Source organism: Kitasatospora sp. NPDC086791, assembly GCF_040685975.1.
Taxonomy (GTDB): Bacteria; Actinomycetota; Actinomycetes; order Streptomycetales; family Streptomycetaceae; genus Kitasatospora.
Genome location: NZ_JBFBOC010000005.1, coordinates 57,012 through 262,895, shown reverse-complemented (window position 1 = coordinate 262,895; position 205,884 = coordinate 57,012). Strand labels below are relative to the sequence as shown.

Annotated in this window: 192 protein-coding genes and 5 pseudogenes (1 of these 197 cut by a window edge); 65 read left to right on the top strand and 132 right to left on the bottom strand. The window is 72.7% G+C overall.

Annotation, left to right across the window (positions count from 1 at the left end):
* Positions 1 to 386: 386 nt before the first annotated feature.
* Both AB0Q99_RS11510 and AB0Q99_RS11505 read left to right on the top strand, forming a co-directional pair.
* On the top strand, positions 387 to 1,724 hold the full coding sequence (locus AB0Q99_RS11510; RefSeq protein ID WP_363570441.1) for a UDP-glucose/GDP-mannose dehydrogenase family protein: 1,338 nt from the start codon (positions 387 to 389) through the stop codon (positions 1,722 to 1,724).
* A gap of 113 nt (positions 1,725 to 1,837) precedes the next feature.
* Positions 1,838 to 2,068 (top strand): annotated as a pseudogene (locus tag AB0Q99_RS11505) (CoA-binding protein); the annotation flags it as partial.
* Here the strand turns inward: AB0Q99_RS11505 and AB0Q99_RS11500 are convergent.
* The 3 genes from AB0Q99_RS11500 to AB0Q99_RS11490 form a co-directional block, all read right to left on the bottom strand.
* Complete coding sequence (locus AB0Q99_RS11500) at positions 2,026 to 4,083, bottom strand: recombinase family protein (protein ID WP_363570440.1); 2,058 nt, start codon at positions 4,081 to 4,083, stop codon at positions 2,026 to 2,028. The pseudogene AB0Q99_RS11505 and the gene AB0Q99_RS11500 sit on opposite strands and share 43 nt — an antisense overlap.
* Positions 4,084 to 4,295: 212 nt before the next feature.
* Positions 4,296 to 4,868, bottom strand: coding sequence for a replication initiator (locus AB0Q99_RS11495; protein ID WP_363570438.1), 573 nt, complete (start codon positions 4,866 to 4,868; stop codon positions 4,296 to 4,298).
* Between the two features lie 553 nt (positions 4,869 to 5,421).
* Entirely contained in the window at positions 5,422 to 5,724 is a 303-nt protein-coding gene (locus AB0Q99_RS11490) for a hypothetical protein (protein WP_363570436.1), read from the bottom strand.
* A 48-nt stretch (positions 5,725 to 5,772) separates the two neighbouring features.
* Here AB0Q99_RS11490 and AB0Q99_RS11485 point away from each other — a divergent pair.
* Positions 5,773 to 6,123 (top strand): annotated as a pseudogene (locus AB0Q99_RS11485) (transcriptional regulator); the annotation flags it as partial.
* A gap of 60 nt (positions 6,124 to 6,183) precedes the next feature.
* Here the strand turns inward: AB0Q99_RS11485 and AB0Q99_RS11480 are convergent.
* On the bottom strand, positions 6,184 to 6,609 hold the full coding sequence (locus tag AB0Q99_RS11480; protein ID WP_363570434.1) for a CoA-binding protein: 426 nt from the start codon (positions 6,607 to 6,609) through the stop codon (positions 6,184 to 6,186).
* Positions 6,610 to 6,747: 138 nt separating this feature from the next.
* On the opposite strand from AB0Q99_RS11480, the pseudogene AB0Q99_RS11475 reads away from it, so the two are divergent.
* Positions 6,748 to 6,945: pseudogene (locus tag AB0Q99_RS11475) on the top strand (CoA-binding protein); the annotation flags it as partial.
* 26 nt (positions 6,946 to 6,971) lie between these two features.
* Here the strand turns inward: AB0Q99_RS11475 and AB0Q99_RS11470 are convergent.
* From AB0Q99_RS11470 to AB0Q99_RS11460, 3 genes are read right to left on the bottom strand one after another with little or no spacing between them, the layout of a single operon-like run.
* Entirely contained in the window at positions 6,972 to 8,198 is a 1,227-nt protein-coding gene (locus AB0Q99_RS11470) for a dipeptidase (protein WP_363570432.1), read from the bottom strand.
* Between the two features lie 33 nt (positions 8,199 to 8,231).
* Positions 8,232 to 8,768 carry a 5-(carboxyamino)imidazole ribonucleotide mutase gene (purE, locus tag AB0Q99_RS11465; RefSeq protein ID WP_363570431.1) on the bottom strand — a complete coding sequence of 179 codons (537 nt, stop codon included), beginning with the start codon at positions 8,766 to 8,768 and terminating at the stop codon, positions 8,232 to 8,234.
* Positions 8,765 to 9,904: a 5-(carboxyamino)imidazole ribonucleotide synthase gene (locus tag AB0Q99_RS11460; RefSeq protein ID WP_363570429.1), complete on the bottom strand. Its 1,140-nt coding sequence runs from the start codon at positions 9,902 to 9,904 to the stop codon at positions 8,765 to 8,767. The genes purE and AB0Q99_RS11460 overlap by 4 nt, the downstream gene beginning before the upstream one ends.
* Positions 9,905 to 10,215: 311 nt before the next feature.
* Here AB0Q99_RS11460 and AB0Q99_RS11455 point away from each other — a divergent pair, with 311 nt between their 5' ends.
* Positions 10,216 to 10,746 (top strand): GtrA family protein, encoded by a 531-nt coding sequence (locus tag AB0Q99_RS11455; RefSeq protein WP_363570427.1) that lies wholly within the window; start codon positions 10,216 to 10,218, stop codon positions 10,744 to 10,746.
* A gap of 75 nt (positions 10,747 to 10,821) precedes the next feature.
* Here AB0Q99_RS11455 and AB0Q99_RS11450 read toward each other — a convergent pair whose 3' ends face one another.
* Entirely contained in the window at positions 10,822 to 12,078 is a 1,257-nt protein-coding gene (locus AB0Q99_RS11450) for an ATP-binding protein (protein WP_363570425.1), read from the bottom strand.
* A gap of 63 nt (positions 12,079 to 12,141) precedes the next feature.
* Positions 12,142 to 12,816 (bottom strand): response regulator transcription factor, encoded by a 675-nt coding sequence (locus AB0Q99_RS11445; RefSeq protein ID WP_030058577.1) that lies wholly within the window; start codon positions 12,814 to 12,816, stop codon positions 12,142 to 12,144.
* 330 nt (positions 12,817 to 13,146) lie between these two features.
* Between AB0Q99_RS11445 and AB0Q99_RS11440 the strand changes: the two genes are divergently transcribed.
* Positions 13,147 to 14,655: an oligopeptide:H+ symporter gene (locus AB0Q99_RS11440; RefSeq protein ID WP_363570424.1), complete on the top strand. Its 1,509-nt coding sequence runs from the start codon at positions 13,147 to 13,149 to the stop codon at positions 14,653 to 14,655.
* A 98-nt stretch (positions 14,656 to 14,753) separates the two neighbouring features.
* Positions 14,754 to 16,778: a prolyl oligopeptidase family serine peptidase gene (locus tag AB0Q99_RS11435; RefSeq protein ID WP_363570422.1), complete on the top strand. Its 2,025-nt coding sequence runs from the start codon at positions 14,754 to 14,756 to the stop codon at positions 16,776 to 16,778.
* A 197-nt stretch (positions 16,779 to 16,975) separates the two neighbouring features.
* Here the strand turns inward: AB0Q99_RS11435 and AB0Q99_RS11430 are convergent, their stop codons facing one another.
* Together AB0Q99_RS11430 and AB0Q99_RS11425 are read right to left on the bottom strand one after the other, a co-directional pair.
* On the bottom strand, positions 16,976 to 17,323 hold the full coding sequence (locus tag AB0Q99_RS11430; protein ID WP_363570420.1) for an HEXXH motif-containing putative peptide modification protein: 348 nt from the start codon (positions 17,321 to 17,323) through the stop codon (positions 16,976 to 16,978).
* Positions 17,298 to 18,575: a helix-turn-helix transcriptional regulator gene (locus AB0Q99_RS11425; RefSeq protein WP_363570418.1), complete on the bottom strand. Its 1,278-nt coding sequence runs from the start codon at positions 18,573 to 18,575 to the stop codon at positions 17,298 to 17,300. The genes AB0Q99_RS11430 and AB0Q99_RS11425 overlap by 26 nt, the downstream gene beginning before the upstream one ends.
* Before the next feature lie 197 nt (positions 18,576 to 18,772).
* On the opposite strand from AB0Q99_RS11425, the gene AB0Q99_RS11420 reads away from it, so the two are divergent.
* A complete protein-coding gene (locus tag AB0Q99_RS11420; protein ID WP_363570416.1) occupies positions 18,773 to 18,961 on the top strand; it encodes a hypothetical protein in 189 nt (62 codons plus the stop codon).
* A 16-nt stretch (positions 18,962 to 18,977) separates the two neighbouring features.
* On the top strand, positions 18,978 to 19,178 hold the full coding sequence (locus AB0Q99_RS11415; RefSeq protein ID WP_363570414.1) for a hypothetical protein: 201 nt from the start codon (positions 18,978 to 18,980) through the stop codon (positions 19,176 to 19,178).
* Between the two features lie 268 nt (positions 19,179 to 19,446).
* Here AB0Q99_RS11415 and AB0Q99_RS11410 read toward each other — a convergent pair whose 3' ends face one another.
* The 4 genes from AB0Q99_RS11410 to AB0Q99_RS11395 all read right to left on the bottom strand — a co-directional run bounded on the left by AB0Q99_RS11410 (position 19,447) and on the right by AB0Q99_RS11395 (position 20,615).
* A complete protein-coding gene (locus tag AB0Q99_RS11410; RefSeq protein ID WP_363570459.1) occupies positions 19,447 to 19,719 on the bottom strand; it encodes a PKD domain-containing protein in 273 nt (90 codons plus the stop codon).
* 163 nt (positions 19,720 to 19,882) lie between these two features.
* The gene (locus AB0Q99_RS11405) at positions 19,883 to 20,005 is read right to left on the bottom strand and encodes a hypothetical protein (RefSeq protein ID WP_363570412.1); all 123 of its coding nucleotides are present in this window, start codon (positions 20,003 to 20,005) and stop codon (positions 19,883 to 19,885) included.
* Entirely contained in the window at positions 20,002 to 20,253 is a 252-nt protein-coding gene (locus AB0Q99_RS11400) for a hypothetical protein (RefSeq protein WP_363570410.1), read from the bottom strand. The genes AB0Q99_RS11405 and AB0Q99_RS11400 overlap by 4 nt, the downstream gene beginning before the upstream one ends.
* A complete protein-coding gene (locus AB0Q99_RS11395; protein ID WP_363570408.1) occupies positions 20,250 to 20,615 on the bottom strand; it encodes an ATP-binding protein in 366 nt (121 codons plus the stop codon). The genes AB0Q99_RS11400 and AB0Q99_RS11395 overlap by 4 nt, the downstream gene beginning before the upstream one ends.
* A 284-nt stretch (positions 20,616 to 20,899) precedes the next feature.
* Between AB0Q99_RS11395 and AB0Q99_RS11390 the strand changes: the two genes are divergently transcribed.
* The 3 genes from AB0Q99_RS11390 (at position 20,900) to AB0Q99_RS11380 (ending at position 22,216) form a co-directional block, all read left to right on the top strand.
* A complete protein-coding gene (locus AB0Q99_RS11390; RefSeq protein WP_363570406.1) occupies positions 20,900 to 21,760 on the top strand; it encodes a helix-turn-helix transcriptional regulator in 861 nt (286 codons plus the stop codon).
* A complete protein-coding gene (locus tag AB0Q99_RS11385; protein WP_363570404.1) occupies positions 21,753 to 21,953 on the top strand; it encodes a DUF397 domain-containing protein in 201 nt (66 codons plus the stop codon). Before AB0Q99_RS11390 ends, AB0Q99_RS11385 begins: the two co-directional genes overlap by 8 nt.
* Before the next feature lie 62 nt (positions 21,954 to 22,015).
* Positions 22,016 to 22,216: a DUF397 domain-containing protein gene (locus AB0Q99_RS11380; protein ID WP_363570402.1), complete on the top strand. Its 201-nt coding sequence runs from the start codon at positions 22,016 to 22,018 to the stop codon at positions 22,214 to 22,216.
* 68 nt (positions 22,217 to 22,284) lie between these two features.
* Here AB0Q99_RS11380 and hutI read toward each other — a convergent pair whose 3' ends face one another.
* From hutI to hutU, 4 genes are read right to left on the bottom strand one after another with little or no spacing between them, the layout of a single operon-like run.
* Positions 22,285 to 23,460, bottom strand: coding sequence for an imidazolonepropionase (hutI, locus tag AB0Q99_RS11375; RefSeq protein WP_363570400.1), 1,176 nt, complete (start codon positions 23,458 to 23,460; stop codon positions 22,285 to 22,287).
* A gap of 34 nt (positions 23,461 to 23,494) precedes the next feature.
* Positions 23,495 to 24,853, bottom strand: coding sequence for a formimidoylglutamate deiminase (locus tag AB0Q99_RS11370; RefSeq protein ID WP_363570398.1), 1,359 nt, complete (start codon positions 24,851 to 24,853; stop codon positions 23,495 to 23,497).
* Positions 24,844 to 26,025, bottom strand: coding sequence for an allantoate amidohydrolase (locus AB0Q99_RS11365; protein WP_363570458.1), 1,182 nt, complete (start codon positions 26,023 to 26,025; stop codon positions 24,844 to 24,846). The genes AB0Q99_RS11370 and AB0Q99_RS11365 overlap by 10 nt, the downstream gene beginning before the upstream one ends.
* 17 nt (positions 26,026 to 26,042) lie before the next feature.
* Positions 26,043 to 27,713 (bottom strand): urocanate hydratase, encoded by a 1,671-nt coding sequence (gene hutU, locus AB0Q99_RS11360; RefSeq protein WP_363570396.1) that lies wholly within the window; start codon positions 27,711 to 27,713, stop codon positions 26,043 to 26,045.
* A gap of 465 nt (positions 27,714 to 28,178) precedes the next feature.
* On the opposite strand from hutU, the gene AB0Q99_RS11355 reads away from it, so the two are divergent.
* From AB0Q99_RS11355 to AB0Q99_RS11345, 3 genes are read left to right on the top strand one after another with little or no spacing between them, the layout of a single operon-like run.
* Positions 28,179 to 28,844 carry a hypothetical protein gene (locus tag AB0Q99_RS11355; RefSeq protein ID WP_363570395.1) on the top strand — a complete coding sequence of 222 codons (666 nt, stop codon included), beginning with the start codon at positions 28,179 to 28,181 and terminating at the stop codon, positions 28,842 to 28,844.
* An 18-nt stretch (positions 28,845 to 28,862) separates the two neighbouring features.
* Positions 28,863 to 30,521: an N-6 DNA methylase gene (locus tag AB0Q99_RS11350; protein WP_363570456.1), complete on the top strand. Its 1,659-nt coding sequence runs from the start codon at positions 28,863 to 28,865 to the stop codon at positions 30,519 to 30,521.
* Positions 30,518 to 31,156 carry a restriction endonuclease subunit S gene (locus AB0Q99_RS11345; RefSeq protein WP_363570393.1) on the top strand — a complete coding sequence of 213 codons (639 nt, stop codon included), beginning with the start codon at positions 30,518 to 30,520 and terminating at the stop codon, positions 31,154 to 31,156. The genes AB0Q99_RS11350 and AB0Q99_RS11345 overlap by 4 nt, the downstream gene beginning before the upstream one ends.
* Before the next feature lie 17 nt (positions 31,157 to 31,173).
* On the opposite strand, the gene AB0Q99_RS11340 is transcribed toward AB0Q99_RS11345, so the two are convergent.
* Together AB0Q99_RS11340 and AB0Q99_RS11335 are read right to left on the bottom strand one after the other, a co-directional pair.
* Positions 31,174 to 31,488: a hypothetical protein gene (locus tag AB0Q99_RS11340; RefSeq protein WP_363570391.1), complete on the bottom strand. Its 315-nt coding sequence runs from the start codon at positions 31,486 to 31,488 to the stop codon at positions 31,174 to 31,176.
* Between the two features lie 90 nt (positions 31,489 to 31,578).
* Positions 31,579 to 32,448 (bottom strand): MurR/RpiR family transcriptional regulator, encoded by an 870-nt coding sequence (locus tag AB0Q99_RS11335; RefSeq protein ID WP_363570389.1) that lies wholly within the window; start codon positions 32,446 to 32,448, stop codon positions 31,579 to 31,581.
* Between the two features lie 365 nt (positions 32,449 to 32,813).
* Between AB0Q99_RS11335 and AB0Q99_RS11330 the strand changes: the two genes are divergently transcribed.
* A complete protein-coding gene (locus tag AB0Q99_RS11330) occupies positions 32,814 to 33,233 on the top strand; it encodes a hypothetical protein (RefSeq protein ID WP_363570387.1) in 420 nt (139 codons plus the stop codon).
* A gap of 46 nt (positions 33,234 to 33,279) precedes the next feature.
* On the opposite strand, the gene hutH is transcribed toward AB0Q99_RS11330, so the two are convergent.
* The 4 genes and pseudogenes from hutH to AB0Q99_RS11310 form a co-directional block, all read right to left on the bottom strand.
* A complete protein-coding gene (hutH, locus tag AB0Q99_RS11325) occupies positions 33,280 to 34,857 on the bottom strand; it encodes a histidine ammonia-lyase (RefSeq protein WP_363570385.1) in 1,578 nt (525 codons plus the stop codon).
* Positions 34,858 to 35,710: 853 nt separating this feature from the next.
* Positions 35,711 to 36,736 (bottom strand): annotated as a pseudogene (locus AB0Q99_RS11320) (sensor domain-containing diguanylate cyclase); the annotation flags it as partial.
* Between the two features lie 328 nt (positions 36,737 to 37,064).
* On the bottom strand, positions 37,065 to 38,189 hold the full coding sequence (locus AB0Q99_RS11315; protein ID WP_363570383.1) for an adenylate/guanylate cyclase domain-containing protein: 1,125 nt from the start codon (positions 38,187 to 38,189) through the stop codon (positions 37,065 to 37,067).
* Between the two features lie 173 nt (positions 38,190 to 38,362).
* Positions 38,363 to 39,256, bottom strand: a complete 894-nt coding sequence (locus AB0Q99_RS11310) for a biotin--[acetyl-CoA-carboxylase] ligase (protein ID WP_363570381.1) — start codon at positions 39,254 to 39,256, stop codon at positions 38,363 to 38,365.
* A 279-nt stretch (positions 39,257 to 39,535) separates the two neighbouring features.
* Between AB0Q99_RS11310 and AB0Q99_RS11305 the strand changes: the two genes are divergently transcribed.
* From AB0Q99_RS11305 to AB0Q99_RS11280, 6 genes are all read left to right on the top strand, one after another.
* Positions 39,536 to 41,125 (top strand): acyl-CoA carboxylase subunit beta, encoded by a 1,590-nt coding sequence (locus AB0Q99_RS11305; RefSeq protein WP_363570379.1) that lies wholly within the window; start codon positions 39,536 to 39,538, stop codon positions 41,123 to 41,125.
* Positions 41,126 to 41,154: 29 nt separating this feature from the next.
* Positions 41,155 to 41,376, top strand: coding sequence for an acyl-CoA carboxylase epsilon subunit (locus tag AB0Q99_RS11300; RefSeq protein WP_030241637.1), 222 nt, complete (start codon positions 41,155 to 41,157; stop codon positions 41,374 to 41,376).
* Between the two features lie 160 nt (positions 41,377 to 41,536).
* Positions 41,537 to 41,677, top strand: a complete 141-nt coding sequence (locus AB0Q99_RS11295; protein ID WP_363570377.1) for a hypothetical protein — start codon at positions 41,537 to 41,539, stop codon at positions 41,675 to 41,677.
* 34 nt (positions 41,678 to 41,711) lie between these two features.
* Positions 41,712 to 42,311 carry a nucleoside triphosphate pyrophosphatase gene (locus AB0Q99_RS11290; RefSeq protein ID WP_363570375.1) on the top strand — a complete coding sequence of 200 codons (600 nt, stop codon included), beginning with the start codon at positions 41,712 to 41,714 and terminating at the stop codon, positions 42,309 to 42,311.
* 93 nt (positions 42,312 to 42,404) lie between these two features.
* Positions 42,405 to 43,139 (top strand): hypothetical protein, encoded by a 735-nt coding sequence (locus AB0Q99_RS11285; RefSeq protein WP_363570373.1) that lies wholly within the window; start codon positions 42,405 to 42,407, stop codon positions 43,137 to 43,139.
* A gap of 236 nt (positions 43,140 to 43,375) precedes the next feature.
* Entirely contained in the window at positions 43,376 to 45,151 is a 1,776-nt protein-coding gene (locus AB0Q99_RS11280) for a biotin carboxylase N-terminal domain-containing protein (protein ID WP_363570371.1), read from the top strand.
* Between the two features lie 87 nt (positions 45,152 to 45,238).
* Here the strand turns inward: AB0Q99_RS11280 and AB0Q99_RS11275 are convergent, their stop codons facing one another.
* Complete coding sequence (locus AB0Q99_RS11275; RefSeq protein ID WP_363570369.1) at positions 45,239 to 46,240, bottom strand: DeoR/GlpR family DNA-binding transcription regulator; 1,002 nt, start codon at positions 46,238 to 46,240, stop codon at positions 45,239 to 45,241.
* A 200-nt stretch (positions 46,241 to 46,440) separates the two neighbouring features.
* Positions 46,441 to 47,895 carry an NAD(P)H-quinone dehydrogenase gene (locus tag AB0Q99_RS11270; protein ID WP_363570368.1) on the bottom strand — a complete coding sequence of 485 codons (1,455 nt, stop codon included), beginning with the start codon at positions 47,893 to 47,895 and terminating at the stop codon, positions 46,441 to 46,443.
* Between the two features lie 98 nt (positions 47,896 to 47,993).
* On the opposite strand from AB0Q99_RS11270, the gene AB0Q99_RS11265 reads away from it, so the two are divergent.
* Positions 47,994 to 48,431 (top strand): gamma-glutamylcyclotransferase, encoded by a 438-nt coding sequence (locus tag AB0Q99_RS11265; protein ID WP_363570366.1) that lies wholly within the window; start codon positions 47,994 to 47,996, stop codon positions 48,429 to 48,431.
* Positions 48,432 to 48,471: 40 nt separating this feature from the next.
* Here AB0Q99_RS11265 and AB0Q99_RS11260 read toward each other — a convergent pair whose 3' ends face one another.
* Positions 48,472 to 49,434: a hypothetical protein gene (locus AB0Q99_RS11260; protein WP_363570364.1), complete on the bottom strand. Its 963-nt coding sequence runs from the start codon at positions 49,432 to 49,434 to the stop codon at positions 48,472 to 48,474.
* A gap of 225 nt (positions 49,435 to 49,659) precedes the next feature.
* On the opposite strand from AB0Q99_RS11260, the gene AB0Q99_RS11255 reads away from it, so the two are divergent.
* The 6 genes from AB0Q99_RS11255 (at position 49,660) to AB0Q99_RS11230 (ending at position 58,070) form a co-directional block, all read left to right on the top strand.
* On the top strand, positions 49,660 to 51,885 hold the full coding sequence (locus tag AB0Q99_RS11255) for a HAMP domain-containing protein (RefSeq protein ID WP_363570362.1): 2,226 nt from the start codon (positions 49,660 to 49,662) through the stop codon (positions 51,883 to 51,885).
* A gap of 21 nt (positions 51,886 to 51,906) precedes the next feature.
* Positions 51,907 to 53,418 carry a poly-gamma-glutamate synthase PgsB gene (gene pgsB / locus AB0Q99_RS11250; protein ID WP_363570360.1) on the top strand — a complete coding sequence of 504 codons (1,512 nt, stop codon included), beginning with the start codon at positions 51,907 to 51,909 and terminating at the stop codon, positions 53,416 to 53,418.
* Entirely contained in the window at positions 53,415 to 53,897 is a 483-nt protein-coding gene (locus AB0Q99_RS11245) for a poly-gamma-glutamate biosynthesis protein PgsC/CapC (RefSeq protein ID WP_363570358.1), read from the top strand. Before pgsB ends, AB0Q99_RS11245 begins: the two co-directional genes overlap by 4 nt.
* A gap of 16 nt (positions 53,898 to 53,913) precedes the next feature.
* Positions 53,914 to 55,008: an NlpC/P60 family protein gene (locus tag AB0Q99_RS11240; RefSeq protein WP_363570356.1), complete on the top strand. Its 1,095-nt coding sequence runs from the start codon at positions 53,914 to 53,916 to the stop codon at positions 55,006 to 55,008.
* 226 nt (positions 55,009 to 55,234) lie between these two features.
* Positions 55,235 to 56,056, top strand: a complete 822-nt coding sequence (locus AB0Q99_RS11235; RefSeq protein WP_363570354.1) for a purine-nucleoside phosphorylase — start codon at positions 55,235 to 55,237, stop codon at positions 56,054 to 56,056.
* A 295-nt stretch (positions 56,057 to 56,351) separates the two neighbouring features.
* The gene (locus AB0Q99_RS11230) at positions 56,352 to 58,070 is read left to right on the top strand and encodes a phospho-sugar mutase (protein WP_363570352.1); all 1,719 of its coding nucleotides are present in this window, start codon (positions 56,352 to 56,354) and stop codon (positions 58,068 to 58,070) included.
* Between the two features lie 82 nt (positions 58,071 to 58,152).
* On the opposite strand, the gene AB0Q99_RS11225 is transcribed toward AB0Q99_RS11230, so the two are convergent.
* Positions 58,153 to 58,833, bottom strand: coding sequence for a PH domain-containing protein (locus AB0Q99_RS11225; RefSeq protein ID WP_363570350.1), 681 nt, complete (start codon positions 58,831 to 58,833; stop codon positions 58,153 to 58,155).
* A gap of 106 nt (positions 58,834 to 58,939) precedes the next feature.
* On the opposite strand from AB0Q99_RS11225, the gene deoC reads away from it, so the two are divergent.
* From deoC to AB0Q99_RS11205, 4 genes are all read left to right on the top strand, one after another.
* Positions 58,940 to 59,956, top strand: a complete 1,017-nt coding sequence (gene deoC, locus AB0Q99_RS11220) for a deoxyribose-phosphate aldolase (RefSeq protein ID WP_363570348.1) — start codon at positions 58,940 to 58,942, stop codon at positions 59,954 to 59,956.
* Between the two features lie 5 nt (positions 59,957 to 59,961).
* Positions 59,962 to 61,443, top strand: coding sequence for an aldehyde dehydrogenase family protein (locus tag AB0Q99_RS11215; RefSeq protein WP_363570346.1), 1,482 nt, complete (start codon positions 59,962 to 59,964; stop codon positions 61,441 to 61,443).
* Complete coding sequence (locus AB0Q99_RS11210) at positions 61,436 to 62,359, top strand: aldehyde dehydrogenase family protein (protein WP_363570344.1); 924 nt, start codon at positions 61,436 to 61,438, stop codon at positions 62,357 to 62,359. The genes AB0Q99_RS11215 and AB0Q99_RS11210 overlap by 8 nt, the downstream gene beginning before the upstream one ends.
* Before the next feature lie 244 nt (positions 62,360 to 62,603).
* The gene (locus AB0Q99_RS11205; protein ID WP_363570342.1) at positions 62,604 to 63,242 is read left to right on the top strand and encodes an ATP-binding protein; all 639 of its coding nucleotides are present in this window, start codon (positions 62,604 to 62,606) and stop codon (positions 63,240 to 63,242) included.
* A 207-nt stretch (positions 63,243 to 63,449) separates the two neighbouring features.
* Here the strand turns inward: AB0Q99_RS11205 and AB0Q99_RS11200 are convergent, their stop codons facing one another.
* Positions 63,450 to 64,112: a SigE family RNA polymerase sigma factor gene (locus AB0Q99_RS11200; protein WP_363570455.1), complete on the bottom strand. Its 663-nt coding sequence runs from the start codon at positions 64,110 to 64,112 to the stop codon at positions 63,450 to 63,452.
* Between the two features lie 591 nt (positions 64,113 to 64,703).
* Here AB0Q99_RS11200 and AB0Q99_RS11195 point away from each other — a divergent pair.
* The 4 genes from AB0Q99_RS11195 to AB0Q99_RS11180 all read left to right on the top strand — a co-directional run bounded on the left by AB0Q99_RS11195 (position 64,704) and on the right by AB0Q99_RS11180 (position 68,006).
* Positions 64,704 to 65,381 (top strand): response regulator transcription factor, encoded by a 678-nt coding sequence (locus AB0Q99_RS11195; RefSeq protein WP_063349065.1) that lies wholly within the window; start codon positions 64,704 to 64,706, stop codon positions 65,379 to 65,381.
* A 50-nt stretch (positions 65,382 to 65,431) separates the two neighbouring features.
* Positions 65,432 to 66,979, top strand: coding sequence for a HAMP domain-containing sensor histidine kinase (locus AB0Q99_RS11190; RefSeq protein ID WP_363570340.1), 1,548 nt, complete (start codon positions 65,432 to 65,434; stop codon positions 66,977 to 66,979).
* A complete protein-coding gene (locus AB0Q99_RS11185; RefSeq protein WP_363570338.1) occupies positions 66,976 to 67,296 on the top strand; it encodes a hypothetical protein in 321 nt (106 codons plus the stop codon). Before AB0Q99_RS11190 ends, AB0Q99_RS11185 begins: the two co-directional genes overlap by 4 nt.
* Before the next feature lie 101 nt (positions 67,297 to 67,397).
* The gene (locus AB0Q99_RS11180; RefSeq protein WP_363570336.1) at positions 67,398 to 68,006 is read left to right on the top strand and encodes a VanZ family protein; all 609 of its coding nucleotides are present in this window, start codon (positions 67,398 to 67,400) and stop codon (positions 68,004 to 68,006) included.
* On the opposite strand, the gene AB0Q99_RS11175 is transcribed toward AB0Q99_RS11180, so the two are convergent.
* Together AB0Q99_RS11175 and AB0Q99_RS11170 are read right to left on the bottom strand one after the other, a co-directional pair.
* Positions 67,976 to 68,650, bottom strand: a complete 675-nt coding sequence (locus AB0Q99_RS11175; RefSeq protein ID WP_363570334.1) for a PhzF family phenazine biosynthesis protein — start codon at positions 68,648 to 68,650, stop codon at positions 67,976 to 67,978. The genes AB0Q99_RS11180 and AB0Q99_RS11175 overlap by 31 nt on opposite strands.
* Before the next feature lie 101 nt (positions 68,651 to 68,751).
* Entirely contained in the window at positions 68,752 to 70,098 is a 1,347-nt protein-coding gene (locus AB0Q99_RS11170) for an LPXTG cell wall anchor domain-containing protein (protein ID WP_363570332.1), read from the bottom strand.
* Positions 70,099 to 70,509: 411 nt separating this feature from the next.
* Here AB0Q99_RS11170 and AB0Q99_RS11165 point away from each other — a divergent pair, with 411 nt between their 5' ends.
* On the top strand, positions 70,510 to 70,695 hold the full coding sequence (locus AB0Q99_RS11165) for a PspC domain-containing protein (RefSeq protein WP_363570330.1): 186 nt from the start codon (positions 70,510 to 70,512) through the stop codon (positions 70,693 to 70,695).
* 85 nt (positions 70,696 to 70,780) lie between these two features.
* On the opposite strand, the gene AB0Q99_RS11160 is transcribed toward AB0Q99_RS11165, so the two are convergent.
* The 3 genes from AB0Q99_RS11160 to AB0Q99_RS11150 form a co-directional block, all read right to left on the bottom strand.
* On the bottom strand, positions 70,781 to 71,146 hold the full coding sequence (locus AB0Q99_RS11160) for an ATP-binding protein (protein WP_363570328.1): 366 nt from the start codon (positions 71,144 to 71,146) through the stop codon (positions 70,781 to 70,783).
* A gap of 225 nt (positions 71,147 to 71,371) precedes the next feature.
* Positions 71,372 to 72,529: an adenosine deaminase gene (locus AB0Q99_RS11155; RefSeq protein WP_363570326.1), complete on the bottom strand. Its 1,158-nt coding sequence runs from the start codon at positions 72,527 to 72,529 to the stop codon at positions 71,372 to 71,374.
* A gap of 130 nt (positions 72,530 to 72,659) precedes the next feature.
* Positions 72,660 to 73,628, bottom strand: coding sequence for a LysR family transcriptional regulator (locus AB0Q99_RS11150; protein ID WP_363570324.1), 969 nt, complete (start codon positions 73,626 to 73,628; stop codon positions 72,660 to 72,662).
* Positions 73,629 to 73,720: 92 nt separating this feature from the next.
* Here AB0Q99_RS11150 and AB0Q99_RS11145 point away from each other — a divergent pair, with 92 nt between their 5' ends.
* Positions 73,721 to 75,013, top strand: a complete 1,293-nt coding sequence (locus tag AB0Q99_RS11145; RefSeq protein WP_363570322.1) for an MFS transporter — start codon at positions 73,721 to 73,723, stop codon at positions 75,011 to 75,013.
* Positions 75,014 to 75,065: 52 nt separating this feature from the next.
* Here the strand turns inward: AB0Q99_RS11145 and AB0Q99_RS11140 are convergent, their stop codons facing one another.
* The 9 genes from AB0Q99_RS11140 to AB0Q99_RS11100 all read right to left on the bottom strand — a co-directional run bounded on the left by AB0Q99_RS11140 (position 75,066) and on the right by AB0Q99_RS11100 (position 86,056).
* A complete protein-coding gene (locus AB0Q99_RS11140) occupies positions 75,066 to 75,362 on the bottom strand; it encodes a helix-turn-helix domain-containing protein (protein ID WP_363570320.1) in 297 nt (98 codons plus the stop codon).
* A 208-nt stretch (positions 75,363 to 75,570) separates the two neighbouring features.
* Positions 75,571 to 76,848, bottom strand: coding sequence for a thymidine phosphorylase (locus AB0Q99_RS11135; RefSeq protein ID WP_363570318.1), 1,278 nt, complete (start codon positions 76,846 to 76,848; stop codon positions 75,571 to 75,573).
* 106 nt (positions 76,849 to 76,954) lie between these two features.
* Positions 76,955 to 77,347 (bottom strand): cytidine deaminase, encoded by a 393-nt coding sequence (locus AB0Q99_RS11130; protein ID WP_363570316.1) that lies wholly within the window; start codon positions 77,345 to 77,347, stop codon positions 76,955 to 76,957.
* Positions 77,344 to 78,609, bottom strand: a complete 1,266-nt coding sequence (locus AB0Q99_RS11125) for an ABC transporter permease (protein ID WP_363570314.1) — start codon at positions 78,607 to 78,609, stop codon at positions 77,344 to 77,346. Before AB0Q99_RS11125 ends, AB0Q99_RS11130 begins: the two co-directional genes overlap by 4 nt.
* On the bottom strand, positions 78,606 to 79,760 hold the full coding sequence (locus tag AB0Q99_RS11120; RefSeq protein WP_363570312.1) for an ABC transporter permease: 1,155 nt from the start codon (positions 79,758 to 79,760) through the stop codon (positions 78,606 to 78,608). Before AB0Q99_RS11120 ends, AB0Q99_RS11125 begins: the two co-directional genes overlap by 4 nt.
* A gap of 4 nt (positions 79,761 to 79,764) precedes the next feature.
* Positions 79,765 to 81,579: an ABC transporter ATP-binding protein gene (locus AB0Q99_RS11115; RefSeq protein ID WP_363570310.1), complete on the bottom strand. Its 1,815-nt coding sequence runs from the start codon at positions 81,577 to 81,579 to the stop codon at positions 79,765 to 79,767.
* Between the two features lie 50 nt (positions 81,580 to 81,629).
* On the bottom strand, positions 81,630 to 82,691 hold the full coding sequence (locus tag AB0Q99_RS11110) for a BMP family ABC transporter substrate-binding protein (RefSeq protein WP_363570308.1): 1,062 nt from the start codon (positions 82,689 to 82,691) through the stop codon (positions 81,630 to 81,632).
* Between the two features lie 255 nt (positions 82,692 to 82,946).
* Positions 82,947 to 84,200 carry an amidohydrolase gene (locus AB0Q99_RS11105; RefSeq protein WP_363570306.1) on the bottom strand — a complete coding sequence of 418 codons (1,254 nt, stop codon included), beginning with the start codon at positions 84,198 to 84,200 and terminating at the stop codon, positions 82,947 to 82,949.
* A 212-nt stretch (positions 84,201 to 84,412) separates the two neighbouring features.
* Positions 84,413 to 86,056: a methylmalonyl-CoA mutase family protein gene (locus tag AB0Q99_RS11100; RefSeq protein ID WP_363570304.1), complete on the bottom strand. Its 1,644-nt coding sequence runs from the start codon at positions 86,054 to 86,056 to the stop codon at positions 84,413 to 84,415.
* Positions 86,057 to 86,177: 121 nt separating this feature from the next.
* Here AB0Q99_RS11100 and AB0Q99_RS11095 point away from each other — a divergent pair, with 121 nt between their 5' ends.
* The 7 genes from AB0Q99_RS11095 to AB0Q99_RS11065 all read left to right on the top strand — a co-directional run bounded on the left by AB0Q99_RS11095 (position 86,178) and on the right by AB0Q99_RS11065 (position 93,170).
* Positions 86,178 to 86,918 (top strand): SDR family oxidoreductase, encoded by a 741-nt coding sequence (locus AB0Q99_RS11095; RefSeq protein WP_363570302.1) that lies wholly within the window; start codon positions 86,178 to 86,180, stop codon positions 86,916 to 86,918.
* 66 nt (positions 86,919 to 86,984) lie between these two features.
* Positions 86,985 to 88,634, top strand: coding sequence for an alpha/beta hydrolase (locus AB0Q99_RS11090; protein WP_363570300.1), 1,650 nt, complete (start codon positions 86,985 to 86,987; stop codon positions 88,632 to 88,634).
* A gap of 298 nt (positions 88,635 to 88,932) precedes the next feature.
* Positions 88,933 to 89,418 carry a 2-oxo-4-hydroxy-4-carboxy-5-ureidoimidazoline decarboxylase gene (locus AB0Q99_RS11085; protein ID WP_363570298.1) on the top strand — a complete coding sequence of 162 codons (486 nt, stop codon included), beginning with the start codon at positions 88,933 to 88,935 and terminating at the stop codon, positions 89,416 to 89,418.
* A gap of 304 nt (positions 89,419 to 89,722) precedes the next feature.
* Positions 89,723 to 90,103: a succinate dehydrogenase, cytochrome b556 subunit gene (gene sdhC / locus AB0Q99_RS11080; protein WP_033332398.1), complete on the top strand. Its 381-nt coding sequence runs from the start codon at positions 89,723 to 89,725 to the stop codon at positions 90,101 to 90,103.
* Positions 90,104 to 90,111: 8 nt separating this feature from the next.
* On the top strand, positions 90,112 to 90,603 hold the full coding sequence (sdhD, locus tag AB0Q99_RS11075; RefSeq protein ID WP_363570296.1) for a succinate dehydrogenase, hydrophobic membrane anchor protein: 492 nt from the start codon (positions 90,112 to 90,114) through the stop codon (positions 90,601 to 90,603).
* A 51-nt stretch (positions 90,604 to 90,654) separates the two neighbouring features.
* A complete protein-coding gene (gene sdhA, locus AB0Q99_RS11070) occupies positions 90,655 to 92,397 on the top strand; it encodes a succinate dehydrogenase flavoprotein subunit (protein ID WP_363570294.1) in 1,743 nt (580 codons plus the stop codon).
* Positions 92,397 to 93,170, top strand: a complete 774-nt coding sequence (locus tag AB0Q99_RS11065) for a succinate dehydrogenase iron-sulfur subunit (protein ID WP_363570292.1) — start codon at positions 92,397 to 92,399, stop codon at positions 93,168 to 93,170. Before sdhA ends, AB0Q99_RS11065 begins: the two co-directional genes overlap by 1 nt.
* A gap of 63 nt (positions 93,171 to 93,233) precedes the next feature.
* On the opposite strand, the gene AB0Q99_RS11060 is transcribed toward AB0Q99_RS11065, so the two are convergent.
* Positions 93,234 to 94,853, bottom strand: coding sequence for a hypothetical protein (locus AB0Q99_RS11060; protein ID WP_363570290.1), 1,620 nt, complete (start codon positions 94,851 to 94,853; stop codon positions 93,234 to 93,236).
* Between the two features lie 98 nt (positions 94,854 to 94,951).
* The gene (locus tag AB0Q99_RS11055) at positions 94,952 to 95,209 is read right to left on the bottom strand and encodes a hypothetical protein (RefSeq protein WP_363570288.1); all 258 of its coding nucleotides are present in this window, start codon (positions 95,207 to 95,209) and stop codon (positions 94,952 to 94,954) included.
* 204 nt (positions 95,210 to 95,413) lie between these two features.
* Here AB0Q99_RS11055 and AB0Q99_RS11050 point away from each other — a divergent pair, with 204 nt between their 5' ends.
* A complete protein-coding gene (locus tag AB0Q99_RS11050) occupies positions 95,414 to 96,547 on the top strand; it encodes a serine hydrolase (RefSeq protein WP_363570453.1) in 1,134 nt (377 codons plus the stop codon).
* 27 nt (positions 96,548 to 96,574) lie between these two features.
* On the opposite strand, the gene AB0Q99_RS11045 is transcribed toward AB0Q99_RS11050, so the two are convergent.
* Both AB0Q99_RS11045 and AB0Q99_RS11040 read right to left on the bottom strand, forming a co-directional pair.
* Positions 96,575 to 97,624 (bottom strand): YhjD/YihY/BrkB family envelope integrity protein, encoded by a 1,050-nt coding sequence (locus tag AB0Q99_RS11045; protein ID WP_363570286.1) that lies wholly within the window; start codon positions 97,622 to 97,624, stop codon positions 96,575 to 96,577.
* Positions 97,625 to 97,705: 81 nt separating this feature from the next.
* A complete protein-coding gene (locus AB0Q99_RS11040; protein WP_363570284.1) occupies positions 97,706 to 98,704 on the bottom strand; it encodes a glycosyltransferase in 999 nt (332 codons plus the stop codon).
* A 133-nt stretch (positions 98,705 to 98,837) separates the two neighbouring features.
* Between AB0Q99_RS11040 and AB0Q99_RS11035 the strand changes: the two genes are divergently transcribed.
* The gene (locus AB0Q99_RS11035) at positions 98,838 to 102,410 is read left to right on the top strand and encodes a CDP-glycerol glycerophosphotransferase family protein (RefSeq protein ID WP_363570282.1); all 3,573 of its coding nucleotides are present in this window, start codon (positions 98,838 to 98,840) and stop codon (positions 102,408 to 102,410) included.
* Between the two features lie 296 nt (positions 102,411 to 102,706).
* Positions 102,707 to 105,220, top strand: a complete 2,514-nt coding sequence (locus AB0Q99_RS11030; RefSeq protein ID WP_363570280.1) for a CDP-glycerol glycerophosphotransferase family protein — start codon at positions 102,707 to 102,709, stop codon at positions 105,218 to 105,220.
* Between the two features lie 46 nt (positions 105,221 to 105,266).
* Here the strand turns inward: AB0Q99_RS11030 and AB0Q99_RS11025 are convergent, their stop codons facing one another.
* The 6 genes from AB0Q99_RS11025 to AB0Q99_RS11000 form a co-directional block, all read right to left on the bottom strand.
* On the bottom strand, positions 105,267 to 105,755 hold the full coding sequence (locus AB0Q99_RS11025; RefSeq protein ID WP_363570278.1) for a 2'-5' RNA ligase family protein: 489 nt from the start codon (positions 105,753 to 105,755) through the stop codon (positions 105,267 to 105,269).
* Positions 105,756 to 105,817: 62 nt separating this feature from the next.
* Positions 105,818 to 106,858, bottom strand: a complete 1,041-nt coding sequence (gene trpS, locus AB0Q99_RS11020; protein WP_363570276.1) for a tryptophan--tRNA ligase — start codon at positions 106,856 to 106,858, stop codon at positions 105,818 to 105,820.
* A gap of 30 nt (positions 106,859 to 106,888) precedes the next feature.
* Positions 106,889 to 108,214 (bottom strand): hemolysin family protein, encoded by a 1,326-nt coding sequence (locus tag AB0Q99_RS11015; RefSeq protein WP_363570275.1) that lies wholly within the window; start codon positions 108,212 to 108,214, stop codon positions 106,889 to 106,891.
* Between the two features lie 108 nt (positions 108,215 to 108,322).
* Entirely contained in the window at positions 108,323 to 109,315 is a 993-nt protein-coding gene (locus AB0Q99_RS11010) for a malate dehydrogenase (protein ID WP_363570273.1), read from the bottom strand.
* Positions 109,316 to 109,536: 221 nt separating this feature from the next.
* Positions 109,537 to 109,962: a DUF3017 domain-containing protein gene (locus AB0Q99_RS11005; RefSeq protein ID WP_363570271.1), complete on the bottom strand. Its 426-nt coding sequence runs from the start codon at positions 109,960 to 109,962 to the stop codon at positions 109,537 to 109,539.
* Positions 109,963 to 109,980: 18 nt separating this feature from the next.
* Positions 109,981 to 110,835: a bifunctional methylenetetrahydrofolate dehydrogenase/methenyltetrahydrofolate cyclohydrolase gene (locus AB0Q99_RS11000; RefSeq protein ID WP_363570270.1), complete on the bottom strand. Its 855-nt coding sequence runs from the start codon at positions 110,833 to 110,835 to the stop codon at positions 109,981 to 109,983.
* 627 nt (positions 110,836 to 111,462) lie between these two features.
* Here AB0Q99_RS11000 and AB0Q99_RS10995 point away from each other — a divergent pair.
* The gene (locus tag AB0Q99_RS10995) at positions 111,463 to 112,119 is read left to right on the top strand and encodes a hypothetical protein (RefSeq protein WP_363570268.1); all 657 of its coding nucleotides are present in this window, start codon (positions 111,463 to 111,465) and stop codon (positions 112,117 to 112,119) included.
* 126 nt (positions 112,120 to 112,245) lie between these two features.
* Here the strand turns inward: AB0Q99_RS10995 and purH are convergent, their stop codons facing one another.
* Positions 112,246 to 113,823: a bifunctional phosphoribosylaminoimidazolecarboxamide formyltransferase/IMP cyclohydrolase gene (purH, locus tag AB0Q99_RS10990; RefSeq protein WP_363570266.1), complete on the bottom strand. Its 1,578-nt coding sequence runs from the start codon at positions 113,821 to 113,823 to the stop codon at positions 112,246 to 112,248.
* Positions 113,824 to 113,892: 69 nt separating this feature from the next.
* A complete protein-coding gene (gene purN / locus AB0Q99_RS10985; RefSeq protein WP_363570264.1) occupies positions 113,893 to 114,558 on the bottom strand; it encodes a phosphoribosylglycinamide formyltransferase in 666 nt (221 codons plus the stop codon).
* 443 nt (positions 114,559 to 115,001) lie between these two features.
* Between purN and AB0Q99_RS10980 the strand changes: the two genes are divergently transcribed.
* Complete coding sequence (locus AB0Q99_RS10980; RefSeq protein WP_363570262.1) at positions 115,002 to 115,730, top strand: hypothetical protein; 729 nt, start codon at positions 115,002 to 115,004, stop codon at positions 115,728 to 115,730.
* 23 nt (positions 115,731 to 115,753) lie between these two features.
* Here the strand turns inward: AB0Q99_RS10980 and AB0Q99_RS10975 are convergent, their stop codons facing one another.
* Positions 115,754 to 117,220 carry a DUF6350 family protein gene (locus AB0Q99_RS10975; RefSeq protein WP_363570260.1) on the bottom strand — a complete coding sequence of 489 codons (1,467 nt, stop codon included), beginning with the start codon at positions 117,218 to 117,220 and terminating at the stop codon, positions 115,754 to 115,756.
* A gap of 132 nt (positions 117,221 to 117,352) precedes the next feature.
* Between AB0Q99_RS10975 and AB0Q99_RS10970 the strand changes: the two genes are divergently transcribed.
* A complete protein-coding gene (locus AB0Q99_RS10970; RefSeq protein WP_363570258.1) occupies positions 117,353 to 119,782 on the top strand; it encodes a LuxR C-terminal-related transcriptional regulator in 2,430 nt (809 codons plus the stop codon).
* A gap of 58 nt (positions 119,783 to 119,840) precedes the next feature.
* Here AB0Q99_RS10970 and sucD read toward each other — a convergent pair whose 3' ends face one another.
* The 5 genes from sucD to AB0Q99_RS10945 form a co-directional block, all read right to left on the bottom strand.
* Complete coding sequence (gene sucD / locus AB0Q99_RS10965; RefSeq protein WP_363570256.1) at positions 119,841 to 120,731, bottom strand: succinate--CoA ligase subunit alpha; 891 nt, start codon at positions 120,729 to 120,731, stop codon at positions 119,841 to 119,843.
* Between the two features lie 19 nt (positions 120,732 to 120,750).
* Positions 120,751 to 121,923 carry an ADP-forming succinate--CoA ligase subunit beta gene (gene sucC / locus AB0Q99_RS10960; RefSeq protein ID WP_363570254.1) on the bottom strand — a complete coding sequence of 391 codons (1,173 nt, stop codon included), beginning with the start codon at positions 121,921 to 121,923 and terminating at the stop codon, positions 120,751 to 120,753.
* Between the two features lie 304 nt (positions 121,924 to 122,227).
* Positions 122,228 to 123,394 (bottom strand): VWA domain-containing protein, encoded by a 1,167-nt coding sequence (locus AB0Q99_RS10955; RefSeq protein ID WP_363570252.1) that lies wholly within the window; start codon positions 123,392 to 123,394, stop codon positions 122,228 to 122,230.
* 72 nt (positions 123,395 to 123,466) lie between these two features.
* Positions 123,467 to 125,818: a DUF5682 family protein gene (locus AB0Q99_RS10950; RefSeq protein ID WP_363570250.1), complete on the bottom strand. Its 2,352-nt coding sequence runs from the start codon at positions 125,816 to 125,818 to the stop codon at positions 123,467 to 123,469.
* Between the two features lie 40 nt (positions 125,819 to 125,858).
* Entirely contained in the window at positions 125,859 to 126,941 is a 1,083-nt protein-coding gene (locus AB0Q99_RS10945) for an AAA family ATPase (RefSeq protein ID WP_363570248.1), read from the bottom strand.
* A 257-nt stretch (positions 126,942 to 127,198) separates the two neighbouring features.
* Here AB0Q99_RS10945 and AB0Q99_RS10940 point away from each other — a divergent pair, with 257 nt between their 5' ends.
* Together AB0Q99_RS10940 and AB0Q99_RS10935 are read left to right on the top strand one after the other, a co-directional pair.
* Positions 127,199 to 128,512 (top strand): SWIM zinc finger family protein, encoded by a 1,314-nt coding sequence (locus tag AB0Q99_RS10940; RefSeq protein WP_363570246.1) that lies wholly within the window; start codon positions 127,199 to 127,201, stop codon positions 128,510 to 128,512.
* 11 nt (positions 128,513 to 128,523) lie between these two features.
* The gene (locus tag AB0Q99_RS10935; RefSeq protein WP_363570244.1) at positions 128,524 to 130,134 is read left to right on the top strand and encodes a DUF5691 domain-containing protein; all 1,611 of its coding nucleotides are present in this window, start codon (positions 128,524 to 128,526) and stop codon (positions 130,132 to 130,134) included.
* Between the two features lie 173 nt (positions 130,135 to 130,307).
* Here AB0Q99_RS10935 and AB0Q99_RS10930 read toward each other — a convergent pair whose 3' ends face one another.
* A complete protein-coding gene (locus AB0Q99_RS10930) occupies positions 130,308 to 130,712 on the bottom strand; it encodes a cobalamin B12-binding domain-containing protein (protein WP_363570242.1) in 405 nt (134 codons plus the stop codon).
* 325 nt (positions 130,713 to 131,037) lie between these two features.
* On the opposite strand from AB0Q99_RS10930, the gene AB0Q99_RS10925 reads away from it, so the two are divergent.
* Positions 131,038 to 131,844 carry a peptidoglycan DD-metalloendopeptidase family protein gene (locus AB0Q99_RS10925; protein ID WP_363570240.1) on the top strand — a complete coding sequence of 269 codons (807 nt, stop codon included), beginning with the start codon at positions 131,038 to 131,040 and terminating at the stop codon, positions 131,842 to 131,844.
* 81 nt (positions 131,845 to 131,925) lie between these two features.
* Here AB0Q99_RS10925 and pcrA read toward each other — a convergent pair whose 3' ends face one another.
* The 3 genes from pcrA to AB0Q99_RS10910 form a co-directional block, all read right to left on the bottom strand.
* Positions 131,926 to 134,607 carry a DNA helicase PcrA gene (gene pcrA, locus AB0Q99_RS10920; protein WP_363570238.1) on the bottom strand — a complete coding sequence of 894 codons (2,682 nt, stop codon included), beginning with the start codon at positions 134,605 to 134,607 and terminating at the stop codon, positions 131,926 to 131,928.
* A gap of 143 nt (positions 134,608 to 134,750) precedes the next feature.
* Positions 134,751 to 135,455 carry a response regulator transcription factor gene (locus AB0Q99_RS10915; RefSeq protein WP_363570236.1) on the bottom strand — a complete coding sequence of 235 codons (705 nt, stop codon included), beginning with the start codon at positions 135,453 to 135,455 and terminating at the stop codon, positions 134,751 to 134,753.
* Positions 135,448 to 136,878, bottom strand: a complete 1,431-nt coding sequence (locus tag AB0Q99_RS10910) for a PspC domain-containing protein (RefSeq protein WP_363570451.1) — start codon at positions 136,876 to 136,878, stop codon at positions 135,448 to 135,450. Before AB0Q99_RS10910 ends, AB0Q99_RS10915 begins: the two co-directional genes overlap by 8 nt.
* A gap of 164 nt (positions 136,879 to 137,042) precedes the next feature.
* On the opposite strand from AB0Q99_RS10910, the gene AB0Q99_RS10905 reads away from it, so the two are divergent.
* Positions 137,043 to 138,473 (top strand): PspC domain-containing protein, encoded by a 1,431-nt coding sequence (locus AB0Q99_RS10905; RefSeq protein WP_363570234.1) that lies wholly within the window; start codon positions 137,043 to 137,045, stop codon positions 138,471 to 138,473.
* Positions 138,470 to 138,679, top strand: coding sequence for a hypothetical protein (locus AB0Q99_RS10900; RefSeq protein ID WP_363570232.1), 210 nt, complete (start codon positions 138,470 to 138,472; stop codon positions 138,677 to 138,679). Before AB0Q99_RS10905 ends, AB0Q99_RS10900 begins: the two co-directional genes overlap by 4 nt.
* 64 nt (positions 138,680 to 138,743) lie before the next feature.
* On the opposite strand, the gene AB0Q99_RS10895 is transcribed toward AB0Q99_RS10900, so the two are convergent.
* The 8 genes and pseudogenes from AB0Q99_RS10895 to AB0Q99_RS10860 form a co-directional block, all read right to left on the bottom strand.
* Entirely contained in the window at positions 138,744 to 139,028 is a 285-nt protein-coding gene (locus AB0Q99_RS10895; protein WP_363570450.1) for a Rieske (2Fe-2S) protein, read from the bottom strand.
* Positions 139,029 to 139,256: 228 nt separating this feature from the next.
* Positions 139,257 to 139,772 (bottom strand): annotated as a pseudogene (locus tag AB0Q99_RS10890) (DoxX family membrane protein); the annotation flags it as partial.
* A gap of 259 nt (positions 139,773 to 140,031) precedes the next feature.
* Complete coding sequence (guaA, locus tag AB0Q99_RS10885) at positions 140,032 to 141,627, bottom strand: glutamine-hydrolyzing GMP synthase (RefSeq protein WP_363570230.1); 1,596 nt, start codon at positions 141,625 to 141,627, stop codon at positions 140,032 to 140,034.
* A gap of 975 nt (positions 141,628 to 142,602) precedes the next feature.
* On the bottom strand, positions 142,603 to 144,516 hold the full coding sequence (locus AB0Q99_RS10880) for a proline-rich domain-containing protein (RefSeq protein WP_363570228.1): 1,914 nt from the start codon (positions 144,514 to 144,516) through the stop codon (positions 142,603 to 142,605).
* Positions 144,517 to 144,663: 147 nt separating this feature from the next.
* On the bottom strand, positions 144,664 to 146,499 hold the full coding sequence (locus AB0Q99_RS10875) for a GMC family oxidoreductase (RefSeq protein WP_363570226.1): 1,836 nt from the start codon (positions 146,497 to 146,499) through the stop codon (positions 144,664 to 144,666).
* A gap of 124 nt (positions 146,500 to 146,623) precedes the next feature.
* Positions 146,624 to 148,255 carry a succinic semialdehyde dehydrogenase gene (locus AB0Q99_RS10870; protein ID WP_363570224.1) on the bottom strand — a complete coding sequence of 544 codons (1,632 nt, stop codon included), beginning with the start codon at positions 148,253 to 148,255 and terminating at the stop codon, positions 146,624 to 146,626.
* Positions 148,256 to 148,399: 144 nt separating this feature from the next.
* Positions 148,400 to 150,139, bottom strand: coding sequence for a protein kinase (locus AB0Q99_RS10865; protein WP_363570222.1), 1,740 nt, complete (start codon positions 150,137 to 150,139; stop codon positions 148,400 to 148,402).
* A gap of 161 nt (positions 150,140 to 150,300) precedes the next feature.
* A complete protein-coding gene (locus tag AB0Q99_RS10860; RefSeq protein WP_363570221.1) occupies positions 150,301 to 151,437 on the bottom strand; it encodes a hypothetical protein in 1,137 nt (378 codons plus the stop codon).
* Positions 151,438 to 151,494: 57 nt separating this feature from the next.
* On the opposite strand from AB0Q99_RS10860, the gene AB0Q99_RS10855 reads away from it, so the two are divergent.
* A complete protein-coding gene (locus tag AB0Q99_RS10855) occupies positions 151,495 to 152,043 on the top strand; it encodes an SHOCT domain-containing protein (RefSeq protein ID WP_363570219.1) in 549 nt (182 codons plus the stop codon).
* A 41-nt stretch (positions 152,044 to 152,084) separates the two neighbouring features.
* Here the strand turns inward: AB0Q99_RS10855 and AB0Q99_RS10850 are convergent, their stop codons facing one another.
* Positions 152,085 to 154,136, bottom strand: a complete 2,052-nt coding sequence (locus AB0Q99_RS10850; RefSeq protein ID WP_363570217.1) for a protein kinase — start codon at positions 154,134 to 154,136, stop codon at positions 152,085 to 152,087.
* A gap of 252 nt (positions 154,137 to 154,388) precedes the next feature.
* On the opposite strand from AB0Q99_RS10850, the gene AB0Q99_RS10845 reads away from it, so the two are divergent.
* Positions 154,389 to 154,997: a hypothetical protein gene (locus AB0Q99_RS10845; RefSeq protein WP_363570215.1), complete on the top strand. Its 609-nt coding sequence runs from the start codon at positions 154,389 to 154,391 to the stop codon at positions 154,995 to 154,997.
* Positions 154,998 to 155,079: 82 nt separating this feature from the next.
* Here AB0Q99_RS10845 and AB0Q99_RS10840 read toward each other — a convergent pair whose 3' ends face one another.
* From AB0Q99_RS10840 to AB0Q99_RS10825, 4 genes are all read right to left on the bottom strand, one after another.
* Positions 155,080 to 156,207 (bottom strand): GuaB3 family IMP dehydrogenase-related protein, encoded by a 1,128-nt coding sequence (locus AB0Q99_RS10840; protein WP_363570213.1) that lies wholly within the window; start codon positions 156,205 to 156,207, stop codon positions 155,080 to 155,082.
* Positions 156,208 to 156,380: 173 nt separating this feature from the next.
* The gene (guaB, locus tag AB0Q99_RS10835) at positions 156,381 to 157,883 is read right to left on the bottom strand and encodes an IMP dehydrogenase (RefSeq protein WP_363570211.1); all 1,503 of its coding nucleotides are present in this window, start codon (positions 157,881 to 157,883) and stop codon (positions 156,381 to 156,383) included.
* A 297-nt stretch (positions 157,884 to 158,180) separates the two neighbouring features.
* Positions 158,181 to 158,741: an RNA polymerase sigma factor ShbA gene (shbA, locus tag AB0Q99_RS10830; RefSeq protein ID WP_350511509.1), complete on the bottom strand. Its 561-nt coding sequence runs from the start codon at positions 158,739 to 158,741 to the stop codon at positions 158,181 to 158,183.
* A gap of 527 nt (positions 158,742 to 159,268) precedes the next feature.
* On the bottom strand, positions 159,269 to 159,880 hold the full coding sequence (locus AB0Q99_RS10825) for a response regulator transcription factor (RefSeq protein ID WP_014136228.1): 612 nt from the start codon (positions 159,878 to 159,880) through the stop codon (positions 159,269 to 159,271).
* A 561-nt stretch (positions 159,881 to 160,441) separates the two neighbouring features.
* On the opposite strand from AB0Q99_RS10825, the gene AB0Q99_RS10820 reads away from it, so the two are divergent.
* On the top strand, positions 160,442 to 160,768 hold the full coding sequence (locus AB0Q99_RS10820) for a WhiB family transcriptional regulator (RefSeq protein ID WP_030055868.1): 327 nt from the start codon (positions 160,442 to 160,444) through the stop codon (positions 160,766 to 160,768).
* Between the two features lie 131 nt (positions 160,769 to 160,899).
* On the opposite strand, the gene AB0Q99_RS10815 is transcribed toward AB0Q99_RS10820, so the two are convergent.
* The 3 genes from AB0Q99_RS10815 to groES all read right to left on the bottom strand — a co-directional run bounded on the left by AB0Q99_RS10815 (position 160,900) and on the right by groES (position 164,109).
* Positions 160,900 to 161,910, bottom strand: a complete 1,011-nt coding sequence (locus tag AB0Q99_RS10815) for a LysR substrate-binding domain-containing protein (protein WP_363570209.1) — start codon at positions 161,908 to 161,910, stop codon at positions 160,900 to 160,902.
* A 151-nt stretch (positions 161,911 to 162,061) separates the two neighbouring features.
* On the bottom strand, positions 162,062 to 163,687 hold the full coding sequence (gene groL, locus AB0Q99_RS10810; protein ID WP_363570207.1) for a chaperonin GroEL: 1,626 nt from the start codon (positions 163,685 to 163,687) through the stop codon (positions 162,062 to 162,064).
* Positions 163,688 to 163,803: 116 nt separating this feature from the next.
* The gene (gene groES, locus AB0Q99_RS10805) at positions 163,804 to 164,109 is read right to left on the bottom strand and encodes a co-chaperone GroES (protein ID WP_014136232.1); all 306 of its coding nucleotides are present in this window, start codon (positions 164,107 to 164,109) and stop codon (positions 163,804 to 163,806) included.
* Positions 164,110 to 164,414: 305 nt separating this feature from the next.
* Between groES and AB0Q99_RS10800 the strand changes: the two genes are divergently transcribed.
* Complete coding sequence (locus AB0Q99_RS10800) at positions 164,415 to 165,590, top strand: class I SAM-dependent methyltransferase (RefSeq protein WP_363570205.1); 1,176 nt, start codon at positions 164,415 to 164,417, stop codon at positions 165,588 to 165,590.
* A gap of 96 nt (positions 165,591 to 165,686) precedes the next feature.
* Here AB0Q99_RS10800 and AB0Q99_RS10795 read toward each other — a convergent pair whose 3' ends face one another.
* From AB0Q99_RS10795 to tsaB, 5 genes are read right to left on the bottom strand one after another with little or no spacing between them, the layout of a single operon-like run.
* A complete protein-coding gene (locus tag AB0Q99_RS10795; RefSeq protein WP_363570203.1) occupies positions 165,687 to 166,628 on the bottom strand; it encodes a polysaccharide deacetylase family protein in 942 nt (313 codons plus the stop codon).
* Between the two features lie 44 nt (positions 166,629 to 166,672).
* Positions 166,673 to 166,960 carry a hypothetical protein gene (locus tag AB0Q99_RS10790; protein WP_363570201.1) on the bottom strand — a complete coding sequence of 96 codons (288 nt, stop codon included), beginning with the start codon at positions 166,958 to 166,960 and terminating at the stop codon, positions 166,673 to 166,675.
* Entirely contained in the window at positions 166,957 to 168,063 is a 1,107-nt protein-coding gene (gene tsaD, locus AB0Q99_RS10785; RefSeq protein ID WP_363570199.1) for a tRNA (adenosine(37)-N6)-threonylcarbamoyltransferase complex transferase subunit TsaD, read from the bottom strand. The genes AB0Q99_RS10790 and tsaD overlap by 4 nt, the downstream gene beginning before the upstream one ends.
* Positions 168,056 to 168,544 (bottom strand): ribosomal protein S18-alanine N-acetyltransferase, encoded by a 489-nt coding sequence (rimI, locus tag AB0Q99_RS10780; protein ID WP_363570448.1) that lies wholly within the window; start codon positions 168,542 to 168,544, stop codon positions 168,056 to 168,058. Before rimI ends, tsaD begins: the two co-directional genes overlap by 8 nt.
* Positions 168,545 to 168,567: 23 nt before the next feature.
* On the bottom strand, positions 168,568 to 169,242 hold the full coding sequence (tsaB, locus tag AB0Q99_RS10775) for a tRNA (adenosine(37)-N6)-threonylcarbamoyltransferase complex dimerization subunit type 1 TsaB (RefSeq protein ID WP_363570197.1): 675 nt from the start codon (positions 169,240 to 169,242) through the stop codon (positions 168,568 to 168,570).
* Between the two features lie 160 nt (positions 169,243 to 169,402).
* Between tsaB and AB0Q99_RS10770 the strand changes: the two genes are divergently transcribed.
* A complete protein-coding gene (locus AB0Q99_RS10770; RefSeq protein WP_363570446.1) occupies positions 169,403 to 169,981 on the top strand; it encodes a hypothetical protein in 579 nt (192 codons plus the stop codon).
* Positions 169,982 to 169,988: 7 nt separating this feature from the next.
* Here the strand turns inward: AB0Q99_RS10770 and AB0Q99_RS10765 are convergent, their stop codons facing one another.
* The 5 genes from AB0Q99_RS10765 to AB0Q99_RS10745 all read right to left on the bottom strand — a co-directional run bounded on the left by AB0Q99_RS10765 (position 169,989) and on the right by AB0Q99_RS10745 (position 175,082).
* Positions 169,989 to 170,183, bottom strand: coding sequence for a hypothetical protein (locus AB0Q99_RS10765; protein WP_360254696.1), 195 nt, complete (start codon positions 170,181 to 170,183; stop codon positions 169,989 to 169,991).
* Between the two features lie 110 nt (positions 170,184 to 170,293).
* Positions 170,294 to 170,800 carry a tRNA (adenosine(37)-N6)-threonylcarbamoyltransferase complex ATPase subunit type 1 TsaE gene (gene tsaE, locus AB0Q99_RS10760; RefSeq protein WP_363570195.1) on the bottom strand — a complete coding sequence of 169 codons (507 nt, stop codon included), beginning with the start codon at positions 170,798 to 170,800 and terminating at the stop codon, positions 170,294 to 170,296.
* Between the two features lie 121 nt (positions 170,801 to 170,921).
* Positions 170,922 to 172,214: an alpha/beta hydrolase gene (locus AB0Q99_RS10755; RefSeq protein ID WP_363570193.1), complete on the bottom strand. Its 1,293-nt coding sequence runs from the start codon at positions 172,212 to 172,214 to the stop codon at positions 170,922 to 170,924.
* Complete coding sequence (alr, locus tag AB0Q99_RS10750) at positions 172,211 to 173,410, bottom strand: alanine racemase (RefSeq protein WP_363570191.1); 1,200 nt, start codon at positions 173,408 to 173,410, stop codon at positions 172,211 to 172,213. Before alr ends, AB0Q99_RS10755 begins: the two co-directional genes overlap by 4 nt.
* A 196-nt stretch (positions 173,411 to 173,606) precedes the next feature.
* Positions 173,607 to 175,082 carry an NAD(P)H-hydrate dehydratase gene (locus tag AB0Q99_RS10745; RefSeq protein WP_363570189.1) on the bottom strand — a complete coding sequence of 492 codons (1,476 nt, stop codon included), beginning with the start codon at positions 175,080 to 175,082 and terminating at the stop codon, positions 173,607 to 173,609.
* 170 nt (positions 175,083 to 175,252) lie between these two features.
* Between AB0Q99_RS10745 and AB0Q99_RS10740 the strand changes: the two genes are divergently transcribed.
* On the top strand, positions 175,253 to 175,810 hold the full coding sequence (locus AB0Q99_RS10740) for a Uma2 family endonuclease (protein WP_363570187.1): 558 nt from the start codon (positions 175,253 to 175,255) through the stop codon (positions 175,808 to 175,810).
* A gap of 42 nt (positions 175,811 to 175,852) precedes the next feature.
* On the opposite strand, the gene glmS is transcribed toward AB0Q99_RS10740, so the two are convergent.
* Positions 175,853 to 177,709, bottom strand: coding sequence for a glutamine--fructose-6-phosphate transaminase (isomerizing) (gene glmS, locus AB0Q99_RS10735; RefSeq protein ID WP_363570185.1), 1,857 nt, complete (start codon positions 177,707 to 177,709; stop codon positions 175,853 to 175,855).
* Between the two features lie 99 nt (positions 177,710 to 177,808).
* On the opposite strand from glmS, the gene coaA reads away from it, so the two are divergent.
* Positions 177,809 to 178,804: a type I pantothenate kinase gene (gene coaA, locus AB0Q99_RS10730; RefSeq protein WP_363570183.1), complete on the top strand. Its 996-nt coding sequence runs from the start codon at positions 177,809 to 177,811 to the stop codon at positions 178,802 to 178,804.
* A 90-nt stretch (positions 178,805 to 178,894) separates the two neighbouring features.
* Here the strand turns inward: coaA and glmM are convergent, their stop codons facing one another.
* The 37 genes from glmM to AB0Q99_RS10545 all read right to left on the bottom strand — a co-directional run bounded on the left by glmM (position 178,895) and on the right by AB0Q99_RS10545 (position 203,655).
* Entirely contained in the window at positions 178,895 to 180,259 is a 1,365-nt protein-coding gene (gene glmM / locus AB0Q99_RS10725) for a phosphoglucosamine mutase (RefSeq protein WP_363570181.1), read from the bottom strand.
* Between the two features lie 167 nt (positions 180,260 to 180,426).
* Positions 180,427 to 180,930 (bottom strand): 30S ribosomal protein S9, encoded by a 504-nt coding sequence (gene rpsI, locus AB0Q99_RS10720; protein ID WP_350519922.1) that lies wholly within the window; start codon positions 180,928 to 180,930, stop codon positions 180,427 to 180,429.
* Between the two features lie 45 nt (positions 180,931 to 180,975).
* Positions 180,976 to 181,419, bottom strand: coding sequence for a 50S ribosomal protein L13 (gene rplM, locus AB0Q99_RS10715; RefSeq protein ID WP_030055846.1), 444 nt, complete (start codon positions 181,417 to 181,419; stop codon positions 180,976 to 180,978).
* 243 nt (positions 181,420 to 181,662) lie between these two features.
* Positions 181,663 to 183,321, bottom strand: a complete 1,659-nt coding sequence (locus AB0Q99_RS10710) for an ATP-binding cassette domain-containing protein (protein ID WP_363570179.1) — start codon at positions 183,319 to 183,321, stop codon at positions 181,663 to 181,665.
* A gap of 42 nt (positions 183,322 to 183,363) precedes the next feature.
* Positions 183,364 to 184,299 (bottom strand): tRNA pseudouridine(38-40) synthase TruA, encoded by a 936-nt coding sequence (gene truA, locus AB0Q99_RS10705; RefSeq protein ID WP_363570177.1) that lies wholly within the window; start codon positions 184,297 to 184,299, stop codon positions 183,364 to 183,366.
* A gap of 91 nt (positions 184,300 to 184,390) precedes the next feature.
* Complete coding sequence (gene rplQ, locus AB0Q99_RS10700; RefSeq protein WP_363570175.1) at positions 184,391 to 184,885, bottom strand: 50S ribosomal protein L17; 495 nt, start codon at positions 184,883 to 184,885, stop codon at positions 184,391 to 184,393.
* Positions 184,886 to 185,012: 127 nt separating this feature from the next.
* Entirely contained in the window at positions 185,013 to 186,035 is a 1,023-nt protein-coding gene (locus tag AB0Q99_RS10695) for a DNA-directed RNA polymerase subunit alpha (RefSeq protein WP_030055844.1), read from the bottom strand.
* A gap of 147 nt (positions 186,036 to 186,182) precedes the next feature.
* Positions 186,183 to 186,590: a 30S ribosomal protein S11 gene (rpsK, locus tag AB0Q99_RS10690; protein WP_030232513.1), complete on the bottom strand. Its 408-nt coding sequence runs from the start codon at positions 186,588 to 186,590 to the stop codon at positions 186,183 to 186,185.
* A 72-nt stretch (positions 186,591 to 186,662) separates the two neighbouring features.
* Positions 186,663 to 187,043: a 30S ribosomal protein S13 gene (gene rpsM / locus AB0Q99_RS10685; protein WP_188306769.1), complete on the bottom strand. Its 381-nt coding sequence runs from the start codon at positions 187,041 to 187,043 to the stop codon at positions 186,663 to 186,665.
* Positions 187,044 to 187,221: 178 nt separating this feature from the next.
* A complete protein-coding gene (rpmJ, locus tag AB0Q99_RS10680; protein WP_003956441.1) occupies positions 187,222 to 187,335 on the bottom strand; it encodes a 50S ribosomal protein L36 in 114 nt (37 codons plus the stop codon).
* A gap of 33 nt (positions 187,336 to 187,368) precedes the next feature.
* Positions 187,369 to 187,590 (bottom strand): translation initiation factor IF-1, encoded by a 222-nt coding sequence (gene infA, locus AB0Q99_RS10675; protein ID WP_003956442.1) that lies wholly within the window; start codon positions 187,588 to 187,590, stop codon positions 187,369 to 187,371.
* A gap of 194 nt (positions 187,591 to 187,784) precedes the next feature.
* A complete protein-coding gene (gene mscL / locus AB0Q99_RS10670; RefSeq protein WP_363570444.1) occupies positions 187,785 to 188,210 on the bottom strand; it encodes a large conductance mechanosensitive channel protein MscL in 426 nt (141 codons plus the stop codon).
* 133 nt (positions 188,211 to 188,343) lie between these two features.
* Positions 188,344 to 189,183 carry a type I methionyl aminopeptidase gene (map, locus tag AB0Q99_RS10665; RefSeq protein WP_363570172.1) on the bottom strand — a complete coding sequence of 280 codons (840 nt, stop codon included), beginning with the start codon at positions 189,181 to 189,183 and terminating at the stop codon, positions 188,344 to 188,346.
* 116 nt (positions 189,184 to 189,299) lie between these two features.
* Positions 189,300 to 189,953: an adenylate kinase gene (locus AB0Q99_RS10660; protein WP_363570170.1), complete on the bottom strand. Its 654-nt coding sequence runs from the start codon at positions 189,951 to 189,953 to the stop codon at positions 189,300 to 189,302.
* Positions 189,953 to 191,263: a preprotein translocase subunit SecY gene (gene secY / locus AB0Q99_RS10655; RefSeq protein WP_363570168.1), complete on the bottom strand. Its 1,311-nt coding sequence runs from the start codon at positions 191,261 to 191,263 to the stop codon at positions 189,953 to 189,955. Before secY ends, AB0Q99_RS10660 begins: the two co-directional genes overlap by 1 nt.
* Before the next feature lie 377 nt (positions 191,264 to 191,640).
* The gene (gene rplO / locus AB0Q99_RS10650) at positions 191,641 to 192,096 is read right to left on the bottom strand and encodes a 50S ribosomal protein L15 (protein WP_094742972.1); all 456 of its coding nucleotides are present in this window, start codon (positions 192,094 to 192,096) and stop codon (positions 191,641 to 191,643) included.
* A complete protein-coding gene (gene rpmD / locus AB0Q99_RS10645; RefSeq protein ID WP_030055835.1) occupies positions 192,096 to 192,278 on the bottom strand; it encodes a 50S ribosomal protein L30 in 183 nt (60 codons plus the stop codon). Before rpmD ends, rplO begins: the two co-directional genes overlap by 1 nt.
* A complete protein-coding gene (gene rpsE / locus AB0Q99_RS10640; RefSeq protein WP_030393306.1) occupies positions 192,278 to 192,898 on the bottom strand; it encodes a 30S ribosomal protein S5 in 621 nt (206 codons plus the stop codon). The genes rpmD and rpsE overlap by 1 nt, the downstream gene beginning before the upstream one ends.
* A 48-nt stretch (positions 192,899 to 192,946) precedes the next feature.
* A complete protein-coding gene (rplR, locus tag AB0Q99_RS10635; RefSeq protein WP_030280785.1) occupies positions 192,947 to 193,330 on the bottom strand; it encodes a 50S ribosomal protein L18 in 384 nt (127 codons plus the stop codon).
* 3 nt (positions 193,331 to 193,333) lie between these two features.
* Entirely contained in the window at positions 193,334 to 193,873 is a 540-nt protein-coding gene (gene rplF / locus AB0Q99_RS10630; RefSeq protein WP_363570166.1) for a 50S ribosomal protein L6, read from the bottom strand.
* 22 nt (positions 193,874 to 193,895) lie between these two features.
* On the bottom strand, positions 193,896 to 194,303 hold the full coding sequence (rpsH, locus tag AB0Q99_RS10625) for a 30S ribosomal protein S8 (RefSeq protein WP_033213994.1): 408 nt from the start codon (positions 194,301 to 194,303) through the stop codon (positions 193,896 to 193,898).
* Positions 194,304 to 194,591: 288 nt separating this feature from the next.
* On the bottom strand, positions 194,592 to 194,777 hold the full coding sequence (locus AB0Q99_RS10620) for a type Z 30S ribosomal protein S14 (RefSeq protein ID WP_030055830.1): 186 nt from the start codon (positions 194,775 to 194,777) through the stop codon (positions 194,592 to 194,594).
* A gap of 4 nt (positions 194,778 to 194,781) precedes the next feature.
* Complete coding sequence (gene rplE, locus AB0Q99_RS10615; RefSeq protein WP_363570164.1) at positions 194,782 to 195,351, bottom strand: 50S ribosomal protein L5; 570 nt, start codon at positions 195,349 to 195,351, stop codon at positions 194,782 to 194,784.
* Complete coding sequence (gene rplX / locus AB0Q99_RS10610) at positions 195,351 to 195,662, bottom strand: 50S ribosomal protein L24 (protein WP_100892787.1); 312 nt, start codon at positions 195,660 to 195,662, stop codon at positions 195,351 to 195,353. Before rplX ends, rplE begins: the two co-directional genes overlap by 1 nt.
* A 15-nt stretch (positions 195,663 to 195,677) precedes the next feature.
* Complete coding sequence (gene rplN / locus AB0Q99_RS10605; RefSeq protein WP_030232481.1) at positions 195,678 to 196,049, bottom strand: 50S ribosomal protein L14; 372 nt, start codon at positions 196,047 to 196,049, stop codon at positions 195,678 to 195,680.
* A 102-nt stretch (positions 196,050 to 196,151) separates the two neighbouring features.
* Positions 196,152 to 196,424, bottom strand: a complete 273-nt coding sequence (gene rpsQ / locus AB0Q99_RS10600; protein WP_030280777.1) for a 30S ribosomal protein S17 — start codon at positions 196,422 to 196,424, stop codon at positions 196,152 to 196,154.
* A complete protein-coding gene (gene rpmC, locus AB0Q99_RS10595) occupies positions 196,424 to 196,648 on the bottom strand; it encodes a 50S ribosomal protein L29 (protein ID WP_030232478.1) in 225 nt (74 codons plus the stop codon). Before rpmC ends, rpsQ begins: the two co-directional genes overlap by 1 nt.
* The gene (rplP, locus tag AB0Q99_RS10590) at positions 196,648 to 197,067 is read right to left on the bottom strand and encodes a 50S ribosomal protein L16 (RefSeq protein WP_030232476.1); all 420 of its coding nucleotides are present in this window, start codon (positions 197,065 to 197,067) and stop codon (positions 196,648 to 196,650) included. The genes rpmC and rplP overlap by 1 nt, the downstream gene beginning before the upstream one ends.
* Positions 197,068 to 197,072: 5 nt before the next feature.
* On the bottom strand, positions 197,073 to 197,897 hold the full coding sequence (gene rpsC, locus AB0Q99_RS10585) for a 30S ribosomal protein S3 (RefSeq protein WP_316523504.1): 825 nt from the start codon (positions 197,895 to 197,897) through the stop codon (positions 197,073 to 197,075).
* Positions 197,897 to 198,244 carry a 50S ribosomal protein L22 gene (gene rplV / locus AB0Q99_RS10580; protein WP_030280773.1) on the bottom strand — a complete coding sequence of 116 codons (348 nt, stop codon included), beginning with the start codon at positions 198,242 to 198,244 and terminating at the stop codon, positions 197,897 to 197,899. Before rplV ends, rpsC begins: the two co-directional genes overlap by 1 nt.
* A 58-nt stretch (positions 198,245 to 198,302) precedes the next feature.
* Positions 198,303 to 198,584, bottom strand: a complete 282-nt coding sequence (gene rpsS, locus AB0Q99_RS10575) for a 30S ribosomal protein S19 (RefSeq protein ID WP_030280772.1) — start codon at positions 198,582 to 198,584, stop codon at positions 198,303 to 198,305.
* 11 nt (positions 198,585 to 198,595) lie between these two features.
* Positions 198,596 to 199,432 (bottom strand): 50S ribosomal protein L2, encoded by an 837-nt coding sequence (rplB, locus tag AB0Q99_RS10570; RefSeq protein ID WP_207810337.1) that lies wholly within the window; start codon positions 199,430 to 199,432, stop codon positions 198,596 to 198,598.
* Between the two features lie 46 nt (positions 199,433 to 199,478).
* A complete protein-coding gene (gene rplW / locus AB0Q99_RS10565) occupies positions 199,479 to 199,796 on the bottom strand; it encodes a 50S ribosomal protein L23 (protein ID WP_030280768.1) in 318 nt (105 codons plus the stop codon).
* Positions 199,796 to 200,473, bottom strand: a complete 678-nt coding sequence (gene rplD, locus AB0Q99_RS10560; RefSeq protein ID WP_363570161.1) for a 50S ribosomal protein L4 — start codon at positions 200,471 to 200,473, stop codon at positions 199,796 to 199,798. The genes rplW and rplD overlap by 1 nt, the downstream gene beginning before the upstream one ends.
* Before the next feature lie 4 nt (positions 200,474 to 200,477).
* Complete coding sequence (gene rplC, locus AB0Q99_RS10555) at positions 200,478 to 201,125, bottom strand: 50S ribosomal protein L3 (RefSeq protein ID WP_207810335.1); 648 nt, start codon at positions 201,123 to 201,125, stop codon at positions 200,478 to 200,480.
* Positions 201,126 to 201,139: 14 nt separating this feature from the next.
* Positions 201,140 to 201,448, bottom strand: coding sequence for a 30S ribosomal protein S10 (gene rpsJ, locus AB0Q99_RS10550; RefSeq protein ID WP_012785157.1), 309 nt, complete (start codon positions 201,446 to 201,448; stop codon positions 201,140 to 201,142).
* A gap of 392 nt (positions 201,449 to 201,840) precedes the next feature.
* On the bottom strand, positions 201,841 to 203,655 hold the full coding sequence (locus AB0Q99_RS10545) for a hypothetical protein (protein ID WP_363570159.1): 1,815 nt from the start codon (positions 203,653 to 203,655) through the stop codon (positions 201,841 to 201,843).
* Between the two features lie 354 nt (positions 203,656 to 204,009).
* Between AB0Q99_RS10545 and AB0Q99_RS10540 the strand changes: the two genes are divergently transcribed.
* On the top strand, positions 204,010 to 205,218 hold the full coding sequence (locus tag AB0Q99_RS10540) for an acyltransferase (RefSeq protein ID WP_363570157.1): 1,209 nt from the start codon (positions 204,010 to 204,012) through the stop codon (positions 205,216 to 205,218).
* 84 nt (positions 205,219 to 205,302) lie between these two features.
* Here AB0Q99_RS10540 and AB0Q99_RS10535 read toward each other — a convergent pair whose 3' ends face one another.
* Both AB0Q99_RS10535 and AB0Q99_RS10530 read right to left on the bottom strand, forming a co-directional pair.
* Entirely contained in the window at positions 205,303 to 205,674 is a 372-nt protein-coding gene (locus AB0Q99_RS10535) for a DUF2304 domain-containing protein (protein WP_363570155.1), read from the bottom strand.
* Positions 205,671 to 205,884, bottom strand: the 3' portion of a protein-coding gene (locus AB0Q99_RS10530; protein ID WP_363570153.1) for a glycosyltransferase family 2 protein. Its footprint extends 476 nt past the window's final position; 214 of the gene's 690 nt are visible here — the last part of the coding sequence; its start codon lies off the right edge, out of view; its stop codon occupies positions 205,671 to 205,673. The genes AB0Q99_RS10535 and AB0Q99_RS10530 overlap by 4 nt, the downstream gene beginning before the upstream one ends.

The window sequence follows — 205,884 nt, the reverse complement described above, 5'->3', positions numbered from 1 at the left end:
CCGCCGCGAACGGGGCGATCTTCGCCTCGGCCAGCGAACGCACCGCCTCACGAAGCATCTCGTGCTCCTCGGAGATGCGGAAGAGATCGAAGTCCGCCGCCGCGCTGCCCGCCATGATGCCTGCCTCGTCGTCCAGTGACCGGAGTCCAGTGCCCGCGGTCCAGCGACCGCAGTCGGATCCGGTCCGATCGATCCGGTCCGATCGACGTCGAATCCGGGGTTAACTACCGTTCAGTAGAGATCCTAGGGCTCCCACCTGCGGCTGCCTAGCGTCCTGGGCGTGCGGGCGATCCCTGCACGCCCGGGCAGGGCGGATAGCATCGGGGACGTCCGCACCGGTTCGCGTCCGCGTCCAGACCGGTCGAGTCCGCATCCAGGGAGAACCCGTGACCCTCCGCATCTCCGTGATCGGCACCGGCTACCTCGGCGCCACACATGCCGCCGCGATGGCCGAGTTCGGCTTCGAGGTGCTGGGCCTGGACATCGACCCGGACAAGATCGCCATGCTCACCGCCGGCCGCGTCCCGATGTACGAGCCGGGCCTGTCCGAGCTGCTGCTCAAGCACGTGGCCGGACACCAGAACTCGACCGGGCGCCTGCGCTTCACCACCTCCGTCCAGGAGGCCGCCGAGTTCGGCGACGTGCACTTCGTGTGCGTCAACACCCCGCAGCGCAAGGGCGAGTTCGCCGCCGACATGTCGTACGTCGACACCGTGATCGACGAGCTCGCGCCGCACCTGGCCCGCCCGACCCTGGTGGTCGGCAAGTCCACCGTCCCGGTCGGCTCGGCGGCCCGGCTGGCCGAGCGGCTGGCCGCGCTGGCGCCGGTCGGCGAGGGCGCCGAACTCGCCTGGAACCCGGAGTTCCTGCGCGAGGGCTTCGCCGTCCAGGACACCCTGCGACCGGACCGGATCGTGGTCGGCGCCCAGAGCGAGCGGGCCGAGCGGCTGCTGCGCCAGGTGTACGCCGAGCCGATCGCGGCCGGGGTGCCGTTCCTGGTCACCGACTACGCGACCGCCGAGTTGGTGAAGGCCGCCGCCAACTCCTTCCTGGCCACCAAGATCTCCTTCATCAACGCGATGGCCGAGGTCTGCGAGGCGGCCGGCGCGGACGTCACCCTGCTCTCCACCGCGCTCGGCCACGACGAGCGGATCGGCCGCAAGTTCCTCAACTCCGGCCTCGGCTTCGGCGGCGGCTGCCTGCCCAAGGACATCCGCGCGTTCATGGCCCGGGCCGGCGAGCTCGGCGCCGACCAGGCGCTGACCTTCCTGCGCGAGGTCGACTCGATCAACATGCGGCGCCGCTCCCGGATGGTCGAGCTGGCCCGCGAGCAGTGCGGCGGCGGCTTCCTGGGCCGCCGGATCGCCGTCCTCGGCGCCGCCTTCAAGCCCAACTCGGACGACATCCGGGACTCCCCCGCCCTCAACGTGGCCGCCCAGATCCAGCTCCAGGGCGCCCAGGTCACCGTCTACGACCCCAAGGCCGTGGACAACGCCCGGAAGATGTTCCCCTCCCTGGCCTACGCCGACTCCGCCCTGGAGGCCGCCGAGGGCGCCCACGTCGTCCTCCACCTCACCGAGTGGGCCGAGTTCCGCGAGCTGGACCCGGCCGAACTGGGCGCCGTGGTCGCCGAGCGCCGCCTCCTCGACGGCCGCAACGTCCTCGACGCCGAGGCCTGGCGCGCCGCCGGCTGGACCTACCGCGCCCTGGGCCGCCCCAGCTGACCCCGCCCTCCCCGCGAGCGCCCGCCCCCGACCCGGGGAGCGGGCGCTTCCGTTTCCCCCGGCCGACCGGGCCCGGGCGGAATCCCACGGCCTCCGGTGTCGTTGGACCCGGCATGACGAGCTACGGCGACGACGCGACGGTCCGCGAGATCCTCACTGGTACCGGGGACGTCTGGGCCGTGGTCGGCCTCTCCAACAACACCGCCCGGGCCGCCTACGGCGTGGCCCGGGTGCTGCGGCGCCACGGCAAGCGCGTCGTGCCGGTGCACCCGAAGGCCGAGACGGTCCTCGGCGAGCAGGGCTACCCGTCGCTCGCCGACATCCCGTTCCCGGTCGGGATGATGTCGTGAGGTGCCGAGCCAACTCCTACGAACAGCCGGGGGTCGACCGCACCGGTGACCTCCATCGGCGGCAGCGGGTACAGCTCCATTGGCTGCGGCTCGCTTTCACAGTCGGCGAGTAGATCCATCACCTGCTGCCATACGCCGAGCGTGTACCAGCGGTGGTAGCGAGTCTGCAGGCTGGTCGGAGCCCCGAACTTCGGCGGCAACTTGCTCCAAGGGACGCCAGTCCGGGCTTTGTACAGGAATGCTTCGACCGCCTGTCGGATCGGGATCTCGTTGGCCCGCTTGCGCCTTCCCACGGCGGCAAGAACCGGTTCGATCACTTGCCACGCCTCGTCCGTGAGCACCGGGACGCCTCGTCCCCGATCTGCGAAGCCCTTGGCAAGGGTGCAGTCGTCTCGCCGCCCACGAGGCGGCTTACCAGTGATCGTCACCCGGACGTTCAGCAGGTCAAGCACCTCTTCCTGCTCGACGGACGTCATCTTCCGAAGACGCGATCGAGCCACCTTCGCCAGCTCGCGAAGATCGGCCGCACGCTGGCCGGCGGCCTCGTTCTCGGCCTTCCAGGCAAGAACTTCGTCTCGCAGCGCGATCGACTCGGCCAACTCGTCAGCAGTCGGCTTCACCGTCCTCTGAACGGCTTCCTCGGCCGCTTCACCGGACAAGCCACGCCGGGCAGCCTGCTTGGCTGCTACCACCATCGTGACCGACAGCACGGAGTCCTGCTCGTCGATCTGCCGGTCGAGATCCGCGGCCCGCTCGTCGTAGTTGACCTGGTTACCCATCGCAGTACTGAGCCAGTCCTCAGACATTGCTTGAAGACGCTCAGGCTCCCCGAGGAGCTTGCTGGTCTCGGCCCATACAATCTTCTCCAGAACGTCCGCGTTGATGGTCGGGCAATCGCATACCGAGGCGCCCGCGTACTTCTCCCTCTTGCCGGAGCAGTGATACGCCCGACCACCCCGTTCCTTGCGGTTGAGGCCGCCGTAGTGGCGACCGCACAGGCCGAAGATCCGAGTCGACAGCGGGTAGTGCGCTGCAGCCGACTTCGTGCCGTCGCCCCTTCGGTTCCGCACCATGGCCCGGCGGAGCTGTTCCCGCTCGTCCGGCGTGAAGATCGGTTCGAGCGGAATGATCACGGTGTTCCCGAAGATCGGGTTTCCGTCTGGACCCGGCTTGGCCCGACCATGGTGACGGAACGCCATCTCGGGCTCACCTGTAGCGTCCATCAGCCGTGACCACAAGTTCCGGTTGGACCAGAGCAAGCCCCGTCGGGTCAGCAGCCCTTCTGCGTTGAGACGGAGCGCTGCCTGACGAGCATTGCAGCGATCCAGAACCACCAGCTCCCAGGCCCTTCGCAGGACCACGAACTCGTGAACCTTCGCACACCCCTCGCCGTCGTCGCATTTGTCGATGACAATACGGGACAGGCCTTTCTGACCTTTGTCCGCAATGCGGTACCCATAGCGCGGACGCCCGCCGGTCAGCCCGCCGTCTTCGGCCTTTTCCTGAATTCCGCCCTGAGTACGGGAGCGAATGCGCTCGTACTCCGTCTCCGCATAGTCCGCCTGACGGCGCATCTCCCCACGCCCGGCGTCCGTGGTGTTGTCGATGTCGCCGTCCACGATGGCCACGAAGATCCCGATGTCCTCCAGGGCCCAGACCCAGCGCCAGAACGCACGGCCGGTTCGCCCGATGGCTCGCCCTTCGGGTACGACCACAACGTCGAAGGGGCGAGGCATCGAAGCTGCATCCGCCATGAGCCGATTGAGGTCCGGCCGCTCGGCCGCCTCCAGACTGCCGCTGATGCACTCGTCCTCGTAGGTTCCCACGTGGGCCCAGTTCTTGCGGGCCATCAGGGCAACGGTCTTCCTGCCTTGGCTTGCGATCCCGTAGCCCTTGCGCTGCTGATCCGTGCTCACACGCAGGTAGTCCACCGCCCGGAGCACTCGGACCGAGGTCACGTGCGCGACTACGGCAGTCGCGCTCTGTGCGAGTGTGCTTTTATTGGCCATGTCGACTCCAACCGGTCGGCCGGCCCCGGGACGGTTGCAGCCGTCGCCGGGGCACTTTGTTGACGGCAGCCTATCGGCAGATCTGTCAAGCCGTCAGGGCTTTCGGGAATTCTCTGGACGGATGACCCGAGAACCGAATAGGAGTTTGAGCAGCCGAGCCATCTCCTCCTGCGGCAGCTCAGCACCCGACTTCCAAGTCACCTTGATCTGATTCACGCCGCACCCCCGTTCTCGGGCTGAAGACAGCGCAAACGTCTATCCCACCGTCCTATCTCCCGGTTGGTGGCGAGGTCTTCGGCGATTCCGGCGGCGATGAGGGCTTCGGCGGGGGTGTGGCCGGTCCCGGAGAAGCGCCAGGCGGATTCTGTGGTGGCTTCGGTATCCCAGTCAGCGAACTGGACCGGGGCGCCAGCGAGAGTGCGGGCGTGTTCGGCGCGGTCGGTTCGGAGTCGGGTGTAGGTGGTGGAGTAGGCGTGGGTCTTGGTGAGGCAGTGGCCCCGGTAGCCGAGCATGTGAGCCCACGTGCGCGGGCGCAGGTGTTGCAGCTCGGGGAGTTCGCCGAGGTGCCAGGCGGTGGTGATGAGGGACCGGATGTGGGGTGTGACGTGTAGTGCGCGGATCTCGGCGAGGGTCGTGATGCGGCGGTCGACGGCGCCGGCGGTTTCGGCGCTCTTGCTGGTGTACTTGGCGACGTAGGCGGCTACGGCGTCGTCGGTGAGGCGTGCGCCGTCCCCGCCTGTGAGGGGGTGGGCAGCTCGTCCGCCGCTCCGCGCGCGACCCGCCACCCGGCGGCGTAGTCCACGCCCGGCAGCCACACCCACGAGTCCGGATCGAGGCCTGCCGCCAACTCCGCGCCGAAGTCGTCGTCCCCGTACAACAGTCCCTCAACTCCCCTGATCAACAACCGAACCGGCCATCCGTGCGCACACATGCCGAGGAGCCCGATACCATCGGCATCGGGTTGCGACCCACCGGACTACCCCACTTTCCCGCCAAGGTCGGGGGGTGGTCCGGTACGTCTTCAGTTGTCCCTGATCACCCCAGGGTCCTACCGCGCCGGCTCACTCCCCTCGGAGTCGTGGCCGAATATCCGCCGGAACAGCTCCGCCTCATCCAGTCCGACCAGCGGATCATCAACTCCCGTGCGTTCCCGCCAGATCCGCCGCATCAGTTGCGCCCGAGAGCGGTCGAGGTACCCGGGTTCGGCGAGCCACGCCGGCACCGCACGGTGAGCGGAACGCCGCCGGGGGGAGACGACCCGCACCGGCCAGGAGAACTGACCGCGCAGCGACCACCACAACACGATCTTGCCCCGCCAGGTCCGAGGGTCCCACCGCATCACGGGCACACCTCGGGATCGGCCGGATAGAGCTTGATCACGTACGGCGTGATCCCGACGAACGCGAGCGCCTGCACATGCCCGTACGTCGCGAGCCTGTGCTCAATCGACGGCACCGCCGACTGCCCGAACAGATCGTCGAAGTACTTCCACTGGTCCGCGTCCAACGGCAGCGCCCGCAGCGAGCCGAGGAGTGCGGTCAGTGCGTCCGACAACTTGGAGAACCGCGCGGGCTCCGTGATCCCACGGACCTCCACCGTCACCGGGAACCGGTGCGGGGCTGTGCTCTCGGCGCCGGTCATGACCTCCCCTTCCTGCGCGCACGGCGCTTGAACGCCAGCCCGTTCAACTTCATCGATCCGGCCTACCTGAACGGCGAGCACGCCCAGACTTTCCAGGACATCGGCGACGCCGACGAATCCGAACGGTACGCACGCCTGTCGATCGATCACGCCAGGGCCCAGAAGCGGGCCCGTCGCGGCACGATGTCGCAAGCAGCCCTCGCCGTGTCCCACCTCCAGCGCCGCAACCTCGAAGCCGCTCACGCGGCCGGTCTGCGGACCCTCGTCTTGACCGGCCAGGTCAAGTCGTCCCGCGCCGTCGAGGCCGTACAGAACCTCAAGCAGCAGATGGTCCCGTTCGGTCGCCATGCCCTTGTGGCCGACTTCAACGATCGAGCCCGCGAATTGCTCGCAGCCTGATCAACGCGCGGAACGCATCGGGCCCTCTCCCAGGTATGGGAGAGGGCCCGATCTCGTGAGCTAGCTGAACCGGTCGGCCAAGCCGAGGCGCGGGATCTCGATGGCGGGGCACTTGTCCATCACCATGGCGAGCCCGACAGCCCGCGTCCGGTCGTACGCGGCCTCATCGATCACGCCGAGCTGGAACCAGACGGCCTTGGCGCCGATGGCGGCCGCCTGGTCCGCGACCTCGCCGGCAAGGTCGGAGCGAACGAAGACGTCCACCACATCGACCTCGAAGGGGATGTCCGCGAGGGACGCATACCCCTTCTCACCATGCACCGTCTCCGCCTTCGGGTGCACAGGCACTACCCGCTTCCCGAAGCGCTGGAGCACCTCGGCGACGCCGTAAGCCGCTCGTCGCCGGTTGGACGAGAGGCCCACGACAGCCCAGGTGTCCCCAGACTCGGTAAGGATCTTCCGGACCGTCTCCGGGTCGCCGTGCATGCCCTGCCTCCTCGTAACCGGGTGCCGAGAACTCACCTCACCCCAGCGCCGCCGCTCCCCCGGCCATTCCCGGCCGGGATCCACGCTGGTCAGCGCGCCAGGTCGATGTGAAATCGGATGACACCTGGCGTAACCGTCCCGGTCGACGTGGTGGACGTGTTCGTGAACAGCGCGCTGGCCGGGGAGGTGGCCGACCAGGCGGCGGCGATCGGGGCGAAGGCGGTCTGGTTCCAGCTCGGCGTGGTGGACGAGGCCGCGTACGAGCGGACCCGGGCGGCGGGGCTCTCGATGGTGATGGACCGGTGCCCGGCCATCGAGATCCCGCTGCTCGCCTAGGAGTTCACGCCGGTCGGCGGCTCGGCTCAGGAGCCGGTGCCGGAGCCGGTGCCGTCCAGCCGGTCGATGGTGGCGATGGACGGGCGGCGGGTGGTGCGCAGCGCGGCGGACGCCGACTCGGCGTCGCGCAGGACGCGGACGGCGTTGTGCCAGGTGAGCTTGGCCAGGTCGGCCTCCGACCAGTGCCGGCGCAGGAGTTCGGCGACCAGGTTGGGGTAGCCGGCCACCGAGTCCAGGCCGTCCGGGAGGAAGGCGGTGCCGTCGAAGTCGCCGCCGATGCCGATGTGGTCGATCCCGGCGACCTCGCGCATGTGGTCGAGGTGGTCGGCGACGGTGGCGGGGGTGGCGATCGGGCGCGGGTGCGCGGCCTCGAAGGCGCGCTGGCGCTCCATGGCCGGCGGGGTGGTGTCCAGCGGGTGGAAGCCGTGGGCGCGCATGTTCTCGTCGGCGGCCAGCGTCCACTCGATGGCGGCGGGCAGGATGAACTTGGGCACGAAGGTGGCCATCGCCACGCCGCCGTTGGCGGGCAGCTGGGCGAGCACGTCGTCCGGGATGTTGCGCGGGTGGTCGCAGACCGCGCGGGCGGAGGAGTGCGAGAAGACCACCGGCGCCTCGGTGACCCGCAGGGCGTCCCGCATGGTGTCGGCGGAGACGTGCGAGAGGTCGACCAGCATGCCGAGCCGGTTCATCTCCCGGACGACCTCCTCGCCGAAGCGGGTCAGCCCGCCGGCCACCGGCTTGTCGGTCGCGGAGTCGGCCCACGGCACGTTGTCGTTGTGGGTGAGCGTCAGGTAGCGCACGCCCAGCTCGTACAGGGCGCGCAGGGTGGCGAGCGAGCAGTCGATGGAGTGGCCGCCCTCGGCGCCCATCAAGGAGGCGATCCGGCCCTCGGCGCGGGCGGCCTCCATGTCGGCGGCGGTGCGGGCGAGGCGGAGCCGGTCGGGGTAGCGCTCGACCAGGGCGTGGACGAAGTCGACCTGCTCCAGGGTGGCGCTCACCGCGTGGTCGCCGGCCAGCGAGGCGGGGACGTAGACGGACCAGAACTGCGCGCCGACCCCGCCCTCCGCGAGGCGGGCGAGGTCGGTGTGCAGGCGGTCGCTCTGGTCGGCGGCGAGGTCGAGCGCGCCGAGGTCGTACCCGGCCTGCTCGCGCATCGCCCAGGGGAGGTCGTTGTGGCCGTCCACCACGGGGGCGGTGCGCAGCAGGGCGCGGGCGCGGTCCAGCGGGGTGGGGGTGTCCAGCTCAGGGGTCATGCGAGCTGTTCTACCCCACGCCGGGACCGGTGATCACTTGCCGAAGCCGAAGGAGGAGGAACCGGCCACCTTGGCCCGGAGCTTCTTGCCCTTCTCGGTGGCCTGGTTGTTCAGCTCGGCCTGGAATTCGGTCATCCGCTCGGTGAGCTCGGGGTCGAAGGCGGCGAGCATCCGCACCGCGAGCAGGCCCGCGTTGCGCGCGCCGGCCACCGAGACGGTCGCCACCGGGACGCCGGCCGGCATCTGGACGATCGACAGCAGGCTGTCCATGCCGTCCAGGTAGCGCAGCGGCACCGGCACGCCGATGACCGGCAGCGGGGTGACCGAGGCCAGCATGCCCGGCAGGTGGGCCGCGCCGCCGGCGCCCGCGATGATCGCCTTCAGGCCGCGCCGGTGGGCGTTCTCGCCGTAGGCGACCATCTCGCGCGGCATCCGGTGGGCGGAGACGACGTCCACCTCGTACGGGATCTCGAACTCGTCGAGGGCCTGGGCGGCGGCCTCCATGACGGGCCAGTCGGAGTCCGAGCCCATGACGATGCCCACGACGGGCTGGGAGGCGGAGGCGCTCATTCGGTGATCGTTCCTCGCAGGTAGGCGGCCGCGTGGCGGGCGCGCTCGCGGACGTCTTCGAGGTCGTCCCCGAAGACGTTGACGTGGCCGACCTTGCGGCCGGGCTTCACGTCCTTCCCGTACATGTGGATCCGCAGCCCGGGGTCGCGGGCCATGCAGTGCAGGAAGGCGTGGTACATGTCCGGGTAGTCGCCGCCGAGGACGTTGACCATGACGGTCCACGTGGCGCGCGGCCGGGGGTCGCCCAGCGGGAGGTCGAGGACGGCCCGCAGGTGGTTCTCGAACTGGGAGGTGACGGCGCCGTCCTGGGTCCAGTGCCCGGAGTTGTGCGGGCGCATGGCGAGTTCGTTGACCAGGATCCGGCCGTCGCGGGTCTGGAACAGTTCGACGGCGAGGTGGCCGGTGATGCCGAGCTCGCCGGCGATCCGCAGGGCGAGCTGCTGGGCCTCGTCGGACAGGGCCGGGTCGAGGTCCGGCGCGGGGGCGGTGACCTCGGCGCAGACGCCGTTCTCCTGGACGCTCTCCACGACCGGGTAGGCGACGGCCTGGCCGCTGGGCGAGCGGACCACACTGGCCGCCAGCTCGCGGACGAAGTCGACCTTCTCCTCGGCCAGCACGGGGACGCCGGCCAGGAACGGGGCCTGGGCCTCCTGCTCGTCGTCGACGACCCAGACGCCCTTGCCGTCGTAGCCGCCGCGGACGGTCTTCAGGACGACGGGGTAGCCCTCGCCCTCGTTCGCGAAGGCGGTGACGTCGGCCGGGTCGGCGACGATCCGGTGCCGGGGGCAGGGCACGCCGATGGAGTCCAGCTTGGCCCGCATCACGCCCTTGTCCTGGGCGTTGACGAGCGCCTCCGGGCCGGGGCGGACGGCGATGCCGTCGGCCTCCAGGGCCCGCAGGTGCTCGGTGGGGACGTGCTCGTGGTCGAAGGTGATCACGTCGCAGCCGGCGGCGAAGCGGCGCAGGGTGTCGAGGTCGCGGTAGTCACCGAGGACGACCTCGGAGATCACCTGTGCGGCGGAGTCCTGGGGCGTGTCGGCGAGGAGTTTGAACCTGACCCCGAGCGGGATGCCCGCCTGGTGTGCCATGCGGGCCAGCTGCCCGCCACCGATCATGCCCACCACTGGAAAATTCACATTGCCCGGGGAAGTCACCCCGCCAGGATATCCGGGCCGGTGGGGGGTGGTGGAGCCGCTGGTGGGCCGGTGGAAGCGGACGCGCGTAGATGCCGACCGGACCCCCTCGGGGCTGAGCCGTTCAGCGGAAGCGGGTAGCCTGGACGGCCAGGTCCTGGTCTACGCGGTCCGATCATGTGCGTGCACGCAGGGCTCAAGGGGCGACCGCGCCGCCGCGATCAGCCCTTTCGACCCGCAGGCACATGCAGGCACACGCAGGCACATGGAGGCAGCCCGGTATGGCGACGACCGCAGCTTCGGAACCCTCACTCATGCAGAAACTGCGCGGGCTCAAGGGTGAAGTCGTGAAGTTCGGCATCGTCGGCCTGAGCGGCGTGGTGGTCAACTTCGCCGTCTTCTGGGTCTGCATCAACGGCCTGGGCCTCGCCTCGGTGCGCTCGAACATCGCGGCGACGGTGATCGCGATCGCCACCAACTACCTCGGCTACCGCTACTGGCTGTACCGGGACCGCGACGCCGCCTCCCGCAAGCGGGAGATCACGCTCTTCCTGGTCTACAGCGGCATCGGCATGCTGATCGAGACCGGCGTGCTCGGCTTCTCGGTGTACGTGCTGAAGCTGGACTCGCACTACGAGCAGCTGGGCGCCAAGGTGATCGGCCTCGCGGTGGCCACCGTGTTCCGCTTCGTCTCGTACCGCACCTGGGTGTTCAAGGCCGAGCCGGAGCAGCCGGTCAGGCTGCCGGCCCAGCCCTCGGCGGACACCGCCGACGGCCGTCGGCTGGCCGCCCAGGCCGAACTGATGCTGGCCGCCGAGCAGATCCGCTACGCCCAGGCCGAGTAGGCCCCGCGGGCCCCGCGAACTCCGCCGACCCCGCAGCCCCGGCAGGCCCAACCGGCCGCCGGGGCTCGCCGCGTCTCAGTCCTCGTGGTCCTCGTGGCTGCGCCCGAGGAAGAGCGCGAACACCGGGGGCTTCAGCGAGAGCAGTTCGAGCCGCCCGCCGTCCGCCTCCGCGAGGTCGCGGGCGACGGCGAGGCCGATGCCGGTGGAGTTGCGGCCGCTGACCGCGCGCTCGAACACCCGGTTGCCGAGGTCCGGCGGCACCCCGGCGCCCTGGTCCTGCACCTCGACCACCACCGAGGTGCCGGACGGCCGGACCCGCAGGGTGATCGTCCCGGCGCCGTGCATCAGCGAGTTCTCGATCAGGGTGGCCAGCACCTGGGCGACCGTCCCCGGGGTGCCGACCGCGGTGATCCCGTGCAGGCCCTCCAGGGACAGCACCCGGCCCCGCTCGCGCAGCGTCGGGCCCCACTCCTCCACCTGCTGCTTGATGACCTCGTCCAGGTCGAAGGCGACGGCGGTGGGGCTGCGCGGGTCGCGCTGGGTGGTGAGCAGCCGCTGGACGACGTCGGTGAGCCGCTCGACCTGCTGGAGGGCGATGGTCGCCTCCTCCTTGACCGTCTCCGGGTCCTCGGCGAGGGCGGTGATCTCCTCCAGCCGCATGGAGAGCGCGGTGAGCGGGGTGCGCAGCTGGTGCGAGGCGTCGGCGGCGAGCCGGCGTTCGGCGGTGAGCATCCGGGCGATCCGCTCGGCGCTGGTGTCCAGCACCTCGGCGACCCGGTCGAGCTCGGGCACCCCGTAGCGGCGGTCGCGCGGGCGCGGGTCGCCGGAGCCGAGCCGTTCGGCGGTCTCGGCGAGGTCGGTGAGCGGGCGGGCGAGCCGCTTGGCCTGCCAGACCGCGAGCGCCACGGCGGCCTGGACGGCGAGCAGCGCGACGACGCCGAGCAGCAGCAGGTTGTTGGCGATCTCGTGGTCGACGTCCTCGCGGGACTGTTCGACGGTGACGGTCTCGCCGCTGTTGCCGCGCTCGACGGCCTTCAGCAGGTGGTCGCCGGCCGGGCGGGCGCCGGCCGAGACCACCTGCTGGCCGGGGACCTGTACCTCGACGTAGCTGCCCTCGGTGACCTGGCTCTCGAAGGCCCGCGCCTCGGTGACCGACTCGCCCGCCGCGATCCGGCTCTCGACCAGGGCGAGCACCCGGACGGCGGCCGCGTCCACCCGGTCCTGGGCCGAGTTGACGATGGTGCGCTTCTCGACCAGGGCGAGCGGCACGCAGAACACCACGACCACCACCAGGACGACGCCCAGCAGCGAGTTGATCATCCGGCGTTTCACGCTGCCGCTCCCCGAGGTGTTCCGCTTCACCGGCCGTGACCCGGTCCCGATCTCCGTACGGGGTTAATTCTTCTCGAACCGGAACCCGACCCCGCGCACGGTGGCGATGTAGCGCGGGTTGGCCGCGTCGTCGCCGAGCTTCTTGCGGAGCCAGGAGATGTGCATGTCCAGGGTCTTGGTGGAGGTCCACCAGGTGGTGTCCCAGACCTGGCGCATGATCTCCTCGCGGGTGACCACCCGGCCGGCGTCCCGGACCAGCACCCGCAGCAGTTCGAACTCCTTGGCGGAGAGGGTGAGCTCCTCGTCGCCGAGCCAGGCGCGGTGGGACTCGATGTCGATCTTCACCCCGTGCGCGCCGGTGGTGAGCTGGTCGACGTTGCCGCGCCGGAGCAGGGCCCGGACGCGGGCGAGCAGTTCGGCCAGGCGGAAGGGCTTGGTGACGTAGTCGTCGGCGCCGGCGTCCAGGCCGACCACGGTGTCCACCTCGTCGGCGCGGGCGGTGAGCACCAGGACGGGGCAGCTCTTGCCGTCGGCGCGCAGCCGGCGGCAGACCTCCAGGCCGTCCATCTCGGGCAGGCCGAGGTCCAGGACGACGAGGTCGACCTCCTCGGTGAGGCCGGCGGCGAGTGCGGTCGGACCGTCCTCGCGGACGAGCACCTCGTAGCCCTCGCGTCGCAGGGCCCGGGCGAGCGGTTCGGAGATCGCCGGATCGTCCTCGGCGAGCAGCACACAGGTCATGTGGTGATGGTAGTCCGCCGGGGTATGGCCGGACGCCCTGTGAGGTAGTTCACAGAGCGTGATCGTTATACAGGCATCCGGCTGAACTCAACAGAGCGTTGCAGGCTGCCGGTTCGGCGAAGAATCCCCCTCTGGATCTTGAATCCGAAGGAAGAACGCCCTGTCGGCCATGGAACAATCGGGAAGATCGGCCGACCTCTTTACCATTCCCATACCCGATCTGTGGCTTTTGTCATCTGATAACGCCAAATATCGCCACGTAGAGTGGTTCAGGTCCACGTCCGCCGCCACCCCCCTAGGCGGACGCTGTCAGGCAAGGAACCACTACTCATGGCGTCTACGACCCTGGACCCCGACGTTTCGTCGGCCTCCCCCAGCGGCAAGACCTTCCTCGGTCACCCCCGAGGCCTCGCCACTCTCTTCATGAGCGAGATGTGGGAGCGCTTCAGCTACTACGGCATGCGCGCCCTGCTCGTGCTCTACATGACCGCCTCCCTCACGGACGGCGGCCTGGGCATGAAGACGGCCGTCGCCGCCGCCGTGTACAGCGTGTACACGGCCATGGTCTACCTGCTGGCCCTCCCGGGCGGTTGGATCGCGGACCGCTTCCTCGGCGCCCGCAAGACCGTCGCGGTCGGCGGCTCGATCATCATGATCGGCCACTTCCTGCTGGCGGTCCCGTTCAGCGCGTCGTTCTTCGTCGGCCTCGCGTTCATCGCGGTCGGCTCCGGCCTGCTCAAGGCCAACATCTCGACGATGGTCGGCCACCTGTACGACGGCCCGAACGACCCGCGGCGTGACGGTGGCTTCACCGTCTTCTACATGGGCATCAACCTCGGCGCCTTCGCGGCCCCGCTGGTCATCGGCACCGTCGGCCAGAGCGTCAACTGGCACCTCGGCTTCGCCCTGGCCGGTGTCGGCATGGCCCTGGGCCTCGCCCAGTTCCTGCTGGGCACCCGCCACCTGAGCCCGAAGAGCGACGTCGTCACGTCGCCGATCACCCCGGACGAGAAGCGGAAGATCTTCACCAAGGCCGGCATCTGGCTGGCCGTCGCGGCCGTCTTCTACGGGGTCGTCGCCGGGACCGGCCACTTCACCATCAACTGGGCGATCTGGCCGCTGTCCATCGCGGGCATCGCCATCCCGGTGCTCGTCTTCGCCAAGGTGAAGCGCGACAAGGACCTCGACGCCGCCGAGCAGTCCAAGATGAGCGGCTACATCTGGTTCTTCGTCGCCGCCGCCGTGTTCTGGATGATCTACGACCAGTCCGGCTCGACGCTGAACATCTTCGCCGACGAGCACACCGCGTCCACGCTGTTCGGGTTCGACTTCCCGTCCAGCTGGTTCCAGTCGCTCAACCCGCTGTACATCATGGCGCTGGCCCCGGTCTTCGCCTGGATCTGGGTCGCCCTGGCCCGCCGGTCGAAGAACCCCAGCACCACCATGAAGTTCGCCTTCGGCCTGCTGATGATCGGCGCCTCCTTCATCGTCATGATGCTGGCGATGGCCTCGGCCTCCGGCGACACCAAGGTCACCCCGCTGTGGCTGGCCATGGTCTACCTGGTCCAGACCGTCGGTGAGCTCACCCTCTCCCCGGTCGGCCTGTCCGTCACCACCAAGCTGGCGCCCACCAAGTACGCCAGCCAGATGATGGGCGTCTGGTTCCTCGCGGTCACCGCGGGCGACTGCGTCGCCGCGATCTTCCAGCTGGTGCTGGGCGACAAGGTGGTCGGCGGCACCGCGTACTTCGCGGTCCAGGGCGTCCTGGCGATCCTCGCCGGTGTCGCGCTGGCGATGTACCGCAAGAAGGTCGTCAAGCTCATGGGCGACGTGCACTGACGCCGTCCGCCCGGTAAGACGTCCGGCAAGGCTCCGAGGCCGCCGTGGATTCCTGAGATCCACGGCGGCCTCGGCCGTTCTCCGCCTACCGTGCCCGCATGACCACCGACTCGCTGCCCCGCCAGTTAGCCCGCACCCGACGGTTCACCCTGGGCGTCCCCGTCCAGCCGGAGCCCACAGCCGACGGCGCCACCGTCCTGTTCCTGCGCAACCGGGGCGGCACCGACCCGCTCACCTGCCTCTGGGCCCTGGACGCCGACAGCGGCGCGGAGCGGCTGATCGCCGACCCGGCCGCCCTCGGCGCCGCCACCGGGATCGTCTCGTACAGCACCGACGCCACCGGCCGGTACGTGGCCTTCGCACTGGACGGCGCACTGTGGCTGGCCGACACCCGCACGGCCACGGTCCGCCCGGTCACCTCCGGCGGCGAGGCCGAGGAGGTGCGGCTGGACCCGACCGGCCGCCGGATCGCCTACGTCGGCGGCGGCGCCCTGCGGGTGGTCGGCGTCGACGGTGCGGATGACCGCGCGCTCGCCGAGCCCGAGGCCGAGGACGTGACGTACGGCCTCGCCGAGTACGTCGCCGCCTGCGAGATGTACCGCGACCGCGGCCACTGGTGGGCCCCCGACGGCCGCGCCCTGCTCGTCGCCCGGGTCGACGACCGCCCGGTCACCCGCTGGTTCCTCGCCGACCCGACCGATCCGCAGCAGCCGCCGCGCGCCCTCCGCTACCCGCTGGCCGGCACCGCCAACGCCGACGTCTCGCTCTGGCTGCTCGGCCTCGACGGCAGCCGTACCGAGGTCCGCTGGGACCGCGCCGCCTTCGAGTACCTCACCGCCGCCGACTGGGACGGACACGGCCCGTACGCCGCCGTGCAGAGCCGCGACCAGCGCACCGTCCGCACCCTGGCGATCGAACCGGACGGCGCCACCCGGGTCCTCGCCGAACGCGACGATCCGTACTGGATCGAACTCCTCCCCGGCCTGCCGGTCCGCACCGGGGGCGGCGTGCTGGTCGACACAGCCGACCACGGCGACACCCGGCACCTGACCGTCGACGGCAAGCACGTCACCCCCGCCGGGCTGCAACTGCGGTCCGTCCTCGGGACGGAGGACGAGCAGGTACTGTTCACCGCCTCCGAGGAGCCCACCGAAACGCACCTCTGGTCATACGAACCGGATTCCGGCTTAAGGAAGTTGAGCAGCGGCCCGGGCCTCCACACCGGTGTGCGGCGCGGTGGCACGCTGGTGCTCACCACCCACTCCCCCGGCCACCCCGGCGGCCGCTCCACCGTCCTGCGCGAGGGCCGCCCGATGCTCCCGCTCACCTCGTACGCTCAGCCGCCGGTCCTCGTGGCGTGCCCCGAACTGCTCCGGCTCGGCCCGCGCGAACTGCGCGCCGCGCTCTACCTGCCCACCGGCCACCGGGTAGAGGACGGCCCGCTGCCCGTCCTGCTCGACCCCTACGGCGGCCCGGCCGTGCAGAAGGTCACCACCGGCGGCCTGTGGTGGGACCTGGTCTCGCAGTGGTTCGCCGAGCAGGGCTTCGCGGTGCTGGTGGTGGACGGCCGCGGCACGCCCGGGCGCGGGCCGCACTGGGACAAGACGGTGTACGGCGACAAGGCCGGGCCCGCGCTGGAGGACCAGATCGAGGGCCTGCGGGAGACCGCCCGGCTGCGGCCCGGACTGCTCGACCTCGACCGGGTCGCCATCCGGGGCTGGTCCTACGGCGGCTTCCTCGCCGCCCTGGCCGTGCTGCGCCGGCCGGACGTCTTCCACGCCGCCTCGGCCGGGGCCGCACCCACCGACCACCGGCTCTACGACACTCACTGGCAGGAACGCTTCCTCGGCCACCCCGACGAGCACCCGGAGCACTACGACTCCTGCGACCTGATCACCGAGGCACCGAAGCTGAGCCGCCCGCTGCTGCTGATCCAGGGCCTCGTCGACGACAACGTCTTCCCCGCCCACACCCTGCGGCTCTCTCACGCTCTGCTCGCCGCCGGACGTCCGCACGAGGTCCTGCCCCTGCGCGGCGCCGGCCACCGGCCGAGCGACGAGGCGGTGGTGGAGAACCTGCTGTGGCACGAACTGGCCTTCCTGCGAAGGTCATTGGCCATCTAGAAAGCATCTGGACGCGCAGGAAGTCGGCCGGGCCGACTTCCTGCGCAGATGGTGCTCGTGATCACGGAGGCGTGCGATGTCATCGAGCCTGCCCAATTTCGCTGAACCGCTTGAACAGAGATAAGGCGGCCCGCTCCTCGATGGCTTCGAGGAGCGGGCCGTTCAGTAGATCCTGGAGGCTCTGATTCAGGAGGTGATCAGCTTCCGGACCACGTCGCCGACTTCGGGCAGGTTGTCAGGGGGCGCTGCATCAGCATGAGGGGCGGGGCCACCACCGCGAAGTGGAAGGCCTCGTCCAACGGCCGCATCTGCCCGAACTTCACCGCAGAGACGACCTGGTGTTCGTCGGCCTCCAGTTCCTTGGCCGGCCTCGTGTGGAGGCGGTACACCATGTCCGCCAGGAAGACGTTCAGGTGCACGGTCTCGTGCACCAGGGACTCGGCGTAGTCGCGGGGCCGCCACCCGCCGCCGGGGCTCATGCCGACCAGGCCCGGAAGCGTCGAACCGGTGCCACCGCCCCTATGAGACGCCTGTGCGTGCGGCAAGCTCCCGCACGCCGGCCACGGTGACCGGCGCGTACAGCAGGTCCGCTGTGAGCGCCCGCAGAGCCGGCCGGCGCACCTCCTCCGGGGCGACCTGCTCGGTGAACCGCAGCGACGCGAACGTCTTGCGGTGGTCGCCGAGGTGGTGCCACATGCGCGCGCAGTCCGTTCCGTACCGGGCCCGGCGCTCGGCGGTCGGCAGCTGTCCCGGTGCGATCCGCGCCGCGTACGGCACCCCCTCGTCGGGGGTGCCCAGCGCCGTGTGTACGCCAACCCAGTAGAGGTCCACCTGCGCGCTGGTGGCATCGACGGTAAACAGCGGGGTGCTCGGCCGGAACCTGGCGCTGGTCGCCCGGCCGACCGCGTCCGCCGCGCCCGACATGAGGTCGAGGGCGTCGCCTCGGCGCTGCCCGCACGCAGCCGTGTAGGCGGCCGTCATCAGAAGGGTCGCCGCCACGGCCCAGGACACGTCATTGCGGTCCTGCGAGAGCGAGTCGGCGGTGCGACGCAGGAGATCGACGGCGGCGGCCGGGCGGCCGGAACGCCGCATCGTGATCGCCAGAACCCGAGCCGCTTCCCCGTGGACCACCGGGTCGCCGCTGGCCTGGGCCGCAGCCAAAGCCCGGTCCGCGGCCGGCCATGCGACATCGGAGTGGGCCTTCAAGGCGAGTTCCGTCGCCAGCACCCAGGCACGGGCCACACACGCATGGGCCTCCTCGCGGGACCGGCCGGAAAGAGCCTCGCGGGTCGCTTGCGCCGAGCCCAACAGGCCAGGCAGGAAGTCACCGAGCTGCTGGTAGCTGGCCGCCGTGAACTGGGTGCGCGCCGAGGTCAGCGAGGCCTTGAGCTGCCGCAACGGCATGGGTCCGGACAGGTCGGGCTCATACAGGGCCCCGACGATCCGAGCCGACGCATCCGGGCGCGCGGCAGCCGCCGAGGCAGACGGAAGCGCTGACACCCCGGCCGCCGCCATGCCGACCAAGAGCAGCTGCCTGCGGAGCATGGCGTCCTCCTGACCCTGGGTCACATTCACTGCCAGCGTATCCGGTCGGCCCACCCCGAGGGCGTCAAGCGGAAGGCCCAACGCATGGGCGATCAACCGCAGCGCCCGCTCGGTCGGCCGGAGCGCGCCTGTCTCCACCCGGCTGATTGCGGACGCGGAGTAGCCACACGCCCGGCCCAGCTGGGCTTGAGTCATCCGCCGTACACACCGAGCGGCCCTGATGACCGCCCCCAGCTGATGTTGATGTGACACGGTGTCGCCCTTCGACTGCGTGGAGTGTCAACCGTATCGACGGGACGACATCCCCAGGCAGGGCGTGCACGGGACGTGCGGGGCACGCACACGGCGTGCGGGAGCCCCCGACGGCATCCACATCTGGACCGCGGCCGAGTTCCCTGGGTGATGCCCGGCCGGCGCACCTCTGCCACTCCATCCCGAGGGGAGACGCCATGAGCACCATCCTGCTCGACAGGCCCGTCACCGAGATCGAGCCCACCACCACCCCGACGCCCAGTACCCTGCTGAAGCGGGTCGACGAGCCGAGCGCCCGCACCTGCCCGATCTGCGGATCGGGCGCCACCTACCAGACCATGGACGGCCGATGGGGCTGCACCGCGTGCGGCTCCACCTGGGCCTGACCCCGGGGAGGTCACGATGGCGGACTGCGCGCAGTGCTCCGCTCCTGCGGTGATCGAGGATCTCGACGTGCGGCCGCCACAGCCCTGGTGCCTCGGATGTGCGACCGCCCTGGTACGAGCCGGCGATCCGGTGATCAACTACCGCTCACTCGACGGCGGGAGCCAGTACCAGCACATCCTGGCCGGTGGCAGCACCCAGGTCCTGCCCTTCGGCTGACCGGCACACCGAAGCGGCCCGCTCCCTGCGCGCAAGGAGCGGGCCGCTCTCGAAGCCCATGACCAGCACCGGTGTACACGGTGGCGCCCTCGCAGCGGGGTGCTGTGAGGACGCCAGCGCTCGCCGAGGTGGGCGTGTGATGCCATCGAGCGTGCCCAACTGCGCTGAGCTGCTTGAACAGTGCCAGCAGTCCGCCGTCCACCTGGAACTGCGGGCCGGAGCCCGAGAAGCTGCACCCGAGCGGAAGCCCGTTCGGCAAGGACGTCAGCTAGGGGACGAGCAGGGCGGGCGGCCCGACATCCACCGTGCCGCTATCGGTGGTGATATCGCCGTTCTGCTCGGTGGCGACGACTGTGACCCGGTAGGAACCCGCGGTCTGGTAGGTGTGCTCGACCGTGAGCTGCATGGTCGTCACGGTCGGAGTTCCGTCGCCGAAGTCAAGGTTGTAGGAGACGACCGGCGACCAGGTTTCCTGGTCGCGGATCGAGACGGTGGTCGGCGTCCCGGCTGGACTCATCTGCGGCTGACCGTAGACGGTGATCGCGCGGGACGAGGTCGTGAACTCGAATGCGCCCCGGTTGTAAATCCCCGAACCCGTACCGGTGTTGGGGCGGTAGGGATCGTCAATCCGCTGGTAGCCGTAGAGGTCGGTGCCGAGTTCGCCGAGGCCCTCGCCCTGGGTGGGCGAGGGCCTTCGCGTGTTGTCAGTGCTGCTCGTCGCGCTCGTCGGGGCGGGGCATCCGGAGGGTCGCGAGGGCGCCGAGGGCCACGGTGGCGATCGCGAGGGCGAGGAGGGCGACGAGGACGGCGCCCACGAAGAACTTCACCGGTGCCACGCCTCGTCCCGCTCCAGGTCGCGGAGCAGGTGGAGGAGGTTGAGCAGAGTGCTGACCGGCGCGTTGCCGAAGTCGATCAGGATGCGGCCGTCGAGGGTCTTCTCGCCGGGCGAGGCGGAGCCCCAGAGGAGCCCGTGCGGCAGGCCGCGCCGGTGCAACTCGCCGAGGAGCGCCGTGATCTGGGGCTCGGTGTAGTCGCGCGTCCGGGGGTCGTCCGGCGCGACGGGGTCGCGGGTCACGCGCGGGAGTCCAGCTCGTACCAGGTGGTCTTGCCGCGCTTCTGCGGGTCGACGCCCCACCGGTGGGTGAGGCCCTCCACGAGCTGGAGGCCCCGGCCGGTCTCGGCGAGGCCGGAGGACGTTCGCGGCTGGGGAAGGGCGTCGCTCTCGTCGGAGACGGTGACCCGGAGGGTGCGGTCGAGGATGGAGAACCAGACGACGGGCGCGGGGGTGCCGCCGTGCCGCCAGGCGTTGACGATGAGCTCCATCAGGGCGAGTTCGGCATGGAAGACGATCTCGGGGTCCCAGCCGCCGTTGCGGGTCATGGCGTCCCGCAGGGCCTGCCGGGAGAGGGTGAGCGAGGGGGTGTTACGGATGCACACGGGAACCTCCGTGAGGCTGTGGTGTGGGGAGAGGTGACGACGGTCGTCGCCGTGAGCCAGGCCGGAGTACGGCTGCTCTGCGGCGCGCGGGCAGCAGGCGCCTACTGCCCTGTTTGCAGGCATTACTGACGATCCGTCGGATCGAGCTGAGAACGACGATAGCCCACTCGCTCTTTAATTAAAGCCAAACGGCAGAAGGTTCCTCCTCGCGGGGGAAGAAGCCCGGATGGATCCGGGGGCGACCGGCGCGGCACACTGGCCTCTGCACCAGCAGAGAGGACGCCATGGCCCTTCGAATCCCCACCCTCCGTCAGCGACGCCTCGGTGCCGAACTGCGAAGGATGAGAGAGCAAGCCGGCTTCGGCGGCAGCCACCTCGCCCGCCTGCTCGGCGTGACTCCCGCCCTGGTGAGTCAGATGGAGATCGGGAAGTCGGCCGTCAGCGTGGAGCGCCTGCACGAGATCGCGACGGCCTGCGCGTGCGGCAACGAACCGCTGATCGATGCACTTGCTGACATGGCCCGAGAGCGAGAGACCGGCTGGTGGGAGGAGTACAGCCCGAACCTGAACACCGATCTACTCGATGTGGCGGCGATCGAAGCCCATGCCCGACGGATCTCCACCTACTCGATCACCTTCCTGCCGGGACTGCTTCAGACCCCGACCTATGCCGCTTCGGTGTTCGCACGTGCTATCCCGCCACTGCCGCAGTCAGACGTCGATCTCCGCCTGGCGTTCCGCCTGCAGAGGCAGCAGGTCGTCCGGAACGGCGCCACGCCCTACACGGCGTTCATCCACGAAGCTGCACTCCGAATGCAGTTCAGCGGACCGGCGGCGCTCGCCGAGCAACTCGGTGCCCTCATCGACCATTCCGAGAGCCCTGGCATCTCGGTCCGAGTCGTGCCGTTTAAGATCGAATCGCTGCCTGGCCCCAGCGAGAACTTCGTCTATATCGCGGGCCCGGTGCCCGAGCTGGACACCGTGCAGATCGACATCAGCTTCGGATGCCCACTCTTCGATGCGCCACCCGACCTGGCAAGTTACCGCGAGATCCTCGATCGGATGGCTTCTGTAGCCCTCTCCGAAGATGACTCGCGAGACTTCATCCGATCGATCAAGAAGGAGATAGAGGACAGTCATGAGTAGCCCCGAGTGGCAGAAGTCCAGTTACTCCGGCTCCAGCAACGCATGTGTTGAGGTTCGGGATGCCGACGGGGCTATCGACCTCCGGGAGTCCGACGAGGGTGAGGTCATCGTCCGCACCACCCGCCTTGAGTTCGCTGCGTTCCTACGAGGCGCCAAGGCCGGCGAGTTCGATCACCTGACCGCCACCACCTGAGCGAATCGTTCCGGCGGCCTCTTGCTCCCCGCACGAGGCCGCCGGTGGCTACCCTGACTCTCATGACCAGTTCTGCGCGGCAGAAATCCAGCTTCAGCGAAGCAGCCAGCAACTGCGTTGAGGTGCGCGCCTTTGAAGGGGCGGTCGAGCTCCGGGAGTCCGACGAGGGCGAGGTCATCGTCCGCACCACCCGCCCCGGCCTCGCCGACTTCCTCCAGGGTGCCAAGGCCGAGGAGTTCGACCACCTGATCACCACCCCCTGAGCGGGAGGCCCCCGCGCCCGCCACCCCGGGGGCGCGGGGGCCTCCCGCCGTCCGAAAGCTCCGGGAGGTCAGACCTCCCGGACGCCCGCGCGCCAGACCGCCGCCGTCAGCGGCACGCCCGGGCGGTAGGCCAGGTGGACGTGGGAGGGGGCATCCAGGAGGAGCAGGTCGGCGCGGGCGCCGACCGTGATGGTGCCCACGTCGCTGCGCCGCAGCGCGTGGGCGCCGCCCGCCGTCGCCGCCCAGACGGCCTCGTCCGGCGTCATGCCCATCTCCCGCACCGCGACCGCGATGCAGAACGCCATCGAACTCGTGAAGCTGGAGCCCGGGTTGCAGTCGGTGGACAGCGCCACCACCGCCCCCGCGTCCAGCAGCCGGCGCCCGCTCGGGTACTCGGCCCGGGTGGAGAACTCCGCGCCCGGCAGCAGGGTCGCGACCGTCCCCGACCCGGCCAGCGCCGCCACGTCCTCGTCCGTCAGATGGGTGCAGTGGTCCGCCGAGGCGGCCCCCAGCTCGACGGCGAGCTGCACGCCCGGCCCGTAGGTGAGCTGGTTGGCGTGCACCCGGGGGGTGAGGCCGCGCTCGATTCCGGCGGTCAGGATCGCCCGCGCCTGGTCGCCGTCGAAGGCGCCCTTCTCGCAGAACACGTCCACCCAACGGGCGTGCGGCGCACAGGCGTCGAGCATCTCGCCGGTGACCAGGTCGACGTACCCGGCCGGGTCCTCGGCGTACTCGGGGGCGACCACGTGCGCGCCCAGGTAGGTGGTCTCCGGGGTGTGCCGCGAGGCGATCCGCAGCGCCCGGGCCTCGTCCGCCACCGTCAGCCCGTAGCCGGACTTGCACTCGATGGTGGTGGTGCCCTGCCGCAGCGCCTCCCGGACGAACCCCGCCAGGTTCGCCTCCAGCTCGGCATCGCTCGCCGCCCGGGTGGCCGCCACCGTGGTGCGGATCCCGCCCGCCGTGTACGCCTGCCCGGACATCCGGGCGTTGAACTCGGCGGTGCGGTCGCCCGCGAACACCAGGTGGGCGTGCGAGTCGACGAAGCCGGGCAGCAGCGCCCGGCCCTCGGCGTCGAAGCGCTCGTCCGCCGCCGGGGCCTGCGCGGCCGGGCCGACCCAGGCGACGGTGTCGCCGTCGACGACCACGGCCGCGTCGGTCAGCAGGCCGAGCGGCCCGGTGCCGTGCCCGGGGTCGTTGGTGACCAGGCTGCCGATGCCCGTGATCAAGGTGGTCCTGGTGCTCAAGACAACGCCTTCCGAAGGGAGTCGAACAGAGGAATCAGAAGTCCAGCGCGCCGATCGCGGAGCGCAGCGCGCCGGGCACGTCGGCCACCAGCTGGTGCGCGCCGTCCCGGACGACGTGCCGGCCGCCGACCACCACGTGCCGCACGTCCGCCGCCGAGGCCGCGAAGACCGCGATCTCGGCGCCGAGCCGGGGCGGCGGGCCCGCGGTGCGGACGGTGTCCAGCGCGATCACCGTGAAGTCGGCGAGCGCCCCGGCCTCGATCCGCCCGGCCTCCGGCCAGCCGAGCGAGGCGTGCCCGTCCTCGCCGCCGGCCCGCAGCAGCGCGTTCGCCGTCCAGTGGCCGCGGGTCCGGGTGCGCAGCCGCTCGTCCAGCTCCAGCGCGCGGGCCTCCTCCCACGGGTCGATGACCGCGTGGCTGTCGCTGCCCAGGGTGATCGGGCTGCCCGCCGAGGCGAGCCGACGGGCCGGGCCGATGCCGTCCGCGAGGTCCCGCTCGGTGGTGGGGCACATGCAGACGGTCGTGGAGGAGTCGGTGAGGAGCTTGACGTCCTCCTCGGTGAGGTGGGTGGCGTGCACGGCCGAGGTGCGCGGGCCGAGCACCCCGTGGTCGGCGAGCAGCCGGGTCGGGGTGACGCCGTGCGCGGCGAGGCAGGCGTCGTTCTCGGCGGTCTGCTCGGACAGGTGGACGTGCAGCGGCGCCTCGCGGGTCGCCGCCCACTGCGCGACGGTGCCCAGCTGCTCGGCCGGGACGGCCCGGACGGAGTGGATGGCGGCGCCGATCCGGGCGTGCTCGCGCGGCTTGAGCGCGTCCGCCCGCTCGGCCCAGGCCTCGGCGTCGCCGTCGCTGAACCGCTGCTGCGGCTTGGTCGGCTCGGCGCCGAAGCCGGCGGACAGGTAGCAGGTGTCCAGCAGGGTGATCCGGATGCCGGCCCGGGCGGCTGCCTCGATCAGCGCCTCGCCCATCGCGTTCGGGTCGCTGTAGCGGGCGCCGCCGGGCGCGTGGTGCAGGTAGTGGAACTCGCCGACGGCGGTGATCCCGGCCAGCGCCATCTCGGCGTAGACGGCGGTGGCCAGCTCCAGGTAGCTGTCCGGGTCGAGCGCGCCGGCGAACCGGTACATGGTGTCGCGCCAGGTCCAGAAGGTGCCGGAGCCGACCTGCACGTACCCGCGCAGCGCCCGGTGGAAGGCGTGCGAGTGCGCGTTCGCCTGGCCGGGCAGCAGCAGCCCGTCGAGGCGGACGGCGCCGGGCGGGCAGGGCCCGCTGTCCGGCGTCACCGAGGTGATCAGGCCGCCCGGGCCGGTGGCGATCCGCACGTCCCGCTCGACCACCGGCCCGTTGGGGTGCGGCAGCCAGGCGTACTGCGCCCAGTAGCTCACTGCGGTCAATGACACGCCAGGTCCTCCAGTACGTCGGCGAGGGCGGTGACCCCGGCCAGGCAGTCGGCCACCTCGGCGTGTTCGGCCGGGGAGTGCGAGACGCCGCTGGGGTTGCGCACGAACAGCATGGCGGTCGGGATCGCGGACGCCAGGATCCCGGCGTCGTGTCCCGCGCCGGTGGGGAGCACCGGGGCGTCCAGCAGCTTGGCGAGCCGGTCGCGCAGCGGGCCGTCGAAGTCCACCACCGGGGTGTAGGACTCGCGGGTCAGCTCGACCCGGACGCCGTCGCGCTCGCCGCGCTCGGCGGCGGCCCGCTCGATCTCGGCGACCAGCCCGGTGAGCGTGCGCTCGTCGGCCGCCCGGGAGTCCAGCCAGCCGCGCACCAGCGAGGCGATCGCGTTGGTGCCGTTGGGCTCGACCGCGACCTTGCCGAAGGTGGCCAGCGCGCCCGCGTGCTGCGCCTTCTTGCGGGCGGCGAGCACGGTGTTGGCGTAGGTCAGCATCGGGTCGCGGCGGTCCTCGATCCGGGTGGTGCCGGCGTGGTTGGCCTCCCCGTGGAAGTCGAACCGCCAGCGGCCGTGCGGCCAGATCGCGCCGGCCACGCCGACCGGCTGCCCCTCGGTGAGGTAGCGGCCCTGCTCGACGTGGAGTTCGACGAAGGCGCCGACCCGGGCCAGCCGGTCGTCGTCCGCGCCGATCCCGGTCGGGTCGTAGCCGGCCTTCTCCATCGCGTCGGGCAGCCGGACGCCGCCGGCGTCGCGCAGGTCGTACGCGGCCTCGCGGGAGAGCACCCCGGCGGTCAGCCGGGAGCCGATGCAGGCCACGCCGAACCGGGCGCCCTCCTCGTCACCGAAGTTGACGATCGCCAGCGGCCGGGTGAACTCGGTTCCCCGGGAGCGGAGTTCGTCCAGTGCGGCGAAGGAGGAGACCACCCCGAGCGGGCCGTCGAAGGCGCCGCCGTCCGGGACGGAGTCCAGGTGCGAGCCGGTGACGACGGCCCCGCCGGCCTGCGGGTCGCCCAGCCAGGCCCACTGGTTGCCGTTGCGGTCCAGCTCGTACGTCAGGCCGCGGTCGCGGGCCTGCTGCTCGAACCAGGCGCGGCACTCGGCGTCGGCGGAGTTCCAGGCGAAGCGGCGGTAGCCGCCGGAGGCGGCGGAGCGGCCCACGGGGAGCAGCTCCGCCCACATCTCCTCGAACGAAGGGCTCACAGCTCGCCCATCGGGACGCGGACCCCACGCTCGGCGGCGACCTCGTCGGCCCGGTCGTAGCCGGCGTCCACGTGGCGGATGACGCCCATGCCCGGGTCGTTGGTGAGCACCCGGCGGATCTTCTCGCCGGCCAGCGCGGTGCCGTCGGCGACGGTGACCTGACCGGCGTGGATGGAGCGGCCGATGCCGACGCCGCCGCCGTGGTGGATGGAGACCCAGGAGGCGCCGGAGGCGACGTTGACCATGGCGTTGAGCAGCGGCCAGTCGGCGATCGCGTCGGAGCCGTCCAGCATCGCCTCGGTCTCCCGGTACGGGGAGGCGACCGAGCCGCAGTCCAGGTGGTCGCGGCCGATGACGATCGGCGCGGACAGCTCGCCGGAGGCGACCATGTCGTTGAAGCGCTCGCCGGCCTTGTCGCGCTCGCCGTAGCCGAGCCAGCAGATCCGCGCGGGCAGGCCCTGGAAGTGGACCTTCTCCTGGGCCATCTTGATCCAGCGGTGCAGCGACTCGTTCTCCGGGAAGAGGTCGAGCACGGCCTTGTCGGTCTTGTGGATGTCCTGCGGGTCGCCGGACAGGGCCGCCCAGCGGAACGGGCCCTTGCCCTCGCAGAACAGCGGGCGGATGTACGCGGGGACGAAGCCGGGGAAGGCGAAGGCGCGGTCGTAACCGGCCAGCTGGGCCTCGCCGCGGATCGAGTTGCCGTAGTCGAAGACCTCGGCGCCGCGGTCCAGGAAACCGACCATGGCCTCGACGTGCTTGGCCATCGACTCGCGCGAGCGGGTGGTGAACTCGGCGGGCTTCTCGGCCGCGTAGGTCGCCATGTCGTCGAAGTCGACGCCGATCGGCAGGTAGCTCAGCGGGTCGTGGGCGCTGGTCTGGTCGGTGACGATGTCGATCGGCGCGTCCATCGCGAGCAGCTGCGGGAAGAGCTCGGCGGCGTTGCCCAGCAGGCCGATGGAGAGCGGCTGCCTCTTGTCGCGGGCGGTGGTGGCCAGCTCCAGCGCGTGGCTGAGGTCCTTGGCCTCGACGTCCAGGTAGCGGTGCTCGATCCGGCGGGAGATCCGGGACGGGTCACAGTCGATACAGATCGCCACGCCGCCGTTCATGGTGACGGCGAGCGGCTGGGCGCCGCCCATTCCGCCGAGGCCGGCGGTGAGGGTGATGGTGCCCTCCAGCGTGCCGTTGAAGCGCTTGTTGGCGACGGCGGCGAAGGTCTCGTAGGTGCCCTGGAGGATGCCCTGGGTGCCGATGTAGATCCAGGACCCGGCGGTCATCTGGCCGTACATGGTGAGCCCGAGGCTCTCCAGGCGGCGGAACTCCTCCCAGTTGGCCCAGTCGCCGACCAGGTTGGAGTTGGCGATCAGCACGCGCGGCGCCCACTCGTGGGTCTGCATCACGCCGACCGGGCGGCCGGACTGGACCAGCATGGTCTCGTCCTGCTTCAGGCCCTGCAGCGTCTTCACCATGGCGTCGAAGGAGCGCCAGTCCCGCGCGGCCTTGCCGGTGCCGCCGTAGACGACCAGCTTCGACGGGTGCTCGGCCACCTCGGGGTCGAGGTTGTTCATCAGCATCCGCAGGGCGGCCTCCTGCTGCCAGCCCTGCGTCGTGAGCCCCGTGCCACGCGCCGCGCGCACCTCGCGCGGACCGCTCGCCTGCTGCTGCACCATAGTCCCGGCCTCCTTGCGGATGGATCCATTCAAGCTCTGTATCACTGAATATAACTAAACAAACGGGTTTCGACCAGACCCCGGAACAATCCGATCAGCCTGGACCTCCGTCGGCGCCCATCTCGCCTCGAACCCCCCGAACACCACTCGTTCGGCCCGGCGACCAAGGAGCGGCGAGCGCCGCGAACAGCCCTGGGGCGCCATGCCGCGACAGGGTTAACAGATTCCACCTCACAACAGTGCGCTTGCATCGCTGATCGACACGCCGGTAAGGTCCGGAGGGACGGGAACGGCACGCACAGGCCGGTGATCCGCCACGGCCGCGCAGTGCCTCGGAGGCGATGCGCCCCGGAAACAGCAGTGCCCCGGGCGGCATGCAGGCAGAGGCGACCCGGGGCTTACCCGACCGAGATTACCAGTCGCTTCCAGGGCCGCAAGGCCCCACCGTCCACGCGGGGGGATTCCGTGAACACCGGCGAATGGCCCGTCTGGGCACAGCGCAGCCTCTCAGGACCACGCTTGCAGACCTACGCCACGGCGGCCGGTGGCCAGTCGGCGGCCATCCGGTTGTACTGGTGGAACATCGAGGTGTCGGCTGCCTTCTACGGCCCGCTCCATTGCCTTGAGGTGGCCCTGCGCAATGCCCTGCACGACGCCCTGAAGCGAAAGTTCGGACGCCCCGACTGGTGGTCGATCGCACCGCTGGACGCCGATGGCGCCCGGCTCGTCACGGACGCCCAGGCCAAGTGCGGGCGGCGGATCAGCCACCGGCCGACGACCGCCGACGACGTGGTCGCCGAGCTCTCCTTCGGATTCTGGGTGAAGCTCCTGTCCAAGCGGTATGACCGGACCTTCTGGGTCCCCGCCCTCCACCGGGCCTTCCCGCACGGATCCGGACGCCGGGACGCCCTGCACCGGCAGTTCACCACCATGATGCTATTGCGGAACCGCATCAGCCACCACGAACCCATCCACCACCGGCGTCTGGAAGCCGACCATGCGACTCTCTTCCGCCTCCTGGGCCTCCTGGACGCCGACCTGTCGGCCGAGGCGATGCGGCTGGACAGGGTTCCGACCGTACTGAAGCGACGCCAGGACACCTGTACCGGCCTGCGTCCCCCGCAGTTCTGACCGAAGGCGGTGAGCATCATGACGGAGGGTTCCGCACGGTTCGCCTCCCGTTCGGAGATCGCCAAGCACGCCGGGGTGCGCCGCCCCGCCGTCACCAACTGGGAGAGGCGTCACCCCGACTACCCCGAACCGGTGCTGGTGGAGGGGGCCGAGTTGTTCGCGGTCGATGCGGTGGCTGCCTGGCTGTCGCAGCGTACGATTCCGGCCAATGCGCTCAATCCGGACGAGCGACCCGGAACCACTTACGGTGACCGGTTCCGTCGATCCGCAGGCATCCACGAGAAGACGGAGGCGCCCGACCGCGCGCTGTCACGTCGCCTCGCGACAACACTGCTGGGCCCGCTCGGCGAGCCGTGGCGTCATTCGGGCCGGGAATCCTTCTATCTGGAACTCCTCCTGTCGCTCGTCCTCGTTCGTGGGTGCGCCCCGGCCGCGTGGTCGGCGGCGGTGTACGACCTTCCCGACGGACGGAGCCCGATCCGGAGCCTGTCCCGGATCCGAGCCGATGTGCTCGGCCCCGAGGACGACGGATGGACCGGCGAGGGCGAGGGACCGGTCACCCGTCCCGAACAATGGTCTCTGGGGCGAGCCTGCCGTCTCATCGATGAGGTCACCGGCACGTCCCAGGCCGCCGACCTCTTCGGCCAGTTGCTCCAGTCGGCGACGGAGAGACCCGGAAAGCGCGGGGAACAGCTCGTGACCCCGCCGTCCCTGCGTCAGCTCATGGTCGGGTTGGCCGGCGAACACCCGCGGCCTTCCGTCATCCACGATCCGTTCTGCCGCTCGGGTGAACTGCTCGTGGAGTTCGGCGGCAGCCGGTACGAACGTGGATCAGCCGTGGATCTGGCCGTCGCGGAAACCCCGAAAGAGAGGCACCGCCGGATCGCCGCGATGAACCTGATGCTTCACGGTGTTCCGTTTCGAACCGAGATCGCGCCTTATCTGCCCAGCGATCACGGGCGGACCGGGCGGGCCACGTACGACCTCGTCCTGACCAATCCGCCGTTCAGCATGAAGGCACCCTTCGACGCCCCCTTCGTCCGGGAAGAGTGGCCCTTCGGCACGCCACCGGAGCGCAATGCGGACCTCGGCTGGATCCAGCACGCAGTCCGATCGCTGAACCCCGCCGGCCGGGCGATCGTCGTGATGGCCAACGGTGCGGCCTTCCGTGGGGGCCGAGAGCGCGAGATCCGCACCCGGCTCCTGTCGGCAGGCGCCGTCGAGGGAGTGATCGCCCTCCCTCCCGGCCTCTTCAGCTCGACGAGCATCGGGGTCTGCTTGTGGCTCCTGCGTCACCCGGTCGAGGGTCCCCCGCCGGACGTGCTGTTCGTCGACGCCCGGGAAGCAGGAGAGATGAACACCCGGACGCTGCGTGCGCTGACCCGGACAGACGTGTCAGAGCTGGTCGCCGAGTACCGGGCGTGGCGGCGGAATCCCCAGGACTTCACCGGGACTCACTCCTCCCGCTGGTCGAGCAGCCGGGCCACGTTCGCGGAGATCACCGAGGCGGAGTTCTCGCTCGACCCGGCGAGATACGCACGCCGGTCCGGAACCGCGATCGACGCAGCCGCCGTCACCGACCGGCTGCAGGGGATCCGCGGGGAACTGGCCCACTTGCACGCGCGGGCCTCGGACGTGGACCAACACGTCGCCCGACTACTGGACGGAATGCCATGACGCACCGAACCGAACAGCCGATCCCGGCTGATTGGACGACCGTGGAACTCGGAGAGCTGTGCGAGATCCAGTCCGGACCGGGGCATCTCACGAGCCCCGCAAGGCGCGCGGAGGCCGGCATCCCGTTGCTGCGCCCGATGAACATCGGGTATCGGGGGCAGGTCGTCCACGCCGATCTCGCGTTCCTTCCCCGGGAAGCTGAGTCGACGGTCCGGCAGTACCACTTGCGACCGGGTGACATCGTGTGTGCACGCACGGGGGATCCCGGGCGGGCAGCCCGGATCACCCGTGCAGAGGAAGGCTGGCTGTTCAGCGGCAATCTGCTGCGGCTGCGGCTCCGCGCCCCGGACTGGCAGGGGTACCTGCTGCACTACCTGGGCAGCCCGGCGGCCAGGAACTGGTTCGAACAGGTGAGTACACGCGGCGTGGGGATCCCGAGCGTCACCGTCGCGGCTCTCTCCAAGCTTCCGGTCAACCTGCCCCCGCACGCGGAGGCTGCCGCCATCACGGAGATCCTGGACGGCCTGGCGGAGAAGATTGCGGTGCATGAGGAGATCGCCCGGACCACGGCAGAGCTGCGCGACCTCATCTCCCCGGCACTGTTCACCGGGGCGATACCGCCGCACCGGACCTGAGCGTGACATTGACCGGGTCAGGCCGCCGCGTCGCCGTCCCAGTCGATGCCGATCTCGGCGAGCCAGCGGCGGTCGTCGGCGTCGGGGGTGGGCGGGGACGGCGGGCGGGGGACGTCCTGGACGGGGCCGAGGCCGTACTTCTCGGCGGCGGCGCGGGCGTCGGGCTCGATGACGCCGACGTGGACGGCGGACTCGTCGCCCGGGTCGAGGACGGTCAGTTCGGGATCGGGCAGGCGCCGCAGGGTGACGCGGCGTCCGCAGGCGGGGCAGGACCATTCGTCGGCGCCGGAGGACAGTCGGGCGACGAACTTCATCTCGTGGATCACGCGCATGGGCGGCACCCCCTGTAGGAGGGGATGCCCCGGTTCGTGACGACTATTCCCGGCCACGCCCACTCCGGGCTGCGCGAATGCGCTCCGCCCTCACTCCAGGAAGAGCCCGCGCGCCGTCGCCGACTGCTCGATCGACTCCAACCGGGCCTCGGCGCCCGGGAGTTCATCACACATGGCCTGCAGCAGCACCCGGCCGAGCATCATCGGCGCGCACGCGGTGTCGAAGACCAGCCCGGTGCCGACGGCGGCCGGCAGCATCAGGTCGGACAGCTTGGCAACCGGCGCGAAGGCGCTGTCGGCGACGGTCAGCACCGTCAGCCCGCAGTCCCGGGCCACCGCCAGAGCGTCCATCAGCTCCCGCGGGTAGCGCGGCAGCGCGAAGCAGAGCAGCGCGGTGGCCCCGGCCGCGGTGGCCTGTTCCAGCCGGTCGGCGAGCATGCTGCCGCCCTCGTCCAGCAGCCGGATGTCCGGGTGCACCTTGGCGGCGAAGTACGCGAAGCCGCGCGCCTGCGCCGAGGCGGCCCGCAGGCCGAGCACCGGCAGCGGGCGGGAGGCGGCGAGCAGCCGGGCGGCCCGGATGATCGGCTCCGGGTCGGCGAGGAGTTCGGCGAGGTGGCGCAGGTGGGCGATCTCGGCGAGCACGGCCTGCTGGTGCTCGTTGCGCACCGCGTCGTCCGGGGTCTCCGGCGCGGCCGGCTCTCCCCCGCCGAGCTCGCGCAGCTGCTTGCGCAGCGCCGGGTAACCGTCGTACCCGAGCGCGACCGCGAACCGGGTGACGGACGGCTGGCTGACGCCCGCGAGTTCGGCGACCTCCACGCTGGACAGGAACGGCGCCTCGGTGGCGTGCCGCACCAGCGAGTGCGCGATCCGGCGCTGGGTCGGCGTGAGCCGGTGCCCCTCGAACAGCTGGAGCAGCCGGGCGGAGGGGCCGACGCTGCCGGTCTCGTCGAGGGCGGTCATCAGCGGTACCTCCGGGTACGAGGGGGTCGGACGACGACTGTGCAGCAGCGGGCCCCGCCTGGCAAAGACGTCTCGCACGGCGGAACGCCTGATGAGACGTCCCGAGGATCGGACGGGAATGATCGGCATACGGACGGTCGGCGGGGTGCGGCAGCCCGGCCGGGGGCCGACCCGAGCACGTCCGGTGTCCGGCCGGGCACTTGTGGTGTCCGGCCGAAGCGGGCGCGAGCGCGGGGCGGCCGCCGGGTGACGGCCCGGCGACCGCCCCGCACGGCTCGGGGTAACCCTGATTTCTCCCTGAGCCCGCCCGGATTCCCCCCGCGAACGGATGGACCGGGCACCCCGGCGACGCCACGCTGTACCCCATGGACACTCGCCAGGACGACCTGCGGCGCGACCTCGACGCCACCCTGCAGGCCCGCAAGGAGCTCGGCAAGGAGTACGAGGACGAGCTCGTCGACTCCTTCATGAAGCGTCTCGACTCCCGCCTGGACGCGCGGGTCGAGCACTCCGTGGCCCAGCGGCTGGACGACTACGCCCCGCACCCCCACGACCGCCACCAGCGGCCCCGCCGCCAGGGCTGGGGCAAGCGCTCCGGCAACGGGCTCGCGGTGGTGTCGCTGGCCTTCGGCATCCCGCTGACCGCGATCGCCAGCAACCCCACCAACGGCGGCTTCTTCGGCCTGCTGACCTGCTGGGCGGGCATCGTCGGGGTCAACTTCGCCGCCGCGCTGGGTGAGCGCCGCAACCGCGAGGACCGCCGGCCGCGGAGCGACTGGGACTGAGACCCCGCCAGGGGCCCGGTCCCGGTCACCCCGGGCCGGCGACGGGTCAGGCCAGCGGGCCGGTGACCCGCTCGACCGCGCGCACCAGCTCGCCGGTGGCGACCAGCGCCGCGGCCGCCTCCAGGTCCGGCGAGAGGAAGCGGTCGCGGCCGGCGCCGCCGACCCCCGCCTCCCGGGCGACGGCCAGCGCGGCCGCGGTGGCCGGGGCGATCCGGCCGGCCGAGTCGGCCTGCTGACGGATCTCCAGCGCGCGCGCGGCGGCGGTGAGTTCGACGGCGAGGATCCGGCCGAGGTTCTCGACGGCCTGGCGCAGCTTGCGCGCGGCCGACCAGCCCATCGACACGTGGTCCTCCTGCATCGCGGAGGACGGGATCGAGTCGACCGAGGCCGGGACGGCGAGCCGCTTGTTCTCGCTGACCAGCGCCGCCTGGGTGTACTGGGCGATCATCAGGCCGGAGTCCACGCCCGGGTCGTCGGCCAGGAAGGCCGGCAGGCCGTGCGAGCGGGCCTTGTCGAGCAGCCGGTCGGTGCGGCGCTCGGAGATCGAGCCGAGGTCGGCGGCGGCGATGGCGAGGAAGTCCAGCACGTACGCGACCGGGGCGCCGTGGAAGTTGCCGTTGGACTCGACCCGGCCGTCCGGCAGCACCACCGGGTTGTCCACCGAGGCGGCCAGCTCGCGGGAGGCGACCAGCTGGGCGTGCGCCAGGGTGTCCCGGCCGGCGCCGGCCACCTGCGGGGCGCAGCGGATCGAGTACGCGTCCTGGACCCGCGGCGCGTCGTCCTGGTGGTGGCCGGTGAGGCCTGAGTCCTTGAGGACGGCCAGCATGTTGGCGGCGCTCAGCGCCTGGCCCGGGTGCGGGCGGATCGGGGCGTGCAGCTCGGGGGCGAGCACCTTGTCGGTGCCGAGCAGTGCCTCCAGGGTCATCGCGGCGGTGATGTCGGCGGTGGTGAACAGCCGCTGCAGGTCGGCGATGGCCATCACCAGCATGCCGAGCATGCCGTCGGTGCCGTTGATGAGGGCCAGGCCCTCCTTCTCCAGCAGTTCGACCGGCTCGATCCCGGCGGCGGCGAGCAGCTCGGCGGCGGGCTTCTCCACGCCGTCCGGGCCGGTGGCGGTGCCCTCGCCCATCAGGACCAGCGCGCAGTGCGACAGCGGCGCGAGGTCGCCGGAACAGCCGAGCGAGCCGAACTCGCGGACCACCGGGGTGATGCCCGCGTTGAGCAGGGCGGCCATGGTCTGCGCGACCAGCGGGCGCACGCCGGTGCGGCCGGAGGCCAGCGTCTTCATCCGCAGGAAGACCAGCGCGCGGACCACCTCGCGCTCGACCACCGGGCCCATGCCGGCGGCGTGCGAGCGCACCAGCGACCGCTGCAGCTGGGCACGCAGCTCGGGGCTGATGTGCCGGACGGCGAGCGCGCCGAAGCCGGTCGACACGCCGTAGACGGGACGCGGCTCGGCCGCGAGGGCGTCGATCCGCGCACGGGCGGCCGCCATCTCGGCCTGCGCGTCGGGACCGATCTCGACCCGGGCGTTGCCCCGGGCGACGGCCAGAACGTCCTCGGCGCTGACGTCGGCCTTGCCGACCAGGACCAGCGGAGCGTCGGGGGCCACAGCACTGTGCATATCCATATACACCATCACACCAGGTGAATGAAGATATGACAACAGCTGTTCGCCATCCGGATTCCCCACCGTCCGGATTCCCCACCGTCCGGATTCTCCGTCGTCCGGGTCGGGTCCGCACCCCGCGGCACCCTCCCGCACGCCCCAGCCCCGCTCACACCACCGGCGGGGAGGCCGCGCCCGCGAGGGCGACGGCGACCAGGGCGCGCATGGCGGAGGCGGCCTGGCCGAGCGGGAGGGTGGCGTCGTCGGCGAAGAGCTCGACGAGCCAGCCGCCGGCCGGGTTCTGGCCGCCGGCCGCGACCATGCCGCGGTAGCCGGAGACGACCAGCATGGCCTCCTCCGCCGGGTCGTTGCCGGCGGCGCCGGACCGGAGGGCGAAGGCGCCGCCGCGCACGGCGCGGCGGGTCATCGGGTAGTGGCGCAGGTCGAAGACGGCGTCGGGGGCCTCGATCTGGGCCCGCTGGGTCTCGGCGCGGGTGCTGCTGGGGCCGCTGGTCATCCGGTAGACGGCGTGCTGGGCGGTGCGCATCAGGTGCGAGCCGGGCGGGACGTAGGAGACCCACCAGCCGACGGCGTCGAGCAGCCGGGCGGAGGTCTCGGCGACCACGACCAGCTTGCCCAGGGTGTCGGCGGGGTGAACGGTCCGGGCGGCGGCGGCCTGGTCGAGGGCGGCGAGGACGGCGGTGAGCAGCTGGCCCGGGTCGGCGCTGTGGGCGGCGCCCCGGAACCGCCGCCGGTCGCCCGCGCCGGCCCGTCCGTTCGGCCCGCGCCGCCCGTCGGCCCGGTGGTGCGGATCGGCGGCGTCGGCGAGCAGCACGGTGGGGTCGGGCGAGAAGCCGGGGCCGTGGCTGCGCCCGGCGACCACCGGGTGGGCGGCGCGGGCGGCCTTGGCCCGGTACTGGGCGGCGTCGGCGAGCCGGAAGAGCCGGTCGGGGGTGGTGACGGGCCCGATCGAGTCCCCGGTGGAGGCGACGCCGCAGGCCACGCCCTCGCCCTCGGACAGCGCGAGCGCCCGGGCGCACAGCTCCTCGGCGACGGCGACCACCTCGTCGGCCTTCTGGCCCTCCACGAGCAGGCAGAACTCGTCGCCGCCGAGCCGGGCGGCGAGGCTGCCGGGGAGCTTGGCGGCGGCCAGCGAGAGCTGGTGGGCGAACCGTTCCAGCAGCCGGTCGCCCATCTCGTGGCCGAGCTGGTCGTTGACCCGCTTCAGCCCGTTGACGTCGCAGACGACCAGCGAGACGACGGTGTTGTCCCGGTTGTGGGCTTCGAGCGCGCTCTCCAGCCGGGCGTCGACGGCGCGCCGGTTGGCGAGGCCGGTGAGCGGGTCGGAGAAGGCGAGCTTGCGCAGGTCGGCGAGGCGCTCGGTCTGGGCCAGCCCGGCCGAGACCTGGGCGGCGAGCAGGGTCGCGTAGTCGGCGTCGGCCTCGGTGAACTCGGGCATCCCGACCGACCGGGCGAGGTACAGCTCGCCCCAGGCCTGGCCGTGCAGCACGATCGGCGCGACCACGCAGCAGGCCCGCCCGCGCCGGCGCAGCGCCGCGGCGCGCTCCTGGCAGTACGCGCCGGCGGTCGGGTGCACGTGACCGGTGTGCGGTTCGCTGTTCTCCGCGCTCTGCAGCCAGGCGCGCGGCAGCCGCCCGGTGGTCCAGCGCTCCTCCAGGTACGTGACGATCTCGGGGAAGTCGGCGACGGGGTAGGACTCGTCCTCGGGCAGTTCCTCCTCACCGGGGGCGAGGTCGCCGTGGTTGACCAGGACCCGCAGCCGGCCGGATTCGCGGTCCCAGACCGAGACGGCGGTCATGGTGGCACCGAGGGCCTCGGTGGCCCGGGCGGCGGCGGCCCGGACGGCCTCCAGCGGAGTCTGCGCGCCGGCCATGTCCTGGGCGAGCTCGACCACGGACTGCAGTCTCAGGTCGGGCAGCGGGTCGCGGTGCGGCGAGCCACCGCCGTCGCAGCCGCGGTCCGTCATGATCGCCTCACTGCTCACCGGCTCGCCTCGCTCCCTGTGCTCGGTCCTGCCAGACCCCCTTCGCCCGGTCGCACCCGACCGGCCGCCTGCACCAAGACTATGGCGATTTCATTCGGTTATGCCCCGTTTGCCCGGATGGACCCCCGCCAGGCCGTACGGGTTTCAACCGTTCGGCACCCGGCGTCCGCCGACGGAGCCGCCGACCGCTCCCGGCCCGGCCGCGCCCGCGGCCGCGCTACTCGGCCGTCAGCCGCCGGGTGAGCAGCCACGGCTCGACCAGCCCGAGCCCCCGCACCGGCCGGCGCCACATCGGCTGCAGGTGGAACCGGGCACCGGCGTCCGGCCCCGGCATCGGCAGCCCGGAGGCGGGCATCCCGGCGGCGGCCGACAGGGCCTCGGCCAGCCCCGGCCCCTCCGAGTCGGCCGGGGCCACGCTGCCGTTCTGCTCCAGCGCGGCGGCGAACTCGCCGTCGATCAGCACCGCGTCCTTGGGCGCGATCGAGGTGAGCCGGCTGGCCAGGTTCACGGTGGTGCCGAAGACGTCGCCCATCCGCGAGGTGACCGTGCCGAAGGCCATGCCGACCCGCAGCGGCGGGATGGCGTCGTCCCCGGTGAGCGCGTCGATCAGGCTGAGCGCGATCTCGGCGGCCGTCGCCGGGTCCTCGGAGACGTAGAGGATCTCGTCGCCGAGGGTCTTGATCACCCGGCCGCCCTGCCCGGCGATCAGGTCGGAGCAGGTGTTCTCGAAGGTCTCGACGAGTTCGCCGAGCTCCTCCTCCTCCAGCCGCCGGGACAGCCGGGTGAAGCCGACCAGGTCGGCGAAGCCGACGGCGAGCCGACCGCTGGTGATCTCGTGGTCCTCGGCGGCCTGCACCACCCGGCCGGTGACGGCGGCCAGCTGGCGGCGCCAGACGTACACCAGGAACTGCTCCAGCTCCGGCAGCAGCAGCTCGACCAGCGGGTAGGCGACATCGGCCCGGGTCAGCCCGGGCTCGACGGACTGGGTGAGGTTCTCCAGGAAGGTGTCCATCTGCCAGCCGGCCAGCCGGGCCGTGGTCTGGCCGGTGGAGCGGGCGACCTGGATCGCCATCGACTCGCTCAGCAGCCCGGACTCGACCAGGCCGGCCAGCCGCCGCAGCGCGATCACGTCCCCGTCGGTGAGCGCCCGGGACTGGCCGATGTCGGGGAAGCCCATGGCCCGCCAGAACCGGGTGGCCAGCTCCATCGGCACGTCGGCGGCGCGCGCGGCCTGGTACGGCGTGTAACGGCGCGGCGCGTCCAGGATCAGGCGTTCCAGTTCGAGCGCGACCGTGGGGTCGGTGCTGCCCGCCGTCGTGCCGCTGCTGCCGTCCTCTGCCACCGGTCCGTCCCCGTGCGGTCGCCGCACTCGCCTCGTGTCCTACCTGTCCGGGCCCGCCGTCCGCCACCCGGGCGGACAGTGGCGCGCCTCACACCGCTGCCAGGTGGAATGTTCGCACGGAATCGCCGGATCCGGGGCATCCGCCCGGGTCAAGGAGAGGTGAAGACCGCCGTTCAGCGGGGTCCGGGGCGCACGTGGACGACGTCGCCCGCGCCGACCGCCCGGCGTGCGCCGTCGGGCGTACGGACCACCAGCCGTCCGTCGCCGTCCACCGCCACCGCCTCGCCGACCAGCTCGGCGTCGCCGGGCAGGTGGACCTTCACCTGGCGGCCCAGCGTGCTGCAGCGGTCCACGTAGGCGCGCAGCAGGTCGCTGGCGTGCGGGTCGCCGGCGGCGGCCGTCCACTCGCGGTACAGCCCGGCGAGTTCGCGCAGCAGGGCCCGCAGCAGGGTGCCCCGGTCGGTGGTGGCGGCGCCGGCCAGCGCGAGCGAGGCGGCGGTGGGGACGGGCAGCTCCTCGGCGCGCAGCGAGACGTTGAGGCCGAGGCCGACGACCACCGCGCCGCCGGACAGCTCGGTGAGGATGCCGCCGATCTTTCGCTCCGCGCCGTCGATCTCCACCTGCAGGTCGTTGGGCCACTTCAGCCCGACCTCGACCTCGGCGACCCGGTCGAGCGTGCTCGCCGCGGCCACCCCGACCAGGATCGGCAGCCAGCCGTAGCGCTCGACCGGCACCTCCTCGGGGCGCAGCAGGAGGGACAGGAACAGCCCGGAGCGGGCCGGGGCGGTCCAGCGGCGGTCCAGCCGCCCGCGCGCGGCGCTCTGCGCCTCGGCCACCAGCACCGCGCCCTGGGCGGCGCCGGCCCTGGCCCGGGCGGCGAGGTCGCTGTTGGTGGAGCCGGTCTCGGTGACGACGTCCAGGGAGGTCCAGAGCCCGCCCGGGACGAGCAGGTCGTGGCGCAGCGCCTCCTGGTCCAGCGGCGGACGGTCCAGGTCCGTCCAGGGCGACGGTCCGGTGCGGCCGAAACCGCGCAGTCCGCTGCGGCGGGGGGTGTCGGACGCGCTCATGCGACCCTCTCGGTGACTCGCTCGCTCATGGGGGAACCCTAGAGCGCGGGCGCGGCCGAGGGGCGTAGGCCGCCCCATCGTCCCGCAGAACCCGCCGAACCCGCACCGATAAAACTGTGTCGATGGCCATAACGCCAGGACGTGCCGGATCGCCCTCCGCGCTGGCTACGCTACCCAGCGGTAGTTCGTAGCGCCGCCCTGCCCTCTTGTGCGGGCCCCCACCACCCGGCCCGCGCGCACTCGAACAGGTCGCGGCCATGGATCAGGGAGAGCCACCGGATGACCGAGGCGCCGTACGACCCCCACACGACCGCGGGCAAGCTCGCCGACCTGCGACGCAGGCTGGACGAGGCCGTGCACTCCGGTTCGTCCAAGGCTGTGGAGAAGCAGCACGCCAAGGGCAAGCTGACCGCCCGCGAACGGGTCGTCGAACTGCTGGACGAGGATTCCTTCGTGGAGTTCGACGAGTTCGCCCGGCACCGCTCGACCAACTTCGGCCAGGAGAAGAACCGCCCGTACGGCGACGGCGTGGTGACCGGCTACGGCACCGTCGACGGCCGTCAGGTCGCGGTCTTCGCCCAGGACTTCACCGTCTTCGGCGGCTCCCTCGGCGAGGTCTTCGGCGAGAAGATCGTCAAGGTGATGGACTTCGCGCTGAAGACCGGCTGCCCGGTCATCGGCATCAACGACTCCGGCGGCGCCCGGATCCAGGAGGGCGTGGTCTCGCTCGGCCTGTACGGCGAGATCTTCCGCCGCAACGTGCACGCCTCGGGCGTCATCCCGCAGATCTCGCTGATCATGGGCCCCTGCGCGGGCGGCGCGGTGTACTCGCCGGCGATCACCGACTTCGTGGTGATGGCCGACCGGACCTCGCACATGTTCATCACCGGCCCGGACGTGATCAAGACCGTCACCGGCGAGGACGTCGGCATGGAGGAGCTGGGCGGCGCGCGCACCCACAACACCAAGTCCGGCAACGCGCACTACCTGGCCTCGGACGAGAAGGAGGCGGTCGAGTACGTCAAGAGCCTGCTCTCGTACCTGCCCTCCAACAACCTGAGCGACCCGCCGTCCTACCCGGAGCAGGCCGACCTCTCGGTCACCGACGAGGACCTCGAACTCGACACGATCGTGCCGGACTCGGCGAACCAGCCGTACGACATGCGCAAGGTGATCGAGCACGTCGTCGACGACGGCGAGTTCCTGGAGACCCAGCCGCTCTACGCCGGCAACATCATCACCGGCTTCGGCCGGGTCGAGGGCCAGTCGGTCGGCATCGTCGGCAACCAGCCGATGGACCTGGCCGGCTGCCTGGACATCAACGCCAGCGAGAAGGCCGCCCGCTTCATCCGCACCTGCGACTCGTTCAACATCCCGGTGCTGACCTTCGTGGACGTGCCCGGCTTCCTGCCCGGTACCGAGCAGGAGTGGGACGGCATCATCCGCCGCGGCGCCAAGCTGATCTACGCCTACGCCGAGGCCACCGTCCCGCTGATCACCGTGATCACCCGCAAGGCCTTCGGCGGCGCGTACGACGTCATGGGCTCCAAGCACCTGGGCGCCGACCTCAACCTGGCCTGGCCGACCGCCCAGATCGCCGTGATGGGCGCGCAGGGCGCGGTCAACATCCTGCACCGCCGGGAGATCGCCGAGGCCGAGGCGGCCGGCACCGCCGAGGAGAAGCGGGCCGAGCTGATCGCCTCGTACGAGGACACCCTGCTGAACCCGTACCTGGCGGCCGAGCGCGGCTACGTCGACGCGGTCATCGCGCCGAGCGAGACCCGCCGGCACATCGTCCGGGGCCTGCGGGCGCTGCGCGGCAAGCGCGAGGTGCTGCCGCCGAAGAAGCACGGCAACATCCCCCTGTAGGCCCCATCCCTGTCGGGAGAGAACCAGCCATGTCCCCGATCCACGTGCTGCACGGGCAGCCGACCCCCGAGGAGCTGGCCACCGTTCTGGCGGTGGTCCAGGCCCGGGCCGCCGCCGCGCAGGCCGCCGCCGAGGCGGCGCGCCGGGCCGGCGCCGGCCCGGCCTCCCCCTGGAACGACCGCTCCCGCCTGCTCCGCCCCGCCGTCCACCCGGGCGTCAACGCCTGGCGGACCTCGGGCTGGGCACGCTGAAGCACCCCCCTGCGGCGCAGGACGTCGGACGGACCGACGTCCTGCGCCGCGCCGTCGTCGGCGCTCGTCCGCGCCGTCGTCCACGCCGACGCCCGGGTCCGCCCGAAACCTGAGTACGGATACTCAGGCGCCCGGGCCCGGGCCCGGCCACTCTGGACGGGTGCTCTGGTCAGACCCCCGCGACGAGCCCTCGCCCGAGGCCCGTCGGATGCAGGAGCGGATGCAGCGGGCCGGCCGGGTCCTCGCCGCCCTGGTGCTGGTGGGCGCCGTCCTCATGATGATCGCCCGGTCGTTCACCTGAACGGCGGATACCGGCACCCCCTACGCTGGTGGCCATGACCGACCAGCGCACCCTCGTCCTCGCCTCCGCCTCCCCCGCCCGCCTCGGGCTGCTGCGCCAGGCGGGTCTCGACCCGCGCGTGGTGGTCAGCGGCGTCGACGAGGACGCGATCAGCGCCGCCACCCCCGCCGAGCTCGCGCTCGTGCTGGCCGAGGCCAAGGCGAAGGCCGTCGCCGTCGAGCTCACCGGGGGCGAGCTGGTGATCGGCTGCGACTCCGTCCTGGAGCTGGACGGGCAGGCGCTCGGCAAGCCCGCCGACGCCGCCGAGGCGCTGGCCCGCTGGCGGTCGATGCGCGGGCGCGCCGGGGTGCTGCGCACCGGCCACTGCGTGATCGACACGGTGACCGGCCGGCAGTCCTCGGCCACCGCCTCCACCACCGTCCGCTTCGGCACGCCGGACGACGAGGAGATCGCCGCGTACATCGCCTCCGGTGAACCGCTGCACGTGGCCGGGGCGTTCACCCTGGACGGCCGCTCGGCGCCGTTCGTCGACGGCATCGACGGCGACCCGGGCAACGTCATCGGCCTCTCACTGCCGCTGCTGCGCCGGCTGCTCGCCGACCTCGACGTCCGGCTGGTCGACCTCTGGGCCTGACGGCCCGCCCGATCCGTGGCCGAAGTGACCTCCCGCTCGCGGCAGTCGTGCCCCTAAGCTGACCGCCGTCCACACGGGGGAGGGAACACGGCGATGACCGACAGCGTGCTCAACGTGGTGCTGGGCCTGGTGGCCAGCGCCATCAGCGCCGGCCTCGGCTGGCTCGCCCAGGCCCTGCGGCGACGCCGCCGGGTCGAGCGGGTGCGGGAGTTCCTCGGGCTGCCCGCCGACAGCGAGTGCCTGATCGTGGTGCCGCGCAGCGTCGGCACGGGCTCGCACGCGAACACCGTGACCCGCCGGGACGCCTACGCCCTGATGTGGCTGGCCGGGCTGGTCGAGGAGTGCGGGGCGCGGCCCGAACTGGTCGCGCACGACGCCGCGCAGCGGGGCCTGGGCGTCAAGACCGAGCTCTGCCTCGGCGGCCCGGTCAGCAACGAGCGGATGGCCGCCCACCTGGCCTGGGGCCTGCCGGGCGTGCTGGTCACCTCCGGCCCCGGCCCGGGCAGCAACGTGCTCGTCGTGGGCGAGCGCGACTACACCGCCGACCACGAGCAGACGCACACCCTGCTGGCCCGGATCGCCACCCCGGAGGGCGGCCGGCCGGTGTTCCTGATCTGCGGCCAGACCGGCATCGCCAACCAGGCCGGCGTGCGCTACCTGGTGTCGCACCACCGCGAACTCGCCCGGGCGCACGGCCGCAACGGGACCTTCGCGCTGGTCCTGCGGGTGGTCAAACCGGAGGCGTACGGGCCGGACATGGTGGAGCTGGTGGCCGACGTCACCGCCGAGGCGCTGCGGCGGCCACCCGAGCGCTCCAGCGTCGCGTGAGCCGTCCGCGCGAGAGTGTGGCCCATGCCACCGTCCCGCCGCACCGCCGCACCGTCACCCGCCGTGGCTCCCGGCGCCCCGGCCCCACCCGGCGCCACCTGCGGAGTCCGTGTACCGGCCGGTACACGGGCCGGGAATGCCATCACCGAGCGTGTGGGATAGTTCACAACCCGGGGCTACTCGCCGGTACTGCCCAGGAATCCATAAACTCAACGAGGTTCAAGAAGGGAGCCACAGTGCGCAAGGTGCTCATCGCCAACCGCGGGGAAATCGCCGTCCGCGTCGCCAGGGCCTGCTCGGACGCCGGTATCGCCAGCGTCGCCGTCTACGCCGAGCCGGACCGGGATGCGCTGCACGTCCGCGCGGCCGACGAGGCTTACGCGCTGGGCGGTGACACCCCCGCTACCAGCTACCTGGACATCGCCAAGGTCCTCAAGGCGGCCGCCGACTCGGGCGCGGACGCCGTCCACCCCGGCTACGGGTTCCTGTCGGAGAACGCCGACTTCGCCCAGGCCGTCCTCGACGCGGGTCTGATCTGGATCGGCCCGCCGCCGCAGGCCATCCGCGACCTCGGCGACAAGGTGACCGCCCGGCACGTGGCGCAGCGCGCCGGTGCCCCGCTGGTCGCCGGCACGCCGGACCCGGTCTCGGGTGCCGACGAGGTCGTCACGTTCGCCCGGGAACACGGCCTGCCGGTCGCCATCAAGGCGGCCTTCGGCGGCGGCGGCCGCGGCCTCAAGGTCGCCCGCACCCTGGAGGAGATCCCGGAGCTGTACGAGTCCGCGGTGCGCGAGGCGGTCGCCGCCTTCGGTCGCGGCGAGTGCTTCGTCGAGCGCTACCTGGACAACCCGCGGCACGTCGAGACCCAGTGCCTCGCCGACAAGCACGGCAACGTGGTGGTCGTCTCGACCCGTGACTGCTCGCTGCAGCGCCGGCACCAGAAGCTGGTCGAGGAGGCGCCCGCGCCGTTCCTGACCCCCGAGCAGAACGCCGAGCTGTACCGGGCGTCCAAGGCCATCCTGAAGGAGGCCGGCTACCAGGGCGCCGGGACCTGCGAGTTCCTGGTCGCGCTGGACGGCACGATCTCCTTCCTGGAGGTCAACACCCGTCTGCAGGTGGAACACCCGGTCACCGAGGAGGTCACCGGCCTCGACCTGGTCCGCGAGATGTTCCGGATCGCCGACGGCGAGGAGCTCGGCTACGACGACCCCGAGGTCCGCGGCCACTCCTTCGAGTTCCGGATCAACGGCGAGGACCCGGGCCGGGGCTTCCTGCCCGCGCCCGGCACCGTGACGCTGTTCGCCCCGCCGTCCGGCCCGGGCGTGCGCCTGGACTCCGGCGTGGAGACCGGCTCGGTCATCGGCCCGGCCTGGGACTCGCTGCTGGCCAAACTGGTCGTCACCGGCCGCGACCGCAAGCAGGCCCTGGAGCGGGCCCGCCGCGCGCTGAGCGAGTTCAAGGTGGAGGGCATGGCCACCGCCATCCCGTTCCACCAGGCGGTCGTCACCGACCCGGCGTTCGCGCCCGAGGTGCACGGCAGCGACGAGCCGTTCACGATCTACACCCGCTGGATCGAGACCGAGTTCGACAACACCATCCCGCCGTTCGCCGGTGCCGCCGGCGAGGGCGAGGAGGCCGAGGGCCGGGAGACCGTCGTGGTCGAGGTCGGCGGCAAGCGGATCGAGGTCTCGCTGCCGTCCTCGCTGGGCGTCGCGGCGGCCCCGGCGGCCGGTGCGACCGGCGCCGCCAAGGCCAAGCGCCGGGTGGGCGCCAAGAAGGCCGGCTCGGCCGTCAGCGGCGACACGCTGGCCTCGCCGATGCAGGGCACCATCGTCAAGGTCGCCGTCGAGGAGGGCCAGGTCGTCGCCGAGGGCGAGCTGATCGTGGTCCTGGAGGCGATGAAGATGGAGCAGCCGCTGAACGCCCACAAGGCGGGCACCGTCGTCGGCCTCAAGGCCGAGGTGGGTGCCAGCGTCAGCAGCGGCGCCGCGCTCTGCGAGATCAAGGACTGACCCGCCCCGTCGGGCACCGACCGGTCCGTACGCCCTCCGGGGGGTACGGACCGGTCCCGTTCTCGCCCGCGGTCGCGGCCGGGCCGCTCAGCGCCCGCGCGGCAGGCCCAGCTCGGCCAGCCGGGCCGGCATCCCGCCGGCGCCGACCGGCCCACCCGGGCCGCCGTGGGCGCCCGGGCGGCGCTGGCCGGGCAGCGGGGCGCCGCCGGGAGGCGGCCCGGCGCGCCGGGCCATCGGGCCGGGCTGGGTCTGGTGCACGGGGCCGCTGCCGGTGCCGTGCACCGGGGCGTCGCCGCTCGGGGCAGCCCCGATCGGCGCCAGGTCGATCTGCACCCCGCAGTCGGCCAGCGCGTCCAGCTCGCGGGCGGTGCTGTCGTCCGCGGTGGCCTGCTCGTCGGTGACCAGCCGGGTGATCGTCTCGGTGGCGACGGTCTGGAACATGCCGGCCGCGCCGAGCTTGGTGTGGTCGGCGAGGACGATGACCTCGGCGGCCGCCAGCACCATGGCCCGGTCCACGCTCGCGGACAGCATGTTCGCGGTCGACAGCCCGCGGTCGGCGGTCAGCCCGCTGCCGGAGATGAAGGCCTTGGTGACCCGCAGCCCCTGCAGCGACTGCTCCGCGCCACTGCCCACCAGCGCGTAGTTGGAGCCGCGCAGGGTGCCGCCGGTCATCACCACCTCGACCCGGTTGGCGTGCGCCAGCGCCTGGGCGACCAGCAGGGAGTTGGTGACCACCGTCAGTCCTGGCACCCGGGCCAGTCGGCGGGCCAGCTCCTGGGTGGTGGTGCCGGCTCCCACCACCACCGCGTCGCCCTCCTCGACCAGGCCGGCGGCGAGGTCCGCGATGGCGCTCTTCTCCGCCGCGGACAGGTGGGTCTTCTGGGGGTAACCGGGTTCGCGGCTGAAGCCGCCGGGGAGCACCGCACCGCCGTGCCGGCGGTCGAGGAGCCCTTCTGCCTCCAGCGCCCGCACGTCACGGCGCACGGTCACTTCGGAGGTCTGGACGACGCGGGCCAACTCCCGGAGCGAGACCGCTCCGTTGGCGCGCACCATTTCGAGGATCAACTGGCGACGTTCTGCAGCAAACACAGAACCGACGGTAACCTGCGTGACCGTCTGCTTTCAGGCGTTTGCAGCTAGTAGCGGGAATTGCTCACGCACGAGCGGCGCGTGACCGTACAATACGCGCCGTCAATAGCCCGGGCCTGCGCCCGCCGTCCGGGTGACGGGCGATCACGCGCGAGGGGCGGCCGCCGATCGGCAGCCGCCCCCAACTGGGCGCCGGACGCTCAGGATTCGCCGTCGGCGCGCTTGCGGATGTGCAGCTGCCGGGCGGCCTCGGCGGTCGAGCCGGAGACGGACGGGTAGACGGTGAAGGCGCTGGCCACCTGTTCGACCGTCAGATTGGCGTCCACCGCGAGCGAGATCGGGTGGATCAGCTCGCTGGCGCGCGGGGCGACGACCACGCCGCCGACCACGATGCCGGTGCCCGGGCGGCAGAACAGCTTCACGAAGCCGTCGCGGATGCCCTGCATCTTCGCCCGCGGGTTGCCGCGCAGCGGGAGCTTGACCACGACGGCGTCCATCTTGCCGCACTCCACGTCGGCCGCCGTGTAGCCGACGGTGGCGATCTCCGGGTCGGTGAAGACGTTGGAGGCCACGGTCTTGAGGTTCAGCGGCTGCACCGCGTCGCCGAGCGCGTGGTACATCGCGATCCGGCCCTGCATGGCCGCCACCGAGGCGAGCATGAAGACGCCGGTGCAGTCGCCGGCCGCGTACACGCCGGGGGCGGTGGTGCGGGAGACCCGGTCGACCTGGATCTGGCCCCAGTCGTTGAGCTTGATCCCGGCGTCCTCCAGGCCCATCTCGGAGGTGTTGGGGATCGAGCCGACGGCCATCAGGCAGTGCGTGCCCTCGATCACCTTCCCGTCGGCCAGGGTCACCTCGACCCGGTCGCCGATCCGCTTGACGCTCTCGGCGCGCGAGCGGCCCATCACGTTCATGCCGCGGCGCCGGAAGACGTCCTCCAGCACCTCGGCGGCGTCCGGGTCCTCGCCCGGCAGCACCCGGTCGCGGCTGGAGACCAGGGTGACCTTGGAGCCGAGCGCCTGGTACGCGCCGGCGAACTCGGCGCCGGTCACACCGGAGCCGACCACGATCAGCTCGCGGGGCAGCTCCTCCAGGTCGTACACCTGGGTCCAGGTCAGGATCCGCTCGCCGTCCGGCTGGGCGTCCGGCAGCTCGCGCGGGTGGGCGCCGGTGGCGATCAGCACCGCGTCGGCGCGCAGCGCGTGCACGGTGCCGTCGGGCGCGTCCACCAGGACCTCGCGGGAGCCGTCCACGGCCTGCCCGCCGCCGCCGAGCCGGCCGCGGCCGCGCAGCACGGTGACGCCGGCGCGGGTCACCGACTGGGTGATGTCGTGGGACTGCGCGATCGCCAGTCGCTTCACCCGGCGGTTGACCTTGCCCAGGTCCACGCCGATGACCCGGGCGGCCTGCTCCAGCGGCGGGGTGTCGTCCGCGACCAGGATGCCGAGCTCCTCGTACGAGCTGTCGAAGGTGGTCATCACCTCCGCGGTCGCGATCAGCGTCTTCGACGGAACGCAGTCCGTGAGCACCGCCGATCCGCCCAGACCGTCGCGGTCGACGACGGTCACCTCCGCGCCGAGCTGTGCGGCGACCAGGGCCGCCTCGTAGCCGCCGGGTCCGCCACCGATGATCACGATCCGAGTCACGCTCACCATTGTCCCGCACGCCGGGAGCGCCGCCACGCCGGGGTCCGGGCTCGGTTCGATCGCCCGGTCGCCCCGGTCCGCGCGCCGCCCGGGCTACGCTGGCCCCCATGCCCCTTTACGCCGCGTATGCCACCAACCTCGATGCCCGGCAGATGACCCGCCGAGCCCCGCACTCCCCGCTGCGCGGCACGGGGTGGCTGGACGGCTGGCGGCTCACCTTCGGCGGCGAGCAGCTCGGCTGGGAGGGCTCGCTGGCCACCGTCGTCGAGGACGAGAAGGACCAGGTCTTCGTCTCGCTGTACGACGTCTCGCCGGTGGACGAGGAGGGCCTGGACCGCTGGGAGGGCGTCCAGCTCGGCATATACCGCAAGATCAAGCTGCGCGCGCAGACCCTGGACGGCTCCATCCCGGTCTGGACCTACGTGCTCAACGACTACGAGGGCGGCCTGCCCGCGGCCCGCTACCTCGGCCTGATCGCCGACGCCGCGGAGAGCGCCGGCGCACCGCACGACTACGTCATGGACCTGCGCCGCCGCCCCTGCTGACCGACCGGCCGGGGGCCCGCCGCGGCGGGGGAGGCGGCGGCTAGGGCCGGTTCCCCCAGCTGCGCGCCGTGTCCGCCAGCACCCCGGCCACGACCGTGCGCCGGGCCGGCTCGGTGCGCAGCCCGTTGCCCAGCTCGACGTGCAGCCACGGCACCCCGACGCCGGCCGCGAACCGGCCCTCGACGTTCGTGGTGCCCCCCAGCTGCCCGCACTTCTCCCGCCAGGCCCGGCAGACCGCGTACCCGGCCCGCCCCAGCGAGGCGGCGGTGAGTTCGGCGGCCGGGCCGGCCTGCCCGGCGCCGCTGGAGACCACCGCGTCCTGCCCGGGCAGGCTGCCCTCGTCGAAGCCGTGCACCTGGATGCCGGGCAGCCCGCGCCCGGTGAGCGCCTCGACCACGGCCGCGAAGACGGTGTCGGTGCGGTGCGCGACGTCGGAGGAGCCGTCCGACCCGGCCCGGCGGTGCGCCCCGGCGAGCACCAGCACGCCGCCCGGCGCGGCCCGGAACAGCTCCACGCCGAGCGCCTCGGTGCGGGCGTCCGACACCGGGTGGGGCACCTGCACGGACCAGTTCAGCCGGGCCGAGAGGTCCAGGTAGACCCGGCCCCAGCCGCGGCTCCCGGCGGCGGTGCCGTCGGCGATCTCGGCGACCCGGCGGCCGGTCGCGGCCTCGGTGAACTCGGTCAGCCGGTAGCCGACCCGGGCCAGCGCCTGGCCGGCCTGCTCGGACTGCCCGTCCAGCGCGCCGAGCACGCCGTCGGCCACCGCCCGGCGCTGCGCGGCGTCCGGCTCGGTGTACGGGCCGTCGGCCGCGAAGTCGGCGGTGAAGTCGTCCACCCGGGCCGCCAGGTCCACCGGGGCCGGTCCGGAGGGCGCCGACCGGGCCGCCCGCGGGTGCTGACCCTGGCCGCGCGCGGCCAGGGTCAGCACCCCGGCGAGCGCCGCCAGCACCAGTAGCGCCGCCACCGGCAGCAGCAGCGGACGTCGCGAACCCCGAGTCTCCATGGCGGTCGAACCTACCCTGCCGATCACCGCGACCATGATCCACGCCGGACCGGCGGGAATCGACACCCAAGCGGCACTCGATCGCAACCGATTCGTGACAACTTTCGCGAGACCGCTTCGTACGCTGTTTCGGCTTGACCAAGTCTTGATCATCGCTTGACCGGGAAGGCCGGTTGCCGACCCCCGGAGCCGGCACGGCGAGCCCGGAGGAGAACGAGGCCCCTCGTGAGCACGGCACCCACCCCGCCGCGGCAGCACCGCTCCCGCCGCCGGGCCGACATGCCGCTGCTCGGAGGCATCCGCCCGCCCATCGTGCTGCTGCTGGTCCTGCTGCTCGCGGTCGCCGCGATCACCGCCCTGGCCGTCGGCGGACTGCGCGTCGACGACACCCCGCAGGCCGTCCGCGAGTCCCACCAGTACACCGCCGAGGACACCGCCGCCTCGCTGCGCGCCGGACTGCACGAGAGCGCCACCGACCTGCGCCGGGCCGCCGCCCGCTACGACAACGCGCCCGCCGAGCCCGCCGCCGTGCTGACCGCGCTCGGCCAGGCGTACCACAAGTGGCGCGGCACGGTGGTGGTCCGCCCCGACACCGGCCGGCTGCTGGCCGCCCGCGGCGAGACCGTCCCGCTGGCCGGCCTGGACCTCGCCAAGGTCACCGACACCGCGCCCGCGCCCGTCCTGGTGCCCTCCGCCGCCGGCACCCGGCTGCTCACCTTCGCGCTGGTCGCCACCAAGGCCGACGGCCGCGCCCTGCTGGTCGCCTCCGACAACCTGCGGCTGCCCGGCATCGCCACCCGCAAGGAACAGACCATCCAGGTCCTCGACGCGACCGGCGCCGTCCTCGACACCACCGGCGCCGCGCTCACCGCCGAGGGCGACCGCAAGGTGGTGGCCGCCGCCCGCGAGCGCTCCGCCCGGCAGGACCCGGCCCCCGGCGAGACGGCCTCCGGCAGCCTGGCCGGCAACGCCGACGCCAAGGGCGAGCGCCGGGTCGCCGGCTGGGCCGCCGTCGCCGCCCCCGGCGGGCACGACCCGGCCGCCCCGCTCGGCCTGACCGTGGTCTCCACCAGCACCGTCGACGGCAAGCCCGGCAACCTGCGTCACCCCATGCTCGGCCTGGCCGCCGCCGGCGCCCTGCTGGTCCTGGCCCTGCTGCTCGCCTGGTACCTGATCCGCAGCCTCCAGCGCCCGCTGCTGGGGCTGTTCCTGGAGTCCCGCCGGCTCACCCGCGGCGACCGGCTGGAGCAGCCCGTGCGCGGCCCCGAGCGGGGCGAGGCGGGCCGGATCGCCCGCGCCCTGGAGGAGTTGCGCCACCAGCTGCTCGACCCGGCCCGCCCGCCGGCCGCCGCCCCCGCCCGCGGGCGCCGCCCCGGCACCGCGCTGCCGCTCGCGCTCTGCGCCGTCCTGGTGCTCGGCTGGTCCGGACCGCTGCTGTTCCTCGGCGGCAACGACCCGACCGTACGGGTGCCCACCCAGGTCGTGGCCGGCCAGCGCGACCGCACCGACACCGCCGCCGACCGGATCCGCCAGGCGCTCAACGAGGGCTACGCGGACCTGCGGTCGATCGCCCCCGCGCTCTCCGAGGCCTCCGTCGGCAAGGCCGAGACCCTGCTGCGCGACACCCTCGCCGAGCACGACCGCTACCGCTCGCTGTACGTCCTCGGCGCCGACGGCGGACTCCTCGCCCACGCCGGCGAGACCCCGCACCGCACCGGCCCGGAGGCCCTCGGCCCGAGCGGCGTGCTGCTGCTCAACAGCTCCGGCAAGGAGCCCCGGATCGCCGCCCGCGCGGCCCTCACCGCCGTCCCGGCCGACGCCGAGACGGAGGGCGCCGCCGAGCCCAGGGGCCCGGTCCTGGTCGGCGAGTTCAAGACCGACTTCCTCGGCGGCCTGCTGACCCGCCCCGGCCTCGGCCGGGTCTGGCTGGTCGACGACCGCCAGCGGGTGCTCGCCGCCAACGAGGGCTACAGCTCCTTCGGCGACCTGCCGGACGGCCGGGCCCGGACGGTCCTCGCCGACGCCAAGAAGTCCGCCACCGCCGACGTGCTCCGCGACGGCGGCGACCCGGCCCTGCTCGCCGCCGCCCCGCTCGGCGGCAACGGCAGCGTCGCCAAGCTCGGCTGGTCCGTGGTCACCGCCCACCCGGTGGCCTGGCTGCACCTCGACCAGAACCGGGCCGACCGGCGCGCGATCCTGGCCGGCATGCTCGGCCTGGCCGCCGCCTCGCTCTGCCTCGGCTGGCTGTACATCGCCGTCGGCCTGCCGCTGCGCCGCCTGGCCGCGAGCGCCGAGGCGCTGGCCGCCGGGGACCGCCGCACCGTGCTCTACCCCGTCCACCACGACGAGGTCGGCGCCGTCGCCCGCAGCCTGGAGCTGGTCCGCCAGGAGCTGGTGCGCGCCGAACTCGCCGAGCGCGCCGTCCGCCGCACTCCCGCAACCGCCCGCTGAGCCCCGCCCGAAGGATCTCCCGTGCTCTTCCTCTACGTCGTGCTGCTGGTGTGCTGCGCCGTGCTGCTGGTGGCCGGCATCGTCGAACAGCGCCGGCACTTCACCGCGTTGGAGCAGATCCCGACCCGGGTCCTGGTCAACGGCATCCGCGGCAAGAGCTCGATCACCCGGCTGTGCGCGGGCGCGCTGCGCGGCGGCGGGCTGGTGACGGTCGCCAAGACCACCGGCACCGCGGCCCGGTTCATCCACCCGGACGCCACCGAGGAGCCGGTCTACCGCAAGTTCGGCATCGCCAACGTGGTGGAGCAGATCGGCATCGTCCGCCGCGCCGCCACCTACCGGCCGGACGCCCTGGTGATCGAGTGCATGGCCGTCATGCCGGCGCTCCAGGAGGTCAACCAGACCAAGCTGATCCGCTCCACGATCGGCGTGCTCTGCAACGTCCGTGAGGACCACCTGGCCGAGATGGGCCCGACCCTGGACGACGTCGCCCGCTCGCTGTCGCGCTCGATGCCGGTCGGCGGGGTGTGCGTCACCGCCGAGCAGGAGCGCGCGCACATCCTGCGCGAGGAGGCGGCCAAGCGGGACTGCCGGCTGATCGTGGTGGACCCGGAGACGGTCACCGACGAGGAGCTGCGCGGATTCAGCTGGTTCACCTTCAAGGAGAACGTCGCGATCGCCCTCGCCGTCGCCGAACTCCTCGGCGTGGAGCGGCAGACCGCGCTGCAGGGCATGTGGGCGGCCCCGCCGGACCCGGGCGTGCTGTCGGTCGACCGCTACCGCACCGCGGACGGCAAGCGGCTGCGCTTCGCCAACGTCTTCGCCGCCAACGACCCCGAGTCCACGCTGATGAACGTCCGCCAGCTGGAGGACCTGGGCGCGATCCACCGCCCGCTCAACGTGGTGATCAACTGCCGCCCGGACCGGGTCGAGCGCAACGGCCAGATGGGCCAGATCGTCCCGGACCTCGACCCGGACACGGTCTTCCTGATCGGCCACCCGACCAAGAGCGCCCGCGACGGCATCCCGGCCGGCTGGTCGGGCCGGGTGGTCGACCTCGGCGGCGACAAGCGCGACCCGGAGCAGCTCACCGCCGAGCTGCTGGCCGAACTCGGGCCGGACTCCTCGCTGGTGGCCGTCGGCAACATCCACGGCCAGGGCGAGCTGTTCCTGGAGGAGCTGGCCCGGCTCGAACCCGACGAGTCCCCCGACGCGCCGGAGGCACCGGAGTACGCGTACCACGAGCCCGAACCGCTCTACCCGGAGCCGGACTACCCCGAGCCCGCGTACCACCCCGAGCCGCCGCGGCACACCGGGGCCGCGCCGTGGGACGAGCCCTGGACCGACCCGTGGGCCGCGCCGGCCCCGTACGACGGCCAGGCCCCGTACGACCGCCAGGCCCCGTACGGCAGCCGGGCCCCGCACCCCGGGCAGACCCCCTACGCCGAGCCGGTCCACCGCCCCGAGCCGGTCCCCGACTCCTGGTACGAACCCCACCACCGCACCACCACGCCCTACGGAGACCAGCAGTGATCCCCACCGAGCTCACCCCCGAGATCGCCGCCATCGGCATCGCGCTCGGCCTGGTCTTCTCCCTGGTCTGCTACCTGACCACCAACCTCTCCCCCGGCGGCATGATCACCCCCGGCTGGCTGGCCCTCACCCTGGTCGAGTCCCTCCAGCGGGTGGCCATCGTGATCGGCGTGACGGTGCTGACCTTCCTCGCCATCCGGGTGGTCCAGAAGCTGGTGATCCTCTACGGCAAGCGGCTGTTCGCCGCCGTGGTGCTGATCGGCGTGCTGCTGCAGGCCACCGTGATGCTGGTGCTGCAGCGCGAGCTGCCCACCCTGTACGCCAACCAGACCCTCGGCTTCATCGTCCCCGGTCTGATCGCCTACCAGCTGGTCCGCCAGCCCCGGGCGGCCACCCTGATGGCCACCAGCACGGTGACGCTCGCCAACTACGTCGTCCTCACCGCCGGCGTCCTGCTCGGCGCCCTGCCCGGCACCTGATCCCGACGGGAACCCCATGCCAGTGACCCGCAAGTCCCTGCTCAGCGGCGGCCTCGCCGTGACCCTGCTGGCCGCCAGCGGCTACCTCACCGTCCAGCTCCGGGACCGCGACCGGCAGCCGGCCGCGGGCAGCAACGCGCCGCTGATCACCGCCGCCGCGCCGGGCCCCGCCGCCGGCGCGCCCACCGGCACGGCCACGCCCGCGCAGTACCGCTACGAGCGGCTGCCCGGGCCGGACCGCACGGTGGTCCGGGACGGCCGCGGCGGCGTGGTCGCCACCCTGACCGACAGCGCCCGCACCGCCGTCCTGGCCGGCCCCAGCCGCACCTTCGCCGAGCCGGGCACCACCACCGCCACGGTGGTGACCGACAGCTGGGTCCGGCTGCTGCCGCAGCCCTGGAAGGCGGGCGCCGAGCAGGAGGCCTGGTTCCGCACCTGGTTCCAGCAGTCGCTCGGCTCCACCGCCGACGACGTCCTCGCGGCGGCCACCCAGTACGTGGCCGGCGCGCCCGCCGAGAAGGACGCCAAGGGCGTGCGCTACAAGGGCGACGCCTCCTTCGGGCCGCTCAATCCGAACGGTTCGGTCGGCAACGACCTGCGGCTGGAACAGACCGACTTCTTCGACTACCTCGGCGTTCCGTACACGTTCGCCGACAAGGTGACCCGGCAGCCCGACAAGGCCCGCTACGGCTCCTTCGACTGCTCGGGGTTCGTCCGGATGGTCTACGGCTACCGCTCCGGCTACCCGCTGCTCTCCAAGGACGCGGCCGGCCCCGGACTGCCCCGCACCGCCAACGGCCTGGCCCGGGTCGGCCCCGGCGTCCCGGTGATCCCGCTGACCACCGCCGCCGGCTCGGACACCACCCTGCGCCCGGCCTCGATCGACCCGCTGCAACCCGGCGACCTGGTGTTCTTCGAGATCGACGCCCGCACCGGCGCCCGGCTCGACCACACCGGCATCTACCTGGGCCTGGACACCGACGGCCACCCCCGCTACATCTCCAGCCGGGAGGAGGCGGACGGCCCGACCTTCGGCGACAAGGGCGGCACGGCCCGGCTCGACGACAACGGCATGTACGCGAAGGGGCTGCGCAGTGCGAAGCGGCTCTGAACCGTCCGTGCTCCACGCGCCCACGGTGTCCGCGCGTCCACGGAAAATATGGAAAGCCGGAGGTATGGAAAGCCTGGTGTGTGGAAAGCCGGATGTGTGGGAAGCGACAAGGCGGGTCGTCCGGACAGCGCCACCGACCTGTGTTTTCCGGTCAACCGGGTAACGATCCGGCATGCCGCGCCGGATTTTCTACGCGCGTAGCCGATTCCCGTCTATCCTCGGACCCGTGAACGCTTCTCCTCAGTCGGTCGTCTCCACCGACCCCTACGCCGCCGCCCAGGCCGCCGCCGAGCGCCTGCGCGAGCTGACCGGTGCCGAGCGGCACGACGTCGCCCTGGTGATGGGCTCCGGCTGGGTGCCGGCCGCCGACGCCCTGGGCGAGACCGTGGCCGAGTTCCCGGTCACCGACCTGCCCGGTTTCCCCGCCCCCGCCGTCGCCGGTCACGCCGGCAAGATCCGCTCGGTGAAGATCGGCGACAAGCGCGCCCTCATCTTCCTCGGCCGCAACCACTACTACGAGGGCCACGGCGTGGCCACCGTCGTCCACGGCGTGCGCACCGCCGCCGCGGCCGGCTGCGGCATCATCGTGCTGACCAACGGCTGCGGCGGCCTGCGCCAGGGCTGGACCCCCGGCCAGCCGGTCCTGATCAGCGACCACATCAACCTGACGGCGGACTCGCCGATCGTCGGCGCCAACTTCGTCGACCTCACCGACCTGTACTCCAAGCGCCTGCGCGCGCTCTGCCGCGAGGTCGACCCGTCCCTGGACGAGGCCGTCTACGTGCAGTTCCGCGGCCCGCACTACGAGACCCCGGCCGAGGTCAACATGGCCCGGGTGATCGGCGGCGAGCTGGTCGGCATGTCCACCACCCTGGAGGCCATCGCCGCCCGCGAGGCCGGTTCCGAGGTGCTCGGCATCTCCCTGGTCACCAACCTGGCCGCCGGCATGACCGGCGAGCCGCTCAACCACGAAGAGGTGCTGGAGGCCGGCAAGGCCTCCGCCGAGCGCATGGGCGAGCTGCTGGCGAAGGTCCTGGAGCGGATCTGACGCCCACCGGGCACGAGCGACGGGGCCCGCGGACGACGGTGATCCACGGATCACACCCGCCCGCGGGCCCCGTCCGCGTGCCGCCCGTCGCCGAACGGCGGAGCTGGCAGCCTTGACCCGACCGCGCCCGACGCCGCGGGTGCCCGCCCGGGCGGGCGGGCACCCGCGGCGCACCAGCTCCACCGACCCGGCGGCAGGCCCCGGCGAGTCCGCACCGTCGCCGGGGCGACCCAGAGAGTTTCACCCGTTCAGACGCCCCGGCCCGTGTCCGGGGGCATCCACGCAAGGAGTTGGGATGACGCAGGCACCCACCACCGACCTCCTCGCCCGGGCCCGGGCCTGGCTGGCCGAGGACCCCGACCCGCAGACCCGCGAGGAGCTCAGCGCCCTGCTGGCCCTGGCCGAGGGCCCCGAGGCCGAGTCGGACAGCAAGCTCGCCTGGTCCGAGCTCGCCGAGCGCTTCGCCGACCGCCTCCAGTTCGGCACCGCCGGCCTGCGCGGCGAGATCGGCGCCGGCCCGATGCGGATGAACCGCTCGGTGGTGATCCGGGCCGCCGCCGGCCTGGTCGCGTACGTCAAGGAGCAGGGTCTCGGCGACCTGGTCGTGATCGGCTACGACGCCCGCCACAAGTCGTACGACTTCGCCCGCGACACCGCCGCCGTGGTGGTCGGCGCCGGCCTGCGCGCCGCGCTGCTGCCGCGCCCGCTGCCGACCCCGGTGCTCGCCTTCGCCGTCCGCCACCTGGGCGCGGCCGCCGGCGTCACCGTCACCGCCAGCCACAACCCGCCGCAGGACAACGGCTACAAGGTCTACCTGGGCGACGGCTCGCAGATCGTCCCGCCGGCCGACGCCGGCATCGCCGCCGGGATCGACGCGATCGGCTCGCTGAACGAGGTCCCGCGGGCCGAGGACGGCTGGGAGGTGCTCGGCGAGGACGTCATCGACGCCTACCTGGCCCGCGCCGTGTCCATCGTGGACCCGCACAGCCCGCGCGAGCTCGACGTCGTCTACACCCCGATGCACGGCGTCGGCCGCGACACCCTGGTCGCCGCCTTCCGCCGGGCCGGCTTCCCCGCGCCCACCGTCGTCGCCGAGCAGGCCGAGCCCGACCCGGACTTCCCGACCGTGGCCTTCCCCAACCCGGAGGAGCCGGGGGCGATGGACCTCGCCTTCGCCACCGCCGCCTCGGTCGGCCCCGACATCGTGATCGCCAACGACCCGGACGCCGACCGCTGCGCGGTGGCCGTCCCCACCAGCGGCAACGCGGCCGGCAGCGGCAACGGCACCGCCCACTGGCGGATGCTGCGCGGCGACGAGGTCGGCGCGCTGCTCGGCTCGGCGCTGGTCGCCAAGAAGGCCGAGGGCACCTTCGCCACCACCATCGTCTCCGCCACCCTGCTCGGCCGGATCGCCGAGGCGGCGGGCCTGGGCTACGCCGAGACGCTGACCGGCTTCAAGTGGATCTCCCGCGCCGAGGGCCTGCGCTACGGCTACGAGGAGGCGCTCGGCTACTGCGTCGACCCGGAGGGCGTCCGCGACAAGGACGGCATCACCGCCGCCCTGCTGGTCGCCGAGCTCGCCGCCACCCTCAAGAAGTCCGGCCGCACCCTGTCCGACCTGCTGGACGACCTGGCGCTGGAGCACGGTCTGCACGCCACCGACCAGCTCTCCGTCCGGGTGCAGGACCTCGCACTGATCGCCGACGCCATGCGCCGGCTGCGCGAGCAGCCCCCGACCGTGCTGGCCGGCCTGAGCGTGACCCGCGCCGACGACCTCGCGGCCGGCTCCGCCGAGCTGCCGCCCACCGACGGCCTGCGCTACTACCTGGCCGGCGAGGGCGTCCGCTCGGCCCGGATCGTGGTCCGCCCCTCCGGCACCGAGCCCAAGCTCAAGTGCTACCTGGAGGTCGTCCTCCCGGTCGCCACCGCGGCCGACCTCGCCGCCACCCGCGACCGCGCCGCCGCCCTGCTGGACGCCGTCAAGCGGGACCTCGCCGCGGCCGCCGGCATCTGACCGGCACGCACGGACGGGCCCGCCGGACGCTTCCGGCGGGCCCGTCGGCGTGCGGGCGTCGTGGGGGGGGCGGGTGCCGCCGTCAGACCGCGATGACGGTGATCAGGGCGATCAGACCGAGCAGGCTGGGGACGATCGCCCACCAGCACCAGCGGACCACGACCGGCCCGGCCGCCTCGGGGCGGGCGGCGTTGCGCTCGGCCATCTCCTGCAGCACGCCGGTCACCTGGTCGGACCAGGCGCGGGTGGGGTCCGAGGAGCCCTGGACGACCGGGTTGGTCCGGGCCGCGAGGCCCAGCCCCAGCCCGGTGCGGGAGGCGTGTTCGGCGTTGCTGCGGCTCTGGGCGCGGGTGGCCCGCTTGCGCTGCCGCAGCGACACCGGCACCGCCCAGACCTGGTACGTCCTGCCGCCCGCGAGCAGTTCGACCGAGTACCCCGCGCGCAGCGCGTCCACCGAGGCCCACGGCGCGGTGATGGTCCGCCACGGATTGCGCACCACCAGCCCGCCGCCGGAGGCCCGCACCACCGGGCGCAGCGTGTAGGCGATCACCGGGAAGGCGAACACCGGCAGCGCGGCGAGCGCCACGTACGGGGTCTTGCCGGTGCCGGTCACCGCCGCGTCGCCGATCAGCCAGGCGGCGACGGCGAGCAGGAACACGCCGGAGATCACGCCGGGGACGGAGCGGTACACGCGGTCCGCGTACTCGGGTTCCCCGGCGGGGGCGGCCGGGCCCCGGTGGGGCTTGCCGTCGGAATCGGTCATGCCGTCGATTCTGCCCCATGCCCTTCGCCCCGAGGTCTCGGTCCGGCCACGAATGGCAGGCACCCTAGCGGCCCACTACGCGCGTAGATATGCTGGTCTGGTGACTATGTCCACTGTTGCAGCCAATGCCCTCCCCCAGCCTGACGGCCGGGAGGTACCCCCAGGCGTTGCGGGCAGCGGCCTTCAGGACGTTGCGGCGTCCGAGGCCTCGCTCCGCCGGTTCCTGCACGGCCTGCCCGGCGTCGACCAGGTCGGCCTGGAGGCGCGTGCCGCCGCTCTCGGCACCCGCTCGATCAAGACCACGGCGAAGGCGTACGCCATCGACCTGGCGATCTCCATGATCGACCTGACCACGCTGGAGGGCGCGGACACGGTCGGCAAGGTGCGCGCGCTGTGCGCCAAGGGCAGGACCCCCGACCCGACCGACCCGACCACCCCCCGCGTCGCCGCCATCTGCGTCTACCCGGACATGGTCGCCACCGCGAAGGACGCCCTGCGGGGCACCGACATCCAGGTCGCCTCGGTGGCCACCGCCTTCCCGGCCGGCCGCGCCGCCCTCCCGGTCAAGCTCGCCGACACCGCCGACGCGGTGGCCGCGGGTGCCGACGAGATCGACATGGTGATCGACCGCGGCGCCTTCCTCTCCGGCCGCTACTTCGACGTCTACCGCGAGATCGTCGCCGTCAAGGAGGCGTGCAAGCGCCCCGACGGCAGCTCCGCCCACCTCAAGGTGATCTTCGAGACCGGCGAGCTGCAGACCTACGACAACGTCCGCCGGGTCTCCTGGCTGGCGATGCTGGCCGGCGCCGACTTCATCAAGACCTCCACCGGCAAGGTCGCCGTCAACGCGACCCCGCCGGTCACCCTGCTGATGCTGGAGGCGGTCCGCGACTTCCGCGCGGCCACCGGCGTCCAGGTCGGCGTGAAGCCCGCCGGGGGCATCAAGACCACCAAGGACGCCATGAAGTACCTGGTGATGGTCAACGAGACCCTCGGCGACGACTGGCTGACCCCGCACTGGTTCCGCTTCGGTGCCTCCAGCCTGCTCAACGACCTGCTGATGCAGCGCCAGAAGCTGGCCACCGGCCGCTACTCCGGCCCCGACTACGTGACGGTGGACTGATCACCATGGCCAAGAAGAAGACCATCGAGGAGCCCGCGGCCAAGCCCGCCGGAGGCCTCTTCGCCTACGCCCCGGCCCCCGAGTCCCCCGCCGCCGCGGGCGACATCGCCACCTCCTACGGCCACTTCATCGGCGGCGAGTTCGTCGACTCCTCCGGCAGCGAGGCCCTGAAGACGGTCAACCCGGCCACCGAGCAGGTGCTCGCCGAGTTCGCCCAGGGCACCGACGAGGACGTGGACCGCGCCGTCGCCGCCGCCCGCCGGGCCTTCGCCGACTGGTCGGCGCTGCCGGGCAGCGAGCGCGCCAAGTACCTGTTCCGGATCGCCCGGATCATCCAGGAGCGCGCCCGCGAGCTGGCCGTGCTGGAGTCGATCGACAACGGCAAGCCGATCCGCGAGACCCGCGACTTCGACATCCCGACCGTCGCCGCGTGGTTCTTCTACTACGCGGGCTGGGCGGACAAGCTGGACTACGCGGGCTTCGGCGCCAACCCGCGCCCGCTGGGCGTGGCCGGCCAGGTCATCCCGTGGAACTTCCCGCTGATGATGCTGGCCTGGAAGATCGCGCCCGCGCTGGCGACCGGCAACACGGTCGTCCTGAAGCCGGCCGAGACCACGCCGCTGACCGCGCTGCGCTTCGCCGAGATCTGCCGCCAGGCCGGTCTGCCGAACGGCGTCGTCAACATCGTCACCGGCGACGGCCGCACCGGCGCCGCGCTGACCGCGCACCCGGACGTCAACAAGGTCGCCTTCACCGGTTCCACCCCGGTCGGCCGGGCGATCGCCAGGCAGCTGGCCGGCAGCCGCAAGAAGCTGTCGCTGGAGCTGGGCGGCAAGGCCGCCAACATCGTCTTCGACGACGCGCCGATCGACCAGGCGGTCGAGGGCATCGTCAACGGCATCTTCTTCAACCAGGGCCACGTCTGCTGCGCGGGCTCGCGCCTGCTGGTCCAGGAGTCGATCCAGGACGAGCTGCTGGACGCCCTGAAGCGCCGGATGTCCACCCTGCGGGTCGGCGACCCGCTGGACAAGAACACCGACATCGGCGCGATCAACTCGGCCGCGCAGCTGGCCCGGATCACCGAGCTGACCGACGCGGGCGAGGCCGAGGGCGCCGACCGCTGGTCCCCCGAGTGCGAACTCCCGGGCACCGGCTTCTGGTTCAAGCCGACCCTCTTCACCGGCGTCAGCCAGGCCCACCGGATCGCCCAGGAGGAGATCTTCGGCCCGGTGCTGTCGGTGCTGACCTTCCGCACCCCCGACGAGGCGGTCGCGAAGGCCAACAACACCCCGTTCGGCCTCTCCGCCGGCATCTGGACGGAGAAGGGCTCGCGCATCCTCTGGACCGCGAACAGGCTCAAGGCCGGCGTGGTCTGGGCCAACACCTTCAACAAGTTCGACCCGACCTCGCCGTTCGGCGGCTACAAGGAGTCGGGCTACGGCCGCGAGGGTGGCCGCCACGGTCTGGAGGCCTACCTCGATGTCTGACTCGACCTTCGCGCGTCCTGACGCCACGGTGCGGATCCAGGTGAGCAAGACCTACAAGCTGTACGTCGGCGGGAAGTTCCCGCGCTCGGAGAGCGGGCGGGTGTACGAGGTGACGGACTCCAAGGGCGAGTGGCTCGCCAACGCCCCGCTGGGCACCCGCAAGGACACCCGCGACGCCGTCGTGGCCGCCCGCGCGGCCGTCAAGGGCTGGGCCGGCACCACCGCGTACAACCGCGGCCAGGTGCTGTACCGGGTGGCCGAGATGCTGCAGGGCCGGCGCGAGCAGTTCGCCGCCGAGGTGGCCCTCTCCGAGGGCATCGGCCCGAAGAAGGCCGCCGCGCTGGTGGACGCCGCGATCGACCGCTGGGTCTGGTACGCGGGCTGGACCGACAAGGTCGCCCAGATCGCGGGCGGCGCCAACCCGGTCGCCGGGCCGTACTTCAACCTGTCGACCCCGGAGCCGACCGGCGTGGTCGGGATCGTCGCCCCGCAGGCCGGGTACGGGCACTCGCTGCTCGGCCTGGTCTCGGTGATCGCCCCGGCGATCGCCACCGGCAACACGGTCGTGGTCGCGGCCGCCGCGGACGCCCCGCTGCCCGCGCTGACGCTGGGTGAGGTGCTCGCCACCTCGGACCTCCCGGGCGGCGTGGTCAACATCATCTCGGGCCGGACCGCGGACATCGCCCCCACCCTGGCCTCGCACCAGGACGTCAACGCGGTGGACCTCACCGGCGCGATCGCCGCCGACGGTCCCGGCGCGGCGCAGGCGCTGGAAGCCGCCGCCGCGGATACCCTGAAGCGGGTGGTCCGTCCGGAGCTGGACCCGTTCGCCCAGGACTGGACGCATGCGCCCGGTACGGACCGGCTACTCTCGTTCCTGGAGACGAAGACGGTCTGGCACCCGATGGGTATCTGACCCACCCGCCCTCCGGGGCGACAACTCCACAAGCTGGCCGTCCCCAGTGCCCTCTCCCCCCCCAGGGCCCGGACGGTCATTGGACGGACCCGCGCCTCTCCCCCCCTGGCGCGGGTCCGTCGGCTTTCCGCCGCCGCCCCGTCGCCTTTCGTCACCCCCGCCGCCGACCGCGGCCGCGATCGCGGCAGAAGGTGTGTGCCGACCGGTTTCGGCAACGGGCCGGGATGCGTCAGACTGGTGTCCCGTGAGTGACTCCCCCATGAACCCCGCATCCGGCGCGCACGCCCGGGTGATCCTGCTCTCCGGGCCCTCCGGGTCGGGGAAGTCCTCGCTCGCCGAGCGCAGCGGCCTGCCGGTGCTCCAGCTCGACGACTTCTACAAGGACGGGGACGACCCCACGCTGCCGCGGCTGCCGGACGGCGCCGTCGACTGGGACTCCCCGCTGGCCTGGCACCGCGACCAGGCCGTCGCCGCCATCCGCGCCCTGCACGACCTCGGTCGGACCGACGTCCCGGTGTACTCGATCCCGGACAACGGCCGGGTCGGCACCCGCACCCTGGAGCTGGGCGGCGCCGGCGCGTTCATCGCGGAGGGCATCTTCGCCGCCGAGATCAGCGCGGAGTGCGCCGAGGAGGGCCTGCTCGGCGACGCCCTGTGCCTGCGCAACGGCGCGCTCACCACGGCCTGGCGCCGGCTGCGCCGGGACGTCCGGGAGGGCCGCAAGTCGCTGCCGGTGCTGGTGCGCCGGGGCTTGCGGCTGATGCGGGCCGAGCGTTCCATCGTCGGCCGGCAGGTCGCGCTCGGCTCGTACGCGTGCGCCGGGCCGGAGGCCGAGCGGCGGATCCGCACCGCGGCCCGCCCGGCGGAGCTCTCCGCGGCCTGAGCCGGCCCGGGCTCCGGGACCGCGGGACGGCAGGACGACAGGACGACAGGTGGACGGGACGACAGAACGACGGGCCCGGTGCGTCTCCCCCGCACCGGGCCCGTCGCCTTCCCGAACGATCCTCGGCTCCCCCGCGGGCATGCTCCCCCGAGCCGCTGCCCCCGGACCGTGACCGTCCGCTTCCCGTCCCCCGACGGGAGTCCCTCGTTACGCGACCAGCTCGCCGAACGCCCGGACGGTGTCGCCCGACTTGTTCAGGTGCTCGTCGTCGCGCAGCCGGCGCAGGGCGCGCCAGATGCTGCTCTTGACCGTGCCGACGCTGATCCCCAGCACGTCGGCGATCTCCGGGTCCGTCTTGCCCTCGTAGTAGCGCAGCACCAGCATGGTCCGCTGGTTCTCCGGCAGCTTCGCCAGCGCCTGCCAGAGCACGGTGCGCAGCTCGGTGCCGCCCATCGCGTCGGTGTCGCCGGCCGTCTCCGGCAGCTCCTCGGTCGGGTACTCGTTGACCTTGCGGCGCCGCCAGGCGGAGATGTGCAGGTTGGTCATGGTGCGGCGGAGGTAGCCCCCGACCGCGGCCTTGTCGGTGATCCGGCCCCAGGCCCGGTAGGTGCTGAAGAGCGCGCTCTGCAGCAGGTCCTCGGCCTCGTAGCGGTCACCGGTGAGGTGGTAGGCCGTGGCGTACAGGGAGGCGCGGCGCTCGCGCACGTACGCGGTGAACTCCGTGATGTGGTCCTCCGCGGCGGCCGAGTGCTCCCCCTGCGCGCCTCCCTGTCCGGCCTCGGCGGTGCGGGCCGCGGCGGGGTTCAGCCGCAGCAGCGTCGCACCGGCGGCCTCGCGACCGGACGGCTCCCCCGAACCGACCGTCCGCAGACCGTTGCCCCCAGTTCCCCGGCTCCCCGCCGGGGTGTCCTTGCCCTCGACGCGGACGGGGAGGATCCCCCGCAGCGTGAGGGTGGTGGCGGAGTCGACCGAACTCCCCAGCCGGCCGACCCCGTACAGCTCCCCCGTCCTGCCGCCGCCGCTCACCCGGCGGGCGACAGGGTTACCACCGGTGCTGTGCGCGCACCCCCGTACGGTCACGGCACCGGAGTTCTCGTCGGTCCTGACCTCGTACCGGGTCCGGTGGGTGGTGGCCGACGAACGCGCGGTGCGGACAGCCGGGTTGGTCCGGGTCTGAAGCGTGGCGTTCATCGTGCGCCCCCTGGGTCGGTACGAGCGGTTCCGGTAGCCGCCCTCCAGCCGGCCGTTGCGGCCCGCTGTCCTGCGGCGACACGGAAAATCCTGCCCGCCGGTTGTGATGGCGCTGTCCGCCGACTGTCACAGGGGTGTCACAGGCGGGGGTCTTTCGTCCCACTCGGCCTCCCTCCGTACCGGACGCCGGTGGCGGTCGTTCCGGTTCCCGTACGGCCGGTGAGCGATCCGGGGGGTGATTCGGGGCTGCGGGTGGGCCAAAATGGGGCCGTGCCTTTCCTCCTACTGATCGAGGACGACGACGCCATCCGGACCGGCCTCGAACTCGCCCTCACCCGCCAGGGCCACCGCGTGGCCACCGCCGCCTCCGGCGAGGACGGTCTGAGGCTCTTCAAGGAGCAGCGGCCCGACCTGATCGTGCTGGACGTGATGCTGCCCGGCATCGACGGCTTCGAGGTGTGCCGCCGGATCCGGCGCACCGACCAGCTGCCGATCATCCTGCTGACCGCCCGCTCGGACGACATCGACGTGGTGGTGGGCCTGGAGTCCGGCGCGGACGACTACGTGGTGAAGCCGGTGCAGCCGCGCGTGCTGGACGCCCGGATCCGGGCCGTGCTGCGGCGCGGCGAGCGGGAGAGCTCGGACTCCTCCGCGTACGGCACCGTGGTGATCGACCGCGCGGCGATGACCGTCACCAAGGACGGACAGGACCTCCAGCTCACCCCGACCGAGCTGCGGCTGCTGCTGGAGCTCAGCCGCCGCCCCGGACAGGCGCTCTCCCGCCAGCAGTTGCTGCGGCTGGTCTGGGAGCACGACTACCTGGGCGACTCCCGCCTGGTGGACGCCTGCGTGCAGCGGCTGCGGGCCAAGGTCGAGGACGTGCCGTCCGCGCCGACGCTGATCCGCACCGTGCGCGGGGTGGGCTACCGGCTGGACCCGCCGGCCTGACCCGCCCCACCCCGTCCGACTCCTGAACTCCCGCATCACGACAGGCTCCTGTGACTGACCATCAGACGACTGCCCGACGCTTCCCGGCGGGCCGGTGGCGCCGGCTGCGCTCCCTGCGGGTGCGGCTGATCGCGGTGTTCGCGGCGGTCGCGCTGCTCGCCGCCGTCTCGGCCTCCGGCATCGCGTACTGGCTGAACCGCGACGCGGTGCTCAAGCGCGCCCAGGACACCGCGCTGAACGACTTCCGGGTCTCGCTCAGCCGCAACGTCTCCGAACTGCCGCTGAACGCCGGCTGCCCGGAGCTGGCCGCGCTGGCGTCCACCGTCGCCAGCTCCGGCCTGAGTTACGACGTGGTGGTGGTCGACCCGGCGCACCCGGAGTGCCCCTCGGCCTCCTCCGACCCGGCCCACTACACGCTGGCCGACGTGCCGACCGCGCTGCAGTCCACGGTCGCCAAGCCGCGCGAAGTCACCGAGAGCAACCCGTACCCGTACCACCTGTACTGGCAGCGGCAGAACCTGGAGGGCCGGCCGTTCGTGATCGGCGGCACCAAGGTGGTGCCGAACGGCCCGACGGCGTACATGTTCAAGTCGCTGGAGAACGAGCGGGCCGACCTCAACACGCTGGGCTGGTCGCTGGCCATCGCCACCCTGCTCGCGCTGATCGGCTCGGCCCTGCTCGCCCAGGCCGCCTCGGCCACCGTGCTGCGGCCGGTCAAGCGGCTCGGCGACGCTGCCCGGCGGCTCGGCGAGGGGCACCTGGACACCCGGCTCGAAGTCGAGGGTTCGGACGAACTCGCCGACCTCGCGCGGACGTTCAACCGGGCCGCGGAGTCGCTGCACGAGCAGGTCGAGGAGCTGAGCGCGCGCGAGGCGCAGAGCCGGCGGTTCGTCGCCGACATGTCGCACGAGCTGCGCACCCCGCTGACCGCGATGACCGCCGTCACCGACATCCTGGAGGACGAGGCCGAGTCGCTGGACCCGATGATCGAGCCGGCCGTCCGGCTCGTGGTCAGCGAGACCCGGCGGCTGTCCGACCTGGTGGAGAACCTGATGGAGGTGACCCGCTTCGACGCCGGCACCGCGAAGCTGGTCGCCGACGAGGTGGACATCGCCGACCTGATCATGTCCTGCATCGACGGGCGGGCCTGGTACGACGCGGTCGAACTGGACGCCCCGCGGGGCATCCTGGCCGTGGTCGACCCGCGCCGGCTCGACGTCGTCTTCGCCAACCTGATCGGCAACGCGCTCAAGCACGGCGGCTCGCCGGTGCGGGTGAGGGTCCGGCAGACCGACGACTCGGTCGTGGTCGAGGTCTCCGACAGCGGCCCGGGCATCCCCGAGGACGTGCTGCCGCACGTCTTCGACCGGTTCTACAAGGCGGACCGGGGGCGGGCCCGCTCGGAGGGCAGCGGTCTGGGGCTGTCGATCGCGATGGCCAACGCCCGGATACACGGGGGGACGATCACGGCGGCCAACGGGGAGGTCGGCGCGGTGTTCACCCTGACGCTGCCGCTGGCCCCGCCGTCTCCGCCGTCCGGGGGAGGGGCCGAGGGCGGCCCCGCCCGCGACGCCGCCGAGGACAAGGACGCCACGTGACCGCCCCCGCCCGTACCACCCCGCGCCGCGCCGCCGGCGTGCTGCTCCTGCTCGCGCTGGCCTCCGGCTGCGGCATCCGGCCGACCGCCGTGCCGGTCGACGCCGGGGCCCCGGCCAGCCGGACGGCCTGCCCGACCACCCCGCACGTACCGACCGCGCTGGCCACCCCGCCCGGCCCCGCGCCGGCCGTGACCCAGGCCCGCGGCGCCGCCAAGGGCGCCGCGAGCCCGAGCCCCTCGCCCACCCCGGTGGCGCCGGGCAGCCCGCCGCCGGACAACGTGTTCAGTGCGGTGCCGACGACCGCTCCGTGCAAGTAGGACGACCGCTCCGCGCGAAGAGGGGGAGCGCCGGGGGTGCGTCCTGGAATGTTCACGCCCGACGTGGAACCGCCGTGCCACCGGCTCACGTCCTTCCCCCCGTGCAGCGAGATGGCACCAGGACACGCAACGAGCGTTCCGGCGCGGGGACCGAGAGCAGCCCGGCGGCGGGCGTCCACCGTTCCCTCCGGCTGACCGGACTGGCGGGCCTGGCCTGCCACCTGGCGCTGGTGCTCTGGCTGGTGCTGAGACCGTTGCCGGTGGCCTGGGTGTACGACGCCAACCTGACGCCGCTGGCCTCGCTCCGCTCCTCCACCGTCTGGCAGGTGGTCGGCGAACTCCTGCTGCTGGCCCCGCTCGGCGTCCTGCTGCCGCTGGCCGGCGGCCGGATCCGGGCCCCCTGGCTGCCGTCCTTCCTGCGCACCACCGGCGTCTCCGCGCTGCTGGCGACCGGGCTGGAGTTCCTCTCCTCCTGGACGCCGGGGCACGTCCTCAACGTGGACCACATCCTGTTCGCCGTGATCGGCGTGGTCGCCGCCCACCTCGCGCTGGTCCCCGGACTCCGGCACCTGCTGCGGGAGCAGCGGCCGCGGGAGCCCCGGGTGTCCGTGCCGGCCGTCCCGTCGGTGACCGCCGTCGTCCGGGTCGCCACCGCCGCCCCCACCGCCCGCCCGCGCGCCTACGCGGAACCGACGCCGCCCGCCCACTGACCCGGCCCCGGCACCACCCGGCCGCCGACCTCGATCAGTCCGCCGGGGCGCGGCCCGGTCAGCAGTTGCGAGCCGCTGCCCTGGGTGACGGTCAGCGCCCGGCCGAGCCGCGCGGTCAGCAGCAGGGCGGCCGCGCCGGTCGCCTCGTCCTCGTCGATCCCGTCGCCCCGCCCGGGGAAGGCCCGGGCCCGGACGGTGCCCGCCGCCTCGTCCTGCCAGGCCCAGGCGTAGACCCACTCCCCCGGCGGCGGCACCTCCAGCGCCTCCACCTCGGCCGCCGAGCCGTACCGCCGCAGCGTCCGCGGCGGGGCCCACTCCGGCCGGGCCTCGATCAGGGTCAGCCCGCCCGCGCGCCGCACACCCACCACACCGGCGGCCGTGACCAGCCGGTCCGCCCCGAGCAGCCAGGCGGCGCCCACGCACGGGTGGCCGGCGAAGGGCAGGCGCAGCGTCGGGGTGTAGATGTCGATCTCCCCGCGCTCCGGATCGTCGACGAACACCGTCTCGCTGAAGCCGAGTTCGCGCGCGACCTGCTGGCGGTCCGCCCGCTCCGGCACGGCGGCGCCGTCGCGCACGACGCCGAGTTCGTTCCCGTACCGCCCGTCGGGCCCGCAGAAGACCCGCACCACCTCGTGATCGATCATGTCCCGCCTCACCGGTCGCGCCGCCGTACGGTCCTCGGAAGGACGTTCCGTCCCCACGGTAGAGCGGGGGGCGGGCGGGCCTTCCGGTACGTCCGGGGTGGTCAGATGCGCCTGCGGCGGCGTGCCACGACCAAGGTGCCCACGCCGAGGGCGATCGCGACCGCGCCGGTGATCGCCATCGGCTGGGCGGTGGTGCCGCCGGTGGAGGCCAGCCGGGGTTCCGGGGCCGGGGCCGCCGCGGTGACGGCCTGCGGGCCGACCGCCGCCGGGCTCGGCGCCGCGCTGGTGACCTCCGCGACCGGGACGACCGGGCCGGTGGACGGCAGGGAGGCCGTCGGCACCGGGGCGGCCGAGAAGGTGGGGGGCGGCGTGGGGGTCGAGCCCGCCGCGGCCGTGATCGTGAAGTCGGCCTTCGGGCTGGAGGCCTCGGACCCGCTCTCGCCCTCACCGGGCATGCTGCCCACGAGGGCCGCCAGGGTCTGGGCCGTGGCCGGGGTGTCCCGGGTGAAGGACAGCCGGACCTCGATCGTGCGGCTCCCGCCCTTCGGCAGGGCGAGGACGTCGGCGTTCTTGTCGCCGGTCCGCAGCCCGAAGTAGAGCCAGCCCGGGTGCTCCGAGTTGCTGCCGGGTGTCCCCTCCAGCCATCCCCCGTCGGCCGTCCGGAACTCGAACTTCACGTTCTCCGAGGGGAGTTCGGTCGCCCCCTGGAAGACGATCGCGGGCAGGACGCGGAGGTCCTTGGCGCGGTTGCCGGTGAGGACCAGCTTGAACGGCTTGGCCTCGCCGCCCGCCGTGAAGGTGGTGGGCATCCCGTCGAGCCTGACCTCGGCCGTGGCGGCGGGCGTCGGCGCCGGGGCGGTCGGCGTGGCCGACGAGGTGACGACCAGGTCCGAGTAGCCGCTCATGGCCTGGGAGACGCGCTGCTCCGGCGGCAGGGCGGGGTCGGAGACCACGGCGTCGAAGCCCGGCGCCACCCGACCGGCCGGAGCGTCGGCGGCGACGGTGAGCCGCAGCCGGTAGACGGCCTCGGTGCCGGCCACCAGGTGCAGGACGTTGGGACGGTCGAGCTGCCAGAGGCCGCCGGTGCTCGCGGCGGTCACCTTGGCGTCCTGCCACTGCGTGCCGCCGGGCGACTGGTACTCCAGCTTGAACTGGCTCTGCTTGATGCCGGTACCGGTGTCCCCGATGACGAATACGGACGACGGCACGTCCAGCTGGTGGTCGGCGGTGTTCCTGAGCGTCGCGGTGAACTCCACCGGCGCACCGCCCGCCGTGACGGTGCCGGGCACGCCGCCGAGGGCGACCGTGACCGGCGAGGACTGGACCTGGGTGCCCTGGCCGGCCGTGACGGCCCCCGAGGCGGCGAAGACGGCCGGGGCCTCCACGACGGCCACACCGGAAGCCAGTGTGACGGCGGCGGTCGCGGCCAGGAATCTGCTCTGCCTCATGCGCAATTCCAACCTCACGAGAGAATTCGGACAGAACCCAACAGAACGTGAAATCGCTTGCGAGAGAGGCCATTTCCTAGCGATGGCGCGCGCCGATGTTTCGCCCCCCGACCAACAGCGACTGCGGCATCATACCGAGCCGTTCGCGCCCGCCCGCGGCCGGAGCCGGCCCGCCCGCGGCGGTCCTGCGGCCGGAGCCGGCGGGCCCCGGACCGGGCCGGACGGACGGCGGCCCTCAGGGTCACCCCGAGGCCGACCCCGACATCCGGCTACGCCTCCCCGGTGACCCTTCGGGGTGCGGAATCACCTGGTGGACCGAGGAGAACGGGGCGGCGACGGCGGAGTATGGAAGCACCCCGCCGGACCGGCCGGACCGGGCCGCCACCGTGCGGAGCAGATCAGGAGACCACCATGAGCGCCCGCCTCGCCCGTCCTCGTCACAACCGCGTCATCGCCGGCGTCTGCGCCGGGATCGCCGCCCGCTTCGGGCTGACCCCGTGGACCGTCCGGCTGATCTTCCTGCTCTCGTGCCTGCTGCCCGGCCCGCAGTTCCTGGTCTACCTGGCCCTCTGGCTGCTCCTGCCCCAGGAGCCGTGACACCGGTCGGCACGGCACGACGACGGGCCGCCCGCTCCCGGGATCACCGGGGGCGGGCGGCCCGTCGTCGTGCGGGCGGCTCGGGTCAGCCGCCCAGGCCCGGCAGGCCGGGCAGAGCGCCGGTCAGCCCGCCGATCGGGGTCTTGTCGAGCCCCGGGACGCTCGGGACGGCGGCGCGCTGCTGGGTGACGCCGGCGAGCGGGGCCTCGGCGGCCGGGGCGGCGTGGCCGACGCTCGGGGCGAGGGTGCCCAGCGTGCCGGTGACCTTGTCGGCACCGGGCAGCTTGGCGGCGGTGTCGGTGACCGCACCGGTCACCGCGGGGTTCGTCACCGCGCCGGTGGGCAGCCCGAGGCCGCCGGGCGCCGGGGCGGCGGAGGCGGTACCGGCGCCGACCGCCGCGATGGCGATGCCGAGCGCCGCGGTGCCGGCGGCCTTGAGAGCCTGCTTCATGGTTCGTCCCCTTGGGTCCTCGTCGGTGGCCGACGACGCGTACGGATCCGGCGGACGGAGGACCGCCACCGTGCCTGGTCGGCAATGACTGGCACACCGTAGTGAGCCGGTCCGGCGAGGACCAAAGGGCGTTCACTCAGCGGAGTGAGTAGTCGGATGAACGCCAACTTTCCTGCCGGAAAGCGGCGTTCATCCGTCGACCGGGACCGGAGGCCCCGGCTCGGCTCACTTGCCGCCGGTGCCCGCGCTGAACAGCCACTCCGCCTTCAGCTCGGCGTAGCCCGGCTTGATCACGTCGTTGATCATCGCCAGTCGCTCGTCGAACGGCAGGAACGCGGACTTCATCGCGTTCACCGTGAACCATTCCAGGTCCCCCAGCGTGTAGCCGAAGGCCTCCACCACGTGCCCGAACTCCTGGCTCATGCTGGTGCCGCTCATCAGCCGGTTGTCGGTGTTGACGGTGACCCGGAACTTCAGCCGGCTGAGCAGCCCGATCGGGTGCTCGGCGTACGAAGCGGCCGCGCCGGTCTGGATGTTGGAGGTGGGGCACATCTCCAGCGGGATGCGCTTGTCGCGCACGTACGCGGCCAGCCGGCCGAGCGCGACCGAGCCGTCCTCGCCCACCGTGATGTCGTCGACGATCCGCACGCCGTGGCCGAGCCGGTCGGCGCCGCAGCACTGCAGGGCCTCCCAGATCGACGGCAGGCCGAAGGCCTCGCCCGCGTGGATGGTGAAGTGGTTGTTCTCGCCCTTGAGGTAGTCGAAGGCGGCCTGGTGGCGGGTGGGGGGGTAGCCGGCCTCGGCGCCCGCGATGTCGAAGCCGACGACGCCCTGGTCGCGGTGGCGGTTGGCCAGCTCCGCGATCTCCTGCGAGCGGGCGGCGTGCCGCATCGCGGTGATCAGCGTGCCGATGCGGATCCGGTGACCGGCCTCGCGGGCGTTGGCCTCGCCGAGGCGGAAGCCCTCCTGGACGGCCTCGACGACCTCGTCCAGGGTCAGGCCGGCCTCCAGGTGCTGCTCGGGGGCGTACCGGACCTCGGCGTACACGACGCCGTCGGCGGCGAGGTCCTCGGCGCAGTCGGCGGCGACCTTGATCAGCGCCTCACGGGTCTGCATCACGGCACAGGTGTGCGCGAAGGTCTCCAGGTAGCGGACCAGCGAGCCGGAGTCGGCGGCCTCGCGGAACCACTCGCCGAGCTCCTTGGGGTCGGTGGTGGGGAGGCCCTGGTAGCCGACGGCGGCGGCCAGCTCGACCACGGTCTCCGGGCGCAGCCCGCCGTCCAGGTGGTCGTGCAGGAGCACCTTCGGCGCGCGGCGGATCTGCTCGGGGGTGGGGATGCGCGGGCCGGTGCCCGCGGTGGTGACGGGAATCTGCTTCTCCATTACGGAAATATAGCCCCTACGCGCGTAGACCCACCACCGGGCACACCACCGGATGGTCCAAACTCCGCCCGGAATTCCACCGACCGGTCCATAGGATCCGCCAAATCGACAGCCAAGGCCCGGCCGTGGCTCAGTCGTGCTGCAGCAGCCGCCCGCGCCGCGACAGCACGAAGTCCCGGAACGCCTCCGCCGGCGGCGTCAGCGGCCGCCCCGCCGCCCAGGCCAGCCCGACCGCCCGCCGGGTGCGCGGCGCCGTCACCTCCAGCTCCACCACCCCCGGCCGCGGCACCAGCGCCAGCGGCAGCAGCGCCACCCCCAGCCCGGCCGCCACCAGCCCGCGCAGCGTCTCCGCCTCCTCCCCCTCGAACGCCAGCCGGGGGACGAACCCCGCCTCCGCGCAGAAGCCGTCCGTGATCACCCGCAGCCCGTACCCCTGCTCCAGTCCGACGAACGGTTCCTCGGCCACCTCGGCCAGCCGGATCCGCCGCCGCCCGGCCAGCCGGTGGTCCGCCGGGACGACCAGGTGCAGGCGCTGCTCGTCCAGCGGGCGGGCGGCGAACGCCGGGTCGTCCGGCAGCGGCGCCACCAGGCAGAGGTCCAGCTCACCGGCCCGCAGCCGCTCCAGCATCGCCGCGCCGTAGTCCTGCACCAGCTGGAACCGCACCCGCGGACGCGCCGCACGGAAGCCGCGCAGCAGCGCCGGCACCGCGTCCGGCCCCATCGTGTGCAGGAAGCCGAAGGCCACCAGCCCGGCCTCCGGGTCCGCCTCCGCCCGGGCCGCCTGCGCGCCGCGCTCGACCTCGGCCAGCGCCCGCTCCACCGACGCCAGCAGCAGCCGGCCCGCCCTGGTCAGCCGGACCGTACGGCCCTGACGGGCCAGCAGGTCCACCCCCAGTTCCTCCTCCAGTCGGGCCACCGCGCGCGACAGCGTCGGCTGCGGCACCCCCAGCAGCGCGGCCGCCTGCGTCACGTGCTCCAGCCGGGCCACCGCCGCGAACTGCGCCAGCCTGGGCGCCAGCAGGACGGCCGGCTCGTCCGGCCCCAACTCGGCCGCCCGGTACCGCTGCTCTCCGCCGTCCACCGGTTCCGCACCCGCCATCCCGCCACCACCTCGACTCATACGTCAGTGCATCGATCATCCCTACTTCATGCATTGGACGCATCAACGACACCGGGCCTACGGTCGACGTCATGCAGCCCGCCGATACCGGGGCGTCCGTCACCTCCCCGGATGCCCCCACCGCCGTCCCCACCGCCGCCCCCGCCGCGGACCACCGCCTCCGCCCCGGCCGGCGCGCCTTCCGCCGCGCCAACCTCGCCCTGTTCGCCGCCGGGGTCGCCACCTTCGTCCTGCTCTACTCCACCCAGGGCCTGTTGCCGGTCCTCTCGGCCGACCTCGACCTCACCCCCGGCCAGGCCAGCTGGACCGCCTCCGCCGCCACCCTCGGACTCGCCCTCGGCCTGCTCCCGGCCAGCGCGATCTCCGACCGGTACGGCCGCACCGCGGTGATGACGGCCTCCACCCTCGCCGCCTCCGCCCTCGCCCTCGCCCTGCCCCTCGCGCCGGACCTCACCACCCTCGTCGCGCTGCGAGCCCTCCAGGGCGTCGCCCTCGCCGGGCTCCCGGCCACCGCGATGGCCTACCTCGTCGAGGAGGTCCACCCCGGCGCGCTGGCCTCCGCGATGGGCCTGTACGTGGCCGGCAACAGCATCGGCGGCATGGGCGGCCGACTGCTCTCCGGCTGGACCGCCGCCGCCCTCGGCTGGCGCTGGGGCCTCGCCGCCTCCGCCGCGCTCGCCCTGCTCGCCACCCTGGTCTTCCGGCTGCTGATCCCCGCCGCCCGGCACTTCACCCCGACCCCGGTGGACGTCCGCGCGCTCGCCCGGACGGTCGGAGGGCACCTGCGCAACCCGCTGCTGGCGCGGCTGTACGCGCTCGGGCTGCTGTTCATGGCCGTGTTCGGAGCGGTCTACAACACCGTCGGCTACCGGCTGATCGGCGCGCCGTTCCACCTGCCGGAGTCGGTCGCCGCCTCGATCTTCGTGGTCTACCTGGTCGGCACCGGCACCTCCGCCGCGGCCGGACGCCTCTCCTCCCGCCTCGGCCGCCGCGGCGCCCTCTACGTCTCCATCGGCGTGACCGCGGCCGGCCTGCTGCTCTCCCTCGCCGAGTCCCTGCCGTGCGCCCTGCTCGGCCTGGTCCTGATCACCGCCGGCTTCTTCGCCGGCCACGCCACCGCCTCCTCCGCGGTCGGCCGCACCGCCACCGAGGGCCGCGCCCAGGCCTCCGCCCTCTACCTGATCGCCTACTACCTCGGCAACAGCCTCGGCGGCACCCTCGGCGCCGATGCCTTCCACGCCACCGGCTGGCCCGGCGCCGCCACCGTCGGCCTCACCGCCATGACCCTCGCCGCCGCCGTCACCCTCTACGCCACCCACCAGGCCCACGCGACGAGGCGCTCGGCACCCGCCGTCCGGGCCTGAGCGCACGAAGGAGCCCGCCCCCGGGGACCGGGCGCGGGCTCCTCAACGGCTCTCAGGCAGCCGGGGCGTGGAAGCGGAGCTCAGTGACGGCGTCGGGCGTCACGTGGATGTCGAGCTCCGACTCCAGCGCCCCCGCCAGTCGCTGGAGCAGCGGAAACGTGGGAACGATGTCCGCCCCCTCGATGCACTCGATCTCCTCCTCGGTCATGCTCGCCCGACGAGCCACCTCGGCCTGCGAGAGACCGAGAGCAGTGCGGCGGTCATAAAGCGCCTGGCCGAACGCCCAAGAGGCGCGAAACTCCAGCCGCTCCGCAGCCATCTGCGGGCTCTCCTGGATCTGCTCACCCAACAGTTCCCGCGTGCGGCGGGTCTTCCACTGAGAGTGGTTCGCTCCTGCTCTCCTTCCGGGACGATCCGACTGATCGGTCCCGGAACAGTGCCGCGACGGAAGCGCGGTGAGCCAGTCGCGGACCTCGGGTTCGATCTCGACCGAGAAACGGTCGACTCCCGTGCGCGGCAGCGTAGAGCACGCTGCCGCACACGGGGTAATCGCATGGCTACGCGATGCGGTCGAGCACGATCGGGTTCGGGGTGAACGCCGTGCCGGCCGGGGAGACGGTGATGCCGCCGGCCAGGGCCTCGATGGCGTAGTCGTAGCGCTCGGGGGTGTCGGTGTGGAGGGTCAGCAGGGGCTGGCCGGCCACGACCGTGTCGCCGGGCTTGGCGTGCATCTCGACGCCGGCGCCGGCCTGGACCGGGTCCTCCTTGCGGGCGCGGCCGGCGCCCAGGCGCCAGGCGCAGACGCCGACGGCGTAGGCGTCCAGCTCGGTGAGCACGCCGGAGGCGGGCGCGGGGATCACGTGCTGCTCGCGGGCGACCGGGAGCGGGGCGTCCACGTCGCCGCCCTGGGCGGCGATCATGCGGCGCCAGTGGTCCATGGCGGAGCCGTCCCGCAGCGCGTCCGCCGGGTCCTTGCCGTGGACGCCGGCCGCGGCGAGCATCTCGCGGGCGAGCGCGAGGGTCAGCTCGACCACGTCGGCCGGGCCGCCGCCGGCCAGGACCTCGACGGACTCGCGGACCTCCAGCGCGTTGCCCGCGGTGAGGCCGAGCGGGGTGGACATGTCGGTGAGCAGGGCGACGGTGTTGACCCCGGCGGTGGTGCCCAGGCCCACCATGGTGCGGGCGAGTTCGCGGGCGTCCTCGATGTTCTTCATGAACGCGCCGGAGCCGACCTTGACGTCGAGGACCAGCGCGCCGGTGCCCTCGGCGATCTTCTTCGACATGATCGAGGAGGCGATCAGCGGGATCGCCTCGACGGTGCCGGTGACGTCGCGCAGCGCGTAGAGCTTCTTGTCGGCGGGGGCGAGGCCGTCGCCGGCCGCACAGATGACCGCGCCCGCGTCGCGCAGCACGTCCATCATCTCCTCGTTGGAGAGCAGGGCGCGCCAGCCGGGGATGGACTCCAGCTTGTCCAGGGTGCCGCCGGTGTGACCGAGGCCGCGGCCGGAGAGCTGCGGGACGGCCGCGCCGCAGGCGGCGACCAGCGGGGCGAGCGGGAGGGTGATCTTGTCGCCGACGCCGCCGGTGGAGTGCTTGTCGCTGGTGGGCAGCGGCAGCGAGGAGAAGTCCATCCGGACGCCGGAGCGGATCATGGCGTCGGTCCAGCGGCTGATCTCGCGCGGCTGCATGCCGTTCAGCAGGATCGCCATGGCCAGCGCGGACATCTGCTCGTCGGCGACCTCGCCGCGGGTGTAGGCGTCGATGACCCAGTCGATCTGAGCGTCGCTCAGCTCTCCGCGGTCGCGCTTGGTCCTGATGACGGAGATGGCGTCCATGGGTGCTCCAAGAAGGGGTTCAGAAAGCGTCACATGCGAAGAGTGCCGCGAGATGACCGGGTTACGGCCCACTCGCGACACTCTACGCGCGTAACAAACAGCGATGCTAGAGCCGCTCCGGCCCGAACGCGTCGGGCAGGACCTCGCTCATCGGCTTGACGCCGGAGGCGAGCTCGATCAGCAGCTCCGGTCCACCGTGCTCGTACAGCAGCTGGCGGCAGCGCCCGCAGGGCATCAGCAGCTCGCCGGCCCCGTCCACGCAGGTGAACGCGGTCAGCCGGCCGCCGCCGGTGGCGTGCAGCGCGGACACCAGCCCGCACTCGGCGCACAGCCCGAGCCCGTACGAGGCGTTCTCGACGTTGCAGCCGGTGACCACCCGCCCGTCGTCCACCAGCGCGGCCGCGCCGACCGGGAACTTGCTGTACGGGGCGTACGCGTGGCCCATGGCCTCGCGCGCCGCCGCGCGCAGCCCCTCCCAGTCGACCACGGGGGCGGTCACTTGCCCTGGCCCTTGCGGTAGATCTGGCCGTCGGCCTTCGGCATCCGCAGTCGCTGCGAGGCCAGCGAGAGCACCACCAGGGTGATCACGTACGGCGTGGCGACGATCAGCGGACGCTGGACCTCGTCGGTCAGCGCGTACCAGGCGCCCAGGCCGCCGGCGACCACCAGCGAGACCACCGCACCGGTGAACTTGCGGCGGTACAGCTGCCAGAGGGCGAGCAGCGCCATCGCGATGGAGACCACCAGGATCAGCACGTGCACCGACTCCGGGTCGCGCAGCTGGAGGCTGTCGGTGAAGCCGAACAGGCCGGCGCCCATGGCGAGACCGCCGGGCATCCAGTTGCCGAAGATCATCGCCGCGAGGCCGATGAAGCCGCGGCCCAGGGTCTGGCCGTCCTTGTAGAAGTGCGCGGCGACGAGCGAGAGGTACGCACCGCCGAGGCCCGCGAAGGCGCCGGAGGCGATGACCGCCAGGTACTTGTACTTGTAGACGTTGACGCCCAGCGACTCGGCGGCGGTCGGGTTCTCACCGCAGGAGCGCAGCCGCAGGCCGAACACCGTGCGCCAGAGCACGAAGTAGGTGACCACGATCAGCGCGGCCGCCAGGACCACGACGACCGAGATGTTGGTGACCAGGCCGGCGCACACACCGGCGACGTCCGAGACGAAGAACCAGTGGTGGCCCTCGATGCCCTTCAGCCAGGAGGACAGCCCGGGGACGGTGATGTACGGCAGCGGATCCGCTGGCGGGGACTGGTTCGCCCCGGCCCCGGCCGAGATGTAGTCCTTGTAGTAGATCCGGTTGACGTACGCGCAGATGCCGGGGATCAGCAGGTTGATGCCGACGCCGGAGACGATGTGGTCGACGCCGAAGGTGACGGTGATGACCGCGTGCAGCAGACCGCCGAGCGCGCCGCCGGCCATGCCGGCCAGCAGCCCGACCCACGGGTTGACCAGGTAACCGGCCCAGGCGCCGCAGAAGGTGCCGGCGACCATCATGCCTTCGAGGCCGATGTTGACCACGCCGGCCCGCTCGGACCAGAGACCGCCGAGACCGGCCATGCCGATCGGCACGGCGGCGCTGAGCGCGGCGGTGACCTGACCGGAGGAGGTCAGCGAGTGGTTGCCGGTGGCCATGCCCACGGCGGAGAACAGGACCAGGGCGCCCGCGATCAGGAGCAGGACCACCGGCCAGGACAGCTTGTGCTTCTTCGCGGGCGCACCGGGCGCCTTCGGACGAGCAGCGGTAGCCGTGCTCACGCCGACACCTCCTTCTTCTCAGCGGCCGCGAGCTGGGCGGCGAGCTGCTCGCCGACCTTCTTCTGCTGGCGCGTCAGGCCGTAACGGCGCACCAGCTCGTACGCGACGACCACGCAGATGACGATGGTGCCCTGCATGACCGGGACGATCTCGGCCGGGAAGCCGCCCTGCAGCGGCAGCTGGGAGCCGGTGGCGTCCAGGAAGGCGAACAGCAGGGCCGCGAAGGCCATGCCGATCGGGCTGTTCCGGCCCAGCAGGGCGATCGAGATGCCGAGGAAGCCCAGGTTCTGCTGGAAGGTCTGCCCGTAGTAGAAGGAGTTCTGCAGCAGCTCGGGCATGCCGATCAGACCGGCGATCGCACCGGAGACCGCCATCGAGGTGATGACCATCTTCTTGACGTTCACGCCGGACGCGGTGGCCGCGGACTCCGAGCGGCCGGTGGCGCGCAGGTCGAAGCCGAAGCGGGTGCGGGTCAGGGTGAACTGGAAGAGCACGCCGACCGCGACCGCGACGAAGAGGAAGCCCCAGAGCGGGCCGCCGGCCGTCTCGATCGAGAAGAAGTGGCTGGACTGGGAGATCGGGTCGGTCTGGATCGAGTTGCTGGTGCCGCTCACCTTCGGCGCGAAGACGCCCGGGGCGAGCAGCACGCCGACGATCGCGAGCGCGATGGCGTTCAGCATGATGGTCGAGATGACCTCGCTGACGCCGCGGAGGACCTTCAGCAGACCGGCGATGCTCGCGTACAGGCCACCGACCAGCATGGCGGTGACCAGCAGCAGCGGGATCTGGATGATCGCCGGCAGGTCGACCTGGGTGCCGATGTACGCCGCGAACAGCGCCGCCACCTTGTACTGGCCCTCGACGCCGATGTTGAACAGGTTCATCCGGAACCCGAACGCGGCGGCCGCGGCGGCCAGGTAGTAGGTGGTGGAACGGTTGAGGATGGCGACCTGGCCGTCCGACTTGGTGGCGTACGTGATCATCACGTTCCACGCGTCGAACGGGTTCTTGCCCGAGGTCGCCAGCAGGACGGAGCAGATCGCGACGGAGAGCACGACCGCGAGCACCGGCGCTGCCAGTGCGAGCATGATCCGCTCACCGCTGATCCGCTGCACCGGGCCGCGCTTAGCGGCGGGGTTGGGACTGGTCATGTGGTTACTCCCCCGCCTGCGGGTCGTCGGCGGTGTCGGACGGGTCGGTGTCCTCGGCCCGGGTGCCCTCGGCGGCGAGCGCCTGGGCCTCGGCGAGCGCGTCCGGCTCGGATTCGAGGTGGCCGCTGGCGGCGCCGGTCATCGCGGTGCCCAGGTCCTCGGCGGTCACGGTGGCCGGGTCCGCGTCCGCGACCAGGCGGCCGCGGTAGATGACCCGGATGGTGTCGGAGAGTCCGATCAGCTCGTCCAGGTCGGCCGAGATCAGCAGCACGGCCAGGCCGGCCCGCTGGGCGACCCGGATGTGCTCCCAGATCTGGGCCTGCGCGCCGACGTCGACACCGCGGGTGGGGTGCGCGGCGATCAGCAGCTTGGGCTGGTGGCTCATCTCGCGGCCGACGATCAGCTTCTGCTGGTTGCCGCCGGAGAGCGAGGCCGCGGTGACCTCGATGCCGGGGGTGCGGACGTCGTACTCCTCGACGATCCGCCGGGTGTCCGTCCGGGCCCCGGTGGGGTCGAGCAGCATGCCCTTGGAGTTGGGCGCCTCGGTGACGTGGCCGAGGATCCGGTTCTCCCAGAGCGGGGCCTCCAGCAGCAGGCCGTGCCGGTGGCGGTCCTCGGGGATGTAGCCGATGCCGGCCTCGCGGCGGGCCCGGGTCAGGGTGCCGGAGAGGTCCTTGCCGTCCAGCGTGACGGAGCCGCCGTCCAGCGGCAGCATGCCCATGATGGCCTCGACCAGTTCGGCCTGGCCGTTGCCCTCGACACCGGCGATGCCGAGGATCTCGCCCTTGTGGATGCGCAGGGAGATGTCGTCCAGGACGACGCGCTCGATGCCCTCGGCGTCGGTCTTGGCGATCCGCAGGTCCTTGACGTCGAGCATCTCGGTCGTGGTGACCGTGGACTCGCGGCTCTCCGGCGAGGGCAGCTCGGCGCCGACCATCATCTCGGCGAGCTGGCGGGCGGTGACGGCCTTCGGGTCGGCGTCGCCGACCGTGGTGCCGCGCCGGATGACGCTGATCGCGTCGGCGACCGCCAGCACCTCGTGCAGCTTGTGCGAGATGAAGATGACGGTGACGCCCTCGGACTTGAGCTCGCGCAGGTTGTCGAACAGCGCGTCGACCTCCTGCGGGACCAGCACGGCCGTGGGCTCGTCGAGGATCAGGATCTTGGCGCCGCGGTACAGCACCTTGAGGATCTCGACGCGCTGGCGGTCGGCGACGCCGAGGTCCTCGACCAGGGCGTCCGGACGCACGCCCAGGCCGTACTGGTCGGAGATCTCCTTGATCTTCGCCTTCGCCTTGGCGCCGATGCCGTGGAACTTCTCGCCGCCGAGGACGACGTTCTCCAGCACGGTGAGGTTGTCGGCGAGCATGAAGTGCTGGTGCACCATGCCGATGCCGCGGGCGATGGCGTCGCCGGGGGTGCTGAACTCGCACAGCTCGCCGTTGATCGCGATGGTGCCCTCGTCCGGCTTCTGCATGCCGTAGAGGATCTTCATCAGCGTCGACTTGCCGGCGCCGTTCTCGCCCATCAGGGCGTGCACGGTGCCGGTGCGGACGGTGAGGTTGATGTCGTGGTTGGCCACGACACCGGGGAAGCGCTTGGTGATGCCGCGCAGCTCGACGGCCGTTGTCGCCGTCCCCGCGCTGGGGGTGCCGTCCTTGCGCAGGGGGACGGGGTCGGATGCGGTGATGGCGATCTCCTGGTGGTCTGGAGGCGCGACATTGCGCTCGGAGGGCCAAGGTGGGGAAACGTGGAGACGGAACGGGGCCCGGGGGTACGCGTTGAGCGCACCCTGCCGGGCCCCTCCCGTGTCGATCATCGCGCTGCCGGGCAGGCGGCAGGCGCTGTCGCGTCCGCGACGCGCGGTCCTTACTGGGCCGGCGCGGTCGGGATGGTGGTGGCGCCGCTCTTGATGGCGTCGGCGGCGGCCTTCAGCTGCGACTGGATGTCGTCGATCTTGCCACCGGTGGTGGCGAGCGAGACACCGTCGGACTTCAGGTCGAAGAGCTTGACACCGGTGAAGGCGTTGCCCTTCTTGACCGAGTCGATGTACGCGAAGACCGCGTTGTCGACGTTCTTGACCATCGAGGTCATGATGCTGTTCTTGTACTTCGCCAGGGCCGGCTGGCTGGCCTGGTCGGAGTCGACACCGATGGCCAGGGCGCCCTGCTTGTTGGCGACGGCCTCGATCGCACCGTTACCGGAGGAACCGGCGGCGGAGTAGATGATGTCCGCACCCTTGTCGAGCTGGCCCTGCGCGGCTTCCTTGCCCTTGTCGGGCGAGCTGAAGCCGGTGAAGTCCGGCGGGGTGGTCAGGTAGGTGGTCTCGACCACGATGTTCGGGTCGACGGACTTCACACCCGCCTTGTAGCCGGCCTCGAACTTCTTGATCAGCTCGGACTGCACACCGCCGATGAAGCCGACGTGCTTGGCCTTGGACTTGTTCGCCGCGGCGACACCGGCCAGGTACGAACCCTCCTGCTCGGCGAAGAGCAGCGAGGTGACGTTGGACGGCTGGTCCTTGTCGTTCGAGTCGATGATCGCGAACTTGACGTTCGGGTTGTCCTTGGCGATCTTGTTGACCGCCGGCTGGTAGACGAAGCCGACCGCGATGATGGTCTTGTAGCCGGCGTCGACCAGGTTCTTGAGGCGGGTCTCCTTGTCGGCCTCGGCCTCGCCGGCCTTGGCCTCGGCCTCGGTGACGGAGGCGCCCAGCTCGGACTTGGCCTTGTCGAGACCGCGGGCGGCGGAGTCGTTGAACGACTGGTCGCCGCGGCCACCGATGTCGTAGGCCATGCCGACCTTGAGCGAACCGTCGCCCGAGGCGGAAGAGGAGGTGCTGTCGGTGCTCTTTGCGCCGCAAGCGGCGAGCGAGGCCATGCCCAGGGAACCCGAGAGCACAACCGCGGCGAGCTTCATTGAACGGCGCAAGGGAGTATCTCCTTCTGACACGCAACCGTTTGGCGTGGTCGGACGCCACCGTAACGCGCGTAGAACACGGTTGTGTTACGGGGTGCCAGAGCATTCGGGTTGTTATCAAACCGTGGTCTGACACCCGCCCCGAGGCTCTTTCACCCCGTGCGGACGGTGGTACGAGGTTGGTGCGGCCCAGTTTACGGAACCGCCACCGAACCCCGAATCCCGACGATCCACCCCGGCGCCGGCCACGCGGCCCGGGGCTGCGCCTCAGTCGGTGTCCGCCTCCAGGGCCAGCGCCGCGAAGAGCTCGGCACCGATGCCGATCGCCCGTTCGTCCACGTCGAACCGGCCCTGGTGCAGGTCGCGGACCGCGGTGTCGCCGGGAGCGCGGACGCCCAGCCGGGCCAGCGCGCCCGGGGCGTGCTCCAGGTACCAGGAGAAGTCCTCGCCGCCGAGGCTCTGCTCGGTGCCCTCCACCACCTGTCGGCCGTCCCGGCCGAACCGGGCGTTCATCGCCTCGTCCAGCAGCGCGACCGAGACCGCCTCGTTGACCACCGGCGGCACCCCGCGGTGGTAGTCCAGCGTCCACTTGGCCCGGTAGGTCTCGGCGAGCTTGGCGATCAGCTCGTGCAGCAGGTCCGGCGCCTCGCGCCAGCCGTCCAGCTCCAGGCAGCGGACGGTGCCCTCCAGCTCGGCGTGCTGCGGGATGACGTTGGGCGCGGAGCCGGCGGCGATCCGCCCCCAGACCAGGCTGACGCCCCAGCGCGGGTCCATCCGGCGGGCCAGCGCGCCGGGCAGGTCGGCGGCCATCCTGGCCACCGCGGTCACCAGGTCGGTGGTCAGGTGCGGACGGGCGGTGTGCCCGCCGGGGCCGTCCAGGTGCAGCACCAGGCGGTCGCAGGCCGAGGTGATCGCCCCGGTGCGCAGGGCGATCCGGCCGACCTCCACCTTCGGGTCGCAGTGCACCGCGAAGATCCGGCCGACGCCGTCCATCCCGCCGGCCTTGATCACGTCCAGCGCGCCGCCCGGCATGACCTCCTCGGCCGGCTGGAAGACCAGCCGGACCGGGCGGCGCAGCTCGCCGGTGCGGGCGGCCTCGGCCAGCACCAGGCCGGTGCCGAGCACCACCGAGGTGTGCACGTCGTGGCCGCAGGCGTGCGCCCGGCCGGGGACGGTCGAGCGGTAGGGCACGTCGGTCTTGGCGTCGTCGATCGGCAGCGCGTCGATGTCGGCGCGGAAGGCCAGGAACTCGGCGCCCGGGGCGGTGCCGGCCGGGACGATGTCGACGAGCAGGCCGGTGCCGCCGGGCAGCACCCGGGGGTCGAGGCCGGCCGCCGCCAGTCGGTCGCGCAGCAGCCCGGTGGTGCGGAACTCCTGGCGGCCCAGTTCCGGATGCCGGTGGAGGTCACGGCGGAAGGCGATCAGCTCTGGCTCCAGCGCCCTGACCCGGTCACGCAGTTCGACGGCGGGGCGTGCGGCGGCGATGGTGGCGCCCGGCTGAGCGGGCTCAGGACGGTTCATCTCCCCAAGCGTAGGCCTGTTGGGGGGATTTGGCCCGACTTTCGGAAAACTAGTCCCCGGATGGGCGCATACCGGCCGGACAGGTGGGTATGACATCTCGTTTCAGCCGCCTTCCCCGGGTTGCTTGCCCTGTGCAACGATCACCCGCGCCGACGGACACGGCCGCCACTTCCCCGGCGACACCGCGGGGTTGACGGCTGTTCAGGCGCTGCTCAGAAGCGCTCCTCCGGAGCGTACGTCCCCCACTCCTCCCGGAGCGCGTCGCACACCTCGCCCACCGTGGCCCGGGCGGCCAGTGCCTCCTTCATCGGGTACAGCACGTTCTCCGGGCCCGCGGCGGTGCGGCGCAGCGCGTCCAGCGCCCGGGTGACGGCGCCGGCCGAGCGCCCGGCCCGCAGCCGGGCCAGCCGTTCGGCCTGCTGCCGTTCGACCGCCGGGTCCACCCGGAGCGGCCGGTAGGGCTCCTCCGTGTCCGACCGGAAGCGGTTGACGCCGACCACGGTCCGCTCGCCGGAGTCGGTCTCCTGCTGGAGGCGGTAGGCGGTGCGCTCGATCTCGCCCTTCTGGAAGCCCTGTTCGATCGCGGCCACCGCGCCGCCCCGGTCCTCGATCCGGGCCATCAGCGCCAGCGCGGCGGCCTCCAGTCCGTCGGTGAGCGACTCGACCGCGTACGACCCGGCGAACGGGTCGACGGTGGCGGTCACGTCGGTCTCGTGGGCGAGCACCTGCTGGGTGCGCAGGGCGAGCCGGGCGGCCTTCTCGGTGGGCAACGCGATCGCCTCGTCGTAGCTGTTCGTGTGCAGCGACTGGGTGCCGCCGAGCACCGCGGCGAGCGCCTGCACCGTGACCCGGGCCAGGTTGACCTCGGGCTGCTGGGCCGTGAGCTGCACCCCGGCGGTCTGGGTGTGGAAGCGCAGCATCTGCGAGCGGGGATCCTCCGCACCGAATCCTTCGCGCATGATTCTGGCCCAAATCCTGCGCGCGGCACGGAACTTGGCCACTTCCTCCAGCAGGGTGGTGCGGGCCACGAAGAAGAACGAGAGCCGGGGCGCGACGTCGTCCACGGCCATCCCGGCGGCGATCGCGGTGCGGACGTAGGCGATGCCGTTGGCCAGGGTGAAGGCGATCTCCTGCGCGGGGTCGGCCCCGGCCTCGGCCATGTGGTAGCCGGAGACGGAGATGGTGTTCCAGCGCGGGACCTCGGCCCGGCAGTACCGGAACACGTCGGCGACCAGCCGCAGCGAGGGCTGCGGCGGGAAGATGTAGGTGCCGCGGGCGATGTACTCCTTCAGCACGTCGTTCTGGACCGTGCCGGTGAGCGATGCCGGCGCCACGCCCTGGGCCTCCCCGACCAGTTGGTAGAGGAGCAGGAGCGGGGCGGCGGGCGCGTTGATGGTCATCGAGGTGGACACCCCGCCGAGCGGGATGCCGTCCAGGAGCACCGCCATGTCCTCGACGCTGTCCACCGCCACGCCCACCCGGCCGACCTCCCCGGCGGCGAGCGGGGCGTCCGAGTCGTAGCCCATCTGGGTGGGCAGGTCGAAGGCGACCGACAGGCCGGTGCCGCCGCCCGCGATCAGTTGCCGGTAGCGGGCGTTGGACTCGGCGGCGGTGCCGAAGCCCGCGTACTGGCGCATCGTCCAGGGGCGTCCGGTGTACATGGTCGGGTGGACGCCCCGGGTGTAGGGGTACTCCCCCGGGCGGCCCAGGCGGGTCGCCGGGTCCCAGTCGGCCAGCGCGTCGGGGCCGTACAGCGGTGCGATCGGGAGGCCCGCCTCGGAGCGCCGGGCCGGCCGCGCGGTGCGGTCCGGCTCCGGGGGGCGGTCCGGCTCGGCGTGGCGCGGATCGGCTGCCATGGGTCCCTCCAGGGGATCGGCGGGCGCTGGTCCTCGCAATGTAGGACCCGACCGGTCCGCCGGGGCGCCGACGCGGTTGAGATGATCGGGTGAACGACCGATGAGCCCCCAGGGAGTGGCAATGACCGAGCAGAAGGTGGCCGTGGTCACCGGTGCCAGCAGCGGAATCGGCGCGGCGACCGCCCGCCGGCTGGCCGCCGAGGGCTTCGACGTGGTGCTGACCGCCCGCCGCGCCGAGCGGATCGAGGCGCTGGCGAAGGAGATCGGCGGCCGGGCCCACCCGCTCGACGTCACCGACCGGGCCGCCGTGGACGCCTTCGCGGCCGAGGTCGGCCGGGTGGACGTGCTGGTGAACAACGCCGGCGGCGCGATCGGCGCCGAGACGGTCGAGCACGGCGACCCGGCCGACTGGCGGGCCATGTACGAGGTGAACGTGCTCGGCGTGCTGCACGTGACGCAGGCACTGCTGCCGGCCCTGCGGGCCACCGGCGACGCCACGGTGCTGGTGCTCTCCTCGACCGCCGCGCTGGCCGCCTACGAGGGCGGCGGCGGGTACGTCGCCGCCAAGCACGCCGCGCACACCATCGCGGCCACGCTGCGGCTGGAGCTGTGCGGGGAGCCGATCCGGGTGATCGAGATCGCGCCCGGCATGGTGAAGTCCGAGGGCTTCGCGATCACCCGCTTCCGCGGTGACGAGGAGAAGGCCGCCGCCGTGTACGCGGGCGTGGCCGAGCCGCTGACCTCGGAGGACGTCGCGGACACCGTGGCCTGGACGGTCACCCGGCCCGCGCACGTGAACATCGACCTGCTGGTGGTCCGCCCCCGGGCGCAGGCCGCCAACCACAAGGTCCACCGGGGCTGATCCCGCCCGGCGGGCGGCCCCGGGGCCAGGATCGAACGCGTCACCACCCAGTGGTACACACGTGCGATGAGAACCTTCCGGGCCGCCCGCCCACGCATCCTGCTGACCGCCGTGGCGGCAGGCACCCTCCTCCTCACCACGGCCTGCGACCACAGTGCCGAGCCGGCCCAGGACCGGGCCGCCGGCACCTCCGCACCCGCCGCCGCGAGCCCCGCGGCCACCCCGGCCCCGACCGCCCGGCCCGCCGGCGAGGCCGACCCGGCCCTCAAGCCCTTCTACGGCCAGCGGATCACCTGGGCGGACTGCCCGGCCGACCCCCAGGCCGAGAAGGCCAGGATCGACATCAGCGCGCTGACGTGCGGCCGGCTGCACGTCCCGCTCGACTACGCCAGCCCCGGTACCGACGCGATCGACCTCGCGCTGATCAAGTACCCGGCCGCCAAGCCGGACCAGCGGATCGGCTCGCTGATGGTCAACCCGGGCGGCCCCGGCGGCTCCGGCGTCGAGATGGTCAAGTACGGCACCAAGGACTTCGTCGGAGCCCTGCACAACCGCTTCGACGTGATCGGCTTCGACCCCCGCGGCACCGGCGACAGCTCCCCGGTCGTCTGCTACGACGACAAGCAGCACGACGCCGTCGAGCAGCAGGACGAGCCACTGGACCCGGCCGAGCGCAAGGCCGCGCACGTCAAGCAGTCCACCGACCACGCCGCCGCCTGCCAGGCCAGGTCCGGGAAAATGCTGCCCTTCGTCGGCACCCGCAACACCGCCCGCGACCTGGACGTGCTGCGCGCGGTCGTCGGCGACAAGAAGCTCGACTACCTGGGCATCTCCTACGGCACCTACCTCGGCGCCCTCTACGCCGAGGAGTTCCCGGGGAACACCGGCCGGCTGATCCTCGACGGCGCCGTCGACCCGGCCCAGGACACCCTCGACCACGGCGTCGACCAGCAGGTCGGCTTCGAGAAGTCCTTCGAGCGCTTCGCCGCCGACTGCGTCCAGAACCACGCCGACGAGTGCCCGCTCGGCAAGGACAAGGACGCGGCCGCCAAGAAGGCCGCCGACTTCCTGGACAGCCTGCACGACAGCCCGCTCACCACCAAGGACGGCCGCAAGCTCGGCCGCGACCTGGCCTGGACCGGCACCATCCAGACGCTCTACGGCGACGAGAAGACCTCCTGGCAGTACCTGCGCGCCGCCCTCGGCATGGCGATGAAGATGAAGCGCGGCGACCTGCTGCTGGCCTTCGCCGACGAGTACAACGGCCGCGACGAGAACGGCCACTACAGCCCGATGGAGGAGTCCAACGGCGCGATCAGCTGCGCCGACGCCGCCCGCCCCGCACCCACCCCCGAGCACGCCAAGGCCGCCGTGGACCGGCTGCGCGCCGAAGCGCCGCTGCTGTCCAAGGGCGTCACGGTGGACGACTACAGCGAGCCCGGCTGCGCCTACTGGCCGTTCAAGACGCAGGAGAAGCCGCACACCATCCGGGCCGAGGGCAGCGCCCCGATCCTGGTCGTCGGCTCCACCGGCGACCCGGCCACCCCGTACGCCTCGGCCGAGTCGCTGGCCAAGGGCTTCGCCAACGCCACCCTGCTCACCCGGGTCGGCGAGGGCCACGGCGCCTTCGGCAAGGGCAACACCTGCATCGACCGGGCCATGGAGGCCTACCTGACCGAGGGCACCGTGCCGGCCGCCGGCACCCGCTGCACCTGAGGTGACCACGGCGGATTAGCAGAGCGAGATGGGGAGGGCGATGACGCGAAGGTGTCAACGTCACAACTTGATAGCTCGTCCGGATGAATTCGGCGCGCGCCCTCCCCAACTGATGACGGCTCAACTACTTTGGAGATGCCGCCCGACCGGCGCCGATCGCCTCTCCGCGGCCCCGCACTCCACCTACTCCACCACCCCACCCTCACCGGCACCTTCCCGCCCTCACGAGGAGGACCCGCTGGCCAGCGACATCCCGTCACAGCGGCTCGACGTCAGCACAGAGCCGACCCTCCTCGGGTTGCACCGCTTCAACGAGGCCGACGCCGGCGCCGCCGAGGAGGCCCTGCTGGCCTGCTGCGGCAGCCACCGCTGGGCCCTGCGACTCACCGCGCACCGGCCGTACCCCGACATAGAGTCCCTGCTGGCCGCCGCCAGCGAGGCCTCCTACGACCTCCGCCCGGCCGACCTCGCCGAGGCGCTGGCGGACGAGAGCTGGATGCCGCAGCCGCTGCTCGGCATGCGGGCCCCCGGCAGCCAGGCCGCGCACACCGCGCTGCGGGCGGCGCACGCCGCGTACGAGGCCCGGTTCGGCCACGTCTTCGTGGTCTGCCTGGAGGGCGTCGCCCCGGAGGAGATGCTCGACACCGTGCTCTCCTCCATCCGCACCCGCCTGGCCAACGACCCGGACGAGGAGCGGCTGACCGCGGCGGACGAGCTCCGCCGGATCGCCCTCACCCGGCTGGAGCACCTGGTCGCCACCCATTCGGAGGCCGGAGCACGCTGAACCGGTCCCCCCTCCCCTCCGCGTTTCCTCCGTGCGGGTGAATCCGCCCGTACGGAGGAATCCGGCCCCTCGCGCCCCGCACCCTCCGGTGCGGGGCGCGAGCGCGTGGTGACCCTGGGTGTCGAATTCCGCCGCGGTTCCCGCCGCACTAGGCCAGAAGTGCCTGATTGATCACACCTGGGGCCCCCGGAGGCGGCAGGCGAGAAGGCGTCGATAGGATGCTCGCGGCCGGTGGACCGTACCCGGCCGGGCTGACCGACACCGAAGCCGGCCGAGCCCCCAATCGCTTCCGGAGGGTTTTTCCGTGCCGGCTGGAACGCTGTACCGCGGCCGGGAAGGCATGTGGAGCTGGGTGGCTCATCGAGTCACCGGCGTCCTCATCTTCTTCTTCCTGTTCGCCCACGTCCTGGACACCGCACTGGTGCGGGTGTCGCCGGAGTCCTACGACACCGTCATCCAGACGTACAAGACTCCCCTCGTGAACCTGATGGAGTACGGCCTGGTGGCCGCCATCCTGTTCCACGCCCTGAACGGCCTGCGCGTCGTCGCGGTGGACTTCTGGTCCAAGGGCCCGAAGTACCAGAAGCAGATGCTCTGGACCGTGGTCGGCGTCTGGGTCGTGCTGATGGCCGGCTCCTTCTACGGGATCCTGCAGCACACGCTGATCTCCTGGTTCGGGAAGTGAGCTGAGACATGTCCACGGAATACTCCGACGCCGTCGTGGTGCCCTCCAAGCAGGCGCACACCGGCAAGGGCCTCGGCACCGGCAACCCGGCCGACGCGTTCGTCATCGAGCCGCCCCGCCAGCGGACCAAGAAGACCCCGCGCCGCACCCGCACCAACTTCGAGATGCTGGCCTGGCTCTTCATGCGCCTGTCCGGTGTCGTCCTGGTCGTGCTGATCCTCGGCCACCTGATCATCATGCTGCTGCTCGACGGTGGCGTCTCCAAGATCGGCTTCGCCTTCGTGGCCGGCCGTTGGGCCTCGCCGTTCTGGCAGGGCTGGGACCTGCTGATGCTGTGGCTCGCCATGCTGCACGGCGCCAACGGCATGCGTCAGGTCATCAACGACTACGCCGAGAAGGACTCGACCCGGCTCTGGCTCAAGGGACTCATGGGTACCGCCACGGTCTTCACCGTGCTGCTCGGCACCCTGGTGATCTTCACCTTCGACCCCAACATCTGAGCCGCGAGCACCATCGACCATCGGCAGAGGCCAGAGGCGAGTTAACCCCCCATGCAGATTCACCAGTACGACACCGTCATCGTCGGCGCCGGCGGCGCCGGCATGCGTGCGGCCATCGAGTCCACGCAGCGCAGCCGCACCGCCGTCCTGACCAAGCTCTACCCGACCCGGTCCCACACCGGCGCGGCCCAGGGCGGCATGTGCGCCGCGCTGGCCAACGTCGAGGAGGACAACTGGGAGTGGCACACCTTCGACACGGTCAAGGGCGGTGACTACCTGGTCGACCAGGACGCCGCCGAGATCATGTGCAAGGAGGCCATCGACGCCGTCCTCGACCTGGAGAAGATGGGTCTGCCCTTCTCCCGCACCGAGCAGGGCCGGATCGACCAGCGCCGCTTCGGCGGCCACTCCCGCAACCACGGCGAGGCCCCGGTCCGCCGTTCGTGCTACGCGGCCGACCGCACCGGTCACATGATCCTCCAGACGCTGTTCCAGAACTGCGTCAAGCACGGCGTCGAGTTCTTCAACGAGTTCTACGTCCTCGACCTGCTGATCAACGAGGGCAAGACGGCCGGCGTCGTCGCCTACGAGCTGGCCACCGGCGAGATCCACGTCTTCCAGGCCAAGTCGGTCGTCTTCGCCTCCGGCGGCACCGGCAAGTTCTTCAAGGTCTCCTCCAACGCCCACACCCTCACCGGTGACGGCCAGGCCCTGGTCTACCGCCGCGGCCTGCCGCTGGAGGACATGGAGTTCTTCCAGTTCCACCCGACGGGCATCTGGCGCATGGGCATCCTGCTCACCGAGGGCGCCCGCGGCGAGGGCGGCATCCTGCGCAACAAGGACGGCGAGCGCTTCATGGAGCGCTACGCCCCGGTCATGAAGGACCTCGCGTCCCGTGACGTCTGCTCCCGCGCGATCTACACCGAGATCCGCGAGGGCCGCGGCTGCGGCCCGGACGGCGACCACGTCTACCTCGACCTGACCCACCTGCCGCCGGAGCAGCTGGACGCCAAGCTCCCGGACATCACCGAGTTCGCGCGCACCTACCTCGGCATCGAGCCCTACACGGACCCGATCCCGATCCAGCCCACCGCGCACTACGCCATGGGCGGCATCCCGACCAACGTCGAGGGTGAGGTCCTGCGCAACAACACCGACGTCGTCCCGGGCCTGTACGCGGCCGGCGAGGTCGCCTGCGTGTCCGTGCACGGCGCCAACCGCCTCGGCACCAACTCGCTGCTCGACATCAACGTGTTCGGCCGTCGCGCGGGCATCGCCGCCGCCGACTACGCCAACGCGCACGAGTTCGTCGAGCTGCCCGAGAACCCGGCCGACAAGGTCCAGGCCCTGGTCGACGGCCTGCGCGAGGGCACCGGCACCGAGTCCGTGGGGCAGATCCGCAAGGAGCTGCAGGAGACCATGGACACCAACGCCATGGTGTACCGCACCGGCGCCACCCTGAAGCAGGCGGTCGAGGACATCGCCGCGCTGAAGGAGCGCTACAAGAACGTCTCCATCCAGGACAAGGGCTTCCGCTACAACACGGACCTGCTGGAGGCCGTCGAGCTGGGCAACCTGCTCGACCTGGCCGAGGTGCTGGCCGTCTCCGCGCTGGCCCGCGAGGAGTCCCGCGGCGGCCACTACCGCGAGGACTTCCCGACCCGTGACGACGTGAAGTTCATGCAGCACACCATGGCGTACCAGGAGGTCGCCGCCGACGGCAGCACCTCCATCCGCCTCGACTACAAGCCGGTCGTCACGACCCGCTACCAGCCGATGGAGCGTAAGTACTGATGAGCACTCCGACCGTGGAGACGCACTCGGCCGCTCTGGACGCGGTCGAAGCCGGTGCCGTCCAGCCGATCACCGTCACCTTCCGGATCCGCCGGTTCAACCCGGAGGAGCACCCGGACCCGGTGTGGGTCGACTACCAGCTGACGATGGACCCGAAGGAGCGCGTCCTCGACGCGCTCAACAAGATCAAGTGGGAGCAGGACGGCACCCTCACCTACCGCCGTTCCTGCGCCCACGGCATCTGCGGCTCCGACGCCATGCGGATCAACGGCCGCAACCGGCTGGCGTGCAAGACCCTGATCAAGGACGTCGACCCGGAGAAGCCGATCACGATCGAGGCCATCAAGGGCCTCACGGTCCTCAAGGACCTGGTCGTGGACATGGACCCGTTCTTCCAGGCTTACAAGGACGTCATGCCGTTCCTCATCACCAAGGGGAACGAGCCGACCCGCGAGCGCCTGCAGTCCGCCGAGGACCGCGAGCGCTTCGACGACACCACGAAGTGCATCCTGTGCGCCGCGTGCACGTCGTCCTGCCCGGTGTTCTGGAACGACGGCCAGTACTTCGGCCCGGCCGCCATCGTCAACGCGCACCGCTTCATCTTCGACTCGCGCGACGAGGGCGCCGAGCAGCGCCTGGAGATCCTCAACGACCGCGAGGGCGTGTGGCGCTGCCGCACCACCTTCAACTGCTCCGAGGCCTGCCCGCGTGGCATCGAGGTCACCAAGGCGATCCAGGAAGTCAAGCGGGCGCTGGTCACCCGCCGTTTCTGATCCCCGCCTGACACGTGAAGAGGCCCCCGCCCGATCCTCGGATCGGGCGGGGGCCTCTTCACGTCACTTCAGGGCGCCGGCGTCGGCCGGGTCGCTCCAGCCGCTGAAGTACGCCAGGTGCCGGTCGGCCGTGACGGCCCACAGGTCGGGCAGGCCATCGCCGTCCACGTCGCCCGAGCTGCCGAGCGTCGGGTACTCGGCGACGGTGAAGCCCTTCGCGACGACGTCCGCCTTCGGGTCGGCGAGGGCGGAGAAGTCGAAGGTGCCGTCGGCCTTCTTGGCGATCGGGTAGGCGTGCAGGTCACCGGTGGCCCGCTCGCGGGCCCACAGGGTGAGGTTGCCGGTCGAGTCCGGGCCCGGGGCGATCAGGTCGTAGCCGGCCCAGGCGCCGTCGGAGGTGAGCTGGCGGGCGGTCCGCAGCCGGTAGAAGAGGCCGGGGTTGGCGAACAGCCAGAGGTTGCCGTCCTCCACGGTCACCAGGGAGGAGACCATCCGGCTGTCCAGCGAGCCGACCAGGGCGATCTGGTCGGCCTTGTGCCAGTCGGTGGCGAAGCCGGCCGGGCAGGCGGCGGCCGTGCCGGCCGCGTTCTGGCAGGCGGACGGCCGGGAGATCACCGACGGGTACCCGGTGAACGAGGCGTAGTCCCGGTTGTTGTAGAGGTACAAGGCCGGCGAACCGATCGGGTGCATCAGCAGGTCGTCCATCGGCGCGTGCGCGTTGGCGTCCCAGCCGCGGTGGGCCACCTGGACGTTGGACCACGAGGTCTGGTTCGGCGACAGGGCGGCCCGGATCACGGCGGACGGGGTGGTGTCGCCCGAGTTGCCGCTGAGGATCTGGAGGTTGCCCCCGGCGTCCGGCAGCAGGACGTCCGGGACGCCGTCCCCGTCGACGTCGCCGAGCGCCTTGGGCGGGTTCTGGTTCCACGGGGCGTAGAAGGTGTAGCCCGCCCCGCCGACGTTGCCCGCGTTGTCGATCACCTGGACGTTGAGGATGTTGGTGCCCCAGTTCAGGACCCGCAGGCTGACGGTCGCGGTGCCGTCGTCCTCCGGGACGACGGCACCGGGCGAGTCGCAGCCGCCGACGCCGAGGTCGCCCCAGCCGTACCGGATGCAGGCGACCCCGGAGGCCTCGCCGCCGGCCGGCACCGGGTCGGTGGTCTTGACCACGAAGGTGCCGAACTGGCCCGCGAACTTGGGGGCGGTTCCGCTCGACGGGAAGTCGGTCGAACCGACCGTGGCGGTCGGGCTGGTGGTGTCCACCGTGAAGTGGCAGTCCGCCGACGGAGCGGAGAGCTGGGTGTCCTGGAGGGCCCAGGCGTGCCAGGCGTAGCTGTGCCCGTCCAGCAGGCCGGGGACGTTGAGGGCGGCCGACTGGCCGAAGCCCGCCTGGGCATCCCCGGTGAACACCGGGTCCTCGGCGCCGGTGGTCACGTCCCAGACGCCGAACCGGGCGCCGGTGCCGGTGACCTTGACGTTGAGCGTCGGCCCGTTGACGCTCCGGCCGATCCAGGTCGGATCGGCCGCCGAGTCACAGGCGCTGACGTGGGACGAGTCGACGCCCTGGTTGGTGCCGAGGACGGCCGGCGCGGTGTCGGCCATGGCCGCCGTCGGTGTGGTGAGCAGCCCGGCCGCGAGGGCAGCCGTGGTGACCCCGCCGAGTCTGCGGGCACGCGAAAGTTTCATGAAGGATCCCCACCCCTGTGATCAGCGCGTCCGGCACGCGCGTGAGAGCGGTGAGGATCTTGCCAGGAGAGACCGACAGCGGCAACGGGATTGGGCGGTCAGTCCGTGACCGGTGCCCGGCGGGTGGCGCGCAGGCCGCGGACGCCGACGGCGCCGACGGCGATGCCGAGGACGAAGGAGGTGACGGCGAGGAGGAGGTGGATCCAGAAGAAGGCGGTGGGCTGGGAGTGGTCGCCGTTGGTGAAGGCCTGGCCGCCGGAGTCCTTCCACAGGTTCTTGACGAAGGTGGTCCAGATCATGATCGACCAGACTCCGAAGGCGGTCAGGAACCAGGAGGTGCGGCGGCTGAGCTTCATGGGTGGTCCTCGGCGGGGGTGTGAAGGCGGTGTGCGTCCCCAGTATGCGCGGGCCGCCGATCGGCGTACGGCGGGCCCCTCCTGCGGAGGACGGGCCCGGCGCGGCGGACGCCGGGGGCCCGGAATGGGTACGGTCTGCTGGTGCCCACTCCCCGTCACACGTTCGCGCGCCTGTGCACCGCGGTCACCGCGGCCCTTCCGGTCCTGCTCATCGCCCCGGTGGCGGTCGCGGCCCCGCAGCAGCCGCCCCCGTCGGCCGCGGTCGGCGGTGAGCGGCTCGGGAGCCCGGGGGTCCAGCTCGCCCCGCTGGCGGGGGCCCCGGCGCTGCCGACCGGTCTCACCGGCCAGTCCTGGATGGTGTCCGACGCGACGTCGGGCGAGGTGCTGGCGTCCTACAACCCGCATCTCAAGCTGCCTCCGGCCAGCACCCTGAAGATCCTCTTCGCGGACACCGTGCTGCCGAAGTTCGACCGCAACGCGGTGCACCGGGTCGCCGACGAGGAGATCCAGGGGATCGGCGCCGGCAGCAGCCTGGTCGGCATCAAGGAGAACCTGGAGTACCGGGTCGAGGACCTGTGGCGCGGGGTGTTCCTGAGCTCGGGCAACGACGCCGTGCACGTCCTGTCGCACATGAACGGCGGCATCCAGCAGACCGTCGCCGAGATGCAGGCGCGCGCCGAGGCGCTGCAGGCGCGGGACACCCGGGTGGTCTCCCCGGACGGCTACGACATGGACGGCCAGGTCTCCTCGGCCTACGACCTCTCGCTGTTCGCCCGGGCCGGCCTGCGCAACGCGGACTTCCGGGCGTACTGCGCCACCCGGGACGCGATGTTCCCGGGCGCCGTCGACAAGAACACCGGCCAGCGCGGCAGCTTCGGGATCGCCAACACCGACCGGCTGCTGGGCAAGTACCCCGGGCTGATCGGAGTGAAGAACGGCACCACCACCAACGCCGGTTCGACCTTCGTCGGGGCCGCCGAACGCGACGGGCGCACCCTGCTGGTGACGGTGATGCACCCGGCGAGCTACCAGAAGGTCTACGACGAGACGGCGGCCCTGCTGGACTGGGGCTTCGCCGCGGCCGGCAAGGTCCAGCCGGTCGGCAAGCTGGTCGACGAGCTCCCGCCGGCCGGCGCCGAGCCGAGCGGCCAGGCCGGCGGTACCGCCGGCGCGCCCGCGCCGCCGCACCCCTCCCCGGCCGGCGCCGAGCCGGCCGCGTCCGCCGCCCCGGCCGGGGACGACGGGCTCGGGCTCCTCGGCTGGTCGGCCGTCGGGCTGGCCGGGGCCGGGGCCGGGTACGGCGCGCTGGTCCTGCGGCGGCGGCGCTCCGCCGACTGATCGGGCGTCCGGCGGGTGGGTCCGGCCTCAGTCCTGGGGCCGGGCCCTTCCGTTCTCCGCGGCCTCCGCTTCGGTCCTGGCCTCGGTCGTCGGCCCGGTCGTCGGCCCGGTCGTCGGCCCGGTCCGCTCCGGGTGCGCCGCGGGCTTCCCGGCCTCCGCCTCGTCGGCCCGGGCCTCCGCCCGGTCGGCCGCCTCCAGCAGCGCCCGCCCGTGCGCCCTGGTCCGCTCCCGGGCGGCCACCGGGTCGGCCGTCGCCGTCCAGGCCACGCAGTACATCAGCAGCCGGCAGACGAAGTTGATCCACAGCAGCAGCGCGACCGGGGTCGCGAAGGCGCCGTACAGGCTCCGCCCGGCGACCGAGCCGAGGTAGGAGGCGATCAGGACCTTCAGCAGTTCGAAGCCGACCGCGCCGATCAACGCGCCCCGCAGGACGTCCCGGCGGCGCTGGCCGGTGATCCCCGGGAAGGGCCCCAGCAGGTAGGCGAACAGCAGCGTGTCGCACCCTATGGCGATCAGCACGCCGACGCCGGTGAGCAGGTAGCCGCTGCCGAGGCCGATCGCCGCGGCGATCCGCCCGGCCAGGGTCGTCCCGGCGGCGGAGGCGGCGAGCGACAGCAGCGACACCAGGCCGAGGCCGCCCAGCACCACGACGTCCCGGGCCTTGCGCAGCACCGGGTTGCCCTCTTCGTCCGGCAGCTGCCACAGGTCCCGGATCGAGGTGCGCATGGTGTCCACCCAGCCGAGGCCGGAGATCAGCAGCAGCGCCCCGCCGACCAGCCCGACCGTGCCCGCGCTGGCCACCAGGGACGGCAGGTCGAGCGCGTCCGAGATGCCCGGCAACTGGTCGGCGATGCGCTCCTGCAGGTCGTGCACCCGGCTGTCGCTGAGGGTCGCGACGGCGATCGCCAGGCCCACGGTGAGCAGCGGGAAGAGGGCCAGGAAGCCGAAGAAGGTGACGGCGCCGGCCAGCCGGTTGCCGCGGGCCGCGGAGAAGTACTCGTACACCCGGTACGGGCGGCTGCGCAGCACCCGGGTGACGAGCGGGCCGATGACCGGAAGGCGGGTCAGGAAGTCCACCCGACCGGTTATACCGGCCCGTCCCCCGAATGGTCGTCAGGCGCGGGGCCCGGTTCGGGGAGCCGGGCCGGGGCCGGGGCCCTACCGCCGGACGAGCCGACGGGCCTTCGCGAGGGCGCGGACGGCCTGGTAGGCGCCGTAGCGGCCGTGACCGAGCAGTTCGGTGCGCACCCCGTCCACGCCGGCGGGCGGTCGGTAGTCGGCCGGGCGCAGCCGGGCGCAGTGCGCGGCGGCGCGGCGGAAGTACTCGCGGCGGTCGCCGGCCGGGACCCGGCCGGGCTTGGAGACCACGGTGTTGAGGTGGTGCAGCATCCGGCCGTAGACGACCGGGCGCCAGTGGTCCAGGTCGGGGCGGCGGTCGAGGAAGGAGAAGACCAGGTCGTACTGGGCGAAGACGTCGAAGTGCTTGCGGCTGGCGGTGGCCAGGATGTTGCCGCCCTCCTGGCGCTGGCGGTAGTGCACGCCGACCCGGTCGAGCAGGGTGATCCGGCCCGCGGCGAGCAGTGCCGGGTACGTCCAGGGGGTGTCCTCGTAGTAGCCGGCCGGGAAGACCAGCCGCTGCTCGGTGATGAAGTCGCGGCGGTAGGCCTTGTTCCAGACGACCTGGAGCAGGTCGAGGAGGTCGGGGCGGGCGCCGAGGTCGAAGACGTCCGGGGAGGCGACGCCGAAGACGTGCGCGGAGGCGGCCCGGGTGATCCGGCCGTCGGCGTAGGTGCGGGCGTAGTCGTAGACCAGGACGTCCGGGTCGCCGGTGGCGGCGAGCCGCGCGTCGACGGCGCCGAGCAGGCCGGGGGTGAGGGTGTCGTCGCTGTCGAGGAAGACGACGTAGTCCCCGGTGGCGACCTCCAGGCCGGCGTTGCGGGCCCGGCCGAGGCCGACGTTCTCCGGCAGGTGCAGCACCCGGACCCGGGGGTCGGCGGCGGCGGCCTCGTCCAGCAGGGCTCCGCAGCCGTCCGGGGAGCGGTCGTCCACCGCGATCAGTTCGAGGTCGGGGCCGTCCTGGGCGAGGACCGAGTCGAGGCACTCGGCGAGGTAGTCCTGGACCTTGTACACGGGGACGATGAGGCTGAAGCGGGGCACGGGCCCAGCGTAGTGGCCCCGGGGCGGCCCCGGTCCCGGAGGTAGGATCGGCTCGCACGTACGCACCGATCGAAGTGCGGTCAGGCCCCCAACGGGCTGCCACGCTCCTTCCCCAGAAAGGCCTGCGTAGCCGATGGCTCCCCGCCTCTCCATCGTCGTTCCGATCTACAACGTCGAGCGTTATCTCGTCGAGTGCCTCGACTCGATCGCCGCCCAGACCTTCACGGACTTCGAGTGCGTCATGGTCGACGACGGTTCGAAGGACGACAGCGCGGCGCTCGCCGAGGCGTACGCGGCCAAGGACTCGCGCTTCCGGCTGGTCCGTCAGGTGAACAAGGGCCTCGGCGCGGCCCGCAACACCGGCATCCGGCACATCGACCCGGACGCCGAGTTCCTGTGCTTCGTGGACAGCGACGACTCGATGCCGCCGAGCGCGTACGAGCTGATGATCAACACGCTGGAGGAGACCGGCTCGGACTTCTGCACCGGCAACGTGCTGCGCTTCCGCGCCGTGGGCTACTACCAGTCCGGCGGCCACGTGAAGCCGTTCAAGGAGACCAGGCTCAAGACCCACATCACCGAGGTCCCGGCGCTGGTCACCGACCGCACCGCGTGGAACAAGGTGTACCGCCGCTCCTTCTTCGACGCGGCCGACCTGCTCTACCCCGAGGGCATCCTGTACGAGGACGCGCCGGTCAGCGTGCCGCACCACTACCTGGCCACCAGCGTGGACGTGCTCTCCGAGCCGATCTACCACTGGCGCGAGCGCGAGGTCGGCGAGATGTCGATCACGCAGATGCGCACCAACCCGAAGGGCCTGATCGACCGCGTCGCCTCGGTCGAGCTGGTCCGCGGCTGGCTGAAGAAGCAGACCGAGCCGCGCTTCGCCCAGTACCTGCGCTCCTACGACGAGAACACCCTCGTCGAGGAGATCCCGATGTTCTTCTGGTCCGTCGTGGACGGCGACCAGGAGTACCGGGCCGCCTACGTCCAGCACGTCAGCCGGCTGCTCCGGTCGATCGGCCCCGAGCAGGTCCGCAAGCTGCGCGCGCCGCTGCGGCTGAAGTACCACCTGACCCTGGCGGGCCGGGTGGACGAGCTGGTCGACCAGATCAAGTACGAGGGCGAGAGCGGCGGCGGTGTCCAGGCCCGCGGTCTGCTGCGCCCGTACGCCGACTACCCGTTCCTGCGCGGCGGGCGCAAGAGCGTGCCGGCCGGCGTGCTCAAGCTGGACAACTCGCTGGTCATGCGCAGCCGGCTGTACGAGAGCGCCTGGGTGGGCGGGAAGCTGCAGCTGACCGGGCACGCGTACCCGGAGCAGCTGGGCGCGGCCAACAAGCACGACATGGTCCGCACGCTGGTGCTGCGCGAGACCAAGGGCCGCCGGGTGATCGCGGTCCCGATGAAGACCACGTACAGCCCCGAGGCCACCGCCAGCTGCAACCACGACCTGTACAGCTGCGACTGGTCCGGCTTCACCGTCTCGCTCGACCCGAAGAAGCTGAAGCACCGCGGTCAGTGGAAGGACGGGCACTGGCGCTTCCTGGTGGCCGGCGCGGGCAAGGGCGGGGTGTACAAGGGCCGGATCTCGGCCGGCTGGAGCGACACCGCGCTGTACGTCCCGTCGCACTGGGTCGAGCCGGACGTGCGGATCGTGCCGTGGGTCCGCGACAACTTCGTCTACCTGCGGGTGGAGACGGTCAAGGCCCGGGTGACCGGCCTGGCCGCGCACGCCGGCCGGGTGGAGGTCTCGGGCGCGGCCCGCTCCGGCGCGAGCTTCGCCGGGGCCCGGCTGCAGCTCACCCACACCGAGTCGGACCGTGAGGTCACCGTCCCGGTGGAGCTGGGTGCGCCGGTCGGCTCGCTGCAGCCCTTCACCGCCTCCTTCGAGGTCGCCGAGCTGACCGCCGTCCGCGAGGCCTGGGCCGAGCTGGACCCGGTGGCCGCCGAGCGCGCCCGCGACCGCTGGGACACCACGCTGCTGCTGGCCGACGGCAGCGTCGTCCCGCTGGCCTGGGACGAGCGCAACGCGCCCGAGCAGCTGCACCTGCCGCTGAACCCGGAGGCCCCGGCGGGCCTGCGCCGGGCGCTCTACTCCAAGCCCTCCCCCGGCGGCTACCTGCAGTTCTCCGATCAGCTGCTGCAGCCGCTGGTGGACGAGGTGTCGGCACGCGGCGCCGACGGCTTCCTGCTCAGCGGCTCGTTCCCGCTGCCCGGCGCGCACCGCTGGGAGCTGGTGGTCCGTCACCACTGGCGCGAGGAGGAGCACGTCTACCCGGTGGAGATCTCGGACGGCCGGTTCCGCACCGCGCTGCCCGCCGTGCCGACGGCCTCGTTCGCCGGCCGGGTGCCGTTCGCCAAGGGCACCTGGGACGTCTACTTCCGCCAGATCGGCGCGCCGGTCGAGAAGCTGACCGACGCCTCCGCGCAGGTCACCCCGGCGTGCTTCGAGGCGCTGCCGCTGGAGGTCGAGTCCCGCGGCAAGCGCATCGTGCTGGAGCGCCGCTACCACGACGGCCTGTCGCTGGAGGCGCACGCGGCGCTGCTGCCCGAGGAGCGGTCCGGCTACCGCCAGCGCCAGCTGCGCAGCGTCGACTACCCGGCCGCCCGCCGGCTGCCGGTGCGCGACACGGTGCTGTACAACGCCGGCAACGGCAGCATGTACGCCGACTCGCCGCGGGCCGTCCACGAGGAGCTGGTCCGCCGCGGCCTGACCCTGGAGCACCTGTGGGGCAGTGACGACATGCAGGTCGAGCTGCCGCAGAGCGCGACGGCGGTCCGGCTGTGGAGCCCGGAGTGGTTCGAGGCGCTGGCCACCGCCAAGTACATCGTGACCAGCACCCACCTGCCCGACTTCTTCGTCCGCCGTCCCGGCCAGGTGGTGGTGCAGACCTGGCGGGGCAGCCCGCTGAAGCAGGTCGGCTTCGACTTCGAGAAGGTCTGGTTCACCGACTCCAACTACCTCAAGGGCCTGGCCCGGGAGGTCCCGAACTGGAGCCTGCTGGTGGCCGGCAACAGCTGGTCGGCCCCGGTGCTGCGGCGCGCCTTCGACTTCAAGGGCGAGATCCTGGAGAGCGGTTCGCCGCGGAACGACCTGCTGTTCGCGGCCGACCGGGAGAAGACCGCCGAGCAGGTCCGGGAGCGGCTCGGTCTGCCCGAGGGCAAGAAGGTCGTGCTCTACGCGCCGACCTGGCGCGAGGACCGGCGCAGGCCGCAGGGCGGTTACCAGATCGACCTGCGGATCGACATGGCGGCGGCCAAGGCCGCGCTCGGCGACGACCAGGTGCTGCTGGTCCGCCGGCACACCATGATGTGCGGCCAGATCCCGGGCGCCGGCAACGGCTACATCTGGGACGTCGGCAGCTACCCCGACATGGCGGAGCTGCTGCTGATCGCCGACGTGCTGGTGACCGACTACTCGTCGAGCGCGTTCGACTTCGCGTCGACGGGCAAGCCGATGTTCTTCTTCACCCACGACCTGGAGCACTACCGCGACAACCTGCGCGGTTTCAGCCTGGACTTCGAGGCGGAGGCGCCCGGCCCGCTGCTGGCCACCTCCGAGGAGCTGGTCTCCGCGCTCGGCCGGGTGGACGAGGTCGCGGCCGAGTACGCGGACAAGGCCGCCGCGTTCCGTGAGAAGTACTGCGACCTGGACGACGGCAAGGCCGCGGCCCGGGTGGTCGACGCGATGCTCCGTACGGAGTAGCCGCCCCGAACGCCCCGGGAGGCGCCCGGCACCACTGGTGCCGGGCGCCTCCCGCTTTTCCGGGAGCCACCCGGGCCGGGAACCGGGGAACCGCCGGGAAAATCGGGGAACCACCGGGGAACCGCCGGGGAAATCGGGGGCCGGCCCGGCCCGGAAATCACCCGAACACCAGAACAGGGCCCGAACCCCAGTTCTGGAAAATGAATTCCCCAGCGAATTCGAAAAAGCGTGCAGTTGACCCGGGGCGTCATTTCCGGATGGGATATGAATTTCCATTCCGAAGGGCTCCCGCCGCCATGCCTGTGCTCACACGGTTCGTCCTGCCGCACGCCGTTCCCCGTGTGACCACCGGCCGCCCGGCGGCCGACGAGGACGTGGTGTTCGGGCTGCTGCGCGCCCGCTGGCACGGCCGCGCGCTGGAGCTCACCGGCTTCGCCCGCCCCCAGGGTCTGGACACCAGCCGCCCCGGCTCCGCCTGGACCTGGCTGACCCTGCGCCACGAGGACCCGGCCGAATCGCCGCTGCACCTGCGCTCCAGACCCCGCAGGATGCCCGAGATCACCGACGACAGCGCCCAGCCCGAGCACAACCACGACTGGTCCGGCTTCACCGCGCTGCTGCGGCCCGGCCGGCTGCGCCGCGAGGGCCGGTGGCTGCTCGGCGACTGGCGGATCGAGACCACCCTCTTCACCCGCCCCCGCGCCACCCGGGTGCGCCGCCAGTACGGCGCCCTCGCCCCGCACTGGTGCGGCTCCGGCGAGTACCCGCCGACCCGCTGGGTGGACCACGACGTCCACCTCCAGCCGTACTTCGAGGACGGCCTGCTGCGGCTGCGGCTGGAACGCCCGGCCGTCCGGATCACCCGGGCCGCCCGCACCTCCGCCGGCCTCGACCTGACCGGCGTCGCCGACGGCTGCCCGGCCGGCACCGTGCTGCGGCTGCGCCACCGGCAGAGCGACGCGGTGATCGAGCGGCCGCTCACCCGCGGCGGCGACACCTTCACCGCCCACCTGCCGTACCGGCCGTTCACCGCCGACGGGCGCGGCAGCGGCGGACTGGAGCACTGGGACGCCGCGCTGCGGCGCCCCGACGGCGGCACCGAGCGGCTCTGCCTCGACGAGCGCGGCGGCCCGGTGGCCGGCCAGCACCCGCTGCCCGGCGCCCCGGGCCGGGTGCTCTACCTCAAACACCTCGCCGACGGCCGCCTCCAGGTGTGCGTCCAGCCCGCGGCCGGCCTGGTCGACCGGATCGCGGTACGGGCCGACGGCTTCGAGCTCGCCGGCCACTGCCCCGACCCGACCGCGGACCGGCTGGAGCTGGTGCTGCGGCACTGCGGCACCGCGAGCGAGGTCCGCACGCCGGTCCGGACCGGCCCGGACGGCCGCTTCCTGGCCCGGGTGCCCGCCACCCGCACCGGCTCGGACGGCACCGCGCTGCCGCTGCGCAAAGGCATCTGGGAGGCCGTGCTGGAACCGGCCGACGGCCCCGGCGCGGTCCGCCCGCTGCTCGCCGCCCCCGCCGCGCTGCCCGCCGTCCCCGCCACCGCCACGGCCGGCGGCAAGCGGATCCTGCTGCAGCGCCGCTGGCACGACACCCTGCTGGTGGACTCCACCCCCGTGCTGGACGCCGCCGAGCGCAGCGCCTGGACGCAGAGCCGCCAGCGCGCCGAGCGCTACCCGGCCGCCCGCCGCGAGCCGCTGCGCGAGGCGGTGCTGTACGACGTCTTCGGCGGCCGCGGCTACGCCGACTCCCCGCGCGCGGTGCACACCGAACTCGTCCGCCGTGGAACGCCGTTGGAGCACCTGTGGGTGGTCGACGACGCCCAGGCCGAGCTGCCGGCCGGGGTCGCCCCGGTACGGATCTGGAGCCCGGAGTGGTACCGGGCGCTCGCCACCTGCCGGTACCTGGTCGGCAACACGCACTTCCCGGACTTCCTGGAGCGCCGCCCCGGCCAGGTCGTCGTGCAGACCTGGCACGGCTCGCTGCTGAAGCGGATCGCCCACGACGTCGAGAACCCCTGGCTGGCCGACCACGGCTACCTGGAGGCCCTCGACCGGGAGACCCCGCAGTGGAGCCTGCTACTCTCCCCCAGCCCGTTCGCCACTCCGATCCTGCGGCGCGCCTTCCGCTACCGGGGCGAGGTGCTGGAGTCCGGCTACCCGCGCAACGACGTGCTCGCCCGCCCGGACGCGCGGGCCGCCGCGGCCGTCCGCCGCCGGCTCGGCGTCCCCGACGGCAAGCGGATCGTGCTGTACGCGCCGACCTGGCGCGAGGACCGGCGGCGCGCGGACGGCGACGGCTTCCGGCTCGACCTGCGACTGGACCTCGACCACGCCCGGCGGCTGCTCGGCCGGGACCACGTGCTGCTGGTCCGCCCGCACGCGCACGTGCGCGAGCCCCTGCCGGGCACGGGCGACGGCTTCCGGTACGACTGCGGCGACTACCCCGACCCGCAGGAACTGCTGCTGGTCGCGGACGTGTTGGTGACCGACTACTCGTCGATCATGTTCGACTTCGCGATCACCGGCCGCCCGATGTACTTCTTCACCTACGACCTGGAGCACTACCGCGACACCCTGCGCGGCTTCTACTTCGACTTCGAGCCGAACGCCCCGGGCCCGCTGGTGCCGACCTCCGCCGGACTGCTCGGCGCGCTGCGCGAACTCGCCGACGGCGGCGCGGCGTTGCCGCCCGGCTACGCCGAGCGCTACCGGCGCTTCCGGGCCGTGCACTGCGCGCTGGACGACGGCGGCGCGGCCTGCCGGGTGGTCGACCGGATGCTCGGGCCGGGGCGGGAGGCGGGGGCCTGAGCGCCGAGGACGGGCCCCGGCTCCGGCTCAGGAGCAGAACTCCGGCTCAGGAGAAGGCGTAGGTCCGCCAGGGCCGCCAGACCTCGTCCGCGTCGAACCGGGAGAGGCCGAAGCCCGGCACCGGGAAGGCGGCCCGGAAGCCGCGCGCCTGCTCGTACGCCTGGTCCAACACGTCCTCCGACAGACCGTGGGCGACCGTCACGTGCGGGTGGTAGGGGAAGGCCAGCTCGCGGGCCAGCGGGCCGGAGCGGACGTCCGCCTCCAGCAGCCGGCACTCGTGCGCGCCCTCCTCGACCCGGACGTACACCACCGGGGAGACCGGGCGGAAGGTCCCGCTGCCGAGCAGCCGCATCCGGAACGGCCGGTGCGCGGCCGCGACCGCCGCCAGGTGCTCCTCGATCTTCGGCAGCGCCTCGGCCGGCACCTCGGTCGGCGGCAGCAGGGTGACGTGCGTCGGTATCGACCGGGCCAGCGGATCGCCGAGCCCGGCCCGGGCGTCCTGGATCGCCGCGCCGTGCGGATCCGGGACGCTCACGGACACGCCGATGGTGACGACCTCCGGGAGGTCGCCACCACCGGGCAGGTGTGTGAGGGGAGTCACCGCTTGGCGGCCGGGAGGAAGCCGATCCGGTCGTACACCGTCTCCAGCGTCACCGACGCCACCTCGCGGGCCTTCGCGGCGCCGATCGCCAGCACCCGGTCCAGCTCGGCCGGGTCGTCCAGGAAGGTGCGGGTGCGCTCCTGGAAGGGGGTGACCCACTCGGTGAACAGCTCGGCCAGCTCGGTCTTCAGGGCGCCGTACATCTTGCCCTCGAAGTGCGCGACCAGCTGGTCGACGGACTGGCCGCTGAGCGCGGAGTGGACGCGCAGCAGGTTGGAGACGCCCGCCTTCTCCTCCTCGTCGTAGGACACCACGGTGCCGGTGTCGGTGACGGCGCTCTTGAACTTCTTGGCGCTGGCCTTCGGGTCGTCCAGCAGGCTCACCAGGCCCTTGGCCGAGGAGGCCGACTTGCTCATCTTGACGGCCGGGTCCTGGAGGTCCTGGATCTTCGCCGTCTCCTTGAGGATGTACGGCTTCGGCACCGTGAAGGTCGGGCTGTAGCGGGTGTTGAAGCGCTCGGCGAGGTCGCGGGTGATCTCCACGTGCTGGCGCTGGTCCTCGCCGACCGGGACGGCGTCCGCCTGGTAGAGCAGGATGTCCGCGATCTGGAGGATCGGGTAGGTGAACAGGCCGACCGTGGTGCTGTCGGAGCCGTAGCGGGAGGACTTGTCCTTGAACTGGGTCATCCGGGAGGCCTCGCCGAAGCCGGTGAGGCAGTTCATCACCCAGGCGAGCTGGGCGTGTTCGGGCACGTGCGACTGGACGAAGAGCGTGCAGTGCTCCGGGTCCAGGCCGGCGCCGAGCAGCTGGGCGGCGGAGACCCGGGTGTTCTCGCGCAGCGTCGCCGGGTCCTGCGGCACGGTGATCGCGTGCAGGTCGACGACCATGTAGAAGGCGTCGTTCTCCTTCTGCAGGTCGACCCACTGGCGTACCGCGCCCAGGTAGTTGCCGAGGTGGAACGAGCCGGAGGTGGGCTGGATGCCGGAGAGCACCCGGGGACGGTCCTTGACCGGACCGGTGACCGCTGCGTTGACCATGCGGGCCATTGTTCCAGTTCCATCGGTCGCTCAGGAAACATCCGCCCCCGGAGGTCCGGCGAGTGTGACGGCACTCACCCTCACCCGCGCGATCCGCCGGCCCTCGACCTTGGCCACCGTCAGCAGCACCTCGCCGCCGCCCTCCAGCTGGACCCGCGCCTGGTCGCCGTCCCGCGGGAGCCGGCCGAGCGAGGCGACCAGGCAGCCGGCCACCGTCTCGTACGGCCCCTCGGGCAGGGTGACCCCGGTCTCCTCGGCGAAGTCGCCGAGGTTGAGCAAGCCGTCCAGTTCCATGCCGCCGCCGGCCAGCCGGCGGGTGGGGGCGGCCTCCGGGCGGTCGTACTCGTCCCGGATCTCGCCGATCACCTCCTCGACCAGGTCCTCCAGCGTGACGATCCCGGCGGTGCCGCCGTACTCGTCCACCACGATGGCCAGGTGGTGGCCCTCGCGGCGCATCTCGCCCATCGCCTCCAGCACCCGCTTGGTGCCGGGCAGCAGCTTGACCGGGCGGGCCAGGTCGCGGACCTTGGCGGCCTGTTCGCCGCGCGCGCCGTACAGGTCCCGGACGTGGACGAAGCCGACCACCGCGTCGGCGCTGCCCTCGACCACCGGGTAGCGCGAGTGCGGCGAGGTGTCGGCCTGGTGCCGTACGGCGGCCAGCGGGCGCTCGGCGTCCAGGAAGGTCACCTCGGTGCGCGGGACCATCACCTCGCGCAGCTGGCGCTCCCCGGCGGCGAACACGTCCGCGATCAACGCCCTTTCGTCGCTGCCGAGTTCGGTGTTGGCGGCGACCAGGCCGCGCAGTTCCTCGGAACTCATCGAGCCGCGCCCGGCGGTCGGGTCGCCGCCGAGCAGCCGGACCATCAGGTTGGTGGAGTGGCCGAGCAGCCAGATCACCGGGCGCAGCACGACCGACATCACGTCCACCACGGGGGCGGCGGTCACCGCGATGGACTCGGCGCGTTGCAGACCGATCCGCTTGGGGGTCAGCTCACCGAGCACCAGCGAGACGTAGCTGATCACCAGGGTGAGGCTCACCAGGGCGATCGCGTCGGCCACGCCCTCGGCCAGGCCCGCCCGGACGAACAGCGGGGCGACCTTGCCGGCCAGGGTGTCCGCGCCGAAGGCGGCGGACAGGAAGCCCATGCAGGTCACCCCGACCTGGACGGCGGCCAGGAAGCGGTTGGGGTCGGCGGCCAGGTGCGCGGCCCGGGCCGAGCGCCGGGTGCCGTGCGCCTCCAGCGTCCGGATCTGGCCCTCGCGCAGCGAGATCAGCGAGATCTCGGCGACGTTGAACAGCCCGCCCAGCAGGATGAAGACGAGGACGAGCGCGGCGTCCCCGAGGGTTTCGTTCACAGCGGGCCAGTGTAGGGCGGCCGGTGCGGACCGGGGCCGGACACGGCGGCGGCCCGCCGCTTCCGTGGGGGAAGCGGCGGGCCGCCGGTGGAGCCGTGCGGGGCGGGCTCAGATGAGGCCCAGCTCCTGGACCGCGTCGCGCTCCTCGGTCAGCTCCTTGACCGAGGCGTCGATGCGGGCGCGCGAGAAGTCGGAGATCTCCAGGCCCTGGACGATCTCGAACTTGCCGTCCTTGGTGGTGACCGGGAAGGAGGAGATCAGGCCGGCCGGGACGCCGTAGGAGCCGTCGGAGACGACGCCCATGGAGGTCCAGTCGCCCTCGGCGGTGCCGTTGACCCAGGTGTGGACGTGGTCGATGGCGGCGTTGGCGGCCGAGGCGGCCGAGGAGGCGCCGCGGGCGTCGATGATGGCGGCGCCGCGCTTGGCGACGGTCGGGATGAAGTCGTTCTCCAGCCAGGCCAGGTCGCTGCCGACCGCCTCGAAGGCCGGCTTGCCGGCGATCTCGGCCTGGAAGACGTCCGGGTACTGGGTCGCGGAGTGGTTGCCCCAGATGGTGACGCGCTTGATGTCGGAGACCAGGGCGCCGGTCTTGGCGGACAGCTGGCCGACGGCGCGGTTGTGGTCCAGGCGGGTCATCGCGGTGAAGCGCTCGGCCGGGACGTCCGGGGCGTTGCGCTGGGCGATCAGGGCGTTGGTGTTGGCCGGGTTGCCGACGACCAGGACCTTGATGTCGTCCGCGGCGTGGGCGTTGATCGCCTTGCCCTGCGGGCCGAAGATGCCGCCGTTGGCCTGCAGCAGGTCGCCGCGCTCCATGCCGGCGGTGCGCGGACGGGCGCCGACCAGCAGCGCGACGTTGGCGCCGTCGAAGGCCTCGTTCGGCTGGTCGGTGATGGTGATGTCGCGAAGCAGCGGGAAGGCGCAGTCGACGAGCTCCATGGCGGTACCCTCGGCGGCCTTGAGGCCCTGCGGGATCTCCAGGAGGCGCAGGTTCACCGGCACGTCGGCACCGAGCAGGTGGCCCGAGGCGATGCGGAAGAGCAGCGCGTAGCCGATCTGGCCGGCCGCTCCGGTGATGGTGACGTTGACGGGGGTGCGAGTCATTTCTACCTTCTCCAGCAAATCGCCAGGTGCCCCAGGCACACCGGCGCACTGGAGCCGAGGATGGTCTCTCGACGTCGAGAGACCGGCGTCAGGTTATCGCAAAGGGAAGCGTACGCCGCGTGCGCGGGCCTGGCTGATGCGTCACAGGAACGGCGCGGCCCCCGCCCCGCGCCCGGATTCCGGGGGCGGGGCGGGGGCCGTTCGGCCGACGCGCGGGCCGGTCAGTGCTTGGGCCGGCCCATCAGCTGCCCGATGTTGTCGAGCAGCGGGATCTGCAGCCACGGGTTCGGCTGCGCGACCAGGGTCAGCAGCACGATCGAGGCGCCCAGGAAGGTCAGCACGATCACGTCGGTGAAACGGCTGCGCACCGCCAGCATCCCGACCTCGGGCAGCACCAGGCGCAGCACCGCGCCGAGCAGCACGCCGCCGCCGAGGATCAGCAGCCCGTACTTGAAGCCGTCCTTGAAGTCGGCGAGCCAGGTGACCGCGAGGCCGGCGCCGACCACCAGGAGGACCAGCGTTATCGGCCACTGCCGGACCGGCAGGGCGTGCTCGCGCCCGAGGGCCGCGGCCGAGCCCTCGGGCGGCAGGGTGCCGGTGGTCTTGAGCGGCCTGCGCGGGGTCCCCGCCGGTCGCGGTTCAGTCATGCTCGCCGTCCTGGGGTATCAGATGCCGGCGCGGCGCTCGGCCGCCTCGACGATGTTGTTGAGCAGCATCGCGCGGGTCATCGGGCCCACGCCGCCGGGGTTCGGGGAGATCCAGCCGGCCACCTCGGCCACGCCCGGGTGGACGTCGCCGACGATCTTGCCCTCGCTGCGGCTGACGCCCACGTCCAGCACCGCCGCGCCGGGCTTGACGTCCTCCGGCTTGACCAGGTGCGGCACGCCGGCGGCGGCGACGATGATGTCGGCCTTGCGCAGGTGGGCGCTCAGGTCCCGGGTGCCGGTGTGGCAGAGGGTGACCGTGGCGTTCTCGCTGCGGCGGGTCAGCAGCAGGCCGATCGAGCGGCCGACGGTGATGCCGCGGCCGACCACGACCACCTCGGCGCCGTCGAGCTCGACGCCGTGGCGGCGCAGCAGCTCGACGATGCCCAGCGGGGTGCAGGGCAGCGGGCCGTCGATGCCCAGGGCGAGCCGGCCGAGCGAGGTCGGGTGCAGGCCGTCGGCGTCCTTGTCCGGGTCCATCAGCTCCAGGACCGGGTTCTGGTCCAGGCCCTTGGGCAGCGGCAGCTGGACGATGTAGCCGGTGCAGGTCGGGTCGGCGTTGAGCTCGCGGACGACGTTCTCGACGTCCTCCTGGCTCGCCGTCGCGGGCAGCTCGCGCTGGATCGAGGCGATGCCGACCTCGGCGCAGTCCTTGTGCTTCCCGTTCACGTACCAGCGGCTGCCCGGGTCGTCGCCGACCAGGACGGTGCCGAGGCCGGGCGTGACGCCCTTCGCCTTGAGGGCCGCCACGCGGGCGGCGAGTTCGGACTTGATCGCGGCGGCGGTGGCCTTGCCATCGAGAATCTGGGCAGTCATGACCCCATTCTCCCGGATCCCGGCCGGTCGCCGTACCACGGCCGGCCACGTCCTCCGGCGGGGCCCGTCGAGGACCCGCGGCGGATGCGCCGGGGACCCGGCGGGGGTGCGGTGAGGGCCCGGCGAGAACGTACCGGGGACCCGGCGGGGACGTGCCGCGGGCGCGCGGTCCGCATCCGCGGCGGGCGCCGTCCGGCGACCGGCCGGGTACGGAACGTCGGTACCGCATTGCGGTTGCGCCACAGTCTTGACCGGGTGCCGGAACCGGCTGGACAGGGCGCCGTCGTCCGGATGACGATATGCCCGCATCCCCTGTCGCGACCAAGCCCGGTGACGGGCCGACGGGTACCGCGGCAGGGCGTATCCGGGGGAAAGAGCCAGTGATCCGAGCACAGCAGACCGAGCAGCCCGACCGCCGCAGCGTCGCTGTCGCCGCGCCGCGCCCGTCCCGCCCCGCGCTCGCCCGTTCACCACGCTGCTGAGCCGGCCCCGCCCGTCACCGCCGCCGGGCGCCGAGCTGTCACTGCGCCCCGGTACCGTCCCGTGCTGTCGACGACCCGCCTCGCGACCGCAACCGGGGCCTCCGCCGTCCCGTCCCCGCGTCCCCGTAACTTCCCGGAGGCATCCATGAGTTACCCGCCCGACCCGAACAACCCGTACGGCCAGCCGCCGGCCGCGCCGGGCTACGGCTACCCGCAGCAGGCGCCGCCGGCCGCGCCGGGCTACGGCTACCCGCAGCAGGCCGCACCGGGCTACGGCTACCCGCAGGCGGCCCCGGGCTACGGCTACCCGCCGATGGCCGCGCCGCAGTCCATGCCGGGCCTGGTGGTCACCGCCCGGGTCCTGCTGTTCGTCGTGGGCGGTGTGCAGGTCCTCCTCACCGCGTTCCTGCTGATCGTGGCCGCGGGCGCCAGGACCGTCGCCAACCAGCACAGCACCAGCAGCGACACCGCGATCTTCGGCAACGCGGCGGCGGGCGTCCTGCTGATCCTCGGGATCGTCTACCTGCTCGCCTCGGTGCTCTCGATCACGCTCGGGGTGAAGTTCGGCAAGGGCGGCCCGGCCACCCGGATCACCACCATCGTCTACGGCTCGGTGGCCCTGCTGCTCGGCGTGTTCGTGCTGATCGGCGCGATCACCGGGAGCACCCAGGCCCAGGCCCAGACCGCGGGCTCCGGGTTCGGCGTGGTGATCGGCGTGCTGTGGATCGCGATCTGCATCATCTGGATCGTCGCCATGAGCACCCGGGACGGCGTCAACTGGTTCAACCGGCCGCGCTACTGACCGGCCCGCACGACGCGACGGAGCGGCCCGGCACCCTCGGCGGAGGGGGCCGGGCCGCTCTGTCATGCCGTCACACCGCCGGTGGACCCGGCAGTGCGCTCGGCGCGGTCAGTGCGCTCAGTGCGCTCAGTGGAAGAAGTGCCGCGCGCCGGTGAAGTACATGGTCACGCCGGCCTCGGCGGCCGCCGCGATGACCTCCTCGTCCCGGATCGAGCCGCCGGGCTGGACGATGGCCTTGACGCCGGCCGCGATCAGGATCGCCGGACCGTCCGCGAACGGGAAGAAGGCGTCCGAGGCCGCGTACGCGCCCCGGGCCCGCTCGCCGGCCCGCTCGACCGCGAGCTTGCAGGAGTCGACCCGGTTGACCTGGCCCATGCCGACGCCGACCGAGGCACCGCCCTGGGCCAGCAGGATCGCGTTGGACTTGACGGCCCGGCAGGCCCGCCAGGCGAAGGCCAGCTCGGCCAGCTCGTCGGCGGAGAGCGCCGCACCGGTGGCGAGCGTCCAGTTCGCCGGGTCGTCGCCCTCGGCGTGCACCCGGTCGGCGTCCTGGAGCAGCACGCCGCCGGAGATCGGGCGCACCTCCTGGCGGTTGGCCGGGGCCCCGGGGGCGAGCAGCACCCGCAGGTTCTTCTTGCGGGTCAGCACCTCCAGGGCGCCGTCCTCGTAACCGGGGGCCACCACGACCTCGGTGAAGATCGGGGCGATCTGCTCGGCCAGCTCGACGGTGACCGGGCGGTTGACCGCGATCACGCCGCCGTACGCGGAGACCGGGTCGCACTCGTGCGCCTTGCGGTGCGCCTCGGCGACGTCGGCGCCGGTCGCGATCCCGCACGGGTTGGCGTGCTTGATGATCGCCACGGCCGGCTCGGCGTGGTCGTAGGCGGCGCGGCGGGCGGCGTCGGTGTCGACGTAGTTGTTGTACGACATCTCCTTGCCGTGCAGCTGCTGCGCGCCGGCCAGGCCGCCGGTGCCGTCGCTGTACAGCGCGGCGCCCTGGTGCGGGTTCTCGCCGTAGCGCAGCACGTTCTGCCGCTCCCAGGTCGAGCCCAGGAACTCAGGGAAGCTCTCGTCGCTCGGCGCGTAGCCGGCCTCGAACCAGGAGGCGACGGCCACGTCGTAGGCGGCGGTGTGGGCGAACGCGGCACCGGCCAGGCGCTTGCGGGTGGCCAGGTCGAAGCCGCCGTCCTGAACGGCCTTCAGCACGTCGCCGTAACGGGCCGGGTCGACCACGACGGCCACCGAGGGGTGGTTCTTGGCGGCGGCGCGGACCATGCTCGGACCGCCGATGTCGATCTGCTCGACGCACTCGTCCGGGGTGGCGCCGGAGGCGACGGTGGCCTTGAACGGGTAGAGGTTCACCACGACCAGGTCGAAGGGCTCGACGCCCAGCTCGGCCAGCTGCGCCCGGTGCGACTCCAGCCGCAGGTCGGCCAGCACGCCGGCGTGCACGCGGGGGTGCAGCGTCTTCACGCGCCCGTCCAGGCACTCCGGGAAGCCGGTCAGCTCGGAGACCTCGGTCACCGGGACGCCGGCGGCGGCGATCCGGCCGGCGGTGGAGCCGGTGGAGACGATGGCGACGCCGGCGGCGTGCAGGCCCTGGGCCAGCTCCTCCAGACCGGTCTTGTCGTACACGCTGATCAGCGCACGACGGATCGGACGGATGTCCTCGGAGACAGGGGGGGTGGTGGAGCCGGCGTTCACGCTCCCACCTCGCAGAGCTCGGCGGGCGCTACGCGCCAGGCACCGTTCTCGATGATTCGTTCGCTCCGCTCACTCATGTGCCGGAATCCATACCTTTCGGTCCTCGATGCGGTGACCTTCGCGGGCCAGCCGGCCCACGACGTCGACGAGCAGCTTGCGCTCGACGGTCTTGATGCGCTCGTGCAGCGCGTCGCCGCCATCGGCGTGGTCGGCGTCGACGACCTCGACGACGCCCTGCGCGATGATCGGCCCGGTGTCCACACCGGCGTCGACCAGGTGGACGGTGCAGCCGGTGACCTTCACGCCGTACGCGAGCGCGTCGGTGACGCCGTGGGCGCCGGGGAAGGCGGGCAGCAGTGCGGGGTGGGTGTTGACGATCCGCCCGGCGAAGGCGGCGATGAACTCAGGGCCGAGGATCTTCATGAAACCGGCCGTGACGACCAGGTCCGGCTCGTGCTCGGCGACGGAGGCGGTCAGCGCGCGGTCCCAGGCGGCCCGGTCCGGGAAGTCCTTCACCCGGTGGACGAAGGTCGGCAGGCCCGCCTTCTCGGCGCGCTCCAGGCCGGCGATCCCGTCCCGGTCCGCGCCGACGGCGAGAATCAGGGCGCCGTACGCCGGGTCCGCGACGGCGTCGAGCAGTGCCTGCAGGTTGGTTCCGGAGCCGGAGACCAGCACCACCAGACGGGCCGGTCCGGGCGTGCGGGGCGGGAAGTGCTGGGCGGGGGCGGCGGCCACTGCGCGATTCTCCGTAGGTCGGGCGCCGTGCGCTGGTACGTCCACCGGTGGTGGGGCCACTACGAACGGCAGGTCGAGCGAGGGGGAACACCGGGAGAACCCGCCGCGACGCGGGCACCCGGGAACCGATGTGAGCTGCTGACCGTCACCACGATAACGGCTGGTCGGACGGCCTCCGAACCCTCTCGACGGCGCTACGCGCGTAGTTGAGACGGGGATCTCCTCGGGCCCGCCGCACCGGAGTTGCGACCGGGCCGGAGCGGCCCGGCCCGGCCCGGAGCCCGGGCCGCCGGTGGACCGTCGGACGGCTGCGGGATCATTGGGGGGCGCGGGGGACCGCGCCGACCGCGGGACCGCGACGACCGCCGGACCCACCGGCCGGGCTTCGACGGGCTCCGGCCGGGTCCCGACCGAGCTCCGACCGACAAGGATTGGCTGAACCCATGAGCAGCGGCGACGACACCGACGAGCGCAACCCCTTCGCGCCGCCGCCGGCGGACGCCCCGGACCAGCCCTGGCAGCCGCGCAGCCCCTGGCCCGGCGAGGGCCGGGACGGCACCGGCGACCAGGGCGGCGAGCGCCCGCAGCTCCCGCCGCCGTGGGGCTCCGACCAGGGCGACGGCCGGCCCGGCCGACGGCCGCCGGCCCCGCAGCCGCCCCGGCTCGACCCCGCCGACCCGGCCCACCGCCGGGCCCGCAACGCCGCGCTGGCCGGGCCGTTCGCGCTGGTCTGCCTGTTCACGGGCTTCCACTGGATCGCCCTGCTGATCGGGGTGCTCGGCATCGTCTGGGGCATCGGCGCCCTGCGGAGCCCGAAGGGCGCCCCGGGTGCGGCCGGCGGGCCGGCGAACGCGGTCGGCAGGCCGGCCGGCGGGCCCGCCGGTTCGGGCGGGCCGGCGGGTGCGGGCGGGCCGGCGGGTTCGGGCGGGCCGGCGGGTGCGGTCGGGCCGGTCCCCCGGGGAGCGGCGCCGAACCCGGTCGTCCCGGCCGCCCTCGCCGGGATCCTGACCGGCGCGATGACGGTCCTGGTCGCCACCTCGGTGATCGGCCTCACCTACCACTACCGCGAGTACGTCACCTGCGTCCGGGACTCGCTGACCGCCGTCGGCGCCCAGAACTGCGACCGCTACGCGCCGCAGTGGTACGTGGACTTCACCGGGAACGCCGAGTAGTCCACCGACGGGCCGGCCGCCCGTCAGTCCACCAGGTCCAGGTCCAGGTCCGGATCCCGGTCCGGATCCCGGTCCGGATCCGGCTCCGGGGCCTCGCGGCCGGCCTCGGACAACCGCAGCACGAGGGCGTACGAACCGGCGCGCAGCCACAGCGCACCCCGGCGCGTCTGCCACGCGAGCCGGGCGCACGCGCTCCGACCGGCCTCCGGGGCGATCCCCCGCCGCCCGGTCGCGCCGAGCGCGCGGTGCCGTACCAGCAGGGCACCCGGGAGAGCCACCAGCACGAACCAGCCCGCCGCCGCCAGGCCGACCCGCCACGGCACCGGCCCCAGCCAGGCCATCCGCCCGCCCGCCAGCGCCCCGCCGGACAGCCCGCCGAGCACCGCCGCCCCCGCCCCGACCACCAGCGCCGCCGCCAGCGCGGCCGTCACCGTCGCGGCCGGCGGCCAGGGTTCGGGCCGCCCCTCGCCACCCCCGGTCCCCGCGGCCGGACCCCGCCGACCCGCCGCCGCGCGGCCCAGCAGCACCGCCGGCACCACCCCGGCCAGCAGCGGCAGCACCAGCGCCGCCCACCGCCAGCCGCCCGGACCGTCGGCCGGCAGCAGCGCGAACAGCGGGAACTCCGGCACCGGCCCCAGCGCCGTCCCGACCGGCGACACCACCGTCCCGGACCCCACCGCGAACCCGGGGCCCAGCGCGTACGCCGTGCCCCACAGCACCGCGTTCGGCAGCAGCACCGACGCGAGCAGCAGCAACGCCGGCAGCGCGGCGGGCCCGCGCCCGAGCAGCGCCATCCCACGCCCGCCGCCGGTCATCGCGTCCAGCACCGCCGACACCGCCACCAGCAGCCCGCCCGCCGCGACCAGCCCGGCTCCGGCCGCCAGCACCGCGGCCCGTACCGGCGCCGCGGCGCCGATCGGACGGTACGGCGGCGGGAGGCGGTCCAGCGGGGAGCAGGCGAACGGGCGGTCCGCGGCCCCGGCCGAGCGGACTCCGGCGGCCGTCGCCAGGGCCGCCACCACCGCCACCACCAGCACGTCCAGCAGCACCCGGCTGCGGAACAGCCCGGTGCCCGCGCAGTGCAGCGCCACCGCGACGGCCACCACGCAGTACCCCGCCCACACCGCCACCGGGCCGCCCCAGCGCGACCGCAGCCCGCGCCTCGCCGCCACCGCGGCACCCGCCCGGTGGAGCCGGACCACGGCCAGGGCGCCGAGCAGCAGCGGAGTGACGGTCAGCGGGGCGTCCGCCACCCCGCGCAGCACCGGCGCACCGTGCCCGAGCAGCCACAGCACCCCTGCCAACCGGGTGGCAGCGGTCGCGCCGTCGTCCGCGTTCGACGTCACCACCCACAGCCCCACGACCGGCACGCCCACCGCCGCCAAGCCGACCAGCGCCGTCCGCACCCCCGTCAACAGGTCTGCCAGCGCGGGTCGTCCGCCCCATTCGCCCGGCGCCTCGAGGATCGGACGGCCCATCAGCTGCGTCATGCGCCACATGGTGCCAAGGCGACTCGCCATGCTCCGTGAACCGGCAAACCGCCGCCGTGTCCCAGATTATTGGCTTATGCGCATTTTCAGACCCTGCCCCCAAGCCGCTGGCGCCCCGGCCCGGAGCGTCTGATGACCACGCCGTCCACCGCCGACTCACCGGCCCCCAAGCGCCACCGCGACCCCGCCCGCGCCGACCACGACGCGGCCGGCCTGCTGTGGAAGCTGACCCCGCGTGAGGCCCAGACCCTGGCCCACCTCGCCGCCGGTCCCGACCTCCCCCACACCGCCGCCCTCCTCGGCGTCACCCCCACCACCGCCCGCAGCTACCTCCTGCGCGCCATGCGGAAGCTCGGCGCCACCACGCAGGCCGAGGCCATCGCCCTCGCCGCGGGCTCCCTGCCGCACGTCCCGCCCGCCGGCCCGGCGAACTTCGTCGGCCTGACCCCCTCCTCGCTCGGCCCCGGCCGCACGGGGAGCACGGCCGGGCCCGTGCACGCGGTTCGGGTCGCGGCGGACGGCCCCGGGGGCGGGGGCGGGAGCAGCGGTGGCGGGGGAAGCGGCGGAGGCGGAACCTCACCGGCTCCGACCGGGCAGCCGGCGACGCCGTCCCCGCGAAGCCCGGGCACCGCGCCCCACACCGTCCGTCACCCGGCCTATCGCAGCGCCGATCGCACCGCCGATCGCACCGCCACCGACCGGGCGGAGGACGGCCCCCCCGGGCCGGTGGCGCCGCCGGGCGACAGCCGACGGCCCGCCCCCGCCGCCCGACGCGGCCGGGCGGCGCGGCGCGCCCGACAAGAGCGCGGAGAAGCGGCGCGCACGCCCCCGGGCGAGCGCCCGTCCGCCCGCCCCGAACGGACGCCCCAGCCGGTCCCCGCGCACCGGGGCGAACGCGGCGGCCCGGCACAGCCGCCGTCACCGGCGGCGGCCGTGACCGGGCGCCCGGCCGCGGCCGAAGGACGGGGGCGGCTCGCCACCGCCGACCGCACGCCGGCGGCCCGGCTGCCCCGGGACGGGCACCACGCCCCGGCGCGGACGGACGCCGCCTCATCGGCCACCGCCGGGCCGACCGAACCGGCCAGCCCCATCAGTCCCACGAACACGGCCGACCCCGGCACCCGCCCGCCGAGCCCCCAGGCCCCTTCGGCAGCACAGCGGCAGCAGCCCTCGCCCGCCGACCGGGAACGGCCCGCCTCCGGGGGCGCGGCGAGGCGCGGCGGCGCGGCTCAGGGCACCCCGGCCGCCACCACGGCGAAAGGGCCGCAGCCACCCTCGGACGGCGGGCCCGCGCAGCCGGGGACGCCCACGCCGCCGACATCCACGCCACCGCCGACCCCGGCCCCGGCCCCGGTCGCGGCCGGCGGAGCGGGTGACGGCACGACGAGCGGGGAGCAGCCCCCCGCGGGCACGGAAGGGCAGGGCGAGGTGACGACGCACACGGCTCCGGCCGCCGCACCGGCCGCGGGCGGGCCCGCCCCCGCCCCATCGCCCGCCCCATCGCCCGCCCCCGCCGCGTCGTCCCGGCCCGCCGACCGCCCGGTGCCGAGCTTCGAGGAGCTGTACGAGGCCGCGCACACCCGCCTGGTGCAGCAGGTGTTCCTGCTGACCGCCTGCCGTCACCGCGCGGTGCGCTGCGTGCGGCGGGCGTTCGGGGAGGCCCGCCGGGGGTGGCCGGCGGTGGCCGGGTCGGCGGATCCGGAGGGGTGGGTACGGGTGCGGGCCTGCGAGTTGGCGCTGTCGCCGTGGCACCGGGGCGGGCCGCGGCGGGCGCACGCGTGGGGTCTGCCGCACCGGCGGATCAAGGTGCGGCCGGCGGACGAGTCGCAGGCGGTGCTCCCGGACCACGACCGGCTCACCGACCGGGACCGCGCCCTGCTGAAGGCGCTCAAGCGCCTGTCGCGGCCGCAGCGCAGGGCGCTGGTGCTGCACGACGGGCTGGGACTGCCGGCGGCGGCGATCGCGGTGGAGGTGGAGTCGACCCGGGCGGCCGCCGAGGGCCGGGTGTGGACGGCCCGGGCGGCGCTGGCGCAGTGGGTGCCGGACCTGGTGGGGCCGGACCCGGCGGCACCGGGGTTCGCGGACGGGCTGAGCCTGCTGCTGCACCGGGCGGCGGTGCGCGGGTGCCCGGAGCCGCACCGGTCGCCGGTGCCGGTGCTGCGGGCCCGGCACCGGCTGTGGACGGCGAGCCGGACGGGCGCGGCGGCGCTGCTGACGATGGCGGTGGGCGGGGCGACGCTGGCGACCCTGGCGGGGGTGCGGCCGGCGGTGCTGTTCCGGCCGCCGGAGCCGCCGGAGCCCGCGCTGTGCCTGCCCGCCGCCGCGGCGCAGGAACCGGGCGTGCCGGTGCTGCCGGGCGGGGTGCCGAACGGCATCAGCAGCCTGTGGTGCAGCCCGGCGCCGGGGCTGGAGGCGGTACTGGTGCAGCCGCACGCCCGGGCGGTCGCCCGCTGGGAGCTGCCGGCGGCGGTCCGGGGCGGGGACGCGCCGCCGCCGCAGGGTCCGGTGGCCTGCCCGCGGTGGCTGCCGCGGCCCTGCACGACGGGAGCGAGGACGCGCTGAAACGGCGAGCGCCCCCGCCCGGGTGGGCGGGGGCGCTCGGTGTGCCCTGGGGCGGTGATCAGGCCTGGGCGGCGATGATCTCGCGGGCCAGGCGGGCGGTCTCGGACGGCGTCTTGCCGACCTTGACACCGGCGGCCTCGAGGGCCTCCTTCTTCGCCTGGGCGGTGCCCGAGGAGCCGGAGACGATGGCGCCGGCGTGGCCCATGGTCTTGCCCTCGGGGGCGGTGAAGCCCGCGACGTAGCCGACGACCGGCTTGGTCACGTTCGCCTTGATGAAGTCCGCGGCACGCTCCTCGGCGTCGCCACCGATCTCACCGATCATGACGATGATCTCGGTCTCCGGGTCCTCCTGGAAGGCCTTGAGCGCGTCGATGTGGGTGGTGCCGATGACCGGGTCACCGCCGATGCCCACGGCCGAGGTGAAGCCGATGTCCCGCAGCTCGTACATGAGCTGGTAGGTCAGGGTGCCGGACTTCGAGACCAGACCGATCTTGCCGGAGGTGGTGATGTCGGCCGGGATGATGCCGGCGTTCGACTGTCCGGGGCTGATCAGGCCGGGGCAGTTCGGGCCGATGATGCGGGTCTTGTTGCCCTTGGCACCGGCGTGCGCCCAGAAGGCGGCGGTGTCGTGCACCGGAACGCCCTCGGTGATGACGACGGCCAGGCCGATCTCGGCGTCGACGGCCTCGACGACGGCGTCCTTGGTGAACTTCGGCGGCACGAAGATGACGGTGACGTCGGCACCGGTCTTCTCCATGGCCTCGGCGACGGTGCCGAAGACGGGCACCTCGGTGCCGTCGACGTCGACCGTGGTGCCGGCCTTGCGCGGGTTGACACCGCCGACGATCCGGGTGCCGGAGGCGAGCATGCGGCGGGTGTGCTTCATGCCCTCGGAGCCGGTCATGCCCTGGACGATGACCTTGCTGTCCTTGGTAAGGAAGATAGCCATGGTGTGAAAGTCCCCTTCCTTACTTGTTGGCCAGCTCGGCGGCGCGGTCAGCGGCGCCGTCCATGGTGTCCACACGCTGGACCAGCGGGTGGTTGGCGTCGTCGAGGATCTTGCGACCCAGCTCCGCGTTGTTGCCGTCCAGGCGGACGACCAGCGGCTTGGTGACCTCCTCGCCCTTGCTCGCGAGGAGCTCCAGGGCCTGGACGATGCCGTTGGCGACCGCGTCGCACGCGGTGATGCCGCCGAAGACGTTGACGAAGACCGACTTGACGTCGGGGTCGCCCAGGATGATCTCCAGGCCGTTCGCCATCACCTCGGCGGACGCGCCGCCGCCGATGTCGAGGAAGTTGGCGGGCTTGACGCCGCCGTGCTTCTCACCGGCGTAGGCGACCACGTCGAGGGTGCTCATGACGAGGCCCGCGCCGTTGCCGATGATGCCGACCTGGCCGTCGAGCTTGACGTAGTTCAGGCCCTTGGCCTTGGCGGCGGCCTCCAGCGGGTTGGCCGCGGCCTTGTCCTCCAGGGCCTCGTGCTCGGGCTGGCGGAACTCGGCGTTCTCGTCCAGGGAGACCTTGCCGTCGAGCGCGATGATCTTGCCGTCACCGGACTTGATCAGCGGGTTGACCTCGACGAGGAGGGCGTCCTCCTTGATGAAGACGGTCCACAGCTTCTGCAGGACCTCGGCGACCTGGTCGGCGACCTCGGCCGGGAACTTCGCCGCGGCGACGATCTCGGCGGCCTTCTCCGGGGTGCAGCCCTCGTTGGCGTCGACCGGGATCTTGGCGAGCGCGTCGGGGTTCTGCTCGGCGACGACCTCGATCTCCACGCCGCCCTCGACGCTGGCCATGGCCAGGAAGGTGCGGTTGGTGCGGTCCAGCAGGAACGAGACGTAGTACTCGTCCTTGATGTCCGCGGTCTGGGCCAGCATCACCTTGTGAACGGTGTGGCCCTTGATGTCCATACCGAGGATCGCCTCGGCCTTGGCGACGGCGTCGGCCGGGTCGGCGGCGAGCTTGACGCCACCGGCCTTGCCACGGCCACCGACCTTCACCTGAGCCTTGACGACGGCGCGTCCGCCGAAGCGCTCGGCGATGGCGCGAGCCGCTTCGGGGGTCTCGATGACATCACCGTCAAGCACGGGTACACCGTGCTTGGCGAAGAGGTCCCTCGCCTGGTACTCGAACAGGTCCACGTGTGTTCGTCCTTGTTCGTGGTCGCGGATTGTGTCTCTACGAGCGTGCCACGGCAGGATCTTCGCTGCGGGTCGTCGGGGCGGTGCGGGTACGCAGAGGTACGGCCTTGCGGCCCACACAGCCACGGGCGCACACGTCAATCAACACGCGCGTCACGTCCGTCTGGCAGGTTATCCCCGTGGGACGGGAGTGTTCCGCCCGGGGCCTGTCCGTCTTGGGTGAGAACCGTCACAGACAGCCCGGAGCGTCCGGACGACCGCCCCGTCCACCGATCGGGTGGGTTCGCCCGTCCGGGTGAATCCGTCACACTCCCTGGTCAGGCACCGGGATCGGGCGTTTCTCGATGGCCGCCGCCATGATCCCGGGGAAGGCGTCCGGGGTGCAGGCGAAGGCCGGCGCGCCGAGGGCGGCCAGGGCGGCGGCGTGCGCGTGGTCGTAGGCGGGCGCGCCCTCGTCGGAGAGCGCGAGCAGGGCGATGAACTGGACGCCGGCCGCCTTCATCGCGGCGACGCGCTTGAGCATGCCGTCCCGGACGCCGCCCTCGTACAGGTCGCTGATCAGGACGACGACGGTCTCGGCGGGGCGGGTGATCCTCGACTGGCAGTAGGCGAGCGCGCGGTTGATGTCGGTGCCGCCGCCGAGCCGGGTGGCGAACAGGACGTCCACCGGATCGGTGAGCTGCTCGGTGAGGTCGACCACCGAGGTGTCGAAGACGACCAGCCGGGTGTCCAGGGTGCGCATCGAGGCGAGCACCGCGCCGAAGACCGCCGAGTGCACGACCGAGGGCGCCATCGAACCGGACTGGTCGACGCAGAGGATGACGTCCTTCTTCACGGCGCGCTGCGCGCGGGCGTAGCCGACCAGCCGCTCGGGGACGACGGTGCCGTGCTCGGGCAGGTAGTTCTTCAGGTTCGCCCGGATCGTCCGGTCCCAGTCGATGTCGCGGTGCCGGGGGCGGTCGACCCTGGCGCTGCGGTCGAGGGCGCCGCCCAGGGTGGCCCGGGTGCGGTCGGCGAGTCGGCGCTCCAGGTCGGCGACCACCTTGCCGACCACGGCCCGGGCGGTCTCCCTGGTGGTCTCGGGCAGCGCGTGCTTGAGCGAGAGCAGGGTGCCGACCAGGTGGACGTCCGGTTCGACGGCCTCCAGCATCTCCGGCTCCAGCAGCAGCCGGTCCAGGCCGAGCCGGGTGATCGCGTCCTGCTGCATCAGCTGGACGACGGTGGACGGGAAGTAGCTGCGGATGTCGCCCAGCCAGCGGGCCACCTGCGGGGCCGAGCCGCCGAGCCCGGCGCCGCGGCGGCCGGCGCGGCCCGTCCGGCCGGGCTCCTCGGGGGCGCCGCGGTAGAGCGCGGCGAGGGCGCCGTCCATCGCGGCGTCCCGGCCGCGCAGGGTGCAGCCGGTGCCGTCGGCCTCGCCGCCGAGCACCAGCCGCCAGCGGCGCAGCCGTTCGTCGGTCGTGGGGGCTGCCATCTCGTCCTCCTCCTACAGCGGGTGTCGCGGGCCTCGGGTCGTCGCGGGTGTCAGGTGTTGTCGTCGCGGGTGTCAGGTGTTACGGCCGGCGGCCTGCCGGGGGATCCTCGGGCGGACGCCGAGCAGCAGGGCCACCACGGGGACGGCGGCGTCGGCGCGGGCCCGGTCCAGCTCGTCCGCCGGGGCCCGGTGCGCCGGGGGTTCGCCGAGCGGGCCGGCCGCGACCCGGCCGCCGATGGTCGTCCGCACGCCCGCCTCCAGCCCGGCGAAGGTGCGGCGCAGCAGCGGCAGGACGTCGGTGAAGACCTCTCCGCTCACCCCGGTCAGCCACTCGTCCAGCAGGGCGAGCAGCCCGGGGTCGTGCACCAGCAGGGCGCCGCCGCCGGCGAGGAAGCCCTCGATCCAACCGGCCCCGTCCGCCGGGGCGTTGGCGACGGACAGGACCAGCCGCAGCCGGCGGCCGGCCTCCTCGGCGTCGAGCCGGCCGTCGTCCAGCAGCAGCCGGACGGCCCGGCCGCGGAGCAGGCCCGGGGCGCCGGTGGCCGGGCCGCCGGACGGCTCGCGGGCGGCCAGCGAGCGCAGGGCGGCGGCCCATCGGTCGGCCAGGTCGGCCAGGGCGTCGGGGCCGTCGGGGTGCGGTGCCGGGTCGGCATCGTCGGCGTCGGCGGCGGCGGCCCGCGGTCCGGCGGAGGTCAGCAGGCCGATCGCACCGTGCACCTCGTCGAGGCGGCCGCGCATCGCCGCCGCGCTCTCGGCGTCCAGCCCGACGCAGGCGGACGGGAACCCGACCCGGACCCGCTCGGCCAGGCCGGCCGCCGCCCCGGCGAGCGCGCCGTGGTCGGTGCCGCGCACGTCGCCGTAGCGCAGCGCGCGGACCAGGGCGGGCAGCGCGCCCGCGAGGTGCGCGACATCGGTGTCCAGGGCGGCGCGGTCGGCGAGCACCCGCATCACCGCGGGCAGCGCGCCGGACAGCCCGGCCAGCAGGCAGGTCTCCACCAGGCCGGTCAACTCGGCGAGTTCGACGGCGGCACGGGCGGTGCCGACCGCCTTGTTGCCGGCCGCCTCCTCGACCGTGGTGCCCCACTGCGCGGCCTCGGCGATCCGGACCGCGAACTCCGGCTGCCAGCACAGCCGCCAGCTCTCCCGGAACGTCCCGGTGGAGTTGACCGCGGAGCGGGCGGGCACGCCCCAGTCCACGCCCAACAGCCGCAGCCGGTGCAGCAGCCGGGAGCGGGCCGCGTCGTTCTCCTTGCGCAGGTCGAGGTCGACGTCCTTCGGCGCGGCCTCGGGCTTGAGCCGCAGCGAGCGCTGCAGCCGGGCGAGGTCGCGCTGCAGCGGCACCGCCGGTGCGGCGTCCGGGACCTCGCCGAGCGCGTCGCCGACCACCAGGCGGTCCCGGACCAGCTCCAGGGCGACGTCCGAGCCCTCGCAGAGCACCGCGCGCACGGCGTCCAGGGTCTCGGTCAGCCCGGCGAGCGGGCGGCCGCGCAGGACGGCCAGGGTCTCGGCGAGCCGGACCGCCTCGATGACGTGGGCGGAGGAGACCGGGTGGTCCTCGGCGCGCAGGAGTTCGGCGGCCCGGGTGAGCCAGCGCGGCACCGGGTCTCCGTCGGTGGTGAACAGGTGGTGGTACCAGCCGGGCGACCGCACGCCCGCGCCGTAGCCGGTGGCCCGGGAGAGCCGGCGGTGCGTCCACGGCACCCAGGTGATGTCCGTCCGCACCTTCTTCGGCAGCTCGGCGAGCAGCGCCCGGTCGTGCGCGACGGTGGGCATCGTCGCCAGCGCGGGGACGTGGAAGGCCCCGCAGACCACCGCGATCCGCCGGTGCCCGGCGCGGCGGGCGGCGCGGATCCGCCCGCGCATGTACGCCTCGCGCAGCAGGTCCCGGCGGGACTCGCCGAGTCCCTCGGCGCGCAGCGCGCCCATCGCCTCGGCGACGGCGGCGAAGGGGGCCAGCGCGTCGTCGCCGGGCGCACGGTGCTCGACCACGTCCTCCCACCAGCGCTCCGGATCGTCGTACCCGGCCGCCTCGGCGAGCAGGGCCACCGGGTCGGCGGGCAGGTCGCCGGCCTCGTCGGAATCGAGGGCTGACCCGGGAGCGGGCGCGAAGCCGTACCCGGCGGGCAGGTCGATGAAGCGGACCGGCAGACCGTGCGCCACCGCGTGCCGGATCGCCACCCACTCCGGGGAGAACTCGGCGTACGGCCAGAAGGCGGCCTTCGCCGGGTCGTCCACCGCGTGGGCGAGCAACGCGACCGGCGGCACCAGGTCCTTCCCGGCGGCCAGGTGGACGAGGTCGTCGGCCTCCGGCGGGCCCTCGATCAGCACCGCGTCCGGCTGCCACCGGTCGAGCGCGGCGGCCACCGCCCGGGCCGAGCCGGGGCCGTGGTGGCGGATGCCGAGCAGGGCGACCTCGGGCGTCATGTCCCCACCCCGCTCCGGCCGTTCCGCCCGTTCCGCCGGCTCACGCGGTCACCTCGCGGGCGGCGCGGTAGAAGTCCTTCCAGCCGTCGCGCTCGCGCACCACCCCTTCGACGTACTCGCGCCAGACCGCCTGGTCCGCCACCGGGTCGCGGACGACGGCGCCGAGGATGCCGGTCGTCACGTCCCCCGCGCGCAGCACGCCGTCGCCGAAGTGGGTGGCCAGGGCCAGGCCGTTGGTCACCACCGAGATCGCCTCGGCGGTGGAGAGGGTGCCGCTCGGGGTCTTGACCTTCGTCCGGCCGTCCGTCGTGATCCCGGCCCGCAGCTCCCGGAAGACGGTGACCACGCGCCTGATCTCCTCGGCGCCGCCCGGCAGTTCGGGCAGTTCCAGGGAGCGGCCGAGCTGCTCGACCCGACGGGTGACGATGTCGACCTCCTCCTCCAGCGAGCCCGGCAGCGGCAGCACCACGGTGTTGAAGCGGCGGCGCAGCGCGCTGGAGAGCTCGTTGACGCCGCGGTCGCGGTCGTTGGCGGTGGCGATCACGTTGAAGCCGCGCACCGCCTGTGTCTCGGTGCCCAATTCCGGTATCGGAAGCGTCTTTTCGGACAGGATGGTGATCAGACTGTCCTGTACGTCGGCCGGGATGCGGGTCAGCTCCTCGACCCGGGCGATCCTGCCCCCGGCCATCGCCCGCATCAGCGGCGAGGGCACCAGGGCGTCCCGGCTGGGGCCGTGGGTGAGCAGCTGGGCGTAGTTCCAGCCGTACCGGACGGCCTCCTCGGGGGTGCCGGCGGTGCCCTGCACCAGCATCGTGGAGTCACCGCTGATCGCGGCGGCCAGGTGCTCGGACACCCAGGTCTTCGCAGTGCCGGGCACGCCGAGCAGCAGCAGCGCGCGGTCCGTCGCCAGGGTCGTCACGGCGACCTCGACGATCCGGCGCGGGCCGATGTACTTGGGGGTGATCGGGGTGCCGTCGGGCAGCTCGCCACCGAGCAGGTACGTCGCCACGGCCCAGGGCGACAGCTTCCAGCGCGCGGGGCGCGGACGGTCGTCCTGCGCGGCCAGGGCGGCCAGTTCGCCGGCGAAGGCGTCCTCGGCGTGCTGCCGCAGAACGTCGGTCACGGGGGGCTCCTTCGGGTCGGCCGCCGGGCGGTACGGGTGCCCCGGCGGCGGGATGATCGGGGGGAGCCAGGCCGGCGTCCCGACCTGTGGGAACCACCCTGCACCGGACCACTGACATCACCCGCCGGAGCCCGGGAGGAGCCCGGGAGGCCCCCAGGAGGACCCCCGGAGGACCCGCCGGCCACCGGGGCGCGCTCCGGGCCGCGCTCCGGACGGGCAGTCAGCCACTGTCAGTGCCACCGCCTACGGTCGGTCGCATGGAGGAACGCTGGAGCACCGAACACGTCCTGTCCCTGGCGCCTGACGCCACGTCACAGAAGGCGGCGGGCAAGCTCTCCTCGCCCGCGCCGTGGTCCGGCACGGGCACCGACGGCACCGCGGTCTGGGGCGAGTGCAAGGGCAGCGGCCGCACGCCGTACCGCACCGCGGTCGAACTCGCCACGCCCGCCTACCAGTGCAGCTGCCCGAGCCGGAAGTTCCCGTGCAAGCACGCGCTCGGACTCCTCCTGTTGTGGAGCGGCTCCCCGGAGGCCGTCCCGGCCGCCGAGCCCGCCGACTGGGCGGCCGACTGGCTCCGGTCCCGCCAGGAGCGCGCCGAGAAGCGCGCGGCGGCCCCGGCCGACCCGGAGGCCGCCCGCCGCCGGGCCGAGAAGCGCGGCGCCCGGGTCGCGGCCGGCGCGGCCGAGCTGCGGCTGCGCCTGGCCGACCGGATCCGGCACGGCCTGGCCGACCGGTCCACCGCCGGCCCCTGGGAGGAGGTCGCCGCCCGGATGATCGACGCGCAGGCCCCCGGCCTGGCCACCCGGGTCCGCGAACTCGACACCGTGCCGCCGGAGCGGCTGCTGGAGGAGTACGCGATGCTCCACCTGCTCGCCACCGCCGCCACCCGGGTCGACGAACTGCCCGCCGAGCTGGCCGCGACGGTCCGCGCCCGGGTCGGCTACACCCTGGATGCCGCCGAGGTGCTGGCCGGCCCCACCGTCCGCGACCGCTGGCTGGTGCTCGGCAGTCGGACGGTGCCGATGGAAGGGGGCTCCGACGAGCGGCTCACCACCCGCAGGGTCTGGCTGCGCGGCACCAAGACCGGCCGCCCCGCCCTCCTGCTGGCCTTCGGCCGCCCCGGCCAGGCCCCCGACCTCGCCCTGCCCACCGGCCACCTCCTGGAGGCCGAGCTCGCCTACCACCCCGGCGCCCGCCCGCTGCGCGCCGTGCTCGGCACCCGCTACGGCGCCCCCGGGGCGGGCCCGGCCGACCCGCCCGCCGGGCTCACCGTCGCCGAGGCGGCGGCCGGGTACGGCACCGCCGTCGCCGACGACCCGTGGCTGGAGAGCTGGCCGACCGTCCTCACCGACGTCGTCCCGGTCCGCACCCCGGACGGCTGGTACCTGACGGACGGCCACCACACCGTGCCCGTCCGCGCCGCGGCCGTCCCCGAGGCGCCGCTGTGGCGGCTGGCCGCGGTCTCCACCGGCCGCCCGCTGACGGTCTTCGGCGAGTACGGCCACCAGGGCTTCGCCCCGGTCACGGCCTGGCCCGCCGGGCACCGCCCGGTCGGCCTCACCACCTGCTAGGAGCACCGAGAATGACGATCACCCAGGACCCGTGGGAGACCCTGCACACCAGCGCCCTGCTCGGCACCGACCGCCGCCCGCTCCCGGCCACCGCCCTGCCACTCGCCGGCGCCGTCGACCGGGCCGACCCGGCCACCGCCCTGCTGGAGCTGGCCGCCCTGGCCACCGTCCGCCGCCGGGCGGGCGCGCTGCCCGTACCGGCCGCCGAACCGCCCGGCCCGCCCGCGCCCGCGGACCCCCGCCCGGAGCTGCCCGAGCCGGCCGCCCGCCGACTGGCCGTCCTGCTGGCCGGCCGGACCGGCGCCGGTGGCGGCGGCACCCTGGCCAACCTGACCGAGCTGCTGCCGCAGTGGCTCGCCACCGCCCGCGCCCGGGGCCTGCGGCCGCCCGCCGCGCTGGTGCCCGGCCTGCTCGACGCCGCCCGCGCCCGCAGCGAACTGCGCTCCGACGCCGTCGCGTTGGCCGGTCCGCTGGGCCGCTGGCTGGCCGGGCGGAACCCGGACTGGCGGTTCGTGCTGCGCACCACCACCCAGGAGCCGACCCACCCGCCGACCGGCCGCGCCGACCCCGCCGACCACCAGCTGTGGCACGAGGGCCTGTTCGCCGAGCGGGTCACCCACCTCACGCAGCTGCGCCGCCGCGACCCGGCCGTCGGCCTGGAGCTGCTGCGCAGCACCTGGTCCACCGAGCGCGCCGAGGACCGCCTGCTCTTCCTGGACGCCCTCCAGGACGGCCTCTCCCCCGCCGACGAACCGTTCCTGGAGGCCGCTCTCGGCGACCGCAGCAAGAACGTCCGCGCCACCGCCGCCGAACTGCTCTCCGCCCTGCCCGGCTCCGCCCTCGCGGGCCGGATGGCCGAGCGGGCCCGGACCGCCGTCCGGCTCGCCGGGGCCGGCACGCACCTGCTGGTCACCCCGCCCGCCGAGTGCGACGCGCAGATGCAGCGCGACGGCATCACGCCCAAGTCCCCCACCGGGCGCGGCGAACGGGCCTGGTGGTTCGGCGAGGTGGTGGCCGCGGCCCCGCTCGCGGTCTGGCCGGAGAACACCGGGCTGACGCCCGAACAGCTGCTCTCGCTGCGGGTCGGCGACAGCATCGACGAGACCAGCAGCAGCTGGGCCGACGACCTGCGGGAGGCCTGGGCGCGCGCCGCCGTCCGCCAGCACGACACCGAGTGGGCCCGGGCGCTGCTCGGCCCGGCCCCGGTGCCGCCCGGCCGCGGCACCGGCCGGGCCCGCGCCCCGCGCGCCACCGGCGCCCCGGCCAAGCTGTTGGCCGTGCTGCCGCCCGAGGAGCGGGCCGCCTGGACGGCCGCCTTCATCGAGGTGCGCGGGCTGGGCGAGGCCTTCCAGTTGCTCGGCGCCTGCGCCACCCCGTGGACGCCGCCGCTGTCCACCGCCGTGGTGAGCGCCCTGGCCCGGGCCGCCGCCTCCGGCGCGTACCCGTGGAGCCACAGCGGGGTGCTCGGGATGACGGAGCGCGCGCTCGCGCCCGGGACGGCCGCCGCGGTGGAGGAGCTGGCCGCCGCGGCCGCCCCGGACTCCGCCTGGGCCGAGACCTTCGCCCGGCTGGCCGGCACCCTGCGCTTCCGGGCCGCGATGCTCGCGGAGCTGGGGGGCTGACGCCGGGCCCCGCCCCCGACCGACCCCAACCGATCCCGACCGGACCGACCGACCCCGACCGATCCCGACCGATCCCGACCGATCCCGACCGGACCGCCCCCGGAAACGCCGGAGCGGGCCGGCCCCCGGGGGACCGACCCGCTCCACCCCGCCGGGGGCGGTGCGCCCGGCGGTCAGCTCGCCCGGAGGTTGGACTCGACCCAGGCGACCACGTCCCGGGTGGGCGTGCCCGGGGTGAAGATGTCCGCGACGCCCATCGCCTTGAGCTCGGCGATGTCCTCGTCCGGGATGATCCCCCCGCAGAAGACCTTGATGTCCGCCGCGTCGCGCTCCTTCAGCAGCTCCAGCACCCGCGCGCACAGCGTCATGTGGGCACCGGAGAGGATGGACAGCCCGATGCCGTCCGCGTCCTCCTGGATCGCGGTGTCGACGACCTGCTCGGGCGTCTGGTGCAGCCCGGTGTAGATGACCTCCATACCGGCGTCGCGCAGGGCACGCGCGATGACCTTGGCGCCACGGTCGTGACCGTCGAGCCCCGGCTTGGCGACCACCACACGGATCGGCCCCGACACACTCATCACTGCCTCCTGGACATCGTCGTCCACCACCCCACCGGGCCTCGTGGGCCACGGGCGCGGTTAACGGTCAATAACCAACCTGAGGGGAGGTTAGCGCCACCCGGCCCGGTTGACCGAGCCCCCTCCCAAGAGGAGGGCAAAGTCACAGCTCCAAGCCTTGCTACCAGCGGGTATACCCGTTCTTCCGGCAGCCTCCCCGCAGACCCCCCGGGCGACCCCTTGACAGCGGGAGGTTTTTCCGGCGCGCCCCTCCTCCGGCTACAGTCACGGCAGTTCGACCTCGCCCGATTGACGTGCCCGAGGCCCACCGAGGAGGCAGCCCCCGATGGCTCCCGAAGCAGCCGCCCGTCCGACCCGCGCGGAGCTGCGCCTCGCCGCCCGCGAGCAGTCCCGCGCCCAGCGCCGCGGTGCCGCCAAGGCGGCCACCCGGACGGCGCTGCTGCGGGTCGCGCTGCCGTCGGTGGCCGCGCTCGGGGTCGCGGCCGCGGCGGCGATCACGGTGCAGGGGGAGGCCGAGCAGCAGCGCGTCCAGGCCGCCGGGCGGGTCCCGCCGCAGGCCGCCGCGGACGGCGTCCCGGACAACGCGCCCGCCAGGGCGACGGCCACGCAGGTGGCCGCGGACGGCGACCGGGCCCAGGCCTCGCGCGGCGACGCCCGCCGGCCGCTGGCCGGCGCCCAGCCCACCGACGCCCCGGCCGCGCAGCCCACCCCCGAACCGGCCCCCGAGCCGGTCAAGCCCAAGGTGGTCATGCCGGTCGCGCAGCACGGCCTCGGCGAGCTGTTCGGCGAGGCGGGCGCCCGCTGGGCCAACCGCCACACCGGCATCGACTTCCCGGTGGACGGCGGCACCCAGGTGATGGCCGTCGCCGACGGCACCATCCGCACCCAGTGGAACCCGTTCTACGGCTACATGTCGATGCTCAAGATGCCCGACGGCACCGAGGCCTGGTACTGCCACCTGCGCGGCTACAAGATCCGCAAGGGTCCGGTGAAGCAGGGCGACGTCATCGCCTTCGTCGGCAGCAGCGGCAACAGCACCGGGCCGCACCTGCACTTCGAGGTCCGGCCGGCCGGCAACGGGCCGATCGACCCGCTGCCGTGGTTCCTGGCCAACGGCCTGGACCCCCGTTAGGCCCGTCCCCGACCCCCGCCCTGCGGACGGGGGTTCGAGGGCGCGGGTGCGAGGGCGGGGGTTCGAGGACGAGCCCGGGACCTACAGCTTCTCCACCGGCGCGTAGCGCAGCAGCAGCTGCTTGCGCCCGTCCGTGCCGAAGTCGACGGTGGCCTGCGCCCGGTCACCCACGCCCGTCACGGCCACCACCGTGCCCAGCCCGAAGCTGTCGTGGGTGACACGGTCGCCGACCGCCAGCGAGACGACCTCGCGCTCCGCGGCCTGGCCGCCGCGCCGCGCGGACTGCCCCCAGCCCGCCTTCGGCGAGGCGGAGGCCGAGAACGACGACGAGGACGAGCCCGAGGACCTCGACGAGGAACGCGAACCCCCGCCCCCGGACGAGGACTTGCTCCAGGACGAGCCCGAGGAGTAGCCGCGCTGTGCCGGCGCCTGCGCCGCCCCGGTGCGCTTCCACTCCACCAGCGCCTCCGGGATCTCCTCCAGGAACCGCGAGGCCGGGTTGTAGGCCGGCTGCCCCCACGCGCTGCGCAGCACCGAGCGGGTCAGGTACAGCCGCTCGCGCGCCCGGGTGAGCCCGACGTAGGCGAGCCGGCGCTCCTCCTCCAGCTCCTTGACCTGGTTGAGCGCCCGCATGTGCGGGAAGATCCCGTCCTCCATGCCGGTCAGGAAGACGACCGGGAACTCCAGGCCCTTGGCGGTGTGCAGGGTCATCATCGTGATGACGCCCTGCTCCTCCTCGTCCTCGTCCGGACTTCCTCCTTCTGTCCCGTACTGCTTCGCATCCGGGATCTGATCGGAGTCGGCGACCAGCGCGACCCGCTCCAGGAAGTCGGCCAGCGTGCCGACCGGCGGAGCGCCCTCCTCCCCGGCGTCCGGCCGCTCGCCCGGATCCTGCTCGTACTCCAGGGCGACGGAGGCGAGCTCCTGCAGGTTCTCCACCCGGGTCTCGTCCTGCGGGTCGGTGGAGGACTGGAGCTCGGCCAGGTAGCCGGTCTCCTCCAGGACGGCCTCCAGCACCGCCGCCGGGCCCGCGCCCGACTCGACCACCTGGCGCAGCCCGGCCATCAGGACGTTGAACTTCTTCACCGCGTTGGCCGAGCGCGCGGCCATCCCGTACGCCTCGTCCACCCGCACCAGCGCCTGGGCGAAGGAGATCCGCTCCCGCGCGGCCAGCGCGTCGATCATCGCCTCGGCCCGCTCGCCGATGCCGCGCTTGGGCACGTTGAGGATCCGGCGCAGCGGCACGGTGTCCTCCGGGTTGGAGAGCACCCGCAGGTAGGCCAGGACGTCCCGGACCTCCTTGCGCTCGTAGAAGCGCACCCCGCCGACCACCTTGTACGGCAGGCCGACCCGGATGAACACCTCCTCGAAGACGCGGGACTGGGCGTTGGTCCGGTAGAAGATCGCGACGTCGCCGGGCTTGGCCTCGCCCTTGTCGGTGAGCCGGTCGATCTCGTCGGCGATGAACTGGGCCTCGCCGTGCTCGTCGTCCGCGACGTAGCCGACCACCTTCTCGCCGTGGTCGCCGGCCGTCCAGAGCTTCTTCTCGCGGCGGTTGCCGTTGCGCTCGATGACGGCGTTGGCGGCGCTCAGGATGGTCTGCGTGGAGCGGTAGTTCTGCTCCAGCAGGATCGTGGTCGCGTTCGGGTAGTCCTCCTCGAACTGGAGGATGTTGCGGATCGTCGCGCCGCGGAAGGCGTAGATCGACTGGTCCGCGTCACCGACGACGCACAGCTCGGCCGGCGGCACCTCGGCGAGGTGCGCGGCCGCCGGGTTCACGAAGTCCCCGTCGGCGGTGCGCTTCGGCGCGGCCGCGACGGAGCCGCCGCTCAGCTCCCGGACCAGCATGTACTGGGCGTGGTTGGTGTCCTGGTACTCGTCGACCAGGATGTGCCGGAACCGGCGCCGGTAGTGCCCGGCGACCTCGGGGAAGGCCTGCAGCAGGTTCACCGTCGTCATGATGATGTCGTCGAAGTCCAGCGCGTTGGCCTCGCGCAGCCGCCGCTGGTACAGCGTGTACGCCTCGGCGAGCTTCCGCTCCATCGGATTGGCGGCCCGGGCGGCGAAGGTCTCCTCGTCGATCAGCTCGTTCTTGAGGTTGCTGACCTTCGCCGTGAAGGACTTCGGCGGGAACTGCTTCGGGTCCAGGTCGAGGTCGCGGCAGACCAGCGACATCAGCCGCTGCGAGTCGGCCGAGTCGTAGATCGAGAAGCTGGAGGTGAATCCCAGCTGCTTGGACTCGCGGCGCAGGATCCGCACGCAGGCACTGTGGAAGGTGGACACCCACATCGCCCGGGCGCGCGGGCCGACCAGCGCCTCGACGCGCTCGCGCATCTCGCCGGCGGCCTTGTTGGTGAAGGTGATCGCCAGGATCTCGCCCGGCTGCACGCCGCGGGCGCCCAGCAGGTGGGCGATCCGGTGGGTCAGCACCCGGGTCTTGCCCGAGCCGGCGCCGGCCACGATCAGCAGCGGCGAGCCCGCGTGCAGCACGGCCTCGCGCTGCGGGTCGTTCATCCCCTCCAGCAGCTGCGCCGGGTCGATCACCGGACGGGCGGCGCCGTTGCGGTACCAGGCGTCGCGCTCCGCCTCGGCGACGTGGTCGTTCTGGAACAGCCCCTCCGGGATCGCCTCCTCGTACGCGTCGTACGGCACGTCGTCCTCGTACGGCGGGGGCTCCTCGTCGATGGGCGCGGCGGGCTGCTTCGACCCGGCGGCGGGTGCCTCGAAACCGGGGAGCGGGAGGTCGTCAAAGAGGCTATTCATGGCACTCCGAGTCTATGGCCACCCACCGACAAGCCCGCCCGGCCGGAGAAAACCGGCCGGACGGGCTCGTCCTCGGGCTCGACCCCGGACCCGACCGCGGAGCCGACCGCGGGCCCGATCACGAGCCCGACCGCGGACCCGGCTCAGACCAGGCGGCGGGCGGTGGCCCAGCGGGTCAGCTCGTGGCGGTTGCTCAGCTGGAGCTTGCGCAGCACGGCGGAGACGTGGCTCTCGACCGTCTTCACCGAGATGAAGAGCTGCTTGGCGATCTCCTTGTAGGCGTAGCCGCGGGCGATCAGGCGCAGGACCTCGCGCTCGCGCTGGGTGAGGCGGTCCAGGTCCTCGTCGACCGGCGGGGTGTCGGTGGCCGCGAAGGCGTCCAGGACGAAGCCGGCCAGCCGGGGCGAGAACACCGCGTCGCCGTCGGCGATCCGGAAGACCGCGTTCACCAGGTCGGTGCCGGTGATGGTCTTGGTGACGTAGCCGCGCGCCCCGCCGCGGATGACGCCGATGACGTCCTCGGCGGCGTCCGACACGGACAGTGCCAGGAACTTCACCCCGCCCTGCTCACCCATCAGACCGACCGAGCGGCGCAGCACCTCGACGCCGCCGCCGCCGGGCAGGTGGACGTCGAGCAGGACCACGTCGGGCCGGGTCTCGGCGACCACGCGGACCGCGGAGTCCACGTCGTCGGCCTCGCCGACCACGTCGATGCCGGTCACGTCGGTACGGCCGATCTCGGCCCGGACCCCGGTCCGGAACATCCGGTGGTCGTCCACCAGGACGACCCGTGCAGTGCGCCCCCCGCCCTCGGCCGGGGAGGCCCCCATCGGCGCTGCCTCAGTCATTCGCTCTCTCCATCTCCAGCTCGACCTCGGTACCGCCGCCCGCCGCAGGCCGCACCCGAGCGGTGCCGCCGTTGCGCTTCATCCGGCCGATGATCGACTCCCGTACGCCCATCCGGTCCTCGGGCACCGTGTCGGGGTCGAAGCCGGGGCCGTGGTCGCGGACGAACACCGACACCGTCCTCCCCTCCACCTCGGCGTAGACCTGGACCGGTCCCCCGCCACCGTACTTGGCCGCGTTGACGGTCGCCTCCCTCGCGGCCTGCATCTGTGCCGCGATCCGCTCGTCCATCGGGCAGTCGCCGACGATCACCAGCTCGACCGGGACGCCGTGCCGGTCCTCGACCTCGGCGACGGCGGCGCGCAGGGTCTCCGCCATGGTGTCCGGCGCGGCCTCGGCGGCGGCTTCCGGGCGGTACAGCCACAGCCGCAGTTCGCGCTCCTGCGAGCGGGCCAGCCGCAGGACCTCCTTCGGGTCCTCGGCCCGACGCTGGATCAGGGTCAGGGTGTGCAGCACCGAGTCGTGGATGTGCGCGGCGATCTCGGCCCGCTCCTGGGCGCGGATGCGGGCCGTGCGCTCGGCGCCGAGGTCCTGCCACAGCCGCAGGCCGTACGGGCCGAGCAGCACCAGCACCCCGGCGAGCACCGCGAGCGAGGCCTCGATGACCGAGCCGAGCGTGGATCCGTTGCCCTGCATGGCGAGCAGCGCGATGGTGCCCGCCACCGCGAGCAGCACGCCGGCACCGACCCGGGTGTAGGCGCCGCGCCGCTTCTCGCCCTCCTCGATGCCGAACCAGCGCTGCCAGCGCGAGTCGTCGGCCTGCCGCCAGACCAGCGCGACGCCGACGCCGATCGCCAGCAGCGGCCAGGTGTACGGCTTGGCGGTCTGCCAGCCGAGCACGTTGAGCAGGGCGATCAGGCCGATCACGACCATGACCAGGGCGGCGAGCTGGCCGAGGCCGCCCTGCCCGCCCTTGGCGGCCGGCGCAGCGCCCTCGCCCTCCGCGGGCGGCGCCACCGGCTCGCCCTGCAGCGTGTGCTGGAGCAGCTGGCGCAGCCGGCCGAGCCGGCCGCCGCCGGCGCCCTTGCTCAGCAGGCCGCCCTGCAGCCCGGGCGCGGCCGGGACGAACACGCCGTTGAGGTACATCCACTGGGCGCCGGCGCGCGCCGAGGGCTCGCCGATGCCGATCGGCACCACGAACCAGAACGCGGCGTACAGCAGGGCGCCGATCCCCTGCGCGAAGAACAGCAGGACGAAGGCGAACCGCACCCAGCGCACCGGCAGCCCGAGGTGCACCGCCAGGCCGTGCGCGACGCCGCCGAGCATCCGGCCCTGCGGGCTGCGGTAGAACCGGCGGTACGGCGGCTTCCCGCCTTCGGGCGCGCCGGGGTCGGCGCCGGCCGACGGCGCGGCGTCGGGGGCGATGGTGCGGGGATCGGTACCGGGGGCTGCCACGCCACCGATGGTTCCACGCGCGCCCCCGCGGGCGCATCAGGGTGTGTCCCCATCCCGTATCAGGGACAAGTCAGGGTACGAGCAGGGGTGCTCCCGGTTGGGCCGGACCGGCACCTGCCGGAAGGATGGTGCCCATGACCGAGGACCCCCGCATCGAGGAGGCCGGGCCCGCCGCCCCGCCGGAACCGCGACCGCCCCTCACCCGGGCCGAGCACCACCGCGTGGTGGCCGGCGTCTGCGGCGGCCTCGGCCGGCACCTGGACATCGACCCGGTGGTCTTCCGGGTGGTCATCGTGGTGCTCTGCCTCTCCGGCGGCCTCGGGCTGTTCCTGTACGGCCTGGCCTGGCTGATCGTCCCGACCGACGACGGGCCCAAGGGCCGCGGCGGGCGCACCGAGCTCCAGCGGGTGCTCACCGGCCGGGTGGACGGCCAGTCGGTCGGCGCGGTGCTGCTGACCGTGATCGGCACCGGGGTGTTCTTCTCCTCGATGGGCAACGGCGACCAGATCTTCCCGCTGCTGCTGCTCGCCGGCCTGGTCTTCCTGGCGGTGCGCTACGACCCGGAGCGCCGCCGCGGCCGGGTGCGCGGGCGCCGGCGCGGCGGCCCGTACGACCGCCACTTCGCCGAGCCCGGGCCCGAGGACTACGTCTGGCCGCGGCCCGAGCCGGACGAGGCGGCGCGGGCCAGGCACGCCGCCGCCCGGGCCGCCGGCACCGTCCCCGCCGACAGCCCGGCGCCGGGCGCGAGCGGCTACCTGTGGGACCCGCGCCACCCCGAGCGCAACCCGTACGGCGGCGCCACCACCGCGACCCCCACCCCGCCGTTCGGCACCCCGGTGCCGCCGGCCGGCGGCCCGGCCCAGCCCTGGTGGCAGCGCACCGACCTGCCGGAGGGCGACCCGCTGCGCAAGGAGCGCCCGGCACGCCGCTCGGAGCCCGCCGTCGTGCGGCGCCCCCGGGAGCGTTCGGCGCTCGGCTTCTTCGGCTTCCTGCTGGCGATCGGCGCGGCCGCCGCGATCTGGTCCGCGGCCTCGAACCGCCACGACCCCACCAGGCTGAGCTCGGCGGCGCTGGCCGCCGCGCTGCTGGTGGTCGGCCTGACCCTGCTGGTCGGCGCGAAGTTCGGCCGGGCCCGCAAGCTCGCGGTGACCGGTCTGCTGCTCACCCTGGCGCTGGCCTTCGTCGGCCACTCGCCGACCTCGATGAAGAACGCCGTCGGCCAGCGCGACTGGACCGTCACCACGGTGTCCGACCTGCGGGACCGCTACAACCTCGGCGCCGGGGAGGCCCGGCTGGACCTGGCCGGGCTCGACCCGGCCGGCGCCACCCTCGCCACCAAGGCCGACCTCGGCGCCGGCGACATGACCGTCACCGTGCCGGCCGACGTGACGGTGAACCTGGTCGCCCGGGTCGGCCTCGGCAACATCGAGACCCCCGGTGGCCGCAGCGACGGCACCGGACGGCACACCTATCTGATCGGCCCGGCCGACGGCCAGGCCTCCAAGGGCACACTCAACCTCGAACTCGGCATCGGGCTCGGCAACATCAAGGTGGTCCAGCAGTGAGGAAGCACCGGCTCGACCTGTTCTCGCTGATCGCGGGCGGCCTGTTCACCGTGATCGCCCTGCTGTACCTGGTCGCCGCGCTCAACGACCAGTCGGTGAACGGTCGGATCGTCATCCCGGTGACCTTCATCGTGCTCGGGGTGGGCGGGCTGGCCGGCGCGGTCGCGGCGGTGGCCCGGCGCGGCTGCGCCGACCGCGAGGAGTGACCCGCCCCACCCCGGGGCCCCCGGGCCCGGAGCCCCGGACCCCGTGAGCCCCCGGCCCCGGGCCTCAGCTCTGCTGCGGGCCCAGGGTCAGCTGGTCCCCGTCCCGGGTGACGGTGTACTTCGGCAGCGGCTTGACCGCCGGCCCGTTGACCACCGCGCCGGTGGCGGCGTCGAACCGGGAGCCGTGGCAGGGGCAGTAGAGCCGGCCGTTCTTCGGGGCGTCCACCGCGCAGCCGGAGTGGGTGCACACCGAGGAGAGGCCGCAGTACTGGCCGGCCGTGGGCTGCACGATGTAGACGGCGTCCCCGGTGACCGGGTCCTTGACCTGGGCCGAGCCGCCGACCGGCACGCTCGCGGCGGGCACGGTGGGGGCGGTCGGGGCGGACGCCGCGGTGCCCGGGACCGGGGCCGCCGCCTGCTTGGACCCGGCCCGCCGGTCCCGGCCGAAGGTGCGGGTCAGCGAGCCGGTGAGCAGCCCGGCGCCGCCGATCGCGACGGCCGCGATGCCGCCGTCCACCAGCGCCCGACGCTTGACCAGGTCCTCGCCCAGCCCGCGCGCGCGGTCCCGGTCGGCCCGGCGGGCGAAGTAGCCGTCCACCGACAGGTACGGGGTGCCGGCCAGCACCAGCGGGGTCCAGGCCATCAGGTAGGCGAGGTCGTTGCCGAGGTAGTACGGCGAGACGCTCCAGCTGACGGTCAGCCAGAGGCTGAGGTTGAGGAGGGCGCCGCCGAGCGCGGCGACCCGGCCCCAGAGGCCGAGCAGGGTGCCGAGGCCGACCGCCAGCTCGCCGAAGGCGACGGCGAGCGCGAACAGGGTCGGATGGTCGAGGGCGGGGCCGAGCAGGAAGGAGATCGGGCTGCCGCCGGCCTTGGCCGCCTGGGTCTGCGAGACGAAGGAGGCCGGGTCGCCCGCGCCGGCCAGGAAGTGCGCGTCGGAGAGCTTGTCGAGGGCGGCGTAGACGAAGGTGACGCCGAGGAAGAGCCGGAGCGGGAGCAGCGCGTACCTGGACGCGAGCGCCCGCCGCTGTGCCGCCCGGGCGGCCCGACCGGCCGCTCCCCCGCCGGCCGGCTCCGCGTTGCTGGCCTCCGACATCCCGTACACCTTCCCTCTCGGCCTGCCACTCCCTGACAGGTCCGGTCCGCATTCTGCCCGCTCCTGCCCGCTTTCGGTGGGAGGTCCCACCCGGGGAGCGGCTCCCGCACCGCGAACGGCCGCGCCGTCGCTCCCTTGGATACGGGAACGACGGCGCGGCCGTTCAGGCTTCGGCCCCGGGCTTCGACCTCGGGCTCCGGCCTCGGGCTCCGGCCTCAGGACTCCGTCGACGACGGGCCCCGGCGGCCGGCGGGAGTGATCACTCCCACTCGATGGTGCCCGGCGGCTTGCTGGTGACGTCGACGACGACGCGGTTCACGTCGCGGACCTCGTTGGTGATCCGGGTGGAGATCCGGGCCAGCACGTCGTACGGCAGGCGCGACCAGTCCGCGGTCATGGCGTCCTCGGACGAGACCGGGCGCAGCACGATCGGGTGACCGTAGGTGCGGCCGTCGCCCTGCACGCCCACGCTGCGCACGTCGGCGAGCAGCACGACCGGGCACTGCCAGATCTCGCGGTCCAGACCGGCCGCGGTCAGCTCCTCGCGGGCGATCGCGTCGGCGTCGCGGAGCAGGTCCAGGCGCTCCTGGGTGACCTCGCCGACGATCCGGATGCCCAGGCCGGGGCCCGGGAACGGCTGGCGCTGGACGATCTCCTCCGGCAGGCCCAGCTCCTGGCCGACCATCCGGACCTCGTCCTTGAACAGCTTGCGCAGCGGCTCGACCAGCTGGAACTGCAGATCCTCGGGCAGGCCGCCGACGTTGTGGTGGGACTTGATGTTGGCGGTGCCGGTGCCGCCGCCGGACTCCACCACGTCCGGGTACAGGGTGCCCTGGACCAGGAAGTCGACCGACTCGCCCTGCTCGCCGGCCTCGGCGATGATCTCGGCCTGGGCCTGCTCGAAGACCCGGATGAACTCGCGGCCGATGATCTTGCGCTTCTCCTCGGGGTCGCTGACCCCCTTCAGCGCGTTCAGGAAACGCTCGGCGGCGTCGACGACCTTCAGCTGCACGCCGGTGGCGGCCACGAAGTCCTTCTCGACCTGCTCGGTCTCGCCCTTGCGCATCAGGCCGTGATCGACGTACACGCAGGTCAGCCGGTCGCCGATGGCCTTGTTGACCAGGGCGGCCGCGACCGCGGAGTCCACGCCGCCGGACAGGCCGCAGATCGCGCGCTTGGTGCCGACCTGCTCGCGGATCAGGGCGATCTGCTCCTCGACCACGCTGCCGGTGGTCCAGGTCGGGGCGATGCCGGCGCCGCGGTAGAGGAAGTGCTCCAGGATCTGCTGGCCGTGGTCGGAGTGCAGCACCTCGGGGTGGTACTGGACGCCGTAGAGGCGGGCCTCGTCGTTCTCGAAGGCGGCGACCGGGACCACGTCGGTCGAGGCGGTGACGGTGAAGCCCTCCGGCGCGGCGGAGCAGGCGTCGCCGTGCGACATCCACACCGAGTGCTGCGCGGGGACGCCCTCGAACAGGGTGGAGCCGGTGCGGGAGACGGCCAGCGGGGTGCGGCCGTACTCGCGGGCGCCGGTGTTGTCGACGGTGCCGCCGAGCGTCACGGCCATCAGCTGGAAGCCGTAGCACATGCCGAAGACCGGGACACCGGCCTCGAAGATCGCGCGGTCGATCCGCGGCGCGCCCTCTTCGTAGACCGACGACGGGCCGCCGGAGAGGATGATCGCCTTGGGGTTCTTGGCGAGCATCTCGGCCACCGGCATGCTGCTCGGCACGATCTCGCTGTAGACCCGCGCCTCACGCACCCGACGGGCGATGAGCTGGGCGTACTGGGCACCGAAGTCGACCACCAGGACGGTGTCGTTGTCCGGCACGGACTGGACGGGAATTGCAGAGGACACAGACGGCCTTCCGGCAGCGGTATCGGGGTGTCACGCGGAGCCGCCTCCCCCTGCGGGGCTGCGGTGGCGACGGGCGTGGGGTGTCTGGACACCGATTCTACCGGGCTGGCCGGTTTCACTCGTCTGCCCGCCCGGCGGACCGTGACCGGGCGGGGCCGCCGTTCGTTGCTCCGGACGACCGCACGGCCGCGCCGCGTCCGCCAGACGCGCCGACCGACCCCCGCGGGGGCAGGCCGTACGGCTGCAGGACCACGCGTGGAGCTTCACCCCAGTCCACCGGCGCACGTGGCGCCGCCACCCGGTACGCCGGGAGCGCGGCGCCGTGGGACCGTGCGCGGGTGCCGCGGCCGGCCTAGCAGGGGACAGCGACCCCGGCCGCGACTGGGCCGAGAGGTGGGACGGCCGGAGTCCGGGGACGCCCGGGACCGGCCGTCGCACCCCCGGCCCGAGCCGGGGCACACCCGGCGCACTCCCCCGTGAGTGCTGCGCCGCTACGCGCGTCCCCGTGCGCCGCAACCCTCCGGACCACTACACACCGTGATCATCGATGATTGCCCCGGCGGCAAACGGACCGGATCGAACTGTGCCGAATCGGTTGCAGAGCCGGCCCTCCGTCCAGCACGATGCTCGTTGTAAGCGGTTCTCCCGGCGACCTGACGGCTCACCGAGGAGTCCGGCCCGCACCGTTCCGCGGTCGCCACCCAGCGAGGCGACAGCGGTTTTCACTTCACGCTCCGTGAGCGATGAACCGGCGCAGACCAGCGCGCCGCCCGCCGCTCCACGCGCGTGCGCGCCCCGCGCCGCCGGCCACCCACGCCGGGAACCGCGAGGGCGCGGACCGAAGCCAACCGACACGACGGCGCTCCTCCCCCGGCGCCGTCACCCCAGCACCGGCGCGGCCCTGACGCCGAGTGCTGAGCGACAAAGGGCCCCGTTCCCCCGCGGGGCCCTTTGCCCTTTCCGGACCCGCCGGGCTCAGGGGTGCTCGCGCCAGACGCTCGGGTCGACCGGCTCCTCGGCCCGCGGCGGCGGCACCTCGGCGGCGCCGGCCGGCGTGCCGGCCGCGGGGGCGATCGGCGCTTCGTGTGAGCCGAGCACCTCGCTCACCCCGCTCCCGGGAGCGAGCGGGCCGTCCTGCGGCGCGGCGGGCTGCGGCGGAACCCCGTACCCGGGAACGCCCGACCCCGGCACGCCCTGACCCGGCACGCCCTGCGTGGGGACGCCGGGCGGCGGCGGCCCGTACGACGACCCCTGCGGCACGGGCGGCGCCGACGGGTACGGGGGCGGAACCGCGCCCCGGGGCGCACCGCCGTACGGCACACCCCCGTACGGCGGGGTGCCGTACGGGGGTGTGCCGTACGGAGCCGCGGCGTACGGGCCCGCGGGGTGCCCGGCACCCGCGCCCCCGCCGCGGACCGCCACCAGCAGCGACGGCACCAGCAGCGCGCCGACCACCGCCCAGACCGCGTTGGCCACCAGGAGGGTCAGGAAGGTCAGCCCGACCGAGGTCTCCCGGGACACCTCCAGGTCGGAGGTCAGACCCATGCCCGTCGCGGACGAGGTCCGGGTCAGCACCGACCCGGCCACCGCCGTCAGCGCGGTGAGCGCCGCGGCGTGCACGGCCGCCAGCCGCAGCCGGTCGGCCGCGTCCAGCTGCCGCCGGTACGCCGTCCAGCCGAGCGTCCCCGCCGCGAGGAGCGCCAGCAGGCCGGCCCAGCGCCAGTCGGCGGTCACCCGGTCGTGCAGGTCGAAGTAGGAGAGGTCCAGGTCGTCGCCGCGCGTGCCCCAGAACGTCCCGTCGCCGAACCTGCCGCTGCGAACCTGGAAGGTCGCCCCCGAGCCGAAGCCGAGCAGGAGGAGTCCGAGGTTGGGCAGGAAGGCCAGCGACAGCGCGATCTGCCCGCCGCTGGTGCTGTTCACCGCGACCAGGACGAAGGCCACCACCGAGGCCAGGGCCACCGACACCGCCATCGCCCGGCCCGCGGCCAGCGCGGCCACCGCCCAGCCGCGCACCGACCGGCTGCGCCAGGCGGCCCAGCGCAGCGCGTCGGTGCCGTAGACGAGGAAGGCCAGCAGTCCGGCCAGCAGCAGGGTCCAGCCGACCGCCTCCAGCCAGCCGGCGTCCGCGGTGACCGTCGGCCGGGGCAGATCCCGGCCGACGGCGTCGTCGGACACGTCGTAGGAGTCCCGCAACTGCCGGCTCGTACCGCCGACCGCCCAGAGCAGCGTGGTCACCACCGCCAGGACCACGGCGGTGCGCAGCCCCTCTCCCGCCGCCCGGCCGCGGGTCAGCTGCCCCTCCACCGCCTTGCGGCGGCGCAGCCCGGCCCGCAGACCGACCCAGAGCGCCAGGCACCACAGGACGGTGACGGTCATCGGCGCCACCCGGATGACGATGTCCATCCGTTCGGTGTCGCCCCGGCTCAGCGTGCTCTGGTACCCGAGCCTGAACGGCGCGCCGAGCGCGTTCAGCGTGATCGACAGCGTCACGCCGAAGCGGTCGCCGAAGTCGGACGACCCGACCTGGTACTCGTCCTGGTAGCCGTCCGCGGTGGCCGCGATCAGCGCGGCCAGCAGCAGCACGACGGTCGGCGCGACGGCCGCCTTGACCGCCGGGAGCCAGTCGGCCCAGGTCAGCAGACGGCGGACGGACGACTGCGGGGCGTACGGCGTCCCGGCGCCCCAACTGCCCACCGCGGGAGGGGCGGGCGGGCCCCCGCCGTAGCCGTAGCCCTGGCCGTAGCCCTGGCCGTGGGCGTGGGCGTAACCCTGGCCCTGGCCGTGACCCTGGCCATGGCCGTACGGCGGCTGCGGCCCGTACCCGGGCGGGGCCGCGGGCGCGAGCGGCCGCCCGCACGAGCCGCACGCCGACGCCCCTTCCCCCGACATCGCGCCGCACGATGCGCAGTTGACCATGGACCGGTTCCCCCCGCTCGACGAGTCCCTGGGCTGCCCCAAGGAGCCCGTTTATCCCATCGGACCCGAACGGATGTCAACCGGTAACGGCCGCAAGCGGATTGGCCCTTCGCGGGGGCTTCAGCCGTGCTTCTTCGGGACCTCCGGAACGGCCAGCAGCGGCAGCCGCAGCGCGCCGAACGCGCCCTCCGGCACGGCCGGCCGCACCGGCGCCACCGGGGAGACCCGCCGGTACGCCTCGTCCTGCGCCGGGCGCGGGTCGGCCTCGCCCTTGTTCGGCCACATCGACATCGCGCGCTCGGCCTGCGCGGTGATGGTGAGCGAGGGGTTGACGCCGAGGTTGGCGGAGACGGCCGCGCCGTCCACCACGCTGATCCCGGGGTAGCCGTACAGCCGGTGGTACGGGTCGACCACGCCGGTCCCGGGGGCGTCGCCGATCGGGCAGCCGCCGAGGAAGTGCGCGGTCATCGGGATGTCGAAGATCTCGCCGACGGTGCTGCCCGCGAAGCCGTTGATCTCGTCGGCCAGCGCCTGGGCGCCCTGCTCGGCGGCGGGGATCCAGGTCGGGTTGGGGGCGCCGTGGCCCTGGCTGGAGGTGAGCCGGTCCTTGCCGAGCGGGCCCTTCTTCAGCGAGACGGTGATCGAGTTGTCCAGCGACTGCATCACCAGGCCGATGATCGTCTTCTCGGACCAGCCGCGCTGGTTCATCGAGCGGGCGAAGGTCACCGGGTGGAGCACCGAGTTGCCCAGGTAGCGCAGCCAGCGCGGGGCCCGTCCACCGCCCTTGACCTGGGCAATCGACAGCGCGCCCATCGCGTTGGAGCCCTTGCCGTAGCGGACCGGCTCGATGTGGGTGTTGGCGTCCGGGTGGATCGAGGAGGTGATCGCGACGCCCTTGGTGAAGTCCGCCTTGGCGCCGTAGCGCCGGTCGGTGGTCTGCGCGCCCACCAGGGCCTCGGAGTTGGTGCGGGTCAGCTCGCCGAGCCGACTGGAGATCCGGGGCAGGTGCCCGGCGGCCCGCATCCGGTGCAGCAGCGACTGGGTGCCGTAGGTGCCGGCGGCGACGACCACCCGGGCGGCGGTGATGGTCCGCGCGCCCGCCTTCACCCGGTCCGTCTTCGAGCGCGAGTCGGTGCGGCGCACGTCCACGGCGTAGCCGCGGCTCCCGTCGGCCCCGTCGATCTCCCGGATCCGGGCGACCGTGGTGAGCGGGTGGATCTCCGCGCCGCCGCGCTCCGCCAGGTGGAGGTAGTTCTCGGTGAGCATGTTCTTGGCGCCGTGCCGGCAGCCGGTCATGCACTCGCCGCACTCCACGCAGGCCCTGCGGGCCGGGCCGGCGCCGCCGAAGTACGGGTCCGGGACCTCGTCGCCGGGCGCCGCCTTGGCCGCGCCCCCGGCGTCCTCGCCGTCGCCGAAGAACACCCCGACCGGGGCCATGTGGAAGGTGTCGGCGACGCCCATCCGCTCGGCGGCCGCCTTGAGGTGGACGTCGGAGGGGGTGACGGTCGGGTTCAGCCGGACCCCGAGCATCCGCCGCGCCTGGTCGTAGAACGGCGCCAACTCCTCCTGCCAGTCGGTGATGTGGCGCCACTGGCGGTCCTCGAAGAAGGCCTTCGGCGGCACGTACAGGGTGTTGGCGTAGTTCAGCGAGCCGCCGCCGACCCCGGCGCCGGCCAGGATCAGCACATTGGCCAGCAGGTGGATCCGCTGGATGCCGTACAGCCCGAGCTGCGGCGCCCACAGGTAGTTCGGCAGGTCCCAGGAGTTCCTGGGCAGTTCGTCCCGCTCGAAGCGCCGACCGGCCTCCAGGACCGCGACCCGGTAGCCCTTCTCGGTCAGCCGCAGCGCCGCGACCGATCCGCCGAAGCCGGACCCGACCACGACCACGTCGTAGTCGAACTCCGCCGCACCGCCGGACTCCACCATCTGCCACCGCTCCTTCGCCGGGATGAACATGCCTGTGGGAACCACGAGTCGGGCCCCGCGCGACTGCGGCGGGGCCCGGGTGCCGCCCGGGCCGGGTACCGCGGGCCCGGGTGCCGCCGGGGCCGGGTACCGCGGGCCCGGGTGCCGCCGGGGCCTACCTGAAGCGCAGCGCCTTGAGCGCGCGCAGCCCGCCGGTCAGCACGGCGGCGAACTGCCTGTCGTCCAGGCCGAACGAGGGCGCGATCGGCATCAGCCGCTGGGTCGCGATGGTCTGCGCCTCGGTGAACCGCAGGATGCCCTCGGCACCGTGCCGGCGGCCCAGCCCGGAGTCGCCCATGCCGCCCATCGGGGAGGCGACCGAGCCGTACGCGGCCGCGTACGCCTCGTTGACGTTGACCGTCCCGGTGCGCAGCCGGGCCGCGACCGTCCGGCCGCGTCGCAGGTCCCGGCTCCAGACGCTGGAGTTCAGGCCGTACGGCGTGGAGTTGGCGGCGGCCACCGCCTCCTCCTCGGTGTCGAAGCGGTAGACGGAGACGACCGGGCCGAAGGTCTCCTCGGCGCAGACCGACATCTCCGGGGTGACGCCGTCGAGGATGGTCGGCTCGAAGAAGAACGGGCCGAGGTCCGGCCGGGCGCGGCCGCCGGCCAGCACGGTGGCGCCCGCCTTGACCGCCTCCTCCACGTGCCGGGTGGTGGCCTCAAGCTGGCGGACGGAGACCAGCGAGCCCATGTCCGCGCCGTACGCGAGGCCGCCGCCGAGGCGCAGCGCCCGGGTGCGGGCGGCGAAGCGCTCCAGGAACTCGTCGGCCACCGAGCGGTGCACCAGCAGCCGCTCGATCGAGATGCACAGCTGCCCGGCGGAGGAGAAGCAGGCCCGGACGGCGCCCGCGGCGGCGGCGTCGAGGTCGGCGTCGGCGAGCACCAGCATGGCGTTCTTGCCGCCGAGTTCGAGCGAGGCGCCGACCAGCCGGGCGGCGGCGCGCTGGGCGACGTCGCGGCCGGTGCGGGTGGAGCCGGTGAACGAGACGTAGTCGGCGTGCTCCACCACGGCCGGGCCGATCACCGGTCCGTCGCCGATCACGATCTGCCACAGGTCGGCCGGCAGGCCGGCCTCGACGAGCAGCTCGCGGGCCCACAGGGCGGTCAGCGCGGTCTGGGTGTCGGGCTTGTTGACCACCGCGTTGCCGGCCGCGAACGCGGGCAGGGCGTCGCCGACGGACAGCTCCAGCGGGTAGTTCCAGGGCGAGATGTGGCCGATCACGCCCTTGGGGCGGCGGGCCTCGACCGCGTGGGTGAGCACCGGCAGCGCGCCGCCGCGCCGCTTGTCCTTGAGGTAGCCGTGCGCGGCCCGCCCGTAGTGCCGGGCCGCCATGGCGACGGCCAGCACCTCCTCGAAGGCGTGCAGCCGGGCCTTGCCGGTCTCCGCCTGGATCAGGTCCAGCACCTCGTCCTGCCGCTTGAGCAGCAGGTCGTGGAAGCGCAGCAGGACGGCGGCCCGGCGGCGCACCGGCAGCGCGGCCCAGGCCGCCTGGGCGCGGCGGGCCAGCCGGAAGGCGACCTCGACGTCGGCCGGGGTGGACTGCGGCAGGCCGGCCAGCCGCTCGCCGGTCAGCGGGGCGACGGTCTCCACCAGGTCGGGCTCGCCGGTGGCGGTGACGCCGGCGGCCAGCCGGTCGACCAGGGACGGCGGGACGGCCGCCGCGACGGTCCGGGCCCCGCCGGGGGCCGCCGGGTTGCCGGCGCCGGGGTGCCCGGTGGCCACTGCATCTGCTGTGAGGTCCGACATACGGCGCAGCCTAGGCCTTCGGCGGCCGGTCCGGTACCCGTGGGTAACAAGAATCTGCCGCAGTCGGGTGACAGCGGGCGCTCCGGCCGTCGGCGCCGTCCCGCGACCGCCCGCCCGACCGGGCCTGCCGGCGACCGGCCGCGCTCAGCGGGTCGGCGTGAAATCGCGGAGCACCGCGTTGAAGCGCTGCTCCGCCTCGGTCCACTCGTTGCCCCGCTCCGGGCTGGAGGAGTAGATCGCGTAGCTGGTGCCGTCGTCGTCGAGGAACTCGGCCTCGACCGCCCGCCGCCGGCCGCCGCCCTGGGCGGCGTAGCTGAACTCCCAGACGGCCGCCTCGTGGCCGTTGACCGCCACGCTGGTCATCTTGTGCTGCTTGTAGTCCTTCAGCGACTTGGAGACGGCGCCCTCCATCTGCCGCATGTGCTCCAGCGGCTTCACCGACTGCCCGGCGGTGACGGAGAACTGCAGGTAGTGCGTCTTGTTGTCGGGGCTGTAGTAGATCTGGTTGTCGGAGGTGGTGCTGCGCTGCCAGGTCGGCGTGCCGGAGGGCAGCGGGAAGCGGAAGCCGGCCGGGTCGTCGACCCAGCGGTAGCCGTTGGGCGCCGCCGCCGAGGGGCTGCTGTCGGGCTCCGGTCCGGTCGGCTCGACCGGTCCGGTCGGCTGCGGCTCGTCGGGGCCGCCGCCGACCACGTACCGGGTGACGAGGAAGGTCCCCGCGGCCGCCAGCAGGCCGATCGCCACCGCGACGGCGACGATCCTGATCAGGTTGCGGCGCTTGGCCGGGCCGCGCGCGGGCGTGACGGCGTGCGCCACCGGCGCGACCGGCGCGGTGTGCGCCTGTGCGGCGGCCGCCCCGCCCCCGGAGGTGTCCTGGGTGGCCGGGGCGGCGGCGGGAGTGCCGACGGCCGCCTGTTGCTCGGTCGGCCCCTCGGAGCCCCCTTCCGGGGCCTCCGCGGCCTCCGCCGGGCCCTCCCCGCGGTCCACCACCGGTACCGACCGGGTGGGCGCCCGCAGCGGCGCGACGGCCTTGAAGCCGATCGTGTGCCCGGCCTGCACCTCGGCCAGCATCCGGGCCACCTCGTCCGCGGTCGGCCGCTCGTCCGGGTCCTTGGCCATCAGTGCGGCCAGCACCGGCCCCAGCGGCCCGGCCCGGCGCGACTCCGGCAGCGGCTCGTCGACGACCGCGGCCAGCGTGGTGATCGGCGAGTCCCGCCGGAACGGCGACTGGCCCTCGACCGCCGCGTACAGCGTCGCCCCGAGGCCCCACAGGTCGGAGGCCGGCCCGGGGCGCTCGCCCTGGGCGCGCTCCGGCGCCAGGTAGTCCGGCGAGCCGACCAGGTCGCCCGGCCGGGTCAGCTCGGTGGAGCCCTCGTACTTCGCGATGCCGAAGTCCAGCAGCACCACCCGCCCGGTGCCGCGCTCCAGCAGCACGTTGGCGGGCTTCACGTCCCGGTGCAGCACGCCCAGCTGGTGGCCGCGGTGCAGCGCGGCGAGCACCTGGCTGCCGACCTCGGCGGCGGCGCGCGGCTGCAAGGTGCCGTCCTGGCTGATCACGTCGGCCAGCGAGCGGCCGTCGACCAGTTCCATCACGATCCACGGCCGGCCGTCCTGCTCCAGCACGTCGTGCACGGTGATCACGCCGGGGTGCTTGATCCGCGCGGCCGCGACGGCCTCGCGCTTCATCCGGGTGTGCAGGATCTGCAGGTCCTCCTCGGGGAGGTGGTTGACGGTGAGCTCCTTGACCGCGACCTCGCGGTCGAGCATCCGGTCCCAGGCCCGCCAGACGGTGCCCATGCCGCCACGGCCGAGCCGCTCACCGAGCTCGTACCGCCCGGCCAGCAACCGCTCCGCCTCGGCCGCTTCCGGCCCGTCCTGCACACCCATCTGCGACCGCTCCCCCACACATTCCGCCTGCCGTCACCGCGACGGAGGGCCTGGTGCAGACCACTGTTCGAACAAATCTCACGCACACATTAGGCGTAGCCCGCCGCCCCCGGTAATCACACCCGCCGCCCGGACCGGCGACAACCGCTCCGCCCGGGCCGTCAGCCTGCGAACAGCACCACGGCGGCAATTCCGAGCGCCAGCAGGACAAAGACTCCCCCCACCAGCAACGGTCCCCACAGGGCCGGGGGTATCCGTGGCGGTTTCCCGCCACCGCCGGGCCCGTTCCCGGTGCCGTCGCCCGCCACCGCATTCCCGGAATGCCCGGCCTTCCCGCCCCCTCGGCCGCCCTGGCCGCCCCGGTTGCCCCGGCGCGGCCGCACCACCAGCGGCGCCTCCGGCTTCAGCGTCACCGCCCCCGCCGCCCGCTCCTCGTCCACCGGCTCCGGCGCGCCCGCCAGCAGCTCCGCCAGCTCCCGCCACACCGTCTCCGCGGTCGGCCGCAGCACCGGATCGGGCTGCAGCAGCCGCTCGACCAGCGGCCCCAGCGGCCCGCAGGCCGCCGAGTGCTCGCGCCGCCCGTCCCGGACGGCCGTGACCAGCTCCGGCACGCCGGCCTCGGGGTAGGGCGAGCGGCCGGTGACCAGCCGGTGCAGCAGCACCCCGAGCGCCCAGCAGTCGCCCGCCGGACCGCCGTCCAGCGGCCAGCGCTCCGCCACCGGGCCGACCAGGGTGGCCCGCACGTCGTACCGACGCCGCCCGCCCGGCCCGCCGAGCTCCTCGGCCAGCGCCTCCTGCGCCACCCCGGCGAGCAGCCCGCCGAGCATCGCCGCGCCGTCCTCGCAGACCAGCACCGACTCGGCGGTCAGGTTGCCGTGGGTGAGACCGGCCCCGTGCAGCGCCCGCAGCGCGCCGGCCAGATCCGCCGCCAGCTCGGCCGCCCGGTACGGCGGGACCGGCCCGCCGCCCAGCAGTCCGGCCGCCGTCAGCCCGGCCGGGCGCTCCTCGGCCGTCCACAGCAGGTCGCCCTCGACGAAGGCCCCGACCCCGCGCAGCAGCCGCGGGTGCGCGGCCGGCGCGGCCGAGCCGACCGCCGCCACCCGCCGCACCAGCCGGTCCGCCTGCGCGGGTACCGCGTCCTCCGGGTCCTGACCGGCGGTCAGCAGCGCGGGCAGCTCCAGGGCGCGCAGCAGCACCGATTCACCGGTCCGCTCGTCCACCGCGTGGGCTCGGAAGGGTTCCGGACGGTCCGTCAGCCGGTACCGTCCCGCCAGCAACTGCCCGGGGCCGCCTCGCATGCCAGTTCCTCTCGCTCACCGAGCAGCCTACTGAGCGGCTCCTTTACGCTCGGTCCCATGGACTGGACCGATCTGATCGACACCGCCTTCCGGGTGGCGGGAAACCACGACCGAGCCGACCGGGCGGAAGCCGTCCGCACCGTCGAGGGAACCGTCATCGACGGCGAGGAGCCGGTCGCCTCCACCGCCGGGCGCCACCCCGACCACTTCCGGAAGGGGGTGCTCGTCCTGACCACCCACCGCCTGCTCTTCCTGAAGGACGGGAAGCCGCCGGTACCGGTTCCGCTCACCGCCGTCACCGACGCCACCGTGACCCGCACCAGGCTCAACGGCGACGTGCTGACGGTCGTCGCGCTGACCGGCTCGCACCGCTTCGAGGACGTGGTCAAGGCCGACGTCTTCGCCGAGCGGGTACGGGAGTCCGCCCGGCTGGCCCGGACCGCCCCGGTGCCGCGGCAGCCGGCCGACCCCGCCGCGCCGACCGCGCCCGACGGAGGTGACGGCGAGCAACTCATCGGCCGGCTGGAGCGGTTGGCCGCCCTGCGCGCCTCCGGGGCGCTCACCGAGGACGAGTTCACCCGGGCCAAGCAACGCCTGATCGGCTGAGCCCGGCCGCCGGCGGAGCCGCCCCCGCCGGCTCCCCGCGGTTACGGCGCGGGCTGGAAAGTGGCGAAGACGACGTCCCGGACCGGGGCCTGCGCGGCCCACTGCGCGTCCGGGACGATCCAGTAGATCGAGTAGCCGTACTTGGCCGGAGTCCCGGTCACGAAGCCGCGGTTGAGCGAGTGCGTCTTGGGCGTGCCGTTGGTCCACTCCCAGTCCGCCGCGTTGGTCCACTGCCGGTAGCTGATCGCCGACAGGTTCAGCCGCTGGTAGTTGGTGACCTGGCCGCGCACGTTGGGCTCGGAGGCCTGCCAGTCGGCGACCGCGCTGTCACCCGGCGAGGTCGTCCACTCGATCCGCAACTGGCTGCCGTCCGCCGCGTTCTTGAAGATCCGTCGGTTGGCGTCGGACCCGGCCGGCTGCAGCCAGTCCGGCAGGACGACCGAGAAACCGCTCGGGTCCTTGTACTCGTGGTACCCGGCCGGCACCGCACCGCCCGGCACCGGCTGCGCCGGGGTCTGGACGGGGGCCGGGGACTGCGCGGGAGCCGCCGGCGTGGTGGCCGCGGGCTGCGCGGGCGCGGGCACCGAGGCCGCGGACGCCGCGGGCGCGGTGGCCTCGGCGCCCGGCGTCCCGGTGGCCGCCGGTGCGGGCGCGGGCTCGGCCGCCGACGGCGCCGCGCTCTGACCCGCCGTGGCGTCCGTGCTCGTCGCCACCGGCGAGGTGGCACCCGCGCTCTGCCCGCCGCCGCGGGTGGAGGCGCCGTTCGCGTCGCCGTCCCCGCCCAGGGCCTGGACCACCGCGACCACGCCCGCGATCAGCAGCAGCACCACGACCACGGTGGCGATGGCCAGCCGCCGCCGGCCGGTGCGCGGGTCGGCCCCGGCGGCCTGCGTCGCGCCCATCGTCCACTCGCTGGTCACCGGCCGGATCGGATCGGCCCCCGGCTCGCCCACCGGGGCGGCGGGCTCGGCCACGGCCGCTGCGGGCGGCACCTCGTCCCGGGCCCGGCTGCCCACCCGGACCGTCCCCAGCAGGCCGCCCACGGTCAGCTTCCGGCCCGTCCCGGGCTGCTCCGGCCCGGGCTTCGGCTCCGGCTGCGGCGCCGCCTGCGGCTCGGCCCCCGGCTCCGGGTCCGGCACCGACGGCGACGCGGCCCCCGGCTTCGGCTCCGACCCGGACGTCGACTCCGCGGGCGCCGCGGGCGCCGCGGCCGGCCGCTCCACCGGCATCGCGTACTCGGTGGTCGACTCGGCCTTCACGGTCGCCTCCGCGACCACCCGCTTGAGCATCGACCGGGTCTGCGAGGCGTCCAGCCGCTCGGCCGGGTCCTTCTCCAGCAGCCCCTCGATCACCGGCCCCAGCGCCCCGGCGTTCGCCGGCGTGGCCAGGTCCTCGGTCATCACCGCGGTCAGCGTGGCCAGGGCCGAGCCCCGGTCGTACGGCGGCCGGCCCTCGACCATCGCGTACAGCGTGCCGCCGAGCGACCACAGGTCGGCCGGCGGCCCGGGCTTCTGCCCGCGGGCCCGCTCCGGGGATATGTACGAGGGCGCGCCGACCAGCATGCCGGTGGAGGTGACCGAGGCGTCGCCCTCCACGCTGGCGATGCCGAAGTCGGTCAGCACGACCCGGCCGTCCTCGCCGATCAGCACGTTGGACGGCTTGACGTCCCGGTGCAGGATGCCCAGCGCGTGCGCGGCGATCAGCACGCCCAGCACGTCGAGCGCGATCTCGGCGGCCCGGCCGGGCGAGAGCGGCCCGTCCTCGCGGATGACGTCGGCCAGCGAGCGGGACTCGACCAGCTCCATGACGATCCACGGCCGGTCGTCCTCGTCGACCACGTCGAAGACGGTGACCGCCGAATTGTGCCGGATCCGCGCGGTCGCCTTGGCCTCGCGCAGCGTCCGGACGATCAGCCGGTGCTTCTCCTCCTCCTCGACGCTGGCGTTCATCCGCAGTTCCTTGACCGCGACGGTCCGGCCCAGCATCTCGTCCTCGGCGCGCCAGACGGTGCCCATGCCGCCGCGTCCGAGCACGCCGTTCAGGCGGTAGCGGCCGGCCAGGAGGCGGCCGGTGGAACCCTGCGCCTGGGTCATTCGGAACGTTCCCCCATGTGCTGCTGGCGGTCGTGGTGACGGCGTGTCGGACCGGCCGGGCCCGAACGCCCAAGCCTCCATCATCCCCTGTCCCGGGGGCCCGCGACCACCCGCCCCCCGTCCCAAGCTGGGACGAACCGGAACGGGAGCGGCGCTCCGTGCCCGATCTGTGATCGAAAACTCGCCAAGATCCGCCCGCATCACTGCTACCGTTCGGCAGCTGATCGTCTTTTCCGGGGGGATTCGACGCCCATGACCGCACCCGCACCGGGCACTGACGGCCCATCGGCCCGGCCGCGCACCGCCCCGCACTACTCGGTCGCACCGGCACCCGCCTCCCCCGAGGGCTACGTGGTGCCCGGCATGCCCGGCGCCCCGGTACAGGGCTACGAACCCGTCGAACCCCTCGGCCCCACCCCCCTGGCCACCCCGACCTCCCCCCGGACCTCCCGCCGCCGCGTCACCCCCCGCCGCCGCACCGGCCCGGCCGTCGCCCTCGCCGTCCTCGCCATGCTGCTCGGCGGCCTCGCCTACGGCTGCGCCCCGCTGCGCGCCGCCGACAGCCTCGGCTGGCTGGCCATCGCCCAGGCCGGCCTGGTCGCCCTCCCGCTCGGCCTGCTCGGTGGCCGGAACCGGCTGCTCCCGCCGCTCGGCGCCCTCTTCGCGGCCGGCGCGCTCCTCCTCGGCCAGCTGACCGAACACCTGCGCCGGGTGCACGCCGACGGCCCCGGCCCCGGCGGCCTCCTCCACGACACCCTGACCAGCTGGCGCGGCGACCTCCGCCCGCTCGACGCCGCCTTCTACGCCATCGCCCTGATCGGCGGCTTCCTGCTCACCCGCCGCACCGCCGACCGCGGTTGACCCCCGCGGGCGGCGCGCCCGAACGCCCCCGGACAGCCCGAAGGCCCCCGCCACCCGGCGAGGGCCTTCGTCAGCGCACGGCTCAGCGGTGGTCGAGCGCCGGGTTGACCGTCACCTCGACCCGCTGGAACTCCTTGAGCTCGGTGTAGCCCGTGGTGGCCATCGCGCGGCGCAGCGCACCGAACAGGTTCATGGTGCCGTCCGGGGTGTGCGACGGACCGGTCAGGATCTCCTCGGTGGTGCCGACCGCGCCGAGGTTCACCCGCTTGCCGCGCGGCAGCTCCTCGTGGACGGCCTCCATGCCCCAGTGGAAGCCCTTGCCCGGGGCGTCGGTGGCGCGGGCCAGCGCGGCACCGATCATCACCGCGTCGGCGCCGCAGGCGACGGCCTTCGGGATGTCGCCGCTGTAGCCGACGCCGCCGTCCGCGATCACGTGCACGTAGCGGCCGCCGGACTCGTCCATGTAGTCGCGGCGGGCGGCCGCGACGTCGGCGACGGCGGTGGCCATCGGCACCTGGATGCCGAGCACGTTGCGGGTGGTGTGGGCGGCGCCGCCGCCGAAGCCGACCAGCACGCCGGCCGCGCCGGTCCGCATCAGGTGCAGGGCCGCGGTGTACGTGGCGCAGCCGCCGACGATCACCGGGACGTCCAGCTCGTAGATGAACTGCTTCAGGTTGAGCGGCTCGGCGGCGCTGGAGACGTGCTCGGCCGACACGGTGGTGCCGCGGATGACGAAGACGTCGACGCCGGCGTCCACGACGGCCTTGGAGAACTCGGCGGTGCGCTGCGGCGAGAGCGCGGCGGCGGTGACCACGCCGGAGTCACGGACCTCCTGGATCCGCTGCTTGATCAGCTCGGCGCGGATGGGCGCGGCGTAGATCTCCTGCAGCCGACGGGTCGCGACGGCCTCGTCGGTGATCCCGGCGATCTCGTCCAGCAGCGGCTGCGGGTCCTCGTAGCGGGTCCAGAGGCCCTCCAGGTTCAGCACGCCCAGGCCGCCGAGGCGGCCGATGGCGATGGCCTGCTGCGGCGAGACCACGCTGTCCATGGGGGCGGCCAGGAACGGCAGCTCGAAGCGGTAGGCGTCGATCTGCCAGGCGATCGAGACCTCCTTCGGGTCCCGGGTACGGCGGCTGGGGACGACGGCGATGTCGTCGAACGCGTACGCCCTGCGGCCGCGCTTGCCTCGCCCGATCTCGATCTCAGTCACTTCGAGCCCTTCTGCTGCTTTGTTGCTGTGCCCGCCGGGTCACCCCGGCCGCACCCCAGTATCCCGTACGGAGGGCGCCACCGCCCCGACGGCCCGCACCCCGGACGCGGCGAGGGGCCCGCCACCGCGGTGCGGCGGACGGGCCCCTCGGTGGTCCGAGCCGGGCGGGCCGGTCAGCGGGCCGAGTAGTTCGGCGCCTCGACGGTCATCTGGATGTCGTGCGGGTGGCTCTCCTTGAGGCCCGCCGAGGTGATCCGGACGAAGCGGCCCTTGCTCTCCATCTCGGCGATGGTGGCGGCGCCGACGTAGCCCATGGTCTGGCGCAGGCCGCCGATCAGCTGGTGCAGCACGGCCGACAGCGGGCCGCGGTACTGCACCTGGCCCTCGATGCCCTCGGGGACGAGCTTGTCGTCCGAGGCCACCTCGGCCTGGAAGTAACGGTCCTTGGAGTACGAGCGGCCCTGGCCGCGGGACTGCATGGCGCCCAGCGAGCCCATGCCGCGGTAGGACTTGAACTGCTTGCCGTTGATGAACAGCAGCTCGCCCGGGGACTCCTCGCAGCCGGCCAGCAGCGAGCCGAGCATCACGGTGTCGGCACCGGCGGCCAGCGCCTTGCCGATGTCGCCCGAGTACTGCAGGCCGCCGTCGCCGATGACCGGCACGCCGGCCGCCTGGCAGGCCTGGGCGGCCTCGTAGATGGCGGTGATCTGCGGGACGCCGATGCCGGCGACCACGCGGGTGGTGCAGATCGAGCCGGGGCCGACGCCGACCTTGACGCCGTCCACGCCGGCGTCGATCAGCGCCTGGGCGCCGTCCCGGGTGGCGACGTTGCCGCCGACCACGTCGATGCCGACGGCCGACTTGATCTTCGCGATCCAGGCCAGCGCGTTGTGGCTGTGGCCGTGCGAGGTGTCGACCACCAGGAAGTCCGCGCCGGCCTCGACCAGGGCCTGGGCCCGGTCGAACGCCTCGGCGCTGGCACCGACGGCGGCGCCGACCAGCAGACGGCCCTCGGCGTCCTTGGCGGCGTTCGGGTACTGCTCGGCCTTGACGAAGTCCTTGACGGTGATCAGGCCCTTGATCCGGCCCTCGTCGTCGACCAGCGGCAGCTTCTCGATCTTGTGGCGGCGGAGCAGCGCCATCGCGTCGACGCCGGAGATGCCGACCTTGCCGGTGATCAGCGGCATCGGCGTCATGATCTCGCGGACCTGGCGGCTGCGGTCCGACTCGAAGGCCATGTCGCGGTTGGTGACGATGCCGAGCAGCTTGCCGGCCTCGTCGGCGATCGGGACGCCGGAGATGCGGAACTTGGCGCACAGCGCGTCGGCCTCGGCCAGCGTGGTGCCCGGGCCGACCGTGATCGGGTCGGTGACCATGCCGGACTCGGAGCGCTTCACCAGGTCGACCTGGTTGGCCTGGTCCTCGACCGACAGGTTGCGGTGCAGCACGCCGACGCCACCCTGGCGCGCCATCGCGATGGCCATCCGGGCCTCGGTGACCTTGTCCATCGCGGCGGAGAGCAGCGGGATGTTGACGCGGACGTTCCGGGAGACCCGCGAAGAGGTGTCCACCGCGTTCGGCAGCACCTCGGAGGCCCCGGGCAGCAGCAGGACGTCATCGAACGTGAGCCCGAGCATGGCGAACTTCTCGGGTACGCCTGCGGCGTTGTAAGACATTTGGGGGGTACCTTCCGTGGCCGGCCTAATCCGCTCACGCCCTGAGGGTGGGGGCGCATTCATCGCTCACTCGCGCAGACCGCCGAAAGCCGGGTGCAATGGGAGGATCCTCCAAGGGGACCCAGCGCGCACCCGTGAAACTTTGGCAACCCGCCCAGGCGCCGATACCCCATGGTACTGGCACCGCGAATGTGTCCTCGTGTGCCCTTGACAACAACCCCGCCCCGCAGCTCATTCCGGCCGGCCGCGGCTGCGCGGCCGACCGGGACGGCCGTGGTCAGGCGAGGTCAGGCGAGGTCAGGAGGATTCCTCGGCGAGCGCCCGCAACCGGCTGAGCGCCCGGTGCTGGGCCACCCGGACAGCGCCCGGCGACATCCCGAGCACCTCGCCGGTCTCCTCCGCCGACAGCCCGGCGGCCACCCGCAGCAGTACCAGCTCGCGCTGACGGGCCGGCAGGTTGGACAGCAGTTCCTTGGCCCAGGCCGCGTCGCTGCTCAGCAGCGCCTGCTCCTCCGGGCCGAGCGCCTCGTCCGGCACCTCCGGGAGGTCGTCCTGCGGGACGACGGTCGAGCCGGGCCCGCGCATCGCGGCCCGCTGCAGATCGGCGATCTTGTGCGCGGCGATCCCGTACACGAAGGCCTCGAACGGCCGCCCCTGGTCCTTGTACCGGGGCAGCGCGCAGAGCACCGCGACGCAGACCTCCTGGGCGACGTCGTCCACGTGGTGCCGGGCCCCGCCGGGCAGCCGGACCAGCTTGGCGCGGCAGTAGCGCAGCGCCAGCGGGTGGACGTAGGCGAGCAGGGCGTCGATCGCCGGGCCCTCGCCGCGCACCGCGGCCGCGACCAGCTCGCCCACCAGCGGCGAGCCGCCCGTACCGAGCACCGGCGGGCGCCCCGGTCCGGCACCGGAACCGCCCGGAACGCCGGAACGACCAGGAGCACCCGAACCGCCGGGAGCGTCTGAATCGGCGTACGACGGATCGTGACCCGGGCCGGAGGGCTCGGCCTCCACCGGGTCCGCCTGGCCGGCCGCACCGGCGACGTCGTCGCGCATCGGTCCATGGTGCCTGGTCGAACGGGAAAACGCGGCACCGCGTCCGGAGTTGTGCACCGGAACGTTATGCGCTGCCGCACCATGGAGCGTGCCGCGCACCACCGGCCCCTCCTGCACCGTGCCGCCTCCCGCCCCGCCGTCGGTGGTTCCGTCCGTCGCGCCGTCCGCCGAGTGTCCTGCGGCTGCGTGGTTCGCCGCAGTGCCTGTCCGCTGGTCCCCGAGGTGCTCCACTCCTCCATGGTGCAACCTCGGGACCGTAACGTCACACGCCCGTGCACTGACCGGTCCGGGCACGACCGGCGCCGCGCCGCACCCGGCGGCGCCGCCGGTGGTCAGCGGACCAGGCCCCAGCGGAAACCCAGCGCCACCGCGTGCGCGCGGTCCGAGGCCCCGAGCTTCTTGAACAGCCGTCGGGCGTGGGTCTTGACGGTGTCCTCGGACAGGAACAGCTCACGCCCGATCTCGGCGTTGCTGCGGCCGTGGCTCATGCCCTCCAGCACCTGGATCTCACGCGCCGTCAGCGTCGGCGCGGCCCCCATGTCGGGGCTGCGCAGCCGACGCGGGGCGAGCCGCCAGGTCGGGTCGGCGAGGGCCTGGGTGACGGTGGCCCGCAGTTCGGCGCGCGAGGCGTCCTTGTGCAGGTACCCGCGGGCGCCCGCGGCCACCGCGAGCGCGACCCCGTCGAGGTCCTCGGCGACGGTGAGCATGATGATCCGCGCGCCCGGGTCGGCGGACAGCAGCCGCCGGACCGTCTCGACCCCGCCGAGGCCGGGCATCCGGACGTCCATCAGAACGAGATCGGAGCGGTCGGCCACCCAGCGGCGGAGGACCTCCTCCCCGTTCGTCGCGGTGGTGACCCGGTCCACCCCGGGTACGGTCGCGACCGCGCGGCGAAGCGCCTCGCGGGCGAGCGGGGAATCGTCGCAAACGAGAACGGAAGTCATGACCGTCGTCCTCCGCAGCTGATCCGCGTCACGTTGAGCCTCCTGGCTGGTACGAACCTCTCCGACACGGCCGATCGACGACGGACTCCGTGCTGATCGCCCCAATTGCCCGCGATCGTTCCCGACGTCCGGCGGCCGCCAACCGCCTCCGCACTTCCAACGACCGTCACTCGAATGAGTTACGGCCTTCAGGGCCATCTCCACCACTGTACGTGGCCAACCCATTACCGATCAGCCGCATCGCGGTGCACACGCCGCACTTTTCCGCAGCTCGCGCGCGGTGGGCGCACGACCCGCACACCGATTCGGTGCGTCGCGCGCCCGTCGGCCACCCGATTGCCACGCCCGCGCCCGCCGGAGACCCTTGCCCACTTTGCCCGTTTTTATAGCTTTCGTATGGTCATTGACTGTTGTGCCAGTGTGTGGGTGACTTGTCCATGGAGTTGCCTTAAGTCATATTTCCAGGTGTCCACACCAGTGCATCGAAGCCCCGCCGTGCCGCTCGGCAGCAGCCCGCCGAACGCCCGGCCGACGGCCGACAGCCTCTGAAGGGAATGAGCCATGGCAGATTTCTCCCGCCTCCCCGGTCCCAACGCGGACCTCTGGGACTGGCAGCTCTCCGCAGCCTGCCGTGGCGTGGACAGCTCGCTCTTCTTCCACCCCGAGGGCGAGCGCGGAGCCGCGCGCAGTTCGCGCGAGGCCAGCGCCAAGGAGGTCTGCATGCGCTGCCCGGTGATCGCCGAGTGCGCGGCGCACGCGCTGGCGGTCCGCGAGCCGTACGGGGTCTGGGGCGGGATGACCGAGGACGAGCGCGAGGAGATGCTGGGGCGCTCGCGGCACCGGCTGGTGGAGGTCCCGCTGACCCCGCCGGCGGTCGCGCAGCACTAGACCCGCCTCCACGACGCGCCGTGAAGAAACGTTTCTTCGCGGCGCCGCAGCCCGGTCGCGCCCGATCCGCGACCCGCCCCGAGCCCCGCCGCTGAGCCCGTCACCGGGCACTGCCGGCCCCACCGGCCGCGTCAGCGGGCGGCCGCCGCCCCCGCCAGCCGCTCCAGCATCAGCGCCACAGCCGGCACCTCGGCCAGGTCCGGCAGGGTCAGCGCGACCACCTGGCGCACCGCCGGTACCCCCGAGGCCGTCCGCACCGGCACCGTCGACACGCCGTCAGGGCGCACCGACTGCAGCGCCAGCCGGGGCAGCACCGCCACCCCCAGCCCGGCCGCCACCAGGCCGACCACCGCCGGGTAGTCGTCCGTCGCGAAGTCGATCCGGGGCTCGAAGCCCGCGGCAGTGCAGAGCTCCACCAGGTGCCCCCGGCACTGCGGGCAGCCGGCGATCCACTGCTCCCCCGCCAGCTCGGCCAGCCCCACCGCCCCGCCCCGCCCGGCCAGCGGGTGCCCGGCCGGCAGCAGGCCCACCAGCGGGTCGTCCAGCAGCGGGGTGGCCACCAGATCGGACCAGTCCGTCCCGGCGGTCAGCTGCTGGGCCTCCAGGTTGGCCTCGGCCCGCGCCTCGCGCGGCGTGCCGTGCGCGGAAGCAGAAGCGGACGCGGGCAGCGCGGCGGTGCCGTCGGGCTGCGGGTAGCGGAAGGCCAGCGCGATCTCGCACTCGCCGCCGCGCAGCATCGCCAGCGACTCCGGCGGCTCCGCCTCGACCAACGACACGCGCACTCCCGGATGGCTGTCCCGCAGCCGGGCGACCGCGGGCGGCACCAGGGTGGAGCTCGCGGTCGGGAAGGACACCAGCCGCACCCGGCCGGCCCGCAGGCCGGCGATCGCGGCCACCTCCTCCTCGGCGGCGGAGAGCCCGGCCAGGATCCCGGTGGCATGCTTGAGCAGGACCCGACCGGCCTCGCTGAGCTGCATCCCGCGGCCCGAGCGGACCACCAGCGGGGTGTCCACGGACTTCTCCAGCGCCTTCATCTGCTGGCTGATGGCGGGCTGCGTACAGCCCAGCTCGCGGGCGGCGGCGGAGAAGGAGCCGGTGCGGGCGACGGCACGCAGGACGCGCAGGTGGCGGGCCTCGATCATGCCTTAGTTATAAGGCAATCTTTGCGTTCTGCAAAATTCTACTGATAGTTGAAGGCCCGACAGTTGCAACCGCAAGGGGAGCGGACGCCGGAGGCCCGGCCCGCGTCCCCTCGCGGGGCGCGGACCGGGCCTCCGGTCAGTGGTTCGGGCCTCAGTGCGAGTGGCCGTGACCGTGGGAGTGGCCGTTGTCGGCCTCCTCCTCCTTCTTCTCCACCACGAGGGTCTCGGTGGTGAGCAGCAGGGAGGCGATCGAGGCCGCGTTCTCCAGGGCGGAGCGGGTGACCTTGACCGGGTCGATGACGCCGGCCTTCACCAGGTCGCCGTACTCGCCGGTGGCGGCGTTGTAGCCCTGGCCGATCTCCAGCTCGGAGACCTTGGAGGTGATGACGTAGCCCTCCAGGCCGGCGTTCTGGGCGATCCAGCGCAGCGGCTCGTGCAGCGCCTTGCGGACGACCGCGACACCGGTCGCCTCGTCGCCGGACAGGCCCAGGCCGTCCTCCAGCACCTTGGCGGCGTGGACCAGGGAGGCGCCGCCGCCGGCGACGATGCCCTCCTCGACCGCGGCGCGGGTCGCCGAGATGGCGTCCTCCAGGCGGTGCTTGCGCTCCTTCAGCTCCACCTCGGTGGCGGCGCCGACCTTGATGACGCAGACGCCGCCGGCCAGCTTGGCCAGGCGCTCCTGCAGCTTCTCGCGGTCCCAGTCGGAGTCGGTGGCGGCGATCTCGCCCTTGATCTGGGCGACGCGGCCGGCCACGGCCTCGGCGTCACCGGCACCGTCGACGACGGTGGTCTCGTCCTTGGTGATGGTCACACGGCGGGCGGTGCCCAGCACGTCCAGACCGACCTGGTCGAGCTTGAGGCCGACCTCCTCGGAGATGACCGTGCCGCCGGTCAGGGTGGCCAGGTCGCCGAGGATCGCCTTGCGGCGGTCGCCGAAGCCCGGGGCCTTGACGGCGACGGCGTTGAAGGTGCCGCGGATCTTGTTCACGACCAGGGTCGACAGCGCCTCGCCGTCGACGTCCTCGGCGATGATCAGCAGCGGCTTGGAGGCACCGCCCTGCAGGATCTTCTCCAGCAGCGGCAGCAGCTCCTGGATGGAGGAGATCTTGCCCTGGTTGATCAGGATGTACGGGTCCTCCAGGACCGCCTCCTGCCGCTCCGCGTCGGTGACGAAGTACGGCGACAGGTAGCCCTTGTCGAACTGCATGCCCTCGGTGAAGTCCAGCTCCACGCCGAAGGTGTTCGACTCCTCGACGGTGATGACGCCGTCCTTGCCGACCTTGTCGATCGCCTCGGCGATCAGCTCGCCGACCTGGGTGTCCTGGGCGGAGAGGGACGCGACGGCGGCGACGTCGTCCTTGCCCTCGATCTCGCGGGCCACGGACAGCAGGTGCTCGGAGACGGCGGCGACGGCCTTGTCGATGCCCTTCTTCAGGGCGGCCGGGCCGGCACCGGCGGCGACGTTGCGCAGACCCTCGTTGACCAGGGCCTGGGCCAGCACGGTGGCGGTGGTGGTGCCGTCACCCGCGACGTCGTTGGTCTTGGTGGCGACCTCCTTGACGAGCTGCGCGCCAAGGTTCTCGTACGGGTCGTCCAGCTCGACCTCACGGGCGATGGTGACACCGTCGTTGGTGATGGTCGGGGCGCCGAACTTCTTGTCGATGACGACGTTGCGGCCCTTGGGGCCGATGGTCACCTTGACGGTGTCGGCCAGCTTGTTGACACCGCGCTCCAGCGAGCGGCGGGCGTCCTCGTCGAACTGCAGGATCTTCGCCATGTTCCCTATTCCCTCGGGGCTGCGGCCGGCCGACCGGCCGCCGAACTACGTGAACCAACAACCACGCCCCGGGCCCCTGTCACTTGGGACACGGATCCGGGGCGGGTCGGAACGACTTACTTCTCGATGATGGCGAGAACGTCGCGGGCCGAGAGGACGAGGTACTCCTCGCCCTGGTACTTCACCTCGGTGCCGCCGTACTTCGAGTACAGGACGATGTCACCGACGGCGACGTCGAGCGGCAGACGCTGGCCGTCCTCGAAGCGGCCCGGGCCGACGGCCAGGACGACGCCCTCCTGGGGCTTCTCCTTGGCGGTGTCCGGGATAACCAGGCCGGAGGCCGTGGTGGTCTCGGCGTCGAGCGGCTGGACCACGATGCGGTCCTCGAGCGGCTTGATGGCAACCTTGCTGCTGGTGGTCACGTCCGAGCTCCCCTTCGGAGATTACGGGGTTTTCTAACGGGTAGGGCGAGCCTGCGGGTCTGCCGTCGCGGGGGTCAGACACGCGTCTTCGCGTTAGCACTCCCCCGGTGGGGAGTGCCAAGGACGACCATAGGGCCGTGTTAGCACTCAGTCAACCAGAGTGCCAACGACGCGCCCCGGAAGTCCCCAACGACGGATCAGGATCCGTACACGTGTGCGCCCCGTTCGACCGCGGCGGCGCCCCGCCCGCCGCTGGGCCGGGCCGTGGCGGGCCGCCCCGGCCGCCGACCCGCGAGAATGACCTCGTGGACACCGAGAACCTCCAGCCCCTGCTGACGCCCGAGGGCCAGGCCCTGCTCGCCGAGCTGCGCGAGTTCACCCCCGAGGAGGAGCTGGCGCTGGCCACCCGCCTGCGGCGGGAGCACCCGGCGGAGCTGGTGTCGGCGGCCTTCGGGCAGGCGCGGCTGCGGCAGCGGGCGCGGGCGAAGTTCGGGGCGGACGCCGACCTGATGTACTTCACGCCCAACGGCGTCGAGCAGTCCACCCGGCGCAGCGTGGCCGAGTGGCGGGCGCGGCGGTTCGCCGAGCTGGGCGTGCGGCGGCTGGCGGACCTGTGCTGCGGCATCGGCGGGGACGTGCTGGCGCTGGCCCGGGCGGGCATCGAGGTACTGGCCGTCGACAAGGACCCGGCGGCCTGCGCCGCCACCGCCGCGAACGCCGCCGCGCTGGGCCTGGCCGGACTGGTCGAGGTGCGCTGCGCGGACGTCGCCGAGGTGGACGTCACCGGCTACGACGCGGTGTTCACCGACCCGGCCCGACGGACCTCGCGCGGCCGGGTGTTCGACCCCGAGGCGTACGCCCCGCCGCTGTCCTGGGCGGTCGAGGCCGGCCGGCGGACCCCGATCGGGGCGCTGAAGGTCGCCCCGGGCATTCCGCACGAGGCCGTCCCGGCGGACGCCGAGGCCGAGTGGGTCTCGGACCACGGCGACGTCAAGGAGGCGGTGCTCTGGTTCGGCACCGGGGCCACCCGCCCGCACCGCGCCACGCTGCTGCCGCAGGGCGCCAGCCTGACCGGCGGCGACCTGCCCGACCCGCCGGCCGGCCCGGTCGGGCGCTACCTGTACGAGCCGGACGGCGCGGTGATCCGGGCCCACCTGGTGGCCGAGGTGGCCGAGCAGGTCGGCGGCCGGCTGATCGACCCGAAGATCGCGTACCTGACCTCGGACGCGCTGGTCGCCACCCCGTACGCGCACGCCTTCGAGCTCACCGACGTGCTGCCCTTCCACATCAAGAAGCTGAAGGCACTGCTGCGCGAGCGCGCGGTCGGCACGGTGGTGATCAAGAAGCGCGGGATGGCGATCACCCCGGAGGAGCTGCGCCGTCAGCTCAAGCCCTCCGGGCCGAACACCGTCACGGTGATCCTCAGCCGCACCGACCACGGCCCGCTGATGATGCTGGGGCAGCCGGTCCGGGCCTCCTAGCCGCGGCCGCGGACCGAGGCGCCGTCAGGAGGCGGGGCACCGTCAGGAGGCGGGGCACCGTCAGGAGGCGGGGCACCGTCAGGAGGCGGGGCACCGTCAGGAGGCGGGGGCCTGGATGTAGTCCTCCAGCCGGGCCACCGAGAAGCCCTGCTCCTGGATCCGGGCCAGCAGGTCGCCGAACATCTGGGTCATCGTGGCGCCCTTGAGCTCCTTGGGGCCGCGGAAGTGCGCCAGGATGATGTCGCCGGGCTTCAGCTTCTTGTCCCCCGCCTGGTACTGCATGTCGTGGATCTGCATCGACTCGCGCCAGAGCACGATCGCCCGCGGCCCGCACTCCTGCACCGCGGTGTTGAGCGTCGGGGTGTTGGCGCCGTCGCCGAACGGCGGGCGGAAGAGCAGCGGGGCGGTGCCGTACTGCTGGGTGAGCGCGGCCTGGTCGTCGCAGACCTCGGACTTCTGCTTGTCAGGCGGGATCTTGCTCATCACCGGGTGGTCCACGGTGTGGTTCTGGATGTGGTTGCCCAGCGCCTGGAGCGGCTTGAAGTAGCCGTAGTCGTTCTTGACGATGTCCTTGGTCAGGAACATCGAGATCGGCACCTTGAGGTCGGTCAGCATCTCGACGAACTTCGGGTCCTTCTCGGCGCCGTCGTCGATGGTGATGAAGACCACCTTGTCGGTCGTCTTCACATCGCTGAACACCGGTACCGGGCCGGTCCGTTCGAGCTTGACGGGCTTGTCGGCGGGCGGTGCCGGGGCGGGCGCGAGCGGGGTGAGGTTCCACTTCGCCCAGGCCGCCGTGCCGGCCCCCGTCGGGGTGCCGGCCCCCGGGGTGCCCGCCGTGCCGGTCGGGGCGGCCCCGGCCGGCTGGGACGCGGCCGACGCCGCCGTGGCGGCCGGAGCGGGGCCGCCTCCGCCGTTGTCGCCGCACGCGGTGGCGAAGGCCAGCAGGGCCAGCGCCCCCACCGCGTACGTCCTGGTCCTGCTCCGACCGTCCCTGCTCACCGCACCGCGCTCCCGGTTCCCGTCCAGCGTTCTCACAGCTATGCACGGTAGCGGCCGGGGCGGCGGTTCCCGGCGAGGGACTATTCCACGTGGTCGCTGGTGAAGGACCAGCGGTGCACCGGGCGGCCGAGCAGCTCGGCCGGCGGGTCGGCGACCGGCACCGGTTCGCCGCTCCACCAGGCGATCAGCAGCACCCTCCCCCGGCCGTCGGCCGGAGCGTCCCCCGCGCCCGGGGCGGAGAACAGTTCGAGGCGCTCCAGCCCGGCCGACCCGCGCAGCGCGGGCAGCGCCGATTCCCTCACCCAGGCGGCGAGTTCGGCCCCGCGACCGTCCGCCGCCCGGGCCTCCCACATCGCGGCGACGGTCATTCGGCACCGCCGCCGAGGGCGTGGTAGGCCTGGCCGTGGACGTCCCCGTGCGCGCTGCCGGCGGCCGGGACGTGGACGTCGGTCACCGGCAGCGAGGAGTCGGCGGACAGGTCGAAGGCGGACGGCGCGCGGTCGCGCCAGACCATCTCGGCGCCCAGCGCCGCGACCATCGCGCCGTTGTCGGTGCACAGCCCCGGCCGGGGCACCCGCAACCGGATGCCGGCCCGGTCGCAGCGCTGCTGGGCCATCTCGCGCAGCCGGGAGTTGGCCGCGACGCCGCCGCCGATCATCAGGTGGTCGACGCCGTTGGCCCTGCACGCCTTGACGGCCTTGCGGGTGAGCACGTCGGTGACCGCCTCCTGGAAGGACGCCGCGACGTCGGCGATCGGCACCTCCTCGCCGGCCCGGCGCTTGGCCTCCACCCAGCGGGCGACGGCGGTCTTCAGGCCGGAGAAGGAGAAGTCGTACTCGGGGTCGTTCCGGCCGCTCAGGCCGCGCGGGAAGGCGATCGCCTTCGGGTCGCCCTCGCGGGCCGTCCGGTCGACCACCGGGCCGCCGGGGAAGCCCAGGCCGAGCACCCGGGCGACCTTGTCGAAGGCCTCGCCGGCCGCGTCGTCGATGGTCGCGCCGAGCGGGCGCACGTCGGTGGTGATGTCCTCGCTGAGCAGCAGCGAGGAGTGCCCGCCGGAGACCAGCAGGGCCATCGTCGGCGAGGGCAGCCGGCCGTGCTCCAGCTGGTCGACGCAGATGTGCGAGGCGAGGTGGTTGACCCCGTACAGCGGCTTGTCCAGCGCCCAGGCGTACGCCTTGGCGGCGCTGACGCCGACCAGCAGCGCGCCGGCCAGGCCGGGGCCCGCGGTGACCGCGATGCCGTCCAGGTCGCTCGCCTTGACCCCTGCGGTGTCCAGGGCGCGCTGGATAGTCGGGACCATCGCCTCCAGGTGGGCGCGGCTGGCGATCTCCGGGACGACGCCGCCGAACCGGGCGTGGTCGTTGACGCTGGAGGCGACCGCGTCGGCCAGCAGCGTGGTGCCGCGCACGATGCCGACGCCGGTCTCGTCGCAGGAGGTCTCGATGCCGAGGACGAGCGGTTCGTCAGCCATGGGGGGTGTCCTCAATGTCCTTCGGGTCGGTGCTGTCAGTGCTGGGGTGGCCGAGGCGCATCACCAGCGCGTCGACGTTGGCGGGCTGGTAGTAGCCGCGCCGGATGCCCACCGGTTCGAAGCCGTGGCGCTCGTACAGCCGCTGGGCGCGCGGGTTGTCCACCCGCACCTCCAGCAGCAGTTCGACGCAGCCGCGCCGGGCGGACTCCCGGATCAGGTCGGTGAGCAGCGCCGTGCCGAGGCCGGCGCCCTGGTGGCGGTCGTCGACGGCGATGGTCTGGACGTCGCCCTCGCCGGCGATCGCCATCAGCCCGGCGTAGCCGACGACCGCGCCGTCGGCGGTGGTGGCGACGGTGTAGTGGCGGGTGCCGCCGGAGTGGGCCTCGGCCAGTTCGGACCAGAACATCCCGGTGGACCAGGCGTCCTCGGGGAAGAGCCGCTGCTCCAGCTCCATCACCGGCGCGATGTCCCACCAGCGCATCGGGCGCAGGGTGGTGCCGTGGTTCACGCCGGGAGCACCGCCTTGCCCCCCAGAACGGTCTTGTAGCCGGCCGGCACCTGGGCGTCCGGCCGCCGCAGGTACAACGGGACGTTCGGCAGCAGCTCCCGCCCGGCGGCCAGCTCGGCGGCGGCGAAGCCGGCCAGGGCGCCGGCCGACACGTGCGCGGGGCCGTGCGCGCCCGGGAAGGCCTCGGGGTAGAGCAGCGCGCCGGCGCCGACCGAGCGCGGCCGCGGGGTCAGCTCGGCCGGGCGGTCCACGCCGGGGCCCTCGGTGCGGCGGCCCTCGGCGTCGTAGGAGGCCCAGTAGACCTCCTTGCGGCGCGCGTCGGTGGCCACCGTGAACGGCTCGCCGGTCAGGCCCTCGGCGCGGGCCTGGAAGGCGATCGCGTCCAGGGTGCAGACGCCGTGCACCGGCAGCCCGAGGGCGTGGCCGAGCGCGGCGGCGGTGACCAGACCGACCCGCAGGCCGGTGTACGGGCCCGGGCCGACGCCGACCGCGATGCCGGTCAGCCGGTGCTTGTCCACCCCGGCCGCCCGCAGCACCTCGTCGATCGCGGGCAGCAGGAGTTCGCCGTGGCGCCGGGCGTCGACCTGGTGGGTCTCGGCCAGGACGGCGGTGCCGTCGTGGACGGCGGCGGTGACGGCGGGGGTAGCGGTGTCGAACGCGAGCAGCAGCACGGGTCAAGGTTAGACCGACGCCGGACCGACCGACTGATCGGCCGGATGTGCCCACCGGGAACACACATCCGACGCGCTGCGCCCCGGACGGACGGACCTGGCACGATAAGGCGGTACGACATACGTAAAGGGACGGCAGCGGGAGCGGCACGTGGCGAAGATGGGTCCTGGAGTGGTGGTCACGGGGCTGACCCTGGGGGCCCTGGCGATGGTGAGCCTGCTGGCCTTCCAGGCCAACGGCGCCCAGGACCGGGCCGGTGGCGCCAAGCCCGTCGCCACCACCACGACGGTCGGCACGGCCACCGCGGCGGCGCCGAGCGCCGCGCCCACCCCGACCGCCCCGCCGCTGCCGGCCACCTCGGGCACCGGCACGCGGGTGGTCTACTCGGTGAGCAGCCACTACGTCTGGCTGGTCGACCCGAAGAAGACCCCGCAGGTCGCGGCGGCCTTCCCGGTCGCCCCGGGCACGGTCGAGCCGGTCCCGGGCAGCTACGCGGTGTACAGCCGCGCCGCGACCGGCACCGGGACGGACGGCCGGCAGATCGAGCACGTGGTGCGCTTCGCGCAGCAGAACGGCGTGGTGTTCGGCTTCAGCGCGGCGATGGACGGCACGACCCAGGCCCCGACCGCGACCGCCGACCCGAAGGCCAAGACCGGCGGCCTGCGCAGCGGCCGGGCCGAGGGGCAGCTGCTCTGGGACTTCGCGCCCAAGGACACCAAGGTGGTCGTGGTCGCCTGAGGCGGGCTCACGCGGCCCGGGGCGTCCTCGTCCCGGGCTCTTCGGCCTGCCTCGGTTCCGGCCCGGGCGGGGTGGACACCGCCTCGGCGGCCGCGCAGGCGGCCAGCAGTGCCCTCATCGGCTCGCCCGGAGCGCGACGGGCGGGCTCTCCGGCCCCGGCGGCGCGGGCGGCGCGCTCCGGGGCGGGGGTGGTGCTCGACATGGCGCCTCCCTAGTTAGGCAGACCTAACCGCAGCACCCATCCCACCACGCCCGGCACCCCGCCCGCAACATCTTGCCGACAGCCTGTCGGCAAGTCGTCGCGACCCGCCGCTACTCCTGCCCGGCCGGCTCCGCCAGCGACACGTCCGCCCAGCGCGGGCCGATGCCGGTAAGCAGCACCCGGCGCGGGTCCTGGTCGTCCCCGTCGGCGGTGTCGCCCAGGGCGCGTTCGATCCGGACCTCCAGCCGGTCCTCGGACAGCCGCTCGACCTTGCCCTCGCCCCACTCGACCACGACCACCGACTCCGGCAGCGAGACGTCCAGGTCGAGGTCCTCCATCTCGTCCAGGTCCCCGCCCAGCCGGTACGCGTCCACGTGCACCAGGGCCGGGCCGCCGACCAGCGAGGGGTGCACCCGGGCGATCACGAAGGTCGGCGAGGTCACCGCCCCGCGGACCTGCAGCCCCTCCCCCAGGCCCCGGGTCAGCGTGGTCTTCCCGGCCCCCAGCTCGCCGGAGAGCAGCACCAGGTCCCCGGGGCGCAGCAGCGCGGCCAGTTCCCGGCCGAGCTGGCCCATCCGCTCCGGGGTGGGGACGGTGAGAGTGGCGTGCGAGCCCATGCGCGTGTCTTGCCCTTCGGTCCGTACCGGCGCGCCGACCACCGGCCGCCACCGCTACCGTGCCACATCGCCGCCCCCGGATGCGGCGGGCGGGTGCGGCGGGCGGGTGCCGCGGCGGGCGTCAGGCGGGGCCGACGGCCGGTTCGGTGGCCGTTCCGTCGCCGGTCCCGGCCGTCCCGTCGGCCGGCTCCCGGGTCAGGTCGAGGACGGCCGCGGGCAGCGGCGCGGCCCCGGTGAGCTCGGCGACCCGGCGCAGCAGCAGCGCCAGCTGCCGGTCGACCAGCTCCGGGCGCTCCAGCATCACCAGGTGCCCGGCGCCCTCGGCCAGCACCAGCTCGGCACCCGGCAGCCGCTCGGCCATCGCCTCGCTGTGCGCCGAGGGCGTCAGCAGGTCCTTCGTCCCGGCCAGCACCAGCGCCGGCAGGCCGCGCAGCGCGGCCAGCGCCCCGTACTTCTCGTGCGCGCCGAACGCCGGGTAGAACTCGGCGACCACGTCGATCGGGGTGGCGTCCAGCAGCTGCTCGGCGAAGCGCACCACACCGGGGTCGACGTCCCGGCCCCCGAAGGAGAACCTCCGGTAGAGGACGCCGGTCACGTCCGAGCCCAGCCGCCTGGTCGCCTCCACCAGGTCGACCTGGCGGCCCAGCAGCTTCACCACGCCGGGCGCGACCTTCTTGAACAGCTTCGCGCCGGCCTTCGGCAGGCCGAGGCTCACCTCGTCCCAGCCACCCGCGAGGGTGCCGATCAGGGCGACCCCGACGACCCTCCCCCCGCCTGCGGCCGGGGACGCCCCCGCCCGGAACAGTTCCGGGTACTGGTCGGCCAGCGCCATCACCGTCATGCCGCCCATCGAGTGGCCCACCAGCACCAGCGGCCCGGTCGGCGCGACCGCGTCGATCACCGCCTTGAGGTCGCCGCCCAACTGGTCGATGCCGGCCGGCTCGCCCGCCAGGAACGAGCGGGAGCGCTCGGAGCGGCCGTGGCTGCGCTGGTCCCAGAAGACCAGCCGCACGCCCTCGCGCAGCGCGGCCCGCTGGAAGTGCCAGCTGTCCTGGTTGAGGCAGTAGCCGTGGCAGAAGACCACGGTCAGCGGCTCCCCGCCGGGTCCGTCGCCGCCGGCCTCGGGGTGCGGGCCGTCCAGTTCCACGTACAGCTCGGTGCCGTCGGGCGCGGCCACCGTCCGCGGGCGCCCGCGCAGCGAGCCGTACGGGGCGCTCGCGTCCAGCTCGGCCCGGGCCCGGCGGCGCATCGCCCGTCCGACGGTCAGCCGCTCGATCGCCACCCCGGCGGCCGCACCGGCCGCCAGCACGCCGACCGAGATCCCGATCACGCCCGCCCGGCTCACCCCGGAGGCCGCGCCGGCCGCCTTGGCGACCGCCGCGACCGCCCCGTCCCCGGTCGGTGTGTCCGTCATGCCGACGCGCCCCCGGGGTGGCTGCCGTCCAGGTAACGGCGGGGCACCCGGGCGCCGATCCGGGTGACGATCTCGTACGAGATGGTGCCGCAGGCGCGGGCCCAGTCCTCGGCGGTCGGCTCGCCGCGCTCGCCGCTGCCGAACAGCAGCGCCTCGTCGCCGACCTCGGGGGCGTCCCCGCCCAGGTCCACCACGAACTGGTCCATCGCGACCCGACCGGCCACCGTGCGCCACTTGCCGCCGATCTGCACCGGTCCGGTGCCGCTGGCGTGCCGGGGGACGCCGTCGCCGTAGCCGAGCGGGACCAGGCCCAGGGTGGTCGGGCCGGGCGTCGTGTAGTGGTGGCCGTAGCTGACCCCGTGCCCGCCGGGGACCGCCTTGACCAGCGCCAGCCGCGCGGTCAGCGCCATCACCGGGCGCAGCCCGAAGTCGGCCGGCGAGGCCACCTCGGGCACCGGCGACAGCCCGTACGCGGCCAGGCCGGTGCGGACCAGGTCGAAGTGCGACTCCGGCAGCAGCAGGGTGGCCGGCGAGTTCGCCAGGTGCCGCACCTGCGGGCGCAGCCCGGCCGCCTCGGCCACGGCCAGCGCGGCGCGGTAGGAGTCCAGCTGGGCCTGGATCGACGGGTGGCCGGGCTCGTCGGCGGCCGCGAAGTGCGACCAGACGCCGACCACGGTGAGCAGCCCCTCGGTCTCGGCCCGCCGGGCGGCGGCGACCAGCCGCGGCCAGTCCTGCGGCTGGCAGCCGTTGCGGCCCAGGCCGGTGTCGGCCTTCAGGTGCACGCGGGCCGGGACGCCGGTCTCGCGGACGGCCGGGAGCAGTTCGTCCAGCGCCCACTGGCCGCTGACCGAGATGTCCAGGTCCGCGCGCAGCGCCTCGCGCCACGGCCCGCCGGGCGTCCACAGCCAGCACAGCACGCGGGCGTGCTCCGGGCGGATGCCCGCGGCCCGCAGCGCCAGCGCCTCGTCGGGCGTCGCGCAGCCGAGCCAGCCGACCCCGTTGGCGACCGCCTCGCGGGCGCACTCGACCGCGCCGTGGCCGTAGGCGTTCGCCTTGACCGCGAGCATCACCGCCGCGCTGCCGACGCGCTCGCGCAGCGCGGCGAGGTTGCCCCGCAGGGCGCCGAGATCGATGGTCGCCTCGGCCCGTACGCCGTCGGTCAGGGTGGCTGTGCCGGTCGTGTTCGCAGTTGTCATCAGGGTCAGTCTCCCAGACGTCCCGGAGTCCTCGCCGAACGGCCCGTCGGCGCGGCGGCCGGGGGGCGGGGCCCGCCCGTCGCACCGGCCCGCGGCGAACCGTTCGTCACCCCCTTGCCGGACGCCGCCGGCGGAGCGTTCGGTTCCGCTCCCTCGACGCTCCCTGCCCGGCCTTGACGGCCCCCCCGGCCCGCCCTCAACCCTCCCGGACCGCCCGCCACACCGCGGGCAGCGCCTCCGCGACCGCCAGCGCCGTCACCGGCGCGCCCGGCCGGCCCGCCGCCTCCCGGCCGGCCAGGCCGTGCAGGTACGCGGCCGCCGAGGCGGCGTCCAGCGGCGACAGACCCGCCGCCAGCAGCGAACCGGCCAGCCCGGCCAGGACGTCGCCGCTGCCTGCGGTGGCCAGCCAGGAGGTGCCGGTGGGGTTGACCCGGACGGCACCGCCCGGATCGGCGACCACCGTGGTGGAGCCCTTCAGCAGCACCGTCGCGCGGTAGGCGGCCGCCAGCCGGCGGGCGGTGGCGAGCCGGGCCGCGGCCAGGTCGTCGGCGGCCGGCGGCGCGCTGCCCTCGGCACCCGCCAGCAGCCGGGCGGCCTCGCCGGTGTGCGGGGTGAGCAGGGTGGGCGCGGTGCGGCCGGCCAGCGCCTCCGGGCCGAGCCGGGCCAGTTCGGTCAGCCCGTCCGCGTCCACCAGCACCGGGACGTCGCTCGCCAGCGCCTCGGCCAGCGCCTGCCGCGCCCCCTCGCCGCCGCCCGGCCCGACCACCCAGGCCTGCACCCGCCCGGCCCCGGCCGGACCGCCCTCGGTGACCAGCGTCTCCGGGAAGCGCCGCACCACCTCCTCGGCCGCCGCGCCCACGTACCGGACGGCGCCCGCGCCGCCCCGCTGCGCCCCGGCGACCGCCAGCAGCGCCGCCCCCGGGTACGTCGCCGAGCCGGCCGCCACCCCGACCACGCCGCGCCGGTACTTGTCGCTCTCCGCGCCCGGCAGCGGCAGCAGCGCCGCCACGTCCGCGTGCTGCGGGACCGTCACGTCCGCCTCCGGCAGCTCCAGCCCGATGCCGACCAGCTGCACGGCGCCCGCGTACGAGGCCCCCGGGTCGATCAGCAGCCCGGGCTTGTACGTGCCGAAGCAGACGGTGACGTCCGCGCGCAGCGCCGCGCCCGGCACCTCGCCGGTGTCGGCGTCCACCCCGCTGGGCAGGTCCACCGCGACCACCACCCCGCGCCGCCCGGCCTCCGCGTACGGCCGGGCCTCGGGGCGCAGCCCGCCCCGGCCGCCGATGCCGACGATCCCGTCCAGCACCAGGTCCGCGCACGAGAAGTCGGCCAGGCCGACTTCCCGCTCCGCCGTCACCCGCCCGCCGGCCGCCCGCAGCGCGGACAGCCCGCCCCCGTGCGCCCGCTCCGGCGCCAGCAGCACCGCCGTCACCCGCGCCCCGCGCCGGGCCAGCGCGGCCCCGGCGTACAGGGCGTCACCCCCGTTGTCCCCGCTGCCGGTCAGCACCACCACCCGGCTGCCGTACACCCGCCCCCGACGCCGGGTCAGCAGCCGCGCGCAGGTCGCCGCCAGCCCCGCGGCGGCCCGCTGCATCAGCGTCCCCTCCGGCAGCCGCGCCATCAACGCGGCCTCGGCGGCCCGGACGGTTTCCACAGGATGTGCATGACGCATGGCGGGGCTCCTCCGGCCGTCGACGTACGGACGACGCTAGCCCGCGTCACCGCCCCGCGGGAGCCGGGCCTGCGGCACACTTTCGAGTGACAACCACTTCGATCCCCACCGGTGCCGGTCCGTACGCCTACCTTGTGGCACGGCACGGACCCACAGGAGGGAGAAGGGCCATGGTCGCCATGCCGGCAATCGAGCACCCGCTGGGCGAGGACAGCCTCCTGCAGGCGTTCCTGGAGCTGGACACCCCGCCGGGATTCAAGGCTGAACTCATCGAAGGGGAGATCGTTGTGACGCCACCACCGGACGGTGATCACGAAGACGCGATCGCGCGGTTCGCCCGGGCTGTGGCACGCGAGGCAGCGGAGGAGCTGTACGTCAGCGGCGGAAAGGGACTGATCACCCCGAGAGGCCGGTTCATCCCCGACGCCACCGTTGCGCCGGTCGGCCACTTCCGCGCCCAGGATTCGTGGTCGTCCGCCGTAGGAGTCGAACTGGTCCTCGAAGTGACGTCGACCAATCCGGTCAAGGACCGCGAGTCCAAGCGCCTCGGCTACGCCTCTGCCGGCGTGCCCTGCTACCTGCTCATCGACCGGAGCGAAGGAAGGGTGACGCTGTTCACCGATCCGAAGGGCGGCGACTACGCGACCCTCCACGAGACCGAGTTCGGCAGGCGGATCAAGCTGCCCGCCCCGTTCTCCTTCACGCTCGACACGGCGCCCCTGCGGTAGGACGCAGCCACCGCAGGGGCGCCGTCGCCGACGGGCGTGGAACTACTCGACGGTGACCGACTTCGCCAGGTTGCGCGGCTGGTCGACCTCGTGGCCCTTGGCCGTGGCCAGCTCGCAGGCGAAGACCTGGAGCGGGACGGTGGAGACCAGCGGCTGGAGCAGGGTCGGGGTGACCGGGATGCGGATCAGGTGGTCCGCGTACGGGACGACGGCCTCGTCGCCCTCCTCGGCGATCACGATCGTGCGGGCACCGCGGGCCCGGATCTCCTGGATGTTGGAGACGATCTTGTCGTGCAGGATCGACCGTCCGCGCGGCGAGGGCACGACCACCACGACCGGCAGCCCCTCCTCGATCAGCGCGATCGGGCCGTGCTTGAGCTCGCCCGCCGCGAAGCCCTCGGCGTGCATGTACGCCAGCTCCTTGAGCTTGAGCGCGCCCTCCAGGGCCACCGGGAAGCCGACGTGGCGGCCGAGGAACAGCACCGAGCGAGCGTCGGCCAGCGAGCGGGCCAGCTCGCGCACCGGCTCCATGGTCTCCAGCACCTGCTCGACCTGCTTCGGTGCGTCGCCGAGCTCCTTGATGACGGCGAAGATCTCGTCGCCCCACTTGGTGCCGCGCACCTGGCCCAGGTAGAGGGCGACCAGGTAGCAGGCGACCAGCTGGGTCAGGAACGCCTTGGTGGACGCGACCGCGACCTCCGGGCCGGCGTGCGTGTACAGCACGGCGTCCGACTCGCGCGGGATGGTCGAGCCGTTGGTGTTGCAGATCGCCAGCACCTTGGCGCCCTGCTCACGGGCGTGCCGCAGGGCCATCAGGGTGTCCATGGTCTCGCCGGACTGCGAGATGGCGATGACCAGGGTGCCCGGGCCCATGATCGGGTCGCGGTAGCGGAACTCGGAGGCGACCTCGACCTCGCAGGGGATGCGGGTCCAGTGCTCGATCGCGTACTTGGCGATCATGCCGGCGTGGAAGGCCGTGCCGCAGGCGACGATGACGACCTTGTCGACCGACCGCAGGTCCGCGTCGGAGATCCGCAGCTCGTCGAGGGTGAGCCGGCCGTCGGTGCCGATCCGGCCGAGCAGGGTGTCCGCGACGGCCTTCGGCTGCTCGGCGATCTCCTTGAGCATGAAGTAGTCGTAGCCGCCCTTCTCGGCGGCGGAGGCGTCCCAGTCGACGTGGTACTCGCGCACGTCGGCCGGGGTGCCGTCGAAGTTGGTGACGGTCACGCCCTCCCGGCGCAGCTCGACGACCTGGTCCTGGCCCAGCTCGATCGCCTCGCGGGTGTGCGCGATGAAGGCGGCGACGTCCGAGGCGAGGAAGTTCTCGCCCTCGCCGCGGCCGACGACCAGCGGCGAGTTGCGGCGCGCGCCCACGACGACGTCCGGCGCGTCGGCGTGCACCGAGACGAGGGTGAAGGCGCCCTCCAGCCGACGGCAGACCACCCGCATGGCCTCGGCGAGGTCGCCCTGGTAGGCCTCGCCCAGCAGGTGGGCGACGACCTCGGTGTCGGTCTCGGACCGGAGGGTGTGGCCGCGCTCGGCGATCTCGGCGCGCAGCTGGGCGAAGTTCTCGATGATGCCGTTGTGCACCACGGCGACCCGCAGGTCGTCGTCCAGGTGCGGGTGGGCGTTGGCGTCCGTCGGGCCGCCGTGGGTGGCCCAGCGGGTGTGGCCGATGCCGGTGGTGCCGCCGGGCAGAGGGGTCTCGGCGAGCGACTTCTCGAGGTTGGCGAGCTTTCCGGCCCGCTTGTCGGTGGACAGGCTCCACTGCCCGTCGGAGTCCTGGACCTGCACCGCGACACCGGCCGAGTCGTAACCCCGGTACTCAAGGCGCTGCAGGCCTGCGATTACTACGTCGAGGGCGGACTGCGCGCCCACGTATCCAACAATTCCGCACATGCGTGCCAGCATAAGGGCGGTTCTGTGGCCGTATTCCCGTCTCGCGCCAACGCTGCGTGACCGACACCACAACGACCGTGAACGCCGCTACGGCTCACAATGGAGCATGTGCTGACCGAACTCTGTACGCGGGGCGCCGCCACGCCCGGCCCGTCCCCGTCCCCCTACGTGGACCTCAGCCGGGCCGAGTGGAGCGCGCTGCGCGAGCGTACGCCGCTGCCGCTGACCGCCGAGGAGGTGGAGCAGCTGCGCGGCCTCGGCACCGCCCTCGACCTCGACGAGGTGCGTGACGTCTACCTGCCGCTGTCGCGGCTGCTGAACCTGTACATCCACGCCACGCACGAACTGCGCGGCACCCTGGGCACCTTCCTGGACACCCCGGACACCGAGCGCACCCGGACCCCGTTCATCATCGGCGTGGCCGGCTCGGTCGCCGTCGGCAAGTCGACCACCGCGCGCCTCCTCCAGGAGCTGCTCGCCCGCTGGCCCGAGCACCCCCGGGTCGAACTGGTCACCACCGACGGCTTCCTGCTCCCCAACGCCGAACTGCGCCGCCGCGGCCTGATGGCCCGCAAGGGCTTCCCCGAGTCGTACGACCGCCGGGCGCTGACGCGCTTCGTCGCGGACGTGAAGGCGGGCAAGGAGCGCGTCAGCGCCCCGGTCTACTCGCACCTGGTGTACGACATCGTGCCGGATGAGCGGCTGACCGTGGAGCGCCCGGACATCCTGATCGTCGAGGGCCTGAACGTGCTCCAGCCGGCCCTGCCCGGCACCGACGGCCGCACCCGCCTCGCGGTGGCCGACTACTTCGACTTCTCGATCTACGTCGACGCCCGGACCGACGACATCGAGCACTGGTACCTGGACCGCTTCCGCAAGCTGCGGCAGACCGCCTTCCAGGACCCGAACTCCTACTTCCGCCGCTTCACCGAGGTGCCGGAGGAGGAGGCCATGGAGTACGGCCGGCAGGTCTGGCGCACCATCAACAAGCCCAACCTGCTGGAGAACGTGCTGCCGACCCGCGGCCGGGCCACCCTGATCCTGCAGAAGGGCGCGGACCACAAGGTCCGCCGGGCGCTGCTGCGCAAGCTCTGAGCCCCGCAGCACCCCGACCACCCCGAGAAAAGCCGGAAGGCCCCCACCGGAAACCCGGTGGGGGCCTTCCGCACGGTCGGGCCCACGGGCTCAGCCCAGGTGGGTGCGCACCGCCTCGGCCAGCCGCTGCGCGACCGTCTCGGCCTGCGCCGGGTCGGCGGCCTCGACCATCACCCGGACCAGCGGCTCGGTGCCCGACGGGCGCAGCAGCACCCGGCCGGTGGAGCCCAGCTCGGCCTCGGCGCCGGCGACCGCGGCGGCCAGCTCGGTGCTGGTCCGCACCCGGGACTTGTCGACGCCCTTGACGTTGATCAGGACCTGCGGCAGCCGGGTCATCACGGCGGCCAGGTCGGCCAGCGGCTGCTTGGTGGCGGCCAGTCGGGCGCCCAGCATCAGGCCGGTCAGGGTGCCGTCGCCGGTGGTGGCGTGGTCCAGCAGGATGACGTGGCCGGACTGCTCGCCGCCCAGCGCGAAGCCGTGCTCCTTCATGGCCTCCAGCACGTAGCGGTCGCCGACGGCGGTCTCCACCAGCTCGATGCCCTCGCGCTCCATCGCCAGCTTGAAGCCGAGGTTGGACATCACGGTGGCCACCGCGGTGTTGCCGCGCAGGGTGCCGGCCTCCTTCATGGCGACCGCGAGGATGGCGATGATCTGGTCGCCGTCCACCTCGTCGCCCTCGGCGTCGGCGGCCAGGCAGCGGTCGGCGTCGCCGTCCAGCGCGATGCCGAAGTCGGCCTTGTGCTCCTTCATCGCGGTGCGCAGCCGGTCCAGGTGGGTGGAGCCGACGCCGTCGTTGATGTTGAGGCCGGTGGGCTCGGCCCCCAGGGTGTGGACGACCTCGGCGCCGGCCCGGGCGAAGGCCTCGGGGGCGACGTAGGCGGCCGCGCCGTGGGCGCCGTCGATGACGACCTTGACGCCGTCCAGGCGGTTGGGCAGCACGCCGATCAGGTGGGCGACGTACTTGTCGAAGCCCTCGGTGTACTCGCGGACCCGGCCGACGGCCGCGCCGGTCGGGCGCTTCCAGTCCTCCTCGCCGAGCGTGTGCTTGCGGTAGTGGGACTCGATCGCGTCCTCGATCCGGTCGTCCAGCTTGTGGCCGCCGCGGGCGAGGAACTTGATGCCGTTGTCCGGCATGGCGTTGTGGCTGGCCGACAGCATCACGCCGAAGTCGGCGCCGAGCGCGCCGGTGAGGTAGGCCACGGCCGGGGTGGGCAGGACGCCGACCCGCAGGACGTCGACGCCGGCGCTCGCCAGACCGGCGATGACGGCGGCCTCCAGGAACTCGCCCGAGGCACGCGGGTCGCGGCCGACCACCGCGACCGGCCGGTGGCCGTCGAAGGCGCCGGCCTCGCCGAGCACGTGCGCCGCCGCGACGGACAGCCCGAGCGCGAGCTCCGCCGTCAGTCCCTCGTTGGCCACCCCGCGTACGCCGTCCGTACCGAAGAGTCGTCCCACTGTCCCGTCCTCCATCACCAACTGCTCGGACCCAACCGATGATCCCGGCCGCCGCACAGTAGCCGGGGAACACGTCGCCCCGGAGTACGCGTGGTACTCCGGGGCGACGGTTTCGCGCATCCAAGGGGGTGCGCCGCCAGGGCGGACCGCACCCCCCTGGGACGCGATTAGCGCTTGCTGTACTGCGGCGCCTTGCGGGCCTTCTTGAGACCGGCCTTCTTGCGCTCGACGGCGCGGGCGTCACGGGTCAGGAAGCCGGCCTTCTTCAGCGCGCCGCGGTTGTTGTCCACGTCGGCCTCGTTCAGGGCACGGGCGACGCCGAGGCGCAGCGCGTAGGCCTGGCCGGACACGCCGCCACCGCTGATGCGGGCGACGACGTCGTAACGGCCGTCCAGCTCCAGGAGCTTGAAGGGCTCGTTCACGGTCTGCTGGTGCACCTTGTTGGGGAAGTAGTCCTCAAGGGTGCGACCGTTGATCTTCCACTGGCCGGTGCCGGGGACGATGCGCACGCGGGCGATCGCCTCCTTGCGACGGCCGAGGCCTGCGCCCGGGACGGCCTCGCCGAAGCGGCCGGCCAGGGACTCGGAGGTGTAGCTCTCCTCGGAGGTGTACTCGCCCTCGACGACGGTCTCGTCGAAGTCGACCTCAAGGGTTTCAGTGGTCTCGGCCACGGTGTTCCTCAGCTCTTTTCAGTGTTGGGGGGCTTGGTGGCCGAATTACTGCGCGACCTGGGTGATCTCGAACGGCACCGGCTGCTGGGCAGCGTGCGGGTGCTGGTCGCCCGAGTAGACCTTCAGCTTCGAGAGCATCTGACGGCCCAGGCTGTTCTTGGGGATCATGCCCTTGATGGCCTTCTCGACGGCCTTCTCCGGGTTGTTCGCCAGCAGGTCGTCGTAGCGCACCGAGCGCAGACCGCCCGGGAAGCCCGAGTGGCGGTAGGCCAGCTTCTGGGTCTTCTTGTTACCGGACAGGTGCACCTTGTCGGCGTTGATGATGATGACGAAGTCACCAGTGTCAACGTGCGGCGCGTAGATCGCCTTGTGCTTGCCCCGGAGGAGGTTGGCGGCCTGGGAAGCCAGGCGGCCCAGCACGACGTCGGTCGCGTCGATGACGTGCCACTGACGCTGGACGTCGCCGGGCTTGGGGCTGTACGTACGCACGGTCGTAGCCTTCGCTTTTCAGTGAGTGAGTCCTGACAGGAGCACCCGGACGGAAGAGCAGCCTGATCACCCTTGGACGCAATTCAAGGGTGATCGCTGGTCGTCGACCTGATGTCTCCGGCGTACCGACCTCTCACGTGAGATAGAGCGAGCCAATACGCACATCAAGCGTCCAGGTTACCGGCAGGGGCGGAGCGGGTCAAAAATGCCCTGGACGCCCACCCGCCGGAGGCCCGCCGCCCGTCAGCGGTCGCGCTCCACCCGGGTCACGTCCCAGACCGGCTCCGGCGACTCGTACACCCGGCCGTCGGCCCCGAACACCAGGTAGCGGTCGAAGGTCTTGGCGAACCAGCGGTCGTGGGTGACGCACAGCACGGTGCCGTCGAAGGCCTCCAGCCCGGCCTGCAGCGCCTCGGCGCTCTCCAGGTCCAGGTTGTCGGTCGGCTCGTCGAGCAACAGGGCCGTCACACCGGAGAGTTCGAGCTTGAGGATCATCAGCCGGGCCTGCTGCCCGCCGGACAGCGACTCGAACTTCTGCTCCTCCTGGCGGTCCAGCTCGTACCGGCGCAGGGCGCCCATCGCGGCGCCGCGGCTGAGCGCGTGCTCCTCCTCGACGATCGAGCGGACGGTGCGGCCGAACAGCTCCGGGTGGGCGTGGGTCTGCCGGAAGTGGCCGGGGACGACCCGGGCGCCCAGCTTCCAGGCGCCGGTGTGCGCGACCGTCTCGTCGCCGGCCAGCAGCCGCAGGAGGTGCGACTTGCCGGCGCCGTTGGCACCCAGCACCGCGACCCGCTCGCCGTAGAAGACCTCCAGGTCGAAGGGCCGCATCAGGTCGGTGAGCTCCAGTTGCTCCATGGTGAAGGCGCGCACGCCGGTGCGCCCGCCCTTCAGCCGCATGCTGATGCTCTGCTCGCGCGGCGGCGCCTCCGGCGGGCCGGCGTCCTCGAACTTCTTCAGCCTGGTCTGGGCGGCCGCGTAGCGGGAGGCCATCTCGTGGCTGACGGCGGCGGCCTGGCGCAGGGTGACGACCAGCTTCTTGAGCTTGGCGTGCTCCTCGTCCCAGCGGCGGCGCAGCTCCTCGAAGCGCTCGAAGCGGGCCCGCCGGGCCTCGTGGAAGGTGTCGAAGCCGCCGCCGTGCACCCAGACGCTGCTGCCGGTGGCGCCGGTCTCGACGGCGATGATCTTGTCGGCGGTCTTCGAGAGCAGCTCGCGGTCGTGCGAGATGAACAGCACGGTCTTCGAGGTGGCCTTGATGGCCTCCTCCAGCCAGCGCTTGCCGGGGACGTCCAGGTAGTTGTCGGGCTCGTCGAGGAGCAGCACCTCGTCGGGGCCGCGCAGCAGCGCCTCCAGGACGAGCCGCTTCTGCTCGCCGCCGGAGAGGGTGTTCAGGCCGCGCCACTGGGCCTTGTCGAAGGGCACGCCGAGGGCCGCCGTGGTGCAGACGTCCCAGTCGGTCTCGTAGTCGTAGCCGCCGACGTCGGCCCAGTCGGAGAGCGCCTGGGCGTACGCCATCTGCGTCTTCTCGTCGTCCTGGGCGATCATCTCCAGCTCGGCGGCGTCCACCGCGCGGGCGGCCACCGCGATCCGCTCGGGGGCGACCGACACCAGCAGGTCGCGGACCGAGGCGTCCGCGGGCAGCGCGCCCGGGGTGGAGCGCTGGTCCTCGCGGCCGGTGGTGCCGACGAACTGGCGCATCACGCCGAGCCCGCCGCTGATCGTCACCGAGCCGCCGTGCGGCTGGAGGTCCCCCGCGATCATCCGCAGCAGGGTGGTCTTGCCGGCGCCGTTCGCGCCGACCAGGGCGACCGCGGCGCCCTCGCCCACCCGGAAGGACGCGTCGTCGAACAGCACCCGCCCGTCCGGCAGGTAGTACTCCAGGTGCGAAATCTCGACGTGTCCCATGGGAAGGATTGTCCCAAGCGGACGCCTCCGGCCAAAACCGATTTAGGAACCGGCTCCGGGCTCCGCCTGCGGCGCGACGGGCTGTCCCGGGAGGGTCCGCATCCGCCGGGCCGCCCGGTTCCGCTCGGCCAGCAGGTCGTCCGGCGGGTAGCCGACCTCCTCCAGCGTCAGTCCGTACGGCCGGATCACGTTGACGGCGGAGTTGCGCACCCCGCCGGCCAGCACCTCGCCCGGGAACTCCACCGGCCGGTGCCCGTCGCCGACCAGCAGCATCGCGCCGACCAGCGCCCGGACCATGTTGTGGCAGAAGGCGTCGGCCCGCACGGTGGCGACCGCGAGCGAGCCCTCCTGGGCCGCGTACGGGTCCACCGGGACGCGGTCCCAGTGCAGCTCCAGCAGGGTGCGGATGGTCGTCGCGCCCTCGCGCTTCTTGCAGTACGCGGCGAAGTCGTGCTCGCCGAGCAGCAGTTCGGCGGCGGCGTTCATCCGGTCGAGGTCCAGCGGGCGGTCGTGCCAGAGCACGTGGCCGCGAAGCAGCGGGTCCACCCCGCCGGGGTGGTCGGCGACCCGGTACGCGTACCGGCGCCAGACCGCCGAGAAGCGGGCGTCGAAGCCGGCCGGTGCCTCGCCGACCCGGTAGATCCGGACGTCCCCGGGGAGCCGGCCGGCCAGCCGCCGCAGCAGCTTCTCCCGGTGCGCCTCCCACAGCTCGGCCGGCAGGTCGACGTGCGCGACCTGGCCGCGGGCGTGCACCCCGGCGTCGGTGCGGCCGGCCACCGTCAGCGGGAACAGTCGGGGGCTGCGGGTGACGATCTGCAGCGCGGTCTCGATCTCCTCCTGGACCGTCCGGCGACCGCCCTTCTGGCGGGCCCAGCCGGAGAACTCGGCGCCCTGGTAGGCGAGGTCGAGCCGGACCCGGACGTACCCGTCCGCCGGGCCGTCCTTCACCGGCGGCTGCTCGGCGCAATCGTTGACCACGTGTTTCTCTTCTCCCGGGGACCTCGAAGAACAAGGAACGGGCCCGCTCCCCCATCGCTGGGAGAACGGGCCCGCAACACACCTAGAGGTGTCAGGCCTGCTCGGCGGCCTCGGCCTCGTCGGCCTTGCTGCCCTCGTCGGCCTTGGCGACGGCGGCGGCCTCATCGGCCTCCTTGACGGCGCGCTTGGTGGCGGCCTCGGCCTCGCCGACGGCGGTCTGCGCGACGGTCAGCGCCTCGACCAGCTCGATCACGGCCATCGGGGCGTTGTCGCCACGACGGGGACCGATCTTGGTGATACGGGTGTAGCCACCCGGGCGGTTCTCGTAGCGCGGCGCGATCTCGGTGAAGAGGGTGTGCAGCACGGCGATGTCGGTGATCGTCTTGCGAACCAGACGACGGTTGTGGATGTCGCCCTTCTTCGCCTTGGTGATCAGCTTCTCCGCCAGCGGGCGCATCCGACGGGCCTTGGCCTCGGTCGTGGTGATGCGGCCGTACTGGAACAGCTCCCGGCACAGACCGGCGAGCAGCAGCGGCTCGTGGTGCGGGCCGCCGCCGAGGCGGGCACCCTTGGTGGGACGCGGCATGGAATTACTCCTCGAATCTCCGACTGCGGCCGTACCAGGTACCGCAGCGGGCGTACGGGCACTGTGCCCGCACGACTTTCACGACGACGGAGGCGGTTCCGGGGAACCGCCCCCGCGGTCAAGTCTTTCAGTACTGCTCGGTCTCCGCGTAACCCGCGTCGTCCAGGTCGTCGGCGCCGAAGGCGTCGGCGGCGGCGGTCGGGTCGAACCCGGGCGGGCTGTCCTTGAGGGCCAGGCCCATGCCGGCCAGCTTCGCCTTGACCTCGTCGATCGACTTCGCACCGAAGTTGCGGATGTCGAGCAGGTCGGCCTCGGAGCGGGCGACGAGCTCACCCACGGTGTGGATGCCCTCGCGCTTGAGGCAGTTGTAGGAGCGGACCGTGAGCTCCAGCTCCTCGATCGGCAGCGCCAGGTCGGCGGCCAGGGCGGCGTCCGTCGGGGACGGGCCCATGTCGATGCCCTCGGCGTCGATGTTCAGCTCGCGGGCGAGGCCGAACAGCTCCACCAGGGTCTTGCCGGCCGAGGCCATGGCGTCGCGCGGACGCATGGCGGGCTTGGTCTCGACGTCGACGATCAGCTTGTCGAAGTCGGTCCGCTGCTCGACACGGGTGGCCTCGACCTTGTAGGTGACCTTCAGCACGGGGCTGTAGATCGAGTCGACCGGGATGCGGCCGATCTCCTGGCCGGAGGCCTTGTTCTGGACGGCGGAGACGTAGCCGCGACCGCGCTCGACGGTCAGCTCCATCTCCAGCTTGCCCTTGCCGTTGAGGGTGGCGAGGACCAGCTCGGGGTTGTGCACCTCGACACCCGCCGGCGGGGCGATGTCGGCGGCGGTGACCACACCCGGGCCCTGCTTGCGCAGGTACATCACGACCGGCTCGTCGTGCTCCGAGGAGACGACCAGCTGCTTGATGTTGAGGATGAGGTCGGTCACGTCCTCCTTGACGCCCGGCACGGTGGTGAACTCGTGCAGGACGCCGTCGATGCGGATGCTGGTGACAGCGGCACCCGGGATCGACGACAGGAGCGTGCGGCGCAGGGAGTTGCCGAGGGTGTAGCCGAAGCCCGGCTCCAGCGGCTCGATCACGAACCGCGAGCGGAACTCGTCGACGACCTCTTCGGTCAGCGAGGGACGCTGAGCGATAAGCATGGGGGATGTTCCTCCAGTTGTCTTCGGCACCCACTATTTGATGCCGACGGGACCAAGCGTACGGGCTCCCGCGGGAAGCGACGAATCACTACGTGGGAGCCCGTACGAGGTTTCAAGCAGTACTACCGAGAGCCCGAAGGCGCTGCGTCAGACGCGGCGACGCTTCGGCGGACGGCAGCCGTTGTGCGGGGTGGGGGTGACGTCCTGGATCGAGCCGACCTCCAGGCCGGTGGCCTGGAGCGAACGGATCGCGGTCTCGCGGCCGGAGCCCGGACCCTTCACGAAGACGTCGACCTTGCGCATGCCGTGCTCCTGCGCGCGACGGGCAGCGGCCTCGGCGGCCATCTGCGCGGCGAACGGGGTGGACTTGCGCGAGCCCTTGAAGCCGACGTGGCCGGCGGAGGCCCAGGAGATCACGTTGCCCGCGGGGTCGGTGATCGAAACGATGGTGTTGTTGAACGTGCTCTTGATGTGCGCGTGGCCGTGAGCGACGTTCTTCTTTTCCTTGCGGCGGATCTTCTTCGCGCCGGCAGCCTGACGACCCTTGGGGGGCATAAGTCTGTTCTCCTACTGAGGTGGTCGGTCCGCTGACCCGCGGGCCGGAGGGATGTCCGGTTACGGGACGGACTACTTCTTGCCCGGCTTCTTCTTGCCGGCGATCGCGCGACGCGGGCCCTTGCGGGTACGCGCGTTGGTGTGGGTGCGCTGGCCGCGGACCGGCAGGCCCCGGCGGTGACGCAGACCCTCGTAGCAGCCGATCTCGACCTTGCGGCGGATGTCGGCGGCCACCTCACGGCGGAGGTCACCCTCGACCGTGTAGTTGGCGTCGATGTACTGGCTCAGCTTGACCAGGTCGTCCTCGGAGATGTCGCGAACGCGGACATCCGGGTTGACGCCGGTCTCGGCGAGGGTCTGCTGGGCGCGGGTACGGCCGATGCCGTACACGTAGGTGAGGGCGATCTCGATCCGCTTCTCACGGGGGAGATCAACGCCGGCGAGGCGTGCCATTCAAGGCTCCTGTGCTTTTTCAGAGGTCTTGCGTGCTACCTACTCCGACACCTCACGGTGAGGGAGCCCCGGCCTCTGACCGGGGGTGGCAGTCCGCCCCGGAAGGGGGACGGATCGGGCAGCCCGCTTATGACGTTTTCGCGTCGCGCGAAGTACTACGAGAAATGCTGGGGAGAGATCAGCCCTGGCGCTGCTTGTGGCGCAGGTTGTCGCAGATCACCATGACCCGGCCGTGACGGCGGATCACCTTGCACTTGTCGCAGATCTTCTTGACGCTCGGCTTGACCTTCATGTTTCAGGTTCTCCGGGTCTAGATCTGACGTTCTTACTTGTAGCGGTAGACGATCCGGCCGCGCGTGAGGTCGTAGGGGCTGAGCTCCACGACGACCCGGTCGTCCGGCAGGATGCGGATGTAGTGCATGCGCATCTTGCCACTGATGTGCGCGAGGACCTTGTGACCGTTCTGCAGCTCGACCTTGAACATCGCGTTCGGCAGAGACTCGATCACGGTGCCCTCGATCTCAATGGCGCCTTGCTTCTTAGCCATGAACTGCGAGATCCACCTTCCGGGACCGGCTACCGTATGCGGAACGCTCGTGCGAACCTGGGTTCACCCCTCCCCCGGAGGGAAGAGGGCGCGCTGAAGCACGCTACGAGTGAGCCGACGGTCCATCCTACGCCAGCGCGTCCGGTGGACCAAAACGGGGGCCCCGGACAGCGGTACCCGTCACACCGGCCGGCTCAGAACCCGGTGGTGACCGTCAGCGGCTCCACGTGCGCGGTGCAGGCCGAGCAGCGGCGGGCGGCCTCGGGGATCTCGGTGAGGCACTCGGGGCAGGGGCGCTTCGGGGTCTTCGGCTTCTTCGGCAGGTAGCGCGCGGTCGCCTTGGTGATCGGCAGCACCACGCAGAAGTAGAGCACCGCGGCGGTCATGAAGAAGGCGATCAGGACGTTGAGGAACTGGCCGTACGGGAAGGTGACCCCGGCCACCGTCGCCTTGTACGAGCTGAAGTCGCCGGCCGCGCCGACCACCACACCGACCAGCGGGGTGAGGAAGGCGGACACGAAGCCGGTCACCACCGCGGTGAACGCGGCACCGATGACCACACCGACCGCCATGTCGACGACGTTGCCGCGCATCATGAAGTCGCGGAATCCCTTGAGCACGTGTTCTCTCCTGCTCGCTCGTTCGGCCAGTGCCCACCACTGCCAGCCGATAAAAATAGGACAAAAGCCCTGGAGGTCCAAACCTCCAGGGCTCTGATCCCTTGTCACCGGTGGCGGCCGGGTGCCGCCGGGACTACGCGAGCGGGTCCGGAGCTGCGGTGATGCCCAGCTTCGCCAGTTCGGCCTTGCCGCCGTCGAAGGCGGTCAGGACCAGCGGGCCCTGCTCGGTCACGGCCACCGAGTGCTCCCAGTGCGAGGCCCAGGTGCCGTCGTTGGTGACGACCGTCCACTCGTCGTCCAGGACGGTGGTGTGCGGGGTGCCCAGCGAGACCATCGGCTCGATCGCCAGCACGGTGCCGGGGACCAGCTTGGGGCCCTTGCCGCGGCCGCGCTCGACGTAGTTCAGCACGTGCGGCTCCATGTGCATCGCGGTGCCGATGCCGTGGCCGCCGTAGCCCTCGGTGATGCCCCACTTGCCCTTCGGCGGCAGCGGCTGGCGGCGGATGAAGCCCTCGATCGCCTTGGAGACGTCGACCAGGCGGTTGTTCTTCTTCATCTGGGCGATGCCGGCCCACATCGAGCCCTCGGTGACCCGGCTCAGCATCTCGACCTCGGGGCGGACCTCGCCGACCGCCACGCTGATCGCCGAGTCGCCGTGCCAGCCGTCCAGGATGGCGCCGCAGTCGATCGAGATGAGGTCGCCCTCCTGCAGCACCCGGTCGCCCGGGATGCCGTGCACGACCTCGTTGTTCACCGAGGCGCAGATCACGCCCGGGAACCACAGGCCGCCGTGATGGGCGCGGAAGTTCGAGGTGGCACCGTGGTCGGTGATGACCTTGTCCGCGATGTCGTTGAGCTCCTGGGTGGTCACCCCCGGAGCGACCGCCTCGCGGCAGGCCTTGAGGGCCTCGGCGACGACCAGCCCGGCCGCTCGCATCTTCGCGATCTGCTCGGGGGTCTTGATCTCCACCATCTGGTCACGCCTTCCAAGTCCGGATTACCACTGCCTACCACCGTACGACGCCGAAACGGCCGGGCCACCCGCTGGGCGGGCGACCCGGCCGTACCGTCGTACGTTCGCCGAGAGACTCAGCTGTCCTGCTTCAGCGCCTCGATCGCGCGGGCGGTGACCTCGTCGACCTTGCCGAGGGCCGGGATGGTCACCAGGAGACCCTGCTCCTTGTAGTACCCGATGATCGGCTCGGTCTCCGTGTGGTAGACCTCCAGGCGCGTGCGCACCTTGTCCTCGGTGTCGTCCGAGCGCTGGTACAGCTCGCCGCCGCACTCGTCGCAGACGCCCTCGGCCTTCGGCGGGTTGTAGTCCACGTGGAAGACGTGGCCACCGTCGTTGCGGCACAGGCGGCGACCGGCGATCCGGCGGACGACCTCGTCCTCGGGCACCTCCAGGTCCAGCACGCCGTCCAGCGCGATGCCCTGCTCGGCGAGGAACTCGTCCAGCGCCTTGGCCTGGCCCAGGTTGCGGGGGAAGCCGTCGAGCAGGAAGCCGTTGACGGCGTCCTCCTGGAGCATGCGGTCCTTGGCCATCCCGATGGTGACCTCGTCCGGGACCAGACGGCCCGCGTCCATGTAGCTCTTGGCCTCGAGCCCCAGCGGGGTGCCCTGACCGATGTTGGCGCGGAAGAGGTCGCCGGTGGAGATGTGGGGAATGGACAGGGTCTTGGCGAGCAGGTGCGCCTGAGTACCCTTCCCGGCCCCGGGAGGACCAACGAGGACGATACGCATCAGCGGAGGAACCCTTCGTAATTGCGCTGCTGGAGCTGGCTCTCGATCTGCTTCACAGTTTCGAGTCCGACGCCGACGACGATGAGAACGCTGGTGCCGCCGAACGGGAAGTTGGTCTGCTGTCCGAAGGCGACCAGGGCGATCATCGGGATCAACGCGATCAGGCCCAGGTAGAGCGAACCCGGCCACGTGATACGGGTCAGCACGTAGTTCAGGTACTCGGCCGTCGGACGGCCGGCCCGGATACCCGGGATGAACCCACCATACTTCTTCATATTGTCGGCAACTTCTTCGGGGTTGAAGGAGATGGCGACGTAGAAGAACGCGAAGAAGACGATCAACATGAAGTAGGTGGCCATGTAGATCGGGTGGTCACCCTTGACGAAGTTCGTCCGGATCCACGTGGCCCAGCCCGCCTGGCTGTTGGTCAGCTGGACCACCAGGGCGGGGATGTAGAGCAGCGACGAGGCGAAGATGACCGGGATGACACCGGCCTGGTTCACCTTGAGCGGGATGTACGTCGACGTACCGCCGAACGCCCGGCGACCGATCATCCGCTTCGCGTACTGGACCGGGATCCGGCGCTGGGCCTGCTCGACGAAGATGACGAGCGCCACGACGACGATGCCGACCGCGACCACGGACAGGAACTCGACCCAGCCGCCACCGATGGTGCCGGACTGCTTGATCGCCCACATCGAGGTCGGGAACTGGGCCGCGATCGAGGTGAAGATCAGCAGCGACATGCCGTTGCCGATGCCGCGGTCGGTGATCAGCTCGCCCAGCCACATGATCACGCTGGTGCCGGCCGTCATCGTCACCACCATGACCGCGATCCGGAACACGCTGGTGTCCGGGACGATCTGGTTGGCCACGGGGCAGCCGGAGAACAGCGCGCCGCTCGACGCCGTCGCGATGATGCCGGTGCCCTGGAGCACGGCGAGCGCGATGGTCAGGTAGCGGGTGTACTGGGTGATCTTCGCCTGGCCGGCCTGGCCCTCCTTCTTCAGCATCTCCAGTCGCGGAATCACGACGGTGAGGAGCTGGAGGATGATGCTCGCCGTGATGTACGGCATGATCCCGAGGGCGAAGATCGTCAGCTGGAGAAGTGCGCCACCGCTGAAGAGATTGACAAGCCCGAAGAGGCCGCTCTTCTCGGTCGCCTTCACGCAGGTGTTGACCGCAGTGAAGTCGACCCCTGGCATCGGAATGTGCGAGCCCAGCCGGAACAGCACCATGATGCCCAGCGTGAACAGCAGCTTCTTGCGCAGGTCGGGCGTCTGGAACGCCCGCGCGAACGCACTGAGCACGGTGCCTCCTGCGCCTCCCGCGCGTCGTCGGCGGGAGGGTCGGTCCTGAATGGGGAGTTTGCGGTACGGGCTCCCGTACAGACGGCACAGGCGAGCCTACGCGCAGCCTACAAGGGAACTCCACGGACTCTAACAGTGCGCGGCCACTCCGAAGAAGCGCGTACGGCCCGTCCCCCACTCACGGGGTACGGGATGCCCGGGTTTGCCACACAAAAGAACGAGGGCCTTTACGGGGCCGGACCGCCGGCCGCCCCGGATTTCCCGGGTTTCCCGGCGGAGGCCGAAATCGGGCCACCGGGTCCGGAACGGACCGGAAAAGGCACGAGCCCCGCACCTCCCGGAGGAGGTACGGGGCTCGATGGCGGTATTCAGCGGGCTCAGACGAGCTCGGTGACCGTGCCGCCGGCGGCCTTGATCTTCTCGGCGGCGGAGCCGGAGACGGCGTCGACCGTCACCTGCAGCGCGACCGAGACCTCGCCGGTGCCGAGCACCTTGACGAGGGAGTTCTTGCGAACCGCGCCCTTCGCGACCAGGTCCTCGACCGTGACCTCGCCACCCTGCGGGTAGAGCTCGGCCAGCTTGTCGAGGTTGACGACCTGGAACGTGATCTTGAACGGGTTCTTGAAGCCCTTCAGCTTCGGCAGGCGCATGTGGAGCGGCATCTGGCCACCCTCGAAGCGCTGCGGAACCTGGTAGCGGGCCTTGGTGCCCTTGGTACCACGACCGGCGGTCTTACCCTTGGAACCCTCACCACGACCCACACGGATCTTGTCGGTCTTGGCACCCGGGGCGGGACGCAGGTTGTGGATCTTGATCGGGTTGTCGCCCATGATCAGTCCACCTCCTCAACCGTCACCAGGTGACGGACCGTGTGGGCCATCCCGCGGATCTCGGGACGGTCCTCCTTCACCACGACGTCGTGCATGCGCTTGAGACCAAGCGAACGCAGGGTGTCACGGTGGTTCTGCTTGCTGCCGATGTACGACTTGGTCTGCGTGATCTTCAGGCGAGCCATCAGGCGCTCACCCCAGCAGCACGCGCCCGCAGCAGAGCGGCGGGGGCCACGTCCTCCAGCGGCAGGCCACGACGGGCGGCGATCTCCTCGGGGCGCACGAGGCCCTTCAGAGCAGCCACGGTGGCGTGCACGATGTTGATCGCGTTGTCCGAGCCGAGCGACTTCGACAGGATGTCGTGGATGCCGGCGCACTCCAGGACGGCGCGCACCGGACCACCGGCGATAACACCGGTACCGGGGGCGGCGGGCTTCAGCAGCACGACGCCGGCGGCCTTCTCACCCTGGATCGGGTGCGGGATGGTGCCCTGGATACGGGGGACCTTGAAGAAGTTCTTCTTGGCCTCCTCAACACCCTTGGCGATGGCGGCCGGAACCTCCTTCGCCTTCCCGTAACCGACACCCACGGTGCCGTCACCATCGCCCACCACGACCAGCGCGGTGAAGGAGAAGCGACGACCACCCTTGACAACCTTGGCGACACGGTTGATCGCGACGACGCGCTCGACGTAAGCGGTCTTCTCGACGGCGGGGGCGTTACCCCGGTCGTCACGCTTACGGTCACGCCGCTCGCCACCGGTGCCGCCGCCGGCGCCGCTACCGCGGCGCTGGGGTCCAGCCATTGGAATTACCTCTCTCGATTACGTCCGCCGACAGAGTCGACGAGCGGCTTAGAAGTCGAGCCCGGCCTCGCGAGCCGCGTCCGCCAGGGCGGCGATGCGGCCGGCGTACCGGTTGCCCGCGCGGTCGAAGACGACCGACTCGATGCCGGCGGCCTTGGCGCGCTCGGCGACCAGGCTCCCGACCTTCTTGGCCAGCTCGGTCTTGTCGCCCTCGGCGCCCTTGATGGACACGTCGAGGGTGGACGCCGACGCCAGGGTGTGACCCTTGGCGTCGTCGATGACCTGGGCGACCATGTGACGGTTCGAACGCGTCACGACGAGACGCGGACGCACCTCGGTGCCGACGACGCGCTTGCGAACGCGGATCGCGCGGCGCTTGCGAGCGGCGCTCTTGTAGGCGTTGCCCTTGCCGATCTTGACAGAGACGCTCATCGCTTACTTACCACTCTTTCCGACCTTGCGGCGGATGACCTCGCCCGCGTACTTGACGCCCTTGGCCTTGTACGGGTCGGGCTTGCGCAGCTTGCGGATCTTCGCGGCGACCTCGCCGACCTTCTGCTTGTCGATGCCGTCCACGTGGAACTTGGTGGGCGACTCGACGACGAAGGAGATGCCCTCCGGCGCGGGGACCAGGATCGGGTGGCTGTAGCCGAGCTGGAACTCCATGTCGGAGCCCTTCGCAGCGACTCGGTAACCAACACCGCTGATCTCCAGCGACTTGCGGTAGCCCGCGGTCACGCCGGTGATCATGTTCGCCACCAGCGTGCGGGTCAGGCCGTGCAGGGCCTTCGACTGACGCTCGTCGTTGGGGCGGGTGACAGCCAGAGTGCCGTCCTCGCCCTTGCCGATCTCGATCGGCGCGGCGACGACGTGGGTGAGGGAGCCCTTCGGGCCCTTCACCGAGACCGTCTGGCCATCGATGGTGACGTCCACGCCAGCGGGGACCTGGATGGGCAGCCGTCCAATGCGCGACATTGCTGTACCTCCGTTTCCCGAATTACCAGACGTAGGCGAGAACTTCTCCGCCTACGCCCTTCTTGGCGGCCTGCTTGTCGGTCAGGAGGCCGGAGGACGTGGAGATGATCGCCACGCCCAGGCCGCCGAGCACCTTCGGCAGGTTGGTGGACTTTGCGTAAACGCGCAGACCCGGCTTGCTGATGCGCTTGATGCCGGCGATGGAGCGCTCACGGTTGGGGCCGAACTTGAGCTCGATGGTCAGCTTCTTGCCGACCTCGCCCTCGGTGGGCTCCTCAACCTTGTAGGAGGAGATGTACCCCTCCTGCTGCAGGATCTCGGCGACGTGCGCCTTGATCTTGCTGGCCGGCATCGCCACGGAGTCGTGGTACGCCGAGTTCGCGTTACGCAGACGCGTGAGCATGTCTGCGATGGGGTCGGTCATGGTCATGATGGCCTCAGGCCTCTCTCGCCGTGGTTTCTCCGCGCCAGGTCCCCCTGCCGCACTCTCGCGAGTTCGTCAGGGGCACAAACGCAGGGGACCTGCGACGTAGTAAGACTGGGTGCGAGCCCTCCCGTAAGAGGGCCACGGGCATCCATGGGGAAGCCGCGGCAGGGGGCCCGACCCCACTACCTTACGGGAATCCGTACGGCAGGCCCAAAACGGGCCGGTGTGGGATCGGGCACCTCTGCGTCGCTGTGTGCCGGAGTTCCGGGTCTTTCCCTGGGAGGGGAAGGACTACCAGGAGCTCTTGGTCACGCCCGGCAGCTCGCCGCGGTGCGCCATCTCACGGAGGCAGACACGGCACAGGCCGAACTTGCGGTACACCGAGTGCGGACGGCCGCAGCGCTGGCACCGGGTGTAGGCCCGGACGCCGAACTTCGGCTTGCGCTCGGACTTCGCGATGAGGGACTTCTTCGCCATTGGCTCACGCCTCCTTGAACGGGAAGCCCAGAGCGCGCAGGAGCGCCCGGCCCTCGTCGTCGGTCTGAGCGGTGGTCACGACGGTGATGTCCATACCGCGCTGACGGTCGACCTTGTCCTGGTCGATCTCGTGGAACATAACCTGCTCGGTCAGACCGAAGGTGTAGTTGCCACGGCCGTCGAACTGCTTCGGGGAAAGGCCGCGGAAGTCGCGGATTCGCGGCAGGGCCAGCGAAACCAGACGGTCCAGGAACTCCCACATGCGGTCACCACGGAGGGTGACGTGCGTGCCGATCGGCTGGCCCTCGCGCAGCTTGAACTGCGCGATGGACTTGCGGGCCTTGGTCACGGCCGGCTTCTGACCGGTGATCGCGGTCAGGTCGCGGATCGCGCCCTCGATCAGCTTGCTGTCACGGGCAGCCTCGCCGACACCCATGTTGACCACGACCTTGACCAGGCCGGGGATCAGCATGACGTTCTCGTACTTGAACTGCTCGTGCAGCTGGCCCTTGATCTCGGAGTTGTAACGCTCCTTGAGGCGGGGGGCCACCTTCTCAACAGTCGTCTCAGACATCAGATGTCCTCACCGGTTCGCTTGGCAACGCGGATCTTGTTGCCCTCGTCGTCGAAGCGGTAGCCAACGCGGGTGACGACCTTCTTGCCGTCCTTCTCCACGACCAGCTGGACGTTGGAGACGTGAACCGGGGCCTCGACGGTGACGATGCCACCCTGGGTGCCCGGACCCGGCTTGGTGTGCTTCTTGACCCGGTTCACACCCTCGACCAGGACCTTGTTCTCAGCCGGCAGGGCCTGGATGACCTTGCCCTGCTTGCCCTTGTCCTTGCCGGTGATGACCTGAACCAGGTCACCCTTCTTGATCTTCATGCTGTTCGCCATGGGTTAGAGCACCTCCGGCGCCAGCGAGATGATCTTCATGAACTTCTTGTCGCGCAGCTCGCGGCCCACCGGGCCGAAGATGCGGGTGCCACGGGGGTCACCCTCGGTGTTCTTCAGCACGACAGCAGCGTTCTCGTCGAAACGGATGTACGAGCCATCCGGACGACGACGCTCCTTGACGGTGCGGACGACGACGCACTTGACGACGTCACCCTTCTTCACCGAGCCACCGGGGATCGCGTCCTTGACGGTCGCGACGATGACGTCCCCGATTCCGGCGTAGCGGCGACCGGAGCCACCGAGAACACGGATGCAAAGGATCTCCTTGGCACCAGTGTTGTCGGCAACACGCAGTCGCGACTCCTGCTGGATCACAGCTTTCTCCTGATCGTCAACGAGAGTCGACGGGCCGGCCGCTGCTCACACCGGCGTCCTGAACGGACCCGGTGCACATACGGCCGTACCTCATCGGCTTCGTTACTTGGCCTTCTCGAGGATCTCGACGACGCGCCAGCGCTTCGTCGCGGACAGCGGGCGGGTCTCCGCGAGGAGGACCCGGTCGCCCACGCCGCACGCGTTCTGCTCGTCGTGCGCCTTCAGCTTGTTCGTACGGCGGATGACCTTGCCGTACAGAGCGTGCTTGACGCGGTCCTCGACGGCGACGACGACGGTCTTGTCCATCTTGTCGCTGACGACGAGACCCTCACGGGTCTTGCGGAAACCGCGCGTCTCGTTGGTGTTCTCAGTCATCAGGCGTTCTCCACCGTCTCGATGCCCAGCTCGCGCTCGCGCATCAGGGTGTAGATCCGCGCGATGTCCTTGCGGACGAGCTTGAGCCGTCCGTGGTTGTCGAGCTGCCCGGTCGCCGCCTGGAAGCGGAGGTTGAACAGCTCCTCCTTGGCCTCGCGAAGCTTGGCAACGAGACCCTCGTTGTCCAGCGAGCGAAGCTCAGCAGCCTTGGTAGCGGCCGACATCAGCTCTCACCGTCCTCGCGCCGGACGATCCGGCACTTCATCGGCAGCTTGTGCGCGGCGCGGGTGAGCGCCTCGCGAGCAACCTTCTCGTTCGGGTACGACAGCTCGAACATGACCCGACCCGGGTGCACGTTCGCGATCCACCACTCCGGCGAACCCTTACCGGAACCCATGCGGGTCTCGGCCGGCTTCTTGGTGAGCGGGCGGTCCGGGTAGATGTTGATCCAGACCTTGCCGCCACGGCGGATGTGACGGGTGATCGCGATACGAGCGGACTCGATCTGACGGTTCGTCACGTAGGCCGGGGTGACGGCCTGGATGCCGAACTGGCCGAACGCCAGCTCGGTGCCACCCTTGGCAGCGCCACGGCGCTTCGGGTGGTGCTGCTTGCGGTGCTTGACCCGACGGGGGATCAGCATTGGGGTCAGGCCTCCGTTCCGGTGTTCTCTGCAGCCGGAGCCTCGGCGGCCGGGGCCGCGGGGGCCTCGGCAGCGGCGGGACGACGGCCACGGCCACCGCGCTCGCCACCACGGCGCTCGCCACCGCGGGCGGGACGACCACCCTCGGGACGGGCCGGGCGGTTGCCCGAGCGGGCAGCGGCGTTCTCAGCGCGGACCTCGGCGATGTTCTTGACGTCGCCCTTGTAGATCCAGACCTTCACGCCGATGCGGCCGAAGGTGGTCTTGGCCTCGAAGAAGCCGTAGTCGACGTTCGCACGCAGGGTGTGCAGCGGCACGCGCCCCTCGCGGTAGAACTCCGAACGGCTCATCTCGGCGCCGCCGAGACGACCGGAGCACTGGACCTTGATGCCCTTGGCGCCGGACTTCATGGTGCCCTGCATCGACTTGCGCATGGCACGGCGGAAGGAGACGCGGGAGGACAGCTGCTCCGCGACGCCCTGAGCCACGAGCTGGGCGTCCAGCTCGGGGTTCTTGACCTCGAGGATGTTCAGCTGGACCTGCTTGCCGGTCAGCTTCTCCAGGTTGCCCCGGATCTTGTCGGCCTCCGCGCCGCGGCGGCCGATCACGATGCCCGGACGGGCGGTGTGGATGTCCACGCGGACGCGGTCACGGGTGCGCTCGATCTCGACCTTCGAGATGCCGGCGCGCTCCATGCCCTTCGTCATGAGACGACGGATCGCGACGTCTTCCTTGACGTAGTCCTTGTACAGCTTGTCGGCGTACCAGCGGGACTTGAAGTCCGTGCTGATGCCGAGACGGAACCCGTGCGGGTTAACCTTCTGGCCCATTACCGGGTCCCTTCCTTGCTGCTGACGACCACGGTGATGTGGCTGGTCCGCTTGCGGATCCGGTAGGCGCGGCCCTGGGCACGCGGACGGAACCGCTTCAGGGTCGGGCCCTCGTCAACGTACGCCTCGGAGATGTAGAGGTCGTCCACGTTGGAGTGGTTGTAGTTGTGCGCGGCGTTGGCAATGGCGCTGTCGAGCACCTTGCCGACCGGCACGGTGGCGGCCTGCGGAGCGAAACGCAGGACGGCCTGGGCCTCCGTGGCATTCATGCCACGGATGAGGTCCACCACGCGGCGGGCCTTCATGGGCGTCACGCGGATGTACCGCGCCTGAGCCCTGGCTTCCATGGTTGTCCCCTTAATGGAGTAAGTCATTGAGTCGTTGTGGCGCGTCAAGCTCAGGCGCTTAGCGACGCTTCGACTTCCGGTCTTCCTTCACGTGGCCACGGAAGGTGCGGGTCGGAGCGAACTCGCCGAGCTTGTGGCCGACCATCGACTCGGTGACGAACACCGGGACGTGCTTGCGGCCATCGTGGACCGCGATCGTGTGACCGAGCATGCTCGGCGAGATCACGGAACGACGGGACCAGGTCTTGATGACGTTCTGAGTACCCGCCTCGTTCTGAGCGTCCACCTTCTTGATGAGGTGGCCGTCGATGAAGGGGCCCTTCTTGAGACTGCGCGGCATCTGACCTGCTCCTAGCGCTTCTTGTTGGTCTTGCGGCGGCGCACGATGAGCTTGTCCGACGCCTTGTTCGGGCGACGGGTACGGCCCTCGGGCTTACCCCACGGCGAGACCGGGTGGCGACCACCGGAGGTCTTACCCTCACCACCACCGTGCGGGTGGTCGATCGGGTTCATGGCGACACCACGCACGGTCGGGCGGACGCCCTTCCAGCGCATGCGGCCGGCCTTGCCCCAGTTGATGTTCGACTGCTCGGCGTTGCCGACCTCGCCGACGGTCGCGCGGCAGCGCGCGTCCACCAGGCGGATCTCACCGGAGGGCATGCGCAGGTGCGCCATCTTGCCCTCACGCGCCAGCAGCTGGATGCCGGAGCCGGCGGAGCGGGCCAGCTTGGCACCGCCACCGGGACGCAGCTCCACCGCGTGGATGGTGGTACCGACCGGGATGTTGCGCAGCGGCAGGTTGTTGCCCGGCTTGATGTCGGCGCCAGCGCCGTTCTCGATCCGGTCACCCTGCGTGATGCCGCGCGGCGCGATGATGTAGCGCTTCTCGCCGTCCGCGTAGTGCAGGAGCGCGATGCGCGCGGTGCGGTTCGGGTCGTACTCGATGTGCGCGACCTTGGCCGGCACGCCGTCCTTGTCGTGACGACGGAAGTCGATCACGCGGTAGGCGCGCTTGTGACCGCCACCCTGGTGGCGAGCGGTGACACGACCGGCGTTGTTACGGCCGCCCTTGCTGTGCAGGGGGCGAACCAGCGACTTCTCCGGCGTGGACCGCGTGATTTCTACGAAGTCGGCCACGCTGGAGCCACGACGGCCCGGCGTAGTCGGCTTGTACTTGCGGATGCCCATTTGGCTCTCTCGTCCTCGTCCTAATCGACGATCACGATCTCCTTGTTCAGGAGACCGGACCACCGAAGATGTCGATGCGGTTGCCCTCGGCCAGCGTCACGATGGCGCGCTTGGTGTCCTTGCGCTTGCCAAAGCCCGTCTTGGACCGCTTGCGCTTGCCCTGACGGTTGATCGTGTTGACAGCCTCGACCTTGACCGAGAAGACCGCCTCGACGGCCTGCTTGATCTGGGTCTTGTTGGCGCCCGGCGACACGATGAACGTGTACTTGTTCTCGTCGAGAAGGCTGTAGCTCTTCTCGGAGATGACCGGCTTCACCAGGACGTCACGGGGGTCCGTGAACGTCTTGCTCGTAACGTCGCTCATCAGGCGGCGCTCCCTTCGAGCTCGCCCTCAGCGGCAACGGCCTTGGCGGACGCGACCGGACCGGCCACGAAACGCTCGAAGGCGGCCTGGGTGAAGACCACATCGTCGGAGACGAGCACGTCGTAGGTGTTCAGCTGACCGGCGTCCAGGATGTGCACGTGCGGCAGGTTGCGAGCGGACTTCAGGCCCAGCTCGTCCTCGCGCTCGACGACCAGGAGGACGTTCTTGCGCTCGGTGATCTTGCCGAACAGGCTCTTGGCGGCCTTGGTCGACGGCGCCTCGGTCGCGGTCACGCCGGTGACGACGTGAATGCGGTTGTGGCGGGCCCGGTCGGTGAGCGCACCGCGCAGGGCGGCGGCGATCATCTTCTTCGGGGTCCGCTGCGAGTAGTCGCGCGGCACGGGACCGTGCACGACGCCACCGCCGGCGAACTGCGGCGCACGGGTCGAGCCCTGACGGGCGCGGCCGGTGCCCTTCTGGCGGTACGGCTTCTTGCCGCCACCGCGGACCTCGCCGCGAGTCTTGGTCTTGTGGGTGCCCTGACGGGCCGCAGCGAGCTGCGCCACGACGACCTGGTGCATCAGCGGAACGCTGACCTTCGCGTCGAAGATCTCGGCCGGAAGCTCGAGGCTGCCGGTCTTGTCGCCAGCCGGCGACAGGATGTCAATGGTGCTCATTTCCTCACAGCCCCTTCGCCGCGGTGCGGACGAGGACGAGGCCGCCGTTCGGGCCCGGGACGGCGCCCTTGATGAGCAGCAGACCCTTCTCCGCGTCGACCGCGTGCACGGTCAGGTTCTGGGTGGTCACACGCTCGTGGCCCATCCGACCAGCCATGCGCAGGCCCTTGAACACACGGCCCGGGGTGGCGCAGCCACCGATGGAACCGGGCGAGCGGTGCTTGCGCTGGGTGCCGTGACCGGCGCCGAGACCCTTGAAGTTGTGACGCTTCATGACACCGGCGAAGCCCTTGCCCTTGGAGGTGCCGGTCACGTCGACCTTGACACCCGCCTCGAACAGCTCGGCGGTGATCTCCTGGCCCAGGGTGTACTCGGAAGCGTCCGAGGTACGGATCTCGACCAGGTGGCGGCGCGGGGTGACACCGGCCTTGGCGAAGTGGCCCGCGAGGGGCTTGTTCACCTTGCGGGGGTCGATCTCGCCGAAGCCGAGCTGGACGGCACTGTAGCCGGCCGGGCTGTCGGCGGTGTGGACCTGGGTCACGACATTGGGCCCAGCCTTGACGACGGTCACCGGAACGACCCGGTTGTTCTCGTCCCAGACCTGGGTCATGCCGAGCTTCTCGCCCAGGATGCCCTTAATCTGCTTAGCCATCTTCGGTGCGCCTCTCAGAGCTTGATCTCGATGTCGACGCCCGCCGGCAGGTCGAGACGCATGAGCGAGTCAACCGTCTTCGGCGTGGGGTCGAGGATGTCGATCAGACGCTTGTGAGTACGCATCTCGAAGTGCTCGCGCGAGTCCTTGTACTTGTGCGGCGAGCGGATGACGCAGTACACGTTCTTCTCAGTGGGCAGCGGCACCGGGCCCGCGACCTGCGCACCAGTACGGATCACCGTCTCGACGATCTTCTTCGCCGAGGAGTCGATGACCTCGTGGTCGTAGGCCTTGAGCCGGATGCGGATCTTCTGTCCCGCCATGGCTACTCAGTAGTCCTTTGTCCTTAGTCACTGCACGACTCCCCTCCGACCCCCGCGCTCGGGCGTGTCGCCTTCGCGCTTGCAAAAAACCGGCGAAGTACTTCGTCGGTTTCGAACTTTCGGGGTGGGGGATGCCGGATCGAGGCCCCGCGTACGCTTCCCGGAAGATTCCCGTACTTTCGCCCCGCAGCTGCCGTGGCGTAGAACTCACGCTTGACGGCCATCACGGGAACGACGAGTACGTGGGACTCGCTTCCGGTCCTCCCGGCGGGAGGCGCGCAGCATCGGCACTCAACCGAGCAACTTGGACATACTGCCACATGGAGCAGCCGAGATGCCAATCGGGGCCGGTGAGGTGCTCCTCACCGGCCCCGACGGGGTGAATCCGCAGGTCAGTTCTTGGGCGGGCGCCCGCAGGTGACGTCCACGTCCCGCGACGTGGTGTTGGCGCACCAGAGCTTCATCGGGTCCGGACCGAAGGTGTACTCGGTCAGGTCCATGTTGATCGGGTTGCAGGCCTGCTTGCCCTTGTACGGCGAGTACTTGGGGCACTGGCCGTTGTCGAGCTGCTGCAGGTGGGCGCGGAGCGCGTCCAGACCCATGTCCTCGACGCCCGGGTTGGTGGACGGCATGAAGCGGTTGGCCGACCAGGAGCCGCCCATGGTCGCGAACAGGGCGAGCGCGCAGACCAGGCCGGCGGCCAGCTGCGCCATCACCCGCGGCGAGATCCGCGCGGCCCGGGACGGGGCCACCTCGGCCAGCGTGCTCCGGACCCAGCCGAAGCCGCGCTGGTAGGTCAGCATGACGCCCATGACCGCCAGGATGATCAGGCAGTAGAGGATGATCCAGGTCGTGCGCGGGTACAGCTGGACGGCCTGGTTGTGCTCCATGTGCGAGGCGAACCAGAAGCGCATCAGCCAGGCACCGGCCAGGACGAAGCCGGCGGTGCGGATCACCATGTTGCGCAGGCCCAGGCCGACTCCGATGCCCACGCCGAGCAGCAGCAGCACGCCGAAGCCGGTCTGCCCGGCGATGTCGCCCTGGGGCGGCCAGTTGTGGTACGTCAGGTCGCCGGAGCGGTCCGAGGCCCAGCCCATGACGTAGGCCGGGTCGATGTAGGTGTTGATGTAGGCGTAGCGGTCCAGCGTGGAGGCGCCGAGGCGGGCCAGCTGGTACAGCAGCGGGGCGCCGATGACGCCGGCGGTGACCAGCATGGTGCCCAGGAAGACCAGCGCGCGGGTGAGGGCGGTCCGGCCGCGGCGCCACGGGAAGATCATCAGGACCAGGACGAACGAGCCCGGCGCGGCCCACAGGTACCAGCCCGAGTACCAGAGGAACATCACGCCGAACGCGGCGCCGAAGCCGAGGCCGCGCAGCAGCGCCGAGCGGGTCGAGAGCTCGTCGACCCGGCGGATCTCCCGGAAGCAGGCCGCCAGCAGCGGCAGCAGCACCAGCATGGAGCCGTGGCTGTACGGGCGGATCGGGTCGAGGAAGACGATCGACGCCGGCACCGCGACCGCCATCGCCCAGAACGGGCGGAGCAGCATGCGCCAGGAGAGGTAGGCCATCGGCCCGACGAGCGCGCTGAGGATCAGCTGCAGGTCCTTGAGCGCGTGGCCCACGCCGGCGATGCCGTTGTGGAAGAGCTTGGCCCAGACCGCGAGCAGGGCGGGGAACAGCGGGGGGTACACCCCGGGCAGGCCCTTGCCGCGCAGCATGTCGTTCGCCATGCCCATCAGGTTGCCCGGGTCGCCCTCCTGGCCGCCGAGGCCCCAGGGGGTGCCGTGCAGGGCCACCACTATGCCGCCGGCCACCACGCCGGTGCCCAGGCCCGCGACGGCGGCGCAGGCCAGCCGCTGCGCGACCCGGTAGTAGCGCAGCGTCCCGCGGTAGGCGAGCAGCAGCAGCACCGCGAGGAGCGGGATGCCGAGCAGCGCCGCGTACTGCTGGATCTTGGCGAGGCCGCTGACCTGGCCGATCCGGGTGGTGGGGTTGACGCTGATGTGCGTGCACAGCAGCATGAAGCCGAGCGCGACGCCGACGCTGACCAGGCCTTCCGCCAACGGGAGGAACCAGCGCTTCTCGGTCCACCGCGAGAAGCGGTCGCCCCGGCGGCCGCCCGGCGATCCGTCGGAGGACGCCGTGGTCGCCTCGCCGTCGGGCACGCCGGCGCGGCCGCCGACGACGTCCGGGGCCAAATCCGTCATGTCTCTTCGCTTCCGTGAAGCGGCACACTGCCGCGGGTCGGACCGGCTCGCCGGGTGCGGGCGAGCTCTGCGGGCGGCGGCCGGGCGCCCGTTCGGCACAGGTCGGCCGAAATTCCTGACGTGCTGTGGGCGTCCGGCGGATGGATCGTCGCCGCCGGCGAAGCCGGGCCCTGGCCGGGACTCATGGTAATCGCACCCCCAAGAGCGTGTCATGGCGCGCCTCCGCTCCACCGGGGGCCCCTTCCGCTGCACCTGAGGCACCTTCCGGCGCCCGTCAGCCCCGGAACCCGGGCGGATAGGGTGAGGCGCGCAGTCCACGTCCCGCCACGACCACCGGCCCGGAGTCCCCCGCCCATGTCGCACACCGCACGCAAGAGGTCGGTCCTGACGGCCAGTCCGCCGCTGTCGGAGGCCCTCGGACGGAAGAACGGCTTCGGCCTGCTCCGGCTCGTCCTCGCCCTGGCCGTGATCTTCGCCCACGCGATGCCGCTCGGGCTGGGCGAGCCCGACCTCGGACTGCTGGAGAGCCGCGGCCAGACCAACGTCGGCGCGATCGCGGTGAGCGGCTTCTTCGTGCTCTCCGGGCTGCTGATCACCCGCAGCGGCATGCGGCTGAGCCCGGCCCGGTTCCTCTGGAACCGCGGCATCCGGATCCTCCCCGGGCTCTGGGCCTGCCTGCTGCTGACGGCGTTCGTGGTCGCCCCGGTCGTCGCGTACCACCAGGGCCGGCTGGCCGGCTTCTGGTCGCACCCGCAGGGCCCGCTGGCATATCTGGAGGCCAACTGGTCGATCGGGGTGAACCAGTGGGGGATCTCCGGTCTGCTCGACCACGTGCCGCACCCCACCGCCTTCAACGGCTCGGTGTGGTCGCTGGCGTACGAGGTGCTCTGCTACCTGCTGGTGGTCTCGCTGGCCGCGGTCGGCGTGCTGCGGCGCGCGCGCTGGGCCGTCGGCCTGATGGTCCTGGGGCTCTACGCCTACCTGGTCCACCTCGCGACGGGCTTCCACCTGCTGCGCGCCCCCGAGTACGCGCCGACCGGCCTCACCGGCTGGCAGCTGCCGTTCCTGGGCGCGATCAGCCTGGACATGTTCATCCCGCTGACCTTCATGTTCGGCCTCGGCGCGGTCGCGGAGCTGTACAAGAAGCGGCTGCCGATCAACGACCCGGCCGGCGTGCTGGCCGCCCTCGTCTTCCTCGGCACCGCCCGGTACGGCGGCTTCACCCTGTTCGGCCTGCCCGCCTTCGCCTACCTGCTGATCTGGCTCGCCTGCCGGATGCCCGGCCCGCTGACCAAGGTCGGCACCAAGGTCGACCTCTCGTACGGGGTGTACATCTACGCGTTCCCGATCCAGCAGTGCCTCGCGCTCTGGGGCGTCGGCAAGCACGGGTACTGGACGTACACGGCGGCCTCGGTGGCGCTCTCGGTGGCCGCCGCGTTCTGCTCCTGGCACGCCGTGGAGAAGCCCGCGCTCAAGCTGAAGGACCTGGGCCTGCGCAAGCCGCCGCGGCCGGAGCAGCCGCCGGCGGCGCCGGTGCGGCCGCTGTCGGAGGTCTCGTCCTGACCCTCCCCCCGAAACGACTCCGGGCCCGGTACGCGCTGTGCGTACCGGGCCCGGTTCGTGCGGTCCCGCGGGGACCGCCCGGAGCTAGCCGGAGACCTTCTCGTCGAAGCGCTCCTGGTTGAGCCGCGCGCCCTCGGTGATGGCGACGGTGCGGGCCATGTCGGTGAGCTTCTTCTCCAGGGAGCGGAAGCGCAGGTAGGTGTTGAGCGCCAGGAAGGCCAGCGCCAGGACCATCATGTACAGCACCAGGTCGGTGCCGCGGCCGACGCCCAGCCGGTTCGCCACCCAGGTGACGTCGCTCGGGCGCAGCACCGCGTAGATGTTCGCGAGCACGAACAGCACGAAGGCGATGCGCTTCCAGGCCCGGGTGTTGGTCCGGTCCCAGCGCCGGATGAAGATGAGCGCCGCCGTGCCGGAGCCCAGCACCAGCACCAGTTGGATCCAGAAGTACTTCATCGCCGGCCACGCTCCCGGAGCGAGATGTCGAAGAGGATGTTGACGCCGTTGATCAGGGACTGGCCCTTGGCGCGTGAGTAGTCGGTGTAGAGGATGTCCACGGGGACCTCCACGACGCGCAGCGAGGACTTCGCCAGCAGGCCGACGATCTCGGAGGCGTGCGCCATCCCGTTCATGGTGATGCGCAGCTGGGAGGCCGCCTCACGGTTG

Bases quoted from the DNA above. Each gene is read 5' to 3' on its own strand.
- AB0Q99_RS11500 (WP_363570440.1), bottom strand. From the start codon at position 4,083: ATGGCCAATAAAAGCACACTCGCACAGAGCGCGACTGCCGTAGTCGCG.
- AB0Q99_RS11490 (WP_363570436.1), bottom strand. From the start codon at position 5,724: ATGACCGGCGCCGAGAGCACAGCCCCGCACCGGTTCCCGGTGACGGTG.
- AB0Q99_RS11480 (WP_363570434.1), bottom strand. From the start codon at position 6,609: ATGCACGGCGACCCGGAGACGGTCCGGAAGATCCTTACCGAGTCTGGG.
- AB0Q99_RS11470 (WP_363570432.1), bottom strand. From the start codon at position 8,198: ATGACCCCTGAGCTGGACACCCCCACCCCGCTGGACCGCGCCCGCGCC.
- purE (WP_363570431.1), bottom strand. From the start codon at position 8,768: ATGAGCGCCTCCGCCTCCCAGCCCGTCGTGGGCATCGTCATGGGCTCG.
- AB0Q99_RS11455 (WP_363570427.1), top strand. From the start codon at position 10,216: ATGCAGAAACTGCGCGGGCTCAAGGGTGAAGTCGTGAAGTTCGGCATC.
- AB0Q99_RS11445 (WP_030058577.1), bottom strand. From the start codon at position 12,816: ATGACCTGTGTGCTGCTCGCCGAGGACGATCCGGCGATCTCCGAACCG.
- AB0Q99_RS11440 (WP_363570424.1), top strand. From the start codon at position 13,147: ATGGCGTCTACGACCCTGGACCCCGACGTTTCGTCGGCCTCCCCCAGC.
- AB0Q99_RS11435 (WP_363570422.1), top strand. From the start codon at position 14,754: ATGACCACCGACTCGCTGCCCCGCCAGTTAGCCCGCACCCGACGGTTC.
- AB0Q99_RS11420 (WP_363570416.1), top strand. From the start codon at position 18,773: ATGAGCACCATCCTGCTCGACAGGCCCGTCACCGAGATCGAGCCCACC.
- AB0Q99_RS11415 (WP_363570414.1), top strand. From the start codon at position 18,978: ATGGCGGACTGCGCGCAGTGCTCCGCTCCTGCGGTGATCGAGGATCTC.
- AB0Q99_RS11390 (WP_363570406.1), top strand. From the start codon at position 20,900: ATGGCCCTTCGAATCCCCACCCTCCGTCAGCGACGCCTCGGTGCCGAA.
- AB0Q99_RS11385 (WP_363570404.1), top strand. From the start codon at position 21,753: ATGAGTAGCCCCGAGTGGCAGAAGTCCAGTTACTCCGGCTCCAGCAAC.
- AB0Q99_RS11380 (WP_363570402.1), top strand. From the start codon at position 22,016: ATGACCAGTTCTGCGCGGCAGAAATCCAGCTTCAGCGAAGCAGCCAGC.
- AB0Q99_RS11365 (WP_363570458.1), bottom strand. From the start codon at position 26,025: ATGTGGGCGGAGCTGCTCCCCGTGGGCCGCTCCGCCGCCTCCGGCGGC.
- hutU (WP_363570396.1), bottom strand. From the start codon at position 27,713: ATGGTGCAGCAGCAGGCGAGCGGTCCGCGCGAGGTGCGCGCGGCGCGT.
- AB0Q99_RS11350 (WP_363570456.1), top strand. From the start codon at position 28,863: ATGACGGAGGGTTCCGCACGGTTCGCCTCCCGTTCGGAGATCGCCAAG.
- AB0Q99_RS11345 (WP_363570393.1), top strand. From the start codon at position 30,518: ATGACGCACCGAACCGAACAGCCGATCCCGGCTGATTGGACGACCGTG.
- AB0Q99_RS11340 (WP_363570391.1), bottom strand. From the start codon at position 31,488: ATGCGCGTGATCCACGAGATGAAGTTCGTCGCCCGACTGTCCTCCGGC.
- AB0Q99_RS11335 (WP_363570389.1), bottom strand. From the start codon at position 32,448: ATGACCGCCCTCGACGAGACCGGCAGCGTCGGCCCCTCCGCCCGGCTG.
- AB0Q99_RS11330 (WP_363570387.1), top strand. From the start codon at position 32,814: ATGGACACTCGCCAGGACGACCTGCGGCGCGACCTCGACGCCACCCTG.
- hutH (WP_363570385.1), bottom strand. From the start codon at position 34,857: ATGCACAGTGCTGTGGCCCCCGACGCTCCGCTGGTCCTGGTCGGCAAG.
- AB0Q99_RS11310 (WP_363570381.1), bottom strand. From the start codon at position 39,256: ATGAGCGCGTCCGACACCCCCCGCCGCAGCGGACTGCGCGGTTTCGGC.
- AB0Q99_RS11305 (WP_363570379.1), top strand. From the start codon at position 39,536: ATGACCGAGGCGCCGTACGACCCCCACACGACCGCGGGCAAGCTCGCC.
- AB0Q99_RS11300 (WP_030241637.1), top strand. From the start codon at position 41,155: ATGTCCCCGATCCACGTGCTGCACGGGCAGCCGACCCCCGAGGAGCTG.
- AB0Q99_RS11290 (WP_363570375.1), top strand. From the start codon at position 41,712: ATGACCGACCAGCGCACCCTCGTCCTCGCCTCCGCCTCCCCCGCCCGC.
- AB0Q99_RS11285 (WP_363570373.1), top strand. From the start codon at position 42,405: ATGACCGACAGCGTGCTCAACGTGGTGCTGGGCCTGGTGGCCAGCGCC.
- AB0Q99_RS11270 (WP_363570368.1), bottom strand. From the start codon at position 47,895: ATGGTGAGCGTGACTCGGATCGTGATCATCGGTGGCGGACCCGGCGGC.
- AB0Q99_RS11265 (WP_363570366.1), top strand. From the start codon at position 47,994: ATGCCCCTTTACGCCGCGTATGCCACCAACCTCGATGCCCGGCAGATG.
- AB0Q99_RS11260 (WP_363570364.1), bottom strand. From the start codon at position 49,434: ATGGAGACTCGGGGTTCGCGACGTCCGCTGCTGCTGCCGGTGGCGGCG.
- AB0Q99_RS11240 (WP_363570356.1), top strand. From the start codon at position 53,914: ATGCCAGTGACCCGCAAGTCCCTGCTCAGCGGCGGCCTCGCCGTGACC.
- AB0Q99_RS11230 (WP_363570352.1), top strand. From the start codon at position 56,352: ATGACGCAGGCACCCACCACCGACCTCCTCGCCCGGGCCCGGGCCTGG.
- AB0Q99_RS11225 (WP_363570350.1), bottom strand. From the start codon at position 58,833: ATGACCGATTCCGACGGCAAGCCCCACCGGGGCCCGGCCGCCCCCGCC.
- deoC (WP_363570348.1), top strand. From the start codon at position 58,940: ATGTCCACTGTTGCAGCCAATGCCCTCCCCCAGCCTGACGGCCGGGAG.
- AB0Q99_RS11215 (WP_363570346.1), top strand. From the start codon at position 59,962: ATGGCCAAGAAGAAGACCATCGAGGAGCCCGCGGCCAAGCCCGCCGGA.
- AB0Q99_RS11210 (WP_363570344.1), top strand. From the start codon at position 61,436: ATGTCTGACTCGACCTTCGCGCGTCCTGACGCCACGGTGCGGATCCAG.
- AB0Q99_RS11175 (WP_363570334.1), bottom strand. From the start codon at position 68,650: ATGATCGATCACGAGGTGGTGCGGGTCTTCTGCGGGCCCGACGGGCGG.
- AB0Q99_RS11170 (WP_363570332.1), bottom strand. From the start codon at position 70,098: ATGAGGCAGAGCAGATTCCTGGCCGCGACCGCCGCCGTCACACTGGCT.
- AB0Q99_RS11165 (WP_363570330.1), top strand. From the start codon at position 70,510: ATGAGCGCCCGCCTCGCCCGTCCTCGTCACAACCGCGTCATCGCCGGC.
- AB0Q99_RS11160 (WP_363570328.1), bottom strand. From the start codon at position 71,146: ATGAAGCAGGCTCTCAAGGCCGCCGGCACCGCGGCGCTCGGCATCGCC.
- AB0Q99_RS11155 (WP_363570326.1), bottom strand. From the start codon at position 72,529: ATGGAGAAGCAGATTCCCGTCACCACCGCGGGCACCGGCCCGCGCATC.
- AB0Q99_RS11150 (WP_363570324.1), bottom strand. From the start codon at position 73,628: ATGGCGGGTGCGGAACCGGTGGACGGCGGAGAGCAGCGGTACCGGGCG.
- AB0Q99_RS11145 (WP_363570322.1), top strand. From the start codon at position 73,721: ATGCAGCCCGCCGATACCGGGGCGTCCGTCACCTCCCCGGATGCCCCC.
- AB0Q99_RS11135 (WP_363570318.1), bottom strand. From the start codon at position 76,848: ATGGACGCCATCTCCGTCATCAGGACCAAGCGCGACCGCGGAGAGCTG.
- AB0Q99_RS11120 (WP_363570312.1), bottom strand. From the start codon at position 79,760: ATGACCAGTCCCAACCCCGCCGCTAAGCGCGGCCCGGTGCAGCGGATC.
- AB0Q99_RS11115 (WP_363570310.1), bottom strand. From the start codon at position 81,579: ATGATCGACACGGGAGGGGCCCGGCAGGGTGCGCTCAACGCGTACCCC.
- AB0Q99_RS11105 (WP_363570306.1), bottom strand. From the start codon at position 84,200: ATGAACCGTCCTGAGCCCGCTCAGCCGGGCGCCACCATCGCCGCCGCA.
- AB0Q99_RS11100 (WP_363570304.1), bottom strand. From the start codon at position 86,056: ATGGCAGCCGATCCGCGCCACGCCGAGCCGGACCGCCCCCCGGAGCCG.
- AB0Q99_RS11095 (WP_363570302.1), top strand. From the start codon at position 86,178: ATGACCGAGCAGAAGGTGGCCGTGGTCACCGGTGCCAGCAGCGGAATC.
- AB0Q99_RS11090 (WP_363570300.1), top strand. From the start codon at position 86,985: ATGAGAACCTTCCGGGCCGCCCGCCCACGCATCCTGCTGACCGCCGTG.
- sdhD (WP_363570296.1), top strand. From the start codon at position 90,112: ATGTCCACGGAATACTCCGACGCCGTCGTGGTGCCCTCCAAGCAGGCG.
- sdhA (WP_363570294.1), top strand. From the start codon at position 90,655: ATGCAGATTCACCAGTACGACACCGTCATCGTCGGCGCCGGCGGCGCC.
- AB0Q99_RS11065 (WP_363570292.1), top strand. From the start codon at position 92,397: ATGAGCACTCCGACCGTGGAGACGCACTCGGCCGCTCTGGACGCGGTC.
- AB0Q99_RS11060 (WP_363570290.1), bottom strand. From the start codon at position 94,853: ATGAAACTTTCGCGTGCCCGCAGACTCGGCGGGGTCACCACGGCTGCC.
- AB0Q99_RS11055 (WP_363570288.1), bottom strand. From the start codon at position 95,209: ATGAAGCTCAGCCGCCGCACCTCCTGGTTCCTGACCGCCTTCGGAGTC.
- AB0Q99_RS11035 (WP_363570282.1), top strand. From the start codon at position 98,838: ATGGCTCCCCGCCTCTCCATCGTCGTTCCGATCTACAACGTCGAGCGT.
- AB0Q99_RS11030 (WP_363570280.1), top strand. From the start codon at position 102,707: ATGCCTGTGCTCACACGGTTCGTCCTGCCGCACGCCGTTCCCCGTGTG.
- trpS (WP_363570276.1), bottom strand. From the start codon at position 106,858: ATGGTCAACGCAGCGGTCACCGGTCCGGTCAAGGACCGTCCCCGGGTG.
- AB0Q99_RS11010 (WP_363570273.1), bottom strand. From the start codon at position 109,315: ATGACTCGCACCCCCGTCAACGTCACCATCACCGGAGCGGCCGGCCAG.
- AB0Q99_RS11005 (WP_363570271.1), bottom strand. From the start codon at position 109,962: ATGACTGAACCGCGACCGGCGGGGACCCCGCGCAGGCCGCTCAAGACC.
- AB0Q99_RS11000 (WP_363570270.1), bottom strand. From the start codon at position 110,835: ATGACTGCCCAGATTCTCGATGGCAAGGCCACCGCCGCCGCGATCAAG.
- AB0Q99_RS10995 (WP_363570268.1), top strand. From the start codon at position 111,463: ATGAGTTACCCGCCCGACCCGAACAACCCGTACGGCCAGCCGCCGGCC.
- AB0Q99_RS10980 (WP_363570262.1), top strand. From the start codon at position 115,002: ATGAGCAGCGGCGACGACACCGACGAGCGCAACCCCTTCGCGCCGCCG.
- AB0Q99_RS10975 (WP_363570260.1), bottom strand. From the start codon at position 117,220: ATGACGCAGCTGATGGGCCGTCCGATCCTCGAGGCGCCGGGCGAATGG.
- AB0Q99_RS10970 (WP_363570258.1), top strand. From the start codon at position 117,353: ATGACCACGCCGTCCACCGCCGACTCACCGGCCCCCAAGCGCCACCGC.
- sucD (WP_363570256.1), bottom strand. From the start codon at position 120,731: ATGGCTATCTTCCTTACCAAGGACAGCAAGGTCATCGTCCAGGGCATG.
- AB0Q99_RS10955 (WP_363570252.1), bottom strand. From the start codon at position 123,394: ATGGCAGCCCCCACGACCGACGAACGGCTGCGCCGCTGGCGGCTGGTG.
- AB0Q99_RS10950 (WP_363570250.1), bottom strand. From the start codon at position 125,818: ATGACGCCCGAGGTCGCCCTGCTCGGCATCCGCCACCACGGCCCCGGC.
- AB0Q99_RS10940 (WP_363570246.1), top strand. From the start codon at position 127,199: ATGGAGGAACGCTGGAGCACCGAACACGTCCTGTCCCTGGCGCCTGAC.
- AB0Q99_RS10935 (WP_363570244.1), top strand. From the start codon at position 128,524: ATGACGATCACCCAGGACCCGTGGGAGACCCTGCACACCAGCGCCCTG.
- AB0Q99_RS10930 (WP_363570242.1), bottom strand. From the start codon at position 130,712: ATGAGTGTGTCGGGGCCGATCCGTGTGGTGGTCGCCAAGCCGGGGCTC.
- AB0Q99_RS10925 (WP_363570240.1), top strand. From the start codon at position 131,038: ATGGCTCCCGAAGCAGCCGCCCGTCCGACCCGCGCGGAGCTGCGCCTC.
- pcrA (WP_363570238.1), bottom strand. From the start codon at position 134,607: ATGAATAGCCTCTTTGACGACCTCCCGCTCCCCGGTTTCGAGGCACCC.
- AB0Q99_RS10915 (WP_363570236.1), bottom strand. From the start codon at position 135,455: ATGACTGAGGCAGCGCCGATGGGGGCCTCCCCGGCCGAGGGCGGGGGG.
- AB0Q99_RS10905 (WP_363570234.1), top strand. From the start codon at position 137,043: ATGACCGAGGACCCCCGCATCGAGGAGGCCGGGCCCGCCGCCCCGCCG.
- AB0Q99_RS10880 (WP_363570228.1), bottom strand. From the start codon at position 144,516: ATGTCGGGGGAAGGGGCGTCGGCGTGCGGCTCGTGCGGGCGGCCGCTC.
- AB0Q99_RS10875 (WP_363570226.1), bottom strand. From the start codon at position 146,499: ATGTTCATCCCGGCGAAGGAGCGGTGGCAGATGGTGGAGTCCGGCGGT.
- AB0Q99_RS10870 (WP_363570224.1), bottom strand. From the start codon at position 148,255: ATGTCGGACCTCACAGCAGATGCAGTGGCCACCGGGCACCCCGGCGCC.
- AB0Q99_RS10865 (WP_363570222.1), bottom strand. From the start codon at position 150,139: ATGGGTGTGCAGGACGGGCCGGAAGCGGCCGAGGCGGAGCGGTTGCTG.
- AB0Q99_RS10860 (WP_363570221.1), bottom strand. From the start codon at position 151,437: ATGCGAGGCGGCCCCGGGCAGTTGCTGGCGGGACGGTACCGGCTGACG.
- AB0Q99_RS10855 (WP_363570219.1), top strand. From the start codon at position 151,495: ATGGACTGGACCGATCTGATCGACACCGCCTTCCGGGTGGCGGGAAAC.
- AB0Q99_RS10850 (WP_363570217.1), bottom strand. From the start codon at position 154,136: ATGACCCAGGCGCAGGGTTCCACCGGCCGCCTCCTGGCCGGCCGCTAC.
- AB0Q99_RS10845 (WP_363570215.1), top strand. From the start codon at position 154,389: ATGACCGCACCCGCACCGGGCACTGACGGCCCATCGGCCCGGCCGCGC.
- guaB (WP_363570211.1), bottom strand. From the start codon at position 157,883: ATGTCTTACAACGCCGCAGGCGTACCCGAGAAGTTCGCCATGCTCGGG.
- AB0Q99_RS10825 (WP_014136228.1), bottom strand. From the start codon at position 159,880: ATGACTTCCGTTCTCGTTTGCGACGATTCCCCGCTCGCCCGCGAGGCG.
- AB0Q99_RS10820 (WP_030055868.1), top strand. From the start codon at position 160,442: ATGGCAGATTTCTCCCGCCTCCCCGGTCCCAACGCGGACCTCTGGGAC.
- AB0Q99_RS10815 (WP_363570209.1), bottom strand. From the start codon at position 161,910: ATGATCGAGGCCCGCCACCTGCGCGTCCTGCGTGCCGTCGCCCGCACC.
- groL (WP_363570207.1), bottom strand. From the start codon at position 163,687: ATGGCGAAGATCCTGCAGTTCGACGAGGACGCCCGCCGCTCGCTGGAG.
- AB0Q99_RS10790 (WP_363570201.1), bottom strand. From the start codon at position 166,960: ATGACCGTCGCCGCGATGTGGGAGGCCCGGGCGGCGGACGGTCGCGGG.
- tsaD (WP_363570199.1), bottom strand. From the start codon at position 168,063: ATGGCTGACGAACCGCTCGTCCTCGGCATCGAGACCTCCTGCGACGAG.
- rimI (WP_363570448.1), bottom strand. From the start codon at position 168,544: ATGCGCTGGTGGGACATCGCGCCGGTGATGGAGCTGGAGCAGCGGCTC.
- AB0Q99_RS10770 (WP_363570446.1), top strand. From the start codon at position 169,403: ATGGGTCCTGGAGTGGTGGTCACGGGGCTGACCCTGGGGGCCCTGGCG.
- AB0Q99_RS10765 (WP_360254696.1), bottom strand. From the start codon at position 170,183: ATGTCGAGCACCACCCCCGCCCCGGAGCGCGCCGCCCGCGCCGCCGGG.
- tsaE (WP_363570195.1), bottom strand. From the start codon at position 170,800: ATGGGCTCGCACGCCACTCTCACCGTCCCCACCCCGGAGCGGATGGGC.
- AB0Q99_RS10755 (WP_363570193.1), bottom strand. From the start codon at position 172,214: ATGACGGACACACCGACCGGGGACGGGGCGGTCGCGGCGGTCGCCAAG.
- alr (WP_363570191.1), bottom strand. From the start codon at position 173,410: ATGACAACTGCGAACACGACCGGCACAGCCACCCTGACCGACGGCGTA.
- AB0Q99_RS10745 (WP_363570189.1), bottom strand. From the start codon at position 175,082: ATGCGTCATGCACATCCTGTGGAAACCGTCCGGGCCGCCGAGGCCGCG.
- AB0Q99_RS10740 (WP_363570187.1), top strand. From the start codon at position 175,253: ATGGTCGCCATGCCGGCAATCGAGCACCCGCTGGGCGAGGACAGCCTC.
- glmS (WP_363570185.1), bottom strand. From the start codon at position 177,709: ATGTGCGGAATTGTTGGATACGTGGGCGCGCAGTCCGCCCTCGACGTA.
- coaA (WP_363570183.1), top strand. From the start codon at position 177,809: ATGGAGCATGTGCTGACCGAACTCTGTACGCGGGGCGCCGCCACGCCC.
- AB0Q99_RS10710 (WP_363570179.1), bottom strand. From the start codon at position 183,321: ATGGGACACGTCGAGATTTCGCACCTGGAGTACTACCTGCCGGACGGG.
- rplQ (WP_363570175.1), bottom strand. From the start codon at position 184,885: ATGCCGCGTCCCACCAAGGGTGCCCGCCTCGGCGGCGGCCCGCACCAC.
- AB0Q99_RS10695 (WP_030055844.1), bottom strand. From the start codon at position 186,035: ATGCTTATCGCTCAGCGTCCCTCGCTGACCGAAGAGGTCGTCGACGAG.
- rpsK (WP_030232513.1), bottom strand. From the start codon at position 186,590: ATGCCCCCCAAGGGTCGTCAGGCTGCCGGCGCGAAGAAGATCCGCCGC.
- rpsM (WP_188306769.1), bottom strand. From the start codon at position 187,043: ATGGCACGCCTCGCCGGCGTTGATCTCCCCCGTGAGAAGCGGATCGAG.
- rpmJ (WP_003956441.1), bottom strand. From the start codon at position 187,335: ATGAAGGTCAAGCCGAGCGTCAAGAAGATCTGCGACAAGTGCAAGGTG.
- infA (WP_003956442.1), bottom strand. From the start codon at position 187,590: ATGGCTAAGAAGCAAGGCGCCATTGAGATCGAGGGCACCGTGATCGAG.
- map (WP_363570172.1), bottom strand. From the start codon at position 189,183: ATGGTGGAGATCAAGACCCCCGAGCAGATCGCGAAGATGCGAGCGGCC.
- AB0Q99_RS10660 (WP_363570170.1), bottom strand. From the start codon at position 189,953: ATGCGTATCGTCCTCGTTGGTCCTCCCGGGGCCGGGAAGGGTACTCAG.
- rpmD (WP_030055835.1), bottom strand. From the start codon at position 192,278: ATGGCTCGCCTGAAGATCACGCAGACCAAGTCGTACATCGGCAGCAAG.
- rpsE (WP_030393306.1), bottom strand. From the start codon at position 192,898: ATGGCTGGACCCCAGCGCCGCGGTAGCGGCGCCGGCGGCGGCACCGGT.
- rplR (WP_030280785.1), bottom strand. From the start codon at position 193,330: ATGAGCGTCTCTGTCAAGATCGGCAAGGGCAACGCCTACAAGAGCGCC.
- rplF (WP_363570166.1), bottom strand. From the start codon at position 193,873: ATGTCGCGCATTGGACGGCTGCCCATCCAGGTCCCCGCTGGCGTGGAC.
- rpsH (WP_033213994.1), bottom strand. From the start codon at position 194,303: ATGACCATGACCGACCCCATCGCAGACATGCTCACGCGTCTGCGTAAC.
- AB0Q99_RS10620 (WP_030055830.1), bottom strand. From the start codon at position 194,777: ATGGCGAAGAAGTCCCTCATCGCGAAGTCCGAGCGCAAGCCGAAGTTC.
- rplE (WP_363570164.1), bottom strand. From the start codon at position 195,351: ATGTCTGAGACGACTGTTGAGAAGGTGGCCCCCCGCCTCAAGGAGCGT.
- rplX (WP_100892787.1), bottom strand. From the start codon at position 195,662: ATGAAGATCAAGAAGGGTGACCTGGTTCAGGTCATCACCGGCAAGGAC.
- rpsQ (WP_030280777.1), bottom strand. From the start codon at position 196,424: ATGACTGAGAACACCAACGAGACGCGCGGTTTCCGCAAGACCCGTGAG.
- rpmC (WP_030232478.1), bottom strand. From the start codon at position 196,648: ATGTCGGCCGCTACCAAGGCTGCTGAGCTTCGCTCGCTGGACAACGAG.
- rplP (WP_030232476.1), bottom strand. From the start codon at position 197,067: ATGCTGATCCCCCGTCGGGTCAAGCACCGCAAGCAGCACCACCCGAAG.
- rpsC (WP_316523504.1), bottom strand. From the start codon at position 197,897: ATGGGCCAGAAGGTTAACCCGCACGGGTTCCGTCTCGGCATCAGCACG.
- rplV (WP_030280773.1), bottom strand. From the start codon at position 198,244: ATGGAAGCCAGGGCTCAGGCGCGGTACATCCGCGTGACGCCCATGAAG.
- rpsS (WP_030280772.1), bottom strand. From the start codon at position 198,584: ATGCCGCGCAGTCTCAAGAAGGGCCCCTTCATCGACGGCCACCTCATC.
- rplB (WP_207810337.1), bottom strand. From the start codon at position 199,432: ATGGGCATCCGCAAGTACAAGCCGACTACGCCGGGCCGTCGTGGCTCC.
- rplW (WP_030280768.1), bottom strand. From the start codon at position 199,796: ATGAGCGACGTTACGAGCAAGACGTTCACGGACCCCCGTGACGTCCTG.
- rplD (WP_363570161.1), bottom strand. From the start codon at position 200,473: ATGAGCACCATTGACATCCTGTCGCCGGCTGGCGACAAGACCGGCAGC.
- rplC (WP_207810335.1), bottom strand. From the start codon at position 201,125: ATGGCTAAGCAGATTAAGGGCATCCTGGGCGAGAAGCTCGGCATGACC.
- rpsJ (WP_012785157.1), bottom strand. From the start codon at position 201,448: ATGGCGGGACAGAAGATCCGCATCCGGCTCAAGGCCTACGACCACGAG.
- AB0Q99_RS10545 (WP_363570159.1), bottom strand. From the start codon at position 203,655: ATGACGGATTTGGCCCCGGACGTCGTCGGCGGCCGCGCCGGCGTGCCC.
- AB0Q99_RS10540 (WP_363570157.1), top strand. From the start codon at position 204,010: ATGTCGCACACCGCACGCAAGAGGTCGGTCCTGACGGCCAGTCCGCCG.
- AB0Q99_RS10535 (WP_363570155.1), bottom strand. From the start codon at position 205,674: ATGAAGTACTTCTGGATCCAACTGGTGCTGGTGCTGGGCTCCGGCACG.